The 229,055-nt window shown below is 68.0% G+C and carries 204 protein-coding genes, 7 tRNA genes, 1 pseudogene and 1 riboswitch (1 of these 213 running past the window's edge); of the genes and pseudogenes, 83 read left to right on the top strand and 129 right to left on the bottom strand.

Features of this window, described 5'->3' with window-relative positions; translation table 11 throughout:
* The 3 genes from ITJ49_RS11450 to ITJ49_RS11440 all read right to left on the bottom strand — a co-directional run.
* Positions 1-846: the 5' end (the start) of a DEAD/DEAH box helicase gene (locus ITJ49_RS11450; protein ID WP_194605337.1), read on the bottom strand. 1,329 nt of this gene lie to the left of the window's left edge; 846 of the gene's 2,175 nt are visible here — the first part of the coding sequence; it begins with the start codon at positions 844-846; the stop codon falls past the left edge of the window.
* A 323-nt stretch (positions 847-1,169) separates the two neighbouring features.
* Positions 1,170-2,651 (bottom strand): FAD-dependent oxidoreductase, encoded by a 1,482-nt coding sequence (locus ITJ49_RS11445; protein ID WP_194605334.1) that lies wholly within the window; start codon positions 2,649-2,651, stop codon positions 1,170-1,172.
* Positions 2,652-2,667: 16 nt separating this feature from the next.
* Positions 2,668-3,939 carry a phosphotransferase gene (locus tag ITJ49_RS11440; protein WP_194605331.1) on the bottom strand — a complete coding sequence of 424 codons (1,272 nt, stop codon included), beginning with the start codon at positions 3,937-3,939 and terminating at the stop codon, positions 2,668-2,670.
* A gap of 92 nt (positions 3,940-4,031) precedes the next feature.
* Between ITJ49_RS11440 and ITJ49_RS11435 the strand changes: the two genes are divergently transcribed.
* Positions 4,032-5,099 (top strand): FUSC family protein, encoded by a 1,068-nt coding sequence (locus ITJ49_RS11435; RefSeq protein ID WP_370544485.1) that lies wholly within the window; start codon positions 4,032-4,034, stop codon positions 5,097-5,099.
* A gap of 60 nt (positions 5,100-5,159) precedes the next feature.
* On the opposite strand, the gene ITJ49_RS11430 is transcribed toward ITJ49_RS11435, so the two are convergent.
* Together ITJ49_RS11430 and ITJ49_RS11425 are read right to left on the bottom strand one after the other, a co-directional pair.
* Entirely contained in the window at positions 5,160-5,900 is a 741-nt protein-coding gene (locus tag ITJ49_RS11430; protein ID WP_194605325.1) for a triacylglycerol lipase, read from the bottom strand.
* A 49-nt stretch (positions 5,901-5,949) separates the two neighbouring features.
* On the bottom strand, positions 5,950-6,360 hold the full coding sequence (locus tag ITJ49_RS11425; protein ID WP_194605322.1) for a hypothetical protein: 411 nt from the start codon (positions 6,358-6,360) through the stop codon (positions 5,950-5,952).
* Positions 6,361-6,479: 119 nt separating this feature from the next.
* Between ITJ49_RS11425 and ITJ49_RS11420 the strand changes: the two genes are divergently transcribed.
* Positions 6,480-7,019 (top strand): Dps family protein, encoded by a 540-nt coding sequence (locus tag ITJ49_RS11420; protein WP_194605319.1) that lies wholly within the window; start codon positions 6,480-6,482, stop codon positions 7,017-7,019.
* Between the two features lie 50 nt (positions 7,020-7,069).
* Positions 7,070-8,257 (top strand): NAD(P)/FAD-dependent oxidoreductase, encoded by a 1,188-nt coding sequence (locus ITJ49_RS11415; protein ID WP_194605316.1) that lies wholly within the window; start codon positions 7,070-7,072, stop codon positions 8,255-8,257.
* A gap of 12 nt (positions 8,258-8,269) precedes the next feature.
* On the opposite strand, the gene ITJ49_RS11410 is transcribed toward ITJ49_RS11415, so the two are convergent.
* Entirely contained in the window at positions 8,270-9,124 is an 855-nt protein-coding gene (locus ITJ49_RS11410) for an SMP-30/gluconolactonase/LRE family protein (RefSeq protein WP_194605313.1), read from the bottom strand.
* 88 nt (positions 9,125-9,212) lie between these two features.
* Here ITJ49_RS11410 and ITJ49_RS11405 point away from each other — a divergent pair, with 88 nt between their 5' ends.
* A complete protein-coding gene (locus tag ITJ49_RS11405; protein ID WP_370544484.1) occupies positions 9,213-11,069 on the top strand; it encodes a glycoside hydrolase family 15 protein in 1,857 nt (618 codons plus the stop codon).
* Positions 11,070-11,217: 148 nt separating this feature from the next.
* On the opposite strand, the gene ITJ49_RS11400 is transcribed toward ITJ49_RS11405, so the two are convergent.
* Both ITJ49_RS11400 and ITJ49_RS11395 read right to left on the bottom strand, forming a co-directional pair.
* The gene (locus ITJ49_RS11400) at positions 11,218-12,465 is read right to left on the bottom strand and encodes an amidohydrolase (RefSeq protein WP_194605307.1); all 1,248 of its coding nucleotides are present in this window, start codon (positions 12,463-12,465) and stop codon (positions 11,218-11,220) included.
* A gap of 35 nt (positions 12,466-12,500) precedes the next feature.
* Positions 12,501-13,433 (bottom strand): Ku protein, encoded by a 933-nt coding sequence (locus ITJ49_RS11395; protein ID WP_194605304.1) that lies wholly within the window; start codon positions 13,431-13,433, stop codon positions 12,501-12,503.
* Between the two features lie 210 nt (positions 13,434-13,643).
* On the opposite strand from ITJ49_RS11395, the gene ITJ49_RS11390 reads away from it, so the two are divergent.
* The 3 genes from ITJ49_RS11390 (at position 13,644) to ITJ49_RS11380 (ending at position 18,563) form a co-directional block, all read left to right on the top strand.
* On the top strand, positions 13,644-14,531 hold the full coding sequence (locus ITJ49_RS11390) for an SDR family oxidoreductase (RefSeq protein ID WP_194605301.1): 888 nt from the start codon (positions 13,644-13,646) through the stop codon (positions 14,529-14,531).
* Between the two features lie 13 nt (positions 14,532-14,544).
* On the top strand, positions 14,545-17,028 hold the full coding sequence (locus ITJ49_RS11385; protein WP_194605299.1) for an ATP-dependent DNA ligase: 2,484 nt from the start codon (positions 14,545-14,547) through the stop codon (positions 17,026-17,028).
* Between the two features lie 140 nt (positions 17,029-17,168).
* On the top strand, positions 17,169-18,563 hold the full coding sequence (locus ITJ49_RS11380; RefSeq protein ID WP_194605296.1) for an MFS transporter: 1,395 nt from the start codon (positions 17,169-17,171) through the stop codon (positions 18,561-18,563).
* A gap of 162 nt (positions 18,564-18,725) precedes the next feature.
* Here ITJ49_RS11380 and ITJ49_RS11375 read toward each other — a convergent pair whose 3' ends face one another.
* Entirely contained in the window at positions 18,726-18,863 is a 138-nt protein-coding gene (locus ITJ49_RS11375; protein WP_157510156.1) for a hypothetical protein, read from the bottom strand.
* 160 nt (positions 18,864-19,023) lie between these two features.
* On the opposite strand from ITJ49_RS11375, the gene ITJ49_RS11370 reads away from it, so the two are divergent.
* The gene (locus ITJ49_RS11370; RefSeq protein ID WP_194605293.1) at positions 19,024-19,347 is read left to right on the top strand and encodes a hypothetical protein; all 324 of its coding nucleotides are present in this window, start codon (positions 19,024-19,026) and stop codon (positions 19,345-19,347) included.
* Positions 19,348-19,385: 38 nt separating this feature from the next.
* On the opposite strand, the gene ITJ49_RS11365 is transcribed toward ITJ49_RS11370, so the two are convergent.
* Positions 19,386-20,060, bottom strand: a complete 675-nt coding sequence (locus tag ITJ49_RS11365) for a TetR/AcrR family transcriptional regulator (protein WP_194605289.1) — start codon at positions 20,058-20,060, stop codon at positions 19,386-19,388.
* A gap of 97 nt (positions 20,061-20,157) precedes the next feature.
* On the opposite strand from ITJ49_RS11365, the gene ITJ49_RS11360 reads away from it, so the two are divergent.
* The gene (locus ITJ49_RS11360; RefSeq protein WP_194605286.1) at positions 20,158-21,708 is read left to right on the top strand and encodes an MFS transporter; all 1,551 of its coding nucleotides are present in this window, start codon (positions 20,158-20,160) and stop codon (positions 21,706-21,708) included.
* 230 nt (positions 21,709-21,938) lie between these two features.
* Here the strand turns inward: ITJ49_RS11360 and ITJ49_RS11355 are convergent, their stop codons facing one another.
* Positions 21,939-23,081, bottom strand: coding sequence for a TIGR03364 family FAD-dependent oxidoreductase (locus tag ITJ49_RS11355; protein ID WP_194605283.1), 1,143 nt, complete (start codon positions 23,079-23,081; stop codon positions 21,939-21,941).
* A gap of 63 nt (positions 23,082-23,144) precedes the next feature.
* On the opposite strand from ITJ49_RS11355, the gene ITJ49_RS18230 reads away from it, so the two are divergent.
* Together ITJ49_RS18230 and ITJ49_RS11345 are read left to right on the top strand one after the other, a co-directional pair.
* On the top strand, positions 23,145-23,729 hold the full coding sequence (locus tag ITJ49_RS18230; protein WP_370544483.1) for a phosphatase PAP2 family protein: 585 nt from the start codon (positions 23,145-23,147) through the stop codon (positions 23,727-23,729).
* A 9-nt stretch (positions 23,730-23,738) separates the two neighbouring features.
* Positions 23,739-24,194 carry a MaoC/PaaZ C-terminal domain-containing protein gene (locus ITJ49_RS11345; protein WP_194605280.1) on the top strand — a complete coding sequence of 152 codons (456 nt, stop codon included), beginning with the start codon at positions 23,739-23,741 and terminating at the stop codon, positions 24,192-24,194.
* Positions 24,195-24,206: 12 nt separating this feature from the next.
* Here ITJ49_RS11345 and ITJ49_RS11340 read toward each other — a convergent pair whose 3' ends face one another.
* The gene (locus ITJ49_RS11340; protein WP_194605277.1) at positions 24,207-24,581 is read right to left on the bottom strand and encodes a helix-turn-helix domain-containing protein; all 375 of its coding nucleotides are present in this window, start codon (positions 24,579-24,581) and stop codon (positions 24,207-24,209) included.
* A gap of 94 nt (positions 24,582-24,675) precedes the next feature.
* Between ITJ49_RS11340 and ITJ49_RS11335 the strand changes: the two genes are divergently transcribed.
* Positions 24,676-25,530, top strand: a complete 855-nt coding sequence (locus tag ITJ49_RS11335; RefSeq protein ID WP_194605274.1) for an SDR family oxidoreductase — start codon at positions 24,676-24,678, stop codon at positions 25,528-25,530.
* Positions 25,531-25,687: 157 nt separating this feature from the next.
* On the opposite strand, the gene ITJ49_RS11330 is transcribed toward ITJ49_RS11335, so the two are convergent.
* Complete coding sequence (locus ITJ49_RS11330) at positions 25,688-27,106, bottom strand: MFS transporter (protein ID WP_194605271.1); 1,419 nt, start codon at positions 27,104-27,106, stop codon at positions 25,688-25,690.
* Between the two features lie 173 nt (positions 27,107-27,279).
* On the opposite strand from ITJ49_RS11330, the gene ITJ49_RS11325 reads away from it, so the two are divergent.
* Positions 27,280-28,728 carry an LCP family protein gene (locus ITJ49_RS11325; protein WP_194605268.1) on the top strand — a complete coding sequence of 483 codons (1,449 nt, stop codon included), beginning with the start codon at positions 27,280-27,282 and terminating at the stop codon, positions 28,726-28,728.
* 21 nt (positions 28,729-28,749) lie between these two features.
* Here the strand turns inward: ITJ49_RS11325 and ITJ49_RS11320 are convergent, their stop codons facing one another.
* From ITJ49_RS11320 to rplU, 12 genes are all read right to left on the bottom strand, one after another.
* Positions 28,750-29,097, bottom strand: coding sequence for a hypothetical protein (locus ITJ49_RS11320; protein WP_194605265.1), 348 nt, complete (start codon positions 29,095-29,097; stop codon positions 28,750-28,752).
* A 142-nt stretch (positions 29,098-29,239) separates the two neighbouring features.
* Positions 29,240-29,695 carry a VanZ family protein gene (locus ITJ49_RS11315; protein ID WP_194605262.1) on the bottom strand — a complete coding sequence of 152 codons (456 nt, stop codon included), beginning with the start codon at positions 29,693-29,695 and terminating at the stop codon, positions 29,240-29,242.
* An 84-nt stretch (positions 29,696-29,779) separates the two neighbouring features.
* Positions 29,780-29,855 (bottom strand) — tRNA-Ala (locus tag ITJ49_RS11310).
* A gap of 209 nt (positions 29,856-30,064) precedes the next feature.
* The gene (rsfS, locus tag ITJ49_RS11305; protein ID WP_055962720.1) at positions 30,065-30,442 is read right to left on the bottom strand and encodes a ribosome silencing factor; all 378 of its coding nucleotides are present in this window, start codon (positions 30,440-30,442) and stop codon (positions 30,065-30,067) included.
* A gap of 79 nt (positions 30,443-30,521) precedes the next feature.
* Positions 30,522-32,009 (bottom strand): hypothetical protein, encoded by a 1,488-nt coding sequence (locus ITJ49_RS11300; RefSeq protein WP_194605259.1) that lies wholly within the window; start codon positions 32,007-32,009, stop codon positions 30,522-30,524.
* Positions 32,006-32,656: a nicotinate-nucleotide adenylyltransferase gene (nadD, locus tag ITJ49_RS11295; RefSeq protein ID WP_194605555.1), complete on the bottom strand. Its 651-nt coding sequence runs from the start codon at positions 32,654-32,656 to the stop codon at positions 32,006-32,008. Before nadD ends, ITJ49_RS11300 begins: the two co-directional genes overlap by 4 nt.
* A 113-nt stretch (positions 32,657-32,769) precedes the next feature.
* The gene (locus ITJ49_RS11290; protein WP_055962724.1) at positions 32,770-33,009 is read right to left on the bottom strand and encodes a hypothetical protein; all 240 of its coding nucleotides are present in this window, start codon (positions 33,007-33,009) and stop codon (positions 32,770-32,772) included.
* Positions 33,010-33,065: 56 nt separating this feature from the next.
* The gene (locus tag ITJ49_RS11285) at positions 33,066-34,370 is read right to left on the bottom strand and encodes a glutamate-5-semialdehyde dehydrogenase (RefSeq protein ID WP_194605256.1); all 1,305 of its coding nucleotides are present in this window, start codon (positions 34,368-34,370) and stop codon (positions 33,066-33,068) included.
* 89 nt (positions 34,371-34,459) lie between these two features.
* Positions 34,460-35,275 carry a glutamate 5-kinase gene (gene proB, locus ITJ49_RS11280; protein ID WP_194605553.1) on the bottom strand — a complete coding sequence of 272 codons (816 nt, stop codon included), beginning with the start codon at positions 35,273-35,275 and terminating at the stop codon, positions 34,460-34,462.
* A 68-nt stretch (positions 35,276-35,343) separates the two neighbouring features.
* On the bottom strand, positions 35,344-37,020 hold the full coding sequence (gene obgE / locus ITJ49_RS11275; RefSeq protein ID WP_194605253.1) for a GTPase ObgE: 1,677 nt from the start codon (positions 37,018-37,020) through the stop codon (positions 35,344-35,346).
* 117 nt (positions 37,021-37,137) lie between these two features.
* Positions 37,138-37,395 carry a 50S ribosomal protein L27 gene (gene rpmA, locus ITJ49_RS11270; RefSeq protein WP_123942584.1) on the bottom strand — a complete coding sequence of 86 codons (258 nt, stop codon included), beginning with the start codon at positions 37,393-37,395 and terminating at the stop codon, positions 37,138-37,140.
* A gap of 18 nt (positions 37,396-37,413) precedes the next feature.
* Positions 37,414-37,725 carry a 50S ribosomal protein L21 gene (gene rplU / locus ITJ49_RS11265; protein ID WP_123942586.1) on the bottom strand — a complete coding sequence of 104 codons (312 nt, stop codon included), beginning with the start codon at positions 37,723-37,725 and terminating at the stop codon, positions 37,414-37,416.
* A 171-nt stretch (positions 37,726-37,896) separates the two neighbouring features.
* Between rplU and ITJ49_RS11260 the strand changes: the two genes are divergently transcribed.
* Complete coding sequence (locus tag ITJ49_RS11260; protein ID WP_194605250.1) at positions 37,897-38,172, top strand: DUF4031 domain-containing protein; 276 nt, start codon at positions 37,897-37,899, stop codon at positions 38,170-38,172.
* Positions 38,173-38,281: 109 nt separating this feature from the next.
* On the opposite strand, the gene ITJ49_RS11255 is transcribed toward ITJ49_RS11260, so the two are convergent.
* Positions 38,282-39,085 carry a hypothetical protein gene (locus ITJ49_RS11255; protein WP_194605247.1) on the bottom strand — a complete coding sequence of 268 codons (804 nt, stop codon included), beginning with the start codon at positions 39,083-39,085 and terminating at the stop codon, positions 38,282-38,284.
* 28 nt (positions 39,086-39,113) lie between these two features.
* Positions 39,114-41,966 carry an Rne/Rng family ribonuclease gene (locus tag ITJ49_RS11250; protein WP_194605244.1) on the bottom strand — a complete coding sequence of 951 codons (2,853 nt, stop codon included), beginning with the start codon at positions 41,964-41,966 and terminating at the stop codon, positions 39,114-39,116.
* Positions 41,967-42,307: 341 nt separating this feature from the next.
* Here ITJ49_RS11250 and ITJ49_RS11245 point away from each other — a divergent pair, with 341 nt between their 5' ends.
* Both ITJ49_RS11245 and ITJ49_RS11240 read left to right on the top strand, forming a co-directional pair.
* Positions 42,308-42,928, top strand: a complete 621-nt coding sequence (locus ITJ49_RS11245; RefSeq protein WP_370544482.1) for a vitamin K epoxide reductase family protein — start codon at positions 42,308-42,310, stop codon at positions 42,926-42,928.
* 238 nt (positions 42,929-43,166) lie between these two features.
* Positions 43,167-44,039: a thioredoxin domain-containing protein gene (locus tag ITJ49_RS11240; protein WP_194605241.1), complete on the top strand. Its 873-nt coding sequence runs from the start codon at positions 43,167-43,169 to the stop codon at positions 44,037-44,039.
* A 76-nt stretch (positions 44,040-44,115) separates the two neighbouring features.
* Here the strand turns inward: ITJ49_RS11240 and ndk are convergent, their stop codons facing one another.
* Genes ndk through ileS form a run of 4 tightly spaced genes read right to left on the bottom strand, consistent with a single transcriptional unit; the run spans position 44,116 to position 49,858 of the window.
* On the bottom strand, positions 44,116-44,535 hold the full coding sequence (gene ndk / locus ITJ49_RS11235; protein WP_055962733.1) for a nucleoside-diphosphate kinase: 420 nt from the start codon (positions 44,533-44,535) through the stop codon (positions 44,116-44,118).
* A 40-nt stretch (positions 44,536-44,575) separates the two neighbouring features.
* Positions 44,576-45,061: a DUF4233 domain-containing protein gene (locus ITJ49_RS11230; RefSeq protein ID WP_194605238.1), complete on the bottom strand. Its 486-nt coding sequence runs from the start codon at positions 45,059-45,061 to the stop codon at positions 44,576-44,578.
* The gene (locus ITJ49_RS11225; RefSeq protein ID WP_194605235.1) at positions 45,058-46,572 is read right to left on the bottom strand and encodes a folylpolyglutamate synthase/dihydrofolate synthase family protein; all 1,515 of its coding nucleotides are present in this window, start codon (positions 46,570-46,572) and stop codon (positions 45,058-45,060) included. The genes ITJ49_RS11230 and ITJ49_RS11225 overlap by 4 nt, the downstream gene beginning before the upstream one ends.
* Positions 46,565-49,858: an isoleucine--tRNA ligase gene (gene ileS, locus ITJ49_RS11220; protein ID WP_194605232.1), complete on the bottom strand. Its 3,294-nt coding sequence runs from the start codon at positions 49,856-49,858 to the stop codon at positions 46,565-46,567. The genes ITJ49_RS11225 and ileS overlap by 8 nt, the downstream gene beginning before the upstream one ends.
* 474 nt (positions 49,859-50,332) lie before the next feature.
* Between ileS and ITJ49_RS11215 the strand changes: the two genes are divergently transcribed.
* Both ITJ49_RS11215 and ITJ49_RS11210 read left to right on the top strand, forming a co-directional pair.
* Positions 50,333-51,865, top strand: a complete 1,533-nt coding sequence (locus tag ITJ49_RS11215; RefSeq protein WP_194605229.1) for a hypothetical protein — start codon at positions 50,333-50,335, stop codon at positions 51,863-51,865.
* 79 nt (positions 51,866-51,944) lie between these two features.
* Complete coding sequence (locus tag ITJ49_RS11210; protein WP_370544481.1) at positions 51,945-52,988, top strand: cation diffusion facilitator family transporter; 1,044 nt, start codon at positions 51,945-51,947, stop codon at positions 52,986-52,988.
* A gap of 126 nt (positions 52,989-53,114) precedes the next feature.
* Here the strand turns inward: ITJ49_RS11210 and ITJ49_RS11205 are convergent, their stop codons facing one another.
* Positions 53,115-54,869: a hypothetical protein gene (locus tag ITJ49_RS11205; protein ID WP_194605227.1), complete on the bottom strand. Its 1,755-nt coding sequence runs from the start codon at positions 54,867-54,869 to the stop codon at positions 53,115-53,117.
* 139 nt (positions 54,870-55,008) lie between these two features.
* Entirely contained in the window at positions 55,009-55,623 is a 615-nt protein-coding gene (locus ITJ49_RS18225; protein WP_194605223.1) for a TetR/AcrR family transcriptional regulator, read from the bottom strand.
* A 38-nt stretch (positions 55,624-55,661) separates the two neighbouring features.
* Between ITJ49_RS18225 and ITJ49_RS11195 the strand changes: the two genes are divergently transcribed.
* From ITJ49_RS11195 to ITJ49_RS11180, 4 genes are read left to right on the top strand one after another with little or no spacing between them, the layout of a single operon-like run.
* Positions 55,662-57,323, top strand: coding sequence for an ABC transporter substrate-binding protein (locus tag ITJ49_RS11195; RefSeq protein ID WP_370544493.1), 1,662 nt, complete (start codon positions 55,662-55,664; stop codon positions 57,321-57,323).
* Positions 57,308-58,297, top strand: a complete 990-nt coding sequence (locus tag ITJ49_RS11190) for an ABC transporter permease (RefSeq protein ID WP_370544480.1) — start codon at positions 57,308-57,310, stop codon at positions 58,295-58,297. The genes ITJ49_RS11195 and ITJ49_RS11190 overlap by 16 nt, the downstream gene beginning before the upstream one ends.
* Entirely contained in the window at positions 58,294-59,157 is an 864-nt protein-coding gene (locus ITJ49_RS11185) for an ABC transporter permease (protein WP_194605220.1), read from the top strand. Before ITJ49_RS11190 ends, ITJ49_RS11185 begins: the two co-directional genes overlap by 4 nt.
* On the top strand, positions 59,154-60,839 hold the full coding sequence (locus ITJ49_RS11180; protein ID WP_228514382.1) for an ABC transporter ATP-binding protein: 1,686 nt from the start codon (positions 59,154-59,156) through the stop codon (positions 60,837-60,839). Before ITJ49_RS11185 ends, ITJ49_RS11180 begins: the two co-directional genes overlap by 4 nt.
* Before the next feature lie 84 nt (positions 60,840-60,923).
* On the opposite strand, the gene proP is transcribed toward ITJ49_RS11180, so the two are convergent.
* Positions 60,924-62,510, bottom strand: a complete 1,587-nt coding sequence (gene proP, locus ITJ49_RS11175) for a glycine betaine/L-proline transporter ProP (protein ID WP_194605217.1) — start codon at positions 62,508-62,510, stop codon at positions 60,924-60,926.
* Positions 62,511-62,728: 218 nt separating this feature from the next.
* Between proP and valS the strand changes: the two genes are divergently transcribed.
* Entirely contained in the window at positions 62,729-65,398 is a 2,670-nt protein-coding gene (valS, locus tag ITJ49_RS11170; RefSeq protein ID WP_194605214.1) for a valine--tRNA ligase, read from the top strand.
* A complete protein-coding gene (locus ITJ49_RS11165) occupies positions 65,398-65,649 on the top strand; it encodes a hypothetical protein (RefSeq protein WP_194605211.1) in 252 nt (83 codons plus the stop codon). Before valS ends, ITJ49_RS11165 begins: the two co-directional genes overlap by 1 nt.
* Before the next feature lie 15 nt (positions 65,650-65,664).
* On the opposite strand, the gene ITJ49_RS11160 is transcribed toward ITJ49_RS11165, so the two are convergent.
* From ITJ49_RS11160 to ITJ49_RS11150, 3 genes are read right to left on the bottom strand one after another with little or no spacing between them, the layout of a single operon-like run.
* Complete coding sequence (locus ITJ49_RS11160; protein ID WP_194605208.1) at positions 65,665-66,480, bottom strand: methyltransferase domain-containing protein; 816 nt, start codon at positions 66,478-66,480, stop codon at positions 65,665-65,667.
* A 39-nt stretch (positions 66,481-66,519) separates the two neighbouring features.
* Positions 66,520-66,759 (bottom strand): hypothetical protein, encoded by a 240-nt coding sequence (locus ITJ49_RS11155; RefSeq protein ID WP_194605205.1) that lies wholly within the window; start codon positions 66,757-66,759, stop codon positions 66,520-66,522.
* Position 66,760: 1 nt separating this feature from the next.
* A complete protein-coding gene (locus tag ITJ49_RS11150; RefSeq protein ID WP_194605202.1) occupies positions 66,761-67,489 on the bottom strand; it encodes a helix-turn-helix transcriptional regulator in 729 nt (242 codons plus the stop codon).
* A 99-nt stretch (positions 67,490-67,588) separates the two neighbouring features.
* Here ITJ49_RS11150 and ITJ49_RS11145 point away from each other — a divergent pair, with 99 nt between their 5' ends.
* Positions 67,589-69,658, top strand: a complete 2,070-nt coding sequence (locus ITJ49_RS11145) for a M3 family metallopeptidase (RefSeq protein WP_194605200.1) — start codon at positions 67,589-67,591, stop codon at positions 69,656-69,658.
* A gap of 53 nt (positions 69,659-69,711) precedes the next feature.
* Here ITJ49_RS11145 and ITJ49_RS11140 read toward each other — a convergent pair whose 3' ends face one another.
* The 3 genes from ITJ49_RS11140 to ITJ49_RS11130 are packed head-to-tail and all read right to left on the bottom strand — an operon-like array spanning position 69,712 to position 74,752.
* Positions 69,712-72,102 carry a M60 family metallopeptidase gene (locus ITJ49_RS11140; protein WP_194605197.1) on the bottom strand — a complete coding sequence of 797 codons (2,391 nt, stop codon included), beginning with the start codon at positions 72,100-72,102 and terminating at the stop codon, positions 69,712-69,714.
* A 9-nt stretch (positions 72,103-72,111) separates the two neighbouring features.
* Complete coding sequence (locus ITJ49_RS11135) at positions 72,112-72,816, bottom strand: lytic polysaccharide monooxygenase (RefSeq protein WP_194605194.1); 705 nt, start codon at positions 72,814-72,816, stop codon at positions 72,112-72,114.
* Positions 72,817-72,844: 28 nt separating this feature from the next.
* A complete protein-coding gene (locus tag ITJ49_RS11130; protein WP_194605190.1) occupies positions 72,845-74,752 on the bottom strand; it encodes a fibronectin type III domain-containing protein in 1,908 nt (635 codons plus the stop codon).
* Positions 74,753-74,898: 146 nt separating this feature from the next.
* On the opposite strand from ITJ49_RS11130, the gene ITJ49_RS11125 reads away from it, so the two are divergent.
* Complete coding sequence (locus tag ITJ49_RS11125; RefSeq protein WP_194605187.1) at positions 74,899-76,101, top strand: sensor histidine kinase; 1,203 nt, start codon at positions 74,899-74,901, stop codon at positions 76,099-76,101.
* Positions 76,098-76,757: a response regulator transcription factor gene (locus ITJ49_RS11120; protein WP_194605184.1), complete on the top strand. Its 660-nt coding sequence runs from the start codon at positions 76,098-76,100 to the stop codon at positions 76,755-76,757. Before ITJ49_RS11125 ends, ITJ49_RS11120 begins: the two co-directional genes overlap by 4 nt.
* Positions 76,758-76,833: 76 nt before the next feature.
* Here ITJ49_RS11120 and clpX read toward each other — a convergent pair whose 3' ends face one another.
* The 5 genes from clpX to ITJ49_RS11095 form a co-directional block, all read right to left on the bottom strand.
* Complete coding sequence (clpX, locus tag ITJ49_RS11115) at positions 76,834-78,111, bottom strand: ATP-dependent Clp protease ATP-binding subunit ClpX (RefSeq protein ID WP_194605180.1); 1,278 nt, start codon at positions 78,109-78,111, stop codon at positions 76,834-76,836.
* A 260-nt stretch (positions 78,112-78,371) separates the two neighbouring features.
* Positions 78,372-79,040: an ATP-dependent Clp protease proteolytic subunit gene (locus ITJ49_RS11110; RefSeq protein WP_055962768.1), complete on the bottom strand. Its 669-nt coding sequence runs from the start codon at positions 79,038-79,040 to the stop codon at positions 78,372-78,374.
* A 28-nt stretch (positions 79,041-79,068) separates the two neighbouring features.
* Positions 79,069-79,656, bottom strand: coding sequence for an ATP-dependent Clp protease proteolytic subunit (locus ITJ49_RS11105; protein ID WP_055962771.1), 588 nt, complete (start codon positions 79,654-79,656; stop codon positions 79,069-79,071).
* A 226-nt stretch (positions 79,657-79,882) separates the two neighbouring features.
* A complete protein-coding gene (tig, locus tag ITJ49_RS11100) occupies positions 79,883-81,208 on the bottom strand; it encodes a trigger factor (RefSeq protein ID WP_228514381.1) in 1,326 nt (441 codons plus the stop codon).
* Between the two features lie 119 nt (positions 81,209-81,327).
* Positions 81,328-81,400: transfer RNA gene (locus ITJ49_RS11095), tRNA-Pro, on the bottom strand.
* Between the two features lie 158 nt (positions 81,401-81,558).
* On the opposite strand from ITJ49_RS11095, the gene ITJ49_RS11090 reads away from it, so the two are divergent.
* A tRNA-Gly gene (locus ITJ49_RS11090) sits at positions 81,559-81,629 on the top strand.
* Positions 81,630-81,734: 105 nt separating this feature from the next.
* Positions 81,735-82,448: an SGNH/GDSL hydrolase family protein gene (locus ITJ49_RS11085; RefSeq protein ID WP_194605174.1), complete on the top strand. Its 714-nt coding sequence runs from the start codon at positions 81,735-81,737 to the stop codon at positions 82,446-82,448.
* A 232-nt stretch (positions 82,449-82,680) separates the two neighbouring features.
* On the opposite strand, the gene ITJ49_RS11080 is transcribed toward ITJ49_RS11085, so the two are convergent.
* Positions 82,681-83,343 carry a response regulator transcription factor gene (locus ITJ49_RS11080; protein ID WP_194605542.1) on the bottom strand — a complete coding sequence of 221 codons (663 nt, stop codon included), beginning with the start codon at positions 83,341-83,343 and terminating at the stop codon, positions 82,681-82,683.
* Between the two features lie 12 nt (positions 83,344-83,355).
* Complete coding sequence (locus tag ITJ49_RS11075) at positions 83,356-84,996, bottom strand: sensor histidine kinase (RefSeq protein ID WP_194605171.1); 1,641 nt, start codon at positions 84,994-84,996, stop codon at positions 83,356-83,358.
* Between the two features lie 193 nt (positions 84,997-85,189).
* Here ITJ49_RS11075 and ITJ49_RS11070 point away from each other — a divergent pair, with 193 nt between their 5' ends.
* A complete protein-coding gene (locus ITJ49_RS11070; protein ID WP_194605170.1) occupies positions 85,190-85,675 on the top strand; it encodes a Dps family protein in 486 nt (161 codons plus the stop codon).
* Between the two features lie 52 nt (positions 85,676-85,727).
* Here ITJ49_RS11070 and ITJ49_RS11065 read toward each other — a convergent pair whose 3' ends face one another.
* From ITJ49_RS11065 to ITJ49_RS11040, 6 genes are all read right to left on the bottom strand, one after another.
* Positions 85,728-86,984, bottom strand: a complete 1,257-nt coding sequence (locus ITJ49_RS11065) for an acyltransferase (protein ID WP_194605168.1) — start codon at positions 86,982-86,984, stop codon at positions 85,728-85,730.
* Between the two features lie 98 nt (positions 86,985-87,082).
* A complete protein-coding gene (locus ITJ49_RS11060) occupies positions 87,083-88,573 on the bottom strand; it encodes an amidohydrolase family protein (RefSeq protein ID WP_194605165.1) in 1,491 nt (496 codons plus the stop codon).
* Positions 88,570-89,184: an FMN-binding negative transcriptional regulator gene (locus tag ITJ49_RS11055; protein ID WP_194605163.1), complete on the bottom strand. Its 615-nt coding sequence runs from the start codon at positions 89,182-89,184 to the stop codon at positions 88,570-88,572. The genes ITJ49_RS11060 and ITJ49_RS11055 overlap by 4 nt, the downstream gene beginning before the upstream one ends.
* A gap of 102 nt (positions 89,185-89,286) precedes the next feature.
* On the bottom strand, positions 89,287-90,312 hold the full coding sequence (locus tag ITJ49_RS11050; RefSeq protein WP_194605161.1) for an Fpg/Nei family DNA glycosylase: 1,026 nt from the start codon (positions 90,310-90,312) through the stop codon (positions 89,287-89,289).
* A gap of 89 nt (positions 90,313-90,401) precedes the next feature.
* Positions 90,402-90,887 carry a ribose-5-phosphate isomerase gene (locus ITJ49_RS11045; protein WP_055963934.1) on the bottom strand — a complete coding sequence of 162 codons (486 nt, stop codon included), beginning with the start codon at positions 90,885-90,887 and terminating at the stop codon, positions 90,402-90,404.
* A 222-nt stretch (positions 90,888-91,109) separates the two neighbouring features.
* Complete coding sequence (locus ITJ49_RS11040; RefSeq protein ID WP_194605159.1) at positions 91,110-91,733, bottom strand: DsbA family protein; 624 nt, start codon at positions 91,731-91,733, stop codon at positions 91,110-91,112.
* A gap of 39 nt (positions 91,734-91,772) precedes the next feature.
* Here ITJ49_RS11040 and ITJ49_RS11035 point away from each other — a divergent pair, with 39 nt between their 5' ends.
* Both ITJ49_RS11035 and ITJ49_RS11030 read left to right on the top strand, forming a co-directional pair.
* Positions 91,773-93,260: a cytosine permease gene (locus ITJ49_RS11035; RefSeq protein WP_194605157.1), complete on the top strand. Its 1,488-nt coding sequence runs from the start codon at positions 91,773-91,775 to the stop codon at positions 93,258-93,260.
* Positions 93,257-93,817, top strand: coding sequence for a cysteine hydrolase family protein (locus ITJ49_RS11030; protein ID WP_228514380.1), 561 nt, complete (start codon positions 93,257-93,259; stop codon positions 93,815-93,817). The genes ITJ49_RS11035 and ITJ49_RS11030 overlap by 4 nt, the downstream gene beginning before the upstream one ends.
* Before the next feature lie 151 nt (positions 93,818-93,968).
* Here the strand turns inward: ITJ49_RS11030 and ITJ49_RS11025 are convergent, their stop codons facing one another.
* Positions 93,969-95,231 carry an MFS transporter gene (locus ITJ49_RS11025; protein WP_194605153.1) on the bottom strand — a complete coding sequence of 421 codons (1,263 nt, stop codon included), beginning with the start codon at positions 95,229-95,231 and terminating at the stop codon, positions 93,969-93,971.
* 95 nt (positions 95,232-95,326) lie between these two features.
* Between ITJ49_RS11025 and pepN the strand changes: the two genes are divergently transcribed.
* The 3 genes from pepN to ITJ49_RS11010 all read left to right on the top strand — a co-directional run bounded on the left by pepN (position 95,327) and on the right by ITJ49_RS11010 (position 99,782).
* Positions 95,327-97,879, top strand: coding sequence for an aminopeptidase N (pepN, locus tag ITJ49_RS11020; protein WP_194605150.1), 2,553 nt, complete (start codon positions 95,327-95,329; stop codon positions 97,877-97,879).
* Positions 97,880-98,238: 359 nt separating this feature from the next.
* Entirely contained in the window at positions 98,239-99,300 is a 1,062-nt protein-coding gene (locus tag ITJ49_RS11015) for a mechanosensitive ion channel family protein (RefSeq protein ID WP_194605146.1), read from the top strand.
* On the top strand, positions 99,297-99,782 hold the full coding sequence (locus ITJ49_RS11010) for a globin (RefSeq protein ID WP_084816209.1): 486 nt from the start codon (positions 99,297-99,299) through the stop codon (positions 99,780-99,782). The genes ITJ49_RS11015 and ITJ49_RS11010 overlap by 4 nt, the downstream gene beginning before the upstream one ends.
* A 105-nt stretch (positions 99,783-99,887) precedes the next feature.
* Here the strand turns inward: ITJ49_RS11010 and ITJ49_RS11005 are convergent, their stop codons facing one another.
* Entirely contained in the window at positions 99,888-100,565 is a 678-nt protein-coding gene (locus ITJ49_RS11005) for a hypothetical protein (RefSeq protein WP_194605143.1), read from the bottom strand.
* A gap of 21 nt (positions 100,566-100,586) precedes the next feature.
* On the opposite strand from ITJ49_RS11005, the gene ITJ49_RS11000 reads away from it, so the two are divergent.
* Positions 100,587-101,474, top strand: coding sequence for an acyl-CoA thioesterase II (locus ITJ49_RS11000; protein WP_194605140.1), 888 nt, complete (start codon positions 100,587-100,589; stop codon positions 101,472-101,474).
* 87 nt (positions 101,475-101,561) lie between these two features.
* On the opposite strand, the gene ITJ49_RS10995 is transcribed toward ITJ49_RS11000, so the two are convergent.
* The 6 genes from ITJ49_RS10995 to msrA all read right to left on the bottom strand — a co-directional run bounded on the left by ITJ49_RS10995 (position 101,562) and on the right by msrA (position 105,849).
* Positions 101,562-102,035, bottom strand: a complete 474-nt coding sequence (locus tag ITJ49_RS10995) for a thioesterase family protein (protein WP_055962816.1) — start codon at positions 102,033-102,035, stop codon at positions 101,562-101,564.
* Between the two features lies 1 nt (position 102,036).
* Entirely contained in the window at positions 102,037-103,719 is a 1,683-nt protein-coding gene (ettA, locus tag ITJ49_RS10990) for an energy-dependent translational throttle protein EttA (protein WP_055962820.1), read from the bottom strand.
* A gap of 54 nt (positions 103,720-103,773) precedes the next feature.
* On the bottom strand, positions 103,774-104,289 hold the full coding sequence (locus ITJ49_RS10985; RefSeq protein ID WP_194605137.1) for a hypothetical protein: 516 nt from the start codon (positions 104,287-104,289) through the stop codon (positions 103,774-103,776).
* Positions 104,290-104,311: 22 nt separating this feature from the next.
* Complete coding sequence (locus ITJ49_RS10980) at positions 104,312-104,950, bottom strand: single-stranded DNA-binding protein (protein WP_194605134.1); 639 nt, start codon at positions 104,948-104,950, stop codon at positions 104,312-104,314.
* Between the two features lie 110 nt (positions 104,951-105,060).
* Entirely contained in the window at positions 105,061-105,279 is a 219-nt protein-coding gene (locus ITJ49_RS10975) for a methyltransferase (RefSeq protein ID WP_194605132.1), read from the bottom strand.
* A gap of 42 nt (positions 105,280-105,321) precedes the next feature.
* Complete coding sequence (gene msrA / locus ITJ49_RS10970) at positions 105,322-105,849, bottom strand: peptide-methionine (S)-S-oxide reductase MsrA (RefSeq protein ID WP_194605129.1); 528 nt, start codon at positions 105,847-105,849, stop codon at positions 105,322-105,324.
* A 48-nt stretch (positions 105,850-105,897) separates the two neighbouring features.
* Here msrA and ITJ49_RS10965 point away from each other — a divergent pair, with 48 nt between their 5' ends.
* The 4 genes from ITJ49_RS10965 (at position 105,898) to ITJ49_RS10950 (ending at position 108,745) form a co-directional block, all read left to right on the top strand.
* Positions 105,898-106,923, top strand: coding sequence for an aldo/keto reductase (locus ITJ49_RS10965; RefSeq protein ID WP_194605127.1), 1,026 nt, complete (start codon positions 105,898-105,900; stop codon positions 106,921-106,923).
* A gap of 176 nt (positions 106,924-107,099) precedes the next feature.
* Complete coding sequence (locus ITJ49_RS10960; protein WP_194605125.1) at positions 107,100-107,381, top strand: hypothetical protein; 282 nt, start codon at positions 107,100-107,102, stop codon at positions 107,379-107,381.
* 105 nt (positions 107,382-107,486) lie between these two features.
* Complete coding sequence (locus ITJ49_RS10955) at positions 107,487-108,623, top strand: hypothetical protein (protein ID WP_194605123.1); 1,137 nt, start codon at positions 107,487-107,489, stop codon at positions 108,621-108,623.
* 50 nt (positions 108,624-108,673) lie between these two features.
* Positions 108,674-108,745 (top strand) — tRNA-Arg (locus ITJ49_RS10950).
* A 189-nt stretch (positions 108,746-108,934) separates the two neighbouring features.
* On the opposite strand, the gene ITJ49_RS10945 is transcribed toward ITJ49_RS10950, so the two are convergent.
* The 3 genes from ITJ49_RS10945 to ITJ49_RS10935 form a co-directional block, all read right to left on the bottom strand.
* Positions 108,935-111,151 carry a glycosyltransferase family 39 protein gene (locus ITJ49_RS10945; protein WP_194605120.1) on the bottom strand — a complete coding sequence of 739 codons (2,217 nt, stop codon included), beginning with the start codon at positions 111,149-111,151 and terminating at the stop codon, positions 108,935-108,937.
* Positions 111,148-112,434: a bifunctional glycosyltransferase family 2/GtrA family protein gene (locus tag ITJ49_RS10940; RefSeq protein ID WP_194605118.1), complete on the bottom strand. Its 1,287-nt coding sequence runs from the start codon at positions 112,432-112,434 to the stop codon at positions 111,148-111,150. Before ITJ49_RS10940 ends, ITJ49_RS10945 begins: the two co-directional genes overlap by 4 nt.
* Before the next feature lie 133 nt (positions 112,435-112,567).
* Positions 112,568-112,849, bottom strand: a complete 282-nt coding sequence (locus ITJ49_RS10935) for a hypothetical protein (protein ID WP_055962843.1) — start codon at positions 112,847-112,849, stop codon at positions 112,568-112,570.
* Between the two features lie 74 nt (positions 112,850-112,923).
* Here ITJ49_RS10935 and orn point away from each other — a divergent pair, with 74 nt between their 5' ends.
* From orn to ITJ49_RS10915, 4 genes are all read left to right on the top strand, one after another.
* Positions 112,924-113,544 carry an oligoribonuclease gene (gene orn / locus ITJ49_RS10930; RefSeq protein WP_123942685.1) on the top strand — a complete coding sequence of 207 codons (621 nt, stop codon included), beginning with the start codon at positions 112,924-112,926 and terminating at the stop codon, positions 113,542-113,544.
* Positions 113,545-113,602: 58 nt separating this feature from the next.
* A tRNA-His gene (locus ITJ49_RS10925) sits at positions 113,603-113,675 on the top strand.
* Between the two features lie 148 nt (positions 113,676-113,823).
* Positions 113,824-114,219, top strand: a complete 396-nt coding sequence (locus ITJ49_RS10920; RefSeq protein ID WP_194605115.1) for an SGNH hydrolase domain-containing protein — start codon at positions 113,824-113,826, stop codon at positions 114,217-114,219.
* On the top strand, positions 114,180-114,530 hold the full coding sequence (locus tag ITJ49_RS10915; RefSeq protein ID WP_194605113.1) for a metallopeptidase family protein: 351 nt from the start codon (positions 114,180-114,182) through the stop codon (positions 114,528-114,530). Before ITJ49_RS10920 ends, ITJ49_RS10915 begins: the two co-directional genes overlap by 40 nt.
* A 4-nt stretch (positions 114,531-114,534) precedes the next feature.
* Here the strand turns inward: ITJ49_RS10915 and ITJ49_RS10910 are convergent, their stop codons facing one another.
* The 4 genes from ITJ49_RS10910 to ITJ49_RS10895 form a co-directional block, all read right to left on the bottom strand.
* Positions 114,535-115,071, bottom strand: coding sequence for an ATP-binding protein (locus ITJ49_RS10910; RefSeq protein ID WP_228514379.1), 537 nt, complete (start codon positions 115,069-115,071; stop codon positions 114,535-114,537).
* Between the two features lie 19 nt (positions 115,072-115,090).
* The gene (locus tag ITJ49_RS10905) at positions 115,091-115,885 is read right to left on the bottom strand and encodes an energy-coupling factor transporter transmembrane protein EcfT (protein WP_194605110.1); all 795 of its coding nucleotides are present in this window, start codon (positions 115,883-115,885) and stop codon (positions 115,091-115,093) included.
* Positions 115,882-117,393, bottom strand: a complete 1,512-nt coding sequence (locus ITJ49_RS10900) for an ABC transporter ATP-binding protein (protein WP_370544479.1) — start codon at positions 117,391-117,393, stop codon at positions 115,882-115,884. The genes ITJ49_RS10905 and ITJ49_RS10900 overlap by 4 nt, the downstream gene beginning before the upstream one ends.
* Position 117,394: 1 nt before the next feature.
* Complete coding sequence (locus ITJ49_RS10895) at positions 117,395-118,027, bottom strand: ECF transporter S component (RefSeq protein ID WP_123942691.1); 633 nt, start codon at positions 118,025-118,027, stop codon at positions 117,395-117,397.
* Positions 118,020-118,128, bottom strand: a riboswitch (TPP riboswitch). (Overlaps the previous gene by 8 nt.)
* A gap of 96 nt (positions 118,129-118,224) precedes the next feature.
* On the opposite strand from ITJ49_RS10895, the gene glgX reads away from it, so the two are divergent.
* Genes glgX through treZ form a run of 3 tightly spaced genes read left to right on the top strand, consistent with a single transcriptional unit; the run spans position 118,225 to position 124,419 of the window.
* Positions 118,225-120,342, top strand: a complete 2,118-nt coding sequence (glgX, locus tag ITJ49_RS10890; protein ID WP_194605107.1) for a glycogen debranching protein GlgX — start codon at positions 118,225-118,227, stop codon at positions 120,340-120,342.
* Positions 120,339-122,672, top strand: a complete 2,334-nt coding sequence (gene treY, locus ITJ49_RS10885; RefSeq protein WP_194605104.1) for a malto-oligosyltrehalose synthase — start codon at positions 120,339-120,341, stop codon at positions 122,670-122,672. Before glgX ends, treY begins: the two co-directional genes overlap by 4 nt.
* Before the next feature lies 1 nt (position 122,673).
* Positions 122,674-124,419 carry a malto-oligosyltrehalose trehalohydrolase gene (gene treZ, locus ITJ49_RS10880; RefSeq protein WP_194605101.1) on the top strand — a complete coding sequence of 582 codons (1,746 nt, stop codon included), beginning with the start codon at positions 122,674-122,676 and terminating at the stop codon, positions 124,417-124,419.
* A gap of 9 nt (positions 124,420-124,428) precedes the next feature.
* On the opposite strand, the gene ITJ49_RS10875 is transcribed toward treZ, so the two are convergent.
* The 6 genes from ITJ49_RS10875 to ITJ49_RS10850 form a co-directional block, all read right to left on the bottom strand.
* Positions 124,429-125,091, bottom strand: coding sequence for a 1-acyl-sn-glycerol-3-phosphate acyltransferase (locus tag ITJ49_RS10875; RefSeq protein ID WP_233573088.1), 663 nt, complete (start codon positions 125,089-125,091; stop codon positions 124,429-124,431).
* A 68-nt stretch (positions 125,092-125,159) separates the two neighbouring features.
* Entirely contained in the window at positions 125,160-125,831 is a 672-nt protein-coding gene (locus ITJ49_RS10870) for a sortase domain-bontaining protein (protein ID WP_194605098.1), read from the bottom strand.
* Positions 125,832-127,004 carry a glycosyl hydrolase family 8 gene (locus ITJ49_RS10865; protein ID WP_194605095.1) on the bottom strand — a complete coding sequence of 391 codons (1,173 nt, stop codon included), beginning with the start codon at positions 127,002-127,004 and terminating at the stop codon, positions 125,832-125,834.
* 7 nt (positions 127,005-127,011) lie between these two features.
* Positions 127,012-127,914, bottom strand: a complete 903-nt coding sequence (locus ITJ49_RS10860) for a DUF4397 domain-containing protein (protein ID WP_194605092.1) — start codon at positions 127,912-127,914, stop codon at positions 127,012-127,014.
* A 77-nt stretch (positions 127,915-127,991) separates the two neighbouring features.
* Positions 127,992-129,995, bottom strand: coding sequence for a glycosyltransferase family 39 protein (locus ITJ49_RS10855; RefSeq protein WP_194605089.1), 2,004 nt, complete (start codon positions 129,993-129,995; stop codon positions 127,992-127,994).
* Positions 129,992-131,497 (bottom strand): glycosyltransferase, encoded by a 1,506-nt coding sequence (locus ITJ49_RS10850; RefSeq protein WP_370544478.1) that lies wholly within the window; start codon positions 131,495-131,497, stop codon positions 129,992-129,994. Before ITJ49_RS10850 ends, ITJ49_RS10855 begins: the two co-directional genes overlap by 4 nt.
* A 235-nt stretch (positions 131,498-131,732) precedes the next feature.
* On the opposite strand from ITJ49_RS10850, the gene ITJ49_RS10845 reads away from it, so the two are divergent.
* Together ITJ49_RS10845 and ITJ49_RS10840 are read left to right on the top strand one after the other, a co-directional pair.
* Positions 131,733-132,737 carry an aldo/keto reductase family protein gene (locus ITJ49_RS10845; protein WP_055962877.1) on the top strand — a complete coding sequence of 335 codons (1,005 nt, stop codon included), beginning with the start codon at positions 131,733-131,735 and terminating at the stop codon, positions 132,735-132,737.
* Between the two features lie 136 nt (positions 132,738-132,873).
* A complete protein-coding gene (locus ITJ49_RS10840; RefSeq protein WP_055962878.1) occupies positions 132,874-133,431 on the top strand; it encodes a YceI family protein in 558 nt (185 codons plus the stop codon).
* 81 nt (positions 133,432-133,512) lie between these two features.
* Here ITJ49_RS10840 and ITJ49_RS10835 read toward each other — a convergent pair whose 3' ends face one another.
* Complete coding sequence (locus ITJ49_RS10835; protein WP_194605571.1) at positions 133,513-134,091, bottom strand: hypothetical protein; 579 nt, start codon at positions 134,089-134,091, stop codon at positions 133,513-133,515.
* 116 nt (positions 134,092-134,207) lie between these two features.
* Here ITJ49_RS10835 and ITJ49_RS10830 point away from each other — a divergent pair, with 116 nt between their 5' ends.
* Positions 134,208-134,765, top strand: coding sequence for a TIGR03086 family metal-binding protein (locus ITJ49_RS10830; protein WP_194605086.1), 558 nt, complete (start codon positions 134,208-134,210; stop codon positions 134,763-134,765).
* Between the two features lie 248 nt (positions 134,766-135,013).
* A complete protein-coding gene (locus tag ITJ49_RS10825) occupies positions 135,014-136,732 on the top strand; it encodes a long-chain-fatty-acid--CoA ligase (protein ID WP_194605083.1) in 1,719 nt (572 codons plus the stop codon).
* A gap of 4 nt (positions 136,733-136,736) precedes the next feature.
* On the opposite strand, the gene ITJ49_RS10820 is transcribed toward ITJ49_RS10825, so the two are convergent.
* Together ITJ49_RS10820 and ITJ49_RS10815 are read right to left on the bottom strand one after the other, a co-directional pair.
* Positions 136,737-137,705 carry an oxygenase MpaB family protein gene (locus tag ITJ49_RS10820; RefSeq protein ID WP_194605080.1) on the bottom strand — a complete coding sequence of 323 codons (969 nt, stop codon included), beginning with the start codon at positions 137,703-137,705 and terminating at the stop codon, positions 136,737-136,739.
* Positions 137,706-137,801: 96 nt separating this feature from the next.
* Entirely contained in the window at positions 137,802-138,620 is an 819-nt protein-coding gene (locus tag ITJ49_RS10815) for an SDR family oxidoreductase (RefSeq protein WP_194605077.1), read from the bottom strand.
* Between the two features lie 97 nt (positions 138,621-138,717).
* Between ITJ49_RS10815 and ITJ49_RS10810 the strand changes: the two genes are divergently transcribed.
* Positions 138,718-140,397: a long-chain-fatty-acid--CoA ligase gene (locus tag ITJ49_RS10810; RefSeq protein WP_194605073.1), complete on the top strand. Its 1,680-nt coding sequence runs from the start codon at positions 138,718-138,720 to the stop codon at positions 140,395-140,397.
* 33 nt (positions 140,398-140,430) lie between these two features.
* Here ITJ49_RS10810 and ITJ49_RS10805 read toward each other — a convergent pair whose 3' ends face one another.
* From ITJ49_RS10805 to ITJ49_RS10795, 3 genes are read right to left on the bottom strand one after another with little or no spacing between them, the layout of a single operon-like run.
* Positions 140,431-140,871 (bottom strand): SRPBCC family protein, encoded by a 441-nt coding sequence (locus tag ITJ49_RS10805; protein ID WP_194605070.1) that lies wholly within the window; start codon positions 140,869-140,871, stop codon positions 140,431-140,433.
* A 10-nt stretch (positions 140,872-140,881) separates the two neighbouring features.
* The gene (locus tag ITJ49_RS10800) at positions 140,882-142,327 is read right to left on the bottom strand and encodes an NAD(P)/FAD-dependent oxidoreductase (protein ID WP_194605067.1); all 1,446 of its coding nucleotides are present in this window, start codon (positions 142,325-142,327) and stop codon (positions 140,882-140,884) included.
* Positions 142,324-143,325: an SDR family oxidoreductase gene (locus ITJ49_RS10795; RefSeq protein ID WP_194605064.1), complete on the bottom strand. Its 1,002-nt coding sequence runs from the start codon at positions 143,323-143,325 to the stop codon at positions 142,324-142,326. The genes ITJ49_RS10800 and ITJ49_RS10795 overlap by 4 nt, the downstream gene beginning before the upstream one ends.
* A gap of 156 nt (positions 143,326-143,481) precedes the next feature.
* Here ITJ49_RS10795 and ITJ49_RS10790 point away from each other — a divergent pair, with 156 nt between their 5' ends.
* Entirely contained in the window at positions 143,482-143,802 is a 321-nt protein-coding gene (locus ITJ49_RS10790) for a hypothetical protein (RefSeq protein ID WP_055962903.1), read from the top strand.
* A 181-nt stretch (positions 143,803-143,983) separates the two neighbouring features.
* Here ITJ49_RS10790 and ITJ49_RS10785 read toward each other — a convergent pair whose 3' ends face one another.
* From ITJ49_RS10785 to ITJ49_RS10775, 3 genes are all read right to left on the bottom strand, one after another.
* Positions 143,984-144,400 carry a DUF3054 domain-containing protein gene (locus ITJ49_RS10785; RefSeq protein ID WP_194605061.1) on the bottom strand — a complete coding sequence of 139 codons (417 nt, stop codon included), beginning with the start codon at positions 144,398-144,400 and terminating at the stop codon, positions 143,984-143,986.
* Positions 144,400-145,080 (bottom strand): spermidine/putrescine ABC transporter substrate-binding protein, encoded by a 681-nt coding sequence (locus ITJ49_RS10780; protein ID WP_194605057.1) that lies wholly within the window; start codon positions 145,078-145,080, stop codon positions 144,400-144,402. Before ITJ49_RS10780 ends, ITJ49_RS10785 begins: the two co-directional genes overlap by 1 nt.
* A gap of 253 nt (positions 145,081-145,333) precedes the next feature.
* A complete protein-coding gene (locus ITJ49_RS10775) occupies positions 145,334-145,762 on the bottom strand; it encodes a VOC family protein (RefSeq protein WP_194605054.1) in 429 nt (142 codons plus the stop codon).
* A 93-nt stretch (positions 145,763-145,855) separates the two neighbouring features.
* Here ITJ49_RS10775 and ITJ49_RS10770 point away from each other — a divergent pair, with 93 nt between their 5' ends.
* Entirely contained in the window at positions 145,856-147,019 is a 1,164-nt protein-coding gene (locus ITJ49_RS10770; RefSeq protein WP_194605051.1) for an SGNH/GDSL hydrolase family protein, read from the top strand.
* Between the two features lie 77 nt (positions 147,020-147,096).
* Here the strand turns inward: ITJ49_RS10770 and ITJ49_RS10765 are convergent, their stop codons facing one another.
* From ITJ49_RS10765 to mnmA, 8 genes are all read right to left on the bottom strand, one after another.
* The gene (locus ITJ49_RS10765) at positions 147,097-147,942 is read right to left on the bottom strand and encodes a DUF3097 domain-containing protein (protein ID WP_194605048.1); all 846 of its coding nucleotides are present in this window, start codon (positions 147,940-147,942) and stop codon (positions 147,097-147,099) included.
* Positions 147,943-147,952: 10 nt separating this feature from the next.
* Positions 147,953-148,507: a hypothetical protein gene (locus ITJ49_RS10760; RefSeq protein ID WP_194605045.1), complete on the bottom strand. Its 555-nt coding sequence runs from the start codon at positions 148,505-148,507 to the stop codon at positions 147,953-147,955.
* A gap of 13 nt (positions 148,508-148,520) precedes the next feature.
* Positions 148,521-150,029, bottom strand: a complete 1,509-nt coding sequence (gatB, locus tag ITJ49_RS10755; RefSeq protein WP_055962921.1) for an Asp-tRNA(Asn)/Glu-tRNA(Gln) amidotransferase subunit GatB — start codon at positions 150,027-150,029, stop codon at positions 148,521-148,523.
* Positions 150,029-151,588, bottom strand: a complete 1,560-nt coding sequence (gene gatA / locus ITJ49_RS10750; RefSeq protein WP_370544477.1) for an Asp-tRNA(Asn)/Glu-tRNA(Gln) amidotransferase subunit GatA — start codon at positions 151,586-151,588, stop codon at positions 150,029-150,031. The genes gatB and gatA overlap by 1 nt, the downstream gene beginning before the upstream one ends.
* Entirely contained in the window at positions 151,585-151,884 is a 300-nt protein-coding gene (gatC, locus tag ITJ49_RS10745; RefSeq protein ID WP_055962927.1) for an Asp-tRNA(Asn)/Glu-tRNA(Gln) amidotransferase subunit GatC, read from the bottom strand. The genes gatA and gatC overlap by 4 nt, the downstream gene beginning before the upstream one ends.
* Before the next feature lie 76 nt (positions 151,885-151,960).
* Positions 151,961-153,442, bottom strand: coding sequence for an alpha/beta hydrolase (locus tag ITJ49_RS10740; RefSeq protein ID WP_194605042.1), 1,482 nt, complete (start codon positions 153,440-153,442; stop codon positions 151,961-151,963).
* Between the two features lie 112 nt (positions 153,443-153,554).
* Positions 153,555-155,837, bottom strand: coding sequence for an NAD-dependent DNA ligase LigA (gene ligA, locus ITJ49_RS10735; RefSeq protein WP_194605039.1), 2,283 nt, complete (start codon positions 155,835-155,837; stop codon positions 153,555-153,557).
* A gap of 9 nt (positions 155,838-155,846) precedes the next feature.
* Positions 155,847-156,974: a tRNA 2-thiouridine(34) synthase MnmA gene (gene mnmA, locus ITJ49_RS10730; protein ID WP_084816215.1), complete on the bottom strand. Its 1,128-nt coding sequence runs from the start codon at positions 156,972-156,974 to the stop codon at positions 155,847-155,849.
* Positions 156,975-157,028: 54 nt separating this feature from the next.
* Here mnmA and ITJ49_RS10725 point away from each other — a divergent pair, with 54 nt between their 5' ends.
* The 3 genes from ITJ49_RS10725 (at position 157,029) to ITJ49_RS10715 (ending at position 159,259) form a co-directional block, all read left to right on the top strand.
* Positions 157,029-158,291: an MFS transporter gene (locus ITJ49_RS10725; protein WP_194605036.1), complete on the top strand. Its 1,263-nt coding sequence runs from the start codon at positions 157,029-157,031 to the stop codon at positions 158,289-158,291.
* A 42-nt stretch (positions 158,292-158,333) separates the two neighbouring features.
* A tRNA-Leu gene (locus tag ITJ49_RS10720) sits at positions 158,334-158,415 on the top strand.
* Between the two features lie 163 nt (positions 158,416-158,578).
* Positions 158,579-159,259, top strand: coding sequence for a DedA family protein (locus ITJ49_RS10715; protein ID WP_194605032.1), 681 nt, complete (start codon positions 158,579-158,581; stop codon positions 159,257-159,259).
* Positions 159,260-159,370: 111 nt separating this feature from the next.
* On the opposite strand, the gene ITJ49_RS10710 is transcribed toward ITJ49_RS10715, so the two are convergent.
* From ITJ49_RS10710 to murI, 3 genes are read right to left on the bottom strand one after another with little or no spacing between them, the layout of a single operon-like run.
* The gene (locus ITJ49_RS10710) at positions 159,371-160,021 is read right to left on the bottom strand and encodes a non-canonical purine NTP pyrophosphatase (protein ID WP_370544476.1); all 651 of its coding nucleotides are present in this window, start codon (positions 160,019-160,021) and stop codon (positions 159,371-159,373) included.
* Positions 160,018-160,746 (bottom strand): ribonuclease PH, encoded by a 729-nt coding sequence (gene rph / locus ITJ49_RS10705; RefSeq protein ID WP_055962945.1) that lies wholly within the window; start codon positions 160,744-160,746, stop codon positions 160,018-160,020. The genes ITJ49_RS10710 and rph overlap by 4 nt, the downstream gene beginning before the upstream one ends.
* Positions 160,743-161,609, bottom strand: a complete 867-nt coding sequence (gene murI, locus ITJ49_RS10700) for a glutamate racemase (RefSeq protein WP_370544475.1) — start codon at positions 161,607-161,609, stop codon at positions 160,743-160,745. The genes rph and murI overlap by 4 nt, the downstream gene beginning before the upstream one ends.
* 193 nt (positions 161,610-161,802) lie before the next feature.
* Here murI and ITJ49_RS10695 point away from each other — a divergent pair, with 193 nt between their 5' ends.
* Positions 161,803-163,053, top strand: coding sequence for a nicotinate phosphoribosyltransferase (locus ITJ49_RS10695; protein ID WP_370544492.1), 1,251 nt, complete (start codon positions 161,803-161,805; stop codon positions 163,051-163,053).
* 60 nt (positions 163,054-163,113) lie between these two features.
* Here the strand turns inward: ITJ49_RS10695 and ITJ49_RS10690 are convergent, their stop codons facing one another.
* From ITJ49_RS10690 to ITJ49_RS18220, 3 genes are all read right to left on the bottom strand, one after another.
* Positions 163,114-163,389, bottom strand: coding sequence for a DUF3039 domain-containing protein (locus tag ITJ49_RS10690; protein WP_194605023.1), 276 nt, complete (start codon positions 163,387-163,389; stop codon positions 163,114-163,116).
* A 77-nt stretch (positions 163,390-163,466) separates the two neighbouring features.
* Positions 163,467-165,032, bottom strand: a complete 1,566-nt coding sequence (locus tag ITJ49_RS10685; RefSeq protein WP_194605020.1) for a hypothetical protein — start codon at positions 165,030-165,032, stop codon at positions 163,467-163,469.
* The gene (locus tag ITJ49_RS18220; RefSeq protein ID WP_370544474.1) at positions 165,008-166,507 is read right to left on the bottom strand and encodes an ATP-binding cassette domain-containing protein; all 1,500 of its coding nucleotides are present in this window, start codon (positions 166,505-166,507) and stop codon (positions 165,008-165,010) included. Before ITJ49_RS18220 ends, ITJ49_RS10685 begins: the two co-directional genes overlap by 25 nt.
* Before the next feature lie 293 nt (positions 166,508-166,800).
* Between ITJ49_RS18220 and ITJ49_RS10675 the strand changes: the two genes are divergently transcribed.
* The 5 genes from ITJ49_RS10675 to ITJ49_RS10655 all read left to right on the top strand — a co-directional run bounded on the left by ITJ49_RS10675 (position 166,801) and on the right by ITJ49_RS10655 (position 170,369).
* Positions 166,801-167,493: an NTP transferase domain-containing protein gene (locus tag ITJ49_RS10675; protein WP_055962958.1), complete on the top strand. Its 693-nt coding sequence runs from the start codon at positions 166,801-166,803 to the stop codon at positions 167,491-167,493.
* A gap of 37 nt (positions 167,494-167,530) precedes the next feature.
* Positions 167,531-168,343: an ABC transporter permease gene (locus ITJ49_RS10670; protein WP_370544473.1), complete on the top strand. Its 813-nt coding sequence runs from the start codon at positions 167,531-167,533 to the stop codon at positions 168,341-168,343.
* Positions 168,343-169,098, top strand: a complete 756-nt coding sequence (locus ITJ49_RS10665; protein ID WP_055962961.1) for an ABC transporter ATP-binding protein — start codon at positions 168,343-168,345, stop codon at positions 169,096-169,098. The genes ITJ49_RS10670 and ITJ49_RS10665 overlap by 1 nt, the downstream gene beginning before the upstream one ends.
* 10 nt (positions 169,099-169,108) lie before the next feature.
* Complete coding sequence (locus ITJ49_RS10660) at positions 169,109-169,954, top strand: hypothetical protein (RefSeq protein ID WP_194605018.1); 846 nt, start codon at positions 169,109-169,111, stop codon at positions 169,952-169,954.
* A gap of 136 nt (positions 169,955-170,090) precedes the next feature.
* Entirely contained in the window at positions 170,091-170,369 is a 279-nt protein-coding gene (locus ITJ49_RS10655) for a hypothetical protein (RefSeq protein ID WP_055962966.1), read from the top strand.
* Positions 170,370-170,399: 30 nt separating this feature from the next.
* On the opposite strand, the gene ITJ49_RS10650 is transcribed toward ITJ49_RS10655, so the two are convergent.
* The 6 genes from ITJ49_RS10650 to ITJ49_RS10625 form a co-directional block, all read right to left on the bottom strand.
* Entirely contained in the window at positions 170,400-170,714 is a 315-nt protein-coding gene (locus ITJ49_RS10650; RefSeq protein WP_084816218.1) for a helix-turn-helix domain-containing protein, read from the bottom strand.
* A gap of 88 nt (positions 170,715-170,802) precedes the next feature.
* The gene (locus tag ITJ49_RS10645) at positions 170,803-172,098 is read right to left on the bottom strand and encodes a CDP-glycerol glycerophosphotransferase family protein (protein ID WP_194605015.1); all 1,296 of its coding nucleotides are present in this window, start codon (positions 172,096-172,098) and stop codon (positions 170,803-170,805) included.
* Positions 172,099-172,194: 96 nt separating this feature from the next.
* A complete protein-coding gene (locus ITJ49_RS10640; RefSeq protein WP_370544472.1) occupies positions 172,195-173,049 on the bottom strand; it encodes a glycosyltransferase family 2 protein in 855 nt (284 codons plus the stop codon).
* Between the two features lie 26 nt (positions 173,050-173,075).
* A complete protein-coding gene (locus tag ITJ49_RS10635) occupies positions 173,076-173,885 on the bottom strand; it encodes a CDP-alcohol phosphatidyltransferase family protein (RefSeq protein WP_194605012.1) in 810 nt (269 codons plus the stop codon).
* 2 nt (positions 173,886-173,887) lie between these two features.
* The gene (locus tag ITJ49_RS10630; protein WP_228514377.1) at positions 173,888-174,964 is read right to left on the bottom strand and encodes a glycosyltransferase family 2 protein; all 1,077 of its coding nucleotides are present in this window, start codon (positions 174,962-174,964) and stop codon (positions 173,888-173,890) included.
* A gap of 91 nt (positions 174,965-175,055) precedes the next feature.
* A complete protein-coding gene (locus tag ITJ49_RS10625; protein WP_194605007.1) occupies positions 175,056-176,639 on the bottom strand; it encodes a S1C family serine protease in 1,584 nt (527 codons plus the stop codon).
* 168 nt (positions 176,640-176,807) lie between these two features.
* On the opposite strand from ITJ49_RS10625, the gene ITJ49_RS10620 reads away from it, so the two are divergent.
* On the top strand, positions 176,808-178,007 hold the full coding sequence (locus ITJ49_RS10620; RefSeq protein WP_194605004.1) for an aminotransferase class I/II-fold pyridoxal phosphate-dependent enzyme: 1,200 nt from the start codon (positions 176,808-176,810) through the stop codon (positions 178,005-178,007).
* 131 nt (positions 178,008-178,138) lie between these two features.
* On the opposite strand, the gene ITJ49_RS10615 is transcribed toward ITJ49_RS10620, so the two are convergent.
* Positions 178,139-178,948: a carbon-nitrogen hydrolase family protein gene (locus tag ITJ49_RS10615; protein WP_194604999.1), complete on the bottom strand. Its 810-nt coding sequence runs from the start codon at positions 178,946-178,948 to the stop codon at positions 178,139-178,141.
* A gap of 70 nt (positions 178,949-179,018) precedes the next feature.
* Between ITJ49_RS10615 and ITJ49_RS10610 the strand changes: the two genes are divergently transcribed.
* Positions 179,019-180,302 carry an exonuclease domain-containing protein gene (locus ITJ49_RS10610; protein ID WP_370544471.1) on the top strand — a complete coding sequence of 428 codons (1,284 nt, stop codon included), beginning with the start codon at positions 179,019-179,021 and terminating at the stop codon, positions 180,300-180,302.
* Positions 180,303-180,370: 68 nt separating this feature from the next.
* On the opposite strand, the gene ITJ49_RS10605 is transcribed toward ITJ49_RS10610, so the two are convergent.
* From ITJ49_RS10605 to ITJ49_RS10575, 7 genes are read right to left on the bottom strand one after another with little or no spacing between them, the layout of a single operon-like run.
* Positions 180,371-181,384, bottom strand: a complete 1,014-nt coding sequence (locus ITJ49_RS10605; protein ID WP_370544470.1) for a glycosyl hydrolase family 18 protein — start codon at positions 181,382-181,384, stop codon at positions 180,371-180,373.
* Between the two features lie 55 nt (positions 181,385-181,439).
* Positions 181,440-182,348 (bottom strand): phosphogluconate dehydrogenase C-terminal domain-containing protein, encoded by a 909-nt coding sequence (locus ITJ49_RS10600; protein WP_194604993.1) that lies wholly within the window; start codon positions 182,346-182,348, stop codon positions 181,440-181,442.
* Positions 182,345-183,172, bottom strand: coding sequence for a sugar phosphate isomerase/epimerase (locus tag ITJ49_RS10595; protein WP_194604990.1), 828 nt, complete (start codon positions 183,170-183,172; stop codon positions 182,345-182,347). The genes ITJ49_RS10600 and ITJ49_RS10595 overlap by 4 nt, the downstream gene beginning before the upstream one ends.
* A complete protein-coding gene (locus ITJ49_RS10590; protein ID WP_194604988.1) occupies positions 183,169-183,954 on the bottom strand; it encodes a triose-phosphate isomerase family protein in 786 nt (261 codons plus the stop codon). Before ITJ49_RS10590 ends, ITJ49_RS10595 begins: the two co-directional genes overlap by 4 nt.
* Positions 183,951-184,454 (bottom strand): ribose-5-phosphate isomerase, encoded by a 504-nt coding sequence (locus tag ITJ49_RS10585; protein ID WP_194604985.1) that lies wholly within the window; start codon positions 184,452-184,454, stop codon positions 183,951-183,953. Before ITJ49_RS10585 ends, ITJ49_RS10590 begins: the two co-directional genes overlap by 4 nt.
* A gap of 54 nt (positions 184,455-184,508) precedes the next feature.
* Positions 184,509-186,254, bottom strand: coding sequence for a dihydroxyacetone kinase family protein (locus ITJ49_RS10580; protein ID WP_194604982.1), 1,746 nt, complete (start codon positions 186,252-186,254; stop codon positions 184,509-184,511).
* On the bottom strand, positions 186,254-187,561 hold the full coding sequence (locus ITJ49_RS10575) for an MFS transporter (RefSeq protein WP_194605518.1): 1,308 nt from the start codon (positions 187,559-187,561) through the stop codon (positions 186,254-186,256). The genes ITJ49_RS10580 and ITJ49_RS10575 overlap by 1 nt, the downstream gene beginning before the upstream one ends.
* Before the next feature lie 289 nt (positions 187,562-187,850).
* Between ITJ49_RS10575 and ITJ49_RS10570 the strand changes: the two genes are divergently transcribed.
* Positions 187,851-188,591, top strand: coding sequence for a FadR/GntR family transcriptional regulator (locus ITJ49_RS10570; protein ID WP_194604979.1), 741 nt, complete (start codon positions 187,851-187,853; stop codon positions 188,589-188,591).
* A gap of 104 nt (positions 188,592-188,695) precedes the next feature.
* Here ITJ49_RS10570 and ITJ49_RS10565 read toward each other — a convergent pair.
* The 3 genes from ITJ49_RS10565 to ITJ49_RS10555 form a co-directional block, all read right to left on the bottom strand.
* Positions 188,696-188,769, bottom strand: a tRNA-Met gene (locus ITJ49_RS10565).
* A gap of 395 nt (positions 188,770-189,164) precedes the next feature.
* Positions 189,165-192,143 carry a UPF0182 family protein gene (locus tag ITJ49_RS10560; RefSeq protein ID WP_228514375.1) on the bottom strand — a complete coding sequence of 993 codons (2,979 nt, stop codon included), beginning with the start codon at positions 192,141-192,143 and terminating at the stop codon, positions 189,165-189,167.
* Between the two features lie 139 nt (positions 192,144-192,282).
* Positions 192,283-193,344 (bottom strand): PDZ domain-containing protein, encoded by a 1,062-nt coding sequence (locus tag ITJ49_RS10555; protein WP_370544469.1) that lies wholly within the window; start codon positions 193,342-193,344, stop codon positions 192,283-192,285.
* Between the two features lie 191 nt (positions 193,345-193,535).
* Between ITJ49_RS10555 and ITJ49_RS10550 the strand changes: the two genes are divergently transcribed.
* Positions 193,536-194,900 (top strand): zinc-dependent metalloprotease, encoded by a 1,365-nt coding sequence (locus ITJ49_RS10550; protein WP_194604973.1) that lies wholly within the window; start codon positions 193,536-193,538, stop codon positions 194,898-194,900.
* An 86-nt stretch (positions 194,901-194,986) separates the two neighbouring features.
* Positions 194,987-195,757 (top strand): annotated as a pseudogene (locus ITJ49_RS18215) (hypothetical protein); the annotation flags it as partial.
* Here ITJ49_RS18215 and ITJ49_RS10545 read toward each other — a convergent pair.
* Together ITJ49_RS10545 and nudC are read right to left on the bottom strand one after the other, a co-directional pair.
* A complete protein-coding gene (locus ITJ49_RS10545; RefSeq protein WP_194604970.1) occupies positions 195,735-197,447 on the bottom strand; it encodes an ATP-dependent helicase in 1,713 nt (570 codons plus the stop codon). The pseudogene ITJ49_RS18215 and the gene ITJ49_RS10545 overlap by 23 nt on opposite strands.
* A gap of 14 nt (positions 197,448-197,461) precedes the next feature.
* A complete protein-coding gene (gene nudC, locus ITJ49_RS10540; protein WP_194604967.1) occupies positions 197,462-198,412 on the bottom strand; it encodes an NAD(+) diphosphatase in 951 nt (316 codons plus the stop codon).
* Between the two features lie 73 nt (positions 198,413-198,485).
* On the opposite strand from nudC, the gene ITJ49_RS10535 reads away from it, so the two are divergent.
* Complete coding sequence (locus ITJ49_RS10535) at positions 198,486-199,496, top strand: phosphotransferase (RefSeq protein WP_194604964.1); 1,011 nt, start codon at positions 198,486-198,488, stop codon at positions 199,494-199,496.
* Between the two features lie 78 nt (positions 199,497-199,574).
* Here ITJ49_RS10535 and ITJ49_RS10530 read toward each other — a convergent pair whose 3' ends face one another.
* Genes ITJ49_RS10530 through ITJ49_RS17880 form a run of 3 tightly spaced genes read right to left on the bottom strand, consistent with a single transcriptional unit; the run spans position 199,575 to position 206,117 of the window.
* Entirely contained in the window at positions 199,575-202,802 is a 3,228-nt protein-coding gene (locus tag ITJ49_RS10530) for a UvrD-helicase domain-containing protein (protein WP_370544468.1), read from the bottom strand.
* A gap of 26 nt (positions 202,803-202,828) precedes the next feature.
* Positions 202,829-205,975: a PD-(D/E)XK nuclease family protein gene (locus ITJ49_RS10525; RefSeq protein WP_370544467.1), complete on the bottom strand. Its 3,147-nt coding sequence runs from the start codon at positions 205,973-205,975 to the stop codon at positions 202,829-202,831.
* A 10-nt stretch (positions 205,976-205,985) separates the two neighbouring features.
* On the bottom strand, positions 205,986-206,117 hold the full coding sequence (locus ITJ49_RS17880) for a hypothetical protein (RefSeq protein ID WP_255521726.1): 132 nt from the start codon (positions 206,115-206,117) through the stop codon (positions 205,986-205,988).
* Here ITJ49_RS17880 and ITJ49_RS10520 point away from each other — a divergent pair.
* Both ITJ49_RS10520 and ITJ49_RS10515 read left to right on the top strand, forming a co-directional pair.
* Entirely contained in the window at positions 206,110-206,334 is a 225-nt protein-coding gene (locus ITJ49_RS10520) for a DUF3107 domain-containing protein (protein WP_194604955.1), read from the top strand. The genes ITJ49_RS17880 and ITJ49_RS10520 overlap by 8 nt on opposite strands.
* 2 nt (positions 206,335-206,336) lie before the next feature.
* On the top strand, positions 206,337-206,639 hold the full coding sequence (locus ITJ49_RS10515) for a hypothetical protein (protein WP_055963010.1): 303 nt from the start codon (positions 206,337-206,339) through the stop codon (positions 206,637-206,639).
* Positions 206,640-206,708: 69 nt separating this feature from the next.
* Here the strand turns inward: ITJ49_RS10515 and ITJ49_RS10510 are convergent, their stop codons facing one another.
* Positions 206,709-207,434: a ferritin-like fold-containing protein gene (locus ITJ49_RS10510; protein ID WP_194604951.1), complete on the bottom strand. Its 726-nt coding sequence runs from the start codon at positions 207,432-207,434 to the stop codon at positions 206,709-206,711.
* 98 nt (positions 207,435-207,532) lie between these two features.
* Between ITJ49_RS10510 and ITJ49_RS10505 the strand changes: the two genes are divergently transcribed.
* The gene (locus ITJ49_RS10505; RefSeq protein WP_194604948.1) at positions 207,533-209,002 is read left to right on the top strand and encodes a DEAD/DEAH box helicase; all 1,470 of its coding nucleotides are present in this window, start codon (positions 207,533-207,535) and stop codon (positions 209,000-209,002) included.
* A 169-nt stretch (positions 209,003-209,171) separates the two neighbouring features.
* On the opposite strand, the gene ITJ49_RS10500 is transcribed toward ITJ49_RS10505, so the two are convergent.
* Entirely contained in the window at positions 209,172-210,026 is an 855-nt protein-coding gene (locus ITJ49_RS10500; protein ID WP_194604946.1) for a PHP domain-containing protein, read from the bottom strand.
* A gap of 64 nt (positions 210,027-210,090) precedes the next feature.
* On the opposite strand from ITJ49_RS10500, the gene ITJ49_RS10495 reads away from it, so the two are divergent.
* The 6 genes from ITJ49_RS10495 (at position 210,091) to ITJ49_RS10470 (ending at position 217,304) form a co-directional block, all read left to right on the top strand.
* Entirely contained in the window at positions 210,091-211,116 is a 1,026-nt protein-coding gene (locus tag ITJ49_RS10495; RefSeq protein ID WP_370544466.1) for an endonuclease/exonuclease/phosphatase family protein, read from the top strand.
* Between the two features lie 76 nt (positions 211,117-211,192).
* The gene (locus ITJ49_RS10490) at positions 211,193-212,680 is read left to right on the top strand and encodes an aminopeptidase P family protein (protein WP_194604942.1); all 1,488 of its coding nucleotides are present in this window, start codon (positions 211,193-211,195) and stop codon (positions 212,678-212,680) included.
* Between the two features lie 184 nt (positions 212,681-212,864).
* On the top strand, positions 212,865-214,190 hold the full coding sequence (locus ITJ49_RS10485) for a magnesium transporter MgtE N-terminal domain-containing protein (protein WP_194604940.1): 1,326 nt from the start codon (positions 212,865-212,867) through the stop codon (positions 214,188-214,190).
* Entirely contained in the window at positions 214,171-214,710 is a 540-nt protein-coding gene (locus tag ITJ49_RS10480; protein WP_194604937.1) for a DUF1003 domain-containing protein, read from the top strand. Before ITJ49_RS10485 ends, ITJ49_RS10480 begins: the two co-directional genes overlap by 20 nt.
* Positions 214,703-215,866 carry an Mrp/NBP35 family ATP-binding protein gene (locus ITJ49_RS10475; RefSeq protein WP_370544465.1) on the top strand — a complete coding sequence of 388 codons (1,164 nt, stop codon included), beginning with the start codon at positions 214,703-214,705 and terminating at the stop codon, positions 215,864-215,866. Before ITJ49_RS10480 ends, ITJ49_RS10475 begins: the two co-directional genes overlap by 8 nt.
* Before the next feature lie 520 nt (positions 215,867-216,386).
* Entirely contained in the window at positions 216,387-217,304 is a 918-nt protein-coding gene (locus ITJ49_RS10470) for a LysR family transcriptional regulator (protein WP_194604935.1), read from the top strand.
* A 23-nt stretch (positions 217,305-217,327) separates the two neighbouring features.
* On the opposite strand, the gene ITJ49_RS10465 is transcribed toward ITJ49_RS10470, so the two are convergent.
* Entirely contained in the window at positions 217,328-217,717 is a 390-nt protein-coding gene (locus ITJ49_RS10465) for a Sec-independent protein translocase TatB (RefSeq protein ID WP_233573078.1), read from the bottom strand.
* A gap of 63 nt (positions 217,718-217,780) precedes the next feature.
* Here ITJ49_RS10465 and ITJ49_RS10460 point away from each other — a divergent pair, with 63 nt between their 5' ends.
* Positions 217,781-218,407, top strand: coding sequence for an O-methyltransferase (locus ITJ49_RS10460; RefSeq protein ID WP_055963031.1), 627 nt, complete (start codon positions 217,781-217,783; stop codon positions 218,405-218,407).
* A gap of 56 nt (positions 218,408-218,463) precedes the next feature.
* On the opposite strand, the gene ITJ49_RS10455 is transcribed toward ITJ49_RS10460, so the two are convergent.
* The 3 genes from ITJ49_RS10455 to dapE form a co-directional block, all read right to left on the bottom strand.
* On the bottom strand, positions 218,464-218,640 hold the full coding sequence (locus ITJ49_RS10455) for a DUF3117 domain-containing protein (protein ID WP_084816223.1): 177 nt from the start codon (positions 218,638-218,640) through the stop codon (positions 218,464-218,466).
* Between the two features lie 95 nt (positions 218,641-218,735).
* The gene (locus tag ITJ49_RS10450; protein ID WP_370544464.1) at positions 218,736-219,986 is read right to left on the bottom strand and encodes a hypothetical protein; all 1,251 of its coding nucleotides are present in this window, start codon (positions 219,984-219,986) and stop codon (positions 218,736-218,738) included.
* Complete coding sequence (gene dapE / locus ITJ49_RS10445) at positions 219,971-221,044, bottom strand: succinyl-diaminopimelate desuccinylase (protein WP_194604932.1); 1,074 nt, start codon at positions 221,042-221,044, stop codon at positions 219,971-219,973. The genes ITJ49_RS10450 and dapE overlap by 16 nt, the downstream gene beginning before the upstream one ends.
* Before the next feature lie 79 nt (positions 221,045-221,123).
* Here dapE and dapD point away from each other — a divergent pair, with 79 nt between their 5' ends.
* On the top strand, positions 221,124-222,080 hold the full coding sequence (gene dapD, locus ITJ49_RS10440) for a 2,3,4,5-tetrahydropyridine-2,6-dicarboxylate N-succinyltransferase (RefSeq protein WP_194604929.1): 957 nt from the start codon (positions 221,124-221,126) through the stop codon (positions 222,078-222,080).
* Between the two features lie 97 nt (positions 222,081-222,177).
* On the opposite strand, the gene ITJ49_RS10435 is transcribed toward dapD, so the two are convergent.
* The 4 genes from ITJ49_RS10435 to ITJ49_RS10420 all read right to left on the bottom strand — a co-directional run bounded on the left by ITJ49_RS10435 (position 222,178) and on the right by ITJ49_RS10420 (position 226,322).
* Positions 222,178-223,491 carry a citrate synthase gene (locus ITJ49_RS10435; protein ID WP_084816224.1) on the bottom strand — a complete coding sequence of 438 codons (1,314 nt, stop codon included), beginning with the start codon at positions 223,489-223,491 and terminating at the stop codon, positions 222,178-222,180.
* A gap of 61 nt (positions 223,492-223,552) precedes the next feature.
* Entirely contained in the window at positions 223,553-224,653 is a 1,101-nt protein-coding gene (gene dapC, locus ITJ49_RS10430) for a succinyldiaminopimelate transaminase (protein ID WP_194604927.1), read from the bottom strand.
* Positions 224,654-224,666: 13 nt separating this feature from the next.
* Positions 224,667-224,993, bottom strand: coding sequence for a ferredoxin (gene fdxA, locus ITJ49_RS10425; RefSeq protein ID WP_055963045.1), 327 nt, complete (start codon positions 224,991-224,993; stop codon positions 224,667-224,669).
* Positions 224,994-224,996: 3 nt separating this feature from the next.
* Positions 224,997-226,322 (bottom strand): PIG-L family deacetylase, encoded by a 1,326-nt coding sequence (locus ITJ49_RS10420; protein WP_194604924.1) that lies wholly within the window; start codon positions 226,320-226,322, stop codon positions 224,997-224,999.
* Positions 226,323-226,458: 136 nt separating this feature from the next.
* Here ITJ49_RS10420 and efeU point away from each other — a divergent pair, with 136 nt between their 5' ends.
* The 3 genes from efeU to ITJ49_RS10405 all read left to right on the top strand — a co-directional run.
* Positions 226,459-227,355 (top strand): iron uptake transporter permease EfeU, encoded by an 897-nt coding sequence (efeU, locus tag ITJ49_RS10415; protein WP_194604921.1) that lies wholly within the window; start codon positions 226,459-226,461, stop codon positions 227,353-227,355.
* Complete coding sequence (gene efeO / locus ITJ49_RS10410; protein ID WP_194604918.1) at positions 227,352-228,551, top strand: iron uptake system protein EfeO; 1,200 nt, start codon at positions 227,352-227,354, stop codon at positions 228,549-228,551. The genes efeU and efeO overlap by 4 nt, the downstream gene beginning before the upstream one ends.
* 8 nt (positions 228,552-228,559) lie before the next feature.
* The coding region (locus ITJ49_RS10405) for a Dyp-type peroxidase domain-containing protein (RefSeq protein WP_370544463.1) at positions 228,560-229,055 on the top strand (496 nt) is incomplete at its 3' end.

Genomic DNA, 229,055 nt, shown 5'->3' with positions numbered 1-229,055 from the left:
GACGTTGGGCACCACGACGAGCAGCGGGTACGCGTCGGCGGCCTGCGCGGCGAGCAGCGACTGCGCGGTCTTGCCGAGGCCGGGCTCGTCGGCGAGGAGAAACGTGCGATGGCCCTCGGCCGCGGCCTGCACGACCTGCGCCTGGTGACGCATCATCTCGGTACCGCCGGGGGCGCGGAGGGTGGAGGGCTCGGGGAGCTCCATGCACGCGGAGGCCCCGCCGGCGCCGTACTCGAACGACTTGAAGAGCGGACCGAAGAGCTCCCAGTTGGCCAGGCGGCGCGGGTGCACCTCTTTGACCTCGGCGAGCGCGAAGTCGGGCGCGAGGAACGGGTTGGCGAGCTGCCGGGAGACGATCGACTGCGGCACGACCTGGCGCTCGGTGGCGACGCGCGCGACTGGGGCCTCGGTGGTGATGATCAGGTCGTCCGGGCTCAGCTCGACGCCGGCGGCGATGAGCATGTCGCGCTTGAGCGACTTGGCCGTGTCGGAGACCACGGCCTCCTCGGCGAGGAGGGCGATGAGCGACGTGTCGCGGGCCGCGGCCTTGGCGAGGATCGTCGCGACGCCGTCGAGCCGCTTGAGCTGCTCGGCTCGGTCGGCGTCAGAGACCGTCTTGTCGGCTTTGACGCGGGCGCGCTCCTCGCGCATGAGCAGCGCGACCACCTGGAATTTCGTGCGGACCGACGGCTTGACGGGGCCGCGCTGGGCGGCGGCCTCGACCTCGCGCACGGCCTTCGCCAGCACCGGGATGATGCCGTCGTTGTCGAGATCGCGGACGCGACGGTGGTTCGAACGGGAGGCGGTTCGAGTACCGCCGGACTGGCGCTGGCCTGGTCGAGCCAAGGCTCCTCCTAATGGCAACCCGCGGTTCAGTGGCCGGGGTGTGGTGTCGGCAGACGGCAGAAACGCCGATGCGGACGATGTCGAGGGACTGCTTCGGGACCGGCATTCGGTGACGACCCCGGGTGTGCGGAGGACAGGAGAAGGAGACCCCCGTCGGACTCGCATCCGGATCGGATGCGGTGACCACGCGACGCTTGCGCCGCGACCCGCTTGCACTGCATCAGACGAACGACGGCGCTGATAGCGGCCCCTCGCGACTCGGTGCAGGGCACAGTTTACGCCCGCGACGCCGCCGGTTGCCACCACGGCCCGGCTCGGGCGTGTCAGGCGTCGCGGCGCCGCAGCCCCCGAGTCGTCGGCCCTTCGATGACGGTGCCATCCGGGCGGAACCTCGACCCGTGCAACGGGCAGTCCCAGGTGAGCTCCTGATCGTTCCAGGCGACCACCCCGCCGAGGTGCGGGCACACTGCCGAGAGCGAGCAGACTTCTCCGTCGACGGTGGAGCGAGCGACGGGCGCGAGCGCCTCGGATCCTACGCGACCGCGCCCCTCGGGCGGTGTCTCGCCCGGCTGCAGAGGATTGGTGAGAGCCCTCGTCCAGCCGCGGGCGAACCACCAGGCGACCGCGAGATTCTCACCGAGGCCGGCACCGATCGCGACGGGGGTGGTGACGCGGTGGTGGATGGTCTTCATCCAGTTGGAGTTGTCTCCGACGACGTCGGAGACCAGCATGCGTGCCGCCGAGATCGCGTTCGTCATGCCCCACGAGTCGTAGCCGGTCGCGAGGTAGATGCGGCCTCGGCCTCGCGGCAGGTAGCCGACGAAGGGCACGCCGTGCGGGGTGGCGTGGTCCTGCCCGCTCCACACGCGACGGATGCGCGCGGTGGGCCAGTGCATGCCCGCCCAGTCGTGGAGGTCGCGGGCGAGGACGGCCTCCGAGGCTGCTCGCCCTACCCCGTGCTCGTTGCCGGCCACGAGCAGCTGATCACGGTGGCTCCGCACCGACCGCCCGGGGTCGTCGACCGAGGTGTACATGGCCTCGGGCAGATCGCTCTCGGGCACGTCGGAGAGGACGAGCCCTAGCGACCGGCGCGGCGAGAGCTTGGCGAAGTAGAGGCCACGATCGAGGATCGGCGCCCCCGTCGTGAGGTGCACTCGCTCGGAGCGGACCTCGCCGAGCTCCGTGTGCGTCGTAGCCGGGTCACCCGCGTGCACCCCCGTCACGCGCACGTTCTCGATGACCACTCCCCCGAGCGCCCGCACGTCGGCGGTGAGGGCGGCGAGAAGCTCGAGCGGGTCGACCTGCGCCTGGTCGCGAAGCCGGACCGCCCCGATGGTCGCGAACGGCACGTCGAGATCCACCGTCTTGACGAGGTCGAGGCCGGCCGCGCGACCGACGAGGTACTCCCCGTCGACCCGGGCGAGCCCGCGTCGCGTCGTCGCGAAAGTGAAGGCGTCGCGGCGCTCCAGATCGACTCCGGCTTCGTCGGCGTAGTCGATGAGCCAGTCGAAGGCCTCGCGATTGCCTTGCACGGACGCGTCGACGACGCCCTGATAGGTGCGCCGGTGGATCTTCTGCAGCTGCGCTCCCTGCAGCAGGCTCACCATGGCGGCCGAGCTGCCGGCAACGAGCCCTCCGATGTGCCCCGCCTCCAGCACGGCGACGGTGTGCCCGCGACGGGCGAACAGTAGGGCCGTCACCAGCCCCGTCAACCCGCCGCCCACGATCACGTCGTCGTACGTGGCCAGCGGCTCGAACTCGTCGGTGGGAATGGAGAAAACCGTGTCGAGCCGGGGCGGGTTCATTCGTCCTCCGAGAGGGTCAGGGGTGCAGGTGCACGGTGCCCACGCTAGGCCCGTCAAGAGCGGCCGGTTCGGCGTGTTCGGCCGGACGGGGCCAGAGCGCCCCCTCGGCTGCGTCGATCAGCTGCAGCGCTTTCTCGCGGCCGACCGGCGTTCCGAGGGTCGCCTGGCCGCCGGCGTGGGCCAGAAGCTGCGACGCGATGGTCGGCGGGAGCCGATCGGCCCACTCCGGGTGAAGGGCGACCCACTCGTCGGCGACGGCGTCGGCAATCTTCTCGCAGGCGCGGGCCTCGGCCTGGTCGCCGTTGCCCCGGTGCCACTGGGCGGTGACGACGAGATGCGCGACGAGGGCGCCGGCATCGCGCGCCGGATGCCCGAGCCCCGCCGTGTCGATGTCGAGGAGGCCGGTGACGACGCCGACATCGACCGCATCGACGAAGAGCTGCTCAAGGTGCAGGTCGCCGTGAACGACCCGCAGCTCCCCCTTCGGCCAGCGGCTGACGCGCGCCTCGATCTCGTCATAGATGCCGTGGATCATCGAAGCCCGGTCGGGGAGCGACTCGGTCAGGCTGCGCCGGTGCCAGGAGCCGTTCTCGAGAGCATCCGCCTGCGCGGGCTGGGTCAGACCCACCCGCGAGACGGCTTCGGCGAGCGCCACGACCCCTGACACGAAACCGGTGCTCGCGGCGAGGCCCAGCACGCGCGTGCCGGCGGGAACGCCCGCGACCCTCTGCAGCACGAGCAGCCCGTCGGCCTGAGCTGCGATCACTATCGGCACCGGGAGGCCCGCTCGTGCGAAAGCCCGGTGCTGCGCGGCGATCGGCTCGGCCCGCGTCGGCCGCACCACCTTGATGAACAGGGTTGTCTCGGGGCTCTCGACTTTGATCACGGCGCGCTTACCCGGGCGGTAGGCGGCGACGGTCAGTGTCGGCGTGCTGATGGGGACCCCGATCCGGGCCAGGAGATCGACGACCCGATCGGGGTAGGTGACGCTCGCGAGAGCGGGGAGCGCAGGATCCGACGGGTAGGCCCACACACGCACCGGCGAGCCGGTCGCGGGGTCGCTCACGACGCTGCCTCCCTCGCGCGCGCCGGCTTCGACGGAGGCGGGGTCGGTGTCGATAAAGGTCAGGACGGTCGACGACGTGCCGTCGGCGTCGAGGGTGTCGACCTCGTACCCGAAGAGGTAGCCGCCGCCCGACGGCTCGACCGAGTGCGGACGGAACGACAGCACTCGCGCCCCGCTGCCGCGGAAGGCCGCGGGCAGAATTTCGGCGGAATTGGGCCACACACCGTCAGTCAACTAGTTTCCCGACAGTTCGTCACGGATACGGGCGGATGCGGCGCGCCGCGGCCATACCGACCGGCCGTACCCTTGACCCCGTGGCCCCCACCCCGAGCAGACTCGTCGCGCGGCTCCGCCAGCCGTCGAGACTGCCGCTGCTGCAGGTGGTCAAGACGTCTCTCGCCGTGGTGGTCTCCTGGATCCTCTGCTTTGTGATCCTCGACCAGGCGCTGCCGATCTTCGGCGCGATCGCCGCGCTGCTGGTCGTGCAGCCGAGCATCAATCAGTCGTTCGGCCGTGGCCTCGAACGGAGCGCGGGCGTCGTGATGGGCGTCGCGCTCGCCTACGGGGTCGGTGCCCTCTTCGGTCACGACCAGACCTGGATCGTGCTGGTCGCGGTGATCCTGGCACTGCTGCTGGCCTGGGTGGTGCGGCTCACGCCGACGTCGTCGACCCAGGTGCCCATCTCGGCGATGCTCGTGCTGTCGGTCGGTGTCGTCACTCCGGGCTACGCGTTTGATCGCATCATCGAGACGGTGATCGGTGCGGTGATCGCGCTCCTGGTCAACGCACTGATCGTGCCGCCGGTGCTGCTCGGGCCCGCGCACCTCGCGCTCGGGCGGCTCGCTCGAGACCTCGGAGCGGCTCTCGACTCGCTGGCCTCGGCTCTCGAGACGCCGACCTCCCGCGTCGACCTCGATGCGGCGCTGACCCGCGCCCGTGCGCTGCGCGACCTGCAGGCTCGGGCGGCAGCTGGGGTCACCACGGGCGAGGAGAGCCTCACTCTCAACCCGCGGGCGAAGCGGCAGCGGCGGATCCTCGAGGCCGATCGCGCCCTGCTCGGCACCCTCTCGAACCTGGTGCACCGGGTGGTCGCCATGACCCGGTCGCTGCGTGACAACTACGACCCCGACCTCGTCGACGACGACGTGGTGGCCGGGATCGCCGATGAGCTGAGGCGGGCGGCCCATGACGTGCGACTGCTGGTGCACGACCGAGAAGAGAACGCGGCCTCAGGATCCGGCGGCACCGCGCCCGCGAATGAGCTGCCGGCGCTGACCGCCCCGCTCCGGGTTCTGGCACCCGACCCCGAGCACTGGATCCTGATCGGGTCGCTGCTCGAAGACCTGCGTCGGGTGCGCGAGGAGCTTGTCGGCGAGAAGTAGCGGCGTGTGGGCGGGCCGTCGGCCTACGAGCTGGGCCATTCCGTGTCGATAGGCCCCGGGTCACGCCGAATTCGTCGGTTGAGGGTCCGCCGGGCCCGCCGTGGCCAGCGCCGCGAGCACCGCCGCCCGCCCCGCCGCGTGCCCGAGCAGCTGGAAGTGCCCGTCGATCGGCACACGGACGTTGCGCGCCCCGGGCAGGTGGCTCCCCTCGGGCACGTGCCCGTCGAAGTCCGCATAGACGGAGGTGATGCGGGCGTTGACGTCGACGAGGCCGCTGAGCCGGGCGAGCGCGGGGTCTGAGGGGAGAAAGGGACGGAACCCCGAGGTGGGCACGAAGCGCGCCATCCGGGATCCTGAGAACGGACTATTTACGGCGACCATGCGATCGATGCGACCACCCCGATCGGTGTCGAGCATCATCGTCTTGCCGATGATGCCGCCCTTGCTGTGGGACAGGATCAGCACGCCCCGGAGGTCGTGCGCGTCGAGGATCGCCTGAGCCGTGAGCGCCGTGTCGGCTATCGGACGCCGATTGTGCGCAAGCCCCGGCACGACGACGACCGGGTGCCCGGCGTCGTTCAGAGCGTCGGCGAACCAGCGCAGCAGCCGCCACGACTCGTAGACGCCGGGCAGCAGCAGAATCGGAGCGAGGTGGCCTTGCCGATAGCGCTTCGGCACAGACGCGTCGGTCAGCAGCGAGCGCAGGTGGCTTCGGGTGACGAATTCGTAGTCGCGCGGCAGATAGCGGAGATAGTGCAGGATCCCGCCGCGGCGCGTTCGATTCCGGTCGTCTCGTTCCACGCGGTTCAGCGTAGGCGACCCTGCGTCGCGTCGGCTCGTGCCGCCGGGGTCAGGGCCGATCGGCCCAGTCGACCGTGTTCACCCCGTCCAGGCCCTCGGCGATCATCTGGTCCCAGCGCGTGCACAGCGACGACCAGGTCGGCGGCCTGTCGGCTGCCGCGCGAAGCACCATGCAGGCCCAGCGCGCGTGCCCGGCTCGTGTTGCGGCGAAGGCGGCCTCGACCACGGCTCCCGTGACCTCGTCGACCACGCGGATGCGGTGCGACATCGTCATGAGGTCGATCAGGTCGAAGGCGTGAAAGGCCGAGACGAGGCTCTGCTCGAGTGTTCGCACGGTCGGCGGCAGCACGGCTCCCCATGCCGATGAGGCGACCACCGGTGGTCTGGCGCGCGAGGCCGTCGACGTCTGTGCGGCAGCGGTGGCGACCGTACCGCACTCCCCGGGTGTTCTTCCCATCATGGTGCCCCCTCAGGCAATCAGGTGGTCGAAGAATACACCCCGAGGGGTACAGCTACTGAGGCCGCAATAAAGGACGGGGACTACCGTTCGCAAGACCGTTCAACTCACGAGGAGGAACCATGTTCCAAGGATCCGAAAAACTTCACGACAACCTTCAGAAGGTTCTGGTCGACCTGATCGAACTGCACGTCCAGGGCAAGCAGGCTCACTGGAACCTGCTGGGTTCCAACTTCCGCGACCTGCACCTGCAGCTCGACGAGATCGTCGACGCCGCCCGCGGCTTCTCCGACGAGGTCGCCGAGCGCATGCGCGCCGTCTATCTGGTGCCCGACGGTCGCACGAGCACCGTCACCAAGAGCACGAGCCTGGCCGAGTTCCCGGCCGGCCCGGTCGAGACCACCGATGTCGTCGACCTCATCGTCGACCGCATGTATGCCGTCACCGACACCATGCGCACCGTGCACGACGACGTCGACGACGAAGACCCCACGACAGCCGACGTGCTGCACTCCGTTCTCGAGCGCCTCGAGCAGCTCGCCTGGATGACCGGCGCCGAGAACCGCCACCCCGAGAAAGACCAGCGCTCGAAGGCGTCGCGCGATCGCGACGACAAGGCCAACGAGGCCGGACTCGACCGCGTCGGAGCCGTCGCCAACTGACCCTGCGCCACGAGATCAGATTCACCGGAGCGACCTGAGGAGCACAGCCCATGGCTGACCAGACATACGACTACGTCATCATCGGCGGAGGCATGACCGCCGACGCCGCCGCCAAAGGCATCAGAGAGGTCGACGCCGACGGCTCGATCCTGATCCTCAGTGACGACGTCGATGCGCCGTACACGCGGCCTGCGCTCTCCAAGAAGCTCTGGATCGACCCGGATTACACCCCAGACGACAACGACCTCGGCACGGTCGACGAGACCTCTGCCGAGGTCCGCTTGTCGACGAGGGTGGACCGGCTTGATCGGATCGACCGACGCGTCGTCACCACCGGTGGCGACAGCATCGGCTACGGCCGACTGCTGCTTGCCACCGGCGGACAGCCGACGACCCTCGACCTGCCGAACGATGACGAGCGGGTCATCTACTTCCGGACAGCCAAGGACTACCGCCACCTGCGCGCCCTCTCCGGTTCGGGCAAGCACGTGGCCGTCGTCGGCGGTGGGTACATCGGCTCCGAAATCGCCGCCGCGCTCGTGCAGAACGACACCCGGGTCACCATCGTCTTTCCCGACGACCACCTCGGCGGCTCGGTCTTTCCCGAGTCGGCGCAGTCGGCATTCGAGGCGCGCTACCGCGACCACGGAGTGACGCTCGCCGCCGGTCGACGTCTCGACAAGGGTGTGACCGCGACGGAGGGCTTCCTCCTCACCCTCGACGACGGCTCGACCCTCGAGGTCGACGGAGTGGTCGTCGGCCTCGGCATCGAGCCCTCGGTGGCTCTGGCGGAGGCGTCCGGGCTGGCAGTCGACGACGGTATCGTCGTCGACCTCCGGCTCGCGACCGACGACCCATTCATTTCCGCCGCGGGCGACGTGGCCTCGTACCCCGATGTGATCCTCGGTCGTCGTCGGGTCGAGCACGTCGACAACGCCAAAGAACAGGGCGCTGCTGCCGGGCGCATCATGGCGGGCTCGGACGAGAAGTACACGCACACCCCGATGTACTACTCGAAGGTCTTCGATCTCGCCTACGAGGCCGTCGGCACTCTCGACTCGTCGCTCCAGACGGTAGAAGACTGGAAAGACGACGAGTCGGCGGTCGTCTACTACCTCGACGGCGGAGTGCCGGTGGGAGTGCTGCTCTGGAACATCGCCGACTCCACCGACAAGGCCCGGCAGGTGCTGGCCGAAGCGCGTGCGCTCGGCGCAGACAACGTCATCGGTCTCATCTGACCGTCCGCCGACTCAGCCGAACAGACGCGCCGGCAACCCCGGCCGATGGAGCTCTATCGCGAAGACGCCACCGGAGAGCGGGAACTCCTCCAGCTGTTCCTCGGTGGCGTTCTCGCGTGCCGAACCGACGTAGAGGGTCGACAGATCGGATCCTCCGATCGTGATCCCGGTGACGTTCGGCGCCGGAACCTCGATCGTCTCGAGCTCTTCGCCCGCGGCCGACAGGTGCACGACGAGGCCGGCTCCGTAGACCGCGCTCCAGAACTCGCCGCGGGAGTCACGCACCAGACCGTCGAAGGCGCGTCCTACCGCGAACGGCTCCAGCTCGCCCAGCAGGCCGTCGGCGCCGTACGAGCCGCGAAAGATCGTCTGCACTGCCGTGTCGGTCACCCACATCGTCGACCCGTCATCGGTGAACTCGATGCCGTTGGTCGTGCCGAAGCCTCCCTTCAGCACCGTCACGTCGCCCGCCGGTGTGACGCGATAGAGCCCCGCGTCGGGATCCTCGGTCGTGACCTCCATCGCTCCGACCACGAAGTTGCCGAACGGGTCGCATTTGCCCTCGTTGAGCCGCATTCCCGGGTGGCGGTGGCCGATCGACGCGAGATCCCCAAGGATCCGGCCCTCGTCGTCCGTCTCGACGACACGATCCCCCAAGGCCGCGATCAGCCCTCCGCCCCGCCTCGGCTGGAACGATGCCAGGGGCGGAGGCAATTCGCTCTGGCGGTCGGCCGAGCCGTCTTCCGAGGTGCGATGCAGCAGGCCGAGCGTGATGTCGCACCAGAGCAGCTCGTTGCTGGCTGCGTCCCAGACGGGGCTCTCCATGAGGATCGCGCGGGCGTCGAGCAGAAGTGTGGGTTCGGGCATGCCCCCGGTCTATCAGACCGGCGCCGAACTGCGGGGATCACGGGGGACGCCTCCCCTTTCGCCCAGCCGCAGGGAGCAGGCTAGAGGGGTGACTGACACCCTCGAGCCCACCACCGTCCGCAACTGGCGAACGCCGTCGATTCGTGAAGACGGCTACGTGCCGCTCCGCTCCTACGGGGTCATCGGCGACGGACGCACCGTCGCCCTGATCGCCGACGACGGTCAGATCGACTGGCTGCCCATGCCCGAAATGGACACGGACCCGGTGATCGCCGGCATCGTCGACTCCGGCAAGGGCGGGCGCTTCGAGTTGCGCCCGGTCACCGACGATTTCGAGGTCGACCGCTCGTACATCCCCGGCAGCAACGTGCTGACCACCCGGTTCCGTACGCCGACCGGTGTCGTCGAGATCACCGACGCGCTCGTCACCGGTGTCGCCGGGCGCCTGCCCTGGTCAGAGCTGGTGCGACGCATCGAAGGCGTCGAGGGTTCGGTCGATCTCGCCTGGGCGGTCATTCCGGGCAACACCTTCGGCACGAACCCCATCGAGCGCATCGACACCGTCCACGGCCCCCTGCTTCGGGCCGGCGACATCAACCTGATCCTGATCGGCTCCGAGCACGGCCGGACCGACCCGACCGACGAGGGCGACGGCGTCTCCGGCGGACCGCTGGAGTTCCGCGGTGCGTTCACGACGACGCCCGGCTCGCGCACGATCCTCTGCCTGTGCGGCACGAAAGACGAACCGATCCACATTCCGAACGCCGACGTCGTCGATCAGGGCATCGACCGCACCATCGACAACTGGGCACTGTGGTCGAAAAACTTCTCCTGGGACGGCGCCTGGTCGGAGGCGGTCACGCGCTCGACTCTCGCCCTCAAACTCCTCATCTACAGCCCCACCGGTGCCATCGCCGCGGCCTCGACCGCGGGGCTCCCCGAGAACCTCAACGGCAATAAGAACTGGGACTACCGCTTCGCCTGGGTGCGCGACCTGGCGTATACCGTCGAGGCGCTCCTCAATTTCGGGCTTCGAGAAGAGCCGCATGCCGCGGTGTCATGGATCCTGAAGTCGCTCAAAGAGCACGGCCCCGACATCAACATCTTCTTCTCGCTCGACGGCAGCCTTCCCGAGGATCCCACTGAGACCGGCTCAGAGGGATGGCACGGCATCGGCCCGGTCTACTCGGGCAACCCGGCCTCCGGTCAGCTGCAGCTCGGCGTCTACGCCGACATCCTCGCGATCATGAGCCAGTACGCGTCGGGCGGCAACATCATCGATGCCGGCACCGACAAACTGCTCTGCGCCTTCGCCGACGACGCCTGCCGGCAGTGGCAGAAAAAAGACTCGGGCATGTGGGAGCTCGAAGAACTCCAGCACTACACCTCGAGCAAGATGGGCTGCTGGCAGGCAATCGACGCGGCCTGCCACCTCGCCGACATCGGACAGCTCCACCCCGAGCCCGACGACCTGGCGCACTGGGTGAAGAACAAGAAGATGATCGAGGAGTGGGTCGACGAGCACGGCTGGTCGGAAGAGCTCGGCTCCTACGTGATGTACCCGGGCTCCTCGAAGATCGATGCGTCGGTCTTGCTGCACGCTCCCACCGGGTTTGACCGCGGCGAGCGCATGTCGTCGACGATCGACACCCTGCGCCGTGACCTCGGCGTCGGTCCGTTGCTCTACCGCTATTCCGGCATGGACGGCGAAGAGGGCACCTTCGTGGCCTGCGCCTTCTGGGCAGCGTCGGCGCTCGCCTGCGTCGGGCGTCTCGACGAGGCGACCGCGCTCATGGACGAGCTCGTTGAGCAGGTCAACGACGTTGGCATGCTGGCCGAGATGATCGCTGAAGACGGCAGCTTCCTCGGCAACCTGCCGCAGGGTCTCAGCCACCTCGCGCTCGTGAACGCTGCGATCACGATCCACGAGCTCTCGACGAAGTAGCGGTCTGGCGGCTGCGGCGTGAGACGTGTTGCGGACTCACCGCCCTGCCGCGGCAGGGCGGTTAGTCCGCTTCGTGTCTGCAGGCTTCGTGTCTCTGCAGGCTTCGTGTCTCTGCAGGCTTCAGTTCTCTGTAGCCCGCGACCTGTTGTCAGCCAGCGAAACGAGTGAGACGCTCGACGGTTCGGCCGACACGAGCGGTGTCATCCCACTCGTAGACCGTCGCCCCCGAGATGAGCACGCGCTCCGCCCGTGACTGCACGTCGAGGGGGTCACCCGACCAGATGACGACGTCCCCGTCCAGCCCCGGCTTGAGCGACCCGATCCGCGAGTCGAGCCCGAGAATCGCGGCCGGGTTGCTCGTCAGTGCGGCCAGAGCGACCTCCTTCGGCAGACCCTCCTTCACCGCCAATGACGCCTGGTGCACGAGGTAGTTGATCGGCACGACGGGTGCATCCGTGGTGATCGCCACGGTCACGCCGGCCCGGTGAAGGGCGGCGAGGTTCGAAATCGCGCGATCCCGAAGCTCCACCTTCGACCTCGAGGTGAAAAGCGGCCCGTAGATCACGGGGATGTTCTTCTCGGCGAGCACGTCGGCGAGCTTGTGACCCTCAGTCCCGTGGTTGACGATGAGTCGGTAGCCGAACTCCTCGGCGAGGCGGATGGCCGTTGCGATGTCGTCGTGGCGGTGGGTGTGCTGATCCCAGGCGAGTTCGCCGTCGAGCACACGACCCAGGGTCTCGAGGCGGAGGTCGCGCCGGAAGGGCTCGCCCTTCTCGGCGGCGGCCTGGCGCTGGGCCACGTAGAACCGCGCGTCCTCGAACGCCTGACGGAGGACGTAGGCAACACCGAGGCGGGTCGACGGCATGGCATCCTTCCCGCCGTAGACGCGCTTGGGGTTCTCCCCCAGGGCGGACTTCACACTCACCGAGTCGGAGATGATCTGCTCGTCGATTGTTCGTCCGCCCCACGTCTTGATGGCGACGCTGAGACCACCGATGACGTTTCCGCTGCCGGGCTTGACGAGGATGCTCGTGATGCCACCCGACAACGCGTCACGGAAGCCCTCGTCGTCGATGTCGATGGCGTCGACGGCCCGGACACCCGCCGTGTTCGGATCGGTGAGTTCGTTCGTGTCGTTTCCGGCCGATCCGTTGGCCTCCTCGTGAATGCCGACGTGCCCGTGCGCCTCAACGAAGCCGGGAACGACCCACCGGCCGCCCGCATCGATGACGGTGGCGCCCTCGGGCACCGTGACGTCAGCCGCCGGCCCGACGGCTGTGATGAGTCCGTCCTCGATGAGGACGGTGCCCCCGTCTATCGGCGCGGAAGTCACCGGGACCACGTGGCCTCCGGTGATGGCGACGACAGACGGAACGTGCAGAAGAGAAGTGGTCATCCCTCCACCGTACGACGCCGCGCGAGGCTCCGCGGTCAGCCGGCTTTTTTCGCCGCGGGCTTTTTGGTGGCGGGCTTGTTGGCGGCGGGGGTCTTCTTCGCGGCCGGCTTCTTGGCAGCAGGCTTCTTGGCAGCAGGCTTCTTGCTCGCCGGCTTGCCCTGCTTGGCGGCGCGGTTCTTCTCGACGCTCGCGCGCAGGGCGTCCATCAGGTCGATGACCTCGCCGCCCTTCTTCGTGTCGTCATCCTCGTCGTCCTCCGTCTCGCCGAAGGTCGCATCGGTGTCGAGCGACTCCCCCTCTTTGAGCTTGGCGTCGATCAGCTGCTGCAGTTCGCGCTGGTAGTCATCGCTGAAGTCGGCTGGCTCGAAGTCGTCGCTCAGGCTGTCGACGAGGCTCGCCGACATGTCGAGCTCCTTGTCGGTGATGCGGATCGCCTTCGACAGCGCAGGGAAATCGGCCTCGCGCACTTCGTCGTCCCAGAGCAGCGACTGCAGCATGAGCGTCTTGCCCCGCACGCGAAGGGCGCCGAGCCGCGTCTTCTGCCGGAGCGAGAAATGCACGATCGCGGTGCGGTCGGTCTCCTCGAGGGTGCGGCGGAGCAGCACGTACGCTTTGGCTGAAGAACCGTCCGGCTCGAGGAAGTACGACCGGTCGAACATGATCGGATCGAGCTGATCGCTCGGCACGAACTCGAGCACGTCGATTTCGCGGCTCTTTTCTTCGGGCAGCGACTTCAGGTCGTCGCTCGACAGCACCACTGTCTGGTCGCCGTCGTCGTACGCCTTGTCGATGTGCTCGTAGTCGACCACCTTGCCGCAGACCTCGCAGCGCCGCTGGTATCGGATCCTGCCCCCGTCTTTGTCGTGCACCTGGTGCAGCGAGATGTCGTGGTCTTCGGTTGCGCTGTACACCTTCACCGGCACGTTGACGAGGCCGAAGGTGATGGCGCCTTTCCAGATGCTTCGCATGCGGGCCATTGTGCCCCGGTGCCGGGGGCGGCGACCATGTCGGCGGCCGTAGGCTGCGCCGTGACGCGAGCCAGCAGGCGCGGAAAGCGACGCGGATCGGCCGAAGTGACGTGGCGCGCCGCGGCGGTTTGGCCGATGCGCGTCAGTTCGGGGGTCGACGAGTCGGCGGCCGAGGGGACAGGCGGGCCCCACGCGAGTTGACTGGTGCTCATGAGCCAGCTCGACAAAAAAGACCCGATCAGCCTCTACCCGAAGCCGCCGTTCCCGAAGCAGGAGCAGTCGATCCCGGGCCTCGCCAGTGCCATGCAGCCGAAACCCGACCACGGCGAGACGAGCTATGTCGGCAGCGGCCGATTGAAGGGGTTCCGCGGCCTCGTCACCGGCGCCGACTCCGGCATCGGCCGTGCTGCCGCGATCTCGATGTCGCGCGAAGGTGCTGATCTGGTGCTCAACTACCTTCCCGACGAGCAGTCGGACGCCGAGGAAGTGCGCGACCTCCTCGAGTCGGAGGGACGCAAAGCCGTCCTCATGCCGGGCGACATCTCGGACGAGCAGTTCTGCTTCCACCTCGTCGGACGCGCGGTCGAGGCCCTCGGTGGGCTCGACGCCCTCGTCATGGTCGCGGCCCACCAGGAGGTCAGCGAAGACATCCTCGACATGAAGACCGAGAGCCTCGAGGCGACGTTCAAAACGAACATCTACTCGCTCTTCTGGCTCAGCCAGGCGGCGATCCCGCATCTGGAGCCGGGATCCTCGATCGTCACCACCGGGTCGATCCAGGGCGCGCAGCCCTCCCCCAACAAGCTCGACTACGCCGTCTCGAAGGGGGCGATCGGTGTCTTCACGGCAGCGCTCGCGCAGCAGCTCGCACCGAAGGGGATCCGCGTCAACTCGGTCGCTCCCGGCCCCGTCTGGACTCCGCTGCAGCCGGCCTCGTCGGATGGCGAGACCGTGAGCCAGTTCGGGTCGCAGGCCCCGTACGGCCGACCCGGGCAGCCCGCCGAGCTCGGCGCAGCGTACGTGCACCTCATCAGCCCCGAGTCGAGCTACACCTCGGGCACGACCATCACGATCGCCGGCGCGACTCCGGCTTACTAGGGCGGAGGGCACCATGGCAGGCAAAGGCCGCAGCGATCGAGTCAGTGTCGGCGGACACACGCTCCAGCTCACGAACCTCGACAAGGTGCTCTACCCCGCCACCGGTACGACCAAAGCCGACGTGATCGGCTACTACGCCGCGGTGGCGGAGTTCCTCCTGCCACACACGGAAGGGCGCCCGGCCACCCGCAAACGCTGGGTCGACGGGGTCGAGGGCCCCGTGTTCTTCGAGAAGAATCTGCCCGACTCGGCTCCGAGCTGGGTCCCGCGGCATGCCATCGAGCACAAGGATCACGCCAGCGTCTATCCGATGGTCGACGACATCGCGACCCTCACGTGGCTCGGCCAGGTCGCCGCGCTCGAGATCCATGTGCCGCAGTGGAAGTTCGGGCCGAGGGGAGCGCAACGCAACCCCGACCGCTTGGTGATCGACCTGGATCCTGGTGAGGGTGTCGGCCTTGCGGAGTGCGTGGTCGTCGCTCACGAACTCAAGAAGATCGTCGACGGCATGGGCCTCGACCTGATGCCGGTCACCAGCGGTAGCAAGGGCATCCACCTCTACGCCGCCCTCGACGGAAAGCAGACCGCGGCGCAGGTAAGCGATGTCGCTCATGAGCTCGCGCGCGCGATGGAGGCCGATCATCCCGACCTGGTGCTGAGCACGATGGGCAAGCAGGATCGCCGCGGCAAGGTGCTGCTCGACTGGTCGCAGAACAACGGCAACAAGACGACCGTCGCGCCCTACTCGTTGCGCGGGCGCGACCGCCCGACGGTCGCCATGCCGCGGACCTGGCGCGAGCTCGCCTCGAAGAGCCTCCGGCAGCTGGAGTACGGCGACGTGCTCAAGGCATTGAAGAGACGGGGCGACCCGCTCGCCGAGATGTCCTCGGGCACACCGGTACCCCCGGGCGAGCTGACCGACGATTTCACCAACAGCGAGCACGCCGTCGCGCCGCAGGGTTCTGGGGATCGGCAGGATCGCCTGGCCAAATACCGCTCCATGCGCGACGCGTCGAAGACAAGCGAGCCCGTTCCGGCGAGCGCGCCCGAGAGCACCGACGGCACCAGCTTCGTGATCCAGGAGCACCACGCCTCCCGACTGCACTGGGACTTCCGGCTCGAGCACGACGGCGTCCTCGTCAGCTGGGCGCTGCCGAAGGGCGAGCCGACCGATCCGAAGCAGAACCATCTGGCCGTGCAGACCGAAGACCACCCGCTCGAATACGGCACCTTCGAGGGCACCATCGCGAAGGGCGAGTACGGGGCGGGCGAGGTCACGATCTGGGATTCGGGCACCTACGAGCTCGAGAAGTGGCGCGACGGCAAAGAGGTGATCGTCGTGCTCCACGGCGAGCAGCGCGGCTCTCGGAAGGTCGCACTCATCCACACCGGCCACGGCGGTGGCAAGGCCGACGCCAACTGGTTGATCCACCGAATGATGGATGAACCGAATGATCCGGCCCCACCGCACTCACCCCCTCGCCGAGCCGCGCCGCGCACCCGCTCCACCACCGGCCCGATCGAACCCATGCTCGCGTCCGCGGGCACTCCGGGCGACATCGGCACCTCCGACGAATGGGCCTACGAGCTGAAGTGGGACGGCATCCGCGCGATCGTCACCGTCGACGACGGACGGGTGACGCTCACGAGCCGCAACGGTCACGACCTGACGCCCTCGTATCCGGAGTTCGCCGATCTGGCCGAGCAGCTGCGCGACACTGACGGCGCACCGGTCACCGGCGCCGTTCTCGACGGGGAGATCGTCGCGGTCGACGACAAGGGGCGGCCCGATTTCGGGTTGCTTCAGACGCGGATGAAGCTGACGCGGGCCCGTGACATCGAACGGGTGCGGTCGACGGCGCCGGTTCGAATCCTTCTCTTCGATCTGCTCCGCCTGGGCGATCGCTCTCTGCAGGGCGACGATTACGACACCCGACGGTCGGCGCTCGAAGAACTCGTGGAGGTGACGCGCGCCATCGACGTGCCGCCGGCCTTCGAGGGCGACCTCGACGAGGCGATGGAGTTCTCGAAGAAGCTGCGGCTCGAGGGAGTCGTCGCGAAACGCCGCGACGGCACCTACTCGGCTGGTCGCCGCAGTCGTGCCTGGATCAAGCTCAAGCACCATCTCACCCAGGAAGTCGTGGTCGCTGGCTGGCGCCCGGGTGCGGGGCGGCGTGCGAACGGCGTCGGATCGCTGCTGCTCGGCATCCCCGGCGATGACGGGCTCCGCTACGTCGGTCGGGTCGGAACGGGTTTTCGCGACCGTGACCTCGACGAGCTCCTGCCGGTGTTCGAGAGGGCTGCCCGGAAGACCTCGCCTCTTGTGGGCGTCCCCGCGGCGGACGCCCGCGACGCACACTGGATCACTCCGTCCCGGGTCGGCGAGGTCGAGTTCGCCGAATGGACGTCGACCGGCCGGCTTCGGCAGCCGAGCTGGCGCGGCTGGCGGCCCGACAAGGATCCGGGCGACGTCGTTCTCGAGGCGCCTCCCCGGTGAGCACGCTCCCTCCCCCTGCCGAATTTGAAGGAGAAATCGCGGTGCGGGGGCCCCGGATCGGCATACTCTCGTCGCCTGGCTCGCGTTTCTCCTTCGAATTTGCAGGCGGCACGGGCGACCCCGAGTCGTAGGGTGAGCCCATGACGGTTGATCGCTCGCGCACGGTACTGCTCGTCGCGATCCTGGCGTCGTTCGTCGCCTTCCTCGACGGCTCCATCGTCACTGTCGCCCTGCCCGCCCTCGCTCGAGAGCTCGGCGGCGGAGTCACTCTCCAGCAGTGGGTGGTCGATGCGTATCTCTTGACGCTCGGATCCTTGATGCTCCTTGCGGGCTCGCTCTCCGACACGTTCGGCCGGCTGCGCATTCTGACGGCGGGACTGATCGGCTTCGGGGCGACATCGCTGCTGGCGGCATTCGCACCGAACGCCGAACTGCTCATCGCCGCGCGCGCCCTGCAGGGCATAGCCGGGGCGCTACTGGTGCCCTCGAGTCTGGCGCTCATCACGGCGACCTTCACCGGCGCGGCCATGGCCAAGGCGATCGGCACCTGGACGGCCTGGACGGGGGTGGCGTTCTTGATCGGCCCGCTGGTCGGCGGCGGCCTGGTCGACACGCTCGGCTGGCGCTGGGTGTTCGGCATCGTGGTGATTCCGGCGGCCGTTACTCTCGTACTCGTCACCCGTCTTCCGCGTGATGCCCATCGCGGCGTCGACGGCGACGCCCACATCGACGTGCCGGGAGCCATCCTCGGAGTGCTGGGACTGGCAGGGCCGGTGTTCGCTCTGATCGAGGGCCAGCGGATCGGGTTCGACGAGCCCTTCGTGATCGCGGCGCTCGTCGGCGGCCTCGCCTGCCTGGTGGCTTTCGTGCTTTGGGAGCGTCGCGCGGCGCATCCGATGATGCCGCTGCGCCTCTTCCGTGTGCGGGCGTTCGCGGTCGGCAACCTCGCGACCGTCGGCATCTACGCGTCGGTCAGCCTGGGAACACTCATGATCCCGCTTGTCGTCCAAGAGATCGGCCATCTGCCGGCGACCGTCTCCGGGCTCGTCACCCTGCCGACGACGCTCATCTCACTCGCCCTGTCGAGTCGTATCGGTGCCCTGGCAGGCCGGATCGGTTCCCGGCCCTTCATGACCCTCGGGCCGCTGATCAGTGCGGCGGGATTCCTCTGGATGCTCACCGTGTGCGAACCGCTCGACGTGTGGTGGCAGATCCTGCCGGGGGTCGTGCTGTTCGGACTCGGGATGACGGTTACGGTGACGCCGCTCACCTCGACCGTGCTCGGCGAGATCCGACCCGCCGAGGCCGGCATCGCGTCGGCCGTCAACAACGCGATTTCGCGGGTGGCCGGGCTGGTGGCGATCGCGTTCGTCGGCGTGATCACCGGCGGCGTGCTCGACGTCGCGGGATTCCACCGTGTGCTCGTCGTCGTCGCCGTGCTGCTGGTGCTCGGGTCGGCCGTGTCGGCGATCGGGCTCCGTGCGCTTCCGAATTTGAAGGAGAAACCCGCCCCGACTGCGCCCGGATCGCGATGATCGTGCCTGCCGAACGAGGTTTTTCCTTCCAATTCGGCGGGGCGAGCGGGAGTGGCCGGATCCTCAGTCGTCCGGGTTGGACAGGATGTGGCCGTGCGACGAGCCAGTAGGGGTGGCCCGCCGCACGACGTCTCCGAGCGAGACTTTGCCTCTCGCCGGGAGTCAGTCGGAGCCGTACAGACGAATGCGCTCTTCGAGCCAGTCGTCGCTCACCGAGACGCGGCCGTAGTCGCCGTAATCGCCCTGAGCGCCGAGCGCGAGCTGTGACACTCCCTCGTCGTGGAGCTGTGCGTCGTCCATGATGTGACCTCCTGAAATGAAGGTAGGCCACCGCAACGAGGGCGCACGAGCCCGCTTTCGGGGAGCGCTCGAACGGGGGCAGGCCGATCCGCTCCCCCTCGAATGCGCTCCAGGCGGGACAGGAAACGGGTGGGTCATCTCCCCCGCTAGCATCGGAACCATGCCCCGCCGCCGCCTCATCTGGCCCGCCATCCTCGTGTTCGTAGCACTCGCCGCCGCTGTCTCGGTCAGCCTCGCGCTAGTTCTCCGAGCGCGCGTCGACGCTGCTTTCGGGGTGCTGGGCCAACCTGCGCGATACAGCACGCAGCCCCTGGCCGACTCCTTCGAGCTGATAAACCAGGCGTCGGATGTCTCGTTGGTCGCACTCGCGCTCGTGGCCCTGCTCGTCGTGCTCGTGGTCATCACCGGTGTGACGGTCGCCGTGCGCCGCGCTCGGAACCGCCGCGATCGTGGGCGGCCCACGCCCGGCGCCGCCGCCGCCTGAAGCTGCACTACCGCGGGTGGGCGCCCTCAGTAGCCCGCTTAGTCGTGCAGCTGTGTCTGGCTGGTCGCGAGCGCGACCCGAACAACGGCCTCCGGCTCGCTCTCGGGGAGGCGCAACCCGACTGCTGGCAGCACGACGCCGTCGATCAGACCGACGAGGAAGTCGCGATCGACCGGCTGCTTCAAGATCAGCGTGCGATAGGCGACCATCGAGGGCGAGATGAGGGCCAGCTCGTCGATGTTGCAGTCGCCCGAGATCTCGCCCCGGTCGACCGCGCGCTGCAGCAGACGTCGGTTGATCTCGACCCGCGGCTCGACGATGGCGCTGTTGACCGCCGCCGACATCTCGGGACTGTGCGCCAGCAGAGCGACGATGCCCGCCATGACCTTGAGCTTCTTCTCGTTGTCTTCGATGGAGTGCGGCTTGATCATCGCCACGAGATCACCCCGGAGGGTGCCGGTGTCGGGCAGGACGTCAGGGGTGGTGCCGCGCTTCATGCACGCGATGGCGTCGATGACGAGCTCGCTCTTCGACGACCATCGTCGGTACAGCGTGGCCTTACCGGCCTTCGCCCTCGTCGCGACCATCTCGATGGTCATGCGGTCGTAGCCCGTCTCGGCCAAAACGTCGATCGCGGCCTGGAGTATCTCGGGATCACGGGAATGGTCGCGCTTGCGGCCGAGTTTGACCGGTGCGGGATCGACGTGCGTCATCGCGGCAGACCCCTTTCTTTGGTCGCCCCAGTGTACGACTTTCGATTGCGAAACTCTACAGTTCCGAAACTGGTCAGAACCGTATAGAGTCCTCGACATGTCTTCGATTCCTTCTGCCACGACCGGTACTCCCGCCGTGGCTTCGCGTCGGTGGTGGACCCTCACCACCGTCGCCTTGGCGCAACTCATGGTCGTGCTCGACTCGACCGTCGTGAACATCGCTCTCCCGAGCGCTCAGACCGACCTCGGCTTCTCCAACGGCGATCGGCAATGGATCGTCACCGCCTACTCACTCGCCTTCGGCAGCCTGCTGCTGCTCGGCGGCCGCCTCTCCGACCTCATCGGCCGTAAGCGCACGTTCATCATCGGCCTCATTGGCTTCGCGCTGGCCTCCGCCCTGGGCGGTGCCGCGGGCAGCTTCGGCATGCTCGTCTTCGCCCGCGCGCTTCAGGGGGCCTTCGGCGCACTCCTCGCCCCCACGGCTCTGGCCGTGCTCACCACGACCTTCACGATTCCGAAGGAGCGCGCTCGGGCGTTCGGTGTCTTCGGCGCCATCGCCGGCGCCGGCGGCGCGATCGGCCTTCTCCTCGGTGGCGTTCTCACCGAGAACTTCGACTGGCGCTGGAACCTCTACATCAACGTCGTCATCGCGATCATCGCCGTCATCGGCGCCGTGCTCTTCGTCACGACCGTGCCACGCCAGGGCCCTCGCCCGAAGCTCGACGTGCCCGGCACGATCCTCGTCTCGGCCGCTCTCTTCTCCCTCGTCTACGGCTTCTCGAACGCCGAGACAGAGGGCTGGTCGTCGGCCCTGACCTGGGGCTTCTTGGCGGGTGCCGGGATCCTGCTCGTCGCGTTCGTGCTCTGGCAGCGTCGCGCGACCCACGCGCTCCTGCCCCTCAGCGTGATCCTCGACCGCAACCGCGGTGCCGCCTACCTGTCGGTGATGATCGCAGGTGCCGGCATGTTCGGCATCTTCCTCTTCGTCACTTACTACCTTCAGACGTCTCTGAACTACACACCGATCCAGACCGGAGTCTCGTTCCTCCCGATGATCGGCATGCTGATCCTCGCGGCGCAGCTCTCGACCAACATCTTCGTGCCGCGGTTCGGCCCGAAGATCATGGTGCCCTTCGGCATGGTCCTGGGTGCCCTCGGCATGCTCTACCTGACGCGCCTCGGTCTCGACAGCTCCTATGCCCGCGACGTGCTTCCGGCGCTGATGGTGCTCGGGTTCGGCATGGGCTCGATCATGCCGGCGTCGATTCAGACGGCGACGCTCGGCATCGACCGCGGCCATGCCGGAGTCGCCTCCGCCATGGTCAATACGAGCCAGCAGGTCGGTGGTTCGATCGGTACCGCGCTGCTCAACACGCTGGCCGCGAGCGCCGCGACGAGCTACGTGGCTTCGCACCTGCCCGCGACGGCTCAGACGGCGGCCGAAGCGGCGGTGCACAGCTACTCGACGGCCTACTTCTGGGGCGCCGGCTTCTTCGCGATCGGCGCAGTGCTGGCCGTGAGCCTGTTCCGCACTCGCGCTGACACGCGAGCTCGCGCCGAGGCTGTGGCAGCAGCGGCAGACAAAGCCGACAAATCCGAAGGATCCACCCCGACGTCGACCACACCCGAGCCCGCGGTGGCTCACTAGCCACTGAGCTCCACCCCGACGCCCTCGCACGCTCGCGTGCGGGGGCGTCGTCGCGCCCGGCCTCGGGTCACCCCGCCCGCACCCGCCCGCGCGAGATGGCCCGATCTACGCTCAGCGCCCCGCGCCAGCCGCAGATCGGGCCACGTCGCGCCGAGATCGCAGTAGTGGTCGCCCCCACCCGACCCCAAGTGCGATCTCGGCGCCCCGGGGCGCCCGGGGCGCACCCCGCGCTACTCCCCGACGGGCTCGTAGATCTCTGACATCACGCGGTCGGCGAGCCCGAGGCCCGTCGTCATGCCGATACCGGTGGTGACCGACACGACGCGCACCCCGTCGAGAGGCTCGTCGACCAAGAACTCCGCCGGCGCCGACGCATAGACGCCCTGCCACCGCTCGGCGACCTCGATGCCCGCCCGCGCGACGCCGAAGAATCCGGCCGTCTCGTCGAGCAGCGCGTCGAACGCCGCCTCCTCCTGAAACGGCGTCACGGTGTCGTCACGGTAGTGGGTGTCGCCGACGACGACCGTTCCGTCGGCGAACTGCGTGTACATCTGGTTGACGTCGCGGGCCGCGAGTGCCGGTGCCGATGCGAAGAGGCGCGATCGGACAGCCGCAAGCGATGGTGACGTCGCGAAGCCGGAGTAGCGCAGCATCGACCAGCCGGTGAGCACGGGGCCCGAGAGGGGCGCGCGCAGCTCGGGCATCCGCACGCGCAGCATGTCGAGTCCGCAGCGTTCGACCTCGTACGCGGCTCCGAGCTCGGGAAACAGCTGGTCGACGTCGTAGTTCACGGCGACGATGATCTGGTCGGCGCCGACGCGGCCGCGGGTGGTGTGCAGGCGCCCCGAGCGAATCGTGCGCACCGCGGTCGAGAACTGGAACTGCACCCCGCGCGACTCGAGGTAGGCGGTGATCTGGGCCGCGGCCTCGCGGGGGTTGACCTGGAGGTCGTCGAGGAGGTGCGCCCCGCCGACGATTACGGCGGGGTCGGCGCCGGTGGCGGCGGCCGTCGACGAGGCGTCGAGGATCCGCGCACTCCCCGGCCTCCGCGCGGCGAATTCGCGGAGTGCGGCCAGCTCGTCCTCCGCGCGGGCCACGACGTAGCCGCCGGTGTCGCGCATCCAGAGTCCGGCCTCGTCGCGGAGCCGCAACCAGAGTTCGCGACTCCGATCGGCGTGCACCTGCGCGGCCCCCGCCTGCACGGTGATGCAGGCGTGGCCGAAGTTGCGGATCGTCGATCCGTTCTGCCGACTCGTGCGGTCGATGACCAGCACGGAGAGGCCGCGGTCGACGGCTGCGAGAGCGTGCCCGAGGCCGACGATTCCGGCGCCGACGATAGCGACGTCGACGATCTGGTCGAGTTCCTTTGCCATGGCGCGACGCTACGTCGGAGCGGTTGACGGCGGGTGAACAACGAACCGTGGTTAGGTGTTGCGGTGCCCCTTCGCCCGCCTTCGTCCTCTGACACCCCCAGCATCCTTCCCCGGTCGATCCTCGCCTTCGACCAGCAGGTCGGTCGCCGCATCAACGGCTCCACCCCGAGAGCCCGTGCCGATCGCGCCCTGCTCGGTCTGACGACCAGCGCCAACAACGGGCTGCTCTGGTACGCCGTCGCTGCCGGGCTCGCCCTGACCGGGCGGACCGGCCGCCGAGCGGCGGTGCGTGGGCTCCTGTCGCTCGCCGGGTCGAGCGCGGTGGCGAACCTCGTCGCGAAGCCGATCTTCGGCGGGCACCGTCCGGTCGCCGCCGACGTACCTGTCGCGCGTCAGCTGAAGGTCTTCCCGCAGTCGGCGTCGTTCCCGTCGGGCCACACGGCAAGCGCGGCCGCCTTCGCGTCGGGCGTCGCGATCGAGAATCCGGCTCTGGCTGTCGCTGTCGTCCCGATCGCCGCGGTGGTGGGCTACTCGCGTCTGCACGTGGGAGCGCACTGGCTCTCGGACGTGGTCGGCGGGGCACTGATCGGGGTCGGTGTCGCGGCGGTGGGTCGGATCCTCGTCCGCTCCGGGCGGGCCCGCTCGTAGACTGACGGCGTGCCGCACTATCTCGAAGACCTGTCGGCCGGGCAGACGTTCGTCACCCCCGGTCGCACCATCACCGAAGCCGACGTCATATCGTTCGCCAGCTGGACAAACGACAACAACCAGGTGCACACCGATGCCGAGTTCGCGAAGTCGACTCGTTTCGGTCAGCGAATCGTGCACGGCGTGCTGGGCACCTCGCTGTGCCTCGGGCTCATCTCGCGGACCGGCGTCTTCGACGGTTCCGCCGTCGCCCTGCTCGGCATCGACGGGTGGAGGTTCGTCGCCCCGCTGTTCATCGGCGACACGGTGACCTGCACGGTCGAGGTGCTGTCGACCCGCCTGACGTCGTCCGGCACGACCGGCATCGTCGAGCGCACCGTGACGCTCGCGAATCAGCACGGCGAGGTCGTCCAGACCGGCCGGATGGACATCATGGTGCTGACCCGGGCGGCCGCGATCTCCTGACCGCGTGAGTCGTCAGCGCTCTCCGACGATGTCGTCGGCGTTGTCGGCGATCCAGTCCATCAGCGGCATGAGTCGCGTCGCGACTTCGCGACCGCGCTCGGTGAGGGTGTAATCGACCCGCGGCGGCACGGTCGGCTGCGCTTCGCGGTGCAGGATCCCGTCGGCCTCGAACGTCTTGAGCGTCGACGCGAGCATCTTCTCGCTGATCCCCTCGACCTCGCGCCTCAGTTCGCCCCAGCGCAGGGTGCCCCGCTCGAGCGACAGCAGCACGAGCACGCCCCAGCGACTGGTGATGTGATTGAGCACGATGCGGCTCGAGCAATCGGCAGGGTATTTGCCACCGGCGAAGCCCGGTCGCTCCCGGTGCACCGCGAAACTGACGTCCATTCCACTAACTTACCAAAAGGTGCGTACTGCGCGTGGGGAAGAATCGTGCGATAGAAAGGGTTGAGGCAGTCACACCCCTCGAAAGGAACCACTCATGTCGTATATCGTCACCGCCGCCTCCGGCCAGCTCGGAGCCCTCATCGTCGACGCCCTCCTCGCGCGCGGCGCCGAGCCGTCGAGCATCGTCGCGACGGCCCGCGACACGACGAAGATCGCCAGCCTCGCCGACCATGGCGTCACGACCGCGACGCTCGACTACTCGAAGCCCGAGACGATCGCGGCCGCTCTCGGTGCCGGCGACGTCGTCGTGCTGGTGTCGAGCGACGCCGTCGGGCAGCGCGTTCCGCAGCACACTGCCGTGATCGATGCGGCGAAGGCCGCGGGCGTGGCACGCATCGTCTACACGAGCGCCCCGCACGCCGACGACACCGCGCTCATCCTCGCCCCGGAGCACAAGGCCACCGAAGAGCACCTGCGTGCCTCGGGAGTGCCCTTCACGATCCTCCGCAACGGCTGGTACACCGAGAACTACGTCGGCGAGGTGGGCAAGGCCCGCGAGTCCGGCGAGATCACGGCGAGCGTCGGCGACGGACGGGTCGCCAGTGCGAGCCGCAAAGACTATGCCGAGGCGGCCGCCGTCGCACTCCTCGACGACACGACCGCGGGCGAGATCTTCGAACTCTCGGGCGACTACGCCTGGAACTTCTCCGAGCTCGCCGAGGCCATCGCCGGCATCATCGGATCGCCCGTCTCGTATCGTGCGCTCACCCCCGAGGAGCACGCCGAGCAGCTCACGGGGTTCGGGCTCGACGAGGGCACGGTCGGATTCGTGGTCGCGCTCGACGGCAACATCCGCGACGGCCTGCTCGCCGAGACGAGCGGTGCCCTCGCCCGACTCATCGGCCGCCCCACGACGCCACTCGCCGAGGGCCTCGCCGCCGCGCAGTAGGTAGCACCGCGTCAGACCCGCACAGTCGGTTCAGACCCGCTCAATCGGCTCAGACCCGCTCAGTCGGCTCAGACCCGCACAATCGGCTCAGACACCTGCCCTAGGGCGGATGTCTAGGCCACCCGTGCGGGTCTGAGTCGTTTGCGCGTGCAGCCCGTCAGCGCGCCATCAGCGACGCACCGGCCGACACCGGCAATCGCCACGCCGGAATCAGTGCGGCGAGCATCACGACGGCGATCACTGCGAGCGCGAAGTCGTAGGCGAACACGGGCGACGCGTTCGTCGGAGCGCCGATCAGCCGACCGGCCGAGATCGCCACGGCGCCCAGGGCGATTCCGGCGCCGATGGCGATCTGCTGGATCGTCGAGTCGAGCACGGTGGCCCCAGTCATCTGCGGCTTCTCGACGTCGGCGTAGGTGAGCGTGTTGTACGCCGTGAAGCCCACCGACCGTGCCGCTCCCGAAAGCACGAGCACCGCGATCATGAGGCCGAACGGGGTCGCGGGGCGGAAGGTCGACATGCCGAGGAGGCAGACCACCCCGACGACGTGCGCGACGAGCAGCAGCCGCCGGAACCCGAACGTGCGGATCATCCAGGTGGTGGCGGGCTTCACGCCGAGGTTCCCGGCGAAGAGGAAGAGGATCGCACTCCCCGCCTGCAGCGGCGTCCAGCCGAACGCACCCTGGTAGAGCAGCGGCAGCACGAACGGAATCGCGCTGATGACGAACCGGTAGGCGGATCCTCCCCCGAGCGCGACAGCGTAGGTGTGGATCCGCAGCAGACGCAGATCGACGAACGGCTGCGGGGTGCGCCGGAGGTGCCGCAGGGCAAGCGTCACCCCGACAGCGCCGGCGACCAGGAACACCAGGGCCTGAGCCACATCGACCGGAGTGCTGGCGAGCAGCGTCGTTCCCCAGACGAGGCAGCCGATGCCGATGCTCGTCAGCGCGAGGCCGAGCCAGTCGGGCGGTGTCGGCTCGAACTCGCCCGCGGGGATATCCGAACGCCCGGGGACCACCCGAAGCGCGACGACGAACCCGAGGATCCCGAGCGGCACGTTCACGACGAAGATCCAGTGCCACGACGCGTACGTGGTCAGGAGTCCTCCGACGAACGGGGCGAGGATCGGCGCCACAAGGGCCGGCCACGTGAGCCAGGCCACCGCGCGGATCACGTCTTTCTTCTCGGTCACGCGTAAGACGGTCATGCGACCGACGGGCACCATCATCGCCCCACCGATACCTTGAACGACCCGCGCGACGACGAGCATCGGCAGAGAGGTGCTGGCGGCACAGGCGATCGAGGCGAGCGTGAAGAGGGCGATCGCGGTCAGCAGGATCCTTCGGCTCCCGAAGCGATCCGCGAGCCAGCCCGTCACCGGGATCAGCACGGCGACGGTGAGCACATAGGCCGTGATGGTCACGCCGACGCTGGTCGCGTCGACGTGCAGGTCGCGTGCGATGCTCGGCACCGCCGTGGTGACGATGGTCGAGTCGAGGTTCTCCATGAAGAAGCACCCGGCCACGAGCAGGGCAAGCGCGTTCGAGCTCGTGCTCCCGCTCTTCAACGACGTCATCCGCTCAAGTATGGCCCGTGACGCGAACGGCGCCCCGCTCCTCCCCCGCTGGTACCGCCCGAACCCCTTCGCAGGGCTGACTTTGTGCGTCGGAGACCCCTTTTCCACGGAACGTCCCGATGCTCTCGGTTAGTCTTCGGTTCCGTCACTGCAACCGATGATTGGGTTCCGGAATGTCCGATTCACCTCGCACGCGACTCCGCGTCCGCCCGCGACACGTCGTCCGATGGGTCGCCGTGGTCGTCGTCGCCCTGCTCGTAGCGACCGTCGGCTACGCGGTCTACAACTACAACCACTTCGTCGGAGGCGTGACGCACATCGACGCGATCCCCTCAACGACCTCGGTCGCCTCGTCGTCGGGCGAGAACATCCTGCTCGTCGGCGATGATCACCGGCCCGCCAATGCTTCCGCGGCCGAGCTCGCCGAACTCGGCACCACCGCTGACGGCGGCGGCACGAATACCGACACGATGCTCGTGCTCCACATCCCGGACGGCGGGGCGAAGGCCTCGCTCATCTCGTTCCCCCGCGACTCGTGGGTGGACATCCCCGGCTACGGCGAAGGAAAACTCAACGCCGCCTTCGTCTACGGCAGCCAGAAGGGCGGCGACGCCGGGGGTGCGCAACTCCTGGTGAAGACGATCGAGAACGTCAGCGGACTGCACATCGACCACTTCGTCCGCATCTCGATGCTCGGCTTCTACGACGTCGCGAAATCACTCGGGCCGATCAAGGTCTGCCTCAACGACGCCGTCGACGACAATTATTCGACCTTTAAGGCCCCCGCGGGAGTGTCGACCCTCGATGCCAAGCAGGCCCTGGCGTTCGTTCGCCAACGCCACGGACTCCCCAACGGCGACTTTGATCGACAGGCGCGGCAGCGCTACTTCCTCAGCCGCGAGGCGAAGAACTTCCTCTCCGCCGGCACGATCCTCAACCCCGGCAAGCTCAACTCCGCACTCACCGCGGCGAGCTCGGCCATTCAGACCGACCCCGACCTCAACTGGCTAACCCTCGCGACGCAGCTAAGGGGGCTCGCGGGCGGCGATCTCGAATCGACGAGCATTCCCACCTCGGGAACCCCGACCATCACCGTCGGCGGCACGGCCGTCTCGATCGTGCAGGTCGATACCGCCAAGATGCCCTCGTTCATCGCCTCGCTCGACGAGACGAAAGAGTCGACCAGCAGCACGACCTCTGCGGCCGCGGCCGTGAAGCCCAGCGAGGTCACGGTCAGCGTGCTGAACGGCAGCGGCGTCGACGGCGCCGCGTTGGCGAGTTCGTCGGCCCTGTCGACCGCGGGCTTCTCAACGACGGCGGTCTCGTCGGTGTCGACACGGGAGGCCACGACGGTCCAGTACCCGGCATCGAGGGCGGCCGAGGCCAAGCTGGTCGCGAAGTACGTGCCCGGAGCGACCCTCGAGGCCGTCACGGGTGTCGCTAACGTCACGGTCGTGCTGGGCACCGACGGTGCAGCGGCGAAATCGACCGCGACGTCGGGTTCAGCGGGGTCGGACGGATCCTCGTCTTCGGGGTCGGGCACGTCGGGAACATCGAAGACCAAAGGATCCAGCGACCAGGCAACCAGCGCAGCCGACAGTTCGATCCCCTGCATCAACTGAGGCAGCGACCTCGGCGTCGAATTAGCTCTCGTCGACGTCGAGGCTGACGCTCAGCTCGGCGGCGGCCGTCGGTTGGTCGTCGATCTGCACCCGCGGCACCCCCAACAGACTCGCCTCGCGCTCGAATGTGGACACGAGGGCCTCGTCGACCAACTCGTCGTAGGGGCTCGACTCGGATTCGGTGACCATCTGGCTAGCCGGCCCCAGCAGGAAGGTCGCCGATCCGACTGCCCCGTCGGCCTGGCGTGTAGGAATCCGGACGGTCGCAGACGACTGCCTGCGAGCCAATGCCTCGCCGAAGCGGAGGAGCGACTGGGCAATGGCGGTTCCGGTCACAACCGAGCCGTCTACATAGTGGATACGTTCCATCCCTCGGTCGTACCCGGTGAAGCTGGGGAGCGCCCTCTTGGAGGAGTCCCCTTGACACATCTGGGGCGGCATGACACCTGCGCGCGTTCGCGCTGGCGCGCAGTTCAGTGGCCGTCCCGGCCGAGAGTGGCCAGATGGTCGCCTACACGGCGGCTGGAGGGCCGTTCGGGCACTCTCGGCGCCGAGACCGAACTCGCCGCACCAGCGCGACGACAGCGGCCCCGATGAGGGCCCCGGCCGTGTTCGCGGCGAGATCACCGGCAGACGCCACACGATCGGGCAGAAAGAGGGCCTGACTCCCCTCCACCACGAGAGACAGCGCCAAGCCGAGCACCCCCGCCGACCACCACAGCCGCACGAGCAGCACCGACGCGACGAGGGCTCCGAACGGCGCGAAGAAGAGCACGTTCGCCGAGGTCTGGACGAAACCGTAGTCGACGAACCCGGGGAGGCCACGAGCGTGCCACCCCGCCAGTGCCGATTCGAGGCCGGCATCGATGGGCGCGTCGACCCGGGTGGGCCAGAAGGTGATCGTCAGGATGGCCCCGAGAATGACGACGAGGGCGAGACGTTCCGCTGGATGGAGTCGTCGGTGCATGCGCCCCCCTGTGACGAAAAATGGCCCCTCCGCTCGGGAGAGGCCATGTCGTGTGTCGAACCGGTTGCTGCGTGAGTGTTTGCTTGGTGGATCTGAGGGGACTCGAACCCCTGACCCCCTGCATGCCATGCAGGTGCGCTACCAGCTGCGCCACAGACCCAAACTTTGTGTTGCTTTTGGCCTTACCGGCCGGAGCAACCCTGTAAGATTACTACACTTTTCGAGCCGTCTCGACCACGTGCGACGACTCTGGTTCGCTCACCGTTTTACGCATGACTCACCGTTTAGTCGGTAAGCGGTGCGTGAAACGGTAAGCGACGTGTGCCCGGCGTCAGTCGGACCTGGCGCCGAGGCAACGGAGCCCGACGACTACGCGTCTTGCGAGGTCGTCTCCAATTCGAGCGCGATGGCGGGGCAGTCGCTCCAGAGGCGCTCGAGCGAGTAGAACTGGCGGTCTTCGTCGTGGAACACGTGCACGACGACGTCGCCGAAGTCGAGCAGGATCCATCGCCCCTCGGCGCGGCCCTCACGGCGGAGAGCTTTGACACCCGCCTCGAGCATCTTGTCTTCGACCTCGCCGGCGATGGCGATCACGTTGCGCTCGTTGCGCCCGGAGGCGAGGAGGAACACGTCGGTCAGGGCGAGGGGCTCGGAGACGTCGAGGGCGACGAGATCGTCAGCCTGCTTCGAGTCGGCGGCACGGGCGGCGAGCTGAACGAGCTCGATGGCACGGGGAGTGGCTGTCACGGATTCCTTTGGGTGAAACGTCGAGTCACGGCCGGCTAGACCGACCACGCGACGTGAAGCTCGATGCGAGGGAAGAAAGTTACAGGACGCCGGTGACGAAACCGACGACGACGCCACCCACGATAACAACAACCACGGCTGCGCCACAGATCGTAGCGACGATTGGCAGGCGATTGGTCTTGGGCTTGCCCCCGGCGAGCACGACCTGCCGGGTCGAGGTGTTGGCGCTCACGGCCCGACTGGCTCGCACAGGAGTGGCGTCGTTGCCCTCGGGCTCGCGATCGCCCTCTTCGAGCATGCGATCGATGTCGGCGCCGTCGATGCGCTGGATGTGGTGCGACCCGGTCGTCGCGAGACTGCGCGGAAGGTCGATCGATCCGGTGATGATCACTTCGCCGGTGGCGTTCAGGGCGCCGGTGACATCGGGGAGGCGGTCGTCGCCGAGGATGAGCGCGTTGTGCTGCCCGGTCGACGAGCTGAAACTGCCACCGACGGGCCCGTGGGCGTCGTCGTCGCGCTCGGCCTGCGTCGACCAGTGGCCGGTCGGCGGCGTGTAGGGGGTCGGCAACTCGGGCACCGAGGCCGGGACGCGAGGTGTGCTCGCACCTTTGCTTCCGGCTACGTCGGCCTTCTCGGCCGCGGGCGGCTGAACGGGCGGGATCTCGATCGGCGGCGTGACTCTCGGAACCGCCTGGGCCGCCGACGCGGGAGAAGACGACGAAGCGGACGGAGCCGACGGGACCGAAACGGACGGCGACGACGAAGGGGAGGGCGCAGGATCCGGGACGGCACGCGTTGCAGCCTTACCGGGGCCATTCTCGGAGCCCGAAAGCGTCAGGGGGAACACCGTGGGCACCGACGACGGAGCGGGTGCGGAACCCGAGGGCGAGGCCGTGTTGTGGGTCGAACCAGTGCCACGTCGACGCGGGCCCTCGTCGGCCGCGTCCGCGACCGACGGCGTCTCGACGAGAGGCTCTTCCACCGCCGGCGAGCGGTGCACGGACCGCGGCGCCGGTGTTCCGGCTGACTCGACCTCGTCGTCGGCGTCGTCGACGTCGTCGGCCGGGATCGGGGCCGCGGGCATGGGCTGCGCCTCACGCGGGGGGATGATGGGCCTGGGCGTGCCATTCTCGATGTCGGCCACGTGGCTCAGGGCGTCAGAGAGCCCTCGCTCGCTGGCTCCCTCGGCCGTCGTCGGTCGGGGTGCCCGAAGGGGTACGGGCGCTGCATCGGCAGGCTGGAGTGCGTCGCGCTGAGCGCGAAGCTCTCGACGGGTCGGCCCCTGGCCGGGGGCTGCGATCGAGCCGGGTGCCGGAGCGGCAGCTGCCGGGCGACCGGTGCCCGTTACCGAAGTCGACCCCGGTGCACTCGACGAACCGGGAGCTCGAGACGACACGGGTGCTTTCGACGACGCGGGTGCTGTGGACGACACGGGCATGGCAGACGGAACGGGAGAACCGGAGACGACCGAGATGCTCCCCGTGATCGCCTCGCCCGCCTCTTTCGCCCTTTCGAGGTCGCGCACCTGCCGCCTGGTGAGTGGCGGCTGGCCGTCTGTCGAACTCATTCAGTCTCCGTCACGGTCGCTTCGACCGATTCTGTGCTCGTACTCGGTGCGGTGATGCTCTGCGGTTCGACAGAGGCGTCTTCGTACAGGTGGTGCTTCGAGATGTACTGGACGACGCCGTCGGGTACCAGGTACCAGACGGGAGAGCCCCGACCGACTCGGCTGCGGCAGTCGGTCGATGAGATCGCCAGTGCGGGAACCTCCAGCAAGCTTACTTCGCTCTCTGGGAGGCCGCTGACGCTGAGGTCGTGTCCTGGCCGAGACACGGCGACGAAGTGCGCGAGCTCCCAGAGCTCCTGCACGTCTTTCCAGTCGAGGATCTGCGCCACGGCGTCGGCACCCGTGATGAAGAAGAGCTGGGCGTCGGGGTGCTCGGCGCGGATGTCGCGAAGAGTGTCGATCGTGAAGGTCGCGCCCTGACGATCGATGTCGACGCGGCTGACCGTGAACATCGGGTTCGACGCGGTCGCGATCACCGTCATCAGGTAGCGGTGCTCGGCCTCCGTCACCACTCGGTGACCCGGACCGCTCTTCATCCAGGGTTGACCGGTGGGCACGAAGACGACCTCGTCGAGATCGAATTCGGTGGCGACCTCACTGGCTGCCACGAGGTGACCGTTGTGGATGGGATCGAAGGTGCCACCCATGACGCCGATGCGGCGCAGAGGCGCGGACACCCCAACAGCCGAGCGAACTGCCGTCAACTGATCGGTCGACACGGAGGCTTCGGTCGTCACGAGGAGGGCCTGCGGGCCGCTGCTCAGTTGGCCTTGGGGTGACCGAACTCGTCGATCGGAAGGCTGTCGGTGTCGACGGTGTGGTGCACGGGCTGCTGGTCGTCATGACCGGGTCCGGTGTAGCCGCGGTTGGCGACGTTCTTGTAGCTGAAGACGACGAAGCCGAGGATCGTGAACACGGCGGCCGCGATCAGTGCGATGACGGGCGCGGGCGCGAAAACCGGTGCGAGTTGCTCTTCTGCGGCCAGGATGCTGGTGATCATGTGCGAGGTCTCCGTTCAGGCAGTACTACCGGTCGAGTCTAGCCTTCACCGAGGCGCTAGCCGCGCACCTGCCCCGACCCGCGAACGATCCATTTGCTGCTGGTGAGCTCGGGGAGCCCCATCGGCCCTCGAGCGTGCAGCTTCTGCGTCGAGATGCCCACCTCTGCGCCGAAGCCGAATTCGCCCCCGTCGGTGAATCGCGGGGAGGTGTTGACCATGACGACCGCGCTGTCGACCTCGGCCAGAAAGCGCTCCGTGTTGCGGAGGTCGTTGGTGATGATCGACTCGGTGTGATGGGTCGAATAGCGGGCGATGTGGTCCATCGCCTCGTCGATCGAGTCGACCACCTTCACCGAGAGGTCGAGCGACATGTACTCGGTGGCCCAGTCGTCGGCGGTCGCGGGCACCGAGTCGGCGAAGAGCGCACGGGTTCGCTCGTCGGCGTGGATCGTGACGCCCGCCGCGCGAAGGTCGGCCAGCACGCTGGGCAGGAGGCGTTCGGCGGCCGCCTCGTGCACGAGCAGCGTCTCGAGAGCGTTGCAGACGCTTGGCCGTTGCACTTTGGCGTTGTGCACGATGTCACGGGCCCAGTCGCCGTCGGCCGACTCGTCGAGGAACACGTGGACCACGCCCGCCCCGGTCTCGATGACGGGGACCTTCGACTCCTGCACGACCGTGTCGATCAGCTGCGCACTCCCCCGCGGAACGAGTACGTCGACGTAGCCGCGAGCTCGCATCAGATCGGTGGCGCCGGAGCGGCCGAACTCGTCGATGGTCTGGACGGCATCGCGGGGCAGACCCGCCGACTCGAGGGCCTCTTGGATGACCTCGACGAGTACGCGGTTGGTGCTCTCAGCAGCACTCCCCCCTCGCAGGACTGCGGCGTTGCCGCTCTTCAGGGCAAGCGCCGCGATGTCGATGGTGACGTTCGGCCGAGCCTCATAGATCGCTCCGACGACGCCGAAGGGCACTCGCACCTGCGTCAGCTGCAAGCCGTTCGGCAGGATCTTGCCGCGAAGAGCCTCCCCCACCGGGTCGACGAGCGTCGCGATGAGCTCGGTGGCCTCCGCGAGGGAGTCGAGACGGACCTCGTCGAGCCGGAGCCGGTCTTGCAGCCCCTGCGTCATTCCCGAGTCGCTTCCGCGAGCCAGGTCGAGTTCGTTGGCGGCGATGATTCGCGAGCTCTGCGACCGCACCGCTCGGGCGATGGCGGTGAGCCCCGTGTTCTTGACGTCGGCCGTCGCCGTGGCGAGCGCCCGGGAGGCCGAACGGGCGAGTTCGAGCTTCGCCACGAGGGCGGGGTCGAGCCCGTCGAGCGGGAGCGTCTCGGGGGCGGTCGTGGCGACTTCGGAGATCGACATGCGCCGAGTGTAGTGCCGGCTCATCGGATCCTCAGCCCCGGTCAGGTCGACGAGAGGCGTTTGCAGCGGCAGGATCCGCGGAGCCGAGCTCAGCCTGCTGTCTCGGCCGGTGCACCCTCGCTCGCCCCGAACCACGTGCCGACATCGGCGCCCGAGAGCGCTTCGGCGACGAGCGTGGTCGACGTCACGAGAACCGGTGTGCCGGCCTCCGTCGCGAAGCGTGCGGCGGCGACCTTGGTGCCTGCCCCGCCGGTACCGACGCCGGCCGCTCCGGCCGAGCCGAAGGTCACGCCGGCGAGGTCGTCGCCGAAGACCACGTCGGTGATCTTGACGGCGCCGGGCTCGTGCGGCGGACGCGTGTAGAGCGCATCGACGTCGGAGAGCAGAACGAGGAGATCGGCCTCGACCAGTTCCGAGACGAGGGCAGCGAGGCGGTCGTTGTCGCCGAAGCGGATCTCGTGCGTGGCGACGGTGTCGTTCTCGTTGACGATCGGCAGGATGCGCAGCTTCAGCAGACGCTCCATGGCGCGCTGGGCGTTCGACCGGTGCGTGGGATTATCGATGTCGCCGGCGGTCAACAGCACCTGGCCCGCCACGATGCCGTAGCGGCGAAGGCTCTCCTGATACCGGTAGATGAGCACGTTCTGCCCAACCGCGGCGGCGGCCTGCTGGGTCGCGAGGTCGGTCGGACGGCCGTCGAGATTGAGGTACGGCATGCCGGTCGCGATAGCGCCCGACGAGACCAGGATGACCTCGGATCCTCGGCCGTAGGCGTCGGCGAGAGCGTCAACGAGCGGGCCGATCTGATCGGCGTTGGGCCCGCTGATCGACGACGACCCCACCTTGACGACGATGCGGCGAGCGGCCGGGACGTCGGCACGCGAGCGAAGCGGACCACGCGACACGGCGACCGGAGCTGCCGCGGGAGGGGGATCCTGCTGCTCTGCGGTGCCCACTCCGGCCTCGATCTCGGTCACGCCTTCTCGTCGGCCTCTCGTGCGGTGTCGTTCTCGGGCGCGCTGTCGTTCTCGCGCGCGCTGTCGTTCTCGCGCGTGCTGTCGCCCTCGTCGCCGAATTCGGCCTGATCGCGGGCGTCGGCGTCGCTGAGCTCGGCGGCGTCGCGAACGGCTGGGTCGACCTCGAATCCGTCGTCGTCCGTCCACAGGCCGGCCGCGCGCTCGCGCATCAGCTCGGCGCGTGCCTCGGCCTTAGCGTCCATGCGGGCGAAGTACTCCTCCCGGCGCTCGTTACGGGTCTGGCGGGAGCTCTGGTGGAGGCGCGGGTCGGTTCCGCGAGCGGCGGTCATGAGCTCGGCGGTCGAGGTGAGCGTGGGCTCCCAGTCGAAGACGATGCCGTCGACACCACCGATGACGACGGTGGATCCGGCGACGGCGCCCGCCTTGAACAGCTGGTCTTCGATGCCGAGCTTGTTGAGACGGTCGGCGAGGTAGCCGACGGCCTCTTCGTTGTTGAACTGCGTCTGCATGACCCAGCGCTCCGGCTTGATGCCGCGGATCCGGTACAGGTTGCCGTACGTGCCGCCCTCCACCGTGACGGTGAACTTCGACTCGTTGACGGCCCGCGGGCGGATGACGATACGCGGGCGCTCGAGCTCTTCCGCGGCACGCGCGGCACGGTCGGCCTCGACCACCTCGGCGAGGGCGAACGAGAGCTCGCGGAGGCCCTCGCGCGAGACGGCGGAGATCTCGAAGACGCGGTAGCCCTGGCCTTCGAGGTCGGCGCGCACGAAGTCAGCGAGCTCGCGCGCCTCGGGCACGTCGATCTTGTTCAGCACGATCATCTGCGCGCGCTCGAGCAACGGCAGCTGACCGGCGGGCACGGGATAGGCCGCCAGTTCGGCCTTGATGACCTCGAGGTCGGTCAGCGGGTCGCGGCCGGGCTCGAGCGTGGCGCAGTCGAGCACGTGCAGGAGGGCCGAGCAGCGCTCGACGTGGCGCAAGAACTCGAGCCCGAGGCCCTTGCCCTCGCTCGCGCCCTCGATGAGACCGGGGACGTCGGCGACGGTGAAGCGCGTGGCTCCCGACTCGACGACACCGAGGTTCGGGTGCAGGGTCGTGAACGGGTAGTCGGCGATCTTCGGCTTGGCGGCCGAGATGGCGGCGACGAGGCTCGACTTGCCGGCCGAGGGGTAGCCCACGAGCGCGACGTCGGCGACGACCTTGAGCTCGAGCATGACGTCACCCTGCCAACCGGGCGTGCCGAGCAGAGCGAAGCCGGGCGCCTTGCGCTTGGTCGACGAGAGAGCGGCATTGCCGAGGCCGCCGATGCCCCCTTCGGCCACGACGTAGCGGAGGCCCGACACGTTCATGTCGATGAGCTCGTTGCCGTCGACGTCGGTGACGACCGTGCCGACGGGCACGAGCAGCTCGAGCTCTTCGCCGTTGTTGCCGGAGCGGTGGTCGCCCATGCCGGGCCCGCCGTTCGGGCTGGAGCGGTGCGGGTTGCGGTGGAAGCCGAGGAGCGTCGTGACGCCGGTGTCGCTGACGAGCACGATATCGCCGCCGTGGCCGCCGTTGCCGCCGTCGGGGCCCGCGAGGGGCTTGAACTTCTCGCGGCGGACCGAGACGCAGCCATCCCCGCCGTTGCCCGCCTTGAGGTGGAGCGACACGTGGTCGACGAATGTTGCCATGGGTTTGTCTCAGTCCGTTGGGGTTGGTGGTGCTGGAATTGCGGTGGTGCAGGAACGCGGTGGTGCTCTAAACACGGATGGGCGAGCCGAAGCTCGCCCATCCGGAGAAATCAGGTGCTACGCGTCGGCGCCGACGATGTTGATGACCTTGCGACCGCCCTTGGCACCGAACTCGACGCTGCCCGCGGCGAGGGCGAACAGGGTGTCGTCGCCGCCACGGCCGACGTTGACGCCGGGGTGGAAGTGGGTGCCGCGCTGGCGGACGATGATCTCGCCGGCCGAGACGACCTGACCGCCGAAGCGCTTCACGCCGAGGCGCTGAGCGTTCGAGTCGCGGCCGTTACGGGTGGATGATGCGCCCTTTTTATGTGCCATGAGTTGTCAGCCCCTTCTCTACTTGGTGGTGATCGCGGTGATCTTGACGCGGGTCAGGTCGGCACGGAAGCCCATGCGACGCTTGTAACCGGTCTTGTTGCGGTAGTTCTGGATGACGATCTTGGGGCCGCGGAGGTCGTTCAAGACCTCGCCCTCGACGGTGACCTTGGCGAGGTCGTCGCCGGTCAGGATCGTGTCGCCGTCGACGTGCAGGACGGGGACGAACGAGACGGTGTCGGCTTCGGCGGCCTTGAGACGGTCGACGGTCAGAATCGTTCCGACCTCGACGCGCTCCTGACGACCACCGGCGCGCACGATTGCGAATGCCATGGATGCTCCTTGGTTGGGGTGGCTTCCGATGGCGATCGCCGTCTGAGGCCCGATATGCCCGAGCGCAGATGGCCGGGCCGAGAAGTCTGGGCGGCTTCGAGAGCACGCACCAACGGCCAAGACTACCGGCCGGGGGCGGGAGCGTCAAACAGCGGCGAGTAGCATTCCGGCGTGAGCATCCTGATCGACGATCCCGTCTGGCCCGCCCACGACACCGTGTGGTCGCACCTCGTCAGCGATTCGTCGTACGACGAGCTGCACGAGTTCGCATCGGCTCACGGCGTCCCGCGACGCGCGTTCGACTTCGACCACTACGACGTTCCGGCAAGCCGCTACGACGAGCTCGTTGCCGCCGGAGCGCTGCAGGTGGGCGGCAAGGAGCTGGCCGTGCGCCTGCAGGCCAGCGGGTTGCGCGTGCCGCAGTGGCGTAAGCGGCAGTTGCGCTGATCCTGCGCGCCCCGTCTGCGAATTCGAAGGAGATTTCGGGGCCGCACCCCGTCGGATCCTTGAGTTGTCGTCCGGGTGCCAGCGTTTCTCCTTCGAATTCGGCAGCGGCCTAGCGCGGAGCGGGCGGGGCGAAGCGGGCGAGCGACTCCGGGTCGGAAGGCGGCGCCGGCGCAGGCGCCTCGGCAGTATCGACCGCAGGATCCGGCACGGCGTGGGCTGAGACCGACGCCTCTTCGCCACCGACCGAGCTCTTCTCGGGGGGCTCGACCGAGGGATCCTCGTCACCTTCGACGTCGATCATCGACGCGTCGATCGCGGTGGCCGCTCCGGCCGCCTCGAGGCGCGTCGCCCAGAGCCAAGAGAGCGTGACTCCCCCGGCCAGGACGGCGGTGAGCTGCACGCCGAGTGCGAGCGGCGCGAACACGGTGCCGACGACGATCGTCGCTACGTCTCCCGAGGGCACGGAGGCGATCAGGCCCACGACGACGAGTGCGGCTGCTCCAGCAACTCCGGCTGCCACGGCTCGCGCCAGAGCAAGCAGAAGGGACACGGTCGCGGTCACGTGGAAGATGACGGCCAGGGCGAGGAGAGCGACGACGTAGAAAGGCAGGGGGTCGAGCACGACCGCGCGCAAGAAGAGTCCGACCGGAGCGGCCAGGAAACCGCTGCCGTAGGCCGAAGGATCGTAGGCGACCGCGTTGCCCAGGAGCTGGATCAGCGCCACGACGAATCGGACGACGATCAGCACTCCCACGGCGACGGCGGCGGCGAGCACCGACCCGGCCGTGACCCCGACGTCTGCCAAGCCGTCCGGCAGGCGCGAACCTCGGCGGCGCCGCCTCGACGACGCCCGCCTTCCGGGTGACGCGTGCGGGGCCGAGTGCGGGCCGGGAGGAGTCTTCGGTGTGGACACGCGCGACTCCTCTCGGCCCGATCAGCTATTACAGGTCGTCGGACGATACTCCCACGCCGAGGATGAACGGGCCCGCCTCGTCGTCACCGGCCGCTGGTGCGGAGGCCGGAGCGGCTGCCGTTCCCGTGCTGGAGGCGCGACGCGACCGGTTTCGGCCCTGACCGGGCTGCTTCGGTTCGGGCAGGGCGCCCAGGACGGAGTCGAGGATCTGCTCGGCGTCGTGAGTCGAAATCTTGCGCGGTGCGCGCTCTACCTTGGCAACGGGGATGTCGAGGATCGCGACGGTCGCCTCCGGCTGGACCACGGTCGCCTGCGAGCGACGCGAGGGCGCCTTCTCGCGGACGACGGGGGCATCGGCCGGCTTGGTTTCCGCCCGCGTCGACTCGGCCTGCTTCGACTCCGCCTGTACGGAGTCGGCCTGCGTCGAATCAGCCTGCTTCGACTCGACGGGTGCCGAACCGGCACTCGGCAGATCGATGACAGCGGGTGCGGAAGACGTCTCGGCCTCACCCGACGCCGCCGACGACGAGGCACGACGTCCACGGCCGCGGCGCGAGCGGCCCTTGGCCGGCGTCTCGGTCGCGTCGTCATCAAGAGAGATCGACGCTGCGGTCGAAACCGAAGGATCCGGCGTGGTCGCCGACACGGAATCGCCCGCTGCGTTCTCGGCCGCAACGGCATCGATGGCTGCTTCGACCGCGGCAGCCGTCTCGGCGGGTGTCGCGGGAGTGTCGTCGGAGTGGACGACCGTCGACGCGGCGATCTTGGCGAGGGCGTTCTTCACGTCGTCGGTGATGGCGTGGATTGTGCCGGTCGCCGGCTGCGACTCGGAACCGCGCTGAGAGCGACCATTGCCGCCGCCGTTGCTTCCGCCGTTGCCATTGCCGTTTGCTGCACCGCCGTTGCCGCCCTGCTTGGCACGACGACGCTCCTGCGAGCGCTGACGGTTCTGCTGCTGCTGCTCCTGGGCCTGCTGGCGGTCGACGCCGATCTCTTGGAACGACTCCATGAGGCCGAGGCCGAGCTTCTTACGGGTCATCTGCACGAGCCCGAGCGACGTGACCTCGGCGACCTGGTGCTTGGTGCGGTCGCGACTGAGGCACTCGACGAGACGGCGCAGCACGAGGTCGCGGTTCGTCTCGAGCACCATGTCGATGAAGTCGACGACGATGATGCCACCGATGTCGCGGAGGCGGAGCTGACGCACGAGCTCTTCAGCGGCCTCGATGTTGTTCTTCGTGACCGTCTCTTCGAGGTTGCCGCCCGACCCGACGAACTTGCCGGTGTTGACGTCGACGACCGTCATGGCCTCGGTGCGGTCGATCACGAGCGAGCCGCCCGAGGGGAGCCAGACCTTGCGGTCGAGGGCCTTGTCGATCTGCTCGTTGAGGCGGTACTCGTCAAATGAGTCTTTGTCGCCCTCATAGGCCTTGACTCGATCGAGGAGGTCGGGCGCGACCGCCGAGAGATACGTCTCGATGGTCTGCTGAGACTCTTCGCCGTCGATGACGAGCTCGTGGAAGTCTTCGTTGAAGACATCGCGCACGATCTTGATCAGCAGGTCGGGCTCGGAGTGCAGGAGGTTGGGAGCGTTGCCCGCTTCGACCTTCTTCGAGATGTCGTCCCACTGGTTGAGGAGGCGCTTCACGTCGAGCGTGAGCTGCTCTTCGGTCGCGCCCTCGGCCGCCGTGCGGACGATGACGCCGGTGTTCTCCGGAAGGGCCTCCTTGAGAATCTTCTTCAGACGAGCGCGCTCCGTGTCGGGCAGCTTGCGGCTGATGCCGTTCATCGAGCCATTCGGCACGTAGACAAGGAATCGGCCCGGGAGCGAGATCTGGCTCGTGAGGCGCGCGCCCTTGTGACCCACTGGATCCTTGGTCACCTGCACCAGGACACGATCGCCCGGCTTGAGGGCGAGCTCGATGCGACGGGGCTGGTTGCCGTGCTCGATCTTGTCCCAGTCGACTTCGCCCGAGTAGAGCACGGCGTTACGGCCGCGCCCGATGTCGACGAACGCCGCCTCCATGCTGGGGAGCACGTTCTGCACGCGGCCCAGGTAGACGTTGCCGATGAGCGAGACGTTCTGCGACTTGGCGACGTAGTGCTCGGCCAGAATGCCGTCTTCGATGACGCCGATCTGGATGCTGTCGCCCTGCGAGCGGACGACCATCTTGCGGTCGACGCTCTCGCGCCGGGCGAGGAACTCGGCCTCGGTGACCACGGGGCGGCGGCGACCGGCGTCGCGGCCGTCGCGACGGCGCTGCTTCTTGGCCTCGAGGCGGGTGGAGCCCTTGATGCGCTGGGGCTCGGTGATGAGCTCGGGCTCGGGGCGCTCACGCGGCTCGCGATTGGCGCGCGAACGAGTGCGGCTCGTCGAGACCTCGTCCGAGCCCTCGCCTCCGTTGCCGCCGCGGCTTCGGGATCGACGACGCGCCGGCCCCTGATCGCGGTCGTCGTCGTCATCGTCGTCGTCGAAGCGCGCCGGCAACGGCGAGATCTCGGGCGCGTGGAAGATGAGGCTCGTCGTGCTGAGCGGCGCCTCGAAGGGCGAGGCCGACGGGACGACGGGCGTCTGGTCGGCCGCGTCACGCTCGATCGTCTCGGTGTCGACCAGTTCGGCCGAAGCGGCGCTGTCATTGTTCGTGCCGGTGCCGTCGTTGCCGGCGTTGTCGATGGTGCTGTCGGGCTGGGTCACAGCGGTCGCCTCCTGGGGCACGTTCGTGTCGGCGGCCGGGGCGCTCAGCACCGCGTCGGCTCGCTCGGAATGAGAGGAAGGTGCGGTCGAAGCCGTGGGCTCCGCCTGCTTCGCTGCCTGCTTCGACCGGAATCCGGCGAACAGGCGACTTCTTCTCTTGGGACTGTTTTCGTTCTTCTCCACCATTGGTGGTGCAACTCCTCGCCCCGTGCGACGTTCTGCGGGTGCTCTGTTCGAACACCACCCGGATTGCCGCCGGGAAATCATGTGCGCGTGAACCTGACTGGACGAAGCGACCCCTGGTCGCCGCATCTCGCTGCTCCGCGAAATCTGTTCTGTCACGGGATCCGGTCAGGATCCGTGGAAATCTGTTCGGTCGCCCGTCGTTTCTGGCGACCGTCTTGCCTGTCGTTTCTGGCAGCCGACCGTCACGGTCGGAAAGCTCGCCCGGCTCTCACCCTGGGACTGTCCCGATTATCGCACGCCCTGCCCGTCGGGGTGGATTCTCTGCGTGTCATAATCCGTGGGTGCCGTCAGCCAAGGTTTCCACCAAGCCCGTAATCCAGCATCCGCTCACCGCGATCCTCTTGATCGTGGCCGGGGTGGTCGGGTTCTATGGCTCGTTCAAGCTGGTCGTCGAGAAGTACGAGCTGCTGGAGAACCCCACCAAGGGGCTCGCCTGCGACATCAATCCGTTCGTCTCGTGCTCGACCGTGATCGACAGTTGGCAGTCACACCTCTTCGGCTTTCCCAACCCGATCCTCGGTGTCGCGGGGTTCGTCGCCCCGATAGCCGTAGGGGTCGCGCTGCTCGCCGGGGCGAAGTTCGCCCGCTGGTTCTGGATCGCCTTCAACGCCGGCCTGTTCCTGGCCTGGGCGTTTGTCACGTTCCTGTTCATTCAGACGGTGTTCTTCATCGGCGCCCTCTGCCCCTGGTGCATGCTCGTCTGGACGGCCACGATCCCCATGTTCTGGCTCTTCACCGTCTGGAACCTCGCGAACGGCAAGCTCACTCGCAGCACGACGCTCCAGCGCCGCATGCGCGCCTTCCTGCCCTACTCGTGGGTACTCCCGGTGGTCAACTACCTCGTGATCGTCATCATCATCATCCAGCACTTCCCGCTGCTGCTCTCGGTGCTGTTCGGCTGATTCGCCCTCCGGTACATCCGCTGAAGCACCCCCCGCTGGCCAATTCGGGGGTGGCATCCGGGGGTTGTCTGGCCATCCGGGGGTGCGCCGAGCCCGGGCAAGTTCATTTCGGATACTGAAGAGGCCCTGGGGGATCTCCCAGGAAATCCATGACGTGTCACCGTTCAGCCTCGGTCAGACACCTGCCCCGGCTACTCTCGTTGATCGACAGCCGATGTTTACGCAGATCTGAGGACCCATGACACCGCCCCCCGAGACCGGTCAGACTAAGCGCGACCGTCGCGACGAAGCCCGGGAGAAGGCCCGCGTCGCCCGCGAGGCCGCCACCCGACGCCGTCGCCGCAACAAGAGCCTCCTGATCAGCGGAATCATCGTCGGCGCGCTCGCCCTCGTGACCGCGGTCACGCTCATCATCGTCAGTTCGGTGCAGCCCGCCGGCCCCGGCCCGAAGAACATGGCGTCGGGCGGGATCCTTCTTCAAGGAAGCGCGTCGACCAGCAAGATCACCGCCGTCGAGACGAAGGCCGTGCCCGCCGGCGGCAGCACGACCCCGACCGACCAGAAAAAGCTCGACAAGACCGTCAACATCTCGGTCTACCTCGACTACCAGTGCCCCTACTGCAACCAGTTCGAGACCACTAACGAAGCGCAGATCTCGACGTGGCTCAAGAAGGGTGCGATCACCTACGAGATTCACCCGATCTCGATCCTCGACGCGTCGTCGCTCGGCACGAAGTACTCGACTCGCTCGGCCAACGCGGCCATGTGCGTCGCCAACTACGACCCCGACTCGTTCCTCGCGGTGAACACCTCGTTCTTCGCGAACCAGCCGGCCGAGGGCTCCAAGGGGCTCACCGACGAGAAGCTCAAGAGCTTGATCACGGCCGCCGGCGCGACGAGCCCCGACATCTCGTCGTGCATCGACGACGGTACCTTCAAGGGCTTCGTCGCCGATCAGACCAAGGCGGCGCTGAACGAGAAGCTGCCGAACTCGTCGCTCGCCAAGCTCACCGGCACACCCACCGTGATCGTCAACGGTCAGGCGTACTCGGGCTCGCTCACCGACGCGGCGGCGTTCTCGTCGTTCGTGACCAGCCAGGCGACGAGCTAGCCGCTCTCCCGCACAAAGGAACGGCCCCGCACCTCGTCAGAGGCGCGGGGCCGTTCGGCGCTGTGGCCGCAGGTGCCTAGGCGAACCAGAGGGCGAGCTCGCGCGCCGCCGACTCGGGCGAGTCGCTGCCGTGCACGAGGTTCTGCTGCACTTTGAGGCCCCAGTCGCGGCCGAGGTCGCCGCGGATCGTTCCGGGGGCCGCGCTCGTCGGGTCGGTGGCACCGGCCAGGGAGCGGAAGCCGGCGATAACGCCGTTGCCGCCGATTCGGAGGGCGACTACGGGGCCGGACTCCATGAACTCGACGAGCGGCTCGTAGAAGGGCTTACCGACGTGCTCCTCGTAGTGAGCTGCGAGGAGCGAACGGTCGGCCTCGACAAGCTTGATGTCGACGAGACCGTATCCCTTCGCTTCGATGCGGCGGAGGATCTCGCCGGTCAGGTTACGGGCGACGCCGTCGGGCTTGACGAGGACCAGGGTTTCTTCGAGATCGGACACGGTAGCTCCTTAGGGGTGGGGGCGATGAGAAAGGGTTGCACTACTGATAGTCGCGCGGATCGAGGCCGGGGTTGGCCTCCATCCACGCGCGCAGGGCGGCGTTCCGTCGGTCGATCTGGATGCCCTTGACCAGGCAGAAGATCCAGATGCCGATGAAGACTGCTCCGACGACGTACATCAAGACGACGAGGATCCCGGTCAACGCCAGCAGCACCTGAACGATGCAGCCGAGCACGACGCCCCAGCGGTAGCGGAGGCCGGCGCCGGCGACGAGCATGAGAACGAGGAACCCGGCGCCGCCGAGAAGGGCCACGCTCCAGGGCAGAACCCCGGCACCGCCGACGTTCAGCACGAGGAAGAACAGCACGCATGCTTCGAGCACCAGCATGATCGAGAGCAGGCTCTCGGTCAGCGAGCGCTGGCGACGCGGGCGAGCGGCACGTGGGCTGCGCCCGGTCGCCGCATCCGCCACGGGGACCTCAGGATCCGAGGCGGCCCCGTCAGGATCGCTCGTCACGTTGCTCATTTCTCTCCGGCCTCGAGCGTCAGGCTCATCACTTCACCGACCAGCGTGATCGATCCGGTGACGACGACGCCGCCCTTCTCGGTCTCGTCGGCGAGGTCGCGGGCGATCGAGAGCGCGGAGACCACGTTCGTCTCGACGGTCACCCGGTCGGGGCCGACGATCCCGACGGCGATCTGAGCCAGCGTGTCGGCGTCGATGGCCCGATCGGAATCGGACTGCGTGATGACGAACTGCTCGACGACGGGCGCGAGGGCACGGATGATACCACCCGCGTCTTTGTCGGAGAGGATCGCGAGCACGGCGACGACGCGGTCGAAGTCGAAGTACTCGCCGAGCGCCTCGGCCAGCGAATGCGCACCGTGCGGGTTGTGCGCGGCGTCGACGAGGATCGTCGGATCGTTGCTGAGCACCTGGAGTCGACCGGGCGACGACGAGCCGGCGAGCCCCTCCGTGAGGATCTCGGGGTCGAGCGGCTGGGTGCCGTTGCCGAGGAACGACTCGACGGCTGCGATCGCGACCGCGGCGTTCTGCGCCTGGTGGCGGCCGAACAGCGGCAGCGGGATCTCCTCGTAGCGGCCGGCGATCCCCTGCACCGAGATCAGCTGACCGCCGACGGCGACCTTCGACTCGAGCACCTGGAATCCGGCGCCCTCCGAGACGAACGTCGATTCGGAGAGCTCCGTGGCGCGCTGCAGCTCGGCCAGCGCCTCGGGCACCTGTGCGGCCGAGACGACGTTCGACGAGGGCTTGATGATTCCCGACTTGGTGCGGGCGATCTCGAGCACGGTCGAGCCGAGCCGCTTCGTGTGGTCGAGGGCGATCGGGGTGAACACGGCGACCTGACCATCGGCCACGTTGGTGGAATCCCACTCGCCGCCCATGCCGACCTCGAGCACGACGACATCGGCGGGTGCGTCGGCGAACGACGCGAAAGCGAGCACCGTGAGAGCTTCGAAGTAGGTGAGCGGCTCCTCGCCGGCCGCGGTCAGCTCGTCGTCGACCATGCTGAGGAAGGGTGCGATGTCTCGCCAGTTGGCGGCCAGCGCGGCGTCACTGATCGGCTCGCCGTCGATCACGATCCGCTCGTTCACCTTGACCAGGTGCGGGCTCGTCATGAGGCCGGTGCGCAGGCCGTAGGCGCGCAGGATGCTCTCGATCATGCGGCTGGTCGACGTCTTGCCGTTGGTGCCGGTGATGTGGATCACCGGGTAGCTGCGGTGCGGGTCGCCGAGGAGTTCGACGGCACGACGGGTCGCCTCGAGGCGAGGCTGCGGGGTGTTCTCACCGATGCGCGCCAGAAGGGCCTCGTAGACCAGACGGGCTCCCGCCTCGTCGGCGGACTCGTCGAGGGGCTTCTCATCGTCACGATCGTCGTGATCGCGTTCGTCGTCGTCGCCCATCGAGGGGAAGTCGCCGAAGTCGTCGCGCGTGCCGAACACGTCGGGCAGCGGCCCGGGGTCGACAGTCTCGTCGTCGTCGTCGCGGCCGGGGCCTGCGGGGGTGTCACTCATGTTTGCTCACCTGCACTGTCACGGCCGCACCGTCGCCGACCGGAACGGCGTCGTCGGGGGCCTCGGAGAAGAGATCGACCTCGAGGTTCAGGGTGAGGGTCTCACCCATGATCAGGTCGCGGTGCGCCTCGACGGCAGCCTCGGCCGCGGCGTCGACGCCGAGGGTCAGTCGGATGCGGTCACTCACGTCGAGCCCGGCTGACTTTCGCGCGGCCTGTACGGCGCGGACGACGTCGCGGGCGAGCCCTTCGGCCGCGAGCTCGGGAGTGATCTGCGTGTCGAGGAGCACGAAGCCGCCGTCGCCGACGAAGGCGATCGCCCCGGCGCCCTCGGCTACGGTCAACTCGAGTGTGAACTCGCCGGGAATGAGAGCGATCCCGCCCACGACGACGCCCTGCTCACCCGACGCGTCGATGTCGCCGAGCGACCAGTCGCCCTTCTTGGCGGCCGGGATGACCTGTTGCACCTGCTTGCCGATGCGCGGACCGGCGGCCCGGGCGTTGACCGTGAGCTTACGAGTCACGCCGTAGTCGCCGAGCGACTCTTCGGTGAGGGCGTCGAGGGTGACCTCTTTGACGTTCAGCTCGTCGCGGAGGATGGCCGAGAAGGGCGACAGCTGCGCGGGATCCTGAGAGACGACAGTGATCGAGGCGAGTGGAAGGCGAACCCGAAGCCCGGTCGACTTGCGGAGCGCCAGGCCGGACGACGCGATCGCACGGATCCGGTCCATCGAGTCGACGAGCGTGTCGTCGCGCGGGAACGCCGACGAATCGGGCCAGTCGGTGAGGTGCACGCTGCGACCTCCGGTGAGGCCCTGCCAGATCTCTTCGGTGACCAGGGGCGCCAGCGGCGCGGCCACGCGGGTGAGCGTCTCGAGCACGGTGTAGAGCGTGTCGAAGGCGTCGTGGTCGTCACCCGACCAGAAGCGATCGCGCGACCGACGCACGTACCAGTTGGTGAGCACATCGGCGAAGTCGCGGAGCTTCGCGGTCGCGAGGGGCGAGTCGAGCGCCTCGAGGTCGTGAGCGACGTCGTCGACGAGCTGACCGGCCTTGGCCAGCAGGTACCGGTCGAGCACGTCCGTCGAATCGGTGCGCCAGGTCGGCTGGTACCCCTTCGAGTAGAGCGTGAAGAAGTAGTAGGTCGACCAGAGCGGGAGCAGGAACTGCCGGACGCTCTCGCGGATCCCCTCTTCGGTCACGATCAGGTTGCCGCCTCGGATCACGCTCGACGACATGAGAAACCAGCGCATCGCGTCGGCGCCGTCGCGGTCGAACACCTCGTTGACGTTCGGGTAGTTGCGGAGGCTCTTCGACATCTTCTGGCCGTCGGAGCCCAGCACGATTCCGTGGCTGATCACGTTCGAGAAGGCCGGTCGATCGAACAGACCGGTCGACAGGGCGTGCATGACGTAGAACCAGCCGCGGGTCTGCCCGATGTACTCGACGATGAAGTCGGCGGGGCTGTGGCTGTCGAACCACTCCTGGTTCTCGAACGGGTAGTGCACCTGAGCGAACGGCATCGAGCCGGAGTCGAACCAGACGTCGAAGACGTCTTCGATGCGACGCATGGTCGATGCGCCCGACGGGTCGTCGGGGTTCGGCCGGGTGAGGTCGTCGATGAACGGTCTGTGCAGGTCGGGCTCGCCCTCCGCGTTCAGCGGCAGACGACCGAAGTCGGCCTCGAGCTCGGCGAGCGAGCCGTAGACGTCGACGCGCGGGTACTCCGGGTTGTCGCTCTTCCACACCGGGATCGGCGATCCCCAGTAGCGGTTGCGCGAGATCGACCAGTCGCGCGCGTTCTCGACCCACTTGCCGAACTGGCCGTGCTTGACGTTCTCAGGAACCCAGTTGATCTCTTCGTTCAGCTCGACCATGCGGTCGCGGTAGTCGGTCACGCGCACGAACCACGACGACACGGCCTTGTAGATCAGCGGGTTGCGGCAGCGCCAGCAGTGCGGGTAGCTGTGCTCGTAGCTGGCCTGGCGGAGCAGACGCCCCTCGGCACGCAGCATCTGCGTGAGCGGCTTGTTCGCATCGAAGACCTGCAGGCCCGCGACCTCGCCGAACATCGGCAGGAAGCGCCCGCCCTCGTCGACCGAGATGATCGTCGGGATGCCGGCGGCCGAGCACACCTGCTGGTCGTCTTCACCGTAGGCGGGAGCCTGGTGGACGATGCCGGTGCCCTCGCCGGTGGCGACGTAGTCGGCGACCAGGATCCGCCACGCGTTTTCAGTGCCCCACTTTTCGAGGTCGGCATAGTGATCCCACAGCCGGTCGTACTGGACCCCGTCGAGCTCGCGTCCCTGCACAGTGCGCTCGACCGCGGCGAGCGCGTCGTCGGCGCTCTCGTAGCCCAGGTCTTTCGAGTAGGCGGCGACGGTGTCGGTCGCGAGGAGGAACCGGCTGAGTCCGTCGGCCGAGCCGTCGGCGGCACCGAGCGGGCCGGAGGGCAGCACCGAGTACTCGATGGCGGGGCCGACCGCGAGCGCGAGGTTCGTCGGGAGAGTCCAGGGGGTGGTGGTCCAGGCGAGAGCCTTGACGGCGGTCAGCCCGAGCACCTCGGCCCGCTCGCCGACGAGGGGGAACGTCACCGTGACGGTTTGATCTTGACGCATCTTGTAGACGTCGTCGTCCATGCGCAGCTCGTGGTTCGACAGCGGCGTCTCGTCGTGCCAGCAGTACGGCAGCACGCGGAAGCCCTCGTAAGCAAGGCCCTTGTCGTGGAGTGTCTTGAAGCCCCAGATGACGCTCTCCATGAAGGAGGTGTCGAGGGTCTTGTAGTCGTTCTCGAAGTCGACCCACCGTGCCTGGCGGGTGACGTACTCCTGCCACTCCCCCGTGTATTCGAGCACCGATTTGCGGGCGGCCGCGTTGAACTGCGCGACACCCATCTCGTCGATCTGGTGCTTCTCGGTAATGCCGAGCTGGCGCATCGCCTCGAGCTCGGCCGGGAGTCCGTGGGTGTCCCAGCCGAAACGTCGGTGCACCTGCTTGCCACGCATGGTCTGGAACCGTGGGAACACGTCTTTGGCGTAGCCCGTCAAGAGGTGGCCGTAGTGCGGGAGGCCGTTGGCGAACGGGGGGCCATCGTAGAAGACCCACTCCTCGCAGCCCTCGCGCTGGGCGATCGACTCCCGGAAGGTGTCGTCGCGCTTCCAGAAGGCGAGGATGCCCTGCTCGACGTCGGGGAACTTCGGCGACGCGGGAACGGCACGACGGCCGGTGCCGACGTGGTCGAGATCGGTGCGGGCGGACTCGGTGGTTTCGTCGAACTCAGCGGCCATTGTCAACTCCAGTGCAGATGCGCGGTGCTTGCTTCTCGCACGAGGACGGCTACCGGATGTCACCGGGAGTCGCGGTACCACCCCGCTTGCCCACCTCGATTGCCGGAGGGCCACTCATTGTCAGGCGATGTCGGGCCTGCCCCGCTCGGTTCTACCGGCCCGCACTTCGCCGACCGTGGTCTGCTCGCTGCAAGCGTTCTTCCGAGTGCTCCCCGGTGATGGCCGGATCAGTGCGCTCCAAGTGTAGCCGCAGACCGTGGCCCTCGAAGCGGGGATCGGGGCAGGTCGAGCGCGCCCATCACGATGCGTCGGTGACGGATTGGCCGGATCCTCGTCTCCGCTTTACGCCGGGGGTCCTCCCAAAGGCCCACAGACAGGCGGTACCAGTCCCCCAAAGCGGGGATTACTAGGGGTGTTCGGCCTGCCTAGTGTGAAAAAGACGGTCTTCGGGGACCGTCGGTCAGGGGATCCATCATGGCGTCCACACGTCTTGCATCACGGCGCCGCAGCGCGCTCGCTCTCACCGTCGCGATCGTCGTCGCAGCGCCACTCGCCAGTGCCATCGATCTCGCGGCACCGGCCGCGGGCGCTCAGGCCGCGACCACCCAGGCGGAGTCTCCGGACTTCGCGACCCGCGCCTACGGCGACCCGTGGGACTACTCGAACTCGGGCGATCAGAACACCGACGCGGCCCGCGTCCGCGGCCTGAGTATCAAAAACGGGGTGATGAACCTGCGCGTCGGCGGCGGCGACTACTTCACACCGATCATCTCGCAGCCCGACTCTCTCGCCGTGGGGCGCGACGGCGCCGCGAAGCCCGTCTCCCCGTCCGGCTACGACCACGTGTCGTTCAAGATGAACCAGCCCTCGTCGGGCGTCGGCGCCATCTGGTGGTGGACCTGCTCGACCACCCTCGCGACCTGCGGTGGCGGACAAACCTTCAAGCTGTACAAGGGCACGCACGTCTACAACTTCAACCTGACCTCCAAGTCGACCGTCGGGGCGAAGAGGCCGTGGAACGATCACGGCAAGCCGATCGTACGGTTCCGGATCGCCCCGACCATCTCGGGGTCCAAGACCAGCCCGATCCTCGCGAAGATCGACTGGCTCCGCATCTACAAGAAGACCGGCTCGCTCGCTGCCTACCCGGCGGGCACCTACGACGGAGTCAAGGTCATCTCGCGACCGATCTCGGTTGTCGACAGCCCGAACACCACCGAGGGCAAAGACATCAGCACCGCCCAGGGACGCAAGCAATGGGTCTTCACGAGCGCGGCGGCAGCCCGCGGGGTGAAGGTCAAGAACGCGACCGTCAAGGGCTACGGCGCGGCCGGGATGACCGCCACCAACTCGGGATCGAACCGCAACGACCCGGAGGTGCTGCTGCCCGTCAGCGCCTTCTCGGGCAGCACCTACCGGTACTTCTCGTTCCGGCTGACCTACAACGGCGGCTACTCGCTGGCCAACAGCGCGGGCGGCGGCAAGATGGCTCGGCTCGTCTGGAACGCCAAGGGCACGACCGCCCCCCAGGAGAGCAACGACATCGTCACCTACTCCGGCCCGAACGCCCGCACCCTCAGCGTCGACCTGGCCAAGGGCAACCCGCTCGACGAGAACTCGCGTTCGCCGCGTCTCGGCTGGAAGGGCCGCACGATCACCTCGCTGCGCTTCGACCCCAACGAGGATCCGGGCGCCAACACCTGGCACCTGTCATCGATCCACCTGCGGAAGGCCCCGGCTGCCAAGGCCTCGACGGTCATCAAGTTCCACGATGCCGCGTGGATCGCCGGCACGACGGCGACGATCAAGGTCGGTAAGAAGGCGCCCGGCGGCAGCGGATACACGACCCTTGCCTCCGACATCCCCGTCACGAAGGGCTCGAACCACCGCCGCTTCACGCTGGGCTCGAAGGCAACCGGGGCGTACTACGTCCAGGTCACGCTGCGTCACCCGGGTGGCGGCACCTCCACGTCGTACTCGACGGCGCCGATCACGATGTCGCGCTGACGCCGGCTCCCCGCCTGGCAGCGCAGGCTGCACCCACCGCCCCGAAACCACCCCGGAGCGGTGGGTGCAGACTAGGCACATGACGACACCCGCCGCCCACAGCTCGACTGCCATGGGCGATGGTTCGTCCCCCGAGGGCGAGGGTTCGTCCGCTGAGGGCGCCAAGCCCGAGAGCTCGCTCACCGTCATCGTCGCCTTCACGGCCAACCTCCTGGTCGCCGTCGCGAAGACCATCGCGTCGCTCCTGACCGGTTCTGCCTCGATGGTCGCCGAGGCCGCGCACTCCTGGGCAGACACCGGCAACGAAATCTTCCTCTTTGTCGCCGATCGCCGGGGCGGTCGCCGACGCGACGCCGACCACCCGCTCGGCTATGGCAAAGAGACCTACGTCTGGTCGATGTTCGCCGCATTCGGCCTCTTCACCGTCGGCGCCGTCGTGTCGATCTACCACGGCATCTCCGAACTGGGCTCGGCCGAAGAGGAGACGAGCTTCGTCGTCAACTACGTCGTGCTCGGCGTTTCCGCCTGTCTCGAGGGAGCCTCGTTCTTCCAGGCGCTGCGGCAGGCGCGGGGTGTTGCCAAGAAGCGCAGGATCCCGGTGCTCCGCCACGTCCTCGGATCCTCGAACTCGACGCTTCGTGCGGTCTTCTTCGAAGATGCGGCGGCCCTGGTCGGACTGCTCATCGCCTTCCTCGGCATCTTCCTGCATCAGGTGACCGGCTCGGCCGTCTTCGACGCGATCGGATCGATCCTGGTCGGAGTGCTGCTGGGTGTGGTCGCGGTCGTGCTGATCGATCGCAACCGACGGTTCTTGATCGGCGAGAGCCCGACAGACGAGGTCGAGTCGACTGTGCTGCGCCGCCTCCTCGAGCGCGACGACATCGATCGCGTCACCTACCTGCACACCGAGTTCGTCGGCCCGAGCCGCCTCTACGTCGTGGCTGCTGTCGACATCGTGGGCAACGCCGACGAGGAGCACGTCGCCGTGGCGCTCCGCCGCATCGAGCGCGCCCTCGAGGGGCACGACATCGTCGAGGAGGCCGTGCTGACCCTCTCGACGCCCGACGAGCCGAGCCTCACGCCCGCGAAGGCGCGGGATGCTGCGCCGGGGTCGCTGGCCTGAGGTCGCACCCGGTCCCCTGCAGCGCTCGCGCAGAAACCTAGTCGCGTTTCGCAGGTCTAGTCGCGGTATTTCGCGACTAAACCTGCAAAACGCGACTAAGAGCGTCGAGTACGCGGCGCAGGCGACCTAGGCCGATGCCGAGCCCCGCCGGCGACGCGCCACCACGAGCAGCCCGACGCCGAGGCCCAGCACCGCGAATCCAACGAGCGCCTGCGAGCCGGAGTCCGACCCGGTGAAGGCGAGCTCGGCCGGAGCCGCGCCAGCGACAGCAGCCGCCGTGACGAACGGCGTGCCGGTCAGGTGGATGAAGCGGATGTCGGAAGGCACCGAATAGGCCGCATCGCCGGTCGCCACAGGGTCGACCTGGAACGCGGTCATGATGTAGTTGCCCGGCGTGCGAGCCAGGGTCGTCGACCACGTGCCGTCCGCGGCGACGACGATCGAGCCGTCGTCGACAGGCAGCGGCGTCGTCGAGGCGGGGTCACCGCTGAGGGCGCGAGGCGAACTCAGCCGCGCGGCACCGGTCGCCGAATCGGCGTTCAGCACCTCGGGCTCGAACTGCCCCGAGAAGAGGGTCGGGTACAGCGCCTCGAAGTAGTAAAACGACGTCAGGGGTCGCTCTTCGTAGAGCACGACATGCTGCCCTGGCGTGCCCGTTCCAGAGACCTTCATGGTGACCTTGCCCGGAGTGGCCGCGCTGGCCGCCCCTTTGACGGGAATGCCGAACTCGTCGATGACCTCGTCGAGCGACTTCTCGATCTCGGCGTCTGTCTCGTCGGCTTCGTCGGCGAGCGCCTGGACTGCCCGGGGCAGAGCGGATGCACGCGAGGAGGACGACGACGAGAGCGAAGGATCCTCGGCGCGCGCAGCTCGGGCCTTCACTTTCTGGGCCTGGGTCCGCGCGGGCTCCGCTGCGGAAGAGGCCGCTGCGGTGTCCGACGAGCTGAAGGAGAAGCCCAAGGAGCCGAAGGACGAGTCGTCGTACGTGGGCTCGAGGACGGTGGGCGGAACGACGGTTCCGGCGGGGACCGTGATGGTCAGGCCGATCGTGTTCGACAGCTCCGACTCCCGGGTGATCTCGTCGCCCTCATCGTTCGTCACAACCTGATAGGCGCTGACCTTCTCCGTGCCGAACGAAACGGTGTAGTCGGACGTCCAGGTGCCGTCGTCCCCGACCGAAACCGAGTCATTGAAGTCGAAGGTGAAGATGTCGCCCCCTGATTCCCCGTCGGAGGTCTGCGCGACGAGGTAGACGTCGCTGCCGGGCGTGCCGGTTCCCGAGAACTGCACGACCGCGAGCGGCTCGCCGTTCGAGAACGGGAAGGGCGAGGCCTCGTACGACACGGCGGCTGTCGGGTCGGTGATAACGGGCGTCGCACTCTGCTCGGCGTCGAACTCGACGTCGAAGTCGTATTCGCTAAGGTCTTCGTCCTTGTAGGTCGCGTACACGCTGAGGTACTGCTCGTAGCCTGCGTCATCAGCGAAGTGGAGCGGGATCGAGAACGACGTCGCCGTCGTCGTGAGGCGCTTGATCGGCTCACCCCAGCTGTCGGTGACGACGACCTTGGCGCCGATGGGCGCTGAGCCGGTGATCGTGATGTCGCGGGCTCCCGTGACGCGCACGTAGCCGTCGCGGTCGGCCGCGGGCACGGTCGCTGCCTTCAGGTCGGTCGGTGCCGCCTTCGGCGCGGCGGCCTTCGCCGCTGCCGTGGGCTTCGGGGGCGCGGTCGCCGTGGGCGTTGCGGACGCCGTCGGCGCGCTCGTCGCGGCAACGCCGGGCTCGGCGGCGAATGCGGCCCCTGCGGAGAGCACGGAGCCTCCGACGATCAGGGCCAGCGCTACGGGAAGAGCCACTGCGGCTCGGAAATCGGGTTTCGTCAAAGAACTCGTCTGTCTTTCGGCGTGAGTCGGCAGGCATGTCGCCGCTCTGACCCACCCCCGAGCAACGCCACGGCTCGGTGATCTCGGGCCGTGGAGTGAAGGTACCAGTTCGGCGATGCCGATGACGACACCCGTCCGGCTAGAGAGCGTGCCCCCCGAGCCCGGCGGCAACCGCCTCGACGGCCGGCTCCACGGCGTCTTCGAGACTCCCCCGGCCGATCCCGGCTCGCGCCCACGCGACCGCGGCCGCTCCCGCCGCTCCGAGGAGCGCCGCCGACACCACCTGCGGCCACGCGTCGCCGGCACGCGCCTCGGTCCGCTCAGCGACGAACGCCGCGACGATCGAGTGCTGCGCCACGAACCGCGCCGCGCCAGACGCAGTGAGGTCGTCGCCGAGCCGCATCGTCTCGCCCTGCGACAGGGCCCACGGCACCCGGGAGTCGTCGTGCCGCTGCGCCACGAGCACGAGCGCTCGGGCCACACTCTCGGGAGCGGAGAGCGAAGGATCCGACCCGCCCACCTCGAGCAGAGCGCCCGGCAGCGACCGAAGGCTCTCGTCGAGGTCGAGCCAGAGCAGATCGGCCTTGCCGGCGAAGTAGTTGAAGAACGTGGCGCGGCTCACTCCGGCGCGCTGGGCGATCTGATCGACGGTGGTACCCGCGTAGCCGTTCTCGAGGAAGAGCTCGGAGGCCGCATCGGCGAGGATCTCGGCCGACGAGCGCCGGGGGCGGCCCGTGCGTGCAGAAGGTGTCACGTCAGCATTCTCCCGCTAGACTCGATTGGCCACTTACTATACGGAGTCCAGAAATTACTACTCGCGCCCCCTTCCTCGCTCTCCTCGGTCTTACCGCGGCCAGTGCGCTCGTTCTGAGCGGCTGCACCGCCGCGTCCCCGTCCGACACCGCCAGCTCGAAGCCCGTCTCGGGCGGCACCCTGACCTACGCGTCGGGCGACGCTGAGCCGACCTGCCTCGACCCCCACGTCGGTGGCAACTATCCGCAGGCGCTCGTGTCGACGCAGTACCTCGAAGAGCTCGTGTCGAAGAACACCGCCGGCGACGTGATCCCGTGGCTCGCGACGTCCTGGAAAGAGGCCTCCGACGGCCTCAGCTGGACCTTCTCGCTGAAGAAGGGCGTCAAGTTCACCGACGGCACCGCGTTCGACGCTGCGGCGGTCGTCGCGAACGTGAAGCACGTGCAAGACCCCACGACGCTGTCGTCGACGGGGTATCTCGCGCTCGCCAAGGTGAAGAAGGCCGTCGCTGTGGACGACAGCACCGTGCGCTTCGACCTCTCGAGCCCCGACAGCTCTCTGCTCGACTCGCTCTCGCAGCCGTGGCTCGCGATCGAGTCACCCACTGCCCTCAAGCGCACGCAGGCCGTCAACTGCGAGTCACCGGTCGGCACCGGTCCGTTCAAGGTCGTCAAATGGACGAAGCAGCAGTCGATCACCCTGGAGCGTAACGACGGCTACACCTCTCCCCCGAAAGACGCCGCACACACCGGCAAGGCGTACCTCGCGAAGATCGTGTGGCGGTTCCTGCCCGACTCGGCCTCGCGCTACGCCGCGCTTCAGGCGGGCCAGGTCGATGTGATCGACAACGCCCAGCCCGACACCATCGTCGCCGCGAAGAAGAGCGACCAGATCAAAGAGCTCGACGCCCCGCGCCCCGGAGCGTCCAACCGGCTCGAACTGAACTCCTCGCAGGCGCCGTTCAATGACGAACGCGTCCGCGAGGCCTTCATCCGCGGCGTGGCTGTGAACGACGGCATCACGTCGCTGTTCTTCGGCACCGCGAAGCGCTCGTACTCGCTTCTCTCGAGTGTCGAGAAAGACGCGTACTCCGATCCGTCGCTCTTCGACATCGACACCACGAAGGCGAACGACCTTCTCGACTCCGCCGGATGGACGACCCGTGACAGCGCCGGCTACCGCACCAAAGACGGCAAGCGCCTGACCGCGCGGTTCCCGGTCTCGACCAACCAGTCGATCCCGGCCGAGCGAGCCCTGTTCGAACAGATCCAAGAAGAAGCCAAATCGCTCGGCTTCGACGTCGAGATCTCGCAGCTCGACCTGTCGAGCTGGTACGGAGCCCTCGCCGCCCACAAGTACGAGATCGTGAGCGCTCCCTACACGAAGGTCGGCCCCGGCGTCCTCGGCGTCCTCTACGACTCGGCGAGCATCACCCCGGCCCCGAGCGGCTACTTCGCCAACAACGCACAGGTCGACTCACCGAAAGTCGATGCTCTTCTGAAGCAGGCGAGCGTGGAGTCCGACGCGACGAAGCGCGCCGACCTCTATAAGCAGGTGCAGAAGAGCGTGCTCGAGGGCTACTACGTGCTCCCTCTGTACGACCAGCAGAACCACTACCTGTATCGCACGAGCGTGCACGGTCTGCGAGCGATGCCGACGGTGTCAACGCCCACCTTCTACGACGCGTGGGTGCAGCGCTGAAAAATGCAGCGCCGAAAAATGCGGCGCCGAATGGTGCGGCGCTGAACCTCGTGCGCTTCATCGCCGGGCGGGTGCTCGGGGCGCTCTTCGTGCTCTGGGCCGTCGCGACGCTGATCTTCTTCGCGATCCGGCTCGTGCCGGGCGACCCCGCCGAGGCCATCCTCGGCGGGCCCGGGTCGCAGGCGTCGCAAGAGGCGCTGGATCTGGTCCGGCGCCAGTACGGTCTCGACCAACCTCTCCTCGTGCAGTACCTCGATCAGCTCGGCCGCCTCGCGCGAGGCGACCTCGGCACCTCGTACTCGCTCAAGCAGTCGGTGTCGTCGGTGCTCGCCGCGCAGGTGCCCCCGACGCTTCTGCTGGCGTCCCTGTCTCTCGTGGCCGCCTGGATCCTTGCGGTGGGTGTGGCCTGGTGGAGCGCAGGATCCGGGCGGGTCGCCCGAGCGGTCTCGTCCGGTCTCGAGGTGGTCGCCTCCGCCGTTCCGCACTTCCTGCTCGGGAGCGTGCTCATCGTCGTCTTCGCCACCGGTCTCGGCCTGCTGCCTCCCGTGAGCACGGGCACGCCGATCGGCCTGGTGCTGCCGGTCGTGACGCTCGCGGTGCCAGTGGCCGGCTTCCTCGGCCAGGTCACCCGCGACTCGTTGCTCGACGCCGCGGCGGCGCCGTTCGCCCTCACGGCGACGGCTCGGGGCGAGGGACCGTCCGGGTTGTTCTGGCGCCATCTTCTCCGCCACGCCGCGCTTCCCGGGCTCGCCCTGTCGGGGTGGGCCTTCGGCTCACTCCTGAGCGGCGCCATCGTCGTCGAGTCGCTGTTCGCCAGGCCCGGGCTCGGCCGCACCCTGCTCGACGCCGTCACCCTCCGCGACATCCCGCTCGTCACCGGTGTCGCTCTCGTCTCCGCTCTGGCGTACGTGATCGTGGTCGCGCTCGGTGACCTGGCCGAGAAGGCCGTCGACCCCCGGGGGCAGAGCGCATGACGATCCTTCCCGAGCTCCCCGTCCTGCCCGCCGCCGCACCGACCCGTGCCGCCGAATGGCGCAGCCGCGTGACCGCCCCCCGCGTCGTCGCCGGAGCCGTCCTCCTCGGCGTTCTCGCTGCCGCTGTCGCCCCCGGCCTCCTGGCCCCCGGCGATCCGCTGGCAGTCCACCCGGTCGACGCCTTCTCGGCCCCCTCGCTCGCCCACCCGTTCGGCACCGACGACTCCGGCCGCGACCTCTACACGCGGGTCGTCCACGGCGCCTCCGCCTCCCTCCTCATCGGTATCGCCGCGACGCTCATCGGCACTCTCCTCGGTCTCGTGCTCGGAATCGCCGCCGGGGTCGGCACTCGCCTGACCGACGCTGCCGTCTCGCGCGTGCTGGAGGTGCTGTTCGCGCTGCCCGGGCTGCTACTGGCGCTCGTGATCATCGCCTTCGCGGGCCCCGGACCGATCCCCGCGACCCTCGCGGTCGGACTCGCTACAGCCCCCGGCTACGCCCGTATCTTCCGCACCCGGATCCGGGCCGTCCGTTCCTCCGAGATGGTCGAGGCCGCGCGGGTGCTCGGGCGTGGCCCGCTCACCCTGCTGGTGCGGCACGTGCTGCCGAATGCTCTCGCGCCGGTCGTCGTGCTCGCCACCCTCGGCGTCGGCCAGGCCATCGTCTGGGCCTCGTCGCTCAGCTACCTCGGTCTCGGCTCTCCGCCGCCCGCTCCGGAGTGGGGCGCGATGCTCGAGGCCGGTCGCACCTACCTCCAGATCGCCCCGTGGATGACGGTCTTCCCCGGCCTGGCGATCGTCGCCACGGCCGCCGCCACGACGGTCGTCGGCCGCGCCTTCGCGGGGGCGGGTCGCCGATGAGCGGGTCGTCGGCGGGCGGGACGCCTGCCAGCGGGATGTCGGACGGCCGGGCGCCAGGCACCCGCGGTCTCCACGTCGAGAATCTCCGTGTCGCTTTCGACGGCGTCGCTGCCGTGCGCACCGTCTCCTTCGAGTTGGCACCCGGCGAGTGCGTCGCACTTGTCGGCGAATCAGGATCCGGCAAGACCGTCACTGCCCGCGCGCTCCTCGGCCTGTCCGGCGGAACCGTCACGGCCACCCGCCTCGCCCTCGACGACACCGACCTCACCGGCCTCTCCGAGCGGCAGTGGCGGGCCATCCGCGGCCCTCGCATCGGCCTCGTGCAGCAGGACGCCCTCGTCTCGCTCGACCCACTGCGGCCGATCGGGCGCGAGATCGATGACGCACTTCGACTGCACACGACGCTGGGCGCGGCCGAGCGGCGGGAGCGGGCGCTCGAGGTGTTGGCCGAGGTCGGGATGCCGGATCCTGCGGTTCGTCGCGCGCAGCTCTCGGGTGAGCTCTCGGGTGGGCTGCGCCAGCGAGCGCTCATCGCCGCGGCGCTCGCCCTAAGGCCCGACGTCGTCATCGCCGACGAGCCCACGACGGCGCTCGATGCCGAGGTACAGCGCGTCGTGATCGACCGTCTGGCGCGCCTCCGCGACGAGGGTACGGCCGTGCTTGCGATCAGCCACGACCTCGGTGCGGTGCGACGCCTCGCCAATCGCATCGTCGTGATGCGGGCCGGCGAGGTGGTGGAGCAGGGGCCGACAGCGCAGATCCTCGACGCTCCGGCACACCCGTACACGCGGGCGCTCGTCGCGGCCGTGCCCGCGGGCAAACCGCGGGGCTCGCGGCTCTCGGTCGGCGGCCCGACCGTTCAGAACTCTGGCAAAACCGGCGAAAAATACGCCGGATCACCCGCAAAACGTTCAAATGACCAGAGTTCTGAACGCGTCCTCGAGGCGCACGATCTCACCAGGCGCTTCGGCACCTTCACCGCCGTCGACAATGTCTCGCTCACCCTCCGCGCCGGCGAGACGCTCGGTCTCGTGGGCGCCTCCGGCTCGGGCAAGACCACCACGGCGCGGCTGCTACTCGGCCTCGACTCCCCCGATCACGGATCGGTCGAGCTGCTCGGCGCCCCCTGGAACCCGCTGCCCGAGCGCGAACGCCGACCCCGCCGGGCGCTGCTCGGGGCGATCTACCAGGATGCGCTCTCGTCGTTCGACCCCCGCATGACGGTGGGCCGGATCCTGGTCGATGCTCTGACGAACGGACAGACGACGAGGATCCGCGCGCACGCCGCTCAAATCGACGCCCTGCTGGCCGAGGTGGGCCTGCCGGCCTCCGTCTCGTCCCGCCTGCCTGCCACGCTCTCCGGCGGACAACGGCAGCGCGTCGCCATCGCTCGCGCGCTCGCTCCCCGGCCGCGCGTGCTGCTGTGCGACGAACCGGTCTCGTCACTCGACGTGACGGTGCAGGCGCAGGTGCTCGATCTACTCGACGAGCTGCAGGAGCGGCACGGCCTCGCCTACCTCTTCATCTCGCACGACCTCGATGTGGTGCGGCATGTCAGCGATCGGGTCGCCGTGATGAGTGCCGGGCGAATCGTCGAGCAGGGTGAGACCGAGCAGGTCTTCTCGGCGCCGACGCACTCCTACACACGCGGCCTGCTCGCCGCGGCGTCGTCGGCCGGCTGACCGCCGGGCGCACAGCGCAAGACACCACAAAACGGAGAGCACACCGCCCAACGACGGTGTGCTCTCCGAAAAGCGGTGCCGCGACTAGCTGCGGGGCGACGAGGCCTGGGGCTCGGACTCGGCCTCGGCGTTGGATTCGGCCGGCGGTCGCACGATGTCGATCGGCCCCGACATGGCGAACTCCACGGCCCACTCCGACTTCGACACCTCGCTCGACTCGTCGGCGTAGGCGGCGATGAGCTCTTCCGCCTCCTCCTCGGTCGCGACCGACGGGCCGGATCCGAGCAGGGGCACGTTTGCCGATTCCTTGGTGAACCAGACGGCGACCAGGCCGATCACCGCGGCGATCATCAGATAGAACGCCGGGATGTCATTGGCCCAGCTGTAGCCGTTCGAGGTGGCCCAGGCGACGAGCGACTCCGTGACGAGGGGCGTCGTGCCACCGAACAGCGACACCGACACGTTGAACGCGATAGCAAGGGCGCCGTAGCGAATGATTGTCGGGAACAGCGCCGGCAGCGTCGAGGGCATCGTCGACGTGAACGTGACGAGCACGAGACCGAGGATCAGCAAGCCCACGAACACGAGGGGCGTCGACTCGCTCTGCACGAGCTTGAGCGCGGGCCAGGAGAGCACGAGAAACCCGATGCAGCCGGCGAACAGCACGGGGCGACGACCGAAGCGGTCGGAAAGCCGGCCACCCATCGAGATGACGGCCATCATCAGCACCATGACGACGATCACGAGGATCAGCCCGTTCGTCGCGTCTCGACCGAGGGTCGACGTGAGGTAGGTCGGCATGTACGACAGCAGCATGTAGTCGGTGACGTTGAATACCAGCACCAGGCCGATGCAGACGATCAGCGCGCGCCAGTTCTCGGCGAAAAGGCGCACGAACGGCACTTTGACGTGCTCGCGATCGGCGGCGTCCGCCTGCTGCTTCTGGAACGCCGGAGTCTCTTCGAGCTTGAGTCGAAGGTACAGACCGACTAGCCCGAGCGGCCCGGCGATGAGGAACGGGATCCGCCAGCCCCACGAGAGCAGCGTGTCTTCGGGCATCGCGAACTGCAGCACGGTGACGAGCGACGCACCAAGCACGTAGCCGCCGAGCGTGCCGAACTCGAGCCACGATCCCATGAAGCCGCGACGCTTGTCGGGCGAGTACTCGGCGATGAACGTGGCCGCTCCGCCGTACTCGCCACCGGTCGAGAAACCCTGCACGAGGCGCGCCAGCAGGAGTAGGAGAGGCGCCCACACGCCGATCGTGTTGAAGTCGGGCAGGAACCCGATGGCGAAGGTTCCGGCCGCCATCATGATCATCGTGACGGCAAGGACCTTCTGGCGTCCGATGCGGTCACCGAGCGGACCGAAGACGGCGCCGCCGATGGGGCGCACGATGAACGCCGCGGTGAAGGTCGCGAAAGTGAGGATCACGCTGAGCGTCGGGCTGAGCGAGGGGTAGAAGACCTTGGCGAGGGTGGTGGTGAGGTAGGCGAACACGCCGAAGTCGAACCACTCCATGCCGTTGCCGAGCGCTGCGGCCGCGACGGCTCGCTTGAGCTGCGATTCTTCGACGACGGTCACGTCGTCGCTGGTCAGTCTGCGGCGTCCTTGCCGGTTCGGGCGGTGTTTCTTGGTGGGTGTTGCAGGACGGGCTGACTGATCACTCATACACATTCACTCCAGTTGTCGATGCAAAAACCCCGAAAGCCTACCAGAGGGCAAAATTTAGCTAGAAAAGAATCACATTTCAGTGCTTGAGGACGCAAGGATCCGGGGCTGCCGCGACCGCCTCGGATCCTTGCGTTCCGATCCCGTAAACTCGCCTGCAGAACACGCAAGGCACCTCCCCACCGACACGGTGCCGCCCATATCGAAGGAGTACGTCCATGACTCGTCCCATGCCTGCCAGTTTTTCTCGAATTCCAGACAGGCCCGCCCTCGAAGGCCTCGAGAACGTCTGGGGCCCCGCGTGGGAGTCCGACGGAACGTACAAATTCGATCGCAGCTCTGCGACCAAAGAGAACGTCTTCTCGATCGACACTCCTCCGCCGACCGCGTCGGGGTCGCTGCACATCGGTCACGTGTTCAGCTACACGCACACCGACGTCAAGGCGCGCTTCGAGCGCATGCGCGGCAAGAGCGTTTTCTATCCCATGGGCTGGGACGATAACGGGCTGCCGACCGAGCGCCGCGTGCAAAATTTCTACGGCGTCCGCTGCGACCCGTCGCTCCCCTATGACGCCGACTTCACGCCGCCGTTCGAGGGCGGCGACAACAAGTCGTCCAAGGCCGCCGACCAGGTTCCGATCTCTCGCCGCAACTTCATCGAGCTGTGCGAGCGCCTGACCGTCGAAGACGAGAAGCAGTTCGAAGACGTCTGGCGCAAGCTCGGTCTTTCGGTCGACTGGACCCAGTCGTACCGCACCATCGCCGGCGAGTCGCAGGCCATCGCCCAGAAGGCGTTCCTCCGCAACGTCGAACGGGGCGAGGCATACCAGGCGCAGGCTCCCACGCTGTGGGACGTCACGTTCCGCACCGCCGTCGCCCAGGCCGAGCTCGAAGACAAAGACATGCCCGGCGCGTACCACACGCTCTCGTTCCACGCCCCGGACGGCATTGACATCAAGATCAAGACCACCCGGCCCGAGCTGCTCCCCGCCTGTGTCGCCCTCGTCGCGCATCCCGACGACGAGCGCTACCAGGCCCTCTTCGGCACGACCGTCCGCACTCCCCTCTTCGACGTCGAGGTGCCCGTGCTCGCGCACCACCTGGCTCAGAAAGACAAGGGCTCCGGCATCGCGATGATCTGCACGTTCGGCGACACGACCGACGTCATCTGGTGGCGTGAACTCGATCTGCCGAACCGCTCCGTGCTCGGCTTCGACGGCCGGTTCATCAGCGAGGCGCCGTCGGCGATCACGAGCGAGGCGGGTCTCGCCGCTTATGGCGAACTCGCCGGCAAGACCGTCTTCAGCGCCAAGGCCGCCATCGTGTCGCTCCTTCAGGAGTCGGGCGAGCTGACCGGTGAGATCGAGAAGATCACCCACCCCGTCAAGTTCTTCGAGAAGGGCGACAAGCCCCTCGAGATCGTCTCGACCCGCCAGTGGTATATCGTCAACGGCGCCCGCGACGAAGAACTCCGGTCGACGCTGCTGAAGCGCGGCGAAGAGGTCTCGTTCCACCCCGACTTCATGCGCGTCCGCTACGAGAACTGGGTGAAGGGCCTCTCGGGCGACTGGCTGATCTCGCGTCAGCGCTTCTTCGGCGTGCCGATCCCGGTCTGGTATCCGCTCGACTCCGACGGCAACCCCGTCTTCGATCAGCCCATCGTGCCGACCGAGGCGCAGCTGCCCGTCGACCCGTCGTCCGACGCCGCACCCGGCTACGACGAGTCGCAGCGTGGCGTCCCCGGCGGCTTCCAGGGCGAGGTCGACGTGATGGACACCTGGGCCACCTCGTCGCTCACCCCGCAGCTCGCGGGCAAGTGGGAGACCGACCCCGAGCTCTTCGACCTCGTCTTCCCGTACTCCCTCCGCCCGCAGGGGCAAGACATCATCCGCACCTGGCTGTTCTCGACGATGCTCCGAGCGCAGCTCGAGGGCGACACCGTGCCCTGGAAGAACGCCTCGATCTCGGGCTTCATCGTCGACCCCGACCGCAAGAAGATGTCGAAGTCGAAGGGCAACGTCGTCACCCCGGCCGCGATGCTCGACGACCACGGTTCCGACGCGGTCCGCTACTGGGCCGCCTCGTCGCGCCTCGGCACCGACGCGGCCTTCGACCCGCAGAACCCCAAGCAGATCAAGGTCGGCCGACGTCTGGCGATCAAGGTGCTGAACGCCGCCAAGTTCGTCTACTCGTTCCCCGAGCCCGTCGAAGGCGCGAGCGTCACGGAGCCCCTCGACCTCGACCTCATGGCGAACTTCGCCCGCGTGATCGAGGCCGCGACCGATGCCCTCGAGAACTACGACCACGCCAAGGCGCTCGAAGGCACCGAGAAGTTCTTCTGGACCTTCTGCGACGACTACCTCGAACTCGTCAAGGAGCGCGCCTACGGCTCTGCCTCTAACGAAGGCGCAGGATCCGACGGCGCCGCCTCGGCAGGCGGCCAGGCTTCCGCGGTGCTCGCGCTCCGCACCACGGTCGACGGCCTGCTGCGGCTCCTCGCCCCTTACCTCCCCTTCGCCACCGAAGAGGTCTGGTCGTGGACCCACGGCTCTTCGATCCACACTGCTCCGTGGCCCACGGTCGCCGAGCTCGCGGAGGTCGGCGAGATCGTGGCTCCCACCGGTCTGCTCGAACTCGTGGGCGAGGCGCTCATCTCCATCCGCCGCGCCAAGACCGATGCCAAGGCGTCGCAGAAGACTCCCGTCACGTCGGCTGTGGTGGTGGCACCGGCCGATTCGCTCGAGCTGCTCCGCACGGCTGCCGCCGACCTGTCAGCGGTGGGCCGCATCGAGTCGCTCACGTTCGAGGCGGGCGATGCTCTGGCCGTCAGCGACATCGTGCTCGCCGAGCAGCCGGCAGCCCCCGCCGCCCCGGTCACGGGCGCCTGATGCAACTCGGAACGCGCTGGTCGGTCGGGGGCCAGACCCCCGACCGGCTTCCAGCCGCCGTCGTCGCAGCGATCACCCAGGTCGAGCGCGAGCTCGCCCAGCAGGGCGTCGATGCCGCGACCTGGCGCTGGACTCTGACCTGGCTCGAACGCAAGCCGGTCGTCGAGCTCGATGACGGCACCGTCATCCGCTACGACGCGGTGGCCGACACGGCGTCCATCCACGAGCCGGTCGACGGCGAAGAGGAATAGCCGCCCGTGCCGGGGCTAGGCGCGCGCGATCAGCTCGCCGTGCGGCATCGCGAAGAAGCCGTCGGGGGCATCGCGCCACGCCAACCACGCCTGCGAGATCGCGTGCAGGTCGAGGTCGGTGGCGGCCCGCTTCTCGATGGCGTCGGCGTAGAACGCCGATTCGAGCGCGCGCACCGACCAGCTGTCGCCCCACCACGTGCGCTCCTCGTCTGACGAGAAGCACCAGATCGACGCCGACGAGACGATGTCGGTCAGCCCCGCCTCGAGAGCCCAGCTCTTCAGATGCCGACCGGCGTCCGGCTCGCCGCCGTTGCCGCGGTGCACGAGCTGATACACGGTCATCCAGTGGTCGAGACCGGGGTTCTCCGGGGCCCAGATCGTTCCGCGGTAGTCGACGTCGCGGGCTGCGACGATGCCACCGGGCTTGGCGACGCGGCGCATCTCGACGAGTGCCGCGACCGGGTCGGCCACGTGCTGCAGCACCTGGTGCGCGTGCACGATGTCGAAGGTGTCGTCGGCGTAGGGCAGCGCGTAGAGGTCGGCGGTCTCGAACGCGACCGTGTCTATCCCCTTCGACGCAGCCAGCTCCGACGCCTGCTCGACGATGCTGGGCGCAGAGTCGATGCCGATGACGCGACCGGGCGCGAGCCGCTCCGCAAAGTCGACGGTGATGGTGCCGGGCCCCGCGCCGACGTCGAGCAGCGACAGCCCCGGAGCGAGATGCGGAAGCAGGTAGGCGGCCGAGTTCTCGACCGTTCGCCAGCTGTGACTCCGGAGCACGCTCTCGTGGTGGCCGTGCGTGTATTTCGCGTCGGCTGCGTCGTCTCTCACTCTGCGACCCTAGCGGTGCCCCGGGCCGAGGGAAAAGGTCTAGAAGTTGCGGCGCGGCGGCAGGGTGTCGAGAGAAGCTCTACGCGAGGAGTAGGGATCGGGCAGGCGGTCAGCTCGCTCGGCGGCCGTCAGGGGCTCGCCTGCGGGACGCACGTCGAGTCGCGCGCGCCTCGCGGTACGGCGACGGGACCAGGAGACAAGGGCCAGGCCGACGCCGAGGACGACGCGGTCGACCAACAGCGGCGATGCCGCGGTGCGGTGGACAGTGGCTGCGGACATGTCAGGCCCCTTCGATGCTTTGAATAATGGTGCTGTTGTCGGTGGTGCTTTCGGTGGTTGTGTCGTTCGCGGTGCTGTCGTCGGAGTTCCTGTTAGCGCGAGTCTCACTTGCGGGCGTGCCGACGGCCGGCCCCCGCCCGGCCCGGAAGGACTCCGCCAACGGGAACGCGTTGAAATGCACTTGCGCTCGGACGGCACCCTCGACGGCACCTTGCGTCCGGAGCGGCGTAATCCATCTCTCCTCGAAAACCTCCCAGGCGCGCCCAATCTCGGTGAGCTGCTCCGCTGTGGCGGACACGTTGGCGGTGTTCATGGAGATCGCGTCGTACCACTCCTGGGGAAGGGCGTCCTGCTGGTCGGAGAGCTCGTCCAAGAGGGCCGCACGCGTGCGGTCCCATTGGCGCGACACCATCCGCGCCGAGGCACGCCCCGCCTCGTCTTCGTACGATCGCGTCGAGAGCGAGATGCCGCCGGGGTTGACCTGCCACCAGCGCTCACGACCCGACCCCTTGTCGTCGATCTCGCGGACGAGCTCGTGGCGAGCGAGCTGACGCAAGTGATAACTCGTCGCCCCGCTCGACTCCCCCAGCCGCCCCGCGAGACCGCTCGCAGTGGCCGACCCGAGGCGTCCGAGCATCTGGTAGATCTCGATTCGCAGCGGGTGTGCGAGCGCCTTAAGGGCACTGATGTCGAGGTCGCGTCTCTGCGGTGTCTTTTCGTTCTCGGCCATGTCCCGAGATTAGCGATACAAAGATGTCTTTGCAATTAAAACTTTGCAATAAGTGCTTTGCAAAGCATTTTTTGCAGGCAACGGGCCTAGGCTCGGACCATGACGAACCCGTTCTTTGAACCGAGCACGCTTCCCTACGCACTGCCGCCTTTCGACCGGATCTCCGACGCCGACTACGCCCCCGCGTTCGAGCGGGGTCTCGCCGAGCAGCTGACCGAGATCGAGGCCATAGCCGAGGATCCGCGGCCGGCCACCTTCGACAACACGGTCATCCCGCTTCAGCGCAGCGGCCAGCTCCTCTCCCGCGTGGAGCACGTCTTCTTCAACAAGTCGTCGAGCGATTCGAACGACCTGACGAGCGCCCTCGAACTGGAGCTCGCTCCCCAGCTCGCCGCCCACTCCGACGCGATCCGCCTCGACCCGCGACTATTCGCGCGCATCCGGGCGGTGTACGACGATCTGGGTACCAGTGCCACCGCCCACTTGACCCCGGAGGAGGTCTACCTGGTCGAGCGCCTCCACTCCGACTTCAGCCGTGCCGGGGCCGGCCTCGGCGACGACGACAAGCAGCGCCTTCGCGACCTCAACTCCGAGCTCTCGACGCTGACCACGCGCTTCGAGAAGAACCTCCTCGCCGACACCAACGAGCTGGCGATCACCGTCGACGACGTCGCTGAGCTCGACGGGCTGTCGAGCGACACGATCGCCTCGCTCGCCGCGGCGGCCACCGAGAGAGGCCTCGAGGGCGGCTACCTCATCGCGCTGACCCTGTTCACCGGCCATCCCCTGCTCGCCTCACTCACGAATCGCGACCTCCGCGAGCGCATCATGACCGCCTCTCGATCACGGGGCAGCCGCGGCGGCCAGCACGACAACCGGCAGGTGCTCCTCGACATCGTCCGGCTTCGTGCAGAGCGGGCCGCGCTCCTCGGGTTCCCGTCGCATGCCGCCTACGTCACGGCGGGCCAGACCGCCGGCTCGCCCGAGGCCGTCCGTGACCTGCTGGGGCGGCTCGCACCCCCGGCGGCGCGAAACGCCCGGGCCGAGCAGGACGATCTCGCGCGGGTGGCGGCGTTGGATCCTGCGTTCCCGGAAGGCGGCGAGATCGCCGCTCACGACTGGGCCTATTACACCGAGAAGGTGCGCTCCGAGAAGTACGACTTCGACGCTTCGGCCATGCGACCGTACTTCGAGGCCGACCGGGTGCTGCGCGACGGCGTGTTCTACGCCGCGACGCAGCTGTACGGTCTGCGCTTCGAAGAGCGCCCCGACCTGGTGGCCTATCACCCGGAGGCCCGGGTCTTCGAGGTATCTGACGACGACGGCTCCCCCGTCGGTCTCTTCGTGCTCGACCTCTACACGCGCGACTCGAAGCGCGGCGGGGCCTGGATGAACCCGCTCGTGTCGGAGTCGGCGCTGCTCGGTCACCTGCCGGTCGTCGTCAACAACCTCAACGTCTCGAAGCCGCCGGCCGGGTCGCCAACGCTGCTGACGCTCGACGAGGTGACGACGATGTTCCACGAATTCGGGCACGCCCTGCACGGGCTCGTCGCTCGGGTGACCTACCCGTACTTCTCGGGCACCAACGTCTTCCGCGACTTCGTCGAGTTCCCGAGCCAGGTCAACGAGATGTGGCTGCTCTGGCCGGAGGTGCTCGGGCACTACGCGTTCCACTTCGAGACGGGTGAGCCCATGCCCGCCGAGCTCGTCGATCGGCTCACCGCCTCCGAGGGCTTCAATCAGGGCTTCGAGACGAGCGAGTACCTCGCGGCGACGCTCCTCGACCAGGCCTGGCATGCGCTGACCGTCGACGAAGCCGCGGGCCTCACGAGCGTCGACGACGTGGCGGCCTTCGAGGCGTCTGCCCTGGCAGCCGTCGGCCTCGACAACCCGGCCGTGCCCACCCGGTACTCGAGCACCTACTTCGCGCACACCTTCTCGGGTGGCTACGACGCGGGCTACTACTCGTACATCTGGAGCGAGGTGCTCGACGCCGACACCGTGGAGTGGTTCGCCGAGAACGGCGGGCTGACCCGGGCGAACGGCGATCGCTTCCGGTCGCGCCTCCTGGGCGTGGGCGGATCGAAGGATCCCCTGGCGGCCTACCGTGACTTCCGCGGACGAGACGCCGCCGTCGAGCCCCTCCTCGTGCGCCGCCGTCTGGACTAGCGCACTTCAGCACGCCGAGACCCCCGCTCCCACTCGAGCGGGGGTCTCTTGGTTCACTGGCCGCTGTCGTCCGGGATGACGCCGCAGGAGCCACCGGGCGGAGGCACTTCCTCTTCCTTCTCCGTCACCGTCAGCGTCGTCGTGGCCCGAACCTTCGACGAGGGGCCCGTGACGGCGATCTCGAAGCGTCCCGGCTTCACGGAGCCCACGAGAGGAACCTGGATCTCGACCCTGCCGCCGGCACCGACGATGGCGGTGCCCGCCAGCCCCGCGGGCTGCGAGGTGAGAGCGACCTTCTCTCCGGCGATGAAGTCGGTACCGCGAACGGTGACCGACGTCCCCTCGACCGCCTCCCCCTCGACCGACACAGTCGGCGAGCAGGATCCCGTGCACTTCGGGACCTCCGATGCGGCGATCCGCACGAGTCGATCGTCGGTGATGCGGAAGTACTGGATCTTGTCGGCGACTCGTCCCTGCTGGACGTCGTCGGTGAACCGCAGGAGGCGACTGGTGGCCTCCTTGTGCCGGACCACCAGGTACTGGCCGTTCTGATAGTCGTAGTGGTCCAGAGTTCTCGCAAACGCATCCGCCGTCTCGACGCCCTTCACCGCAGCCCCGATGACGACTCGTCCGTTCGGAGCGAGCACGTCGAGGCCGAGGTATTCCTCACTGCCGAAGACGTCGTGGGCCTTGACCCCTCGCGACAGAGCCCGGAGGGTTCCCGAGCTCGCGTCGAGAGCGACGTCCGCGACGGTCGACACGGAGCTGCTTCGATCGATTCCGTTGAAACGCAGGAGATTCCCGGGGGTCACGTCGACAGAGTCGAGGAGGACATTCCGAACACCCTGGGCGTTGGTGAGCACGGCGTTCAGCGTGCCCGAGCCCTTCCCGTCGCGAAGAGCCGTGATCGACGCCGAAGCGAGCTCTGCGCCAGCCGACCCGTCGGTGTTCTCGAGACCATCGACGTGGACCGCCTCCGGGTCGACCGACTCCTGTCCGATCGTGACCGACTTCGTCGCAGAGGAAGTCACCGACCCGACGGGCAGGACGTAGTCGCCGACCTCTCGCTCGATGACGTCGGTGGCCCGGTTGTGGTTGTTCCAGATCTCATGGCGGAGAGCCGGAAGGGTCGCGAGCTCGGCTCGGGTCTCGGCCGTGAGGGCGATGCCCCACTGGTCGAAGAACGGCGCCAGGTTGCGGTCGGCGATCTTCGATGCCGTCCGGGCGAAATGCTGCTGCAACGCCGCGTCGCCGGTCGCCGGCGACATTCCCAGAGCTTTCTCGACACGCCATTCCTGCGCCAGGCGAGGGTAGAAGTCGTCACCGAAGCTACGCCGTAGCTGGTCGAACATCAGCACCTTGACGAAGAGGTCCGAGATGGACGCGTGGTTACGCTGACCGACCGGCGTCTTGCGGAATTCGGCGACCTTTGCTCGGGTCGACGCGTCGTCGAGTCGGTTGGCGTACCCCATCGACTCCTGCACGGCAAGAGCCGAGATGTTCACCGTCACCTCCGTCATGCCGCCCCATCGGATGTCCTGCGGCTGATAGGTGTGCCCGATCTCGTGCCAGAACCCCCAGTGGGCCTTCTTGGCCAGGCCGTATTCAATGAGCTCCTTGCCCGCGTTCGTGCTGTTCTGGAACGTGATGCGGTCGTTGGTCGCGCTGGCGTAGCCAGCCCCCGTATCAGGATTCGACACGTAGATGCGCTGCGCGCTCTTGCCCGCGACGCCGGCGGTCCCGTCGCGGAGACCGTACATCCGGTTCGTGGCGTCGACGGCCGAGTCCCAGGTATCGATGAGGCCGGCGACATCTTTCGAGGCCCCGCTGAGCCCGGGTCGCCCCACGCTCGCCTGGAAGTCCACGAGGATCCGGTCGCTGACGACCTCCACGTACGGTGCAGTCGACCACGTCGCCAGTTCACGATCGAACTCGGCGCGTGTCGTCTCGTCCTCGACCCAGGTCGGGACCGGCTGCCCCCCGGCCACTTCCACCACGGCGTCGGATGAGCCCTGACGGTTCTTCACGAACACCATGCCGTCGAGTGATGCGGTGACGACGTTCACGCCGGAGTTGAGCGTCGTGCTCACCAGCCCGACGTCCTTGCCCCCGTTCTGCTCGCGGTGCATGCCGTAGAGGCCTGTCGCGAGCTCGATCCCTCTCGCACCGGCCGGCACGGTGACGGTGAGCTTCTGGCCCTTCTTCACGAAGCGCCCGGTCGGCTGGAGGTCGGAGTGGCGGAACCAGCGGTTCTCCTGAGCGACGACGCGAGCGGCGTCTCCCTGGGCTTCAGCCCGGATCAGGGAGGAGCCGTCGGAGACGGCCAGGGAACGGCCGCTCTCGAGAGCGGGCGTGGCGGTGGCGACCGCGGGGATGTTGACTACCGCGGCTCCGGCGAGTGCCGCCGTGGTCAGCACGCCGCAGATGAGTTTCTTCGTAATCATGGTGTCGGCCTACTCGAACTCGACGTCGGAACAGCCCACGAAGGCTTCATTCGACTGGACAGCACCGTCGGCCTTGATGTTGCCCTGCCAGATCGTGTAGATGACGTGGTGGCCCTCCTTCTCGGGCAGAACCGTCGGCAGCCTGGTGCCCTGATCGATGGATGTGCCGAGCGAATCCATACTGTCGGCCACGAGGAAGGGCGTCTCCTCGAGAGAGTCCCAGGTGAGGGGCTCGGAGGGGTCGTAGCCGTCCTTCGTGATGAAGTACGAGAACGTGTAGGGGTTGTGCTTGACCGTGTTGTGAAAGCTGAGTTCCGTCTCGGAGCCGCTCTTCAGCGCCGTGGTGGGCCAGTCCGTCCCGGGGAGGTCGAGACCGGCGTAATCCTTGTTGCCTCCCGAGCACAACTGGCCGTCGGGGAACGCGGTGCGCCACTGCGGATCGGCCTGACCTCGACGGGTGTCTCCGTTGACGACACCCTGCCAGTTGTAGAACTGGTTGCCGCCCGAGACCTTGTGGGCGTCGTTGCAGGTCTCGAAATTCTTCGCGTTGCCCTCGCCGGCGCCGTCGAGAAAGCAGCCTAGCTGGCGACTCATCGGCGTCTGGCTGGAACCGTGGGCGTAGGCCGGCCCCGCGAGGGCGGAGAGGCTGAGGGCGGTGAGGCCGAGGGCGATGGCGCCCAGGGTTTTCTTCTTGGTTGCGATGATGGTGCTCATGAGGTGATTCCTTCGTGGTCTCTCGGTCTTACTTCGTGAACTCGACGGTCTTCGCCGGGGTGCGCTCCGTCCACGACCCGTCGGCGAGCTGCGCCCGGATCTGCACGGTGTGCCGACTGTCAGGGTGCTCCCCGAGGAGGACGAAGCGCTTCTGCGCGGCCGTCCTGTCGGCGCCGACGAGCAGCGTCTGAACGTGCTTGCCGTCGAGAGAAATCTCGTAGCGCTTGGTCGCCTCGTCGGGCGTCCAGGTCATCTCGATGCGGTGCATCGTGCGGCCGCCGTCGTTGTAGGAGGAGGCCTTGGCCGCGAAGTCCTCGGGGGCGGGGGTCCCCGTCCCCGGGGCTTCGTCGGGGGTCTTGACCGGCGTCATGACCGATACTCCGTGGTTGCCCGCAGCGTCGTACGCGTGGACGCTCACGACGTGCACGGTTCCAGGCTTCAGACCGGTGAGAGTCGCGGTCGTGACGGAACCGTCCACGGTGGCCACGGCGTCCTTGCCCACGTGGACGACGTACTTCGTGACGCCGACGTTGTCGGTCGCCGCGGTCCAGTCGACATCGACCGTGGTGGCGCTGGTGGCAGTGGCCTCGACGCACGAGATGTTCGAGGGGCGCTCGCTGTCGGTGATGGCTTCTTCGGCGGTCGTGCCGCGGACGATCGCCGACTTCTCCGATTCGTTGCCCGCCTCGTCATAGGCGAGAACCTGGAACGCATATTCGGTATCGGCGTCCAGCCCGTCGATGTCCGTCATCCGCATGCCATTCGCGAGGTCTTCGACCTGCCTGCCATCTTGGAAGATCTTGTAGCCGGCGACCTTGACGTTGTCGGCGGAGTGCGCCCACATGACGTGCACGCTGTCGCTGTCGACCGTGTCGACCGTGAGGTTCGTCGGGACGGTGGGCGCGATGGTGTCGCGAGCAGTGGGCGTAGCCACGTACGCCACGGTCGAGCCGCCGTGGTTGCCGGCCCGGTCATAGGCGTAGATCTGGAATGCGTACCCGGTGTCCGGGGTGAGACGGTCGAGAGTCACGGAGGTGATGGCTCCGACCACTGTCGTGACGAACCTGCGTCCGTCGTAGATGCGGTATTCGTGCACCTTGACGTTGTCGCTGGCCTCTGACCAGTCGAGCCTGACCTCGGTCGGGGAGACGGCCTCGGCGTCGATCCGCTCGACATACGAGGGAGCCTCGGAGTCGATCTCCTCACCCGGCGTAGCCGGCGTGATGACCTCGGTGACCGTGGAGCCACTGTGGTTGCCGGCCTTGTCGTAGGCGTAGACCTGAAACGCGTAGCGCGTGTCTGCCTTGAGCCCGTCGATTGTCTTCCGGTGGGTCGATCCGTCGACCGTCGCGATGGGCTTCTGGCTGGTGCCGTCGTAGATCCGGTATTCGGTCACGCCGACGTTGTCATCGGCCGCCGCCCAGGCGAGGTCGACCGTGTTCGGGCCGGTCGCCTCCGCTCGGAGATCCTCGGTGAACGACGGAGGCTGCGTGTCGCCGTGCTCGCCGCCGCCCACCGAGCAGCCTTCGACTCCGTGTCCGTCGAGGTCACAGCCCACCACCTCGAGCTCGTCCGTCCCCTGCCCCTGGATGCCGAAGCCGACGTTCGCCGTCTTCCCGGCTTCGAGCTTCGCCTTGGGGGTCAGCGTGACGATGTCACCGTCGATCGTCGCGACGGTATTCCAGGAGGCGTTGTTCTGGAACTCGCCCGCCGGGACCCGGAACGAGAGCGACCAATCCTGCGCTTGCGAGGAGGAGTTCGTGACGACGAACTCACCCGAGGCATACCAGGTGCCTGCCGAATACATCTTCATAGAGCCCGAGACCGGCGCATCGGCGAGTGCGGCTGAGCCGGCGCAGACGGCGGGGACACCGATGGCGAGGGCCACGGCCCCGGCGATGACGCTGCGGCGGAGGAGGGAGGTACGAGCGATCACGACGGATCCTTTCGAGATGGGGTGATGACAAGCGAGGCAGTGGTCCGATTGCGGACTGAGAGTCGTTCACCTTGGGCTGTTCAAGTTCTTACCAAAATGTTAAATTGGAATTCATATTTTGTGACGTCTCCAAAAGAGGACAATCCGTGCCTTCCCACTCCGCCCCCCTCCCTTTGCTCGCACCCGCAGACGCGGGGTTGCGACCATCCCGTCTCGATCAGGTCCTCGCCGATCCCCCGTCGTGGGCGGTGTCGGCACATCGGGCGTTCCTCTTCGTGCTCCCGCTCCTCCTCACCGCGTACGGCGTGTGGTACGACGCTCTCGCCGCCGGTGAAGCACCCGACCTCCTGCAGGTGCTGACGTTCGCGGCCACCGGCACGTCGCTGTATCTTGCGCGACGAGTGCCCGTGGTGACAGTCCTCTGCGCCCTCGCTTGTTGGTCACTGACCGAGTCGTGCGTGTTCGTCATCGCCGTCGCCTACCTGCTCGGTCGGTGGCAGCCACGTGCGTGGCTCCCCCTCCTCGTCCTGCTGGCGGTGGTCCACCCTCTCGGCCTGGTCCCCGATCCCTGCGCCTACCGCGCCGGCCACACGAGCCTGCCGCCCGAGACCACCCCTCTGTTCGCCGTCGTCTCACCGGCCCTCGTGGGAGGGATCATCCTCACCTCGATTCGACTGGCGACAACCCGGGAGGCTCGCCTTCGCGCGGACGCGGCGGCAGCCGAAGACCGAGCGCGCACGATCATCGCGACCGACCGGCTCCGCCTCAGCCAGGAGATGCACGATCTTCTCGGCCAGAGGGTCAGCCGCATGGTGCTTCATGCCACCGCCATCTCGGCCACGACCTACGACGCGCAGGCCAAAGATCTCGCCTCCCGAATTGCCGACACCGGGGCAAGCACCGTCGAAGACCTTCATTACGTCGTCGGACTGCTGCGCACGACACCTGCCGAGGTCGCCCTCTCGCCCGCCGACTCTCCGACCGCACACGACGCTATCGAGCAATCCCGCCGAGACGGCACGCGCGTCGACGTCCATGGCCTCGACGACGTCGGCCGACTCGCCGAGCCCCTCGTCCGACTCGTCGATGCGGTCATCGGAGAGACGCTGCACAACGCGGCCAAGTACTCCGGCGGGGCGGACGTGAGCATCCTCGCCGAGGTCTTCCGCGACCGGCTCGTCCTCCGAATCGAGAACGAACCGGTCCACCGTCCTCAGCCCATCCTCTTGCCCTCGGGCGGCCACGGGCTCAGCCGCCTCCGCGAGCGAGCCACCGAGCATCACGGTCTCCTGACGTCGGGTCCGACGGAAGAGGGCGGCTATGCGGTGTCGCTCGAGGTCCCCCTGTGATACGCGTCCTGCTCGTCGATGACGACGCCGACATCAGGAGCAGCCTTCGCCTCATCCTCGACACGGTTCCCGATGTCGTGGTGGTCGGTGACGTCGACAGCGGTGAACGCGGACTCGCCGTGAGTGCACAGCTCGGAGTCGACGTCGTCGTCGTCGATCTCCGCATGCCGGGAATGGATGGGATCGAGGTCACGAAGAGACTTCGTGAACGGGCCAACCCGCCGGCAGTCCTCATTCTCACGGCGTTCAGTGCCGACGACACGGTTCTCACGGCTCTCGCAGCCGGAGCGGCAGGTTTCCTCCTCAAGAACTTCCGACCGGACAAACTCCCCGCCGCAGTCCGCGACATCGCACACGGCCGCGGGGCGCTCGCGCCGAGCGTCGCCGCGACCGTCATCCGCCACGCGGTTCGGCCGGACCATTCGACGAGCGCTCACAGTGCTCGCGGGGATGACGACCTTGGAGACCTCACGGAGCGAGAACGCGAACTGGCCTACGCCGTAGGGCTCGGCATGTCGAACACCGGCATCGCCACCCACCTGGGTATCAGCCCCGCCTCGGCCAAGACGTACGTCTCACGCCTCCTCGAGAAGCTGGGCCTGCAGAATCGCACGCAACTGGCTATCGCCGCGCACCGCGCCGGAATTCTGTCGTGACAGGCGGAAACACCGGGGCTGATCGTCAGCAGGAGATGCTCTCGCGGCTGCCGTCTCGGAGAGCTCTCTCAGCGGGCTAGGCGCTCTTCTCGGCGCGCTCGACAACCCGCGGAACGATGGTCGGCGCAGCGTTCTCGAGCACGGAGGCCCTGGTGACGACGACGCCGCCCACGTTGTCGTCGGAGGGCACGTCGAACATGATCGGCCCGAGTACCTCCTCCATGATCGCGCGAAGACCTCGGGCACCCGTCTGCCGCAGCACCGCGAGGTCGGCGATCGCCTCGAGCGCCTCCTGCTCGAAGTCGAGCTCGACGCCGTCGATCTCGAACATGCGCTGGTACTGGCGAACGAGTGCGTTCTTCGGCTTGGTCAGGATCTCCATCAGAGCTTCCTGGTCGAGCTGCGACACCGTCGTGACTACAGGAAGGCGACCGATGAACTCGGGGATCAGGCCGAACTTGTGCAGGTCTTCGGGGAGCACCTCGCTGAAGAGGTTGACGTCGTTGCCCTTCTCATACAGAGGGGCGCCGAAGCCGATGCCGCGTTTGCCGGCGCGCGACGAGATGATCTCTTCGAGACCGGCGAAGGCGCCGGCGACGATGAAGAGGACGTTCGTCGTGTCGATCTGAATGAACTCCTGGTGGGGATGCTTACGCCCACCCTGGGGCGGCACCGACGCGACCGTGCCCTCGAGGATCTTGAGCAGCGCCTGCTGCACGCCCTCCCCCGAGACATCGCGCGTGATCGAAGGGTTTTCGGCCTTGCGGGCGATCTTGTCGACCTCGTCGATGTAGATGATGCCGGTCTCGGCCCGCTTGACGTCGTAGTCGGCGGCCTGGATCAGCTTGAGCAGGATGTTCTCGACGTCTTCACCGACGTAACCCGCCTCGGTGAGGGCCGTGGCATCGGCGACAGCGAACGGAACGTTGAGTCGTTTTGCCAGGGTCTGAGCCAGATAGGTCTTGCCGCAACCGGTCGGGCCGATCAGCAGAATGTTCGATTTGGCGATCTCGATGTCGTCGCCCAGGGAGTCGGCCGACGTGAGCGTGTTCATCGACCGGATGCGCTTGTAGTGGTTGTAGACGGCGACCGAGAGAGCCCGCTTGGCCGGCGTCTGCCCAATCACATACTCTTCGAGGAAGTCGTAGATCTCGCGGGGCTTCGGCAGGTCGAACTCGCTCGAGGGCTCTTCGCCCGCTTCGGCGAGGCGCTCCTCGATGATCTCGTTGCACAGCTCGACGCATTCGTCGCAGATGTAGACCCCGGGGCCCGCGATGAGCTGCTGAACCTGCTTCTGGCTCTTGCCGCAGAACGAGCACTTGAGCAGGTCGGCACTTTCACCAATGCGTGCCATGCTCGGCCTCCCTAACACTTCTGTGGCCATAAAGGCCTCGAGTGACCTGACGGTCTTCGTTGAACGAGCCTAACCCGAACCCCCGACACCCGCGTGACCACGACGCCGGAATCGCCGGAGCGGGCGACCATCTCTGATTCGGCACCGGGGTCGTAAACGCTTGGACCAGGATCCTGCGCTTCGCCGCTCGCTCCCTGCCGGTACAGCGAAGGCCCCGGGCCGCTCGGGCCCGGGGCCTCCGGAGGTGATGTCGGCCCGCGCTACTTGGTGAGCGCGAGGTTCTTGCGCGAGGTGAGCACCTGGTCGATCAGACCGTACTCAAGGGCCTCGGGCGCGCCGAGGATGTTGTCGCGCTCGATGTCGCGGTTAACCTGCTCGGGCGTCTTGTTGGAGTGCTTCGACAGCGTCTCTTCGAGCCAGGTGCGCATACGGAGCACCTCAGCCGCCTGGATCTCGATGTCGGACGCCTGGCCGCCACCCGAACCGCCCGTGGCGGGCTGGTGGATGAGGACGCGGGCGTTCGGCAGGGCGAGACGCTTGCCGGGGGTGCCAGCGGCGAGCAGCACGGCCGCCGCCGAAGCAGCCTGACCGAGGCAGACCGTCTGGATGTCAGGGCGGATGTACTGCATCGTGTCGTAGATGGCCGTCATGGCCGTGAACGAGCCACCGGGCGAGTTGATGTACAGCGTGATGTCGCGATCGGGGTCCATCGACTCGAGCACGAGCAACTGAGCCATGACGTCGTCGGCCGACGCGTCGTCGACCTGCACGCCGAGAAAGACGATTCGGTCTTCGAAGAGCTTGGCGTAGGGGTCTTGACGCTTGTAGCCGTAGGCCGTGCGCTCCTCGAAGCTGGGCAGGACGTAGCGCGAGCTCGGGGTCTCAGCGCGCTCGAACCGGCCCGCTCCACCCATCATTGGCAGTTCCATGTCTGTTCCTTACTGGTGTGAGGGGGAGTTATTCCTGATCGGTTCCGGCGCCGCCGATGACGTCGGAGGCCGAGGAACGGATGTGGTCGACGAAGCCGTACTCAAGGGCCTCCTGCGCGGTGAACCAGCGGTCGCGGTCGCCGTCTTCGTTGACCTGCTCGACCGTCTTGCCGGTCTGGGCGGCCGTAATCTCGGCGAGGCGCTGCTTCATCGAGAGGATGAGCTGAGCCTGCGTCTGGATGTCGGACGACGTACCGCCGAAACCGCCGTGCGGCTGGTGGAGGAGCACGCGGGCGTTGGGCGTGATGTAGCGCTTGCCCTTGGTGCCGGCCGTGAGCAGCAGCTGCCCCATCGACGCGGCCATGCCGATGCCGACGGTGACGATGTCGTTCGGCACGAACTCCATGGCGTCGTAGATCGCCATGCCGGCAGTGATCGACCCGCCGGGCGAGTTGATGTACAGGTAGATGTCTTTTTCGCTGTCTTCGGCCGCGAGCAGGAGAAGCTTGGCAGCGATCTCGTTGGCGTTGTCGTCACGCACCTCCGAGCCGAGCCAGATGATGCGGTCTTTGAGAAGTCGGTCAAAAACACTGTTGGGCAGTGTTACGTCGGCCATGTGGTGCTCCCATTCAGTTGTCGCTTGCATACGAACTTAGGGGGTGTAACGCGCGGTTTCCGGGGTGTTCGCCCACGGCTGTATCTATTGCGCGGATTCCCGTCGCGGTGCCGGACCTCGACACGCTCGGTCGCCCGGCACTGCGACGGAAATCCGCGCGGCCGGGAGACACAGAAAGAGGGCAGAATCCTCGGGATCCTGCCCTCTTCGGGAACTTCTCTAGCGACTACGCGTGGTCGTGACCCTCGTGGTCGCCCGCGTCGCTTCCGACACCGGAGGCGGCGGTGAATGCCGACAGGTCGACGTCGGCGCCCTTGTCGTCTTTCACGGTGGCCTTGGAGAGGACCACGGCGAGAGCCTTGGACCGAGCGACCTCGCCGACCATGGCCGGGATCTGGCCGTTCTCGTCGAGCACCTTGATGAACTCGCCGGGCTCCATGCCGTACTGCGCAGCACCCTGGATGAGGTACTGGGTCAGCTCGTCTTGCTCGACCTTGACCTCTTCTTTCTCGGCGATGGCGTCGAGGAGAATCTGGTTGCGGAAGGCGGTCTCGGAGGAATCCTTGACCTCGGCGCGGTGCTCGTCGTCTTCGAGGCGGTTCTCCTGCTCGAGGTGACGGTGCACCTCGTCTTCGACGAGCTTCTCGGGCACGGGGATCTCGACGAGCTCGAGCAGCTTCTCGACGAGCTGGTCGCGAGCCTGTCCGCCCTGGCCGACCGCCTTGGAGCGGCCGAGCTGCTCTTTGAGGTCACCCTTGAGCTCATCGATGGTGTCGAACTGGCTGGCGATCTGGGCGAAGTCGTCGTCGGCCTCGGGGAGCTCGCGCTCCTTGACGGCGGTCAGCGTGACCTCGATGAGAGCGGTCTCGCCCTCGCGGTCGCCGCCGAGCAGCTTCGACTCGAAGGTGGTGGTCTCGCCCGCGGTCAGCGAGTCGAGCGCCTCGTCGATGCCCTCGATGAGGTCGCCGGAGCCGATCTCGTACGAGATGCCCTTGGCGTTGTCGACCTCGACGCCGTCGATGGTCGCGATCAGGTCGATCTGACCGAAGTCGCCCTTGGCGGCGGGACGGTCGACGGTGATGAGGGTGCCGAAGCGCGTGCGGAGGTTAGCGAGCTCTTCGTCGACCTCGTCGTCGCTGATCTCGACCGAGTCGACGGTCAGCTCGAGGCCCTCGTAGGCGGGCAGCTCGAACTCAGGGCGGACGTCGACCTCGATAGCGAGGAGGAGGTCACCCGAGAAGTCTTTGGTGCTGGGCCATCCGACGACGTCGGCCTCGGGGCGACCGAGAGGGCGGATCGAGCTCTCTTCGACCGCGGCACGGTAGAAGGTGTCCATGCTCTCGTTGACGGCGTGGTTCAGAACCTCTTCACGGCCGACGCGCTGGTCGATGATGGGCGGCGGAACCTTGCCCTTGCGGAAGCCGGGAATGGAGACACTCTCGGCGATGTGGCCGTAAGCGTGGGTGATTCCGGGCTTGAGGTCGTCGGGGCTCACCGCGATGTTGAGCTTGACGCGGGTGGGGCTGAGCTGCTCAACCGTGGTCTTGACCAATGTCGTACTTCTCCTGTGTCGGTGTTCTGCGGTGCTTCTGGCGGCGCGCATGTGACGCCGCGCTTCTGACGAGCTTGTCTAGTGCGTGGATCTTGCTACTGCACGTTCTTGCTACTGCGTCGGGGCGACAGGACTCGAACCTGCGATCTTCCGCCCCCAAAACGGACGCGCTAGCCACTACGCTACGCCCCGGTATTCCTGTATCGCTTTGGGCCTTCCCTGTGGTCCCCGTTGAGGTCGGGGCGAAAAGAACCTCGTGAAGTCTAGCCCGTTGCCAGGCACTGAAACTGAGCGGGTCGAAGAATGCCCTATGCTTGACCACGCACGACAGGTCAACGGCCTGTTTTTGCGGGGATGTAGCTTAGTGGTAAAGCCTCAGTCTTCCAAACTGATGATGCGGGTTCGATTCCCGTCATCCCCTCCGTAGATAGGCCACCCGGCGGTGTCCTCACTCGCCTCTTCCGCGTCGCTGTGACCCCCCTGTCAGGCGTCGCGAGGGCCTCGAAAGGACCGCCATAATATTCTGGTGCGCGCGCTGAATCGGATCCTTGTCGGCGGTCTTCTGACTGCGACGATCGTCGTGCTCGCGGGCTGTGCCACGCTCCCCCATTCCGAGCCGAACGCCGGCGGCTTTTCGACCGTCGCACCGATGGCGACCGGTGCCCCCGTGCCCGAGGGCTCGACTCCCGGCGTGCGCGTCGCGATCGTCGGCGACTCTCTGACCGCCGGCGGAGGCCGCAGCTTGTCGGAGGGCCTCACCCCCAACACCTGGATCACCTACGCCAAGGGCAACGGGGTCGACTACGTGGGCGGCTGGGCCGTCGGCGGCACCACGATCCAGCAGATGGCCGCGGCGGTGAAGCCCATTGCCAAGGTCGATGTGCTCGTGCTGATGGCCGGCACCAACGACGTGCGTCACAAGATCTCGTTCGCCGACTCGCGGGCGAGCTACGAGAAGGTCATCGCGACCCTGCACCCGAAGCACGTGATCATCGGGGCGATTCCGCCCAATAATCGCCACCCTCGCCAGGCCGCCCTGTATGAGAAGCGTCTCCACGCCTACGCCCTGGCCGGCGGCTACGACTTCGTCGACCCGTGGGGTTTCGCGCGCGACGGCGACGTCTACGCACCGGGCACCTCGCTCGACGGCACTCACCCGACCACGGCCGGATACCGACTCGTCGGCCTCGCCTACCGCGATGCGATCGTGCGCGTCATGGCGACCCCGAAGGTCGGCTGAGCGCCCGAGCCGTCTGAGTCGGGGCATCGCAAAGCGACTCGGATCGGCCTTTGCGACGCGGCGCGCCGAGTCAGTTTGGCCGAACCGCGTCGGATCGCGACGGCGGGTTTCCGTAAGGGGGAGCTCGCGGCGTGACGCGAATCGGCCGAGGTACCAGCGCCGCGGCGCGCGAGGTTGGCCGATTCACGCGAGGTCACGAGCCGAGATCGCGAACCCGCGCACGTGGCGCGAGCTAGCTCTGAAGGAACGCCAGCACAGCCAGCACTCGCCGGTGATCCGTGCCCGAGTCGTCGAGGCCGAGCTTCTGGAAGATCGCGGTCACGTTCTTCTCCACGGCACCCGTGCCGATGAACAGCGCCGCCGAGATGGCCGAGTTGGTGCGGCCCTCGGCCATCAGCGCCAGCACCTCCCGCTCGCGCGGCGTTAGAGCCGCGAGAGGATCGCTGCGCCGACCGAGCAGCGCTCCGACCACTTCGGGGTCGAGCACAGTCGCGCCGTCTGAGATCCGATCGAGCGCCGACCCCAGCTCGTCGATCGAGGTCACCCGGTCTTTCAGGAGGTAGCCGACCCCGTCGGATCCTGCGCTTAGAAGTTCGCGGGCGTACGCCACCTCGACGTACTGCGACAGCAGCAGGATGCCCGTCGACGGGGTGCGCCGCCGCAGCTCGATCGCCGCACGCACGCCCTCGTCGCGATGGGTGGGCGGCATGCGCACGTCGAGAACCGCCAGATCCGGGCGCGCACGATCGAGATCGGCGAGCAGCGCCTCGGCATCGCCGTACGAACCGACCACCTCCGTACCCAGCTCGTCGAGCAGGCGCACGAGCCCCTCCCGCAGCAGCACGGAGTCGTCGGCCACGACGACCCGGCGGCGAGATGTCTTGGATCCGGTGATCACTCCCCCAGCCTACGAGTCGCGTTCGGCAGGCTTGGACAGCCGAACCGAAGGATCCGACGGCTCGTCACCGACCCTCGGCAGCTCCTCGGTGGGGTACGGCCGCGTGTGCGCCTGGTCGGGCGGTGTCTCGCCGAAAAGGTGGTCCAGTTCGGCCGTGGCATCTGGGTCGACGGCAGACTGGTCGGAATCGACGTGAGGCTGGTCGGGGTCGACGGCAGGCTGGTCGGGGCCGACGCGAGGCCGGTCGGGGTCGACGACAGGTGCGTCGGCCTCGGCCTCGGGCACTGCCGGCGCCATCGGGATCCTGACGCTCGCGTGTGTGGGTCCGCCCTCGGGGCTCCGGAGCTCGAGACGACCACCGAGCCCGACGAGTCGCTCTTCGATGCCGGCGAGCCCGTGACCCGGCCGGACAGTCGCACCGCCGGCACCGTCGTCCGTCACGATCACGCGGAGCTCGGTCGCACCGGCGAGGGTCGGCGCTGACAGGATCAGCTCGGCCCGGTCGGCCCGCGAGTGCTTGCCGATGTTGGCGAGCAGCTCGGCCGCGATGAAGTACGCATTCCGCTCGATCTCGACCGGGATCTCGATGCCGTCGGGCAGCTCGTCGGTGAAGCGGGTCGGCACCGTCGATCGGTCGACTACTGCGTCGAGAGCGGCAGCGAGCCCGCGGTCGAGCAGCAGGGGTGGAGCGAAACCACGCGAGAGGGCACGGAGCTCTTCGAGGGCCTCGCGGGCCTGGGCGCTCGCATCGTCGATCAGGAGCCGAGCCCGAGTGCCGTCGGTGTCGACGACGCGGGAGGCGGCGGAGAGATCCATCTGCAGCCGGATCAGGCGCTGCTGCGGCCCGTCGTGGATGTCGCGTTCGAGCCTCCGCAGGGCCGTGCCCTCGGCCGAGACGGCCGCACTCCGTGAGACCTCAAGGCCCGCGACCTCGGCCTTGAGCTGCTCGGACCGGAAGCCGCCGAGCATCCAGGTGGCGACGGCGCCCTGGACAAGCACCATGCCGCGGGTGACGAACGGCAGGAGGGCCAGGGCTCCGAGCGCCACGACAAAGGCGACGACGGCCGCCGCGGGCGCGTGGTCGAGGAGTGCAGAGCTCACCCAGCCGCCGTTGATTCCGGAGAAGCCCCCCTCTCCGGAAACGACGAGGACGATGCTTCCTCCGACGATCCCACCGACGACGATCAGCAACATCCCGACCGTCACGGCGACAACGAGGGCACCCAGCCAGGGGAACACGATCGTCGTGAACGCGAAGTACAGCCAGTAGTGCGGATCGGCAGCCACCTCGACGAGGCGCTTGAACCGCCCGGTCAAGGTCAGCGTTCGCCAGGCGACCGGTCGAGGAGCCGGGTGGCGCGCCCACGACAGCCGAACGAGCTCGATTGCCCCGAACAGGCGACCGAAGTACAGGCCCGCGAGCAGGAGGACGAAGAACGCCACGAAGGCGAAGAGGCCGTTGCCGGTGCCGACCAGGATCTGGCCGACGATGCCATAGGCCGCGAATGCCACGACGACGAGCACCCCGGTCAGCGCGAGATAGCCGATATCTCGGGGGAAGGCCGCCCACAGCCGCCAGTACAGGGCGCGCCGCGGTGGTTCGGCGGCGGGGGCTGTGGTCGGTGGCATCGGGCTCGTCTCGGTGATCATGACTCCAGCCTGGTGCGATCCGGAGGCTGCCCCAATGGTGCCAGCGACCGAGCCTCTCGGGGGTTTACCCCCGGTCCCGGCAAGGCAAGCCTCACTAAGCCGAGCCTCTGCTTGCTTGTCGGAATTTCGCGCGACCTCTAGCGTTGGGGAAACCGAGAGGCCCCAAGGCCTTCACCCGCAGAGGAGACACTCCATGTCCGAAGTCACCACCGTCACGCAGAGCTCCGTCGATCCCGACGTCGCAGCCGCCACCGCCCAGTTCCTCAGCCCGATCGTCACGAACCTCACCGCCCTGGCCGTCAACGGCAAGCAGGCCCACTGGCACGTTCGCGGCATCAGCTTCATCGCCGTGCACGAACTCCTCGACGTGGTCGTCGGCAACGCGCAGGAGTACGCCGACCTCGCCGCGGAGCGCATCGTCGCTCTCGGCCTGCCCGTCGACGGCCGCCTCGAGACCGTCGCCGCCACCACGACGAACCCACCGCTCAGGGCCGGCTTCCAGCAGATCGACGCCACTATCGCCGGCATCGTGGCGCAGATCGACTCGGCCCGCGTCTCGGTGCAGACCGCCATCGACGAGCTCGGCGAGATCGACGCCTCGTCGCAGGACGTCGCGATCGAGATCGCCCGCGGCCTCGACAAAGACCGCTGGTTCCTCTCGGCGCACGTGAGCCAGTAACCCTCCGCACTCTGCCAAGAAGCCGTTGCTCCCCCCGGGAACGACGGCTTCGTTACGTCGAGCGCGGTCTCGCCTGCGAGCGACCCGCCCCCACCAGCGCCTCTCGAGCGGCGGCCCGCGGCGCATCTCGCGCGACCTCCTCTCTTACGGGAGTCGAACGAGGTCCGCGAGGCGACAAGCGCGACCGCAGACGCATCGCGGGCCGCTCGACGACGAGATAGGTGATGGTCGCCAGTGCCACGCTGACGGCGCCGACCAGCGCGACGGCGGCGAGATAGTGCGGCCAGCCGCCCCCGCCGATTCGCGGGACCCAGCGGTCGAGTCCGCGCACCACGGGCATGTGCCAGAGGTAGACGCCGAACGAGATCAGGCCGAGACCACGGAGCACCGGCAGGTCGAGCATCCGCCCGACAAGGCCGGGCCGCCCCGTCCGGCCGGGGACGACGGCGACGAGCAGCAGAGCGGCGAAGCTGAGCGCCGCGAGCGTGTCAGCCAGGTCGCTGCGGCGGTGGGCGAGGCAGACGACGGCCGCGCCGATGGCGACCACCAGAGCGGCCAACCGCAGGATCCTGCGCCCCTCGCCCGAGAACGCCGCGCGCTGAACGGCGACGAAGAGCAGAGTCGCCGTCATGCCGAGCGCGAAGAGCTGAGCGTGCACGAGCAGGCTGCGACTCGCGACCGATTCCCAGTCGTGCGACCAGCCGTGCGGCGACGTGGTGGTCTGCCAGATGTACCCGGCAGCACCGATTGCCGCGAGGGCGACGACGGGGATGCCCGCCCGCGTCCATCCGCTGAGACGTCGACCGAGGCGCGCCGCAGCGAAGGCCAGCAGAGGCAGACACGCGTAGAACGTGAGCTCGACCGTGAGTGTCCAGGCCACCTCGAGGCCGGACCGGATCGTCTCGGGAGACAGGGTCTGCAGGAGCGTCAGATCGGCGACGAAGGAGACGGGGTCGACTCGTCCCGTTCGCCCGTGTCCCACGAACGAGAGACCGAACACGCAGTTCGTCACGAGGAACACGGTCGCGTACGCGGGCCACAGACGGAGCGCGCGGTTGACAGCGTAGCGGCCGACGCTCGGAAGCTCGCGACCATCGACGAGGCGCTCGGCGAAGCCGAGGAAGAGCAGGAAGCCGGAGAGGACGAAGAAGAGGTTCAGGCCCTGGTGGAGAGCGAACACGAGTTCCGGCGCGCGGTGGCGGATGTCGGGCAACAAGATGTTCGACACGTGATAGGCGAGCACCGACAGCGCCGCCAGCCCGCGCAATCCGTCCAGCCCGGTCAGATGTCTCGGTGAATGCGTGCCCATGACTACAACAGTGGTGGAACGGAGAAGCGCGGACCACCTCCCACGGGACCAAGAGCCTCGTCCGGCGGGAGGAAGTGGCCGGCACCGCCCGCCGACGCCTAGAGACCCGAGTGAGTGAACCGGCCGCCCAACAGCGTCGCGGCCACGGGCATCGACCGCAGGTCGCGGGTCGCCAGCGGATCGGCATCGAGCAGCACGAGGTCGGCGAGGCTGCCCTGCGTGACGGAGGCTCGGCCATCGGTCGAGGCCGCGAGCGCAACAGCTGCAGGCAGTCGCTGCTCGGGGTGCCACGGATCGCGGTCGTCGCGGCTGCGTGTGACGGCTGCCGCCATGGCGACCCACGGATCGAGAGGGGCGACCGGCGCGTCGGATCCGAGACGCAGCGACACTCCGGCGGCGGCCAGCGACTCGAGCACGAAGGCGCGCTCGGTGCGGCCCTCCCACAGCACCTCGGCGATATCGCGATCGTCCATGGCGTGCTCGGGCTGGACGCTGGCCACGACGCCGAGCCGGGCGAACCGAGCGACGTCGACAGCCCGCAGGAGCTGTGCGTGCTCGATCGAGCCGGAGCAGCCCACGGCCTCGAATGCGTCCAGCGCCACCGAATTGGCGTGGTCGCCGATCGCGTGCACCGCGGGGACGAGGCCGGCTTCGGACGCCTTGCGCATCAGCCCGGTGAGCTCGTCGACCGAGAACGACGGCAGACCGACTCCCCCGCCGTGGGGATACGGGTCGTGGCAGTAGGCGGTGCGGGTGTTCAGCGACCCGTCGGTGATGATCTTCGCCGGGCCCATCGTGACGAGGCCGGCGCCGCCCGGAACGGCGTCGCCCGTGCGGAGGCCGCGGGCGATGACCTCATCGAGGTCGCCCGGGTAGACGCCGGTGCGAACACGGAGGGCGTCGGATCCTCTGGACACTCGCTCTGCCCACGCATCGATCGACAGGGTCATCTCGAGGTCGACGATGCCGACCACGCCCCGAGCAGCCGCGGCACGCGACGCCTCGTCGACCCAGTCGTCCATGCGCGAGCTGTCGATCGCCGTGATGACGCCGGACGCGTCGAACGCGGCCTGTTCGCGCAGCAGCCCCGTCGGGTGAGTCGCCTGGCCGACCAGCGCGAGACCTTTGCTGTTGAGCCAGACGGCGTGCAGATCGGCGCTGACCAGGGCGACCGGAAACTCGCCCGCAGTGTCGAGCAGCTCGGCCGTCGGGGTGTCCGACCACAGCGCATCACGGAACCCATAGCCGACCAGGAGGTCGCGGTCGTCGGGGCGGTCTTCAAGGATCCGATCGCGCACCAGAGCGACCGTCTCACGAGCCGATCCCGCCGACGCGACATCGAGGCGTTGGCGCACGAGAGCCCACTGCTCCATGTGCACGTGGTTGTCCCACAGGCCCGGCGCGAGGAACCTCCCGCCGCACTCCACGGTCTCGACGGAGCCCGGCGTGATGTCGGGTGCGAGGGCGGAGACGACGCCGCCCTCCACGAGGACATCGACGGGAGCGTGATCGCGGCCGACGACGCGGACGTCGCGGAGGAGGAGGTCGGGCCCTGTCGCTGCAGGCTCGCGCTGCGGACTCGCGGTCACCCGCGGACCCGCTTCATCTCGGCGGCGAGCTCCGGGCTGGCGTACTCGGCGCCGTTCTCGAGAGCGTCGATGATGCGATCGACGACGGCTGGATCCTTGTTCTGACTGAGCTTTGCTCTGGCGTCGAAGCGAGTGACCCTCAGGCGAACTCCGACCGTGCCCTTGGCGACCCGGCGGGAGCCGTCGGCGTCGAGCTCGAGCGACACGGGCTCGGGCATGCGGGCCTCGAAATGGTCGACGAGCTCGCCCAGAACGCGGAAGTTTTCGTCGTCGGACAGGATCTCGGGAGTGCCGTAGAGGTGCGCGGTGACGTGGTTCCAGGTGGGGATTATCTGGTCGCTCGGGTACCACCCGGGCGAGATGTAGCCGTGAGGGCCCTGCACGATGACGAGGAGTTCGTGCTGCCCCAGCTCATGCAGCTTCTCGTCGGGGCGCCCCACGTGACTGACGATGCTGATCTCGTCGCCCGCGGTCTCTTCGAGCACGATCGGGTAGTGGGAGGCCACGAGGCCAGCGGACGTCGAGGAGACGATCGTCGCCCACGGATTCTCTCGGATGAGGCGCTTGACCTCGTCGACGTCTTCGAGAAGGAAGTGGGGTGTGTGCCGCATGGGGTAATTCTGGCAGAGGGTGGCTTCGGCCTCAGGGGTGCTCCGGCTTAAGGCCTGGTCGGCTTCGGCTTCAGGCCTGGTCGGCGTCGGCTTGCTCGGGCTTCAGGCTTGGCAGACCGGGCACCAGTACAGCTTTCGGCCGGCCGCCTCCTCCATCACGATGTGGGTGCCGCACACGCGGCAGGGCAGCCCCTCGCGGTGGTACACCCAGTGTCGATCGGCCCGGCTGCGGAGGGCCTTTGCGTACGCCTGTTTGGAAAGGCCGCTCATGGTCATCATCTGACCGAGCTCGACACCGGATTTGAGGAGTTTGGTCCAGTCTTTCCAAATCGCTCGCAAGGTGTCTTCAGAGACCTGGTTGCCGGGCGTGTGCGGGTTGAGACGGGCGCGGAAGAGAAGCTCGGCGCGGTAAATGTTGCCGATGCCGCTGACAATGGATTGATCCATCAACTGCAGACCGATCGGCGTGCGCTTCTTGTGGGCCGTCGCGACGAACCGATCGCCGCCCTTCTTAGGAGAATCGACAAGCGGGTCGGGCCCGAGCTTGGCGATCTGCGCGTCGACCTGCTCGGCATCGAGCACGTCGCACTTCGTCGGACCCCGCAGATCGGCTACTGCCGTGTCGCTCAAGAGTCGCACCCGCACCTGCCCGACGGGCTCGGGCGGGAAGCTCTCGACGTCGTCTTCCTGCTTCTCTTGCTCGGCCATGCGCACCCGCCGCTTTCGAGGTGCGCCGATGCTGCTCATCGAGTGCTCGCCGTCGTCGTCGGCCACTGGCTCGGGGGCGTCGTCCGCCTTGGGGCTGGCAACCTCGTTGGGGTTCGCAGCCTCGGCTTTGCGCGTGGCCGCGCGGCGGACTCGCGACTCGGCCATGGCGGCCCCGGTCGCGATCTCTCCCGCGAAATCCCACGCACCGTAAAGACCGAGATGAACGTGGAGGTACAGGCCGTTGTCGAACTCGAGGAACATCTGCTTGCCGACGGCCTTGGCGTCGACCATCGTCGCCCCGTCGAGCCTCTTCGCGCCGGAGGCGAACCGCCCCTGCGGACTCGACGTCTGGATGCGGTGACCGACAAAGCTCTGCTCGAACTGATTGGCGATGCGGTGGACGGAATGACCTTCAGGCATTGATCCAGGCTAGACGCGACCCCTGACAACGGGGCCGAAACGGCCGCCGGTGGTCAGGCCGTGCTGCTGCGCGATCCGTGCCGAGCTGGTCAGTCGACCGGGTGACCCTTGATGGCACCGGTCGTCTCATATTCGGCGAGCTGCGCGATGCGACGCTCGTGGCGCTCCTCGAACGAGAAGGGCGTCTTGATGAACTCGTCGATGAGTCGGATCGCCTCATCTTCGGTGTGCTGACGGGCACCGATGGCGACCACGTTGGCATCGTTGTGCTGACGGGCCAGCTGGGCGGTGGCCGTGTTCCAGGCCAGCGCCGCACGGACACCCTCGACTTTGTTGGCGGCGATCTGCTCGCCGTTGCCGGAGCCGCCGAAGACCACTCCGAGGCTCTCCAGCCCTTCGCTCTGATCGCGGACCACGGCTCGCGCTGCGGCAATGCAGAACGACGGGTAGTCGTCGAGCGGCTCGTACGACTTCGGACCGTGATCGGTGACCTCGTGGCCCTGGCCTTCGAGGTGCGAGATGAGGGTCTGGGCGAATTCGAGGCCGGCGTGATCGGTTCCCACGTGGATGCGCATGGCCTTCATTCTATTTCCGGTTCGGGGGTGTCTCTGCGCCGACGGGTGCGCGCTGGGTGACGCGGTCGGTGTCGGCGGGTGTTAGGGGTAATGGGCGGGTGCTGTCAGCAGGCGAAGACCAGGGGGCGGGTGTTATGGGTAGTGGGCGGGTGCTGCAGCACCCGCCCACCCCTCACAACACCCGCCGACTGCCCCGGCGCGACGCCTCGAGCCCGGCGCGGGCTACGAGAAGTCGGGGCCTCGGGTGCGGCTGCGCTTGAGCTCGAAGAATCCGTCGTATGACGCCGCAGCGACGACTCCGTCCCACAGGGTGAGCGCGATCTCGCCCTTGGGCGCCGGACTGATGACAGGCCCGAAGAACGCGGTGCCGTTGACAGCGATGACCGGGGTGCCGACGTCCTGGCCGACCCGGCCGATTCCGTCGTCGTGGCTGGCGCGCATGGCGGTGTCGTACTCGTCGGTGTCGGCGTACTTGGCGAGGTCTGCCGGCAGTCCGGCCTCGGCGAGCGACTCCGCGATGACGGCGTCCTGGTCGTCTTTGCGTCCGTCGAGGTGAATGCGGGTGCCGAGTGCGTCGTAAAGCGGCTTCACAACGCCCTGCCCGTGCAGCTCGGTCGCTGCGGTCACGACACGCGTGTAGCGGATGAGCATCGAGAGGACGGCCGGGTCGAAGCCGTCGTTGTCTTCGTTCAGGAGCCCCAGGCTCATGACGTGAAACTGCACCTCGAGGTTGCGGTGCGCGGCGACCTCGTTGACCCACCGACTCGTCATCCAGGCCCACGGACACGAGGGATCGAACCAGAAATCAACGGCGGTGACGGAGGTGGAAGCTACTGTGTCGGTCATGGGTCGAGCCTAGAACCCATGCCCGAGAGAAGAGCGCCCATGTCGACGTCCGTGTCATCCAGCCCCGGCCCCACGCCCGCCGACTCCGCACCCCGCGGGGTCGAGGTGAACGGCGTCAACGTCATCGACGAGTCGGAGCGCAAGGGCACGCCGCGCCAGCTGTTCTGGCCGTGGTTCGCGTCGAATGTGTCGATCTTCGCCATCCCCTACGGCGTCTACATCTTCGGATTCGGTGTCTCCTTTTGGCAGGCGGTGATCCTCGGCGTCGTCGGCATCGCCTTCTCGTTCCTGCTGTGCGGCTTCATCTCGGTGGCAGGCAAGCGAGGCAACGCTCCGACGCTCACACTGAGTCGTGCAGCGTTCGGTGTCACGGGCAACCGTGTGCCGTCGATACTCTCGTGGATCTTGACAGTCGGTTGGGAGACCGCGCTCACCTCGACAGCCGCCTTGGCCGTCGCCACCGTGTTCGAAGAGCTCGGATGGAACGGCGGGATCGTCACCAAGGTGGTCGCGCTCATCGTCGTCGCGGGTCTCGTCGTTCTCGGCGGAGTGCTCGGGTTCGACTTCATCATTCGTCTGCAGAAGTGGATCACGATCATCACAGGCGTCCTCACGGTCGTCTACATCGTCCTCTCGGCGCATCAGATCGATTTCTCGACCGTCTCGGCTCTCCCTGCTGGCAATGCGGCAGCCTTCATCGGCGCCCTCGTCCTGGTCATGACCGGATTCGGGATCGGCTGGGTCAACGCCGCTGCTGATTACTCGCGGTACCTCCCCCGCAACTCGTCAAGTCGGAGCGTCGTGGGCTGGACCACGATCGGCGCCTCGGCTGCTCCGATCGTGCTGGTCGTATTCGGGTTGCTCCTCGCCGGGAGCTCCTCAACACTCAGCGACGCGGTCAACAACGACCCGATCGGCGCTCTGGCGTCAATTCTGCCGATCTGGTTCCTCATCCCGTTCGCCCTCGTGGCCGTTCTCGGCCTCGTCGGCGGGGCCGTCCTCGACATCTACTCGTCCGGGTTGGCGCTTCTCAATGCCGGCCTGAAGATCCCGCGTTATCTCGCCGCCGGAGTCGACGGTGTCCTGATGATCGCTGGCTCCATCTACGTCGTCTTCTTCGCCACGTCGTTCATCGTTCCCTTCCAAGGCTTCCTGATCACCCTGGGTGTTCCGATCGCTGCATGGGCTGGCATCTTCCTTGCCGACGTACAACTGCGGCGCAAAGACTATGCAGTAGCGGAGCTTTTCTCCCCCAAGGGTCGCTACGGCTCCGTTCAGTGGATACCGATCGGGCTCCTGGTGCTCGGCACGGCCGTCGGATGGGGCCTGGTCGTCAACACCAATGCGACCTGGCTGAGTTGGCAGGGCTATCTGATGGGCACGGGTGATTTCTTGAAGCAGTGGGGATACGCCAACCTCGGCGTCCTGGCCGCACTCCTCATCGGCTACCTGGGAACGCTGCTCTTCATGCGCCCGGTCGTCCGGCAGCAGGAGGGCATCCTCCAGCTCGATCGAGACATCGTATGAGCCTGACGTTCGCCACGCCGCCGTGGCTGATGGCGATTGATATGCAGCGCGTTTTTGGCGACCCGGGCAGCGACTGGTTCACGCCCGACTTCGGGCTGGCCAGCGCTCGTATCCGTCAGCTCCGGCCCGCCTTCGGCACACGTGTGGCCCTCACGCGCTTCGTGGCACCGGCCGAACCCACCGGAGCCTGGATTCCGTACTACGACGAGTGGCCGTTCGCGCTCGTACCCGACACCGATCCGCTCTACGAGTTGATGCCCGAGTTCCCGGTCGGAGACGCCGTGGTGGTCACCCGCCCGACGTTCGGCAAGTGGAGTGATGAGACCGCCAGGGCGCTCGGCGGCGCCACCGATCTCGTGCTCGCCGGGGTCTCGACCGACTGCTGCGTGCTGTCGACGGCCCTCGCAGCGGCCGACGCCGGAGTTCGGGTGCGCGTCGTGGCCGATGCCTGCGCGGGGCTCAGCGAACTCGACCACCAGCGAGCCCTCGACGTGATGGCGCTCTACGCGCCACTCATCGAGATCACGACGACCGACGAGGTGCTCGCTGCGCTCTGAGCGGCGCCGACCCTCGCCGACGGGGTGACCGCCCGAATTCGAAGGAGATCCTTGTCGGTGAGGCCGTCGGATCCTTGATTTTGTGTTGGCCAGCTAACCGATCTTCTTCGAATTCGGGAGCAGGAGCAGGACCGGCGCCGATCAGGGCGGGTCAGGCAGTGACGCGCGCAGGCAGACGGTGCACACGAGCCAGCCCGGGAGCGGCCACGGCCAGGCACACGAGGGCGCCGATTCCGCCGGCGAGAAAGGCCACGCCGGGAGCAGAGCCGTCGATCAAGGCACCGCACCCCGCGACGGCGAGCGCCGCACCCGTGTTCACCGCCGTGTCGATCCAGCTCGACGCCTCGGTGCGCACGTCGGCGTCGGTCAGCTCGTCGGCGAGCAGGTAGCCGGTGACGAACGCCGGCGCGAGGAAGAACCCGACCACGACAAGCCCCACGGCCAGCCCGAGAAGGCCGGGCACGAAGACGAGCAGGGCGCACGAGACGCCCATCCCCAGGCCAATGCCGAGGAGGCGACGGCCGGGTGGCGACGACCAGGTGCGGTGCCCGTAGACGAGGCCGCCCACGGCCGAGGCGGCCGAGAAGACAGCGAGAAGGATCCCGGGGCCGAGAATCGACGCCGACCCCTCGCCCGCGGCCGGTGCGGCGACCTCGACAGCGCCGAGCGCGAGCCCGACACCCAGCAGCCCCAGTACGACCGAGACGAACCCCGGTTGCGCCAGCGGACGCGACGACCGTTTCGCCGGCACGGTGGCGGCGACCCGGGCACGGGAGGCCGCGCCGCTCGTCATGAACAGGGTGCCGACGAGCGACAGGGCGGCGGTCATGTACAGCGCGGCCGGAGGCGACCAGACGGCGATGACGACCGCCACGACGAGCGGACCGGTCGTGAACAGGGTCTCCTGCGAGATCGCGTCGAGAGCGTAGGCCCGCGCTCGAAGCATCGGAGAGTCGGTCAGCTGCGCCCAGAGCACGCGCATGGCGGCTCCGAGCGGCGGGGCGAAGACGCCCGCGAGACCGGCAAGAGCGATCAGGATCCAAAGCGGTCGACTCCCCGACGACGCCAGAGTCGCCAGCATGGCCAGGCTCGCCGCATGAACGATCGCGAGAGGGGCGAGTACTCGCCGCTGACCCCACCGATCGACCAGGCGCGCGCGAATGGGCGAAGCCACGACGTTGGCCACTCCGAAGACCCCGGAGGCCGCCCCGGCCGCGCCGTACGACCCGGTGGCCGCCTCCACGGTGAGCAGCAGGGAGAGGGCGACCGTGGCGAACGCGAGCCGCCCGATCAAGGCCGGGAGAAAGACGCGGAGGGCGTGCGGGAGTCGGAGGACAGCGAGGTAGCCACTCGACGGGGCCGGGCTGGATCCTGGGGTCTTTTCGTCACCCGGGGGCGCCTGTGGAGAACTCACACCCCCAATTCTCGCCCACCAGTAGTGTGGTCGAGGGCCACGAGCCCGCCACCTCACTCACCACCGACGGAGCACCCGATGCTCGTGGAGAAAACATGCCTGGAGAGAACCTCACCCGTGTCGAAGCGCAGGAGCGCAAGAGCATCGTCGACGTGCAGTCGTACGCGATCTCGCTCGACCTCACCCGCGGCGAGGAGGTCTTCGGCTCGACGACGACCGTGAAGTTCACGGCCACCGAGGGCGCTTCGACCTTCATCGACGCGTTCACCCGCACCGTGCACTCGGTCACTCTCAACGGCCAGGCGCTCGACGTCGCGTCGATCAACGACGGCGTGCGCATCCAGCTCGACGGCCTGGCCGCCTCCAACGAGCTCACCGTCGTCTCCGACGCCGAATACACCAACTCGGGCGAGGGCCTGCACCGCTTCGTCGACCCGGTCGACTCCGAGGTCTACCTTTACTCGCAGTTCGAGGTGCCCGACAGTCGCCGCGTGTTCGCCGTGTTCGAGCAGCCCGACCTCAAGGCAACCTTCCAGTTCACCGTCACCGGTCCCGCGCGCTGGCAGATGGTCTCCAACTCGATCACGCCCGAGCCCGTCGTCGACGGCACGGATCCCGCTACGGCGACGGCCACGTGGTCGTTCGAGCCGACCGCCGTCATGTCGAGCTACATCACCGCGATCGTCGCCGGCCCCTACGACGTCGTCCGCTCGTCGCTCACCTCGTCCGACGGCCGCGAGATCCCCCTCGGCATCTTCACCCGCAAGTCGCTGTCCGAGTTCATGGACGCCGACTACATCTTCGAGAAGACCCGTCAGGGCTTCGCCTACTACGAGGAGAAGTTCGACTTCCCCTACCCGTTCGACAAGTACGATCAGCTCTTCGTGCCCGAGTTCAACGCGGGCGCCATGGAGAACGCGGGCGCGGTCACCTTCACCGAGACCTACGTGTTCCGCAGCAAGGTCACCGACGCCATCAAAGAGCGCCGAGTCGTCACGATCCTGCACGAGCTCGCCCACATGTGGTTCGGCGACCTCGTCACGATGAAGTGGTGGAATGGCCTCTGGCTGAACGAGTCGTTCGCCGAGTGGGCCTCCACCATCTCGACCGCCGAAGCCACCGAGTGGACGGAGGCCTGGACGACCTTCCAGGCGATGGAGAAGAGCTGGGCCTACCGCCAAGACCAGCTGCCCTCGACCCACCCGGTCGTCGCGACGATCAACGACCTCGAAGACGTCCAGGTCAACTTCGACGGCATCACCTACGCCAAGGGCGGCTCGGTGCTCAAGCAGCTCGTCGCCTGGGTCGGCATCGACGCGTTCTACGCGGGTGTCGCCGCGTACTTCAAGAAGCACCACCACTCCAACACCGAGCTGAGCGACCTCCTCGCCGAGCTCGAAGTCACGAGCGGGCGCGAGCTGACCAGCTGGTCGAAGCTCTGGCTCGAGACGGCCGGCGTCAACACGCTCCGCCCCGAGATCGACGTCGACGCCAAGGGCGCCATCACCTCGTTCGCCGTACTGCAGACCGCTGCCGCCGACTACCCGACGATCCGGCCTCACCGCCTCGCGATCGGCCTGTACTCGCTCGACGGCGACTCGCTGGTGCGCACCGACCGTGTCGAGATCGACGTCGACGGAGAACGCACCGACGTGCCCGAGCTGGTCGGCCTCAAGCGAGGCGATCTGGTGCTGATCAACGACGACGACCTCGCCTACGCGAAGATCCGTCTCGACGACGTCTCCCGCGCCACGGCGATCGAGCACCTCGCGAAGATCCACAACCCGCTGGCTCGCGCCCTCGTCTGGGGTTCGATGTGGGATGCCACCCGAGACGCCGAGAGCGCCGCTCGCGACTACGTGAAGCTGGTGCTCGCCAATATCGCGACCGAGACCGAGTCGACGACCATCCGCACCACGCTCTCGCAGCTCACGCAGGCCGCCCGCAGCTACGTCGACCCCGCCACCCGTGCGGCGACGATCACCGAGGTCGGCGACGCCCTGTGGGCTCTTGCGCAGGCGGCCGAGGCTAGCTCCGACGCGCAGTTCCAATTCGTGAAGTTCTTCGCGAACATCGCGTCGACGGATGCCCACGGTGACGCCCTCCAGGGCCTCTCCGACGGGTCGATCGCTCTCGAGGGTCTCGAGATCGACACCGACCTGCGCTGGGAGATCCTTGAGGGCCTCGTGCTCGTGGGCCGGGCCGGCACCGCCGAGATCGATGCGGCACTCGCCGCCGACAACACGGCAAACGGCGCTCAGGCGGCGGCACGGGCCCGAGCGACGATCCCCACGAGCGAGGGCAAGCTGGCTGCATTCGCGTCGATCGTCGACTCCGACGAGCAGCCGAACGCGATCGTGCGAGCCACGACGATGGGCTTCCAGCACACGAACGACCCGTCGATCCTTGAGCCGGTCGTCGCGAAGTACTTCGACTCGCTCAGCACGATCTGGGAGACACGCAGCTACCACATCGCCGACACCCTCGTCTCGGGCCTCTACCCGGCCGGGCTCGCCGACTCCGCCCTCGTCGACGCCTCCCAGGCGTGGCTCGCGGCCAACCCGGAGACACCGGCCCTGCGGCGCATCGTGACGGAAAACGTGGCCGGCACGGAGCGCGCCCTGCGGGTCCAGGCCGCCGACAAGTAGCGGCTGCGGCCGGCAGCCTGGCCGGCTAGTGGGCTAGCCGGCTGGCGAGCTGCATCCCGACGCCGAGCGGCGGCACCCTTCACGGGTGCCGCCGTTTCGCCGTGTGCGGGCCGGGTTGTGCGTGTCGCGGGCCTTGTGCCGCGAGATGGCCCAATCTCCCGCCAAGGCGCTCCGATCGCGGAGATCAGGCCATCTCGCGGGTCGCCGGCATCTCGGGAGGCCCGGGCACCTCGCGAGGCCCGGGCCAGGCGTCGAGATCGCAGTTGAGGTCGCCAGGGCCCGACCACTACTGCGATCTCGGCGCCGCAGGCCCGGGTCGCTCAGCAGACCCTTGAACTCTTCCTCGTAGCATTGGCCGAATGGTCACTCAACTCCTCGCAGCCGCTGCGACCAAGACGAGCGCCGCCGACGACATCGCGACCGGGGCCAGCGCCTTCTGGGACGCCTGGGGCACGCCGATCGCGGTCGCCGGCGTCATCGTCGGTGCGGTAGTGCTCCGCATCATCGTCCACTTCGTCATCCGTCGTGTGGTCGACCAGATCGTCACGGGCGTCAAGAAGAAGCAAAACGTCGACGACACTCAGGCGCTCAACTCTCCGCTGCGCGCGGTGCGGGTGGTCCAGCGCACTCGCACTCTCGGCAGCGTCCTCAACAACGTCGCGACGGTCGTCATCGCGGTGATCGCCATAGCGACGATCCTCGCTACGTTGAACATCGCCACGGTGGGGCTCGTCAGTGCGGCCAGCGTGATCGCGGCCGGCCTCGCTTTCGGCGCGCAGAACATCGTCAAAGACATTCTCAGCGGGCTGTTCATGGTCGTCGAAGACCAGCTCGGAGTCGGCGACATCGTCGACGTCCAGCTGGCGACCGGCGTCGTCGAGGCGGTGGGCATCCGTGTGACTCAGGTGCGCGACGTCAACGGCACCCTCTGGTTCGTTCGTAACGGCGAAATCCTCCGCGTCGGCAACATGTCGCAGGGCTGGGCCCGCGCCATCATCGACATCGCCGTTCCATACGAAAACGACATCGACGAAGTCGAGTCGATCGTGCTCACGACGTCGGCGGCGGTTGCCGCGCAGCCGCGCTGGAAGACGCGCATGCTCGAGAAGCCCGAGATCTGGGGCCTGCAGTCGATCTCGGAGTCGCACCTCGTCATCCGTCTCGCCGTTCGAACCCGGTCGGCCGACAAAGACGCGGTCGCACGCGAGCTGCGCCTCCGCATCGTCCGCGCGCTCGACGCGAAGGGCATCCACCTCCCCTCGCTGCAGAGCGTCGTTCTGTCGGGCTTCGAGGAGGCCACCAACATCCGGGGGGCTCGCCCGATCGAGACGCAGCCGACGCCGGTGCAGGGGCGGAACAAGGCGCCGCGAGCGCCACGTCGGGGCAGGAACGCCCCGCCCACGGGAGACAATGAGGCATGACCGAAACGCACCCTGTCTCTTCTGGTGAGCCGGTGGATCCTCAGCGCTCTCTGCCTCTGGGGCAACCCGTCACACTTCGGTCAGGTAGGGGCGACGACGATGCCCAGGGCAATTTCTGGGTGAAGGTCGGCGGTCGCCCGACGTTCGAGAAGCTCGTGCGACGCTTCTACGAGGGCGTACAGACCGATCCGATCATCTGGCCTATGTACCCGGCCGACGACCTCGAGGGTGCCATTCAGCGACTAACGGGGTTTCTCGAGCAGTACTGGGGTGGCCCTACGACGTACAGCGACGAACGCGGACACCCGAGGCTCCGCATGCGGCACAACCCGTTCACGATCACTCCGGCGGCTCGCGACCGCTGGCTCGTGCACATGCGCGATGCGGTCGACTCGCTCGACCTCGCGCCCCTCGACGACGCAATGCTGTGGGGCTACCTCGACCGAGCCGCGCACGCAATGGTCAACTCGTTCGCCGAATGACTCACACGCGACCGAGCTTCGCGTAACTGCCTTCGCGGAGGTCGTCGACGAGGCTCGGGCGCGATGGCGACGGACCGTACTCGGCTCGACCCGAGGATCCGACGGCTAGAGCAACGAGGAGCGTCGCTTCACGAGCACATGCCCGCGGCTGCTGGAGAGGCGCGTCCAGGCACCCACCGTGAAGACCCGGGTCGGCTCCTCACCGGAGAGGAACCCGAGCGTCAGCGCCGCAAAGGCCGCACCGGCCGGAACCCCGTCGGTGCCGTCGATCGGGCGCGTCCAGACGCCCGAGCGGACCTTCTGCACGATCTGCTCGCCCGTTCCCGTCGGGATGACTCGGGCGACCTCGTCGATTCCCGCCTTGGCCGTGGCCTCGAGGACGGCCGCGTCGACTGCGGCCGCCGCCTGCCAGCCACCTCGCGGCGGGGAGATGGCGGCCCAGGAGGCCGCGATCACGACGGGTGGAAGCGCGACGACGACGGCGGCGGTGGGGTCGACGACCTCGTTCTGGAGCCGCACAAGTCGCTCCTGGACGGAGCGGATCGGCACCACGGCGTCGAAGGTCGCTTCGCTTCCTTCGGCCAGGGCATACGTTCGCAAACCCAAGACCGTCGGGCTCGCGTCGAGGAGACCGGCCGGGCTGAGGACGCCGACGTAGGCGGCGAGCACCCCGCCCGCTCCGATGAGGCGCACGGCACCGTCGTCGACCGCGGCGGCCCGCGCGAGGAAGGTGTGCAAGTCGTCAAGCGAGAGCGAGTCGGGGAGCGTGAATGCGGTAGTCATGAGCGATCTAAACTACCGCTGATGAACTCCGACCCGTCGCACCCCGCGGCCGCCACCGACCCCCTGGCCGACCTTCTCCATGCTCTCGAGCTCACACCGTCGGGCACCGAAACCTTCGAGGGCTCGAGCCAATGGATGCCCAATGGTCGTGTGTTCGGTGGGCAGGTGCTCGCGCAGTCACTCATGGCGGCCGCGCAGACCGTCGATGGCGAGCGCGTGCCGCACTCTCTGCACGCCTACTTCCTGCGCGCCGGCAAGGTCGAGTTCCCCGTGTCGTTCCAGGTCGACCGGAGCCACGACGGCCGGTCCTTCGCCTCTCGCCGGACCGAGGCCTCGCAGAACGGCGTGCCGATCATGACGACGATGTCGTCGTTCCAGACGATCGACGGGGGAATAGACCACCAGGTCGAGGCGCCGAACGGGTTGCCGGATCCTGAATCCCTTCCGACGCTCGCCGAGGGGCTCGAGGGCATAGACGATCCTTCGGCGAGGTTCTGGGCCCACGGCCGGCCGTTCGACATCCGCCACGTGCCGTCGCCGATCTTCCTCCGGGTCGAGGGGGCTCACGTCGCGCACCAGGCACTGTGGATGAAGACGGTGGGGCGGCTCCCCGACGACGACCTCGTTCACCGCGCTGCGCTCGCCTACGCAAGCGACCTCGGCATCCTGGAGCCGATCCTGCGGCGACACGGCGTTCCGCTGTCGGCACCCGGTATCAAGATCGCCAGCCTCGACCATGCCATGTGGTGGCACCGGGCCGGGCGTGCCGACGAGTGGCTGCTCTACGCCATGGAGTCACCGAGCGCACAGAGCGGCCGTGGCCTGTCGACCGGGCGCTTCTACGATCGCAGTGGGCGCCTGCTCGCGTCGGTGGCCCAGGAGGGCATGACCAGGGTTCCTGGCGCGTAGCTCGGCGGTGTGAGTCAGCGAGACGTCAAAAACGACCGCCGATCCGCGCGATCGGCGGTCGTTTCTAAGGTCTCGACAGGTGACGCGTCAGCGACGCCGGAACGTCAACGGCTCATCGACGAACGGCGACCAGGCGGTTCGTTCGGCGTCGTTGATCCGGCGCGGGCGCTGCGTCGAGGCGTCCACCAAAACCAGCGTCGAAGCGGCACGGGTGTGCAGCACGCGTGGCTCGACGCCGACCGGCGAGAAGACCTCGTAGAAGATCTCGAGGCTGGCACCGCCCATGTGGCCGATCCAGAGCTGGATGTCGAGGGGCAGACGCGTGTACGCGATCGGCGCGAGGTACTCGACCTCTTGCCGGGCGATGAGCGACCATGTGTCGGTGCCCGGGCTCGAGTCGAGGATGGCCGTGGCGGTCGAGTCGCCCGACTCTTCGCCGGCCGACCAGAACGCCTGGATCCTGGCCTCTTCGAGGAGGTGCAGCATCTCGGCGTTGTTCACATGGCCATAGGCGTCGAGGTCGCCCCACCGCAGCACGGTGGGAACGTGAAGCCTCGCCACGTCAGTCTCTCGTCAGCTTGCGGTACGTGACCCGGCTCGGCTTAGCGGCGTCGGCGCCCAGGCGCTCGATCTTGTTCTCTTCGTAGGCCTCGAAGTTGCCCTCGAACCAGTACCAGTTGGCCGGGTTGTCGGGGGTGCCCTCGTACGAGAGGATATGCGTCGCGATGCGGTCGAGGAACCACCGGTCGTGAGTGATGACCACAGCACAGCCGGGGAACTCGAGCAGGGCGTTCTCAAGGCTGCCCAGGGTCTCGACGTCGAGGTCGTTTGTGGGCTCGTCGAGCAGCAGCAGGTTTCCGCCCTGCTTGAGGGTCAGCGCGAGGTTCAGACGGTTGCGCTCACCACCGGAGAGCACGCCGGCCTTCTTCTGCTGGTCGGGGCCCTTGAAGCCGAACTGCGACACATAGGCCCGCGACGGGATCTCGGTCTTGCCGACCTGGATGTAGTCGAGGCCCTCAGAGACGACCTCCCACAGGTTTTTGTTGGGGTCGATGCCGCCGCGGTTCTGGTCGACGTACGAGATGTCGACCGTCTCGCCGACCTTCAGGTCTCCGCCGTCGAGCGGCTCAAGCCCCGTGATGGTCTTGAAGAGCGTGGTCTTGCCGACGCCGTTCGGGCCGATCACGCCGACGATTCCGTTGCGGGGAAGGGTGAACGAGAGGTTGTCGATCAGAACCCGCCCGTCGAAGCCCTTTTCGAGACCCTTGGCATCGATCACCTGCTGCCCCAGACGCGGACCGACCGGGATGATGATCTCTTCGAAGTCGAGCTTCTTCGTGCGCTCGGCCTCGGTCGCCATCTCTTCGTAGCGAGCGAGGCGGGCCTTCGACTTGGCCTGGCGGCCCTTCGAGTTGCTTCGCACCCACTCGAGCTCGGACGAGAGGCGCTTGGCGAGCTTCGCGTCTTTCTTGCCCTGAATGTTGAGGCGCTCGCCCTTCTTCTCGAGGTAGGTGGAGTAGTTGCCCTCGTACGGGTAGAGACGGCCGCGGTCGACCTCGGCGATCCACTCGGCGACGTGGTCGAGGAAGTACCGGTCGTGTGTCACGGCGAGGACGGCGCCGTGATACTGGCTCAGGTGCTGCTCGAGCCACAGGACGCTCTCGGCGTCGAGGTGGTTAGTGGGCTCGTCGAGAAGCAGGAGATCGGGCTTCTGCAGCAGCAGCTTGCAGAGCGCGACGCGGCGCTTCTCACCACCGGAGAGATTGGCGATCTGAGCGTCGCCCGGGGGCGTCCGCAGGGCATCCATGGCCTGCTCGAGCTGGGAGTCGAGATCCCAGGCGTCGGCCGCGTCGATCTCTTCTTGAAGACCACCCATCTCTTCGAGAAGGGAATCGAAGTCGGCGTCGGGCTCGGCCATCGCGGCCGAGATCTCGTTGAAGCGGTCGATCTTTCCCTTGATCGGCCCCACGCCCTCCTGGACGTTCTCGAGGACGGTCTTCGACTCGTCGAGCTCGGGCTCCTGCATGAGGATGCCGACGGTATAGCCCGGGCTCAGCTTCGCCTCGCCGTTCGAGGGAGTGTCGAGGCCTGCCATGATCTTGAGGATCGTCGACTTACCGGCACCGTTCGGGCCGACGACGCCGATCTTGGCTCCGGGGATGAACGACATGGTCACGTCGTCGAGAATCAGCTTGTCGCCGACCGTCTTTCGCGCACGGACCATCGAGTAAATGTATTCGGCCATGGGGTCCAGTCTATTTGGGGAATGGGTCGCGGGCGGCGACTCTGAGACGAGGTCTCACCAGTCGATGGCGCGAGTCGTTCCGATCAGGCATTTGCCGGTCTTCAAGACCGGAGAGGAAGTGCTGGCGAACCCGTTCTGACCGATCTGCCCGACAAGACAGTCGTCGCCCCGCCAGCGCACCGAGACCTCGATCGAGTCGACCTGACGGCCGATCGAGGTGGAGTCGGCGGTGACCTCCATGTTCTTCTTGGAGAAGCCGGCCGAGCTCAGGGCACCGACGATGTCTCGACCCTGCGCGCCCGAATCGGCGTCGAGCTTCTTCTTCACCACGGAGTCGAAGAAGCGGAGCGCCTCGGCGGTCGAGGCGGTCTTCGAGAAGCTGGGCGCCGGCTTGGGCGTGGCAGTCGACTCAGCGGTGGAGGTGGCCGTCGCCGATTCCTGCGACGCCGAAGGACTCGTCGTCGGCTCAGGCGCCTGGGTGGTGCACGCTGTCGTCGCGAGGAGGACGAGCAGAGTGAGCCCGGCGACCGCCCCGCCCGTGCCTCGGGATCGCTGGATTCGAAAGACCACGGGCCGAGTCTATTCGACCCGATCAGAACGGGGCCTCTTCACCGACGACGTGCCACCCGGGCTGCTGGTCGACCGGGCAAGGCGACGTGGAGGCCGCCGGGACGAGGACTGGTGCGGCGGCGGGCACTGCGACGTGGGTCGGCGGAGGCGGCGCGCTCGGCACGCCCGGTTCGGAGCCAGAACCGGGTGCCGCGGTCGTGACGGACGTCTCGAGGTGGCCCGAGGGATCCTGCGGGGGTAACTGCTGCGGATCGGTCGCGTTCTCGTCGTGCTCCTCTGCCGCACCGGGGGCCGGTGCCGCGCGACCTGCGGCCTTCGTGAACGCGGTCGTGCCGAACAGCAGATCGGGCCCGAGCGATTCGGCATCGATCTCGACGGAGGTGCCGGAGCGGTCGTCTTTCTGCCAGTTGCGGATACGCAGACGGCCAGAGACGAAGACGCGGTCGCCCTTGTCGAGCGAGGCGTCGGCGTGATCGGCCAGCTGGCGATACACGCTTACCGAGTACCAGTTGGTATCGGAGTCGACCCAGACGGCGCGCGAGCGATCGTAACGACGCTGAGACGACGCGAGGCGGAAGGTGACGAGCGAGATGCCCGAGGTGGTGCTCACCCGCTTGAGCGGGGTCGCGATTGTGCCGGTGAGAGAGATGGTGTCTGTCATGACCGAAAGTCTCGCGACGACGGCAACGGCCCGAGGCTGTCTCTCGCGCTTCTGGGGAAAGACAGGCCATCGGGCCGGTTGTGGAGACCAGGGCGCTCCTGGTCAGTGACTCAGTGCTCGGTGAACTCTGGGCGATCCGCGCCGGGGCCGAGCGCCGCGTGCATGGCGCGCTTCGCGACGTCGAGAGTCGGGTAGGCGCCGTGATAGTCGGCCTCGCGACCGACTCGAATGGCGAAACCGTCGCCGGTGCGGTGGATCGATCCCACGGCTCCGGCGGGGCCGCTGGCCACCCAGGTGCTTTGCGTGGTGGTGACGGTGTCGTTGCTCATCGTTGAGCTCCTTTCGATGTGGCCGGGGCGCGGTGCCGCGACCTATGACGCCAAGACGTACTTGCCGTACGACTTGCGGATCTTGTTGACCTTGGGCAGCGCGACCGCGAGGCAGTAACCCTGGCCGGGATTCTTGGCGAAGAAGTCTTGGTGATACTCCTCCGCGTCGTAATAGACGCCGAGCGGCTCGAGGGTGGTCACGATACCGCCCTCCCAATACTCCGCAGCACGGTCGAGGGCCGCTTCGAACTGCGCCTTCTGCGCGTCGTCTGTGTAGAACATCGCCGAACGGTACTGAGTGCCGACATCGGCACCCTGGCGATTGAGTTGTCGCGGATCGTGAAGGGTGAAGAAGACGTCGAGGATGACCTCGGCCGGGATGACCTCCTCGTCGAAGGTGACCTGAACGGCCTCGGCGTGCCCCGTCGCGCCGGTGCAGACGGCCTCGTAGCTGGGATTCGACATCGAGCCTCCCGTATAGCCGGAGACGACGTCTGTGACGCCCTGCAGGGTGCGGTAGACCGCGTCGAGACACCAGAAACAGCCGCCGGCAAGCGTGAAAGTCGTCATGACCTCACGGTACTCCCCGGCCCTGCAGGCGTCAGTAGGCTCAGCCCTATGACCTCACCTTTCACGCCCTACGTCGCCGACGCCGAACGGTACGAAAAGCTCCCCTACGACCGAATCGGCCGGAGCGGACTGCGACTCCCCCGCATCTCGCTCGGATTCTGGAACAACTTCGGCACCGACCGCTCCCTCGAGACGCAGCGTGACATCGTGCTCCGCGCCTTCGATCGCGGCGTGACCCACTTCGATCTGGCAAACAACTACGGCCCCCCGTACGGCTCGGCCGAGGAACAGTTCGGCCGGATCCTGAGTGCGAATCTCGCGCCCTACCGCGACGAGATCCTCATCTCGTCGAAGGCCGGCTACGACATGTGGCCCGGCCCGTACGGCGACGGCGGCTCGCGCAAATACCTGCTCTCGTCGCTCGACCAGAGCCTCACGCGCATGGGCCTCGACTACGTCGACATCTTCTACTCGCACCGCCCCGACCCCGAGACGCCCATCGAAGAGACGATGGGTGCGCTGGCCACGGCCGTCCGCCAGGGCAAGGCCCTCTACGTCGGCATCTCGAACTACGACCCCGCCCAGACCGAGGCGGCGATCACCGCCCTCGCCGCCGAGGGCGTGCCGCTACTGATCCACCAGCCGCGGTACAACATGTTCGACCGCCGACCCGAGCAGGGACTCTTCGACACCCTGACCGCCAACGGCGTGGGCTCGATCGTCTTCTCGCCGCTCGCGGGCGGGCTGCTGACTGGCCGATACCTGAACGGAAAGGCACCCTCAGGATCCAGGGCTGCCGAGGGTCGCTGGTTCACCGAAGACGTGCTCGATGAGACCTACCTCTCTCGGGTCGGCGCCCTCAACGACATCGCGGCGGCACGCGGGCAGTCGCTCGCCCAGCTCGCGCTGCTGTGGGTGCTACGACAGGAGGCCGTGACGTCGGCCCTCATCGGCGCCTCGAGCGTCGCACAGCTCGACGACAGCCTCGACGCGCTGCACGGCGCGGATCTGAGCGACGCGGAGCTCGCGGCGATCGAGCCTCTGGCTGTCGACGGCACCGGGTCGGGTCGCTAGTCGCGCTCAGTATCACCGGTCGGTGAGACCTCAGAATCGCCCGCTTTTCTCCACGAAAAGCGGGCGATTTCGAGGTTTCACGCCGGATGCGTGGTCGCGGGAGCTCGAATGTCGGTGGTCGTACGTATGTTCGATTTGCACCCAGAGTCCAGCCGACCATAGCGAGGAGCACCACGATGACCACCCTGACCTTCACCCCCGATTCCGTTCCCGGCGCCCTCGCGACGGCGCCTTCCGTACGCGAGCAGCGGGGCGGGCTCACTCTCGTCCAGCTTCACGACGGCCTCATCCGCGTCACCCGGCCGTCGGGTGAAGTGCTCGGGTACGTCGAGAGCTATCAGCACGCCGAGGGCGAGCGATTCCGCGCCAAGCGTTTCCTCCCGCGGCAGCGTCGGTTCGTGGAGATCGGCGAATTCTGGAGCCGCAACGACGCCACCGACTGCTTCCGGTTCGCCTGAGTTCGGTCGCGCTTTGCCTGAGCGGGGTGGCGCTTTGCGTGCCGATTACGCCCCGATGCCTGTCGCAGCCCGGCCCGGAGCCCTGGAGCAGTTAGTGTGCGCGGCATGACCTGGTGGAACGCGCTGACCGACTGGCTGACTTCAACCGAAGGGCAACGCATCATCACGAACGTCGTTCTACCCTTCGTGGCGATCATCGTGGCGGGTGTCTTGGCTGCGCTCATCGCTCGCAGCATGGGTAAGCGGCTACTCGAGGCGCGTGACCGCGAAACGAAGGCGAACACGGTCACGGCCCTGATTGCATCGGCCCGTCGCTCTATCGAGTGGAGCACGCTCGGCGCCGACGAACGAGCGCACACGGCGCACCTCTCCGACGAGGCGTCGATCAGGCTCCGGCTGCTTCCCGTCGCAGGCGCCGACCTCGCCGCCGTCTGGTCAGAGCACGAGATCGCATCGATTCGCAGCAACTCGGCCACCTTCCGATTCCAGGCCGAGCAGACCTTTGCCGACCTGCGCGACCGCCTCGTGCAATGGCAGACCAAGCCGACCCGGGCGAAGAAGCTGTTCCGCGACGAGGTCGAGCGCTGGAACGCCGAAAAGGCCGAAGACAAGGCGTCTCAACCCGAGTCGGCGACGACGCAGTCGTTCGTTCCGGTCGACGGCGAGTCCAGTCCGGTGCAGGCGCCCACAGCGTTCGCACCCGCACCAGTCGTTCCGGCTACGCCCCCGGCCGCAGCCACCCAAGACGCAGCCATCGCCGCGATGGAGCAAACGCCTGCCGAGCCCCGGGTGGCAGCTGCGGCCCCCTCCGAGACCGCCACCGACGAGGCGTCGCCGGTCGAGACCGCCCCTCGCGAGGCATCGCCGGTCGAGGGATCACCGGTCGAGGCAGAACGCGTCGAAGCAGCCGGTGCCGAGGCGGGGCTGTCGAGTGAGGCTCACGTGCAGGGCGGGGTCGAGGTGAGCGACGTGGGGGCGGATCCTTCGATTTCTGGCGGCGCTCCCACTCGCGCAGCGACCGGCATGGTGACGACGCCTGTGGTCAACGCGCCTGTGCAGGTCAGTGCAGAGTCGGCAGGTGCAGAGTCGGCGAATGCAGAGTCAGCGAATACGGAGCGGGGCCTCGAGCCGGCCGACAGCGAGTCTCGCGATGACGAATCGGGCGACGATCGCGAGCCGGCGTTCAGCGCTCCGGTCAGCGCACATCAGGTTCGTCGCCGCACGACACCCGACGAAAGCTGAGCGAACGGGCGGCGCGTAGTACCGTAGTCATCGATTGCGGTCGGTCGTCTCCCCCCGTAGCTCAGTGGAAGAGCACGTGGTTTCTACCCACATGGCCGGGGGTTCGAATCCCTCCGGGGGGACTCCTGCATCTCTGTGAGCGACGGATCTAATCGCGTTTCGCGGGTTTAGTCGCGGTAAATCGCGACTAGACCCGCGAAATGCGACTAGACGCAATGTCGCCAGCGACTGGGCGGGTGTCGCTAACCGAATCACGCACCGCCCACCGAAAAAACGGTAAGCGGTGCGTGATTCAGTTCGCGAAGGTCGGGCTACTGGGTCAGCGAACCCGTCAGGTCGTAGACGGTGACGCCGCCGACAGTCTGCGAGGCGAAGTTCGCCTTGACCCAAGCCGCGATCTGCGACGAGGCGTTGCTTCCGCCATTCGACGTGCCGACCGAGCTGCCCACGAAGTAGTGGATCTTGCCCGCCGCGACGTAGGCCTTGAACTCGGCCAGGGTCGGCGACGGATCGCTTCCGTTGAAGCCGCCGACGGGCATGACCGACTTGAGAGTCGCAAGCTGATAACTGGCCGCCGTGTCGGAGCCGATCGCCGCAGCAACCCAGGTGTACTGGTCGGCATCGGTGAGCAACAGCTTCTTGAGGGCCGACGAGACCGTGGTCGAGCCTCCGAAGATTCCGCCCATTCCACCGCCACCGCGAGCCATGCCGCCGGTGCCGCCGGTCGGCGCCGTACGAGTGCCGGTGCCCGTGCCCGTGCCTGCCCCGCCGGGCGTCCCACCGAAGCCACCGGGCGGCGTGCCCACTCCGGTGCCCGTTCCGGTGCCGGTCCCGCCCTGCGTGCCGCGACCACCGCCGCCCGCACCCGGGGCGCCACCGCCACCACCACCGAAGCCACCGCGAGCAGAAGCCACCGCAGGCCCGGCCGACGGGATCGACCCGGTGTGGGCGGTCGAGGCTGTCTCGATCGAGTAGGCGAGAGGCCCGAGCAGACCGCCGACCAGCATGAGCGACACGGTCGCCGCCGCCAGCCCGCGAGCGCGCCCGGCCGAGCGCCCCATAACGCCAGCAGCACCGGCACCACCAGCAGCACCCTCAGCAGCGCCCGCAGCACCACGCCCGACGCCAGCACCACGAGGCACCAGCACGAGCACTGCAGCGGCCACGCACGCGACGACGACCACGAACTTCAGCCACGGCAGCCAGTCGGTGGCCCGGGCGAGCAGCGCGTACGACCAGGCCGCCGTCACGAGCATGGTGACTGCCAGGACGATCCGCGGCCACCAGCGCGTGCGGGCGGCGTTCCAGACGACGGAGCCGCCGATGGCAACGGTCCCGGCGAGCGGGGCGGCCAGTGCCACCGTGTAGTACGGGTGGAAGATGCCGCCGGCGAAGCTGAAGACGAGTCCGGTGACGACCAGCCAGGTCGAGAAGAGCAGCAGGGTGGCGCGGCGCACGTCGATCCGGTGGCGCCGGCCCAGCACGACGAATGCGGCCACCATCACGATCAGGGCGGCGGGCAGCAGCCAGGTGATCTGGCCGCCGATCTCCGAGCCGAAGAGTCGGGTGATGCCGGTCGAACCCCAGGATCCGGCTCCCGCCGCCCCTGTTCCGCCCGTCACCGAGCCGGTCTCGTTGCCCGTCAACCGGCCGAAGCCGTTGTAGCCGAACGTCAGCTCGAGGAACGAGTTGTTCTGCGACCCGCCGATGTACGGACGCATCGAGGCGGGAACGAGCGAGACGATCGCCACCCACCAGCCGGCTCCGACGATCACGCCGCCGAGGGCTCCGAGCAGGTGCAGCAGTCGCGTCTTCCAGCGGAGGGGCGCGCAGAGGAAGTACACGGCCGCGAGCTCGGGCAGAATCACGAACGCCTGCAGTTGCTTGGTGAGGAACCCGAATCCGACGACCACTCCCGCCCAGATGACCCATCGGATCCTGCCCGATTCGATGCCGCGCAGCGTCAGGTAGACGGCCAGCGTCATCAGCAGCAGAAGCATCGCGTCGGGGTTGTTGAACCGGAACATCATCACCGCGACCGGCGTCAGCATGAGGGTGCCGCCGGCGATCAGAGCGGTCGCCGCCGAGAAGTGCCGTCGCACGATCACATAGACCAGGAAGACCGTGACCACGCCCATGAGCGCCTCGGGCAGCAGGATGCTCCACGACGAGAGGCCGAACAGGCGCACCGACAGCTCCATGATCCAGAGCGACGCGGGCGGTTTGTCGACCGTGATCGAGTTGGCGGCGTCCGAGGATCCGAAGAAGAACGCCTCCCAGTTCGATGCCCCGGCTTGCACGGCCGCCGAATAGAACGAGTTCGCGTAGCCCGAGATCGAGAGGTTGGTGATGTAGAGCACTGCCGAGGCGATGATCAGGCCCCACAGCGACGGTCGCTCCCAGCGCGGCGAGGTCGCCGGGCCGAGAGCCAGCCAGCGCCCGGCCCGTCGGAGCCGGGACGGCGGCGATGCGGCAGCGGACGAAGGATCCGACGTGGCCGACGCGGGCGGAAGAGAAACGGTGGTCATGACTGGCTCGCCTTCGTCAGAGTCTCGGCGGTGCGGGGGTGAGCGTGCGCGCTCGGCTGGTCTCCGACCTCGAACGCCCGTCGCGGCTCGAGCGTCGGGGCGGGTTTCGCCTCGCGGCGAAAAACCCAGACGCGGAGCAGCACGAACCGGACGACCGTGGCGACGAGGTTGGCGGCCGTGAGGACGACGAGTTCGACGTGGGCTCCGGCATCGGGCGAGACCCGGTGCAGGCCGACGAGCGAGCCGGAGGTGATGACCCAGGCGATCCCGAACACGATGAGGCCCTGGGCCTGATGCTTGACCTGGCCGCTCCCCCGCACCCCGAAGGTGAATCGTCGGTTGGCGGCGGTGTTGCCGATGGTCGTGATCAGCAGCGCGAGGAAGTTGGCCAGCTGGGCCGGCACGAACTGCTGAAAGAGCAGGTAGATGACGGCGTAGGCGGCTGTCGAGAGCACGCCGACGAGACCGAATCGGATCACCTGCCCGAAGAACGACGGCGCCGGTTGGGCGTAGGGGTGACGGCCGATCTGGTCATAGATGGCGCCCACCGGAATGCGGCCCCGGGCGATCCCCGTAGCGACGCGGACCATGCCGCGAAGGTCGGCGGAGGCGGTCGCCACGATGTCGACCGACGACTGCGGGTCGTCGACCCAGTCGACCGGCACCTCGTGGATGCGGAGGCCCGACCGTTCGGCGAGGATCAGCAGCTCGGTGTCGAAGAACCAGCCCGTGTCTTCGACGAGGGGCAGGAGATGAGCCGCCACGTCGCTTCGGATCGCCTTGAAACCGCACTGCGCATCGCTGAACGACACGCCCATGGTCCGGCGCAGCAGCAGGTTGTAGGTGCGCGAGATGAAGTCGCGCTTGCCGGCCCGGGTGATGCGCGAGGAGGGATCGAGGCGCGTGCCGATCGCCAGGTCGGAGTGCCCGGAGAGAAGGGGCGCGACGAGCGGCTTGAGCGCCGACAGGTCGGTCGAGAGGTCTTCGTCGACGTACACGAGCACGCTCGCCGTCGACTCCGACCACACCTTCTTGAGGGCGCGGCCCCGGCCCTTCTGAGCGAGGTGGACAGCGATCACGCCGTCGAGTTCGTTCGCGAGCGTGTCGGCCAGCGCCGGCGTGGTGTCGGTCGACGCGTTGTCGGCGATCGTGATCCGCCACGTTTCCGTCAGGGAGCGCGCGAGGTACGCGTGCAGAGCGGTGATGCTGGCTACGAGGGTCGCCTGCTCGTTGTACACGGGCACGACGATGTCGAGGTCGAGGGTCTTCGTGATTTCGGGCATGGATTGAGAATGCGATCCGTCTCAATGAGGGCGACTGATGCACCCGATGAGATCCCTATGAAAACGGGCGGAGAGCAAAAAACGCAGGATCCGAAGAGACGCTCCTCGGATCCTGCGTTCTGGCTCTGTGTTTTTAGTTGGTGCTCTCGCGGCGGTCTTCGGGGTCGACCACCGGGTCGCTGTCTTTGGCGTCGAGGGCGTAGTGGACCTGGAGCTGCTCGCCCACCAGGTGTGCCTTCGTCGCCGTGTAGACGAAACCGGTCTCGGTTCCGTCGATGAGCACGTAATCGGTGATCTCGTCGTCGTAGGAGCCGTTCGTCGACACGCGCTTGTCGGTGCGGCCATCGCTCGGCCCGCCCTCGAAGAACACGACGTATTCGGAGCCTTCTTCGACCTGGAGCTTTTCGTCTGTCATGGGAACTGTCTACCAGGCGGGGCGTCCGGAATGTTCAGCGTCGACCCCCGCGAGCCCCTCGCTAGACTCGCGACATGCCTTCAAGCGACAGACTCGTGTGGATCGACTGCGAAATGACCGGGCTCGACCTCGGCGTCGACGAATTGGTCGAAGTGGCCGTCGTCGTCACCGACTTCGACCTCACTCCCCTTCACCCCGGGTTCGACATCGTCATCAAGCCCGACCAGGCAGCACTCGACAACATGGGCGAATTCGTCACGAACATGCACACCTCGTCCGGTCTCATCGATGAGATCCCCAACGGCGTGAGCCTCGCCGAAGCCGAATACGAGGTGCTCAACTACATCCTCGAATACGCACCCGACAAGGGCAGCGCCCCGATCGCCGGCAACACCATCGGAACCGACCGCACCTTCCTCGCCAAATACATGCCCCGTGTCGACTCACACCTGCACTACCGCTCCGTCGACGTGTCGTCGATCAAAGAGCTCTCGCGCCGCTGGTTCCCGCGCGTCTACTTCAATGCCCCCGCGAAGAACGGCGGCCACCGCGCCCTCGCCGACATCCTCGAATCGATCCGCGAGCTCGAGTACTACCGACTCGCCGGCTTCACCGCCGAGCCCGGCCCGACCACCGACGACGTGCAATCCATCTCGAAGTCGGTAGTGGACAAATGGGCCCCGCGTTTGGGATAGACTTGTCGGGTTGCTTCGTTCGTCAAGCTCTCGCCAGCTGGGCGGGCGAAGTCGCATGGTGGGTATAGCTCAGCTGGTAGAGCGCCTGGTTGTGGTCTAGGAGGCCGCGGGTTCAAGCCCCGTTACTCACCCTCAGAAATGGTCGGGCCCTGCCCTCTCTCACGAGAGCAGGGCCCGATTTCTTCGTTATGCCCATGGCTTTCGATGCGCAAGCGCATCTAAAGCGGCACAGAAATGGTCGGGCCCTGCCCTCTCTCACGCGAGCAGAGCGACTCAGAAATGGTCGGGCCCTGCCCTAGCCACGATCGTCTTCCTCCTCCACCGCTGCCGGGAGCAATCCTCGAAGAGTGCTACACACCCCGCAGCCTGCCGTCGTCGTGCCTCACCCGGGTCAGCGCCACCTGGGTCACCCGGGCCGACGCCGAGAAGGCGCTGGCCGAGTCGGTCGACGGCGTCTTCATCGACACCCGCCCGCTGCTCTGCACCTCCGGACTCTGCCCGGCCTTCGTCGGCGACAGCGTGGTCAAATCCGACCTCAACCACCTCACGCCGCGCTACGCGAGCGTGATCGCGCCGGTGCTCGCCGAGCTTCTGACACGGCGGGGGTTCTCAGCCCCTCCTGACAGAGTGAGGGCATGGACGGCGTCGACTCCTCTCAGTTCGAGAAGCTCGTGATCGACGAGCTCGATCTCCTTCCCGACGACATGTTCGAGGGTCTGGAGAACGTCGCCTTCGTCACCGAAGATCGCCCCGAAGACGGCTCCCTCGACCTCCTTGGGCTCTACGACGGCGTGAGCCTCACCGAGCGGGGCCAGTATGGCTTCGGCGAGCTACCCGACCGCATCATCCTGTATCGGGAGCCTCACCTCGCGGCGTGCGACACCGAAGACGACCTCCGCGACGAGATCCACGTCACGCTCGTCCATGAGATCGGTCACTACTACGGTTTCGACGACGACAAACTGCACGAGCTCGGCTGGGCGTAGTCGGTCACCCCTCCACGACGACGTCGGCGAGCCGGCGCGGGTCGTTCGCCATGCGGTGCGCTCCCTCCTGTGCGGCCCAGACATCCCACCACGCGCTGTCGGCGTAGTCCGCGGCGTCCACTACCGACCGTTCACGCACACGCGACCGCCGAGACTCATCGTCGAGCTCGACCCACACGCGCAGCGTAGCCAGAGGAGCCGAGGCACGGGTAAGGGCACCGGCACCCTCGATCACCAGCGGCCGTCGCGGGTCGAGGGAGCGCCAGGTGGAAGGCTCGCCGGCGTCCCAGTCCCAGCGGCGGTGGCCGGGTTCAGCGGCGCGGAGCATGTCGCGGACGACGGCCTCGGAGGCGCGAGCGAGGCCGTGCCAACCGGGATACACGTCGTCGAGCTCCACGAGCTGAGCGTCGAGGAGTGGCGCCAGGGCTCGGCCGAGTGTCGTCTTGCCGGATCCTGATCTCCCGTCGATGAGCACGACCGGACGCGCGCTCCCAGCCCTCGCACGCGAGGCGAGCAGGGCGAGAGAAGTCGACGAAGACAACGACCGTGGCGAGGGCTGATCAGGCAAAGACGATCGACCAGGTTCCCGCGAAGCAGGCCGCGACGACCGCGACGGCGGCGATGACGACGGCCAGGACGACGAGGATCCACTCGGCACGCCCGAACGTCGACTCACGGGCCCACGTGCGGGGTGCGTCGGTGCCGAATCCCTTTGCTTCCATCGCCGTGGCGAGTTTGCTCCCCCGGCGCACCGAGAGCACCAGGAGGGCGAAGGCCATACCGGTGCCGCGACGGACCGCCCCGACGATGCCACCCTCGTCGGCGACGCCCCGGGCACGCCGGGCGAGCCCGAGCTGCCGCCAATCGTCGACGAAGAGGCCCACCAGCCGCAGGCCCGCGAGGCCGCCCAGCACGAAGCGGGCGGGGAGGCGCAGCACCTGAGCGAGGCCGTCGGCGAGGTCGGTGGGGTCGGTGGTGGCGAAGAGCACAATGCCGGGGATGCCGACCGCGAGGATCCTGAGCCCGATCGCGAACGCCAACGCGACCGACCCCTCGGTGACGGTGAAGAAGCCGAGCCGCCACAGGGTCGCACCGGAGTCGACGCCGTAGAGCGAGGTCGCGATGACGGCGAGCGGCGCCGCGATCCAGAGCGGCAGCGTGCGGTTCACGAGCTGCCGCGGGCTCAGCCCTGCGAAGAGGAGCAAAACGGCCTCGAGCGCGAGCGCCGTACCCGCCGAGACCCAGTCGATGGAGAGCAGCAGTGTGATGCTGACGATTACGGCTGCCAGCAGCTTGGCGACCGGGTTGACGCGGCCGATCGCCCGGGTCGTCTCGATGGTGAAGAGGATCGTCATGCCGACACCGCCGCCCGAGAGGCCGAGATCCGAGGCACGGCGCCGGAGCCGGACGGCGCGAGGGTGAGCACTTCGTCGGCGAGCACATCCACGAACTCGGCGTCGTGCGTGACCGCCACGATGGCGCTGCCGGAATCGAGCAGTTCGGCCGCGAGCGCGACGAGCTCGCGCCAGGTGCGGGCGTCCTGCCCGAAGGTCGGCTCGTCGAGCACGAGCACCCGAGGCCGCGAGGCGAGCACCGTGGCGACCGAGAGCCGACGCTTCTCTCCGCCCGAGAGCGTGAACGGGTTCGCCTCGGCGAGGTGGGCGAGCCGGAGGCGCTCGAGCAGGTCGTCGACGCGCGCATCGACCTCGGCGGGAGCGAGGCGCAGAGCCCTCGGTCCGACCGCCAGTTCGGCCCGCACGCTCGACGCGAGCAACTGGTGCTCAGGATCCTGGAAGACGGTTCCGATCCGGGTCAGCAGCTCCCGTGACTTCCAGCGAATCGGCTCTCGTGCCGCCCCTGCGGCGAGCGGGCCCGCGGCCTCGAGACTGCCCCCGGCCGGAGGCAGAAGCCCCGCGACCGTGAGCGCCAGCGTCGACTTGCCGACGCCGTTCGGGCCCGTGATGGCGAGGGCGCGTCCGGCAACCACGGAGGCGTGGATGCCGGTGGCGACGGTGAGGCCGCGCCGGCGTCCGACAGCGAGGTCGGACACGTCGAGAAGGGGCGTCGCCGTCGGCTGCGACGTCGAGCGCGGAGGGAGGACGGGCGGGCGCCCGGGCACCCAGACTCCCGCCTCCGTCAGCGTCGTGGCATGGGCGCCGAGGACGGCGTCCGGGGTGCCATCGGCGAGAACGCCGCCGCCGGCTGCCAGCACGACCACGCGATCGACCACGGGGAGCCAGACCGACACGCGGTGCTCGACCACCACGAGCGTCGCCCCGCTCTCCGCGGTGACCCGGGCGACCGCGTCGCGCACTTCGCGCACCCCCTCGGGATCGAGGTTGGCCGTGGGCTCGTCGAGCAGCAGCAGCCCGGGCCGCATGGCCAGGGCTCCGGCGAGCGCGAGTCGTTGTTTTTGGCCGCCCGAGAGAGCCGACGTGGAGCGGTCGAGGGGCACGTCGAGTCCGACCGATTCGAGGGCCTCGTGCACTCGCGACCAGATCTCGTCGCGCGGTACGCCGAGATTCTCCGGGCCGAAGGCGACGTCGTCGCCGACGCGGGCGAGCACCACCTGGGAGTCGGGATCCTGGAGGACGAGCCCCGCCCGCCCTCGCTGCGTCGCTGCGGGACGACCGTCGATAAGGAGCTCGCCAGCCGAGTCGCCCTCCTCATCGCCCCCGAGGACTCCGGCGAGCCCCGCGAGGAGCGTCGACTTGCCCGCGCCGGAGGCGCCGAGGAGGAGGACCCGCTCGCCGGGTTCGATGACGAGGTCGAGGGAATCGACGGCGGGCTGGATCCTTGAGGAGTGCCGCCACGACCACCCTCGTGCGTCGACCCGCGCACCCGGCCCGGGCACGCGGATCACGTCAGACCCGCTTCGTGGCCGAGCGGCCGCTCGCGAACCGGCTGAGTGCACCGGAGGCGGCGAGGCCGCGGACGGCGAGCCAGGAGAGCAGCCCGGCCAGCACGGCACCGGAGACGACGGACGAGACGAGGTAGATGACCTTGAACTCGGGCGCGTAGGCCGCGACGCTCGAGAAGTTGGTGTCGAGGAGCCCCGCCGCGAGGCCGGCCCCCATGCCGGCGAGGAGCGCCGCGCCCAGCCGCCACGACCGGTAAAGGAGCACAGCGAACAGGAGTTCGGCGCCGAGGCCCTCGAGGATGCCCCAGATGAGCGTCGAGAAGCCCCACTGCGTGCCCACCAGCATCGACACGACGGCCGCGACGATCTCGGTGTAGAGCGCGGCCCCCGGCTTGCGGATGACGAGGCCGCCGAGCACACCGGCGAAGAGCCAGCCGCCGGCCAAGAGACCCTCGAGGCCCGGCGAGAAGGTCAGCAGACCGCTGAGCGGGGTCCAGGCGAGACCCCAGGCCCAGAAGATGACGCCGGCGGCGACGCCCAAGACGCTGGCGACGACGATGTCGACGACCCGCCACCGTCGCGGCGGCGAGGCCGGGGTGCTGCTCGAGGTGGTGCGAGTGCTCGCAGAAACAGACATGCGTTCTCCTCCCTGCGCCGGCATGATCCGGATCAGGTTCGACGGTCGAAGCGTGGATCGCTTCCTCTCAGCCCGGCTCACCGGACTCCCGTGTGTTGTGGGTCGAGCATAACGCCTGCCTCGTCCCCGTGCCGGGAAGGGCCCGGACGCGATCAGCCGATCGCCCGTAGGCTTAGCCGAGTCCTGACGGAGGTTCGATGATCACCTGGCCCGGCAACCCCTATCCCCTCGGTGCCAATTACGACGGCAGCGGCACCAACTTCGCCATCTACTCGGAGGCGGCCGAGCTTGTACAGCTCTGCCTGTTCGACGACTCCGGAGTCGAGACGAGGGTCGACCTCGTCGAGGTCGATGCCTACGTCTGGCACGCCTATCTGCCGAGCGTGCAGCCGGGGCAGCGCTACGGCTACCGAGTGCACGGCCCCTACGACCCCTCGAAGGGGCAGCGCGCCAACGCGAACAAGCTCCTCCTCGACCCGTACGCGAAGGCGACGAGCGGCGAGATCGACTGGGATGAGGCGCTGTTCGCCTACAACTTCGGCGCGCCCGATTCCCGCAACGACAAAGACAGCGCGGCGCACATGATGATGAGCGTCGTCATCAACCCGTTCTTCGACTGGCAGGGCGACCGTCCGCCGAAGTACACCTACGACGAGACGGTCATCTACGAAGCCCACGTCAAGGGCCTGACCGAGACGCACCCCGACATTCCCGAGTCGGAGCGCGGCACCTACGCAGGAGTCGCCCACCCGGCGATCATCGAGCACCTCAAGGGGCTCGGGGTCACCGCCATCGAGCTCATGCCGGTGCACCAGTTCGTGCAAGACAACACCCTGCTCGAGAAGGGCCTCCGCAACTACTGGGGCTACAACACCATCGGCTTCTTCGCACCGCACCAGCAGTACGCCTCGGTGACCGACCACGGCCAGCAGGTGCAGGAGTTCAAGACGATGGTGCGCGTGCTCCACGAAGCGGGCATCGAGGTCATCATCGACGTGGTCTACAACCACACCGCAGAGGGCAATCACCTCGGGCCGACCCTGTCGTTCAAGGGCATCGACAACGCCAGCTACTACCGCCTCGTCGAAGACGACCAGCAGTTCTACATGGATTACACCGGCACCGGCAACTCGCTCAACGTGCGTCACCCGCACTCGCTGCAGCTGATCATGGACTCCCTTCGCTACTGGGTGACCGAGATGCACGTCGACGGCTTCCGCTTCGACCTCGCGGCTGCCCTCGCCCGCGAGTTCTACGAGGTCGATCGCCTGTCGACCTTCTTCGAGCTCGTGCAGCAGGATCCCATCGTCAGCCAGGTCAAGCTCATCGCCGAGCCGTGGGACGTCGGGCCGGGCGGTTACCAGGTCGGCAACTTCCCGCCCCAGTGGACGGAGTGGAACGGCAAGTACCGCGACACCGTTCGCGACTTCTGGCGCGGCGAGCCCGCGACCCTCGGCGAGTTCGCCTCGCGGATCACCGGATCGGCCGACCTCTACCAGCGCGACGGACGACGGCCCATCGCGTCGATCAACTTCGTCACGGCCCACGACGGCTTCACCATGCGCGACCTGGTGTCGTACAACGAGAAGCGCAACGAAGCCAACGGCGAGAACGGCAACGACGGCGAGAGCCACAACCGCTCCTGGAACTCCGGGGTCGAAGGCCCTACGAGCGACGAGGCGATCACTGCCCTGCGGCGCCAGCGAGTCAAGAACTTCTTGGCGACCCTGATGCTGAGCCAGGGCGTGCCGATGCTGCTCCACGGCGACGAGCTGGGCCGCACGCAGAACGGCAACAACAACACCTACGCACAAGACAGCGAGATCGCCTGGGTCGACTGGGAGAACGCCGACGCCGAGCTCGTCGAGTTCACGACACGGGTGATCGAGCTCCGACGCAAGCACCCGACCTTCCGCCGCCAGAGCTACTTCGACGGACGCAATGTGCGGCGCGGCGAGGGCGACCCTCTGCCCGACATCGTCTGGCTGACGCCCGAGGGCGAGTCGATGACCGCCGACGAATGGGATTCCGGTTTCGGGCGCTCGATCGGCATGTTCCTCAACGGCAACGGCATCCACGGTCGCGACAAGCGAGGCGGTCGGGTCACCGACGTCAACTTCGTCGTGTACTTCAACGCCCACGACGAGGCCGTCAGCTTCACCCTGCCCTCCGACGAATACGCGGAGTGCTGGGAGGTCGTGCTCGACACGACCGACTCCCCCGAACCCACCCACGCGATCAAGGCCGGTGACGTGCTGCCCGTGCCGGGCCGCTCGATCGTCGTCCTCCGCGCCAGCACGGAAGACGCCGAATGACCCGCGCGCCCCACCCCTTCTCCACCTACCGTCTGCAGATCCGCGAGGCGTTCGACCTCGACAAAGCCGCTGCCGTCACCAAGTATCTGAACGATTTGGGCGCCGACTGGGTCTACCTCTCGCCCGTGCTCGAGGCGGAGCCGGGCAGCGACCACGGCTACGACGTCGTCGACCACTCCCGGGTCGACCCGGCTCGAGGTGGCAGCGCCGGCCTGCAGAAGCTCTCCGACAGCGCGCACGGCCTCGGCCTCGGCGTCGTGATCGACATCGTGCCGAACCACATGGGTGTCGCCACGCCGGCATCGAACTCGTGGTGGTGGGACCTCTTGAAACACGGTCGGGAGTCGCGCTACGCCACGGCGTTCGACGTCGACTGGGCGGCAGGCGACAACAAGATCAGGATCCCGGTGCTCGGCGACGCGGGCGACGACCGTTTCGACGCTCTCGAAGTCGTCGGTGACGAGCTCCACTACTACGACAACCGGTACCCGATCGCCCCCGGCACCGCTGCCGCCGGAGACTCGGCCGTCGACGTGCACAGCCGCCAGAACTACGAGCTGGTGCACTGGAAGCGCGCCGACTCCGAGCTGAACTACCGGCGCTTCTTCGCCGTGAACACCCTCGCCGGCATCCGGGTCGAAGAGGGCTGGGTCTTCGATGAGTCGCACGCCGAGATCGGTCGCTGGTTCCGCGAGGGGCTGGCCGACGGACTCCGAGTCGACCACCCGGACGGCCTCGCCGATCCGGCCGGCTATCTCGACCGCCTCGCCGAGCTGACGGGCGGCAAGCACGTGCTCGTGGAGAAGATCCTCGAGGGCGACGAAGAGATGCCGAGCGACTGGGCGACCGCCGGCACGACGGGCTACGACGCTCTCGGTGAGTACGAGCGCGTGCTCGTCGACCCCGACGGACGCGACGCACTCGGGGCGCTCGATTCCGCCCTCCGTTCGGAGCCCGCGGGCGAGTTCTCCTGGGAGGAGATGATCCTCGGCACCAAGCGGGGCATCGCGGACGGCATCCTCGGCAGCGAGATCCGGCGGCTCGCCAGGCTGCTCGGTGAGAGCGGCGCTCCGACGGATCCTCGGGTCGTCGACGCACTCGCCGAACTCGCCGCCGCCTTTCCCGTCTACCGCAGCTACCTGCCGCAGGGCGGCGAGCAACTCGCCCGCGCCGCGGCAGCCGCCGGGGCCGCTCGCCCCGACCTGACCGACGTGATCGCCACGGTCGTGCAGAGGCTCGGCGACCCGACCGACCCCGCGGCGGTACGGTTCCAGCAGACCAGCGGAATGGTGATGGCGAAGGGCGTCGAAGACACGGCGTTCTACCGCTACAGCCGACTCGTATCGCTGAACGAGGTCGGTGGCGAGCCGAACGTGTTCTCGTTCACGGCCGACGAGTTCCACGCTCGGCAGCAGCGTCGCCTCGCGACGTTCCCCCACGCGATGACGACCCTGTCGACGCACGACACGAAGCGGTCAGCCGACGTGCGCGCCCGCATCACGGTGCTCGCCGAGGTGGCCGACGAGTGGGCCGCGGCGATGGAGCGACTGCGGCAACTGGCCCCCGTCGGCGACGGACCGTTCGAGAACCTCCTCTGGCAGAGCATCGTCGGCGTCTGGCCCGCTTCTCGTGAGCGCCTCCACGACTACGCCGAGAAGGCGTCGCGCGAAGCCGACCTGTCGACGCACTGGACGGCTCCCGACGAGGAGTTCGAGAAGCGGATGCACGCGCTGGTCGACGCCTGCTTCGACGACGATCGGGTCGCGAGTGAGCTGGAGCGTATCGTCGAGGTCGTCCGAAGCGCCGGATGGTCGAACTCGCTCGCCCTCGCGGCGTTGCAGCTCACCGGCCCCGGAGCACCCGACGTCTATCAGGGCGGCGAGCTGTGGGATTACTCGCTTGTCGACCCCGACAACCGTCGCGAGGTCGACTTCGACGAGCGCCGCCGCATCCTGGCGGCCATCTCGGCTGGCGAGACCCCTCCCGTCGACGAGACCGGCGCTGCCAAGCTGCTGCTGACGCACCGGGCTCTGACCCTCCGACGTGACCGGCCCGAACTGTTCGAGCGCTACGTGCCACTGCCCGTCTTCGGCGAGGCGGCCTCGAATGCCGTCGCGATCGACCGCGGTGGCGCCGTCGTCGTTGCGACGCGCCTTCCGGTCGGTCTTCGCGAATCCGGCGGCTGGCGGGGCACCGAGCTCCACCTGCCTGCGGGTGACCGTATCGACGCGCTCACCGGGCGACGCTTCACCGGCTCTCGCATCGCTCTGTCCGACCTCCTGGCGACCTACCCCGTCGCCCTGCTGATTCCCGCTTCTCAGAAAGGCTGACGTGGCTCTCTACGACGTCTGGGCCCCCGAGCCCTCCCGTGTCCGACTCCAGCTCGACGGCACCGTGCACGAGCTGGCCCGAGGCGACGACGGCTGGTGGCGCGCGCCCGCCGACCTCGACCGCAGCCCGGGTCATCGCTACGGATTCCTGCTCGACGACGCCGAGACGCCCGTGCCCGACCCTCGGTCGCTTAGCCAGCCCGACGGCGTCCACGGGTTGAGCGAGACGTACGACCCGACGACGTTCGCCTGGACCGACTCCGACTGGAAGGGCCGCCCGCTCGCCGGATCGGTGATCTACGAGCTGCACATCGGCACGTTCACCCTCGACGGAACGCTCGACTCGGCCATCGACAGGCTCGATCACCTGGTCGACCTGGGTGTCGACCTGGTCGAGGTGCTGCCGGTCAACGCGTTCAACGGCACGCACAACTGGGGCTACGACGGCGTCGACTGGTTCGCGGTCACCGAGAACTACGGCGGCCCGGCGGCCTATCAGCGCTTCGTCGATGCGGCTCACGCGCGGGGCCTCGGCGTCGTCCAAGACGTCGTCTACAACCACCTGGGCCCGTCAGGAAACTATCTGCCGCAGTTCGGCCCCTACCTGACCGACAAGCACGCCTCCACCTGGGGCACCGGAGTCAACCTCGACGATGCCGGCTCCGGCGAGGTGCGCAGCTACATCTCCGACAACACGATGCTCTGGCTCGACACCTTCCACGTCGATGGCCTGCGTCTCGATGCCGTTCACGCGCTCGTCGACGACTCGCCGGTGCACCTGCTCGAAGAGCTCGCGATCCGCACCGATCACCTCGAAGCCGTTTCGGGTCGCAGCAAGTGGCTGATCGCCGAGAGCGACAAGAACGACGCCTCGCTCGTCACCCCGCGCGAGGCGGCCGGTCGCTCCGGTGCCGCGTTTGGAATCGACGCGCAGTGGTCCGACGACTTCCACCACTCGGTTCACGTCGCCCTGACCGGCGAGACCACCGGCTACTACGCCGACTTCGAGCGTCTCGCCGCTCTCGAAAAAGTGCTGACTCGCGGTTTCTTCCACGATGGCACCTGGTCGTCGTTCCGCGAGACGTATCACGGCCGTCCCATCGACACCGAGCGCATGCCCGCCTGGCGTCTCGTGGTCGCGAACCAGAACCACGACCAGATCGGCAACCGCGCCATCGGCGACCGGCTCGCTGCGACCCTCGACGAAGGGCAGCTCGTCATCGCGGCGGCGCTCACCCTCCTGTCGCCCTACACGCCGATGCTCTTCATGGGCGAGGAGTGGGCCGCCTCGACGCCGTGGCAGTTCTTCACGTCGCACCCCGAGCCCGACCTGGGTGAGGCCACCGCGAAGGGGCGCATCGCCGAATTCGCCAAGATGGGATGGGACCCGAGCGTGGTGCCGGATCCTCAGGCCCCTTCGACCTTCACCGACTCGAAACTCGATTGGAGCGAGCTCGCCTCAGGGCGCCACGCGACCGTGTTCGATGCCTACAAGCGGCTGACAGCCCTTCGTCGCACCGAACCCGAGCTCGTCGATCCGGCGCTTGCCGGCGTCGCGGTCGACTACTCCGAAGACGAGCGGTGGCTCGTGCTGAAACGCGGCTCGCTGCGCATCGCCGTCAACTTCGCCGAGGATCCCACAGAGCTCCCGATCGAATCGAGCGAGGTGCTCTTCGCGAGCGACGCGTCGATCACGACCGGCGAGGCACTCCGCCTGGCCGGCCACTCCGTCGTCGTCGTTCGGTAGCGCGTCGCGCTACTCCGAGCGGGCTGACACGTAGGTGTCGACGTACTCCTGGGGTGTCAGCTTCTGCACGGCCGCCATGATCTCGTCGGTGACCGCACGCAGCCGCGCCGCGTCGTAGTCGCCGGTCACCTTCTCGAACGTCAGGGGCTCCCCGAAGGTGACGGTGACGCGGGCCCGTCGAGGGAGCTTGGATCCCTTGACCATCACCCCGTCGCTGCCGACGATGCCGAAGGGCACGACCGGCACTCCGGAAGAGAGCACGAGACGGGCCACGCCGGTGCGGCCCTTGTGGAGCTTGCCGTCGCGGCTGCGTGATCCCTCGGGGTAGATGCCCAGCGCGCCGCCTCGCTCGAGCACGCCGATTCCGGTATCGAGCGCTGCCTTCGACGCCGACCCGCCGGCCCGGTCGATCGGGAGCTGCCCGATCTGCGTCAGGAACCAGCCGAGCAGACGCCCGCCGAATCCGGTTTTGGTGAAGTAGTCGCTGCCGGTCAGGTAGGTCATCGGCCGGTTGGCCGCCCCCGGCACGAACACGGAGTCGATGAACGCGATGTGGTTGCCCGCGATGATGACGCCGCCGCGTTTCGGGATGTTCTCGAGACCGACGACCCGCGTCCGGAAGAAGAGGAACATCACCGGGCGGACTGCGAAGAAGCGGAAGAAGCGATACACCAGGCCACTGTAGACGGCGGGCGGCCGCTGACGGTCACGGCACGAGGGGCGGCTGGTTTGCCGAAGCGCTAGGCCGCCTTCCGAGTCGACGTCAGGTCGGCGAAGACGATCGTGTTCTGGTCGTAGTGGCCGATTGCGGCGTCGAACGTGCCACCGCAGGTGATGAGGCGCAACTGGGGCGTCGGCGACGTGCCGTAGACGTCGCTGGTCGGGAACTCGGTTTTGAGCGCTGCACGGCTGCCCGTGACGGTCCACGTCTGGACGTCGCCGTTCGAAAGCACGACCTCGACGGTGTCACCCTCCTGCAGCCGGGCGAGGTGCAGAAACACCCCGGGGCCTGTCGTCGAGTCGATGTGGCCGGCAATGATCGCCGGGCCGACCGCACCCGGCACGACGCCCTTCGCGTACCAGCCGGCGTCGGTCGCGTTCGTCGGCGGATCGAGCTCGCCCGCGGCCCCGATGGCGAGGTCTTGCATGCCGGCCGAGACATCCAGCGACGGGATGACGATCTTCGACGGGACCACCCCGGCAGCCGGGGCGTCCGAGAGCGACTCGGTGTCGGGATCCTGAATCCGTCCGGCCGCGCCAGCGCCCGGCGTCGCCGATGCGGTCGGCGACGCGGTCGTCTTCGGGGCGGAGCCATCGGCCTCGCCGGTGCCCGCCGAGCATCCGGCGACACCGATCGCGACGATGGCGGCGAGCGCCGCAGCACCCAGGGCCGTCTTCATTCGGGAGAGCATCTACTGTCCTTTCAGGGGAGCGCACGCTCCGAGCGAATCCGTCTGCAGCTGGAGCGCGCCGAGCGCATCCCACGCCGCCCCGTAGTACGTCGGCGTCGACTGCGCGAGTGCGTCGGCCCGCTGGAGGTCGCGTCGGGCTGCGCCGTCCTGCCCGTCGGCGGCCAGGGCGCCGGCACGAGCGACGTAGCCGAGCGGACTCTGGTCCTGGCTGAGGGGCGAGCCCCCGAGATCGAGTTGCATCGGCAGCGGATCCTTGCCCGAGAGCGGTGCGGCGAGCTTTGCCGCGATCTTCTGGTCGGTGGGGGCGCACGACTCAGCGAAGCGAATGGCTACGCGGCCGGCGTCGTAGCCGTACTCGACGGTGCCCGAGTCGCCGGTGGGGCCGGGCAGGGGCACGACGGTGCCGTCGGTCTTGACCTGGGCCCAGTCGCTGGGAAGAGCAGCGGACTCCAGGATCCTGGTGGTCACCTTCCGAGACCCGCTCGCCAGCTCGCTCCACCGCGCGTCTCCGGTCGACTTCGCGAGCTCGTCGAAGGCCGCCGGGGCCGCGTACGACGGGTTGTACGACCACGGGCCGGCCCCCTGGGCCCAGACCCCGGGCAACAGGATCCGACCGAGCGGTGTGACGGCCGTCATGTCGTCGAGCACGTGCGCGCCCAATGTCTTCCCCTCGCGGGTGTAGGTGGCTGAGTCGAAGGTCTTCCCGGCCAGCAGGAGCGCGCGGGTCATGTCCACGTCGGCGTCGGAGGCGGGCTCGTCGTCGACGATTTTCCCGTCATCCCAGCGCCAGGCCATGAGCCCGTCTTTCTGCTGCAGGTGGGTCGTGGTCCACAACCAGATGGAGTCGAACGTCTTCTCGTCGCCGAGGGCGACCGCGACGAGCATGCCGTAGGCCTGCCCCTCGCTGACCGTGTCGCCACCCTGGTCACGGCGGACCACGCGGCCCGCCGCCGCCCCGGAGCCGATGACGTAGTCGTCGAGGAACGCCTGACCGATCTCGGTGGCCGACCGGGTGGGGTCGGCCGACTCGGACGGCTGCGGGGTGCTGGAGGCGGACGGAGCGGCGGTCGACGAGCCCGGGAGCCCGCCGATCGCCGCCGTGGCGATGCCACCCGTGACCAGGACGGCGAGAGCGATTCCTCCGGCGATGAGTGCTTTCGTCTTCGCGGTCATACAGCCCCTAGCGGGTTGCCTCGCTCAGGTCGGCGAAGCGGTCGAAGCTCTGGAAGCCGCCGAAGTACTCGACATGAGTGGCCTCGTAGCCGCCGCCCGTCTGTACTCCGCCCTTCGGTGTGGTCGTCGTCGCCGCGCTGTCGACCACGGGAACGACCGTGATGCCGTTCTGGGAGTTGTCGAGCACGAAGAGAGTGGTGATGCTGCCCGAGGCGAGGTTGACCGTCTTCGTCGCGTCGACGGCCTTGTCGCGCCCCTGGATGTCGAGGGTCCACTTACCCGCTCCGACCGAGGCGTAGCCGGACGCGCTGCCGAATGCCGCGTCTTTCGCGATCGCGACGCCGGTCGACGTCTCGATGCTGACGGTCTTCGACACGTTGGCCGCCTGGACGAGGCGGATCCGCGACTTGTCGGTGGCGGGCTTCGTGAGGTCGTCCTGGAAGACTGTGGTCTTCAGGTTGGCGTTGGTGCCGTAGGCCACGACGGTGATCGGCTTGCCGGTCGCCACGGTGATCGATGCGCTGATGACCGGCTTAGCGGTGCTGGAGGCACCCGCCGTCGTCATGGCGACCGTGTATTTTCCGCTCGGGAGTTGCTTGTACGGGCTGATCTGGCCGTACTTCACGTTGTCGAGCTCATACACCGTCTGGCCGCCCGAGAAGGAGGTGAGGCGGACGTCGACCGACTTGGTGTCGGGCGAGAGGTGGCCGACCCGCACCCACCCTTTGCCCGCGGTGGTGGCGTTGGCACCGGTCGCAGCGTTGGCAGCGGGCGCGGAACCGAGGAGGGCGGTGCCGACCGCGATGGCGACGGCCACGACGAGAGCCAGCACAAGGGCGAGTCGGCGGTAGTGGAGGAGACGCGATTCGGTGTTCTCGGGGAGTTCGGACGTTTCCAGGGCGGAGGCCATGGTGGTTCCTTTCTTCGGGTGGGTGCTGGTGCGGGTGGTGCGACGGGTTCTTCGGGAGGAGCGTGCGTGGGTGCCCATCAGCCGAGGAGGCCGGTCGGCTCGATCGCCGGGAAGACGACCTCGGTGCCCGCGCCCATGGTGCGAATGGTCGAGGGGGCGTAGGTCGATCCCACGTTCTTCAGCCAGTCGGTGAGCTGCGAGCCGGGTTCGCCGGCTGCCGACTCGATGACGAGCCGGCGGAACGACGACCCCTCCTCGCCCGGGAGCGGCTCCAGGTCGGCGACCGTGACCTTGCCGGTGCCGAGGAGCTGCCCGAGCACGACCAGGGCCCGAGAGTTCAGCTGCCCGGCGGCGAGTTGCTTCTTCAGCGCGTCGGAGGCGATGAGGCTCGGGTTCTCCGAGATCTCGGTGCCGGCGGCCGTCTGTGCCGCTTTCTCGGAGTCGGCCGACTGCTTCGCGGCCGTGGAACCCTCGGGGTTGATGCGCCGGACGTCGACCAGCTGGTTGCCGGTGCCGAACGAGGCGACGATGGTCGAGTTCTTCAGCGCGTTCTGCACATCCGGGCTGCCCGCGGCGGAGGTTCGGATGGAGTCGGTCGTGACGATGTAATCGCTGTCTTTCCAGCCGTTCGGCGACTGCGCCTCGACGGCCCCGTCGGTGTCGATCTTGTAGAACCAGATGACGTTGTCCTGATCGAAGCCATCGTTCACCAGGTCGACCCACATGGAATCGTCGACGAGCAGCCGGGAGTCGTGCGGAACGTTGTCGTCGACCCACTGCTCGGCACTCACCATGGGCTGGTCGAGGTCGGTCTGCAGGAATCCGCGGAGCTGGACGGTCCACAACGGCACGAGTGCCGCGATCGCGACCGCGGAGGCCACGAGCCACGCGGTACCGCCCACGCGGCTGAGGGTCGTGGTGACCTTCCCCGCCCGGCGAGCGCGGTACGTCTTCACGGCCGCGTCGGCGACACCGGCGATGAGGAGCGCGGCGAACGGGATCAGCATGATGACGTACGGCACCGGCACGTAGCTGTTCGGGCGGAACATGACGGCGACCGCGAAGAGCACGAGCACGGCCAGGGGGCGGAAGCGCCTGAGGAACAGCGCGACGACGGCCGAGAGGACACCCATCACGATGAATACCTGGTCGAGCACCCACCATTGGTCGACGACCTTGAAGAACAGGCTTCCGGTGTCGAAGATCGATCCGCTGTCGGCGCGGGTGCCGAGCTGGAAGGTGAGCCCGGAGATCAGGCTCGTGTGGCCCGGGCCGGGGATCAGCTCGCCGCGCACGGCCGCCAAGACGACGTAGCTGAGCCCGACGAGGGCCAGGACGGCCCCCGAGGTCGCGAGCGTGTAGCGGCGGGTGCTCTTGTCGGAGTTCCGGATCATGACCCACGCCAGGAACGGCAGGGCAAGGAGGAACGTCTCTTTCGAGAGCACGGCGATCCCGAAGGCGAAGGCCGCGCCGATGAACCCGGCCAGCTGGTTCTTCCGGCTCAGAGCCAGGAGGAAGGCCAGCAGCAGCCAGGGCACGGCCACGTTGTCGAGGTACACGGTGCGGTGGAACTGCACGGCCAGCGGCGAGACACCGAACACGAGCGCGGCGACGGCTGAGGCCGGACGGCTGAGGCCGAGACGACGACCGAGCAGCCACACCAGGAGCACGGAGACGAGGGCAAAGAAGAGCATCGCCTCGCGGCCGGCCATGACCGCCTGGTCGTAGCGCCCGAAGGCACCGGTGAGGCCGGTGTAGCCCGCGATCTGAATCCAGCCGAGCGGCGGGTGGTCGTACCAATAGGTGTAATGCGTCAACTCACCCAGGTGGCCGATGGCCCAGGCTTGCGCCGTGTAGGTGCCCTCATCGTCGATGCGTTGGGGCGACCCGGCCATGTTGATCCGCTGGACGATGCCGGCGAGGGCGAGGACGGGCAGGATCCAGACGAGGGAGGCTCCGTGACGAGCCAGCCAGCCTCGGATCCTTCGGTTCTTCGGCGCAGCCGCGGGCGGGCCCGCGAGGTCGCGGCTCGCCTGGCGCGGCGGGGCCTGGACCGTGGGACGTTCTTGCGTGGCGGTCATCGCTCGTCTCCCGACACCATCGCGAGCGCGGATTCGGGCTGCTTACGGCCCTCGCCGATCGGCACGACGTTCGATTCGGAGGTGGGCACTTCGGCGTCGCGGTGCAGGCCGCTGTGCTCCGTCTTCTCCCAGCCGTTCTGGCCGCGGAGCTGACGGTAGACCGCTCGCACCGCGCCTAGCGCGAGGAAGATCTGGTACGGAATCAGGCCCCAGACGAGACGGAAGTAGTCGAGGGCACGGACCTTGATGCCGTAGGTCCGGCCGAACTCGGCGAGTCCGGTGATCTCGACCGCGAGCAGCACGAGGGTCGGCGCCACCGGGATGAAGGTGATCAGGGCGATGCCGGTCGGCACCTTGATGGTGAAGATCAGCACGACCGAGATGGGGATCAGAAGACCCGTGACGGCCTGGATGAACGGCATCGTCAGGAGGTAGCGGGCGTAGAAGCGCTGACGGAACGTGGGCAGCTTGCGCCACTCCCCCTTGCCGAGCACCTGCATGAAGCCCTGGTTCCAGCGCGTCCGCTGCTTGAGCAGCGAGGTGAAGGTTCCCGGCGTCTCTTCGCGGGTGACGACCTCGGGCGTGTAGGCGACGACGACGTTGGCACCGGCGCTCGAGAGCCGCACGCCGAGCTCGCAGTCTTCCGCGAGACAGCCGGCGTCCCAGCCCTCCGACCAGTCGAGCCACTTCTTCGTGACGAAGACCGTGTTTCCGCCCAACGGGATGAACTTCGACTTGGCGTGGAAGTGCAGACGCGACCGGAACCAGAAGTAGTACTCGAGCACATTGCGGAGGCTCCACCACGACGACTGGAAGTTCATCAGCTGCACGCCGCCCTGGACGACGTCGGCATCGGTCTCGGTAAACTTCGAGTCGACCAAGGTCAGCAGACGCGGGTGCACCTCGTCCTCGGCGTCGAATACGCCGACGATCTCGCCGCGGGCCGTCTGCAGCGCCAGGTTCAGTGCCTTCGGCTTGTTCTTCGGCTCAGAGTCGTCGACGATCACCCGGATCAGCTCGGGGTGTCGGGCCGCCGCCTCGCGAGCGACCCGCTCGGTGCCCGGGTCGTCGTGGCCGACGATCGCGATGATCTCGAAGTCGGGGTGGTCTTGCAGGGCCAGACGGTCGAGCGTCTGCCCCATGACCTCCTCTTCGTGCCGACCCGGTACGAGCAGCGTGAACGAGTGGCGGGCGTCCAGCGGGTCATCGCTGAACGACGTGCCCTTGAGGTTGTCTTTCGAGCGCCAGGCGTGGAGCATCCACCAGAGGGTCGACACGGCGACAGCCGTCAGTAGCAGCGACACGACGACGAGCGCCGAGTAGCCGATCCACTCCGCTGGTGTCCAGGCGGGGAACTGGAATCCGAAGACGGAGCCGTCGGCACCCGTCGAGACCCCGCGGTTGGGAACGAAGGATCCGTCGGACGGCGCCTGGGGGGTGAGCAGCGGCGCGGGTTCGCTGGCTGCGGGCAGGCTGAGGTAACGCGTCGGGTCAGTCGACACGGAGGTCTCCTTTTCGGGGGGAGATCGGGAATGATGCTCGGGTGGGTAAGATCGTCAGCGATCAGAAGGAACATCCGACCCCCAAGAAGGGGGCAAAGAGTCCAGCCATGCCCCTCATTCGGGTGCCCCCGGGGGAACGGTTTGGTCGGGGTACAGCAATTGGACGGGATTGCCAGACAAAGGTCACAAGTTGTTCATATGCGGGCCTTGGCCCGTGGCGCGTAAGTTGGGGGCCATGGAATTCAGATACCTCGGCAACTCCGGCCTCAAGATCTCCGAGATCACCTACGGCAATTGGCTGACGCACGCGTCGCAGGTCGAGAACGACCAGGCGACCGCCTGCGTGCGTGCCGCTCTCGACTCCGGCATCTCGACCTTCGACACCGCCGACGCGTACGCCAACACCGCCGCCGAGCAGGTCCTCGGCGACGCCCTCAAGGGCGAGCGACGCGAATCGCTCGAGATCTTCACGAAGGTGTACTGGCCCACCGGGCCGCGCGGCCACAACGATGTGGGTCTCAGCCGAAAGCACATCCTCGAGTCGATCGACGGATCGCTGAAGCGCCTCGGCACCGACTACGTCGACCTCTACCAGGCACACCGCTTCGACAACGAGACCCCTCTCGAAGAGACGATGCAGGCGTTCGCCGACGTCGTCCGCCAGGGCAAGGCCCTTTACATCGGCGTCTCCGAGTGGAGCGCCTCCGAGATCCAGCGGGGCCACGAGCTCGCGCAGAAGCTCGGTGTCCAGCTGATCTCGAACCAGCCGCAGTACTCCCTGCTCTGGCGCGTCATCGAAGAGGAGGTCGTGCCCGCCTCAAAGCAGTACGGCCTCTCGCAGATCGTCTGGTCGCCGATCGCCCAGGGTGTGCTCACCGGCAAGTACAAGGCCGGCCAGCCGCTCCCCGCGGGCTCGCGGGCCACCGACGAGAAGGGCGGCGCCAACACCATCAAGCGCTTCCTCACCGACGAGGTCTTGACGGCCGTCGCCGATCTCGAGCCGATCGCCGCCGATCTCGGCATGTCGATGGCGCAGCTCGCCGTCGCCTGGGTGCTGCAGAACGACAACGTCGCGTCCGCGATCATCGGCGCCTCGCGCCCCGAGCAGGTGGTCGACAACGTCAAGGCCGCCGGCGTGAAACTGCCCGCCGAGGTGCTCTCGAAGATCGATGCAGCCGTGGGGCACCTGGCCGAGCGCGACCCCGCCAAGACGGTCTCGCCCGACTCGCGCCCGGCCTGAGCCCCGGGCCGAAACTTCTTTTCTCGGATCTTGGGAATTTCTCCCGAATCGATACACTTGCATCTATTCGTCCGTTCGGTGACACGTCACCGATCTCTCGGATCCCCTTACCGCTTCTCACTTACGGAGACACCACATGGCTATCACCACCGAAACCATCCCCGGCTACGTCGCAGGCACCTGGAACATCGACCCGATGCACTCCGAGCTCACCTTCTCGGTGCGCCACCTCGCGATCTCGAAGGTCAAGGGCAACTTCTCGAAGTTCGACGTGACCCTGACCACCGGTGAGTCCATCGTCGACTCCACTGTCGAGGCCGTCATCGACATCTCGTCGATCTCGACCGGCAACGCCGACCGCGACGGCCACCTGCACTCCGACGACTTCTTCTCGACCGAGACGCACCCCACCGCGACCTTCAAGTCGACCAAGGTCACCGAGGACGGCGACGACCTGCTCATCGACGGCGAGTTCACGATGAAGGGCGTCACCAAGCCCACCACGCTGAAGGCCGAGTTCGGTGGCATCGTCACCGACGGCTACGGCCAGACCAAGGCGGGCTTCTCGGCCAAGGGCAAGATCGACCGCACCGAGTTCGGTGTCTCGTTCAACCAGAACCTCGAAAAGGGCGGCGTGCTGCTCGGAAACGACATCTCGTTCGACCTCGAGATCCAGGTCGTTCTCGCCTCCTAGCAGTCACTCACTCCGAGGCCGAGACCTCGAAAACGACCGGATCCTCGCGATCCCACTGGTCGTTTTCGAGGTCTCGCTCCGTTAACGGGCGCGCGAGGTGCGCCGGCCGGACCAGAAGGCGAGCGAGGTCAGGCCGAGTGCGACGAGCGTGAGGCCTGCGCCGGAAACCCACCGGATCAACTCGAACGGAACGACAGCGCTTCCTCCATCCGGAAACGAGCTGATCGATGCCGTGTCGCTTGGCCCACCCGAGAAAGGGATGAAGGTCTCGAAGGGCGCGTCGGACGGCAGAGCCGACTGGATAACGAACACGATCCCGATCACGAGAAGCAGCAGGCCGACGGGCACCAGGATCCGGGTGGCCCACCACCGAGACCGTGTCGCGCTGTGCTTCCGCCTCGCGTCGATGGTGAGACCCGACCAGAACCCGAGCACGGCGAGACCGATCACGGCAAGAACGACACCCGGCGTGAAGTCGCTCGCGATATCCGGCGTGAACGTGGTGTCGCTCAGCGGCGCGTAGGCGAACCAGCCGAACGAGACGGGCTGCGCCTCCGCCCAGATGACGGCGGCCACACCCACCACCGTCGCCGCGACCGAGGCAACCGGCCAGATCAGGCCGTGCCGTCGGATCCTATGTTCTTCTCCCCCACCACCCATTCGGCGATTCTCCCATCAGCGAACGAGGCCCGGGAACACCTCGACAAGGGTCAGAGTTGCACCAAGCCCCGGGGCCGTGTGCCACTGCTCGGGGCCCGACACGAGAGGATCACACCGTGACCACCGACTGGATCGCCCTCCTTCGCCTCGCCCACGCCGAGTTCGCCGACCGCATCGCCGCTGTCACCGACTGGGATGCCCCAACACCCGACACCGACTGGAGCACTCGCGACCTCGTCGCCCACGTGATCGACGACCAGCAGTGGGTGCCGCTCTTGCTTGCCGGCAAGACCACCTCCGAGGCAAAGCTCGCCGTCGCCCCGCTCGGCGACGACCTCGCACTCGAGTGGCATCGCTACGCCGCTTCCGCTCTGGACGCGTGGCAACAGGCCGACCTCGACCGCGAAGTGCATCTCTCGTACGACACTGTGACCGCGTCCGACTACCTCGCCGAGCAGGTCGGTGACGTGACGATCCACTCCTGGGATCTTGCCCGCGCCACCGGCACCAGCGAAGAGCTCGACGACGCGCTCGTCGACGCCGTGTGGGGAGTGTTCGAGCCACAGGCCGAGGGGCTCGCCGCGAGCGGCCTCTTCGCGCCGATCGTGCCGGTGCCCGATAACGCGCCGCTGCGGGTGCGCCTGCTCGCGCTGACGGGTCGCGACGCGAGCTGACCCGCGTGGCTCTGGCGAGCCAGGGCTTTCTGACGCGCTTCGGCCATACCGACGGAGCGCGCCGCGTCGCTTCGGCCGAACCGCGTCGCTATCCGTGGCCCAGCGCCAGCGACCTCGCGCGAATCGGCCAAGGTCGCGCGCCGCGGCGCTGGCACCTTGGCCGATTCCCGTCAGGTCGCAGAGCAGACGCCCGCAGAGCAGGCGTCGCACCGCCGCACCCCCACAGCCGCCCATGGTTGGCTTGGCCCATGTCAGCCTCACAGCTCCCGGTCGACGCCGACCGCCCCTGGCTCGCTCACTACGCCCCCGGTGTCCCGCCCGACATCGAGCCCTCCGATGCGACGCTGGTCGACCTCATCGACGAGGCCGCGAGCACTTACCGCAGCCGCACGGCGCTGGAGTTCTTCGGGCGCGAGACCACCTACCGAGACCTGCACGATCGGATCCTGCGCGCCGCAGAGGGCCTCCGACGCCTCGGTGTCGAGCCCGGCGATCGGGTCGCTCTGCTGCTGCCGAACTGCCCGCAGCACGTCGTGGCCTTCTACGCGATCCTTCGACTCGGCGCCGTCGTCGTCGAGCACAATCCGCTGTACACCGATCGCGAGCTTCGCCACCTCTTCGAAGACCACGAGGCGACGGTCGCGATCGCCTGGGACACCCTCGTCGATCGCCTGGCGTCCATGCCGAGCGACATCCGCTTCGACCGGATCGTCGCCGTCGACATCACCCGTGAGCTGCCTCTCGGCAAGCGCCTCGCCCTTCGGCTGCCCGTTAAGAAGGCACGCGACTCGAAGGCGGCGCTGACGGCCGCCAAGCCCGTCACGAGCGGCAAGACGGTCACCACCTGGGCAGACCTCGTCGACCACCGTCCGCTGCGACGAAAGCACGATCGGCCCGCAGCCGACGACATCGCGCTGCTGCAGTACACCAGCGGCACGACGGGCACTCCGAAGGGCGCGATCCTCAGCCACCGCAACCTGCGCAGCAACGTCGAGCAGGGCCGGGCCTGGGTGCCGGGTCTCGACGACGGAGCCGAGACCGTCTACGGCGTCCTGCCGTTCTTCCACGCTTACGGCCTCACGCTGTGCCTCACGTTCGCGATGCGCATCGGTGCCCGACTCGTGCTGTTCCCGAAGTTCGACGTCGACCTCGTGCTTACCGCGGCGAAGAAGCACCCGCCGACGTTCCTCCCGGCCGTGCCGCCGATCTACCAGCGTCTCGCCGACGCCGCCCGCGACCGGAAGGTCGACCTGACGGCCTGCCGAGCTGCCATCTCGGGTGCGATGAACCTGCCGGCCTCGACCGTGACCGCGTGGGAGGAAGTGAGCCGCGGGATCCTCGTCGAGGGATTCGGCCTGACCGAGACCTCTCCCGTCGCGCTCGGCAACCCGGTCGGCCCGTCGCGCCGCTCGGGCACGGTCGGCGTGCCCTTCCCGTCGACCTTCGCGAAGGTCGTGAAACGCGAGGATCCCACGGTGCCGGTCGAGCCCGGACAACCCGGTGAGCTGCTCCTCAAGGGCCCGCAGGTGTTCCAGGGGTATTGGCGGAGGCCTGACGAGACGGCCGCAGTGCTGCTCGCGGGCGGGTGGTTCCGCACCGGCGACATCGTCACCATGAGCGACGACGGCTTCATCACGATCGTCGATCGCATCAAAGAGCTGATCGTGACCGGCGGCTTCAACGTCGCGCCCTCCGAGGTGGAAGACGCCGTGCGCGGCATCGACGGGGTGGCCGACGCCGCCGTCGTCGGTCTGCCTCGTGAGGCCGGCGGCGAAGACGTCACCGCCGTGGTCGTGCTCGAACCGGGCGCGTCATTCGACGAGGAGGCCGCTCGGGCGCAGTTGCGCGACAACCTCGCGGCCTACAAAGTGCCGAAACACCTGTTCGTGGTCGACGAGTTGCCGCGCAACCTGATCGGGAAGGTGCTGCGGCGGAAGGTGCGCGACGAGCTCATCGCCCGCTCGTGACGCGCTACGCAGGATCCGCGATACCGAGCCGTGCCCTCCGCAATCGCGCGTGCTTCGCGGCGACCGGCTCCGGCCCCAGCAGCGCGCCGATCCCGGCGAGCATGGCGCCCGCGGGGGCCCGCGTCGGTAGGTCGAGCGGGCCGACGTGGGGCGCGCGAAGCCCGAGCAGCTCACGATGGCGCGGCGTCAGGGTGCTGACGGCGCCGTTGAACAGCACGGGGTAACCGGCGCGCAGCACCGGAAAGAGCGGCGGTCGGCGCAGGAACTTCACGACGTCATCGGTGCGGGCCGAGCGTTCGAGGGTGCCCGCATCGTCGAAGGCCGCCAGTTGCGCCTGCATCTGAGCGACGGAACGCGGCGGATCCTGGACTCCCATGAGCTCGCCGGCTTTGGCCCACTCGCGCACGTACGCGTCGGGGCCGCCCGGGATGGGGTCGCCCCATGCCATGGCCGCCGCCAGGAACGAGTCGGCGAACGCCATGTGAACCCAGGCGAGTAGGTCGGGGTCGTTGGCCTTGTAGTCGTGCGAGACGCCGTGGCGGTCGTCGTAGCTGCCACTCACCTTCTCGTGCAGGCGAAGCACCCAGTTCGACGCGCGGGTCGCGGCCTCCTGCGAACCGTACGAGACGGTGAAGATCCAGCGGATCGTGCCGGCGAGACGGCCCAGAGGATCCTCCCGATACCGAGAGTGGTCGTGCACCCCGGCGAGCGCTCCCGGGTGCAGCGCCTGCACGAGCAGCGCGCGAACTCCCGCGGGGATCGTCGACATGCCGCCGTGCACGGCCCACACGGCCGATCCCGGCCCGAAGAAGCCGGGGTCGTCGCCCTTCTCGAGGTCGCTGACCCACTCGGGCGTGCCCGTGCGCTGACCGTTGAAGGTGTACTGAAGGCGCGAGCGGATCGGTTCGGTGACGCGGGCGAGACCCGAGGGGGCATCAGTTGAGGGGGCCCCGGACGAAGCAGTGGCTGGCATCCGTCCAGTGAATGCCAGCCACCTGACAGCGGGCCCCCTGATCGCTCGGGTCCGAGCGATCGGCGGGAACGGCTGCCTGTGTTCAGTCGCTTTCGATCAGTTGCCGTGCGCCTCGACGGAGACGGGCTGCCATTCGTCCCAGGTCGCCAGACGGGACTCGTAGTCCTTCGTCGCGATCTCGATGGGCGCCTTGCCGAAGAAGATGCGCAGCGGCGGCTTCTCGGCGTCGACGACCTTGAGAATCGCGGTGCGGGTCGCCTTCGGGTCACCGGGGTTGTTCGCCGACGGACGGCTGGCGGCGGCCTCACGGACGTCCTTGTACTCGGGCAGCTCGTCGCTGCGCGAGGCCGAGGGGCCCGACCAGTCGGTCGAGAATCCGCCGGGCTCGATCAGGGTGACGTCGATGCCGAAGCCGGCGACCTCCTGCGAGAGGGACTGCGAGAAGCCTTCGAGCGCCCACTTCGACGCGTGGTACGCGCCGACCGTCGGGAAGGCGCTGATGCCGCCGATGCTCGACACCTGGATGATGTGGCCCGAACCCTGCTTGCGCATGATCGGCAGCGCCGCCTGGGTGACCCAGAAGGCGCCGAACAGGTTCGTCTCGAGCTGGGCGCGAAGCTCGTCTTCGGTGATCTCCTCGATCATGCCGAAGTGACCGTATCCGGCGTTGTTGATGACGATGTCGAGGGCGCCGAAGTGCTCGGCCGCCTGCTGGACGGCGGCGAAATCGGCCGAGCGATCGGTGACGTCGAGAGTCAGCGGCAAGACGCTGTCGCCGTACTGCTCGACGAGGGAGTCGAGCGTCTCGATCTTGCGGGCGGTGGCAGCGACCTTGTCGCCGCGCTCGAGGGCCGCCTCGGCCCACTCGCGGCCGAAGCCCTTGGATGCGCCGGTGATGAACCAAACCTTGCTCACTGTCGTGTTCCTTTCGATGAGTGATTCCTGGGTCAGGCAACTCCCTCGGATCCTCGGCTTCCCCAGGTTCGTCCCCCGAACCTTCTAGAGTGGTGCAGTGACCATCGACAGCGCCCGTCCCTGGCTGGGCTCCTACGCCCCCGGCATCCCTCACGACATCGAGCCCGCGACCGGCTCCCTCATCGATCTGGTCCGCGACACCGCTCAGAAATACCCGAAGGCCGTGGCACTCGAGTACTTCGGTGCGGAGACGACCTACGAAGACATGGTCGAAGAGATCCAGCGGGCCGCCGAGGGCCTCCGCCGCCTCGGGGTGAAGAAGGGCGACACCGTCGCGCTGATCCTGCCGAACTGCCCCCAGCACGTCGTCGCGTTCTACGCGATCCTGCGTCTCGGCGCCATCGTCGTCGAGCACAACCCGCTCTACACGCCGCGCGAGCTGCAGCACCAGTTCGAAGACCACGGCGCCCGCTTCGCGATCGCGTGGGACAAGACGGTAGCGACCCTGCAGAAGTTCCCGGCCGAGGTGCCCCTCGACGGCATCGTGTCGATCGACGTGACCAAGGCGATGCTCTTCTCGATGCGCGCCCAGCTCCGCCTGCCGATCAAGAAGGCCCGCGAGTCGCGCGAGCGCCTCACGACGAGCGTCTCGGGCACGACTCCGTGGGAGAAGATCGCGGGGTCCCCTCGCATCGACACGAACCACCCGCGCCCTGAGACGGGCGATCTGGCTCTCATCCAGTACACCTCCGGCACCACGGGCAGCCCCAAGGGCGCGATGCTCACTCACGGCAACCTCCTGTCGAATGCCGCGCAGTGCCAGGCATGGATCCCGCAGATCCAGGAGGGCTCGAGCGTCGTCTATGCGGTGCTGCCGATGTTCCACGCGTACGGCCTCACGCTCTGCCTCACCTTCGCCATGCGGATGGGATCGCGCCTCGTGCTGTTCCCCGCGTTCGAGCCGTCGCTCGTGCTGAAGGCGATGAAGAAGCACCCGCCGACATTCCTGCCCGCCGTGCCGCCGATCTACCAGCGGCTGCAGCGGGCGGCCGACGATGCCGGCGTCTCGCTCAACGGCATCGAGATCGCCATCTCGGGCGCTATGCCGCTCTCGGCCTCCGTCGTCGAGCCCTGGGAGGAGCGCTCGCACGGGTGGCTCATCGAGGGCTACGGCCTCAGCGAGACCTCCCCCGTGCTGATGGCGAACCCGGTCGCCGACAGCCGCCGTGCCGGGACCGTTGGCATGCCCCTGCCGAGCACCGAGGCCCGCGCCGTCGACCCGGACGACCCGACGAAAGACGTCCCCCTCGGTGAGCGCGGCGAGCTCGTCGTGCGCGGACCCCAGGTCTTCAGCGGCTACTACAAGCGCCCCGACGAGACCGCAGAGGTCTTCACGGGCGACTGGTTCCGCACGGGCGACATCGTCACCATCTCGGACGACGGCTACTTCACCATCGTCGACCGCATCAAAGACCTCATCATCACCGGCGGGTTCAACGTGTCGCCGTCCGAGGTCGAAGACACGCTCAAGCAGTTCGCGGGGGTGGCCGATGTCGCGGTCGTGGGTCTCGGATCCTCGTCGAACGAGCAGGTGACCGCCGCGGTGGTCGTCGAGCCCGGCACGACCCTCGACGAGGCGGCACTGCGCGAGTTCGCGCGAGAGAACCTCGCCGCCTACAAGGTTCCGCGTCGCATCGTCGTTGTCGACAGCCTGCCCAAGTCGCTCATCGGCAAGGTCATCCGCCGCCACGTGAAAGAGCAGCTGCTCAAGAAGTAGGGCTTGCCTACCGAGGGCCGCGCCGGCCGCGCGTCAGCGCCCGGCGCGCCCCTCGGCGAGCCAGGCGAGACGCTGCAACGCCTCGGTGTTGCGAATGTTCAGCGCTATCGCCATGAGCGGTTTCGGCACCACGAGGCCGGGGCCCTTCGAGGCGTACTCCTCCATGCGGACGACGCAGCCGTCTCTGTGCCGCTTGATGTCGATGATCACGACCGCTTCGCCGATCGGCCAGCCTCGCGCGACGAACTTGGCGTGCCGAGGGGCGTCCCACTCCACCGACGAGGTCGTGTCGTCGATCACGACCGGCCAGGAGCCGAACGAGTGATGGATCTCGGATCCGGGGGCCGGCCAGGCATCCGACACGTCGCGGATCCGGGCGGAGCCCACGACCCAGCTCGCGAACAGCCAGCCGTCGGCGAGCACGTCGAAAACGGCTTCGGGTGTGGCGTGGATCAGGCGGTGGCGAACAGACATGGCGCCCCTTTCAGAGTCCGAGGTGAGGAAGCGAGCGTATGCCGAATTCGTGTCGTAGTGCACTTCGGGCCGCGTAGGCGCCACCGAGACCGTGCACGCTCGGCCCGGGCGGGGTCGACGACGACCCGAGGTAGACGCCCTTTTCGGGCGTACGCCACGGGTCGATATCGATGATCGGCCGCGCGATGAGCTGCTTGACGCTCGGCGCCCCGGTGGCGATGTCGCCGCCGATGTAGTTCGGGTCGTAGTTCTCGAGGTCTTTGGCCGTCCGCGACACCGACGCGAGGATCGTGTCACGGAACCCGGGCGCGTATTTCTCGATCTCGCGAGTGATGACCTCGGTCTGGTCGATGTCGCTGTCGCGCGGCACGTGCGTGTATGCCCAGAGCGCCGCCTTGCCTTCGGGGGCTCGGGTCGGGTCGATCACTCCCTGCTGAACGACCAAGACAAAAGGATCCGGCGCATGGCGCCCCTGGGCCACCGCCCTCTCGGCGGCCGCCACTTGCTCGCGGGTGCCGCCGAGATGCACGGTCGGCGATCGGCGCACGTCGGCGTTCAGCCACGGCACCGGCTCCGAGAGCGCGAAGTCGACCTTCGAGGCGGCGTTGCCGTACTGGAACTTGTTGAGCGCACGCGAGTACCAGGAGGGGAAGCGGTCGCCGCCGATCGCGGCCATCGCTCGGGCGCTGACGTCGAAGACGACTGCCTTGGCGCGGGCGACCTCGTCGAGCGACGTCACCTCGACGCCGGTCTCGATCTCACCCCCGTGCGCGATCACGTCGGCGGCGAGAGCGTCGATGATGCTCTGACTTCCGCCCTGAGGCAGAGGCCAACCGCGAGCGTGCGCGTGCACCGCGAGAGCGAGGCCCGCGGCGGAGGCCGCGAGGGTCGGCATCGGACGGATCGCGTGCGCCATCACGCCGGCGAGCATTGCCGGCGCCTCTTCGGTGCGCCAGCGCTCGTTCCACCACGGCATGCCCTGGTCGAGCATTGCCAGGCCGAAGATCGCGGCGGTGGCGGGGTGGCGCGGAAGCTGCAGCAGCGATGACAGCGAGAACTGCGCGAGTTGGTCGTCGCGGGCGACGAGGTCGCCGAGCAGACGCCCGTACGAGCGGCCGTCGGGGCCCAGGTCGGCCACCGTGTCGGCGAGACTCCGGTGCGCGATACCCGCCCGACCATCATCCAGCGGGTGCGCGTAGCTGATGTCGGGGGTGAGCATCGGGATCCTACGGTCGAGTTCGAACCGCCGGAAGAAGCCGGAGACCGCGCCCATGGGGTGAACGGCAGAGCAGATGTCGTGCAGGAACCCGGGGAGCGTCAGCTCGGCCGTACGCGCGCCGCCGCCGATCGTGTCGTTCCGTTCGAGCACCCTTACCTTCAGCCCGGCCCGCGCGAGCACGACGGCCGCTGCCAGCCCGTTGGGGCCGGCTCCGACGACGATGGCGTCGTCGGTCACTTGCGCGCCTTGACGCCCGCCACCAGCGCCGTGAGCCCCGCCGCCGCCGCGCCGATCGCGGCGGCGTAGCTCACCGTCCGGTGCTGGGTGTACCAGATCTGCGGGCTCGACTCTTTGGCCTTGTCGCTGAAGATGCCGCGTGAGCCGTGATCGCCGGCCACGGGCTCATAGAGGTTCGTCGGCAGCATGGGTTCCGACTTCTCGGGGGCCTGCTGACCGGAGTAGCCCGTCTTGGCAAGGTAAACGTCGAGGAAGCTCGCGACGAACCGGTTGCCGAGCACCGTCATGACGGTCGGCTCGCCGATCCAGCTGCGGCGACGAGGTCGTTCGGCGACGTCGGCGACGGCGCGGGCGCAGGTCTCGGGCTGGAAGATCGTGGGAACGGGCTGCGGGTGGTCGGGCAGCTGCGACTTGACCCAGTTGAACTGGATGGTGTTCATCGCGGGCATGTCGACCTGCGATATCTTCACGTGACTCTTGTTGTGAATCAGCTCGGTCGTGACCGATTCGGTGAAGCCGGTGATCGCGTGCTTGGAGGCGCAGTAGGCGGCCTGGAGCGGAATGCCGCGGTGCGCGAGCGCCGACCCGATCTGGATCACGTGGCCCCGGTCGCGGGGAACCATGCGCTTGAGAGCTGCGCGGGTGCCGTTGACGAAGCCGAAGTAGTTGACGTGCGTGGCCCGCTCGAAGTCGCCCGGGTCGGTGGTGAGGAACTCGCCGAAGACGCCCACCATCGCGTCGTTGACCCAGAGGTCGATCTCGCCGAGCTCAAGCTCGATCCGCTCGGCTGCGGCCTCGACGGCGTCGTTGTCGGCCACGTCGACGCTGATCGGAAGGGCTCGGCGGCCGGTGCTGCGAACGTCGGCGGCTGCCCCGTCGAGCCCGTCTTCGCCGCGCGCCAGGATCGCGACATCCCACCCGCGCTCGGCGAGTTCGCGGACGATGGCACGGCCCAAGCCGGCGGTTCCGCCGGTGACGACTGCGATCTTGTTCGACATGGATCTCCTCGGTGCTGTTGCGTCGGTCGGCTGACCGCGGGATGCTTCACGGTAGTCGTGCGACCCTGAGCCCGCGCGGGCTCCGTCGTCCGGTACCCTCGTTTCGCCGCACTCGTGTCATCCGGGACTCGTGCGGCGTCACCACCAAGGAGAACCATGGGATCACTGATCTACGGTTCGACCTCGATCGAGATCGAGTTCGAAGACCGCACGCTCGAACATCTGCAGATCGTGATCGCCACCAAGCTCCGTCGTCGCGAGTCGTTCTTCTTCTCGTGGCGAGACCCGCAGAAGGTCGGCGACGGTCGGTCGAGCCTTTGGATGGATCCCGGCATCCCCCTCTACTTCAAGTACAACGGCGGGCGTGTGCCTTCGATCAGCCGGGCCTGGCTGGCCGAGCTCACCACGAGCGCGAACAGCTCGAGCGGCCTCGTGCTCTCGGACGAGCCGTCGCTCGACAACAGCGTCAAGTCGTAGGTCCGGCGCCCTCCGGGCGCGCCCCTCGGGGCTCGCCGCTCGGGGCTCGCCGCTCGGGGCTCGCCGCTCGTCGAAAGTGCAAAAATGGCCCTGCCTGCGCTAGCGGAGGGCCATTTCTGCACTCCCGCCGCAGGCCCGGCCGGTCGGTGGGCCGGTGGGCCGTCTGGCCGGCCGCTCGGGGCTAGGCAGCCGCCCGCTGACGCCGCTTCGCCAGCGTGATCGCCAGAGCTCGCCATCCGAGCAGAAAGACACCGAGCACGATGGTGGCCACGATGACGAAGCTCACCGCTACGCCCTGACCCGACGAATCCCGCAGCAGCATCCCGACGAACACGGTCGCGACCCAGATCACGACTCCCGAGTGCAGGGTCACGAACGGCCACCGGAATCCGACGATGCCGAGCCACCCGATCACCAGCCCGCACACGAACGGCCAAGCCGTCGTCAGCACTCCGACGAACGCGTCCGACTCCGCGTGACTGCGTCGGCCGATCAGCACGAAGACCAGCACCAGCACCAGGTCGATCACGAACGACCACCACGGGAAGCGCCGAAAGACGCTCGACGACGGATTCACGATCCGATCGATGACGCCCATCAGCGCGACCTCGGGTTCTCAAGGGCCCGCGACAGTTCGGCGAGGAGCTCGTCGATCTGCGGTTCGACCAGACGGTCGATTGCGTCGGAAATACGGGTGCGGTGTTCGACGAGAGCAAGGCAGACGGCGGTGCCGACCTGCCGGGCGTGGTCGTCGGCGAGTTCGAGTTCGGTGCGCAAAGCGGCTTTGGCTTCTTCCGAGTAGCTGGCGGGGGTGTCGGCGAGCGACCTAGGGGCAGGATCCGACGGCTCGGCACGAGCGGGCGGCACGACCCGGTCGGCTTCCGCGAGTTCGGCGAGGGTGAACAGGTAGGGCTGTCCGGGCTCCGGCTCGGGGTCGATCTCGAGCCCCTGGAACTCGAGCGCGAGCCCCTCGTCGGGCTTGTAGCCGGCGGGCTCCGGCTCGGCGGCCCGGCTCAGCTCCCGCGAGACGAGAGGCAGGTTGCGCGCCGTGTACTCCTCGACGGCCTCGTCGATGATGACTCGCATGCGACTGAGCAGAGCGTGCTGCACGGTGTGGGGTACCTCGTGGTCGAACCCCGCCGCTGTCGCGACCGGCGAGCCGAGGCAGAGCCGGCACACTTTCGTCCGTGCCCGGGAGGTGCCGATCTCCCAGCGCGGCAGCCATCGAAGGAAGGCGTCGACGCCGTTGCGCACGCGCCCCTCGATCGAATCGGCCATGCGCACATCGTACGGCGAGGACCCCCGGATTCACCGCTACGCCGATCGCGTGCCCCCTCTGCCGATCGCGTGCCCCCTCTGCAAATTCGAAGGAGAAACCGGACGGCGACCCCGTCGGATCCTGATGTCTTCGTCGGCGGCGCGACGTTTCTCCTTCAAATTCGGGCGGGCCACAGCTCGGGCGGGCAGCAGACCGGGCGGGCCACAGCTCGGGCAGGCACAGCTCGGGCAGGCAGCAGACCGGGCGGGCCGATCAGGCGCCGGCAGCAGCCGAGTTGACCATCCAGTCGACGCCGAACTTGTCTTTCAGCATGACGAACCGATCGCCCCAGGGCGCCAGCTCGTAGGGCGCGACGATGGTGGCGCCCGCGGCGAGCCCTTCCCAGTACGCGGCGAGTGTCTCGGAATCGCCGTCTCCGCCGCCCGACAGCGACACGCTGATCGCACTGCCCGACTCGCCGGGCATCGACGACGGGGCGTCCGCGGCCATCAGAGTCAGGCCGTTGTCGGTGACGAGTTGGCCGTGCATGAGCAGCTGCTCCTCGCCGGGGAACTGCTCCGCCATGCCGCCCTCGGCGAAGGTCATCGTGGTGGGGGTGCCGCCGAGCACCGAGGCGTAAAAGTCGAGGGCCTCGCGAGCCTGACCGCGAAAACTCAGATACGGGTTGAGCGTGATAGCCATGGGACCCTCCCGGTCTCGATGTCACAGCCGTTGTGACGGCGCTAGTCTCCCGCTCGGAGGAGGTGCACCACAAGGTGCCCGTACGATTGGCAGATGCCGAAAACGAAGCGAAGGATCCGTCGGATCCTGCGCTTGGCCCCCGTCCTGGCCCTGCTCGTCGGCTGCGGCGTCGCTCTGCCCCTGCCCGCTACCGCGGCCACCTCGGGCGCAAGCCCGGCAGACGGCCCCGAGTACGTCGCCCTCGGCGATTCGTATGCCGCGGGGTACGGCCTCGCTCAGCCAACGGGCCGTCCTGTCGCCGCGTGCGGTCAGTCCGCCCTCGACTACCCCCACCTCGTCGCGTCGTCGCTGGGCCTCGACCTCACCGATGTGTCGTGCGCGGGTGCGACCACCGCCGACATCGTGTCGACGCGCCAGCACGGCGCCGCTCCGCAGGCTGATGCCCTCGGCAGCCAGACGAAGGTGGTCACGGTGTCGATCGGCGGCAACGACGCCGGCCTGTTCTCGACGGCGTCGAAATGCATTGCCGTGGCAAAGGAGGGGCCCGTGATCAGCTCGGGGGCGTCGTCGTGCCGGTCAGCGCTCGTCACCGACGGCGTCGATTCGCTGGCTGCGGCGATCAGCGGGCACGTCACCTCGGGGCTCCGATCGGCGTTCGCCACGATCGCGTCGCGGGCACCGCAGGCGAAGGTGATCGTGGTCGGCTACCCGGCCATCTTCCCGGACGCGGCCCACACTCCCCCGGCGGGATGCTTCCGCCCCGTCGTCTCGGCGTCGACCCTCACCGACGGGCTGCCCGCGAACGGCTTCCCCTTCACCGCCACCGACGTGAAGTACCTTTCCGGCGTGCAGGATCACCTCGACGACGCCCTCCGCTCCGCTACGAAGGCCGCTGGCTTCACCTACGTGTCGACGCTCGGGGCGACCCGGGCGCACTCCGGCTGCGCGACCTCGGGGTCGTACATGCAGGGCATCACTCTGATCGCGTCGGCCGGGTTCAGCGACATCTCGCTGCAGCGCGGCGCCCTGCATCCGAATGCCGCCGGCGCTCGCTTCCTGGCCGCGCAGATGAGTGCCGCCGTCGCGGCTGCTCTCGCGCCCACGCCGTCCCCTTCGCCGACGTCGTCACCCGCAGGGTCGGACGGCTTCACGATCGACCTCGGTTGGATCGTGTTCGGCGGGATCCTGGTGGTCTTCGCCGTGATCGTGTTGCTCGCCTGGCGGGGTATCACCCGCGCTCGCGCCGATCGACGCTAGCGAATTGCTGCTGGCCAGCCACCCGAGACGTCAAAAACGACCGGGCATCAGCGCCCCAAGAGGTCGATTCTGAGGTCTTACGCGGCGGGCGCCGTGACGAAGTCGATCAGCTCTTCGACTCGGCCCAGAAAAGCGGGCTCGAGGTCGGCGAACGTGCGCACCTGGCCGAGGATCCGTTGCCACGCCCGAGCGATGTCCGCCTGCTCGTCGTGCGGCCACCCGAGCGCCTGGCAGATGCCGTGTTTCCACTCGATGGAGCGGGGAATCGTCGGCCACTCCGTCATGCCGAGCCGCCCCGGCTTGACCGACTGCCACACGTCGACGTACGGGTGCCCGACGACCAGCACCGAGCGGCCGAGCGGGCTGCGGCTGATCTGTTCGGCGATGCGGCTCTCTTTCGAGCCCTTCACCAGGTGATCGACGAGCACACCGACCTTGCGTGTGGGTGAGGGCTTGAACTCCTTGAGCACGTCAGCGAGGTGGTCGACCCCTTCGAGGTATTCGACGGCGACGCCCTCGATCCGCAGGTCGTGCCCCCAGACCTTCTCGACGAGCTCGGCGTCGTGACGCCCCTCGACGAAGATTCGGCTCGGCAAGGCCACGCGGGCAGTGGCGTCAGTCACCGCGAACGACCCGGAGGCCGACCGGAGACGCCCCTGAGGCGCCGCCCGGGGGTACTGCAGCCGCACGGGCTCGCCGTCGATCGCAAAGGCCGAGGTGAGCGGAAACGCACGGACGCGGTCTTTCCAGTCGACGAGCTCCACCGTTTGGGCTTCGACGCGCACGATGGCGCCGGTGAACCCTGATCGGGTTTCTTCGACGACGAGGTCGCGCACGGCATCGACGACACGGGGCGGCTTGCGCCCCGCGTCTTTCCAGCCCTTCGCGAGGACGTCGTCGCCGTAGCGATCGAAGTCGGTCATGGCCCCTCCTCTAGCGGCGTCGCGCGGCCTTGGCCTCGGCCGGCTGGAACCCGTCGGCGAAGACCCACACCGCGAACACGAGCAGGCCGATGATGTACAGGGCCGAGACGACCACCGGCAGCCACGGCGATTCGAGCAGGCCGTTCTTCTGCGAGACGACCGCCACCATCACCTCGGCGGCGAGAAACCAGAACGTGATCCCGATGGCCCGCGACAGGTAGATGAAGTAGCGGTGCTGCATCTCGCGCACCCGCTCGCGTCCGCCCGACTTCCAGTAGGCGGCGTGCGGCACGAGCATGTGCCGCGCCGGAGTCACCGCGAAAGCGAGAGACCCGAGGATCCACGCCCCGAGCACGATGAGCCCGGCGATCGTGGCGGTGATCTCGAGATCGCTCCGTGACGCCGCAAGCCCCTGCTTGCCCGCCGACGTCCAGATGAGGATCGAGTGGGCAGGCAGCACCCGCGAAGCCACGATGACAGCGACCACGAGTGCCACCAGGCCGATCAGGCCCGGACGCAGCGGCGTGAGCCACCAGGCCGTGCCCTTCGGAGCGGGGGAAGACACTGTGCCGGACAGCTCAGGCCTGCGCTCTCTCGAGCACGAGCTCGCGAACTCGGGCCGCGTCGGCTTGACCCTTCATCGCCTTCATGACCGCGCCGATCACCGCGCCGGCCGCCTGCACTTTGCCGTCGCGGATCTTGGCCAGCACGTCGGGCTGGGCAGCCAGCGCGTCGTCGATGGCCGCGATCAGCGCACCGTCGTCGGAGACCACCTTGAGCCCGCGCTTCTCGACGACCTCGGACGGCGAGCCCTCGCCGGCGATGACCCCTTCAAGCACCTGGCGCGCGAGGCGGTCGGTGAGCTCGCCGGAGTCGATGAGCGTGATGAGCTCCGCGACCTGCTGCGGGGTGACCAGCGAGGAGGCCTCGACCTCGGGGCCGGCGGCGTTGGCAAGACGCGCGATTTCGCCCGTCCACCATTTGCGAGCGGCCTGGGGCGAGGATCCTGCGCTGACCGTCTCGACGATCTCACCGAGCAGACCGGCATTCTTGACGTCCTGGAACTCCAGGTCGGTGAAGCCCCACTCGGCCTTCAGTCGCGTCCGCATCACGGCCGGCGACTCGGGCAGCGCGGCACGCAGCTCGTCGATCAGCTCGAGCGACGGCTCGACCGGGAGCAGGTCGGGCTCGGGGAAGTAGCGGTAGTCGTCGGCGTCGCTCTTGGGGCGCCCGGCGGAAGTGCGCCCGGTGTCTTCGTGCCAGTGGCGCGTCTCCTGCGTGATCGAGCCGCCCGCGGCGAGGATCGCGGCCTGACGCTGGATCTCGTAGCGGATGGCGCGCTCGACGGCGCGGAACGAGTTGACGTTCTTCGTCTCGGTGCGGGTGCCGAGCTTCTCCTGGCCGCGGGGGCGCAGTGAGATGTTGGCGTCGCAGCGCAGGTTGCCGCGCTCCATCTTCGCCTCCGAGATGCCGAGACCACGGACGATGTCGCGGATGGTCTCGACGTAGGCGGCACCCAGCTCGGGAGCGAGGTGCTCCGCGCCGATGATCGGGTGCGTGACGATCTCGACGAGCGGCACGCCGGCGCGGTTGTAGTCGACGAGGGAGTATTCGGCGCCCTGGATCCGGCCGGTCGACCCGCCGACGTGAGTCAGCTTGCCGGCGTCTTCTTCCATGTGCGCACGCTCGACGGGCACCGTGAACAGGGTGCCGTCGGGCATCTCGACCTCGACCGAGCCCTCGAACGCGATCGGCTCGTCGGACTGGCTGATCTGGTAGTTCTTGGCGAGGTCGGGGTAGAAGTAGTTCTTCCGCGCGAAGCGCGACGTCGGAGCGATCGAGCAACCGAGCGCGAGGCCCAGGCTGATCGCGTACTTCACGGCCTGGCCGTTGACGACGGGCAGCGAGCCCGGAAGACCGAGGTCGACCGGCGTGATGTTCGTGTTGGGCTCTCCGCCGAACTCGTTCGGGGCGTCGGAGAACATCTTGGTCTTGGTCGACAGCTCGACGTGCACCTCGAAGCCCACGACGGGCTCGAACATCTCAAGGGCCTTGTCGTAGTCCATCAGTTCTGGGCGGGCGGCCATCAGACGACTCCCTCGGTTGCGGCGGACTGTTCGGAGGCGCTGAGACTCGGCGCCTTCGAGATGAGTGTGTGACCCCACGACTGCTCGAAGAGCTGCTCGAGCGCGGCGCCGTAGGTGTAGAGGCGGGCGTCTTCGCGGGCCGGAGCCATGAGCTGGATGCCGGTGGGCAGGCCGTCTTCGTCGGCGAGGCCCATGGGGATCGACATGCCGGGGATTCCGGCGAGGTTCGCCGGGATCGTCGTCAGGTCGTTGAGGTACATCGCCAGCGGGTCGTCGATCTTCTCGCCGATCGGGAACGCCGTCGTCGGCGCCGAGGGCGAGAGGAGGATGTCGACCTCGTCGAACATACGGGCGAAGTCACGCTGCACGAGCGTGCGCACCTTCTGCGCGCTGCCGTAGTAGGCGTCGTAGTAGCCCGCGCTGAGCGCATAGGTCCCGAGGATGATCCGGCGCTTGACCTCGGGGCCGAAGCCCTGCTCGCGAGTCGCCGACATGACCTGCTCGACCGTGCCGCCGCCCTCGGGGTTGACCCGGAGGCCGAAGCGGACCGAGTCGAACTTGGCAAGGTTCGACGACGCCTCGGCGGGAAGTATCAGGTAGTAGGCGCTGATCGCGTACTCGAAGCTCGGGGCCGAGACCTCGACGATCTCGGCGCCGGCACTCGTCAGCAGGGCGACGGCGTCGGAGAAGCGGGCCTTGACGCCCTGCTGGAAGCCGTCGCCGTTCAACTCCTTCACGATGCCGATCTTGACGCCCTGCAGCGAGCCGGGAGCGAGGCCGGCGGTGGCCGCATCGGCGAACGAGGGCCATTCGTCACGCAGCGAGGTCGAGTCGCGCTTGTCGTGCCCCTTGATGACGTCGTGCAGCAGCGCCGAGTCGAGCACCGTGCGGCTGACGGGCCCGACCTGATCGAGCGACGATGCGAGCGCGATCGCTCCGTAGCGGCTGACCGAGCCGTAGGTGGGCTTCACGCCGACCGTGCCCGTGACGGCACCGGGCTGACGGATCGATCCGCCGGTGTCGCTGCCGAGGGCGAGCGGCGCCTCGAACGCGGCGACAGCCGCGGCCGAGCCTCCGCCGGAGCCTCCGGGGATCCGGTCGAGGTTCCACGGGTTGTGGGTCGGGCCATAGGCCGAGAACTCGGTCGACGAGCCCATCGCGAACTCGTCCATGTTGGTCTTGCCGAGCGGCACGAGGTCGGCGGCGCGAAGCTTCGCGACGACGGTCGCGTCGTACGGCGGCACCCAGCCCTCAAGGATCTTCGAGCCGGAGGTCGAGGGCATGTCGGAGGTGCACAGCACGTCTTTGATGGCGATCGGCACACCCGCGAGCGGGCCGAGCTTCTCTCCGGCACTGCGCTTCGCGTCGATCGCGGCCGCCGTCTGAAGGGCCGCCTCGCTCACGTGGAGGAACGCGTGCACGTCTTTGTCGACGCTCGCGATCCGGTCGAGGTGGGCTTTCGTCGCCTCGACGCTCGACACCTCGCCCGAAGCGAGCTTCGAAGCCAGGTCGGCCGCCGACAGGCGAATAAGGTCGTTGGCGGGCACTGTGTCGCTCACTGCTCTTCTCCCAGGATCGCGCTCACCTTGAAGCGGCTTCCGTCGTGCTCGGGCGCACCCGCGAGTGCCTGCTCCTGCGTCAGCGTCTCTCCGACCACGTCGTCGCGGAACACGTTAGACAGCGGGATCGGGTGGCTCGTCGCGGGAACGTCTTGCCCGGCGACCTCTTGCACCTTCGCGATGCTGTCGACGATGTGCCCCAGCTCTCCGGTGAGTTTCTCGATCTCGTCGGGCGTGAGGGCGATGCGGGCGAGACCTGCCAGGTGCTCCACCTGCTCGCGGGTGATTTCAGACATGGCACCAAGTCTATTCGGGCCCCGCCGAGGATCCGGCACGGCGCCGCCCTCCCCCGCGTTCGGAGGCGAGTCCGCGTTACACGCCCACCGACTCCCGGTTGATGTCTTGGGGCCGTACCAGCCCGAGCGACGGGCTGTTCGTGAGCTCGGGCGCGCCCGGCTCGGGCCGTCGGCCGTCGGCGAGGTCGCCGCGACCGATCCCGATGAGCGCCAGGCTGCGCATCGAGTGGCTGCCGGCCGTGAAGTACTCGTTGTGCGAGACGACGGCCGTGACTCGCTGCTCGGTATACGGATCTACCATCGCCCCGAGATTGAGCTCCTTCGCCCCGAACGCCATCGATCCGGGATCGGCCCCGAACACCGCACTGCCCGCCACGGGGTCGAGGGCCGCCGCCGCGACGAAGACGTGACCGGCCGTGACGTCGAGCTTCGACGCCGTTGCGACCACGCTTCCGGGCGACCCCATGGCCACGAAGTCGTCGACCCGGACGCGACCGGACGACAGGGCGATGGTCGAGGTCGTCGATCCGTAGGAGTGCGCGATGAGGGTGACCCGCGGCATGTCCGTTCGGCGATCGGCGTCGAGCCCCTGAATGGCGTCTTCGAGTTGCCGTGCGCCCGTCGTGGCGAGACCGATTCCGAGCACGTTCGTCAGGCCCGGCGTCTTGTAGCCCATCCACGCGACCACCGCCGAGGTGGCGACGTGGTGCGAGACCGACGTCGAGAGGGTGTTCGACCAGAACGTCTGCGAGCTCTGCAGATCAGCGGCGGCCCCGGTGAGGCTCACCATCTGCGTCGTCACCGTGTAGAGCATGCCCGGCACGATCACGCTGACATTGGCCGCCCGGTCGACATCGCCGACCGCCACGGCGGCCCGACCCGGAAACACGGTGTCGAGTGAGAGCAGACTCCGGTCGGCACCCGCTGCCAGTGCCGCCCGCACCTGGTCGAGCATGGCCACGCGTGGGGCCTCCGCCGACCCGCCGATGGCCTCGTGCGACTGCGCGGCCCGGGCACTCAGGCGCTGGAGCGTGCTCTCCAGGGTGAGCCGGTTGGCCGCGTCGCGGATCTTGTAGGGGACGCCCTCGAGGTTGCCGACGATCGACGGCAGCGCGGTGGCGAGGGCGGTGCGGCGCTCGAGCCCCAGAGATTGCCACCATGACCTTGTGGCCGTGGCGGATCCTTGGCGCCCGATGGCCGTCGCGAAGGCGACGTCTTCGCCGGTGTCGGAGTCGAGTGAACGGCCGAACCTCTCGAGCGTGGCGACGGGAGCTGTTCCGAGGCCGTCGAGGCATGCGGCAACGTCGGTGACCTCGCCCCGGCAGGCGGTCAGATCGCCGGCCGCGACGGCGGGCGCGACCGAGATGGCCGAGCGGACCTCTCGACCGGGTGCGATGCGGGTGTCGACCAGGGAGACGGGCGTCGCCGTGGCCGACACGTGGTGGCTCGGCGCCGACATCTGCTGGGCGGTCGCGTCGCTTACAGGCACGGCTGTAGGCCCGGCCACACCAAGCACGTGGACCGAGGAAATCAGGATGGCTGCGGCAAAGAACAGCACGTCGGGGTTCCTCTACTAGCCCACCCGAATCTTGTACCCCTACAGACGAGATCGATGAGCTAGCACACAGCTTAGGAGCGCGACGCCTCCTGTGACCAGTACTGGGGTGGAATCACTCGGTATCGTCACCCGGACTGGGGATACCCTCACCCCCCTCACTGGGGTCGCCAAGCCCCGTCGGGCCCGTCGTGACAAGGATCGCGAATTCGGCGGCGTCGATGATGCGTACCCCGAGGGTTTCGGCCTTCGTGAGCTTCGAACCGGCGCCCGGCCCGGCCGCAACGAAGTCGGTCTTCTTACTGACGCTGTTTCCGGCTTTGCCCCCGGCCGCCAAGATGGCCTCCTGGGCGCCCTCGCGCGAGAACCCCTCGAGCGATCCCGTGGCTACGACCGTGAGACCCGCGAGGACTCCCCCGGCTGACACGGCAGCCCCGGGCCCGGGGTGGCCGGGGGTCGTGAACTGCACGCCCGCGGCGGTCCACCGGTCGATGATCTCGACGTGCCAGTCGACCTCGAACCAGGCGAGAAGGGCTTCGGCGATGATGCCGCCCACTCCGTCGACCGCCGCGAGTTCATCGCGGGAGGCAGCGCGGATCGCGTCGAGCGACCCGAAGTAGTCGGCGAGCGCGCGCGCGGCGACTGGCCCCACATGGCGGATGCTGAGACCGACCAGGATCCGCCACAACGGGCTCGTCTTCGCCTTTTCGAGGTTTTCGAGCAGCACCTCCGCCCGTTTCGAAGGCGTCGGTGAGCCGTCTTCTTGCAGTTTTGCCACCCGGAACGGCGACATGACCTTCGGCTTGTCGCCGTCGAGCTTCTCCATGCCGGTCTCGGAGTCGCGCACGATCACGCGAATCGGCAGGATGTCGTCGAGCGTCAGCTCGAAAAGGCCCGCCTCGGTGCGGAGCGGCGGCTCTTTCGGTTCGAGTGGCTGGGTCAGCGCAGCCGCCGCCACCTCGCCGAGGCCCTCGATGTCGAGCGAGCCGCGCGAAGCGATGTGCTCGACCCGACCGCGCACCTGCGCCGGGCAGCTCTTGCTGTTGGGGCAGCGGAGGTCGATGTCGCCCTCTTTGGCGGGCGCCAGCTTCGTGCCGCACTCGGGGCAGTTCTCGGGCATGACGAACTCGCGTTCGGTGCCGTTACGGAGCTCGACCACCGGGCCGAGCACCTCGGGGATCACGTCGCCGGCTTTGCGCAGCACCACGGTATCGCCGATGAGCACGCCCTTCGCCTTCACGACCTGCTGATTATGCAGCGTCGCCTGCCGTACCTCGGAGCCGGCGACCTCGACCTTCTGCATCACGGCGAACGGCGTCGCCCGACCGGTGCGCCCGACGCTGACGACGATGTCGAGGAGCTTCGTGTTGACCTCTTCGGGCGGGTATTTGAAGGCGGTCGCCCAGCGCGGGGCCCGCGACGTCGCGCCGAGCTCTTCGTGCAGGCCGAGGTCGTCGACCTTGATGACGATGCCGTCGATCTGATGCTCGACCGATGCGCGCTGCTCGCCGTACTTCGTGATGAACTTCTCGACCTCGGCGACGGTGTCGAAGACCCGGAAGTGAGTCGAGATGGGTAGGCCCCACGACCCCAGCAGGCCGTAGATCTCAGACTGGGCCGTCACATCGGTGGAGGCCTCGAGCTCACGGACCGGCCAGGCGCCGATGCCGTGGACGAGCATGCGGAGCCCTTTGAGCCGCTTCACCATGAGCGCCTTCTTTTCGGGGCTCTTGCCCTCCTCCTTCTGCCGGAGAGAGCCCGCTGCAGCGTTCCGCGGATTGGCGAACAGACGCTCGCCTGCGGCGAGCTGGGCGGCGTTCAGCGCATCGAACTCGGCGACGGGAAAGAAGATTTCGCCGCGGACCTCGACGAGCGGAGGATGCCCCGTGCCCGACAGGCGCTCGGGGATCGTGCCCATCGTCAGCACGTTGCCGGTGACGTCTTCGCCGACCACACCGTCGCCCCGGGTCGCCGCCGTGACGAGCACACCGTTCTCGTAGCGGAGGTTGATCGCGAGACCATCGATCTTGAGCTCCGAGAGAAACCGCACGCGCTCCGCCCCGGCATCGCGCTCGACCTTGCCGGCCCACTCGGCGAGCTCGTCGAAGTCGAAGACGTTGTCGAGGCTGAGCATGCGCTCGGCGTGCTCGACGGGGGCGAACTGCGTGGTCTCGGCCCGGCCGCCCACGGTCTGGGTTGGGCTGTCGGGCGACTGCAACTCGGGGTGCTCGCGCTCGATCTCGTCGAGGCGGTGCACCATCTTGTCGTAGTCGGCGTCAGCCACCGTCGAGGCGTTGCCCTCGTAGTACTGGTCGCGCAGTTCGAGGATCCGGGTCGTCAGAGACTGGGCCTCATCACGGGCCGCCTCGAGGTCTGTCGTCGGGGTGGCCTCGGCCATGCGGTACTCCTAGAAAGAGGGAACGGGAACCGGCACGGCGCTGACCGTGCGGTCGATCGTGCACTGACCGAGCACACGGGTGCCGACGTACACGACGGCCGTCTGACCGGGAGCCACTCCGTTGAGCGGCTCGTCGGGTGTGACGACAAGTTCAGTTCTACCCTCGACCGCCGACACTCGGGCGACCGCGGGAACGGGATCGGCATGGGCGCGAATCTGCACGTCACAGGCGAAGGGCTCCGTGGGATCCTCGGGAGCTTTTCCGGCCCAGGAGAACTTCGAGCCCGCAATTTCTCGGATGTCGAGGGCCTCTTTCGGGCCGACCACGACGGCGTTGTCTTTCGGGCGCACCTCGAGCACGAAGCGGGGCTTGCCGTCGTCCGACGGATAGCCGATATTGAGACCCTTCCGCTGGCCGACGGTGAAGGCGTGTGCACCCTCGTGCTGACCGATCACAGCACCCGTGCGGTCGAGGATCTCACCCTGCTCCGCGCCGACCCGATCGGCCAACCAGCCGCGGGTGTCGCCATCGGGGATGAAGCAGATGTCGTGGCTGTCAGGCTTCTGCGCAACCGTGAAGCCCCGGGCCGCCGCCTCGGCACGAACCTCGGCCTTGGAGGGCGTGGCGCCCAGCGGGAACATCGAGTGGTCGATCTGCTCCTTGGTGAGCACGCCGAGCACGTACGACTGGTCTTTGGCCCAGGCACTCGCCCGGTGAAGCTCTTTGTTGCCGTCGGCGTCGATCTCGATCGAGGCATAGTGGCCGGTTGCGACGGCGTCGAAGCCGAGGGCCACCGCCTTCTCGAGCAGGGCAGCGAACTTGATCTTCTCGTTGCAGCGCATGCACGGGTTCGGGGTACGGCCGGCGGTGTACTCGGCGACGAAGTCGTCGACCACGTCGAGCTTGAACCGCTCCGAGAAATCCCACACGTAGTAGGGGATGCCGATCATGTTCGCGGCCCGCTGGGCGTCCATCGAATCTTCGATCGTGCAGCAGCCGCGGCTGCCGGTGCGCAGTGTTCCCGGCATCCGGCTCAACGCCAGGTGCACTCCCACCACGTCGTGCCCGGCGTCGACGGCCCGGGCTGCCGCTACGGCGGAGTCGACGCCGCCACTCATCGCTGCCAGAACCTTCATGCGAACCAGTCTACGTCTCGGGGCTCTGCCATCTCGGGTCTAGAGTCGTCTTCGATGACCAGCGCCGACGGATCCTTCTCGATGCGATCCGTCGCACTCTCCGCCTTCCTCCCCGCCGCCCTCTTCGCGATCGGCGAGGGCGCGATCATTCCGATCATCCCGGTGGCGAGCGACAACCTCGGTGCGACCCTGGCACTCTCGGCGTTCGTCGCCTCGCTGATCCTCGTCGGCGAGCTCTTCGGCGACATCCCGAGCGGCTGGCTCGTCTCACGCATCGGCGAGCGCACCGCCATGATCGGCGCAGCCCTGGTCAGCGTCATCGGCCTGCTCGTCTGCGTCTTCTCGCCGAACGTCGTCGTGCTCGCGATCGGCGTCTTCCTGATCGGACTCTCGACCGCGGTCTTCGCCCTCGCCCGCCACGCGTTCATGACGTCGTTCGTGCCGCCCGAGATCCGCGCCCGCGCACTGTCGAGCCTCGGCGGCGTCTTCCGTCTCGGCTACTTCGTCGGCCCCTTCCTCTCGGCCGGGCTCATCCATCTGACGGGCGCCGTGCAGTCCGCCTTCTGGATCCACATCGTCGCGTGCCTGGCAGCAGCCGGCGTTCTCCTTGTGATCAAGGATCCGGCAGCAGCGCTCGCAACGAGGTCGCTGCGCCACCCCGGCGCCCCTCCCACCACCGGCGAGGTCGAGGTCGGCACCGAGTCGAAGGGCCTGTTCCCCACCCTCTGGAAGCACCGCGGCGTGCTCGTAAAGCTCGGCAGCGGTGCGGCGCTGATCGGCGCCATGCGCGCCGGGCGCCAGGTGATCCTGCCCCTCTGGGCGGTCTCGATCGGCATCGGCTCGTCGCAGACGGCGCTCATCATCGGTATCGCCGGGGCGATCGACTTCGCCCTCTTCTATACGAGCGGCCAGATCATGGATCGCTGGGGGCGGATGTGGAGCGCGATGCCCTGCATGGCCGGGCTCGGCCTCTCGTACCTCGTGCTGTCGGTCACGCATGCCCTCCCGAACAACGTGACGTGGTTCATCGGCGTCGCCATGTTCATGTCGGTCGCGAACGGGATCGGGTCGGGAATCCTGATGACCCTCGGCGCCGACCTCGCAGACAAATCCGACCCGGCGCCGTTCCTCGGTGCCTGGCGCTTCACGGGCGACTTCGGCAGCGCGGCCGCTCCCCTGCTGATCGCCGGGATCACGGCGCTCGTATCGATCTCGCTCGCGTCCGGCGTCATGGGCGTGCTCGGGTTCGTCGGGGCCGGGATCCTGCTCCGCTATGTGCCGCGGTATTCGCCGCACCAGCCGCATTTAAAGCGCTGACGAGGCCCCCGGTGCCGCGCTGCCGGGTACACTCGTCTCGCCGCGGGAGTGGTGGAATTGGCAGACACGCAGGATTTAGGTTCCTGTGCTTTCGAGCGTGAGGGTTCAAGTCCCTTCTCCCGCACTGTAGGCAGAGTCCCCGCACGAGCGTTCGGGCGGCCCGGAATACCGGAGAGATCCTCGGGGGTTACCCCCAGAGTCGCTGTCTTCCGTGTCCGATACGCTTGCCCCGATCACGAAGCGGGCGCACCGACCTCCTTCGGTTCGTTCTTCCTGGAGTTCTCCCCATGCTGCCGCTCGCCGCGATCCCCTTCCTCGATCCCGAGGCCCTCATTCACGCGTTCGGGCCGTGGGCAGTGCTCGGCATCTGCGCCATCATCTTCGCCGAGACCGGCCTTCTGATCGGCTTCATCTTTCCCGGCGACACCCTGCTCATCCTCGCGGGCGTCCTCGCGGCGACCACACCGGGCGGCCTCGGCATGCCCATCGTCTTGATCGCGCTCTTCATCGCGGTCGCGGCGTTCCTCGGGGGCGAACTCGGCTATCTGATCGGGCACAAGTTCGGGCCGCGCATCTTCGAGCGGAAAGACAGCGGCATCTTCTCGTCCGAGAACGTCAAGAAGACGAACGAGTTCTTCACCCGCTTCGGGTCGGGTGCCGTCATTCTCGCGCGGTTCGTGCCCGTGATCCGCACGTTCCTGCCCCTTGCCGCGGGCATCGCCCACATGCACTACCGCCGGTACTCGCTCTTCAACGCGATCGGAGCCATCGCCTGGGGCTTCGGCATCACGATGATCGGCTTCGGCATCGGCCACATCCCACCGGTGGCGCGCTTTGTCGAGAACTACATCGACCTGATCCTGCTGGGCGCCGTCGCGGCGACCGTCATTCCGATCGTGATCAAGGTGCTGAGCTCGTCGCGCAAGGCGAAGAAGCTCGAAGAGGCGCAGGCGTCCCCTCAGGCCTAATTACCGGCCGCAGCCGGAAGGCAGGGCGACGTGAAACGGCCAACCCGACGTGCCGTGGCGCGTCGGGTTGGCCGTTTCACGTCGGCTCAGCCTCGAAGTTGGAGCTTGGCCCTACGAGAGCAGCGCGGCGACCCGCGGCGCGAGTGCCCGGAACGCCTGCGACCGGTGACTCGTCGCGTCTTTCTCGGCCGTGCTGAGCTCGGCTGCCGAGCGGCTCTCACCGGCGGGGCAGAAGATCGGGTCGTAGCCGAAGCCGCCGGATCCTGACGCCTCGTCGAGAACGTGCCCTGACCAGGTCGCGAGCTCCACATATTCGTCGGATTCGACCGACTCGGCCGGGCCGTCGGGCCCGACGGAGGCGACCGACGGCGGTATGACGAGCGCCGCTGCGCACACGAACGAGGCGCTACGATCGGCGCCGCCGAGGGCATCGAGGTTGGTCAGCAGCAGGCGGAGGTTGTCGCCTTCGTCGCGGGTGCCGGCATAGCGGGCGGAGTGGATGCCCGGGGCTCCGTCGAGGGCGTCGACCACGATGCCCGAGTCGTCGGCGAGGGCCGGCAAGCCGGTGTATTCGGCGGCGGCCCGGGCCTTGATCAGTGCGTTGGCCTCGAAGGTGTCGCCGTCTTCGACCGGTTCTGGGCCGTCGTAGGTGAGGAGCTCGACTCCGTCGAGGGCATCGCCCAGGATCCGACGGAGCTCGGCCACTTTGTGGGCATTGTGCGTCGCCAGGACGACTTTCACGGTCGAGGGTGCCACGGTCACACCTCCAGGGTGCGCTTCTGGATCGCGCTGAGGTCGACGGCGCCCGCCAGCGCGAGGTCGAGCAGCGAGTTGAGCTCGTCGCGGTCGAAGGGGGCGCCCTCGGCCGTGCCCTGCACCTCGATGAAGGTGCCCGAACCGGTGACGACGACGTTCATGTCGGTCTCGGCGCGCACGTCTTCGACGTAGGCGAGGTCGAGCATCGGTTCGCCGTCGATGATGCCGACGGAGACGGCCGAGACGCTGTCGGAGAGAGGCGTGGCCTTCTGGGCGATGAACTTGTTGTCTTTGCCCCACTGGATCGCCTGGGCTAGCGCGACGTAGGCGCCGGTGATGGCAGCCGTGCGGGTCCCGCCGTCGGCCTGGAGCACATCGCAGTCGAGCACGATCGTGTTCTCACCGAGGGCCTTCATGTCGACGACGGCGCGGAGGCTGCGGCCGATGAGGCGGGAGATCTCGTGCGTGCGCCCGCCGATCTTGCCTTTGACGCTCTCGCGGTCGTTGCGGGAGTTCGTGGCGCGCGGCAGCATGGCGTATTCGGCGGTGACCCAGCCCTTGCCCTTGCCGGCGAGCCAGCGCGGCACGCCGTTCGTGAACGACGCCGTGCAGAGCACGCGGGTGTTGCCGAAGCTGACGAGGGCGCTGCCCTCCGCCTGCGGGCTCCAGCCGAGCTCGATGGTGACCTCGCGAAGCTGGTCTGTCTGTCGGCCGTCGGCGCGTTCTGTCATGCGGTGTTCTCCTTGGTTCGGTTCGCCCGGAATCCCGGGGGAAGATCGATCGTTCCGGTCTCGAGGTGGCTCACCGTCGAGACCTCGGGGCCGAGAAAACGCTTGGCGAGCCGGATGAAGCCCGCCTGGTCGGCACCGGTGGCCTGGAAGTCGTAGAGGGGCGCAGCGCCATCGCGACGGTCGAGGTCGTGGGCGACCAGCGTCGAGTAGACGTCGTTGGCGGTCTCTTCGGCGCTCGAGACGAGGGTCACGTCGGGGCCCATGACGTACTGGATGGCTGCCGACATGAGCGGGTAGTGCGTGCAGCCGAGCACGAGGGTGTCGATGCGCGCGTCGCGGAGCGGGGCGAGGTACTCCTCGGCGACGGCGCGCAGCTCGGTGCTGGAGGTGTCGCCCGTCTCGACGAACTCGACGAAGCGCGGGCAGGCCTGCGTGAAGAGAGCGAGATCGGGGGCGGCCGCGAAAGCGTCTTCGTAGGCCCGCGAGTCGATTGTGCCGGAGGTGCCGATCACGCCGACGCGACGGGTGCGCGTCTGCTTCATCGCGGCGCGCACGGCCGGCTGGATCACTTCGACGACGGGGATGCCGTGCGGGCCGGTGTAGCGCTCGCGAGCATCGCGGAGCACGGCCGCGGATGCCGTGTTGCAGGCGATGACCAGCAGCTTGACGCCCTGGGCCACGAGATCGTCCATGACGGCGAGCGCGTACTCGCGCACCTGGGCGATTGGCTTGGGGCCGTAGGGCATGTGCTCCGTGTCGCCGACGTAGCGGATCGACTCCCGCGGCAGCTGATCGATGATCGCCCGAGAGACGGTCAGGCCGCCGACGCCCGAGTCGAAGACTCCGATGGGTGCGTCCGTCACGATGGTCGAGTCTACCGGTCGGGCCGCTGCCGAATTTGAAGGAGATCCGCGCGCTCGACCCCGCGCGATCGGCATGACTTCGTCGGCGTCCGCGGGTTTTTCCTTCGAATTTGCAAGAGGCCCGCGGCACGATGGCGGGGCCTAGGCTGGCTGCGTGACCAGTGCACTCCTGACCGACCGGTACGAACTCACCATGCTCGACGCGGGCCTCCGCGACGGCACCGCCCTTCGCGAGAGCGTGTTCGAGGTGTTCACCCGGCGCCTCCCGCCGGGCCGCCGCTACGGCGTCGTCGCCGGCACCGGCCGGTTCTTGGAGGAGCTCCGTCGTTTCCGCTTCGGCGAACCGGAGCTCGAGTGGCTGCGCGAGCAGAACGTCGTGGGCGCCCCCACGATCGACTGGCTCGCCGACTACCGGTTCACCGGCAACATCTGGGGCTATCGCGAGGGCGAACTCTTCTTCCCGAACTCGCCCCTGCTCATCATCGAGTCGACATTCGCCGAGGCGGTCCTCCTCGAGACGCTCGCGCTGAGCGTCTTCAACTACGATTCCGCCGTCGCCAGCGCTGCGGCGCGCATGGTCGCGGCGGCAGACGGGCGCCCGCTCGCCGAGATGGGTTCGCGGCGCACCGGAGAGTGGAGCGCTGTAGCGGCAGCTCGGGCCGCGTTCATCGCCGGCTTCGGAGCGACGAGCAACCTCGAGGCGGGTCGCACCTGGGGAGTCCCGACGATGGGCACTGCCGCCCACGCATTCACGCTCCTCTACGACACCGAACAGGCCGCCTTCACCGCGCAGGTCAACGCGCTGGGCCCGTCGACGACGCTTCTGGTCGATACCTACGACATCGAGGCCGCGGTCGAGACGGCCGTGCGGGTGGCCGGGCCGGAGCTCGGCTCCGTTCGCATCGACTCGGGCGACCTCCCCCAGCTCGTCGCGCAAGTGCGGCGCCAGCTCGACTGGCTCGGTGCGACCGGCACGAAGATCACAGTCACCAACGACCTCGACGAGTTCACGATTGCGGCGCTGCGGGCAGCCCCCGTCGACAGCTACGGCGTCGGCACCAGCGTCGTCACAGGCTCGGGCCACCCGGCCGCCTCTATGGTCTTCAAGCTGGTGGCGCACCGCGACGACACGGGCGAGTGGGTGTCGGTCGGCAAAAAATCCGCCGAAAAGGCCACCGTCGGCGGTCGCAAGTTCGCCGTCCGGGCCCGGCGCAAGGGAATCGCGTCCGAAGAGATCGTCCGGGTTGGCTCGACCGAAGTCGGCCCCTCCGAACGGACGCTGCTGGTGCCGCTAGTGACGGACGGCACGATCGACGAGCTCTGGACAGGCCCCGAGGGCGTCCTCCGTGCCCGAGCGCACCGCGAAGCTGCCGTGGGCGAGCTGCCGCAGGCGGCGTTCAGCCTGGGTCGCGGCGAACCGGTGATCCCGACCCGTTACGAGTAAGCAGGGCGGGTCGGGGCGAGACCCCGAGCCTGTCACTACCGGGTCGAGCCGACGAGGCCTCTACTCGGACTTCATCTTCTCGTAGATGGCCTTGCACATCGGGCAGACCGGGAACTTCTCCGGGTCGCGACCCGGAGTCCACTTCTTGCCGCAGAGCGCCTTGACGGCCTTGCCAGACAACGCCGACTCCATGATCTTGTTCTTCGGCACGTAGTGCGAGAAACGTTCGTGGTCGCCCGGCTCGATGGCCTCCTCGTTGAGGAGTTTCTCCAACTCGCGGTCGAGAACGTCTGTTCCGCCGCCGGTGATTTCGCTTCCGCTACCCGTGTCGCTCATGCCAACCATCGTACGCCGCCCGCCGCGTCCTCTGAAGGGCGACCCGAAGGATCCTGCTCCCCGGCACCCGGCGCGGGTCAGCTCCGCAGCGCGAACGCCAGCAGCTCGGGGGCTCGGCGGGAGAACACCCACGACCCGATGGCCACTCCCGCCACCAGCACGACGACTCCGGTGCCGAGGCCCGTCCAGAGGGCGGTCGACGCCAGGTCGCTGCGCCCGTCGAGCGTTGCGACGATCGCCATCACGCCGGTCGGCACGCTGAGGAGGACAGCCCCGCCGACGAGCAGCGATTGCGACCAGCCGGCCGCCGAGCTCGTCGACTGGGGTTGCTGGAACGGGTCGTCACCGGGGCGGACTGCCGCGTAGGGCAGCGCTGCCGACAGGATGCTCGACAAGCCGAGACCGCAGAAGAGCAATGAGACGCAGATGCCCAACTCAGGGCCGTAGGCGGTGTAGTCGCCCCGCAGGGCCACGGCCACCAGCGAGCCGACGAGCGCCAGAGGAATGCCGATGACGAGGGCGGGGGTCAGCCGTCCGAGGCGATCGGGGAGCCCGCGCGTATTCGCCGAGATGTGCATCCACAGGGCCGTGTTGTCATAGGCCACGTCGTTGTGGGGCAGGAAGCCGAGCAGCAGACACATGACCGGCACGGGGATGAGGGCGAGCAGACGCCAGTCGATGCCCGCGATTCCGAGAGGCACGATGAGCACCGGGAGGAACGGGAGGATCACGAGCGACCAGCGGTATCGGGCGTCGCGCACCCAGTACGTCAGGCTGCGCGCGGCGATGGCGCCGCCCGGTGTTCCCCGAGTGAAATCGAACCAGCCGAGGCTCACTCGCTCCGCCTCGAGAGTGGGCGCCGGCGGGCGGTGCAGGGCGCGACCCACCAGCATCCGCCAGACCCACCACAGCACGGCGAGCGTGAGCAGGGCAACGACGACGTCGGCGACCACGCGACCGGTGCTGCCGGTGGCGGCGTGGCCGGGAAGGGCAACCGCGGCACCGAAGGGCGTCGCGGCGAGGAGAGACGCGACGGTGCCGGATCCTCGGTATCCGCCCGGAAGCACGACGCGGATGAGGTCGATCACGAGAGGCACCAGCACGAGGGCGACGACCACGCCTCCGACCGTAAGGAGGTCGCGGGCACGGCGCCCGGTGATCATCGTGTTGATCGTCGAGGCGACCAGCGCGAGGAGGAGCGCCGTGAGCCCCGCGAGAACAGCGGACACGACGGCCAGAGCGGCGATGCCCGAACCCTCGCCGAACGACCGGACGTAACCGGCGCCGAGGATCAGCAACGACAGCGTCGGCAATCCGATGGCCCCGGCGAGGGCGAGACCGCCGGCCGCGGCGTCGGTGCCGATCGGGTAGCCATACAGGCGACGTGGGTCTCCCCACGGCGGACGCGACGAGGCGAACGGTGCGACGAGGAACGCCACCAGCAGAAGGGCGCCACCTCCGACCACGAGCGCTTGGACCTCGGGCAGAGGGTCGAAACGAAGGCGGCTGGTCAGCGTCGCGACCGCGATCGAGGCCGCGAGCACGATGACAACTCGCACGACCGTGGCGAAGGCCGGACGCAGGCCGAAGCGCACGAGGTTCGCGATCGAGAGCAGCCTCAGTCGGAGAAGCTGTGCAACCATTCCATCCCCTCCGTCGCTGCTCCCCCGCCGGCCAATTCGACGAACCGCTCCTGCAGCGAGCGACCCGCCCGCACGTCGTGGACCGTTCCCTGGGCCAAGACGTGCCCGTCGACGATCACGGCGACGCTGTCGCAGATGCGTTCGACGAGATCCATGCTGTGGCTCGACAGCAGCACGGTGCCGCCGCCGCGCACGTAGCGCTGGAGGATCTCGGTCACGGTCGCGGCCGAAACGGGGTCGACGGACTCGAACGGCTCGTCCAGGATCAGCAGTCGGGGCGAGTGGATGATCGCGGCCGCGAGTGCGACCTTCTTCGTCATGCCAACCGAGTAGTCCATGACGAGGCGTCCGAGGGCGTCCTGCAGGCCGAATGCCTCGGCGAGGTCGGCGGTCCGCTTGCGAGCGGTGGCACCGTCGAGACCCCGGAGCGTGCCGGCGTAGTACAGGAATTGCGCCCCCGTGAGCCGATCGAACAGCCGCAGCCGGTCGGGCAGCACGCCGAGCGATCTCTTGGCCTTCGATGACTCCTTGGCGCTCCAGACGTCGTCGCCGAGGATCGTCACGGTTCCTTCGTCGGGGCGGAGCAGCCCGGTCGCTATCGACAGGGTGGTGGTCTTGCCGGCGCCGTTCGGCCCGACGATTCCGTAGAACGAGCCCGCGTGCACGTCGAGGTCGATGTTCTCGACGGCCGTCGTCGCGCCGTAGCGCTTCACCAGGCCCTTGATCGAGAGCACGACGGGCGCGCTCTCGCGAGCGGCATCGGCTGAAGGATCCGACTCGGGCAGCGGGGTCTCGTCGACCTCCGTCTTGGGATCGTCTTCGGCGATCGGGGCAACGGTCGCGTCCGCCTCGGACTCGGCGTCTGACGCGGGCTCAGCCATGGGCGTTGGCTCGGCTACGGGAGCGGGTTCCGCCTCGAGAGCTTCGTCCGGCTCCGGCTCGACCTTGAGTTCTGCCGGTGCCTGCGGCTCCGGTGACGCGATCTCGACAGGCGCCTCGGCCGATGCCGTCGGCGACGGCGACGTGCGCCTTCGCGTCGCGGCGGATGCGCGCGGTGCGCGGGCCGGCGTCACACGGACGACCGGCTCGGCCTCGTCGGCGATTGAGTCGGAGTCGGCGACGGCTTCGCTCTCGTCGGCCGCGGCCTTAGCCGCCTCGGCCTTCACCTTCGCCGCTGCTTCCTTCGCCGCGGTCGCCTTGGCTGCGGCCGTCTTGGAGGCGGCCGTCGTGCGCGACGCCCCCGCCGGCTTCGAGGCAGTGGTCTTCGCACCAGTCGTCTTCGCGGCAGCGGCCGTGCGGGCGGTCGCGGGCGTCCGTTTCGGCGTGGGCTTGCGAGCACCCGGGGTCGCCGGGGTCCGCTTCGCAGCCGGTGTGCGCGTCACCGGAACCGCCTTGTCGGCGGGTGCCCCGCCGGTCTCGATCTGGTCGCCCTGCCCGTGTGCGACCCCGCCGTCTGCGCCTTCCGTGTTGCTCACGGTGTCCCCCAATGCACGAGTGGTCGTCGTCCTTCTTCCAGGACGCTCAACCGTAGCAACCGGTCGAGGATCCCGGTCCCCGCCTCCCCGAGGCGAGTCGCCGACGTCACGAATAGGCGACAAACACCTGACAATCCGTCCCCCTACTACCCTTTGCCGGTACTCTCAAATTGCACATCGCTGTGCCGCAGACGACAAACCCCAGGTGTGACGACGACGAACAGTCGGTAACGCACGGGCTGCTCTCGCCCCGGGCGAAGCGCCCGGCCGGGTTCGAACCAGAGGAGACACGCATGAGCACGCAGATCGTTATTTTGGCAGCGGGTATGGGCACGCGCCTCGGCCGCTCCCTTCCGAAGTGCCTCACCGAGCTGGCCGACGGCCGCACCATCATGCAGCAGCAGATGGAGAACATCCGCAGCGCCTTCGGTGCCGACGTGAAGATTACCGTCGTCGTCGGGTACAAGTACGAGCACATCGTCGAGGCCTTCCCGACCGCGAGCTTCGTCTACAACGAGCAGTACGACCAGACCAACACCTCGAAAAGCCTACTTCGCGCGCTCAAGGCGACCGGGTCGTCGAGTGTGCTCTGGATGAACGGCGACGTCGTCTTCGACCCCGCAGCCCTCACCCGCGCCGTGCCGTACATCTCGTCCGACCAGTCGTTCGTCTCGGTCAACACCTCGAGCGTCTCCGACGAAGAGGTCAAATACACCACCGACGCCGAGGGCTTCATCGACGAGCTCTCGAAGCAGGTCAAGCACGGTCTCGGCGAGGCCGTCGGCATCAACTTCGTCTCGAAGGCCGACAAGGCCGACCTGATTCGCCAGCTCGGTCGCGTCGACAGCCAAGACTATTTCGAGCGCGGCATCGAGCTGGGCATCGAACAGAATGCCCTACGCTTCGTACCGGTGGACATCTCCGACCTCTACGCCGTCGAGGTCGACTTCGCGGAAGACCTCGAGCGCGCCAACCTGTTCGTCTGACGCGTTCGGCGGGGTGTCCTGACGACATAGGACTCCCGTGACGACTTTCCCTACCTCTTCGAGCACCATCGCCCCGCCCCGAGCGACCGGCCTCGCGCGCTACCGGCAGGTGCTCTGGCTGCTGACGTCGCGAGACCTCAAGGTCCGCTACTCGACGAGTGCGCTCGGCTACCTCTGGTCGATCCTCGACCCGTTGCTGATGAGCGCGATCTACTTCTTCGTCTTCACCGTCGTCTTCAAGCGCGACGTCGGCGAAGAGCCGTACATCGTGTTCCTGCTCAGCGGCCTCCTCGCCTGGCAGTGGTTCACCGGTGGGGTGTCGGATGCCACGAAGGCGTTCACCTCCGACGCCAAGCTGGTCCGGTCGACGAAGATCCCCCGCACCATCTGGGTCAACCGGATCGTGGCCTCGAAGGGCATCGAATTCCTGTTCAGCCTCCCCGTGCTGGCGATCTTCGCTCTGATCACCCGGGCCCCGCTGCACTGGGAAGTGGTGTTCTTCCCGCTGGCGATCATCCTGCAGGCCATCCTCGTCACCGGCCTCGGCCTCATCATCGCGCCGCTCGTCGTCTTCTTCCGCGACCTCGAGCGCGCCGTCAAGCTCATCCTGCGCTTCCTCTTCTACGCGTCGCCCATCATCTACGGCACGAAGAACCTCCCCGAGTCCTTTCACGTGGTCGCGGCTTTCAACCCCCTCAGCGGCATCTTCGGGCTCTACCGATCGGCATTCTTCCCCGATCAGCTCCGACCGCTGGAGGTCGTCGTCGCCGCCCTCATGTCGGTGGTGATTCTGTTCGTCGGGATCCTCGTCTTCCGCGCCTCGGAGCGCGCCGTCTTGAAGGAGATCTGATGGGCGAGAACCATCCCGTCATCCGGGTCTCGGGCGCCGGCATCCGGTACCGCCGCAATCGTCGCGCCCGCCGGTCGTTCAAAGACCTCTTCGCCGACAGCAGCCGGCGCACCAGACCGGGCGAGTTCTGGGCCCTCCGCGACGTCTCGTTCGAGGTGCAGCCCGGCGAGTCGATCGGGGTCGTCGGCCGAAACGGCCAGGGCAAGTCGACCCTGCTGAAACTCGTGGCCGAGGTCGTTCTACCCGATGAGGGTCGCGTGTCGGTCGAGAAGGGCGTAGCGCCGCTCATCGAGATCACCGGCGGCTTCGTGGGCGACCTCAGCGTGCGCGACAACGTCTACCTGACCGCGGGCCTCCACGGCATGCGACGGGCCGAGATCGACGAAGCCTTCGATGAGATCATCGACTTCGCCGAGATCGCCGATTTCGTCGACACGCCTTACAAGCACCTGTCGAGCGGCATGAAGGTGCGAATCGCCTTCTCGGTGATCTCGCGCCTCGAAGAGCCCATCATTCTGGTCGACGAGGTGCTCGCGGTCGGCGACCGAGCGTTCCGGGAGAAGTGCTACCGCCGCATCGAGGAGATGCTCAGCGCGGGTCGCACGCTGTTCTTCGTCTCGCACAATGAGAAAGACCTCCGGCGCTTCTGCACCCGCGGTCTCTATCTCAACAAGGGGGCGCTGGTGTTCGACGGCCCGATCACCGAGGCGCTGGCGAGGTACAACGCCGATCTGGCTCCCAAGACCAAGGCGTAATGTCACGAGGATGCGACGATCCAAAAAAGCAGCCCTCGAGAAGGCCGAACTCGACCGGGCCTCAATCGAGAAGGTCGATCGGGCCGATTCCCGTTCTTCGGCCGTCGACGAGACCTGGGCCGTCCCGATCCAGGGTCAAGAACTGCGCGAGGTCGGTCGTGAATTGACGCGCGACACCGACAGCCCCAAATGGCAGCGCACTCTGAACCGGGTCTTGACGGTTCAGCACCCGGTCGTCGTCAGTCACGTGCGCCAGCTTCGACGCCGACACCCGAATCACACCCCGGCGCAGATCCTCCGCACTCTCGAGCGCGAATACCTCGCCGCCGTGACAACGGGTGGGGCCGCGGTGGGCGCGAGCGCCGTCATCCCCGGCATCGGCATCCCGCTCTCCCTCGCCCTCTCCGGAGCCGAGACGGCGTACTTCCTCGAGGCCAGCGCCCTCTTTGCCCAGTCGGTGACCGAGGTGCACGGGGTCGCCGTGACCGACCCGGAGCGCGCACGCACCATCGTCATGGCGATGATGCTCGGCGGGCCGGGCGCAGACCTGGTCAAGCAGCTCGCGGGCGAGGCCATCGGCTCGGGCCCCGCGCGATCGGCGTTCTGGGGCGACCTCGTCGCCGAGCGCCTGCCGAAGGCGTCGCTCTCCGGTCTCTCCGGGCTCGTGCGCAAAGAGTTCACCAAGCGCTTCCTCCGCTCGCAGTCGACGTCGATCATCGGCCGCGCGATTCCGTTCGGCATCGGTGCCGTGATCGGTGGCGTGGGCAATCACACGCTCGGTCGCCGGGTCGTCACGAGCTCCCGTACCGCCTTCGGGCCGCCGCCCGCGTCGTTTCCGGTCGAATTAGGATCCTGACCGCCGTCTGCAATTACTCGGCACACGGGGTCGTCTTCGCCTCCACAGACCCTCGCCCTTCGGGGTTATCCCCAGCAATTGCTCCCTCCACAGGGGTGCCGGGCCATTCGTCGTAGGCCCCTTTTAGGGTCGTTCCATGAGAAGCCACGCCCCTGCCTACCCCGTCCCGTTCTGGATCGACCGCGACGATGCTCCGCACGTCATCCGCCTCGTCAATATGAGTGACGAGAGGGTGACCAACCTCCGAGCGACCCTTCTCGGGTCGGGCCACTTGGTCCCGCTCGAACCACTGACCCTCGAGCCGGGCAGAAGCGCCCGACTCACCCTGATCGGAGTGGAGAGCACCGACTCCATCGTCGTCGTGCGCTGGTTCCGCCCCGATGGCGAGGAGTACCTCTGGCGCATCAGCTTCTGAGGCCGGCGGCGTCGCCGCCGGGCCGCTCCGTCAGCTGGGCTGGCGCCCGGCTCGACGGCGCTGCTCGGCGACATAGTCGGCGGCGCTGAACGCCTCGAGAAGCGCCGGGAGGTGATCTGCAGTGAGTCCGGCGACGAGCTGCGCCGGGTCGATGTCGAGAACTGCCGAGATGCGTACGAGCGTGTGCAGCACGGGGTTGCCGATGCCGCGCTCGATCTTGCCGTAGTTCGAGACGTTCATGCCCGCCAGATGGGCGACCTCGTCTTGACTGAGGGCAAGCCGTAGTCGTTCCGCCTTGATCCGTTCGCCGACGATGCGTGACGCTTCAGAACTGGGAGCAGGCATACCCTACGAATACGGCACCCACGTCAGCATGTCCAGACTATATAAAGAGGCACTCTTTATGCCTCATTTGTATATGCCTTATTTGTGACTAATCGCGATGAGAGTCGTCGCCATCATCTGGCCCCGCCTCAGAAGCATCACCCGACGGTGACGCCTCCGGGCGCGGGTTCTGTGCCGCGAACTCGTGCCACCGGCTCTCGAGAAGCGCGACGGCCGACTCGAATCGCCGGGTCGCCACCCCCGGAGTCGTGTCGCCGAAGTGGTGTTCGGCCCAGAAATCGAGGCGCTCCCGCGCATCGGAGTCGAGAAGCACTCGATCGACCAGTCGAACGATGTCGCTAGCCTGATCGGCCGTCACCCACTCGGCCGACCCGAGATAACCCCCCTCGTCGACCTCGGCCTCGGGCGAGACCGGTCGTGCAATAAGCAACGGTCGCCCGGTGGCCAGCCGGTCGTAGACCATCGCCGAGATGTCGGTGATCGCGACATCGGCCGCAGCGAGCTGCCAGCCGAGGTCGGGACCGTCGTCGAAGAGGTGACCGGCAGCGGGATCCTTGCGGTTCGCCTCCTCGATCAGACGCTTGATGCCCTCGTGAGCAGCGCGATACTCGGGGTCGCGCACACCGCTGCGCGGATGCGGCCGATAGACGACCCGGTGCCGGCCGGTCGCAAGCAGCGCCGGCACGAGCGCCGAATGCGACGCGATCGACCCGTACGCGGCGGCGGGACGGTCGCCCTCCCAGGTCGGAGCGTAGAGGACGACGATGCGGCCGTCGGGCGTATAGGGCAGTGCGCCAGCGAAGTGGTCCGCCTGGGGGCGCCCGATCAGAATGGCGCGACGGTCGAGGTCGTAGTCCCAGAGCTTCGCGCCGAGCCGCTGCAGAGCCGCCTTGCCTGCGACGAACGCGTAGTCGTACGTCTTGAACTGGTTGGTCGTCATGTACATCTTGTCGCTCTCGCCGTGATTGACGAAGACGTGCCACATGCGCCCGTATCGCATCATCTGGAAGTTGCGAGAGTTTTGGTTGACGTACAGGGTCATCGCGATCGGCTGCGATTCGACGAAGGCCTCCAGGTCGGCGACCTGGCGCGCATAGGCCACCGGAACCGGCGACTCGGACAGCAACGCCAGCATCGTCGCGGGGCTTCGTACGACGATCGCAACCGGGGTCGTCTTGTTGAGATGCGCCAGGGGCGCGTACCACTGCCGAATTTGATAGAGGTTCACCGGCCCGTCGGCGAAATAGACCGCGACGCGCACGACACCCGGCCGAGGCGCTGTGAGGGTCAGGTCGCGTTTCGCCAGCTGCTTGCGCGTACGACGGGCGCGCACCGAGCGTTTGACCAGCCCGAGGGCGAGACCGAGATCTCGAACGATCGGCATCAGGCTCCTTCGAAGTGGATGACGGCGGTGGCGGCACCGGCGACGGGTCTGGTGGCCCGACCAATTCCGCTCTCTCTCAGCATTGCAGAACCCGCCTTAGAGAATCGGAGCGCGCCCGGCGCGGGTCATCCGGATGACCGTCCGCCAACCCATCGACCGGCGCCCCCCGGGAGCCGAAGACCACCCCTCTCGGAATCCAGTGAGCCAGGGGCGCATGCGGTCGGGTCGACGACCCCACCGCACCAGCGTCACCAGAGTCCAGGATCCGACGTAGACCGGCACGAGAGGCCACGGCAGATTGCGCTTGGCCAACCACACGCGGTTGCGGGCGTTGAGCCGGTAGTACTGGCTGTGCCGCGCCGGGTCGATGGCGGGGTGGTGAGCCACCAGGTCGCCCGCGTACCAGACACGCAAGCCCTGCGCCCAGACCCGCCAGGCCAGCTCGATGCCCTCGTGGGCGTAGAAGTAGGGCTCTCCCCAGCCGCCGCACGCGTCGAACACGCTCCGACGCAGGAGGGTCGCGCCCTCCCATACCGAGAAGACGTCGCCCGAGTCAGTGGCCGACCCCTTCTTCAGGCGAGGGATCCATCGGCGCGGGTCTCCGGCACCGCGCGGGTCGGTTACGCGCGGCTGAAGCAGGCCGATGTCACCCGCCGTCTCGACGAGGGCGATCGCGTCGGCCAGGAAGGTGTCGGAGGCGAGGGCGGCGTCGTCGTCGAGGAAGAACACGTATTCACCGGAGACCGCCTCGGCGCCCCGGTTGCGCCCGGCCGAGATTCCGACGTTCTCAGGAAGCACGAGCGACCGCACGCCACTCGGAAGCGCGCCGGGATCAGCCCCGTTGCCCACGCAGACGATGTCGAGCTCGACGTCGATCTGCCGCAGGACCGACTCGAGCCCGGCCCGCAGGTCGTCCGGTCGACGCCCCTGGGTCAGGCTGACGACGCCCACCGTCGACCGGACAGGCGGCGAAACGCTCAGGATCGCACCCGCTTCGACGACATGATGGCCACGAAGTGCCCGACGAGGGCGAGCAGCGACAGCGGCGTGAGAATCTGGAGGAGAAGACGGTCGGCGTGCATCTGACCGACGAAGATGCCGACGATCGACACCACGAAGATGATCATCGTGAGCTCGACCGAGTGATACAGCCGATGGAACGGCACGAAGCGGGCAGCTCGCCGCAGCCGTGCCAGAAGGCGACCGCTCGGCACGGTCACTCCCCCGCGCTTGTCTTCGAGCTTGTTGAGACCGGCGTTCGCCCGGGCGACGTGCACCATGTCGTTCAGCGCCTTGTTCAAGACGATGATCAGCGCCAACGTCAACCCGAGGGTGGTCCAGAGGAAGTCGGCCGGGGCCTGGAACGGGAATCCCGCCGCCCGGAACCCCAGCATGACCGGAATGAGCGCCTCGGTCGTGTAGTGCCCGACCTTGTCGAGAAACACCCCGGCCGGCGATGACGTGCCGCGCCAGCGGGCCACCTCTCCGTCGCAGCAGTCGATCAGCATCTGCACCTGCCCGAGCACGAGCGCGAGCAGCGGCCCCGCGATGCCGGGAATCAGCAACGAGAAGGCGGTCGCCCACCCGGCGAGGATCATCAGCCCGGTGACACCGTTGGCCGAGATGCTCGTGCGCAGCAGCACCCAGGTCAGGTACGGCGAGATGTCACGCAGGTAGAGCGAGGCGGTCCAGTGCTCGGCATTGGCCCGGCTCCGCACCTCCGGTGGTTGCGCGACGCGCTTGAGCTCGGCGATCGACGAGGGTCTCGATCCGGGCGAAGGCGACATTCTTACCTTCCGACGTGGGCGGTGATGTTCTTGGTCAGCGAGAGGAACCCGGCGACGAAGCCGAGCCCCCAACCGAAATGGATGCAGGGCAACACTACGAGAAACCACAGTCTCGTCCGTGCGTCTTCCTCGCGGGCGGCCGTCAGCGTGGCAACGACGACGAATACGAGATAGACGGCCGGAACGGCGAAGCCGACGAGCAACCACCCCGCCCAGGATCCGAGGACGGCGCCGATGATGCCGACGATCCCGACCAGTGCACCGACACCCACCCCGAGCACCATCGCGGGCGGTACGAGGTAGCGGAGCGAGTTGGCGAGCTTGAATCGGCGCACGAGCTCACCGCGCCAGATACCCGTGGCGACGAACTGGCGGACGAGCTTGCCGAGACTCGGCCGGGGCCGATACGTCACGGTCAGGGCGGGGGTGAACCACACGGTGCCGCCCGACGCGCGGAGGCGCCGATTCAGCTCCCAGTCTTGACCGCGCTTGATGTCTTCGTCGAACAGGCCGACCTCGATCAGGCGACTGCGTCGGAAGACACCCAGGTAGGCCGTCTCGGCCGGGCCCTCCTTGCCTCCCACGTGATGGGGAGTGCCACCGAGACCGACGCGGCTGCCATAGGCGCGCGCGACGGCCTTCTCGAAGGGGGTGCGGCCCTCCGCGTGCATGATGCCGCCCACGTTGTCGGCCCCGCTGCGGAGCAGGGTCTCGACGGCCAGCCGTGTGTAGTCGGTGGGGAGCACGGAGTGCGCATCGACGCGGACGGTCACGGGGAACTTCGAGGCGAGGATCGCGACGTTGAGGCCTGCGGGAGTGGAGCCGACCGGATTCGGCACCGATCGGATCCTCGGGTCGGCCTGAGCCAGGCGCGCGACGACCTCATTTGTGCCGTCGACGCTCGGCCCGAGGGCGAGCAGCACCTCGAACGGGCCCTCGTGATCCTGCGCGACGAGCGACGCCACAGCCGACTCGATCTCATGCACCTCGTTGAGGACGGGCATGACGTACGAGACGCCGACGGTGCGGCTGTCGACCGAGTCGGCGCCGAGGGCGTCGTCACGATCGTGGGTGCTCATGTCGTCCTGGCATGGGTTTGACGGTCGGCCGGGCGCCGTCCGGGGAAATCCGGACGAGCTTACCAGGGCGTCTCCGTCCGGTTGCCGGGCGTCATCCCTTGAGCGTGCCGAGGGTCACCGTCAGCGACTTGGTGCTGCCATCTCGGATGTACGTCAGCGAGGCCGTCGAACCGCCCGCGAGAACGCGCACCTGGGCCGAGAGATCGGTGCCGCTGGTCACCTGGATGCCGTCGAACTTCGTGACGACGTCGCCGGCACGGAGGCCCGCCTTCTGAGCGGCGCCACCCGAGGTCAGGGTCTTGATGAGGGCACCGGTCTGCGTCGCCGACGTGTCGCTCGTAGCGTCGTCGACGGAAGCCCCGAGAAGGCCGTGCGTTGCCGAACCGGTGTCTTTGATGTCGTTCGCCACGCGCTCGACGAGCTTCGACGGGATCGAGAACCCGACCCCGATGCTGCCGGCGGCACTGCTCGACGACGACGATCCGCCGGCGCTGGCGATAGCCACGTTGATGCCGATGAGCTTGCCGTCGGTGTCGAGCAGGGCACCGCCCGAGTTACCCGGGTTGATGCTCGCGTCCGTCTGGATCACGGGGAGTGCGATGGTCGAGGTCGTCGAACCGGAACTGCCCTGGCCGTTGTCGAAGCTGAACGGGCCCTGGCCGTTGTTGTCTTGCGAGCCACCCGAGGTGTCGCCGCCCGTGTCGGGGACGGCCGACGAGGCGACCGTGATGCTCCGGTTGAGGGTCGACACGATGCCGTCGGTAACGGTGTTCGAGAGCCCGAGGGGGGCGCCGATCGCCACGGTCGTGTCGCCGACGTTGAGTTTGGACGAGTCGGCGAACGTGATGGGAGTGAGGCCGGTCGCGTCGATCTTGATGACCGCCAGATCGACGAGAGGATCCGTACCGATCACCTTGGCGGAGTACACCCGGCCACCCGAGGTCGTCACCGACACGGTTCCCGTCGAGCTCGCTCCGTCGAGGGTGACCACGTGGGTGTTCGTGACGATGTAGCCGTCGCTCGTGAGGATGACGCCCGAACCCGTGCCACCCGAAGAGCCCGACGTCACACCAATGGTGACGACCGACGGGGTCGCCTTCGCCGCCACCGCGGTGATCAGCGACGCGTCTTTGTAGTGGCCGATCGAGAGGGTGTCGCTCGTGCCGCCGGTGGCCGTGGTGGCCCCCCGACCGAGCAGGGCATAGCCCCCGGTGGCGACGAGAGCGCCGATCACGGCGGCAACCGCAGCGACCGCGACGAAGCCGCCCAGACCGCTTCGCTTGCGCCGAGGGGAGGCCGGACGCTGCCAGACATCGTCGGAACCGGCTTCGGCGGCCGGCCCGGGCTCGCCGTTCTCTCGGAGCATGCCGAAGGCCGAGGAGTGAGCTCCGGCGTACGGGGCGTGCGACAGCGACGGCGGAGCCTGGTGCACACCGGAGGTCGGCGCGGGTGCGGGGCGTGTGTCGGCCAGAGAAGAGGGAGTCTCACCGGGGAGAGCCGGAGCGCCGACCGGGGCCTGCCACGGCGAGCGCTGCTCGGGGACGACGGGTGCGGTCGTGTCGGCGAGGGGCTCCGTCGGGTTCGTCTCAGACGAACCGTGGTTGTCGGAAGGGCCGGCGTTCTCGGATGAACGGTCGTTCTCGGAAGAGCTGTCGCTGCCGGGGAACTGACTCATGCGCGGAGGGATCCTTTCGTGTCTCGACGGCTCTGCCGGCGATCCTCCTGGACCTCCGACACACCGCGAGCGAACTGATTTCACATCATAGGCTGGCTCTGTAAGGGTCAGCCGAGAACGCCGACCCCGGCCACGAGCGCTTCTGCTCCGAGACCTGACGAGGATGCCATGACGACACCGGCCCCCTGGGAACGCGCCGCTCGCGGCGCCATGCTCCTCGACAGCCGCGGGCATCTAGCGCCCACGATCTTCGCCGAGATGTCCGCCCTCGCCGCGGCCACCGGCGCCATCAACCTCGGTCAGGGCTTCCCCGACGAAGACGGGCCCGAAGAGGTTCTCGAGGCGGCCCGCCGAGCCATCACCGACGGCGTGAACCAGTACCCGCCCGGGCGTGGCATGCCAGTGCTCCTCGAGGCCGTCACCTCGCACCAGAAGCGCTTCTACGGCCTCGATGTCGACCCCGTCACCGAGGTACTCGTGACCGCCGGTGCGACCGAGGCTCTGGCGGCGACGCTCCTCGCTTTCGTCGAGCCGGGCGACGAGGTCGTGACCCTCGAACCGTTCTACGACTCGTACGGCGCCGTCATCGGGCTCGCCGGTGGCGACCACCGCACTGTCGCCCTTCGCGGCCGCGACTTCGAGGTCGACGAAGACGAACTGCGTCGAACCATTACGGACCGCACCCGAATCATCCTGCTCAACGACCCGCACAACCCGACCGGCAGCGTCCTCAGCGAGACGACCAAGCGTCTGCTCGTCGAGCTAGCCCACCAGCACGATGCCCTCCTCGTCTCCGACGAGGTCTACGAGCACCTGCTGTTCGACGGCGCCGAACACCGCCCGATCGCGACCCTGCCCGGAGCGGCCGAACGCACCGTCACGATCTCGAGCGGCGGGAAGACGTTCTCCACCACCGGCTGGAAGATCGGGTGGCTCACGGCCCCGGCTGAGATCGTGACCCGGATCCTTGCGGTCAAGCAGTTCTTGACATTCGTGAACGGGGCCCCGTTCCAGCCCGCCATCGCCGTCGGCCTCGGCCTGCCCGACGCCTACTTCAGCGGAATCGCCGCCACACTGCAGAGCAAGCGCGATCTGCTCCGGACGGGGCTCGAGGCGGCCGGCCTGCCGACCTCGACGCCGCGCGGCTCGTATTTCGTGGTCGCCGACGCGCACGGACTCGGCTTCGACGACGCCGTCGACCTCTGCCGCCGCCTGCCGTCGCTCGCCGGGGTGGTCGGCGTGCCGATCTCGGCGTTCTGCCACGCCGACCTCGGCCGGGAGTATGCGTCGCTGGTGCGGTTCGCGTTCTGCAAGAGGTTCGAGGTGCTCGACGAGGCCGTCGGGCGGCTGTCGCGTCTCGGCGCTTAGTCCGCTGGCCGCTGGCCGCTCGCCGCACGCCGCTAATTTGAGAGCGATCCGCCGCTGCATTCCCACCCGTTACTGCCGTGCGGGAGTGTCTGCCCCGGATCGCTCGCAGAATGGTGCCCGTGCCCCCGAAGTCAGGCCGGAGACACCCGAAAGCGACGCAGCGCCAGCGCCGGGTTGACCTGCCGAACATGCTCGAGCCGTGCGCGCGAGATCTCGGCGACCGCAATGCCGGCCTCGTCGCCGAGGGTCGCGATCTCGACACCGAACGGGTCGACGATCATGCTGTTGCCCACGCCGATCGGCGGCACGTGGTCGGCTGCGGCGATGTAGATGGTGTTCTCGATGGCCCGCGCCGTGACGAGTGTGCGCCAGTGGTGCTCTTTCAGCGGCCCCCGCACCCACTCCGCCGGCAGCAGGACGACCTCGGCCCCCGCATCGACGAGAGTGCGGGTCACCTCAGGAAAACGCACGTCGTAACAGGTCTGGAGCCCGACCCGGAAGCCCTCGATCTCGAACGTCTGCGGGGCCTCGATATCGCCGGCGACGACCCACTCCGACTCTTTTGATCCGAACGCGTCGTAGAGGTGCTGCTTCGAATACGTCGCGGCTACCTCGCCCCTCGGGTCGACCGCCACGAGCGTGTTGGCAAAGCGACGAGGATCCGATGGCCGCGTCTCGACCAATCCCGCCACCACGTACAGGCCGTGCTTCGACGCGATGGTGCCCAGCCCGCGCACGAACGGTCCGTCCATCGGCTGAGCGCCCTCGACGAAGTTCACCCCGAGCTGCGCCTCGAAGAACGAGGAGTACTCCGGAAACACCGCCACGCTCGCCCCGCGCGCCGCGGCCTTCGCTGCCAGCTCGTCGATGACCCGCAGGTTGGCTTCGAAGTCGGCCGTCGGTGCGAACTGGGCCACTGCGGCGAGCATGGTGTCGGTCATGTCGCCACCCTAGCCGCGCTCGGCGAGGCGCTTTCTGACACGATGACTATCGGAAGGCATCCGTTCGGGTTTGGGGGAACACTTGGCGCACCACGGCTATGCAGTGATCGACTTCGAGACGACCGGCCTTTGGCCGGCCCGGCACGATCGTGTCATCGAAGTCGGCATCGTTCAGGTCTCGCCGAGTGGCGAGATCGAGGGCGAATACGAGACCGTCGTCAACCCGGGTCGCGACCTCGGCCCGACCCATATCCATCGACTCCGTGGCAGTGACGTGGCGGACGCTCCGTCCTTCCGCGACGTGGCCGGCGAGCTCCTCGACCGGCTCGCGGGCCGAGTCGTCGTCGCTCACAACGCGCGCTTCGAGGTCGACTTCCTCCGCGCCGAACTCGACCGAGTCGGCCTCGAGTCGCCACTCGACACCGATCGTGCCCTCTGCACGATGAAGCTGGCGTCGCGATATCTGCCGGGGTCGGGCCGGAAGTTGGCCGACTGCTGTGCCGCGTTCGACATCGATCTGACCGACGCGCACGAGGCGCTGGCGGATGCAAGGGCGACGGCGCAACTGCTCGGTCAGTACCTGAGAGTCGGGCAGGAGGACACGCGGGAGTGGGCGGCATGGGGCGACCGGGCAGCGACACTGCGCTGGCCTCTGACTACGTGGCCGGGATCCTCGTGGACTCCTCGGCCCCGCCTTGCTGTCGCTGACGTCGAGGCGACCGCGAACCACGTTGCACCGCAGAAATCCACCGCTCTCGCCGACGCCGCGACCCACCTGCCGGCGCTAGAGACAACTGACAGCGAATCGGAATACGCGGCCATGCTCGACCGGGCCCTCTCGGACGGCTACCTGTCGCTCGACGAAGCCGATGAGCTGCGGGAGCTCGCAGCCATGCTCGCGATCATGCCCGCGCGTCGCCGTTCTCTTCATGAGGACTACTTTCGGGCGCTGGTCGATGCGGTGTGGATGGACGGCATCCTCACGGCCGAAGAACGGAGCGAGCTTGACGCAGTCGGCCGCATGCTCGACATTCCCGCAGAGATGCAGGAGGCCGCACTCGAGCCGCCGGTGGCCGGATCCTTCGCCGGCGCGACCCTCCTTCGGACCGACTCGGTCACCCTCAATCCCGGTGACGTCGTGGTACTGACCGGAGACATGTGGCTGCCCCGGGCCGAGATCGAGCGACTTCTTGCGATGGTTGGCGTCGTCGCATGGCCAGCGGTAACCAAAAGGACAACGCTGCTCGTCGCCGCCGATCCAACGTCCCTGTCGGGCAAGGCCCGGAAGGCACGCGATTACGGGGTGCCGGTTGCGGCCGAGGCGGATCTTCGGCGTGTGCTCGCGGCCGGGTAACGCACGCCGCCGTGAGAAGCCGCGACCGGGCTCGTCTCAACGGCTGAGCTAGTCAGCGGGTCTGCCAGTCAGCGAGTCAGCGGATCGCTCAGGCCGAGCGACCACACGGCCACACCGCCGATGCGCAGCTGCTTCGCGTAGGCGAGACGAGCACGGTACGACTTCGCATCGGACCACCACACCACCGTGCCGTTCGACAGGGTCGCGTGCCACTCCCGCTGAGTCGTGCTCCAGATGGCCTTCGCCTTTGCCCGCTTGACCAGTGCGCGCGCCGCGCCATCCGACACCTGCGTGCCGTCGCCCTTCGCGGGCCAGGTGTAGCCGTACCCGGCGATGCCCAGTTGGATCCTCGTCGCGGGAACCGTGCGCACAAGCGGTGCCATCGTCTTCTTCACCCAGGGAAGCCCGCCCACCGGGCCGCCTTTCGTCCAGGTTGGACCGTGCTGGTCATAGGCCATGAGGACGACGTGGTCGGCCGCACGCCCCAGGCCGCGCACGTCGTAGCCGAGATCGGCGTAGCGACCCGTCGTCGCCATCAGGCAGATCGAGACGCTCTTGCCTGCCCCCAGGGCCGAATTCAGTTTCGAGACGAGACTCGTCAACTCCGTCGGGTACTTCGACGACAGGCTTTCGAGGTCGATGGTGACGCCGTCCCAGCCGTACTTCTGCACTTCGGCGGCCAGCAGCGCCACGACAGAGTCAATATTCGACGGCGAGCCGAGGAGGGCGTCACCGATGGCCGAGGAGAAATCGCCGAGATCCCCGTCGAAGTTGCCGACGAGCAGCTCCGCTTTCTCGTGCCGCGCGTGGGCTGCCTTCAGGAGCGCAAGCGCCTCCGGCGAGACGGCGCTCAGGCTCGCTCCCCCGCGCTCGACGTTGATGCCGTCGACCCCGACCGTCGAGAGAGCGGTCTTGGATGCATCGAGCCTGCTGGTCGGCGTCGAACCGGCCTCGGCATAGCCGACGACCTGCATCGTCGGGGCCGCGCTGGCCGGTGTCGCGGTGCATCCGGAGACCACCAGGCCGAAAACGGCGGTCACAGCCATCAACACGAACAACCGGGAGTTTCGAGAGACGTTCACCCGCTGAGCCTAACCAGCGAGAACCCCCGAGACGGTGGGTCTCGGGGGTTCGAGGCTAGCGACGGACGGCGTCGATCTTCAGCATGCGCGCGATGACCGAGTCGAGCTCGCTGTCGTCGAAGATCTTCTTCCAGTCGTCTTTGACAATCGACTCGCGGCCGTAGTCCATGGCGATGTGGCAGGCGTCCGAGAACGGGTTGGAGCCCCGCAGACCGTTCGTGAGGGCGATCCAGGTGTGGCCGTAGAGCATCGCACGAGCGGCCTCGTAGGGAACTCCGACGCCGTCGACGGTCTCCTCGAGGGCCTCTTTGAGGAAAGCCCCGACCATGCACGCGATGGTCTCGACGAGGGTCGGCTCGAGCACAGCGAGCTGCTTGACGGTGACGTAGTGCACGGCGATGACGGGAGCGTAGATCGTCGAGATGACCTGGGTGGCGAGCTCGCGCACCGGCGACGACTCGTCGACGCCCTCGAGAGCCGCGATGACCTCCTGCGGAGCGGCCACGCCACCGAAGGTGTCGGCCCACTCCTCTTTGGTCGTGCGCTCGAGGAACACGCTGGGGTGGCAGGGGTGCGCCACGGCGTAGTGGATGTCGTCACGCGCGGCCAGCAGCCCTGCGTAGGCGGCGGCGGGGTCGAGCGTGAGGATGATCGCCCCCGACTTCATCGCGGGAACGACGCTCTCGGAGACCTTCCCGAGCACGACGTCGGGGACCGCGAGGATCACGACGTCGGCGCCCGTGACGGCCTCGTCGGTGGCGGTGACGGTGCGGCCGAGCGACTCGATGTGGGCGACGCCGGCCGGCGAGGCCTCCGCATACAGGGTCGTGTAGCTGCTCTTGGCGAGGTTGTTCGAGACGCGCTGGCCCATCTTGCCGCCGGCGCCGATGACGGCGACGGTGATGTCGGCCGAGCCCTGGCCGTCCGCGTAGGTCACTGCCGGGGTCGTGAGGATGTCGGTCATGAGTTCTTCTCCTTGAGGTAGTTCAGGTTGTTCTTCGTCCACTCCGCTTCGACGCGGGTGGTGGTCTCGTCGTCGCCCTGCCAGGGCAGCCAGTGCTCGATGATCTGGCTGATCCCACGACGAGCGGGATCGATCGCCCGGCGCATTCCGTCGTAGTCGAGGCGTCCGGCACCGAGGGGCGCACCCAGTAGCGAGAATCCGACCCAGCCGGCCTCGCGGCTGAAGTCGAAGTCTTTGACGTGCCAGTTCACGACGTGAGGCAGGCAACGTCCGGTCACATCGCCGGGCAGCTCGAGGTTCGCAACGGTGTTCGCGGGATCCAGGCAGATGCCGAGGTTGGGGCTCCCGATCACCTCGACAAACGCGACGAGGTCGACCGACGACACCTGCTCGTACGTCTCGAGCGCCAGAGTGACGCCGGCCTCCTCGTAGCGAGGGAGCACGGTGCCGAGACGGGTGACGTTCTCGCTGGCAGACGGATGGTCGGATCCTTGGCTCCACATGCTCCGCACGAGCGTCGCACCAAGGGCGACGGCGATTTCGAGGTAGCGGAACAGGTGCGCAGGATCCGTGCCGCGCGTCCCCACCTCCAGCGTCAGGCCATGGCTCTCGGCGAGAGACCGCACGCCGGCGAGGCGCTCGTCGGAGTAGTCGTCGAGGGGCGCGTAATCGCAGATCTGAAAGACTTCCGCGCCGAGTTCGGAAGCATCGCGAAGCATGTCGTCGAGAGACATGGGCCGGGCGACCCGGTCGCTGAACCGCCAGAAGTAGGCGTAGGTGCTGAGACCGATGAGACCTCCGGCCGTGGTCGAGGCGGCGGTCATACCTGCACCTCGGCGCCGCACAGCACGAGCACCTCGTCGAGGATGGTGGCTACGGCCCCGGGGTCATGTGCGAAGCGGCCGAGGAACAGGCCTTTGACGGTGCCGCCGAGATCGGTGAGGAGTCCCGGACCGGCGCTGCCACCGTAGATGACCCGGCTGCCTTCGCGGCCGTCGAGCGTCAGGACGAACGACTCCAGCTCGGCGACCACCGCGGCGATGTAGTCGGGCGATGCCGGTGCGGGCGCCCCGATGGCCCACTGCGGCTCGTAGGCGACGACGACAGGGCCGGAGCCGGAAGCAGCCAGGGCGGCCTTGATCTGCTCCGTCATCTCGAGGGCTGCGAGGGCTGGCGACGACTCCGCTTCCTCGCCGACGCAGAGAAGGGGTGTCAGCCCGTTGCGGAGAGCGGCCGCGGTCTTCCGCGCGATGATCTCGTCGTCTTCGTGGAACAGCGAGCGACGCTCGGCGTGGCCGACCTCGGCCAGGGTGCAGCCGATCTCGGCCAGCTCGACACCGGAGACCTCGCCCGTGAAGGCGCCCTCGTCGGCCCAAGCGAGATCCTGCGCGCCGAGACGCACGGGAGCGCCCGCCAGTGCCTCGCGCACGGGTACGAGCGAGGGGAAGGTCGGCACGATGAACAGTTCGACGAGGCCCAGCTCGATCGCCGGGTGCCTGCGGGCGAGAGCGCCGATCGCAGTCGCCCACTCCACGGTGCGGGCGTGCCCGAAGTACATCTTGAGGCTCACCCCCACCGTGTAGGGAGCGGTCGTCGAGAGGGTCATGCGTTCGAGCCCACCGCCGCCGGCGTCGACGCGTCGAAGTGGGAGTGCTCGTAGGCGGTGATGACGTCGACCTTGTCGGCCGACGCACTGGTCTCGTCGAACGTATAGGTCAGCCATTCGCGAGCCAGGCGACGGGCCAGCTCGATGCCGACGACTCGCTGGCCGAACGTGAGCACCTGGGCATTGTTGGACAGGACTCCGCGTTCCACGGAGAAAGAGTCGTGCGCGGTGACGGCACGGATACCGGCCACCTTGTTCGCCGAGATGGCGACGCCGAGGCCGGTACCGCAGACGAGAAGGGCGCGGTCGGCCTCTCCGCGGGCGATCATCTCGGCTGCCGCGATCGCGACCGACGGGTAGGGGGTGTGAGCCGAGGCATCGACTCCCACATCGGTCACCGACGCTACGAGATCGTTGCCCGCGAGGTCCTGTTTGAGGATCTCCTTGTAGTCGAATCCGGCGTCGTCGGATCCGACGACGATGCGCAGTGGCTCGGTCATGGTGTTCTCCTTCGTAGGTGCTGCTTCAGATGGTGCGAGTGGGTGGGGCCCGGGTCAGCGGGCAGGTGTCGTGCGCGCCGACGCATCGGCCAAGACACCGGCAACGGTCTGCACGATGAGACCGAGCGACACGGCACCGGCATCCGGTGTTCCGAGGCTCTTCGCCGCGTGGGGCCGAGCACGGCCCATCTTCGGCAGCAGATCCGCGGTCTGCCGAGCTGCGGCGGACGCGACATCGGCCGCGCCGTGCCAGGCATCGACGAGCCGCTCCCCGGCCTCCACGCGTTCGGTCAGCACCGTGCTGAACGGGACGAGGACGTCGACCATCGTCTTGTCGCCGACGACGGCGCCGAAGTCGAGGATCTCGGTGGTCGCCTTTGCGACCCCGGCGGCCATACGCTCACCGGACGCCGGTGCGACGTCGGTGAGCGCGGTACCGAGCGCGGTCAGCGCCGAACCCCAGAGCGCACCGGAGGTTCCGCCGGCGCGGTCGGACCAGGCGTCGCCGGCCCGAGTGAGAACCGTCTCGGATCCTGCGCCCCTTTCGACGGCCTCCCGAGCCGCGGCCACCGCTGCCGTGACCCCGCGCTGCATGCCGATGCCGTGGTCGCCGTCGCCGGCTACCGCGTCGATCCGGCCGAGCTCGTCAGCGTGCTCGTCGACCGTGACCTTCACCGCTTCGAGAGCGGAGAGCACGAGTGCGGCCGAGCGGCGGCTCTCTTCGGACGCCTCGGGGATCACCAGGGTCGAGGCCTCTTCATCGTGGAAGTCGGCGTCGAGGGCAGCCAGGTCGACCGACCCCTTCTTGTAGCCGGGGGCGTCCGCGGGGGCCCTCCAGAACGCCTCGAGTTCGTCGTCGAGCCAGAACAGCGTCAACGAGGCGCCCGCCATGTCGAAGCTCGTCACGAGCTCCCCCACCTCGGGCTCGACGATCTCGATGCCCGCTTCGGTGAGCAGGGCGTCCACGGCTCCATAGACGACGAAGAGTTCCTCGTACTTGATCGAGCCGAGACCGTTGAGGATCACGGCGACGCGCTGGCCGCGGGCGTCATCGATGCCCTCGGGGAGCTCGGCGAGGAGCGCGTCGACGAAGAGCTGGGCGAGACCGGACGCGCTGGGGACGTCCTGCTCTGAGATGCCGGGTTCGCCATGAATGCCCAGACCGACGGCCATGCGACCCTCGGGCACGGTGAACAACGGCTCGTCGGAGCCCGGCAGCGAACAACCGGTGAAGGCGACGCCGAGGGAGCGGGTGCGCTCGTTCGCCTTGCGGGCGATGCGGACGACCTCATCGAGCGAATAGCCCGCGTCAGACGCGGCGGCGGCGGCCTTGAAGACCGTCAGATCACCGGCGATGCCCCGGCGTTTGCGTTTCTCATGGAGGGAGGCGCTGGCGATGTCGTCGGTCACCGTGACCGTCTCGACGCGGAGTCCCTCGTCGCGGAGCTTCTCTTGAGCCTTATCGAAGTTCAGGACGTCGCCGGCGTAGTTGCCGTAGCTCAGCAGCACGCCCCCGCCGTTCTGGGCCGACTTGGCGACCGAGCGGACCTGCTGCCAGCTCGGAGAGGCGAAAAGGTTGCCGAGTGCGGCGCCCGACGCCAGACCTTGGCCGACGAGACCGCCGAACGCAGGGTAATGACCGGATCCGCCGCCCGTCACGAGGGCCACCGACCCCGGCGAGGAGGCCGTCGCCCGGACCACTCCCCCGTGCACCTTGCGCACCCAGCGGCGGTTCGCGGCGACGAACCCGTCGATCATCTCGTCGGCGAAGTCGGTCGGCTCGTTGTAGAGGCGCGTCATCAGCCGAGACCCGCCGCCGTGGCTGCCACCGGACGGTCGTCCGTCGGGGCCGCACCCGTATCGGCCCCCGCCTTGCGTTTGCGCGAGAGAAGCACCATCAACAGAGCCGAGACGAGGAGGAAGAATCCGACGATGAACATCGGCACCCGGTACGTTCCCGTCACGTCGGTGACGGCACCGGTGATGTAGGGGGCCGCGAACCCGGCCAGGTTGCCCATCGTGTTGATGAGCGCGATGCCCGCCGCGGCGGCGGTGCCGGTCAAGAACTGCGTGGGGAGCGTCCAGAAGTTAGGCAGGGCGGCGAAGATCGCCATGGCCGTAATCGTGATGACAGCGATCGTGGCCGCGGGCGAGTTCATGTACAGGGCGACAGGAATGCTGACGCCACCGACGACCGCGGGGATCGCGATGTGCCAGGTTTTGAGTCCGCGCTTCGTCGCATCGCGCGACCAGAAGTACAGGGCGGCTGCGGCGGGCAGATACGGGATGGCCGTGATGAGGCCCTTCTCGAACAGGCCAAAGCTGGTGCCGAACTGCTCCTCGAAGGTGCCGATGATGGTCGGGAGAAAGAAGGCGAGGGCGTAGAGGCCGTAGATGAAGCCGAAGTAGATGAACGAGAGCATCCACACGCGCCCACTCTTCAACACGCGGCCGAGGCCGACCCCGTGGCCGCCGATGCCCGTGGCGCTCGTCTCCGTGCCGATCTTCTCCGTCTCGAGCGTGGTCTCGAGCCAGTCGCTCTCCTCACGGGTGAGCCACTTCGCATCGGACGGCTTGTCTTTCAGGAAGAACCAGGCGATGACACCGATCAGCACGGCCGGGAGCGAGACGCAGAGGAACATGAACCGCCAGCCTTCGAGGCCGAGGGCACCGTCGTTCTGAAGGAGGAGCCCGGCAAGTGGCGCACCCACCACGCTTGTGAGCGGCTGCGCCAGGTAGAACAGCGCGAGGATCTTGGAGCGGTGCTTGCCGGGAACCCACAGGCTCAGGAACAGGATTGCCCCGGGGAAGAACCCGGCTTCGGCGACTCCGAGAAGAAAGCGGAGTCCTGCGAGCTGGGCGAAGTCCTGCACGAAGGTGAAGAGGAACGCGACAATGCCCCAGCTCACCATGATGCGGGCCAGCCAGCGACGAGCGCCGAAGCGGGCGAGAGCCAGGTTCGAGGGCACCTCGAGCAGGATGTAGCCGATGAAGAACACGCCCGACGCAAAGCCGAACTGAGCTGCCGAGAGACCGAGGCTCTGCTCCATGCCGTTCGGAGCTGCGAATCCGATCGCGGTGCGGTCGAGGTAGTTGATGAAGAACATCAACGCGACGAACGGCACCAGCCGGATCGAGATCTTGCGGATCGCGGACTTCTCGATCGGGTTGGGGGCAGTGTCGGCGCGGTTTGCGCTACGACCTGTGGTGCGGGTGGGGGCGTCCACATCGACTCCTGTTCATTCAACGACATCGTCGGATCGCGTCGGTGTGATCACCAGCGCGTCCCCTCAGCATGACTCTTTCGATTAAATCTGTCAACCGGTTGACCAATTAGGCCAGGAAGGCCGAATTTCGCCCACTGGGGCCGAGATCGTGCCCGGCTAGGCTGACTGCGTGCCCGCCTACCCCGACGACGATCCCGCCGCCCTGAGGCTGGAGCTTGAAGCCGTCCCGCGAGGAACAGCCGTTGCCGAGGTCGTCAAGCAGCTCATCTCCCTGCTCACGTCGGGCGAGCTGGCTCCCGGGTCACGCCTGCCGCCCGAGCGGCAACTCGCCGAGAAGCTGGGCGTCGGGCGCTCGGCCGTTCGCGAATCGCTAGCGGCACTCGAGATCCTCGGCATCGTCACCGTGCGACCAGGATCCGGCACCTACCTGCGCGACTCCACGTCGGAGCTGCTTCCGACCACGCTGAGCTGGGGCCTCATGCTCTCGGCTTCTCGTACCCGCGAGCTCATAGAGGTACGAAGTGGGCTGGAGATCCAGGCGGCTACCTATGCCGCCAGCAGGATCACGGACGCCGAGATCGCGGCCCTCGGCAGTCACATCGAGACGATGAAGGCGACCCTCGACGACCTCGACCGTTTCGTGGAGGCGGACGTGCGCTTCCATCTGCAGATCGCCGCAAGTGCCGACAACGTCGTGCTGCGCGACCTCTTGCAGAGCGTTCGCTCACTCCTGCGACTCTGGGTCGAGCGCGGACTGCGCGACCGAGAGCAGGGTGAAGTCGCCCTGCGAGAGCACATCGGCATCTACGAGGCGATCGCCGCCCGAGACCCGGCCGCCGCCGAGGCCGCAATGCGCGTGCATATGAGCACTGCCGGCGACCGCGTCGCCAGCCTCGACCTCGACGCCTGACCTGGGCCGCGCAAGAGCGCGTCGAGCGCGCTCCGGCAGGCGCACAACCGCGCAAAGCAAAAGGCCCTCGACCAGACAAATGCTGGTCAAGGGCCTTTCTCTTGTTGCGGGGGCAGGATTTGAACCTACGACCTCTGGGTTATGAGCCCAGCGAGCTACCGAACTGCTCCACCCCGCGGCACAAGAAATGACTCTAGCACGGGATCCGGCACGGGTCTAATCGAGGCCGGATCGGGTCACGTGCGCGTGAACTCCGGTGTTCGGGCGAAGCACTCCTGACTGCAGGCACGCGACCGGCGCGACCCTGAATTCAGGTGGCCAAGCAGCCGGCACACCTGACGGACGCGCGCTGATCGCCCCCACTCCTGCATTCCAAGCCCCCTCACCTGACTTCAGGATCCGGCCACCCGAGATCACGAACAGACTTCTGCATCCGCGCCCTGCCGCTCCGCACCCGACCCCGCGATTGCAGCGGCCTCAACGACAAACGCCGCCGTGCACCCGAACTCGGGTGCACGGCGGCCTTCGTGCGGGGCAGCTAGCCTCTAGTCGCTACTCGCCAGTCGCCGGGATCTACTCCGACGCCTTCACGGCCGCCTCAACGGCCTTCTGGAGCGCGGCGTCCGCCTCGGCAGCCGCCACCAGGTCGTTTGAGGCGTAGGCGGCCTTGCGGTCGTCGAGGGCCTTCTGTGCGTCTGCAAGCGCCGAGTCGAGGGCTGCACTGGTGCCGGCCCCGGAGCCGGTGCTGCCCGACGTCGCGCCGGATCCTGATGTGGACCCCCCGCCGGTCGAGCCGCTGCCGCTCCCGGTCGAGCTGCTGCCGCCGCCGGTCGTGCCGTCACCGGTCGTCGGAACTCCGCTGTCGCCCGTCGAGGCACCCGCATCGCCGCCGAAGATCGAGTCGAGGGCCTCTTGGAGGGTGTCTTCGAACGCGATCTGCCCGCCGAATGACACCAGGATCTTGCGAAGGATCGGATAAGAACCGGAGGAGTTCGACTGGACGTAGACAGGCTGCACGTAGAGCAGCCCACCGCCGACCGGCAGGGTCAGCAGGTTGCCTCGTGTGACCGAGGTGTCACCTTGACGAAGAAGCGCCAACGTGTTTGCGACCTCTTCGTTCGAGTTGAAGTTCGCCTGCACCTGGTTGGGCCCTGGCACGCTGTCGTCTTTGGGCAGGGTGAGCAGGGTCAACTTGCCGTAGTCGCTCGAGACCTGCCCCTTGGTGGAGCCCGCGTCGGAATTCGCCGCAAGGTAGCCGGTCAGTACGTTACGTGCATTCGAGGCCGCAGACTGCTGAGGCTGGTAGGTCGTATAGAGCTGGAAAGCCGCATCTTGGCCCGGAAGCTTCATGGTCAGGTAGTACGGCTGTTGTTCGGCCGACTTCGTCGACGTCGAGTCGGAGGCATCGGTGGGAATAGCCCATGCGTCGTCGCCAGAGAAGAACGACCCTGCGTCTGTCACGTGGTACGTCGCCAGAGTCGCACGCTGCATCTTGAACAGGTCTTCGGGGTAGCGCACGTGACTGAGCAGCGTGCTGCTCATCTCACTCATCGGCTTCACCGTCGAGGGGAACACCTTCTGCCAGGTTTGGAGGATCGGATCGGTTTTGTCCCACGCGAAGAGGGTGACCTTGCCCGAGTACGCGTCGACGGTCGCCTTGACCGAGTTGCGGATGTAGTTGATGTTGTCGGACGCGAAGGCGCTCTGAGCACTCTTGTCTGCCGCAACCGTGTTCGACAGGCTCTGCTGATCGGAGTAGGGGTAGTCGTCGCTCGTAGTGTAGGCATCGACAATCCAGAGGACCTTGCCGTCGACGACAGCGGGGTAGGGATCGCCGTCGAGCGTGAGATACGGGGCGACCTTCTTTACACGGGTGGCAGGATCGCGGTCGTAGAGGATTTGCGAATCGTTGTTGACTGCGTCAGAGAGGACGATCTGCTCGGACTGGAACTTGATCGCATAGATCAACTTCTTGAAGACGTTGTCGAGCTTGGGCCCGCCGTCGCCCGTGTAATTGGTGGTCGGGTTTCCGGTTTCGTCGTTCGAGCCGGAGGGATAGTCGAGCTCGATCTTCTTGCTCTCGTTGCCCCCCACGATCGAGTAGGCGGGGTTCTTCTCTCCGAAGTAGACGCGAGGCTGGTAATCGGACGAGTCGCCGAGCTTGCCCTTGACCGGGATGTCGGACTCGAGGAACACCGGCTCACCCTCGGAGCTGCGCTGGTTGCCGTAAGCGGCCACGACGCCATAGCCGTGTGTGTACACGAACGTGGAGTTGTAGTCGTTGTTGGCCGAGCCGAGGCCGGCCGTGTTGAGCTCGCGCACGCCGATGACGGTGTCTTGCACCTTGCCGTCGATGCGGTAGCGGTCGACGTCGAGCTTGTCGGCGAACGAGTAGTACTGGCGCAACTGCTGCAGCTGCGCGAAGGTCTCGGTGACGAGCGCGGGGTCGATGATGCGGATGTTCTCGGTGGTCACCGCGTCGCTGGCCAGAGCGCCCTCCGTCGCGCTCGACTTCGCCTGGTACGTCTCCTCTTTCACATCAGAGACCCCGTAGGCGTCGCGGGTCGCCTCGATATTGCGCTGGATGTACGCCGACTCCACACTCTTCTCGGACGGGACGACGGTGAAGCGCTGGATGATCCACGGGTAGATCGCCCCGATGAGCAGGCTGATCACGAGCAGCGCGACGGTTCCGATGATCGGGAAGCGCCAGCGGCCGATGACCGCGGTGACGATAAAGAGGATCGCGACGACCGCAGCCGCGTAGGCCAAGATTTGCTTGCCGGGGATGCCCGCGAAGACATCGGTATACGTGGCGCCGACGATGCGCTTGCCGGAGCCGTCGGTCAGCGTGGCGTACTGGTCGAGCCAGAGGCTGACCGCCTGAAGCGCGAGGTAGAGGGCTGCGGTGACCGCGATCTGAATGCGGGCGACGCGAGAGATGCGCACCTCGCGACCGGAGAAGCGCAGGGCGCCGTAGAGGTAGCTAGTCGCGAGCGCGGCGATGACGGAGAGGAGCACGACCGCCGACGCGAAGCCCACGAGCCCTTGATAGAACGGGAGCGAGAAGACGTAGAACCCGATGTCGAGACCGAACTGCGGGTCGGTCTTGCCGAACGGGGTGCGGTTCAACCACTGCAAGACCATAGCCCAGTGCGTGGAGGCGGCGATGCCCCCGAAGAGCCCGAGCACGATCGGAATGCCGAACATCACTGTGCGGCGGAGCGGCTCGATGACCTGCTGGTAGCGGTCGAGTTGCGAATTGAGCTTGGCGTAGACGGGGCGGAAGCGGAACGCGATGTCGATGCTCGCGTACACGGGAAGCGCCATGCCCAGGAACCCGATGAAGAAGAGCGCGGTGCCGGCGATCCACTGCGTCATGATCACGCTGGAGAACCCGAGCTGCTGGTACCAGAGGTAGTCGGTCGCGAGCCCTGAGAAGAGGAAGAAGAGGATCACGAGACCGGCGAGAATGCCGATGGTGACGAGGACGGGAACTCGCGGCGAACGACGACCGGTGACGGCCGACGACGCTGATGCAGAGGAAGTCAAGAGGTTGCTCCTGGCTGATGGAGAGGTGGAGTGGCCATCCTATGTGCCCAACCTCCGAGCTACGCCTAGTGGCGAACAGCCTGTGGAGAACCCGTGCATTGGGTGCCGACCGACCTCATGGCAGGCCGAGTCGCACCGGTCAGGACGCGGGGCAGGTTGGCAGCGCGGCCGTGTCGCCCTTGTCGGCGATCGTCTTCAGCACTGCGACCGAATCGTCGAGATCGGACACCGCGTAGACGTCGAGGCCGGACGGAATGTGCCCGGTCACCTCGGAGCAGTTGCTCTTGGGAGCGAGGAACACCGTGGCGCCCGAGTCGCGCGCCCCGTACATCTTCTGCCGGATTCCGCCGATGGCACCGATCGTGCCGCCCGCCGTGATGGTGCCCGTGCCGGCCACCTTTTTGCCGCCATTGAGCTCGCCCGGAGTGAGTTTGTCGATGATTCCGAGCGCGAACATCTGACCCGCGCTCGGCCCTCCGACGTCGGCGAGCTTCAGCGAGACCGTGAAGGGGAACGTGTAGGCCACGCTGGCGCCGATGCCGAGGAGGTACGTGCCGCTCTGCTCCACGGGGGTCACGGTGGCAGTGCGGACGGTCGTGCCAGACGACCCACTCGAGGATCCTCGGGTGTACGTGATCTTTGCGGGTTTCGTTCCGTTCTCGGCCACCAGCGCTCGGAGGGAATCGACGTCACTGTTCTTCGACAGTGAAGTGCCGTTGATCGACCGGATCACGTCGCCCTTCTTCAAGACCCCGTCGGCCGGGCTTCCCTTCTCGACCGCGCTCACGGCGATCTTCGTCGTGACGTCGAACCCTTCGTGTGCCAGGGCGGCCGTGATGGCGGACTTCTGGCTCTGTTCCATGTCGATCGTGTTCTGCTGATCGACCTGCTTGTTCGAGACGCCCGTCGGGTAGATGGCCTCGACCGGGATGACCGCCTTGCTGGGGTCGAACCACGCGCTGACGATCTCTGCCCAGTTCGGTCGCTGCGCCTGGTTGCCCAGAACGCTCACGGTGAGAAGGTCGAGCGAACCCGCGGTCGGGTAGGTCTCGTGGCCCTCGATCGTGATAAGGGGCGTCTGCTTACCGTCGAACTCGTTCGTGCCGAGGGTGTCGAAGACCGGGCCCGGCTGCTCGATGAGGTACGGCGCCGGGAGGACGGAGAGGACGATGCCAATGAGGAGGGCAATAGCCAGCACCACTGGGCCGAGCCACCCTCGTCGAGCCGGGGTATTCGGGCGGGAGGCGGGGGCGACGAATCGAGCCAACTCGGTACTGCCTTTCGGGGAGCGACGAACAGCTGCGGGCTGTTCGCCCTGGGCGCAGAGGCGGACCTTGCGAGAAGCGGGCGAATCCCAGACTGTTCGTGTGGCCAGGAGATAGCGTAGTTGCCATGTCTGAAGATTCGCAGCCGGGCCCCGAAGACGAGTTCCGCGACATGCTCCGGCAGTTCCTCTCGGGTGATTCCGAGATCGACCCGTCGAAGCTCGTCGGGGCGGCTGGTCTGCCCAATGATCCCGCTTTCATGGCACGGCTCATGAGTCAGCTCCAGTCGGCCGTCAGCCGCTCGGGCGACGGGATCGACTGGACGCTCGCCACCGAGCAGTCCGCGAGCATCGCCACGCAATCGGCGATTGAGACGTCTCCCGGCCAGGTGAGCGCCCTCGAGCAGGCGTTCCACGTCGCCGCCCTCTGGCTCGACGAGGTCGCGCACGTGGCCGAGCTCACTGTCGAGCCCCGCCTGATGACCAGGGCCGAATGGGCCTCGGCAACAATGCCGGTGTGGAGCCAGCTCGCCGAGCCGGTGGCCGACTCCATCGCCGACTCGCTCACCAGCGTGCTCCGCGACCAGGCGCCCGAAGAAATGCGCGAGATGCTCGCGGGCGCCAGCCAGGTGATGCGTAACGTGGGCGGCGCTCTGTTCGCGATGCAGCTCGGCCAGGTCGTGGGTCAGCTCTCGACCGAGGTCGTTTCCGGCGGCGATGTCGGAATCCCCCTCCTCGACGACCAGCAGGCCGCTCTCGTTCCACAGAACGTGGCCGCGTTCGGTGACGGCCTCGACATTCCCATCGATCAGGTGCAGCTGTATCTGGCTGTCCGCGAACTCGCGCACGCTCGCCTGTTCCGCCACGCCCGATGGCTGCGCCTGCACCTCATCTCGTCCATCCGGGAGTTCTCGCAGGGCATCTCGATCGACACCGGTCGGCTCGAAGAGCTCGCCGCCGACTTCGACCCGTCGAATCCCGAAGAGCTGCGTGAGGCCATGGCGAGCGGTGCCCTCATCCCGCCGAAGACAGAAGAGCAACTCGCGGCGCTGGCTCGCCTCGAGACGACCCTCGCCCTGATCGAGGGGTGGGTCGACGTGGTCACGGCGAAGGCCACCGAACGTCTGCCGAAGTCGTCGTCGATCGCCGAGACCGTTCGCCGGAGGCGCGCCGCCGGAGGCCCCGCCGAGTCGGCATTCGCGACCCTGGTCGGGCTCGAACTCCGTCCGCGCCGACTTCGCGAGGCGGCCGCCATGTGGCAGGCCGTCAGCGACGCCGCCGGCGGCGAGGTTCGCGACTCGCTCTGGGCCCACCCCGATATCGTCCCCACCAGCGACGACATCGACGATCCCCAGGGCCTGATCGCGCGACTGACGGGCGGCCAGCCCGAGCCCGACGACGTCGACCGCGCCATCGAAGACCTCCTCAACGACGTGAGCGACGACCGCCCCCGCGAGGCCGAAGACGGAACCGCCGAGGATCCGCGGAGCTAGCTCGCCTCGGCCTCGCTGGGCCTGTAGATCGTGGCCTCTGGATCGGGGCCTGTGGAGAACTCCAGCGCGATCTGCGCGGATTGTCGATGCTTGTGGGCATGGACATCCGACTCGATCCCCGTCTTCCTCTCGTGTGGCGCGATCCGCAGACTCTGCAGATCGGCGTCGATCGTCCCCGAGCCGTCCTCGACGGGGTGACGACCAAGCAAGAGCGCATCATCGCCGCCATCGCCGCCGGCCACGGCCGCTCCGGCACGCCGCCGATCGCGCAGCGGGTCGGCTGCCCCGATCACGAGGTCGCCGAGCTGGTCGAGCGTCTCCGGCCCGCACTGGTGTCACCCGGCCCCGGCGAGGGGCCGATCGTCGAGGTGCCGGGATCCTCTGGTCTTTCTGCCTCGATTGCCGCGATGCTCACCGCCGAGGGGGTACGGGTCGACCGCGACCTCCCCCACGACGACGTTGGCGAGACGCCCGCCCTCGCCATCGCGGTGTCGTCGCACGTTCACGATCCGGTCGTGACCTCGGGATGGCTCCGGCGAGACGTTCCGCACCTCTGCGTCGTCACCGGAGACTCGTTCGCGCGGATCGGCCCGGTGGTCGTGCCCGGGGTGACTGCCTGCTGCCGGTGTCTCGATCTGCATCGGGCCGACGTCGACTCCGCCTGGGGGGCCATCGCCGGTCAGCTCTGGGGGCGCCCGCCTCGCGAGCACTCGCCACTCCTCGTCGGCGAGATCGCCGTTCGGGCGAGTCGGCGAGCGCTGAACCGGCTGACGGGCAGCGCCGACCGCCTTCCCGACGCGGTGCTCGAGATGCTCGACGTCGACACCGGGGAGGTCACGACGTCGGTGAGCCGACCTCATCCCGACTGCGGATGCGGAGCTCCTCCAAGAACCGGCTCGGGCGACGCTCCTGCATCGATCGGCCCTGGCCTGTCCGGCTCCACGAGAGATTCAGCCGTTGCCGAGCTCGTGTGACACCGACGTAGAGGAGGCGCCGCTCTTCGTCGATGCCCTCGAACGTCTTCGCGTAGCTGATCGGCATCAGCCCCTCGCTCAAGCCGACGATGTAGACGCTCTCCCACTCGAGCCCCTTCGCGGAGTGCAGGGTGGCAAGCGTCACGGCCGACATCGTGGGCTCGTGCTGGCCGACCTGGCGAGCGAAGAGCTCGTCGACGAACTGGCGCAGGGTGGTGCCCGGCACCGCCGACTCCGCCAAACCCATGAGGGTGTTGAGCGATTCCCAGCGGTCACGGACGGCGCCCCGTTGTTCGGGGGGTTCTTGCGCCCAGCCCAGCGAGCGAAGCACATCGCTGACGGTTTTGAAGAGGGGCTCGTCGACGATGCTCACCGCGGCGCCCTTCAGCATCATGAGCGCCTGCTTCACCTCGCGCAGGTCGAAGAAGCGGGTCGACCCGTGCAGGCGCGTGCTCACGCCGGCGTCTTCGAGCGCGCGCTCGAGAGCGGCGGTCTGCACATTGACGCGAAAGAGCACGGCGATCGACTCGGGTGGCGTTCCCCCACGGATCTCGGCGGCGATCGACTCGGCGACGGCACGGGCCTCCGACGAGTCAGACGAGTGGTCGGTGATGCGCGGCAGGGGGCCGGGGACCGACTGGGCGGGATGCAGGTGGAGGGCACCGGGCCGACCCCGCATCAGCTCGTTGGCGGTCTCGACGATGGGCCTGGCCGAGCGGTAGTTCTGTTCGAGTCGAAGCACGGTCGCGTTGTCATAGCGAGAGCCGAAACCGAGCAGGTACTCCGACGATGCTCCGGCGAACGAGTAGATCGTCTGGCTGGCGTCACCGACTACACACACGTCGTTGCGATCGCCGAGCCAGAGGTCGAGCAGATCCTGCTGCAGGGGCGAGACGTCCTGATACTCGTCGACGACGAAGAAGCGGTACTGCTCGCGCACCTGCTGCGCGACTCGCGCTTCGAGTTCCAGCATCCCCGCCGTCGCCAACAGGACGTCCTCGAAGTCGAGCTGCCGGCGCGAATCCTTGATGTCTTCGTAGGCCTGGTGAAGGTCGAGGGCTTGCTCCGATGTCACGTTCTGAGGCAGAGCCCGGCTGGCGAGGGAGTGCGAGTACTCCTCCATCGTCAGACGCGAGACTTTTCGCCACTCGATCTCGGCCGAGAGGTCGCGAAGACTGGCGGTGTCGAGCCGAAGCCGGAGGGTCTCCGACGCGTGCGCGACGAGCTTGGCCTTGCTCTCGAGCAACCGCGGCATCGTGCCACCCATGGTCTGCGGCCAGAAGTAGGCGAGCTGGGAGAGCGCGGCGGCGTGGAAGGTGCGGGCCGCCACTCCCCCGGCGCCCAGCACTCGAAGACGCCCTCGAAGCTCGGCCGCGGCCCGTGAGGTAAAGGTGAGTGCCATCACTCGGTTCGGCGCGTAGACACCGGTCGCGACACCGTAGGCGATGCGATGCGTGATGGCCCGGGTCTTTCCCGTGCCGGCCCCGGCGAGTAGGCAGACGGGCCCCAGAAGTGTCTCTGCGGCGACGCGCTGCTGCTCGTCGAGACCTGCGATCAGGTCGGCGGCCTCCATCGGTCGTACGCCGCTCAGTCGTCGAGCTCGGCGCCGAACCAGTCCTCGATGATCGCGCGCGCGATCGAGGAACGGCCGGGCAGAATCACGCTGTCGCCGGCGCCAGCCAGTTCGTCGCGGGTAAACCAGCGGAGGTCGATGATCTCCGCGCCGTCGGGCTCGAGGGTGCCGGGGTCGGCCGGGTCGACGGTCGCGCGGAAGCCCACCATCAACGAGGCAGGAAAGGGCCAGGGCTGCGAACCGAGATAGACGGGGTCGACGACGCGCACACCCGACTCCTCGAAGATCTCGCGCTGGACGGCGTGTTCGAGCGACTCACCGGGTTCGACGAACCCGGCGAGAAGCGAGAACCGGTTCTTCTCCCACAGGGCATTGGAGCCGAGCAGCAGACGATCGTCTTCGTCGGTGACGCCGACGATGATCGCCGGATCGGTGCGCGGGAAGATCTCGTGGCCATCGTCGGGGTCGATTCGCACCCAGCCGCCCTTCGCCGGTACGAGGGGCCGCCCCGTCCTCGGCGAGAACCGGTGCGAGGCGTGCCAGTTCGCAATGGCGATCGCTTCGGTGGCGAGCCCGGCATCCCGGTCGCTCAGCCCGGTCGCGAACATGCGAAGATTGCCCCATTCCTCCTCGGACGCGAGGGTCGCCGCCTGGTCGTCGTCGAGAATCGCCGCGACGATCGGAGTGCCGACGGGTTCTGGGGCATCGGGGTCGAGAGAGCGCCCCAGGTAGACGAGAGTGGACTGCGTCGGAATCGCATCGGGTGACAGGAGCGAGATCGACGAGCTCCCGGCGAAGAGCGCACGCCCGTGCCACACCGGCACCACGCGCGTCGCCGAATTGGCGAGCAGTTCAGGAAAAAGGCCCTCGCGCTCCCGGGTGAGGTAGTCACGATCGATCTGGTGCCGAGAGAGCGGGAGCTTCGCCGCGAACGACTCCTGGCTTCCAGAGGAACGTTCAGGCATCCGACCACCAATCGACTCGAGGAACCAGCGTGGCGCACGAGGCAGGCCGTGGCTGTCGGCCTACCCTTACGGCATGGCCAGATCCCACTTCACTCTAGCCGCGTTGGCGACGGCTGCCGTCGCCGACCTCGACGTCCGCCGGGCCGGCCCACACGGCTCCATCGGCGCCGGCGATTTCGACTCCGCTCGACTCTCGGGCTCGGGTGGCGAGGAGTGGATCATCCGGGTTCCGAGAACGACGCGCGCCGAAGCTCAGCAGTCCGCCGATCTCGTGGCCATCCGCGCGCTCAGCCAGGGAGTCCGCAGCCGGCTCTCGTTCGGAGTGCCGTCGTATCGCGGCCAGGCACCCATCGCCGAGACGCGAGCAATTCTCTACGACTACCTCGCGGGCGAGCCCCTCGTCGTCTCCGAGATGATCGCAGGATCCGGCCTCCCGTCGTCGGTCGGAGCCGCAATCGCGGCCATTCACTCGCTCCCCACCAGCTTCGTCACCGACTCGGGGCTCACGAGCCACACGCCCTTCGAGGCCATGCGGTCGTCCGCCAGCGTGGTCGACCGCGCCGCGGCGACGGGGCTACTCCCCGCCGCTCTCGTGGAGCGCTGGGAGTCGGCGATTCAAGACAGTCAGCTCTGGCAGTTCCAGCCGACGGTGATCAATGGATCGCTCGAGGCCTCGTCGGTGCTGGTGTCGGGCGACCGGATCAGCGGAATTCTGGGGTGGCACGAGCTGCAGATCGCGGATCCTGCGCGTGACCTCGCCTGGGTGCTCGGAGCCCCCAACGACGACAGCGTCGATGCGGTCTTCGACGCGTACGCGGCGGCCCGCGGCACCAGCGAGCGCCAGCTCCGCAACCGCGCGACGCTGTACCACGAGCTCGATCTCGCGCGGTATCTGCTGCACGGCAGCCACACGAAGAACACCGAGGTCGTCGATGATGCCGTCGCGATGATGTCTCGGCTGGTCGATTCGGTGCAGCAGTCCGACGAGCGCCCGCTGGTGTCGGGGTCGACCGAGGCGTTGGACGTCGCCGGCGTCGAGAATTTGCTGGCGACGACGGAGCGACACCGGAGCGAGTCGGCCTGACGCGGTGCCCGTCCCGGCCGGTTGCCGACGGTTGCACCCGGTTCAGCCAGCCCGCCGGCACGGAGGCCCGTGGTACGGTCAGAGCCTCGCTTCGACGCCACCCCACAGCTTCTCGAGCTCATCGCGGTCGCTGACGTGGCTCGGCTCGAGCTTATCGTCGTCGGCCACGAAGTAAAACACCGCGTCGATCTGGTCCGGGTCGATACCCCGGAATGAGGCGTACGCCTCCCGGTAGAGCGCGAGCTGGAGCTGCTTGAGCTGGAGCTCGTCGGCGTCGCGCGGCGCCTTGCCCGTCTTCCAGTCGACGACCTGAAAGCGGCCGTCGCGTTCGAACACGGCGTCGATCTTGCAGATGACGGTGCGAGAGCCGAGGGGCAGGTGGATCTCGAGCTCGACGTCGACGGGTTCGAGTTCAGCCCACTCCGACGCCTCGAAGGTCGCCTGCAGCTCTGCCAGCCGACGGGCGTCGTCGACATCGATCGGTACTCCCGCGGCGAGCACACCGCGCTCGCCCTCGTCGAGGTCGAGATCGAGCCCGCCGGAATCGAGGGTTTCGAGTCGGCCGGTGGGCCGGTAACGCGCTTCGACCCAGTCGTGGAAGAGGGTGCCGAGACGCGTGGCTCGATAGGGCCTCTCGGGCAACGGCCGCCGAAGCGCAGCGACCACTGCCGCCGGGTCGTCGACGTAGTCTTTGAATCGCGACGCGGGGATGCGCTGCGGAAGAGCCGTCACAACCGCGTTCTCTCGAGCCGCCTGTCGTTCGCGGAGCAGGAGCTCGATATCGGCGTTCCAGCGGCCCGCGTCGTCGTCGTGTCGCTCGATGGCGGTCTTCACCAAGGCGGCGGCGTTCTCGACCGCGGGTCGCCGGGCACCGAGCGGGTCGAACGGCCACTCGGGGGTGCGGTACTCCGCCGCCAGGGGGTTCTCCTCGAACGCCGACGCGTCGGGCAAGAAACCCGCGTTGATGATCTCCGCCTCGGCGAGCTCGCGCAGATAGAGGCTGGCCGTTCGCGGTCGCTTCTGTGTGGCCCAGAACGACCCGGTCAGCAGCAGGGCGTCTTGCGCACGGGTGAGGGCGACGTAGGCCAGACGGCGCTCTTCGGCGAGGTGGCGCTGCTTGAGCTCGTCACGGAACACCTCGACGGCTTCATGGAACTCGTTCTGGTCTTCGGCTCCACGCCAGGCGAGCACCGGGAGTTCCATCGCGTCGCCGCGGAACTCGTAGGGCAGTTCGCCGAACGCGACCCAGCCGTTGCCCTCGCGAGCTGTGCCGGGCAGCTCGCCCTCGACGAGCCGGGGCACGGCGACGAGCTGCCATTCGAGGCCCTTCGACCCATGCACGGTGAGCAGTTGGACGACCCCGGCCTCGCTGGCGTCGGAGCGCGGCCCCATGTCGTCACGGCGCTCGGCCGCGCTGATCCAGGAGAGGAACCCGGCGAGGCTGGCCGACTCGTCGATGGCCGCATAGCCCGCGACCTCATCGTCGAACGCCTGCAGGTACGCCCGGCCGTGAACGGAGCCGCTGACCGCCGCCACCTCGATGTCGAGGAGCATCTCCTGCTGCACCAGAGCCACGAGGTCGACGAGATCGAGCCCGACCCGGTTGCGTAGGAAGGCCAGCTGTCGCGCGAGCGCCCGCAGCCTCGAGAGGCCCTTCGGGCTGAATCGCCGCAGCTGCCCGTGCGATTCGGGAGCCGTGCCCACGAAGTCGAGTGCGTCGACGATCGACCCGTCTTCGCCCGCGGCGACGGAAGCCCGCAGTCGGGCGCGCACCTCGTCGGGCAGCTTCTGCTGAGCGTGGTCGTGTTGGAACAGCCACGACGAGACCTCGCGAAGCATCGCGATGTCGTGGATGCCGATGCGCCATCGGGCCCCGGCCATCAGCCGAATCAGTTCCGACCCGGCTGCCGGATCGTGCAACACGCGCAGGCAGCTGACCAGGTCAACGATTTCGGGTCTTGACAGCAGGCCGCCCACCCCCAGGATGTGGAACGGCACCCCGCGCGCACGCAGGGCTGCAGCGAAGGCCTGCACGTTCTTCTTGGAGCGGAAGAGCACCGCGGCGGTGCGCTTCGTTCCGTCGGGATTCAGGATCCGCAGCTCCCGTTCGAACCACTCGGCCACCGCGGCTGCCTCTTCGGGCAGGGTCTCGGCGAAGGCCGCGCTGACCTCGCCGAGCGGCGCGTTCGGGCGGGCCGCGAGCGTGCCGACCGCGACGTCGGATCTGCGGGACAACTCGTCGACGACCACGTTGGCCGAGTCGAGGACCCTGACCGGGTTTCGCCAGCTCGTCGAGAGCGTGTATGAGGCATCGGGTCGCGCGTCGAAGTCGACCGGGAAGCGCCCGAGGTTCGCTGCGCTCGCGCCCCGAAAGCCGTAGATCGACTGGTGCGGATCGCCGACAGCCATGACCGCTGTGCCGCCGAAGAGGCGTGAGAGCAGTCGCGTCTGAACGACGCTGGTGTCTTGGTACTCGTCGAGCAGCACTATTTTGAACCGGTCGCGGTACTCCCCCACCACGCTGGCGGATGTCTCGCAGACCTCGAGGGCGAGGGCGACCTGGTCGGAGAACTCAACGAAGCCCCGACGCGCCTTCTCGTCGGCGAATGCGGTCGCGAGGTCGACGAGCGGGGGAAGCGTCTCGAGTGCTGCAGCTGCCCGTCGCACGTGGGGACGAGGCGCTCGACCGCTGAACGGCAGCGAGGCGACGTCGAGGAATCGGTCGGCCATTGCCGACACGGCAGCGGGGTCGGCGACGTTCTCGCCGAGGGCGTGGCTCAGCGACAGGACGGCCTCGGTGATCTGGTCGACCGACTTGCCGAGGGTGGCGAGACGCTCGTCGGTGCTCCGGATGACGAGGGAGCGGGCGAGCTGCCAGGCCGATGCCTCGCCGAGCAGTTGCGACTCGCTCTCACGGCCCACGATCAACGCGTGATCGCGGAAGATCGCGTTGGCAAACGCGTTGTAGGTCGACACGGTCGGCGTCTCGAACGGGTCGCCCTGCGTGTCGAGGAGGCCGCGCTCGATGAGAAGGTCGATCCGCCGGCCGATCCTCTCGCCGAGCTCGCCGGCCGCCTTCCGTGTGAAGGTGAGCCCCAGCACCTCGGGCACTGTGACGAATCCGTTGGCGAGCAGCCAGACGACTCGACTCGCCATCGTCTCCGTCTTGCCGCTGCCGGCGCCCGCGACGACCAGGGCTGGCTCGAGCGGCGCCTCGATGACGGCGCGCTGCTCGATCGTGGGCGGAGGCAGCTCGAGGGCCTCGGCGATGTCGATGGCCGAGTACTGAACTGAGAGCGTAGACACGGCGACACCCTCGTCGAAAGAATCGCTCACTGGGTGACCTCTCCGACCACGTGGATTCGGCACGAGCCACCGTGCCGTTGGAGGCAGTGCTCGTCGATCCGCGCCTCGAACACGCGCTTCGCCATGCCGCGGGCGTCGTCTTGCACGCGCTCTCGGAAGGCCGCAAGGGCCTCCCCGTCGAATGCCGTCTGCGATCGCTCGACGTAGGGCTTTCTGGCGGTCGACACCGCGACGAACAGGAGTTTCGCACCGCCCCGGGGCGAGTCGGCCGAGGCCGCCTCGAGCGCGCCCTCGGCGAGCGCCAGCTGGTAGCTGCCGAGCTGCGGGTTCTTCTCCGCCTCGGGAGCCGAGGGGGCGTACTTGCCGGTCTTGAGGTCGACGATGACGACGCTGCCGTCGGCCTGCTGCTCGACCCGGTCGATCATCCCGCGGAGGAGGGCGGGCGCCGCGTCGAGCTCGAAAGCCGACTCGGCGCCGAGCAGCGTGGAGTTGCTAGCGACGAAGTCGGTCAGGTAGGCCGAGAGGCTCTCGGTCATGGCACGCGCGCGTTTCTTCTCGGCGGCTCCAATCCACTCCGACTCGAATTCGAGCTCGCCCCAGCGCGCCTCGACGCTCCTCCAGAGCGAGTCGGCGTCGATCTCGACGGCGTTCTCCATCACGTCGTGGATCACCGTGCCGAGCCCCATGGCCGTGCTCGACGACGAGCCGCCGAAGCGGTCGACGAACCAGTGCAGCGGGCACTCCTCGAAACTGCCCATGGCCGACGGCGAGACTCGCACGCGGGCCTCGGGATCGTCGAGGTCGACGAGCTCGTCGAGGGTGGAGGGCTCGTGGAGGCCGTACCACTCGTCGGGAGCAGCGCCCGCGACGTCGGCCGCCGCGAGGCGCGCCAGGCCGATGGCGGCATCGGCCGAATCGACGGCGCTGCGGGAGGCGAGCTGCGCGTGTCGGAGGTGGCCCACGAGGCCCCGCAGCGACAGTGGCGGTCGCACGTCGACGAGCGGGGTGGTGGGCGGCAGCAGGCGGAGGAACATCGACGGCGACTCGTCGTCGTTGGCCGTGCACGACAGGATGACCTGCTGACGGGCCCGCGAGACGGCGAGCGCGAACATCCGGAGCTCGTCGGAGAGCACGCCGGCCCGTCGGTCGACGACGGACGCCCCGGCGGAGGACCCGGCGGCAGACGAACCGGCGGGAGCTCCGGTGGGAGGCGTTTCACCGACGGACGACACCGAAGGATCCCCCTCTGCCGCTTCGACCAGAGCGTCGGGAGAGAGCAGCCCGCCCCGCACCCGCAGATTCGGCCACACCCCGTCTTGCAGTCGGGCCACGACCACGACGTCGACCTCGGCCGCGATGGCTCCGGACGGGGTCGTCACGAGCACGGTCTCGGCGAGCGCCTGCGGCGACAGCGTGTCTTCGGGCACATCCGCGTCGATCATCGCGTCGAGAAAGGCCAGCGCCGAGGCCTCGGGCGACCGCTCGACGAATCGCTTGGCCGCGGTGAAGAGCGCCACGACCCCGTCGAGCTGCCGGTCTGACTCGGAGGCGACGATGCCGTGCCCCCGTGACTGCGCGCTCCAGTCGTCGGCGAGGCCGCTTCGCTCCCAGAGCCCCCAGAGGATCTCTTCGATACTGAGGCCTTTCGACGCATCGGCGCGGGCGCGGTCGAGGCTCGTCGCGAAGCGCCCGGCCCGCGCGGCGAAGCGGGAGTCGATCGTGGCGAAGCGGCCCGGCCCGGAGAGCGCCTCGACCAGCAGTTCGTCGGCGGATCGGGTGCCGCCGCCCGCGAGCTCCTCCGCCCGGAGAGCGAGGCGAAGGCGGCGAAGGCTGAGGGAGTCGAAGCCGGCGAGCGGCCCGGCGAGCAGTTCGCCCGCGACGAGCGGCGTGAGGGCGTCGCGCCCCGTGGCCACCGAGGCGGCGAGGAGGAGGTGCCGGGCACCGAATTCGTCACGCACCGCGCGACCGGCGATTGGCGTGCGGGTGGGCACCTCGGCCAGGTGCAGCGATCTCGCCACCGCGGGCACCAGAGCACCGCTGCGGACGACGACCATCATCTTCGACCACGGAACCCCGCCGAACAGATGGTGTTCGCGGAGAGCCCGGGCCACCGACGCGATCTCGTGCGCCGGGCTGTCCGACTCGATGCGCTGCAGCGCAGCAGCGCCCAACGACTCGGGCGCCGCCGAGAGTGCCGCGTGCTGTCGCCCGGCACCGGCCGTGCCGATTCGGTCGGTGATCGACGAGACGAACCCCCGCAGCGAGGGCTCGTGCCGGTGCACCGATTCGAGCGTGATGGTCGTGACCCGGGAGAGGCCCAGCCGGGTGGCGAGGCGGCCGAGCACGTCGGGCGAGCCGCCGCGAAACGCGTTGGTGGCGAGATCGGGGTCGCCGAACGCGATGATCGCCACTCCCCGTCGGGCGAATGCTCGCAGCAGCGCGAGGGTCGACTCGGTCGCCTCCTGGGCGTCGTCGACGACAATCACCCTCAAGTCAGCCACGAGAGGAGACGACTCGCCCCGGTCGAGGGCTGCGACCGCGTAGTCGACGAGCTCGGCGGCGTCGAGGGCCGACACCTGGAGGCCGTCGACGACGGCGTGGTATTCGTCGGCGAAGTCGGCGACGGCGCTCCATTCAGGACGACCGTTCGTCGCCCCCAATTCACGGAGCCGGTTCGCGTCAATGCCGTGCTCGGTCGCGCGCATCAGCACCTCCCTGAGCTCGGTGCGGAACCCTCGCAGACCTCGGACGACCGGGCCGAGCTCGTCGGGCCAGGCAGGCCCGGTGCCCTCGTCGAGATGCCCATCGAGAAGGTCGCGGATGATGGCGTCTTGCTCTCCGCCCGTGAGCAGCGTGGGCGCGGGGCTCGACGCCAGCCGCGCCGCGTGCCCGACGATGTCGAAGGCGAGCGACGAGATCGTTCGAGCGAGAGGGCCGGGCGACGGGATGTCGAGGCGCCCCGCGAGGGTGTCTCGGAGCGCGGTGGCCGACCCGCGCGTCGGCGACAGAGCCAGCACGGCCGCCGGGCCCCACCCGTCGCGATGCACCCGATCGAGCACGAACTCGATCAGCGCCGTCGTCTTGCCCGACCCGGGGGCGCCGATCACGGCGGCACTCTCGCCGTCGGCAAGCTCGAGGACGAGGCGCTGGGAAGCATCCAGGGGTGCGATCACGCTGTCGACGCTAGCGGCTGCCGCCGACATCGAAGCGCAGGATCCGACGGCTGGCGACCACGGGGATCCTCGGCTCTTCTGCCCAGAGTGAACGCCGCCCGCGGGCTTCGACGAAGTCGGATATCGTCGTGCTCGTGGACATTCGCATCGGTATCGCCAACAGCCCCCGTGAGATCACCCTCGAGTCGAACGACTCCCCGACCGACGTCGAGAAGGTCGTCGCCGAGGCCCTCGACGGAAGCAAGACGTACTTCACCCTGAAAGACAGCAAGGGCAAGGTCTACATCGTGCCCACGTCGGGTCTCGCCTACGTCGAGGTCGGCAGCGTCGAGCGCGGCCGCGTCGGCTTCGTCAGCTAACCGTGGAACTCCTCTTCGCCGCTCTCGGCGGTGCCCTGATCGGCCTCATCGTGCACTTCGCCCTCCCCGGGCAGGCGACGCGGGGGTTGTTCTGGGTCGCCGGCTGGTCGACCTCGGCCGCCATCGTGGTCTGGGAGGTTCTCACCTGGCTCGAGTGGAAGTCGGACGCCGGCTGGATCTGGATCGTGACGCTCCTCGTCGCCGCGTTGACCGCCGTCGGCGTCGCGCGCGTCTTCGCCCGGCGTCGAGAGGCCGCCGATCGCGAGTTGCTCGAAGAGCTGTTCCAGGGTCGCAAGACCGCCTGAAGCGCGCATAGCGGGTGCGGCGGTGTGCAGGATCCTGCCGTCTCGTCGGCGAGCCAGTCTCGGTGACGACTAGGCCGTCAGGCCGAGGGCGTCCATCCGCCGAGTGTGAGCGGCGATCAACTCGGTGAAGACCGGTTCGAGTCGCTCGTCGTCGGCCGACTGGTGCGAGGCCGCGATCGCCGCGCGGGCCACCAGAAGAGTGTCGCCGACGAGACGGCGCCCCCAGAGGGCCAGCCGTGAGGCCAGGCGAGGATCGGCTCCGATCCCGAGCGACAGTTCGGCGACGATCGCCGTCTCATCGCTCTCGGCATCGACTTCGAGACCGGCGACCACGCGATCGCGGTAGTCGCCCGGCAGACCATCGGCGAGGCGGACGAACACGTCGTCGAGCAGGCCGGCTGCCACGTAGGTCGCCAGCATGGCCTCGTGCCAGTCGCGGCCGGTAGTGCGGCGCTGGAAGTCGTCGATCAGCTCGGCGTGCGGCTGCATCACGTCGGACGCGTCTTTGTCGGCGCGCACGATCAGGGTGAGCATGGCCTTGTGTCGCTCGAGGGTCGACGCCGCGATCACGCCGGTCAGCGCCTTCGTGCGGGTAGACGAAGCCAGGCTCGACGCGTGGCCGAGCGACTCGAACAGAGCGAGCTGGAAGTAGGCGACGAGGCCGAGGTAGACGTCGAGATCGGGAGTGAAATCGCCCAGCTCGACCCGGCTCACCGGGATGGGCCTCGGGGCAGGTCGGGGACGCTGACCGGCGGTCGACGACCGACCGAACCGGAACCCCTTCCACGACACCACGGCACCACCTTAGAGGGTTGCGGCCCGGCGTCCGGTGAGGGCTGGCATGCGACCGGCTAAACTGTGGGCTTACCCCTCTATATGAAACAGGGCCACACTTGACATTCAGCGACCTCTCCATCGACCAGGACATGGTCGATGCACTGGCGGCAAAGGGCATCGTCGAGCCCTTCCCGATCCAGACCCAGACCATTCCGCTCGCTCTCTCCGGCCAAGACATCATCGGCCAGGCGAAGACCGGCACCGGCAAGACCTTCGGTTTCGGCCTCCCGATCATCCAGCGCATCGGCCACCACCCGGTCCCCGGCGTCAAGGTGCTCGTCGTCGTGCCGACGCGCGAGCTGTGCGTGCAGGTGACCCAAGACCTCGAGATCGCCACGGCGAACCGCCCCGACACGAAGATCGTCTCGATCTACGGCGGTAAGGCGTACGAGGGTCAGGTCGAGCAGATCAAAGACGGCGCGCAGATCGTCGTCGGCACCCCGGGTCGGCTCCTCGACCTCGCGGGCCAGCGTCTGCTCAACCTCAAAGACGTCACCGAGGTCGTGCTCGACGAGGCCGACAAGATGCTGGATCTCGGGTTCCTCTCCGATATCGAGAAGATCTTCGCCCAAATCCCGCCGACCCGCCACACCATGCTCTTCTCGGCCACCATGCCTGGGCCGATCGTCGCCCTCGCGCGCCGCTTCATGACTAAGCCGATCCACATCCGCGCCACCGACCCCGACGAGGGCCTCACGCAGGCGAACATCAAGCACGTCGTCTATCGCGCGCACTCGCTCGACAAAGACGAGGTCATCGCGCGCATCCTCCAGGCCGAGGGTCGCGGCAAGACCGTCATCTTCACCCGCACCAAGCGCGCGGCTGCCAAGCTCGTCGAAGAGCTGAACGACCGCGGGTTCAGCGCTGCGGCGGTCCACGGCGACCTCAACCAGGAGCAGCGCGAGCGGGCCATGGCCGCCTTCAAGGCCGGCAAGAAAGACATCCTGATCGCGACCGACGTCGCGGCCCGAGGCATCGACGTCAACGACGTCACGCACGTGATCAACCACACGGTGCCCGACGACCACGACACCTACCTGCACCGTGCCGGCCGCACCGGCCGTGCCGGCAAGACCGGAATCGCCGTCACCTTCGTCGACTGGGACGACCTGCACAAGTGGGCCCTCATCAACCGCGCGCTCGAGATGAACATGCCCGAGCCGGTCGAGACCTACTCATCGAGCCCGCACCTCTTCACCGACCTCGACATCGCCGAGGGCACCCGCGGCCGTCTCAAGCCGACGTCGCGCGAGGTTCCGCCCCGCACGGCACCGTCGACCGGCGGCCGTTCGTCGGGTGGGCGCTCCGAGGGGCGCTCGTCTGAGGGCCGATCCTCCGACGGTCGCTCGGGTCGCTCGCGCACCCGAGGCGGCGACAGTGCAGGATCCTCCTCCCCCGCCACCGAGACCAGCGCGCCCGCCGAATCGAGCGAGGGCGAGGCTCGCCCCGCACGCTCACGCAGCCGCAACCGCCGACGTCGCCCGGCCGGCGAGCAGTCGTCGACCTCGCAAGCTCCTCAGGAGTAGCGAGGGGCCCAGCTCGACCGGGCTCCGTCCCCAGCCCCGTTCCGAATTTGAAGGAGATTCGCGCCGTTTCGCGAAAGTGAGGCGGATCGGCGCGGCATGCCGCCAGGATTTCCTTCGAATTCGGGAGGGTGCAGGGCGCGGGCCCCAACGCCGAGACTCGTCTGGCGAATCAGCCGACGAACGGCGCCGACCCGGTGGCTCGGTCGATGATGCGCTCGAGCTGCTCGGGCTCGGTGGTGTTCTCGCCGAGCCGGTTTGGTTTGCCCTCGCCGTGGTAGTCGCTCGACCCGGTCACGATGAGGTCGTACTGGTCCGCGAGCGCGCGCAGCGTCTGCTTGCCGCCCTCGGTGTTGTCACGGTGGCTGATCTCGACGCCGCCGAGCCCTGCTTCGACGAGCTCAAGCAGGTGGGATTGCGGCAGGTTCGCCTCACGCCCGCGGGTGGCCGGGTGCGCGAGCACCGGCACGCCACCCGCCGCACGGATGATGCGGATGCCGAGCAGGGGCGAGGGCGCCTCGTGCGGTTCGTAGTAGCCACTGCGCCAGTGCAGGATCCCGGCAAACGCCGCACTGCGATCCCGGGCGTAGCCTTTCGCCACGAGGGCATCGGCGATGTGGGGTCGACCGAGAGTCGCCCCCTCGGAGGCCTGGGCGAGCACGTCGCCCCAGTCGATGTCGTAATCGGCGCCGATACGCGTGACCATTCGCTCCGCGCGGTGCAGCCGGTCGTTGCGGAGACGGGTGGTCTCTTCCACGAGTTCGGGCGAAGCCGGGTCGAAGAGATACCCCAGCATGTGCACGCTGTTGTAGCCGACCCGGGTGGAGAGCTCCATGCCGGGAATGAGGGTGAGGCCGGTGCCCACGATTGCCGCTCGCGCCTCGTCCCAGCCGCTCGTCGAGTCGTGGTCGGTGAGAGCCACGGCCGCGAGGCCGGCCGTCACCGCGCTGGCGATCAGGTCGGCGGGAGCCTCTGTGCCGTCGGAGACGCTGCTGTGGGTATGCAGGTCGATCGGCCCGGTGATCATGGACTCCATCGTAGGCGGTGCGGGAGAGGTCGAAGTCGGCGGTGTCCCCTAGGCTCGTTCCACCGTGATCCGTCGACTCGTCTCCTTCGTCCTGCTGCTGGCCCTGGCCGCGGCGCTGTTCGTCGCGGCGTTCCCCCAGGTCCTCGGGCTGGAACAGCGCTATTACGTCGCTCAGGTGATCGCGTTCCGCGGGATCCTCGTGGTCGTCGCCGTCGTCGTGGCGGTCGTGTTCCTCTTCGCGGGCCTCGCCCTCCGCGCCGCGCGGAGTCTGCTCGCTGCCGCGGCCGTGCTGCTGCTGGTCTTCGCGGCGGTTACCGGTGGGGTGCTCGTCGAGCGCGGCACCGGGTCGACGAAGTTCGATGTCAAGGCCGCCGGAGACGTTCGTGTGCTCGCGTGGAACACCCTTGGCGGGGCTCCGGGCGCATCGACCATCGCGAAGCTCGCCGTCAACTCGAAGGCCGACATCGTGAGCCTGCCCGAGACGACCCGCAAGACCGCTAACGCCGTCGCCGCGAAGATGAAGGCAGCCAAGCGCCCCGTCAGCGTGCTCGTGCTCGCGTACGACAAGACCGACAGCGCCAAGTCGACGGCCCTGCTCATCTCGACCAAGCTCGGCACCTACCGGGTCGTCGCCGACGATGAGGGCGGCACCACGCCCGTGCTCCCGACGGTCGTGGCACGCCCGGCCGACGGCTCCGGCCCGGTGATCGTGGCGGCCCATCCAGCGGCGCCCGTCAAGGCGCTCATGACCGACTGGCGTGCCGGGCTGCGGTACCTCGCGAAGTTGTGCTCGGGCGAGAGCATGATCATGGCCGGCGATTTCAACTCGACGCTCGACCACCAGTCCGGCCTCGGATCGAAGCCGAGCACCACCCTCGGCAGCTGTCGTGACGCGGCGAAGGCGTCAGCCAACGGGGCAGTCGGCACCTGGCCGACCACGGTTCCCGCCCTGCTCGCTGCACCGATCGACCACGTGATGGCGACCTCCGACTGGAGCGTCTCGGGCTTCCGCGTGATCACGACGCAGGACGGCTCGGGCAGCGACCACCGACCGGTGCTCGCGCAGCTCACCCCGACGTCGACCGACTAGAGCGCAGCCACAGGCACGGCGCAACCCTGTGGAGAACGCAATCCGCTCTCGGGCGGCGGCGACCATAATGGTGGGCATGGCTGATCAGAAGGCACCTCGCGCCACCTCCAATCGTTCGACGACCCCGGGCTCCGACACGTTCAAGGAGTACATCTCGTCGCAGTGGGCCGATCGTGCCGACTCGGTCTCGACGCCCCGCGAGCAGACGGCCTTCACGGCCGATCGACGTGCGCGCCTGTCGGCTCTCCACCCGGGCAAGCGGCTGATCGTACCGGCCGGGCAGGCCAAGGTGCGGTCGAACGACACCGACTACCCCTACCGCCCTCACTCCGCCTTCGCGCACCTGACGGGCTGGGCCTCCGACAGCGTCCCCGGCTCCGTCCTGGTGCTCGAGCCCACCGCCGACGGCCACGAGGCGACGCTTTACTTCCGGGCGAGCGCGGGCCGCGACTCCGATGAGTTCTATGCGAACTCCGACATCGGCGAGTTCTGGATCGGGCCTCGGCCGTCGCTCGTCGATGTGGGCGTCGACCTCGGTCTGGCTACGCGCGATCTTTCTGACTTCGAGTCGGTCGTCGGCTCCGTCGATGCCGACACGCTCCTCGTCCGCGAGGCCGACGGCGATCTGACGCGCCGCGTCGATGCCCTGCTCCCCGCGCCGGCCGGTGAGGCGACCGTCGACACTGTGGCCGATCGGTCGGCGACCACCGACGTTCTCGCCCGCGACCTCAGCGAGCTCCGTCTCGTCAAAGACAACTACGAGGTCGCCCAGATGCGGCAGGCGGTCGCCGTCACCAAGAAGGGTTTCGACGACGTCATCGCCGACTTCGACGAGGTCTTGGCACACCCTCGGGGTGAGCGCATCGTCGAGGGCACGTTCAACCGCCGCGCCCGCGCCGACGGCAACACGGTCGGCTACGACACGATTGCCGCGTCCGGCGAGCACGCCTGTGTTCTGCACTGGACGACCAACGACGGCCGCGTCTTGCCCGGCGACCTCATCCTGATCGACGCGGGGGTCGAGCTCGACAGCCTGTACACCGCCGACATCACCCGCACCCTGCCGGTCTCCGGTCGGTTCACCGACGTGCAGCGCCTGGTGTACGAGGCGGTCTTGGAGGCGGCCGACGCCGCCTTCGCGATCGTCAAGCCCGGCATTCGGTTCCGCGAGATCCACGCCACGGCCATGGCCGTCATCGCCGAAAAGACCGCCGAGTGGGGGTTCCTGCCCGTCTCGGCCGCCGAGTCGATTAAGCCCGACGCGCAGTACCACCGTCGCTACATGGTGCACGGCACGAGCCACCACCTCGGCATCGACGTGCACGATTGCGCCGCTGCCCGACGCGACCTCTACCTCGACGGTGTGATCGAGGCCGGCATGGTCTTCACTATCGAGCCTGGCCTCTACTTCCAGCCCGACGACCTCACGGTGCCCGAGGCGTTCCGGGGCATCGGCGTGCGCATCGAAGACGACATCCTCGTCACGGCCGACGGCGCTGAGAACCTCTCGGTCGGCATTCCGCGCACCGCGTCCGACGTCGAGGCCTGGATCGCCCGGGCCTAGGTCCTTGCACCCAGGGGCCGCTACTTCTGCTCCCGCGTCCGTAGCCGCTGCGGCAACCGCGCCTCGCCGCCGCGAGTGCCGCTGAATGTCGCACCGGGCGTGCTCGGTCCAGCATTTGGCGTCAGTCGGTAGCCCATCCCCGCGCCGGTCCCCGACGGTCACCGGCACAGGCTAAATTGGTCGAGTGAGCGCCACGAGAGTTTTCGTCGCCCGGCTCGCCGGGTGCCTCGTTTTCGACCCCGCGGGCGATCGCGTCGGCAAGGTCCGCGACGTCCTCGTCGTCTACCGCAACGACGAAGCTCCAAGGGTCGTCGGTCTCGTCGTCGAGGTCCCCGGCAAGCGACGCGTCTTCGTGTCGATCGGCCGGGTCACCAGCATCGGCTCCGGTCAGATCATCACCACGGGTACCATCGCGCTCCGCCGGTTCGAGCAGCGCGGCGGCGAGGTGCGGGTGATCGCCGAGATCCTCGGCCGCAAGGTTCGACTCCGCCACGACAACTCGCTCGCCACCATCGAAGACGTCGCGATCGACGAGACCGACGAGGGCGGCTGGGAGGTCGGGCAGGTCTTCCTGCGCAAGCCGAAGGCGAGCCCCTCCCCGTTCGGCAAGGGGCCTACCGTCTTCGCCCTATGGACGGACGTCCGCGAAGAGAGCGCCCCCGGCGAGGCCCAGAGCGCCGAGCACGTTATCGCCGCCTACGCCGACCTGCTTCCCGCCGACCTGGCGAACACCCTGCTCGATCTGGGCGAAGAGCGTCGCTACGAAGTCGCCGAAGAGCTCTCTGACGACCGTCTGGCCGACGTCCTCGAAGAGATGCCCGAAGACGAGCAGGTGTCGATCCTCAACCGCCTCGACGACAATCGCGCGGCCGATGTGCTCGACCAGATGCAGCCCGACGACGCGGCCGACCTCATCGCCCAGCTCACCGACGAGCGGGGTGAAGCGCTGCTGGCCCTGATGCAGCCCGACGAGGCCGACGACGTCCGCATGCTCCTCAGCTACGACTCCGACACGGCGGGCGGTCTGATGACGACCGATCCAGTCATCGTGTCGGGTGATGCCACCGTCGCCGAGGGCCTCGCGCTGATCCGCCGCCACGAGATCGCTCCGGCGCTCGGCGCAGCCGTCTGCGTCGTCCTGCCGCCCTACGAGCCTCCGACCGGCCGCTTCCTCGGCATGGTGCACTTCCAGCGGATGCTCCGGTATCCGCCCAACGAGCGTCTGGGCACGCTTCTCGACGCTCAGACCGAACCGGTCAACGTCGGTGCGTCCGCTCTCGAGGTGACACGCGTCATGGCGCGCTACAACCTCGTCAGCGTCCCGGTCGTCGACGACAACCACCGACTTGTCGGGGTGGTGACTATCGACGACGTCCTCGACCACGTACTGCCCGACGACTGGCGAAGCCAGGATCCCGAGCAACCCTTGGGCCACACCCGGCCCCGCCTCAGAAGAGCAACCGCGACCGTAACCGGAAGGAGGACGACCAATGGCACGCGACAGCCGTAGCGACGTCCGTCTCGACTCGCCCAAGGGCCTCCGCACCCGCGTCCTCTCCGGCCGCAAAGGGCCGAGCCGTGATCGGTTCGGCCGAGCGACGGAGTCGATCGCCCGCAACATGGGCACGCCCTACTTCCTGATCGCCCTGACGCTTTTCTGTGTCGCGTGGATGGGCTACAACACGCTCGCGCCGATCAATCTCCGCTTCGACTCGGCCGCGATCGGCTTCACTGCCCTGACCCTCATCCTGTCGCTCCAGGCCTCCTACGCCGCGCCGCTGATCCTCCTCGCGCAGAACCGCCAAGACGACCGCGATCGAGTGCAGGTCGAACAGGACCGCCAACGTGCCGAGCGCAATCTCGCCGACACGGAATACCTGGCCCGCGAGGTCGTGGCACTTCGCCTCGCGATGAAAGACATGGCGTCGAAAGACTTCATCCGCGACGAACTCCGGTCGCTGCTCGAAGAACTCGACCGTCGAGACGAACCGGAGGCATTGCCAGAGACCCCAGGATCCGCGCGTGACTGACCCGCTGCCCGCCCCCGAGGGCGTGTCAGCGCGCATCCGCACCGCCCTCGCCGGCGTGCTCGACCCCGAGATCCGTAAACCCATCACCGACCTCGACATGGTCGGCGACATCGCGGTCGACGACAGCGGCGCGGCGACCGTCGGCGTCAAGCTCACGATCGTCGGTTGCCCGGCGGCCGACACCATCGAACGCGACGTTCGCGCCGCGACCGCCCGCGTCGCGGGGGTCACGGCGGTCGACGTCGACATAACCGTGATGACCCGCGAGGAGCGGGCTGCGCTCACCGAGAAGCTGCGCGGCGGCCGCGCTGCCCGGGTCATGCCGTTCGGGCCCGGCTCACTGACGCGGGTTTACGCCGTGACGAGCGGCAAGGGCGGCGTCGGCAAATCGACGGTCACTGCCAACCTCGCGGTCGCTCTGGCCGCCCGCGGGCTCGCGGTCGGCATCGTCGACGCCGACGTCTACGGCTTCTCGATCCCCGGGCTCCTCGGCCTGGTCGACGACGCGGGTGCGAGTGTGAAGCCGACGCAGGTCGACGACATGATCCTGCCGCCCGTCGCCTACGGGGTGAAGGTGATCTCGATCGGCATGTTCGTCGACGACACCTCGACCGCGGTGGCCTGGCGTGGCCCCATGCTGCACCGCACCATCCAGCAATTCCTGACCGACGTCTATTTCGGAGACCTCGACGTACTCCTGCTCGACCTGCCACCCGGCACCGGCGACGTGGCTATCTCAGTCGGGCAGCTACTGCCGAACGCCGAGGTCATCGTCGTCACGACACCCCAGCCGGCGGCGGCCGACGTCGCCGAGCGTTCCGGGCTCGTCGCCCGGCAGACCGGGCAGAAGTTGCTCGGCGTCGTCGAGACCATGTCGGGAATGCCCCAGCCCGACGGCTCAGTGCTCGAGCTGTTCGGCTCGGGTGGCGGCGTGGAGACCGCCCGGCGGCTCTCGAAGGGGCAGGAGTCTCCCGTCGAGCTCCTGGCGAGTGTGCCGTTGAGCCTGGCGTTGCGCGAAGGCGGCGACGCGGGCGAGCCGGTCGTCGTCAGCCAGCCGGGTGACCCGGCGGCACAAGCGATCGAGACGTTGGCCGCGAGGCTGGCGAGCCAGGGGCGCGGGCTGGCGGGCCGCCGACTCGGGGTCACGGTCTTCTGACGCGTTCAGAAGTCTGGCAAGAGCGAGCTGAAAGGCCCCCTGTAGCGGGCAAATCAGCTGGTTTTGCCAGCGTTCTGAACGCTCGTGCCCCCCAGCCGGGCCGTCGTTCTGCGAATTCGGCCTGATCCGGCCGCTTTAGGGCCGAGACGCGCAAAACCGGACGCGTAAGGTTCGGGCGACCCGTCGGATCCTGAGCCACGAAAAAGACTGCACCCGACAGGCTGCGCCGTAAACAGCAAAGGCGACCTCCCGCTACTGCGGGGGTCGCCGTGGGCTGCTGCTGGTCGCGCGAACGCGTGGGCTCAGTCGAAGGAGCGCGTGGGCTGACGACGGTAGCCGTCGGTGCTGGTGCTGACGACGGTGCCGACGATACCGGCGAATGCGGCGACTGCGAGAACGGTGATTCCGATGAACATGATGCCCTCCATGGCGATGTGGTCGTTGTGTGTAATACCAGTATGAAGACGAGAATTGCAAAGGACAATCGACCTTTTCTAGTGTGACAATGTAGGTTTGCTTCATGGATGTCAAGCGCCTCGAGCTCCTCCGCGAACTCGCCGAGCGGGGCAGTATCGCCGCGGTCGCCAAAGCCACGCACCGCACCCCGTCGGCCGTGTCGCAGCAGCTCAAGGTGCTCGAACGCGAGGCTGGCACACCCCTCACCGAGCGGCAGGGGAGGGGCCTCGTGCTGACCGGGTCGGGGCGGGTGCTGGCCCAAACGGCGGCCGATGTCGCAGTCGCCCTCGAGCGCGCTCAGGCCACCTGGGACGACTTCCTCGTGGCACCCCAGGGGGAGGTCACTCTGGCGACGTTCCCGACGGCCGGACAGATGCTGCTTCCCGGGCTGCTCAAGACCGTGGCCGAGACGCCGGGCCTGGTCGTGCGCGCCTCCGACCACGATCCGGCCACCCTCGCGTTCCCCGACCTCACGGGCGACTTCGACGTGGTCATCGCGCACTCCCCCGACGGCGAACGAAGCTGGCGCGGTCGAGGGCTCACGATCGTGCCCCTGCTCCGCGAACCGCTCGACATCGCGCTCCCCGCCGACCACCGACTCGCCGGCCGCGCCTCGCTGGCCCTCGAAGACCTCGTCGGCGAGAGTTGGATCGGCGTGCCGAAGGGCTACCCGTACGACTGGGTGTACCGCGAGATCGAGCGCATCACCGGCACGGCACCGCGTATATCGCAACGCTTCAGCGACACCCGCATCACCGAGTCGCTGGTCGGCGCCGGCCTCGGCATCGCCGTGCTCCCCCGCTTCACATCGAGCGGCGTTCGCGACGACATGGTGCTGCTGCCGCTCGAGGGGATGCGCGCTGTGCGCTACGTGTCGGTGCTGCTCCGTCCCGATCGCGCCGAACGGCCGTCGGTTCGCCGCGTCGTCGACGCCCTTCGCGCCGAGGCCTCACGAGTGGCTTCGCTGCACGGTACCGTCTAAAGAGACGAGGATCCGCGCAGGGCCTACGTCGCCTCGTTGTCGTAGGGCGGCGCCTCGCCTGCAGACAACGGCACCACCGTCGCGCGCGAGCTGCGGGTGGGCAGGCCCGCCGCCACAGCCGACGCCGCGGCGGCCGACGCCGGAGTCGAGATGACGGTCGTGGGCTCGTCGAGGAGGGCGTCGCGGATGATGCGACGGGGATCGTACTGACGCGGGTCGAGCTTCTGCCAGTCGACGTCGTTGTACTCCTCGCCCATCTCCTCTTTCATGCGGGCCCGGGCCGTGTCGGCCATACCCCGAACGGTTCGGACGAGCTGACCGAGCTTCTGCGCATAGATCGGAAGGCGTGTGGGCCCCAACAGCATGACCGCGATGAGCGCGATCACGAAGATCTTGTCGAAGGAGGGCAACACGTGAAGAGACTAACGGCTCGAACCTCGGAGCGCCCCCTAGAGTTGACCGACGAGGAGTAACGAGTGCCACACAAAGAGTCCAGTTGGAAGTTCGCCGAAGAACTGGTCACCGAGAGCGACGCCATCGGTCTTGCGCGCCAGCACTCCCTCGAAGCGGGTGTCGAGGCAGTCTCGCCCGGTGTCGGTGCGCAGCTGGCGCTGACCACAGCCCTCATCGGTGCCAAGAACATCATTGAGATCGGCACGGGTCTCGGCGTCTCCGGCCTGTGGCTCATGGCGGGAGCGCCCTCCGCCACACTCACGTCGATCGACAGTGAGGTCGATCATCAGCAGACGGCTCGAGAGACGTACGTGCTCGCCGGCATCCCGGCCAACCGCGTGCGGCTGATCGCCGGTCGCGCCCGCGAGGTGCTACCGCGGATGAACGAGAACTCCTACGACGTGGTCTTGATCGACGCCGATCCCGAGGGCGTCATCGAATACGTTGAGCACGGCCTCCGGCTGGCCCGCACGGGCGGGATCGTCCTCGTCGCTCATGCCCTCTGGAACGGCCGCGTGGCCAACCCCGCCGCCCGCGAGCAGATCACCGCCGACTATCGCACGCTCCTCACCGAGGTGTCGACGTCACCGGCCGTGATCAGCTCGCTCGCGACCGCCGGCGACGGACTCCTCCAGCTCGTCAAGCGCTGACGCCGGGCACGCAAAAACGCCCCGCACGTTCTGTGCGGGGCGTCTTCTGGGGGCCGTTAGGAAGCGGCTTTGACAACGCCGGCTAGGGCGTCGTGCAGCTCTTTGGCCTCGTCATCGTTGACCGAGACCACCAGGCGCCCTCCGCCCTCCAGCGGAACGCGCACGATGATGAGCCGACCCTCCTTCACGGCCTCCATTGGTCCGTCGCCGGTCCTCGGCTTCATGGCTGCCATCAGATAGTCCCCTTTCGCGGAATGCTCATACCTATTATCGGTTATTTGCAGGCCAGTCCCTAAACGTCGGCCGTCAGGCGTCGCCGAACCGCCTATCACGGGGGTGTCCAGTCGTACCCGTTCACCCACCAGCAGTAGTAGAGCCAGATCCACTGGGCGACGACGAAGACGGCCACGAGGCTCACGCGGAACACCTTCGACCGCGGAACGGCGAGCGCTCCGAGCAGCGGGAAAATCGGCATCAGCACACGGAACGTCGACGACTGCGGAAAGAACACCGCCAGCAGGTAGAGCACATAGGCAACGACCCAGAACCGCAGGTCGAGGGGCAGGCGCCGTGCCCACGGGGTGACGAGGAACAGCCCGAAGAGGACTACCGCCACGACGAGGAAGACCACCCCCGCACCACCCGGCACCCACCAGTTCGCCCCCTGGACCCACGAGGTGAAGGGCAGGAGGTGGCCGTAGCCGATGTAGTCGGCGCGCCATGACAGCTCGGTGGCCGTGTAGGCGTCGAGACGGCCGGTGACGATGGCCGCCACGACGGGCCAGGCTATGCCGAAGACTCCCGTGGCTACCGCCACGACTGCGACTTTCAGGCGCTCCCGAGGGGGGAACGGCTCAGTCTCCCGGCGGAGGTACCGATGACCCCAGTGGAGCGCGAGCGCCAGGGCGAAGGCGATCACACCGGGCCGAGTGAAGGACGCAACCGCGAGCACGAGCAGCATCAACCCGTAACGCCGCTGCAGCAGCAGCAGAAGCGCGACCGCCAGCAGCAACAGGAACAGCGACTCGGCGTACGCCACCTGCAGCAGCGGCGACAGCGGGGCCACACAGAAGAGCAGCACTCCGAAGAGGGCCGACCCGGCGGGAAGGAACCGGACGAGGATCCGAGAGAACACCAGGGCGGTCGCTGCGGCCGCCAGCACCGACACAAACACTGCCGTCGGCGCGAACGACGCTCCGGTCAGCTCCATCAGCCCACGGGTGACCACGGGGTAGACCGGGAGGAACGCCCATTGGTTCTGCGCGACGTGCCCGTCGGCGGTGAGCGGCAGCACGCTCGGATACCCGATCTGGGCGACGATGTAGTACCACTGGCCGTCCCAGATCTTCGCAAAGCTCGCGTAGTCGGGTCGAGAGACGGTCCAGGGATTGGTCGCCTGAGCGCCGGCGAACCCGAGCAGAAGCGCCGTGCTGACGAGGCGCGACGCCACGAAGATCAGCAGGACCTGCGCCCACCACGGCAGCCGGTCGACGATTGCGCGAACGCGTGAGAGAGGCGTTGCCGCACTCACCTCGCTTCGCGCCGAAGGGCGGCTACCGGTGATCAGGCCGTCAGCCACGCCCGCAGCCCGCGCTCGCACTCGGTGATCTGCTCGAGCGCGACGCGCTCGTCGTCGGCGTGGGCCTTCATCGGGTCGCCGGGGCCGTAGTTGACCGCGGGGATGCCGAGGCCCGAGAAGCGCGCAACGTCGGTCCAGCCGTACTTCGGCTTGGCCTCGCCGCCGACGGCTTTCAGGAATTCCTGCGCGAGGGGCGCGTCAAGGCCCGGGCGAGCGCCCTGCGCCAGGTCGACGATCGTGACGTCGTACTCGCCGAACAGCTCGTGGATATGCGCCACGGCCTCATCAGCCGAGCGGCTCGGTGCGAACCGGTAGTTGACGTGCACCATGCACTCGTCGGGGATCACGTTGCCGGCGACGCCGCCGCTGATTCCGACGGCGTTGAGACCCTCGCGGTAGACGAGGCCGTCGACTTCGACCTGGCGCGCTTCGTAGGCGGCGAGCTTCGCGAGAATGGGCGCGGCCTTGTGGATGGCGTTGTCGCCGATCCAGGAGCGGGCGCTGTGCGAGCGGAGGCCGTAGGTGCGGATCTCGGCGCGGAGGTTGCCGTTGCAGCCACCCTCGACGCTCGAATTCGACGGCTCCATGAGGATCGCGAAGTCGGACGCGAGCATCTCGGGGTACTCGCGAGTCAGGCGGCCGAGACCATTGAGCGCATCGGAGACCTCTTCGTGGTCGTACCAGACCCAGGTGATGTCGACGTTCGGCTCGGTCAATTCGACGGCGAGCGTGAGCGCGACCGCGCAGCCGGCCTTCATGTCGACGGTGCCGCGGCCCCAGAGGTAGTCGACACCGTCGATCGTCTCGTAGCGGGTCGGAACGTTGTCGTTGATCGGCACGGTGTCGATGTGCCCGGCGATGACGACCCGCTTCGCCCGGCCGAGGTTCGTCTTCGCGACGATGGCATCGCCGTCCCGGAAGAGCTCGAGGTGATCGCACCCCTCGAGAGTGGCCCAGATGTCGTCGGCGATCCGCTTCTCATCGGCCGACACCGAGGGGATATCGCACAGCTGCCGGGTGAGGTCGATCGAGGAGACGGTCAGGTCGAGGGCTGGCATGGGCACAGCCTAGCCGGGCGTCGATAACGGGACCTCGGAGACGAACGCGACCCCGTCGGATCCTCGATACCCTTTTGCCATGAGTGCTTCTTCCGCCGCCTGGGGCTACGGCCTCGCCACCATCGCCTCCGACGGCACGATCCTCGACACGTGGTTCGGCTCGCCCGTTCTCGGCGAGTTTCCCGCCGATCGCGACCCGGCTCTCGCGCCGGCCGAGATCGGCGAGCAGGCCGGCCCTGACAACCGCCGAGCCGTGACGCTCGAGCCCGTCACGGTGCGAATCGACCTCGAGGCGGCACCCGCATCGACCCCAGACGCCTATCTGCGCCTGCACCTGCTCAGCCACCTGCTCGTCAAGCCGAACACGATCAACCTCGACGGCATCTTCGCCCACCTGCCGGCGGTCGTATGGACGAACGCCGGCCCCGTGCACCCCGACGACTTCGGCCGGCTGCGCCGAAGCCTGCAGCGTGCGGGGATTCAGGCGACCGGCGTCGACAAGTTCCCCCGCCTTCTCGACTACGTGCTGCCCGAGCGGGTGCGCATCGCCGACGCGTCGCGCGTGCGCCTCGGCGCTCACCTGGCACCGGGAACGACCGTCATGCACGAGGGCTTCGTCAACTTCAATGCGGGAACGCTCGGCGACTCTATGATCGAGGGTCGCGTGTCGCAGGGCGTCGTCGTCGGCCACGGCTCCGACGTCGGCGGCGGCGCCTCGATCATGGGCACGCTCTCGGGCGGCGGCACCCAGCGCGTCTCTATCGGCGACCGAGCCCTGCTCGGAGCGAACTCAGGCATCGGCATCTCGATCGGCGACGACACCGTCGTCGAGGCGGGCCTCTACGTGACGGCCGGCACGAAGGTGGTCGTCGTTGGGTCGGCCTCCGACACGAACGGCAAGCAGCAGACGGTCAAGGCCGTCGAGCTATCGGGCCGGGCCGGGCTGCTGTTCCGCCGCAACTCGCTGACCGGGGCCGTCGAGGTACTGCAGCGCAAGGGCACCGGCGTGACGCTGAACGAGGCTCTGCACGCCTGAGCCAGGCATCCGCGTCGACTAGTCGCGAAACGCGGGTTTAGTCGCGGTATGCCGCGACTAAACCCGCGAAACGCGACTAGCTGTCGCACGCTTGCGGTCAGCGACCCTCGGGCCAGTCGCGCTCGGTTGCTCCGACGTACAGCTGCTGCGGTCGGCCGATCTTGGTGGCCTTGTCGACGTTCATCTCACGCCAGTGCGCGATCCACCCGGGCAGCCGCCCAATGGCGAAGAGCACCGTGAACATGCGGGGCGGGAACCCCATGGCCTTGTAGATGATGCCGGTGTAGAAGTCGACGTTCGGGTAGAGCTTGCGCGAGATGAAGTACTCGTCGCTGAGCGCGACCTGCTCCAGCTCGAGGGCGATGTCGAGCAGCTCGTCTTTCACGCCGAGGGCCGCTAGAACCTCGTCGGCACTCTCTTTGACGAGCTTCGCGCGCGGGTCGTAGTTCTTGTAGACCCGGTGGCCGAAGCCCATCAGCTTGACGCCCTCCTCCTTGTTTTTGACGCGCTCGACGAAGCGGGCGACTCCCTGACCGGAGTCGCGGATCTCGGCCAGCATCTTGAGCACGGCCTCGTTGGCACCGCCGTGCAGCGGGCCGTAGAGGGCCGAGATGCCAGCCGAGATCGAGGAGTACATGTTGGCCTCGGTCGAGCCGACGAGGCGGACCGTCGAGGTGGACGCGTTCTGCTCGTGGTCTTCGTGGAGGATGAGCAGCCGCTCGAGGGCCTTCGAGAGCACCGGGTTGACGACGTACGGCTCGGCCATCGTGCCGAAGTTGAGCTTCAAGAAGTTGTCGACGAACGAAAGGCTGTTGTCGGGGTAGAGGAACGCCTGTCCGAGGCTCTTCTTGTGGGCGTAGGCGGCGATGACGGGCAGCTTCGCCAAGAGGCGGATGGTCTGGAGTTCGACCTGGGCCGGATCTTTGACGTCCATGGTGTCTTCGTAGAACGTCGACAGCGCGCCGACGGCCGACGACAGCACCGACATCGGGTGAGCCGAAGCGGGCAGCGCATCGAAGAACCGGCGGAGGTCTTCGTGCAGAAGAGTGTGGCGGCGGATGCGCGCGTCGAACGAGGCGAGCTCGTCGGCGGTCGGCAGCTCACCGTAGATCAGCAGCCACGCGGTCTCGAGAAAAGTCGAGTTCGCCGCGACCTGCTCGATCGGGTACCCGCGATAGCGGAGGATGCCCTCGTCGCCGTCGATGTAGGTGATCGCGCTCTTGGTGGCGGCCGTGTTCACGAATCCGGCGTCGAGCGTCGAGTAGCCCGTCTGCTTCATGAACGTCGAGATGTCGACGCTCGATGCCCCGTCGCTGGACGGGACGATCGGGAACTCGGCCGTTCCGCCCGGGAACGTGAGTTTCGCCGTCTGCTGCGTGGCCTTCTGGGCGTCGTTGGCAGTGTCAGTCACTCGTTCAGCCTAGTAGGAGGGGCACCGGGCGCGAGCACCCCCGAGCGCAGGATCCGACGGCTCAGCCAGCGAGACGACTCACGGCCGCATCGATCCGCTCGTCGGTCGTGGTGAGCGCGATGCGCACATGACGTGCACCGCTCACCCCGTAGAACGTGCCCGGCGCCACCAGGATGCCCCGGTCGGCGAGCCACGCCACGGTCGCCCAGGCGTCTTCGTCGCGGGTGGCCCAGAGGTAGAGACCCGCCTCGCTGTCGTCGATGCGGAATCCGGCGGCGACGAGGGCTCGCGAGAGCCGGTCGCGCCGCCCTCGGTAGAGCGCCTTCTGGGCGCGAACGTGGTCGTGGTCACCCAGGGCTGTCACCATGGCCTGCTGCACCGGCGCCGGGGGCATAAGACCCGCGTGCTTTCGCACGCCGAGCAATTGCCCGACGATCTCGCCGCAGCCGGCGATGAACCCGGCGCGGTAGCCCGCGAGGTTCGACTGCTTCGACAGCGAGTAGACCGAGATCACGTTTCGGCGGCTGTCGCCGATCACTCGCTCGTCGAGGATGCAGGGTGTCGCCGTGTCGTCGTACTCCGCCTCCCAGCCGAGCTCGGCATAGCACTCGTCGCCAGCGATGACGGCCCCGAGCTCGCGGGCACGCTCAACGGCGGCCTTGAGCTGCTCGATCGAGAGGACTCGACCGTCGGGATTGCCGGGGCTGTTGAGCCAGACGAGCTTCGTCGACGAAGGCCACTCGGCGGGGTCGTCGGAGGCGAGGGCGGTGGCGCCGACCAGTGCCGCGCCGAGTTCGTAGGTCGGGTAGGCATTCGTCGGGTACACGACGGTATCGCCCGGGCCGAGACCGAGCCAGAGGGCCATGCCGGCGATGAGCTCTTTCGAGCCGATCGTCGGCAGCACGTTCGCGTCGGTGAGGCCGGTGACGCCGCGCCGTTCGGCATACCAGTCGATGATGGCGGCGCGTAGGGCCGGGGTGCCGGCGACCTGCGGATAGGCGTGCGCGTCGGTCGCCTCACGCAGGGCGTTGCGCACGACGGCCGGGGTCGGGTCGACAGGCGATCCGACCGAGAGGTCGACGATGCCGCCCTCGTGGCGGCGCGCGGTAGCCGAGGCGTCGGCCAGGGAATCCCACGGAAACTCGGGAAGAGTCAGAGCCACGCCGAGACGCCGATCAGTGCTCGGCGGCCTGCGGCGGCAGAACCGAGATGACCGGGTGGTCGTGAGCGATCACACCGATCTTGGCGGCACCGCCCGGCGAGCCGATCTCGTCGAAGAACTCGACATTGGCCTTGTAGTACTCGGACCACTTGTCGGGAAGATCGTCTTCGTAGTAGATCGCCTCGACGGGGCAAACCGGTTCGCAGGCACCGCAGTCGACGCATTCGTCGGGGTGAATGTAGAGCGAGCGTTCACCCTCGTAGATGCAGTCGACCGGGCACTCGTCGATGCAGGCGCGGTCTTTGACATCGACACAGGGGAGGGCGATCACATACGTCACGGGCTAAATCTGTTCCTTCGCATCGGGCAGGTCGGTCGGACTCTGCGGCGAGTGTCCCAGTCTATCGACCCGCGCGGCCCGTGCGGCCCGCAGAGCCCCGAACCGGGGCCAGCCCAAGACAAACAGGGCGATCACGACCGGGCCGAAGAGCCACGCGTAGCCGAGCGCGTTGCCCGGCACGAGCACGGTTCCGCTCGACTGGGGAAGGGACAGGAGGCCGACGACGCCGACCACTCCCAGGGCCGCGAGGACGCCGACGAATCGTGAGCCGAATTGGATCCTGAAGCCGATCAGCAGTGCCGCGACCATGGCCAGCGCCAGCGTCGCCCCGACCGGGAAGCCACCCGCCGTCTCTTGATGGGCGATCGTGCCGATGGCCCCGAAGAGGGCGCCGGCGACGAGCGAGGCGCCGTAGGTCAGGCCCTTGCCCAGCGGGCCGAGCTCGTCCATGCCGGCACCCTGCGGGAACGACGCGGGCTCCGGCTCGGCCACGTGACGGAACGTCTCGACGACGCTGACCGGCTCGATGGCGCCGTGCGGAAACTCCAGGGCGGGCCCGCCCGGTGTGCGGACGACGCGCACCTGCGAGCGGTAGGCCTCGAGGGCGCGGACCTTGCGCAGGAGCACGGGGGCGCCATCGACGACGACGGCGCCCGAGAGAGCCGGCCCTCCGGACGCTCGACCGCCGGACGAGGTCTCCATCTCGACGGTGCCGCCCGTGATCGCGAAGAACGGAACACCCGCGATCTCGGCGGTTCGCGCTACCGCGCGGTTGACCCGGACGTGGTCGGGGTGCCCGTAGCCGCCGTCGACGTCGTAGCTGACGATGGCGGTCGGCTGCACGTCGTCGACCACGGCCGCCAGGTCGGAGACGATCTCGCCGAAGGAGGCGGAGCAGAACGCGGCCGGGTGCACGTCGACCACGGGGATGGGCATGCCGTCGCTCCCCCACTCCATGCCGGAGTCGCGGTAGGCGCGGACGGGAAGACCGGGCGTGCGAGCACTCTCGGTGCCGAGGAACCGGTGGTCGGTCACCCCGAGGACGGCCATCGCTTCGGCGATCTCGTTCTGTCGGTGGGCGGCGAGCGCGGCGTCGCGGCCGCGCAGGCTGGCGAGGTCGTCGGGCATGACCTCGCCGAGCTCTCCGCGAGTGCAGGTGACGACCGTCACGTGGGCGCCGTCGTCGACGAGGGTCGCCAGCAGCGCCCCGGTCGCGATCGTCTCGTCGTCGGGGTGGGCGTGCACCACGAGGACTCGCTCGAGGTCGCTGCCTCGGTCTCTCGATGTCGAGGCAACAGGGGCTGGAGGGTCGGTCTCGGAAGTGCTCATCACTGGACAGGATAGGCGAGCGGCCATTATGGTCGTCTCTGGTTAGGCAAGGCTTACCAACATAAGTCGACCTCACCCGGTCAGGGCCATCGCCCCGCCGACCGGCTCCGGCCCATCCGATTCATAAGGCTCGCCCGTGCTCGCCAACTTCCTCATCGGCCTCCGCGAAGGTCTCGAGGCCTCCATCGTCGTAGGCATCCTCATCGCCTACCTGGTCAAGGTCGGGCGGCGCGACGTGCTGCCCCGGATCTGGGCCGGCGTCGCTCTCGCCGCAGTTCTCTCGCTCGGCCTCGGTGCCCTGCTCACCTTCGGCCGCTACGGCCTCAGCTTCCAGGCGCAGGAGATCATCGGCGGCGGGCTGTCGATCATCGCCGTCGGCTTCGTCACGACGATGACCTTCTGGATGGCGAAGACAGCCGGCAGCATGAAGCACGACCTGCAGTCGAACCTCGACAAGGCCCTCCTCGGCGGCGCCTGGGCGATCGTCGGCCTCGCGTTCCTCTCGGTCGGCCGCGAGGGCATCGAGACGGCGCTGTTCGTCTGGGCGACCGTGTCGACCGCGGGAGGCACCGCCATTCCCGCCATCGGCGCTCTTCTCGGCATCGCCGCGGCCATCGTGATCGAGATCGGCATCTACCGCGGCTTCGTCCACCTCAACCTGGCGAAGTTCTTCACCATCACCGGGTTCTTCCTGGTGATCGTCGCCGCCGGCGTGTTGCTGTACGGCATCGGCGACCTGCAGGAGGCCGGAGCCCTGCCCGGCGCGAGCGTCTACGCGTTCGACATCTCGCGCGCGATCCCGCCGACCAGCTGGTACGGCACCCTTCTCCAGGGCCTCGTCAACTTCACCCCGCGCCCGACGGTGCTGCAGTCCGTCGTCTGGCTCGCCTATCTCGTGGTCGTCCTCCCCCTCTTCCTCCGCGCCACACGCCGCCGCCCGGCCAAGACGACCTCCCCCTCGACCACCACCGCCGACCCGACGCCCACCCCGGGCTCACGCGAGTCCGTACTCAGCACTGGAGCACCCGAATGATCGTTCGCCCCCTCGGCCTTGCGGCCGGAGTCGCCGTCGCCGCCCTCGCCCTGACCGGCTGCGTCGAGAACAACCCGTCCGCGGGATCCTCGTCGAACGGTGCCACGACCGTCAGCGTCACCGGCAAAGACTCGAGTTGCGAGGTCTCGACCACGACCGCGCCGAGCGGAACGGTCACCTTCACTATGGCGAACGAAGGATCCGACAACACGGAGTTCGAGGTCCTCGCCTCGGACGGGCTCCGGATCCTGAGCGAAAAAGAGAACATCGGGCCCGGAACGTCGGGCACGCTGACCACGCAGCTCGCGGCCGGCGACTACTACACCGCCTGCATCCCGGGTCTCGTCGGCGAGGGCGTTCGCGCCAAGTTCACGGTCACCGACTCGGGCAAGACCATCAAGGCGACCGGCACCGAGCAGCAGCAGATCGACGCGGCCGACAAGGCCTACGTCGGGTACATCAAAGATCAGACCGGCCAGCTCGTGACCGGCACGCAGGACTTCCTCGACGCGTGGCTCGCGGGCGACGACGCAGCGGCCAAGAAGCTCTACCCCGAGGTGCGTGCGCACTACGAGCGCATCGAGCCCGTCGCCGAGTCGTTCGGCGACCTCGATCCTCAGCTCGACAACCGCGCCGCCGACCTCGAGAAGGGCGAGAAGTGGACGGGCTGGCACCGGATCGAGAAAGACCTGTGGCAGCCGACCGCCGCCGTTCCCGGCCGCTCCGACTACAAGACCGCTCTGACCACCGCTGAGAAGAAGACCCTCGCCGCGCAGCTCACCAAGAACACCAAGCAGCTTTACGACGAGGTCACCGCCACCGACTTCAGCGTCGGGCTCGACACGATCGCTAACGGCGCTGTCGGCCTCCTCGACGAGGTCGCGACGTCGAAGATCACCGGCGAAGAAGAGACCTGGTCGCACACCGACCTCTACGACTTCCAGGCCAACCTCGAGGGCGCGCAGGTCGCCTACGAGGGCGTGCGCTCGATCCTTCTCACGAAAGACAAGTCGCTCGCGACCGAGCTCGACTCCGAGTTCAAGTCGCTCGACGCGCTCCTCGCGAAGTACGGCAGCCTCGACACCTCGTACCCGTCGTACACGAAGCTCACGGCAGCCGACAAGAAGGCCCTCTCCGACGGCGTCAACGCCCTCAGCGAGCCCCTGTCGAAGCTCACCGCGGCGCTCCTCGGCTAGGGCGCAGGGTGAGAGACAGGCAGACGAGCGTCGCCACGGACGACGAGACCGCTCCGCGCCCCGGACTGTCGCGGCGCGGGCTGCTCGGCCTGGCCGGAGTGGGCCTCGGCGCGGGCGTGATGGGCGCGGGCTCCGCACTCGGAATCGAGTCGGCGGTCACGAGCGCTGCGGCCGCCTCGAGCGGCGCGAACACGACCTATCCCTTCTACGCCACGCACCAGTCGGGCATCGTCACCGCGGCGCAGGACCGCCTGCACTTCGCGGCCTTCGACATCGCGTCGGGCGTGACGCGAGCCGAGCTCGTCGACCTCCTCAAAGACTGGTCGTACGCGGCCGGCCGCATGACCCGTGGGCAGGAGGTGTCGCCCACCGGCGCCACCGGCGGCTCGCTCTACGCTCCCCCGGACGACACCGGAGAAGCGCTCGACCTGCCGGCTTCGGGCCTCACCATCACGATCGGCTTCGGCCCCTCGCTGTTCGACGATCGCTTCGGCCTCGTCTCGA

The sequence above is a fragment of the Frondihabitans sp. VKM Ac-2883 genome, assembly GCF_015350875.1.
Lineage (GTDB): Bacteria > Actinomycetota > Actinomycetes > Actinomycetales > Microbacteriaceae > Frondihabitans.
Note: the sequence above shows the minus strand (reverse complement) of the source record. Positions and strands in the feature narration are given on the sequence as shown.

Excerpts from the sequence above, each read along its gene's own strand:
- ITJ49_RS10690 (WP_194605023.1), bottom strand. The coding sequence starts at position 163,389 with ATGAGCGACACGGGTAGCGGAAGCGAAATCACCGGCGGCGGAACAGAC.
- ITJ49_RS10550 (WP_194604973.1), top strand. The coding sequence starts at position 193,536 with ATGTCTGAAGATTCGCAGCCGGGCCCCGAAGACGAGTTCCGCGACATG.
- ITJ49_RS10795 (WP_194605064.1), bottom strand. The coding sequence starts at position 143,325 with ATGTCGAACAAGATCGCAGTCGTCACCGGCGGAACCGCCGGCTTGGGC.
- efeO (WP_194604918.1), top strand. The coding sequence starts at position 227,352 with ATGATCGTTCGCCCCCTCGGCCTTGCGGCCGGAGTCGCCGTCGCCGCC.
- ITJ49_RS10915 (WP_194605113.1), top strand. The coding sequence starts at position 114,180 with ATGGACGGCGTCGACTCCTCTCAGTTCGAGAAGCTCGTGATCGACGAG.
- ITJ49_RS11415 (WP_194605316.1), top strand. The coding sequence starts at position 7,070 with ATGGCTGACCAGACATACGACTACGTCATCATCGGCGGAGGCATGACC.
- ITJ49_RS11230 (WP_194605238.1), bottom strand. The coding sequence starts at position 45,061 with ATGAGCAACGTGACGAGCGATCCTGACGGGGCCGCCTCGGATCCTGAG.
- ITJ49_RS10590 (WP_194604988.1), bottom strand. The coding sequence starts at position 183,954 with ATGACCCTCTCGACGACCGCTCCCTACACGGTGGGGGTGAGCCTCAAG.
- ITJ49_RS10535 (WP_194604964.1), top strand. The coding sequence starts at position 198,486 with ATGGCCAGATCCCACTTCACTCTAGCCGCGTTGGCGACGGCTGCCGTC.
- ITJ49_RS11110 (WP_055962768.1), bottom strand. The coding sequence starts at position 79,040 with ATGGAACTGCCAATGATGGGTGGAGCGGGCCGGTTCGAGCGCGCTGAG.
- ITJ49_RS11065 (WP_194605168.1), bottom strand. The coding sequence starts at position 86,984 with ATGGGCACGCATTCACCGAGACATCTGACCGGGCTGGACGGATTGCGC.
- ITJ49_RS11050 (WP_194605161.1), bottom strand. The coding sequence starts at position 90,312 with ATGCCTGAAGGTCATTCCGTCCACCGCATCGCCAATCAGTTCGAGCAG.
- ITJ49_RS10805 (WP_194605070.1), bottom strand. The coding sequence starts at position 140,871 with ATGTCTGTTCGCCACCGCCTGATCCACGCCACACCCGAAGCCGTTTTC.
- ITJ49_RS11285 (WP_194605256.1), bottom strand. The coding sequence starts at position 34,370 with ATGTCGATCTCCGAAGTCGCCACGACCGCCCCCGAGACGCTCCCGCTC.
- ITJ49_RS10615 (WP_194604999.1), bottom strand. The coding sequence starts at position 178,948 with ATGACCGACACCATGCTCGCCGCAGTGGCCCAGTTCGCACCGACGGCC.
- ITJ49_RS17880 (WP_255521726.1), bottom strand. The coding sequence starts at position 206,117 with ATGTCCACGAGCACGACGATATCCGACTTCGTCGAAGCCCGCGGGCGG.
- ITJ49_RS11045 (WP_055963934.1), bottom strand. The coding sequence starts at position 90,887 with ATGCGCATCCACGTGGGAACCGATCACGCCGGCCTCGAATTCGCCCAG.
- ITJ49_RS11015 (WP_194605146.1), top strand. The coding sequence starts at position 98,239 with ATGGTCACTCAACTCCTCGCAGCCGCTGCGACCAAGACGAGCGCCGCC.
- ITJ49_RS11365 (WP_194605289.1), bottom strand. The coding sequence starts at position 20,060 with ATGACGCACGTCGATCCCGCACCGGTCAAACTCGGCCGCAAGCGCGAC.
- ITJ49_RS10955 (WP_194605123.1), top strand. The coding sequence starts at position 107,487 with ATGACCTGGTGGAACGCGCTGACCGACTGGCTGACTTCAACCGAAGGG.
- ITJ49_RS10620 (WP_194605004.1), top strand. The coding sequence starts at position 176,808 with ATGACGACACCGGCCCCCTGGGAACGCGCCGCTCGCGGCGCCATGCTC.
- ITJ49_RS11385 (WP_194605299.1), top strand. The coding sequence starts at position 14,545 with ATGGCAGGCAAAGGCCGCAGCGATCGAGTCAGTGTCGGCGGACACACG.
- ITJ49_RS10655 (WP_055962966.1), top strand. The coding sequence starts at position 170,091 with ATGAGAAGCCACGCCCCTGCCTACCCCGTCCCGTTCTGGATCGACCGC.
- ITJ49_RS10630 (WP_228514377.1), bottom strand. The coding sequence starts at position 174,964 with ATGAGCACCCACGATCGTGACGACGCCCTCGGCGCCGACTCGGTCGAC.
- ITJ49_RS10855 (WP_194605089.1), bottom strand. The coding sequence starts at position 129,995 with ATGACCGCCACGCAAGAACGTCCCACGGTCCAGGCCCCGCCGCGCCAG.
- gatB (WP_055962921.1), bottom strand. The coding sequence starts at position 150,029 with ATGGCCGCCCGCCCAGAACTGATGGACTACGACAAGGCCCTTGAGATG.
- ITJ49_RS10675 (WP_055962958.1), top strand. The coding sequence starts at position 166,801 with ATGAGCACGCAGATCGTTATTTTGGCAGCGGGTATGGGCACGCGCCTC.
- ITJ49_RS11105 (WP_055962771.1), bottom strand. The coding sequence starts at position 79,656 with ATGGCCGACGTAACACTGCCCAACAGTGTTTTTGACCGACTTCTCAAA.
- gatC (WP_055962927.1), bottom strand. The coding sequence starts at position 151,884 with ATGTCTGAAATCACCCGCGAGCAGGTGGAGCACCTGGCAGGTCTCGCC.
- ITJ49_RS11400 (WP_194605307.1), bottom strand. The coding sequence starts at position 12,465 with ATGACCACTTCTCTTCTGCACGTTCCGTCTGTCGTCGCCATCACCGGA.
- ITJ49_RS11340 (WP_194605277.1), bottom strand. The coding sequence starts at position 24,581 with ATGGACGTCAGTTTCGCGGTGCACCGGGAGCGACCGGGCTTCGCCGGT.
- ITJ49_RS10420 (WP_194604924.1), bottom strand. The coding sequence starts at position 226,322 with ATGAGCACTTCCGAGACCGACCCTCCAGCCCCTGTTGCCTCGACATCG.
- ITJ49_RS11135 (WP_194605194.1), bottom strand. The coding sequence starts at position 72,816 with ATGAGCACCATCATCGCAACCAAGAAGAAAACCCTGGGCGCCATCGCC.
- ITJ49_RS10935 (WP_055962843.1), bottom strand. The coding sequence starts at position 112,849 with ATGACAGACGAAAAGCTCCAGGTCGAAGAAGGCTCCGAATACGTCGTG.
- ITJ49_RS11140 (WP_194605197.1), bottom strand. The coding sequence starts at position 72,102 with ATGATTACGAAGAAACTCATCTGCGGCGTGCTGACCACGGCGGCACTC.
- ITJ49_RS11410 (WP_194605313.1), bottom strand. The coding sequence starts at position 9,124 with ATGCCCGAACCCACACTTCTGCTCGACGCCCGCGCGATCCTCATGGAG.
- ITJ49_RS11360 (WP_194605286.1), top strand. The coding sequence starts at position 20,158 with ATGTCTTCGATTCCTTCTGCCACGACCGGTACTCCCGCCGTGGCTTCG.
- ITJ49_RS11290 (WP_055962724.1), bottom strand. The coding sequence starts at position 33,009 with ATGATCACCAGCATCCTGGCCGCAGAAGAGCAACTCGCACCGGTTTTC.
- ITJ49_RS11335 (WP_194605274.1), top strand. The coding sequence starts at position 24,676 with ATGTCGTATATCGTCACCGCCGCCTCCGGCCAGCTCGGAGCCCTCATC.
- ITJ49_RS10965 (WP_194605127.1), top strand. The coding sequence starts at position 105,898 with ATGACCTCACCTTTCACGCCCTACGTCGCCGACGCCGAACGGTACGAA.
- ligA (WP_194605039.1), bottom strand. The coding sequence starts at position 155,837 with ATGGCCGAGGCCACCCCGACGACAGACCTCGAGGCGGCCCGTGATGAG.
- ITJ49_RS10685 (WP_194605020.1), bottom strand. The coding sequence starts at position 165,032 with ATGGTTGCACAGCTTCTCCGACTGAGGCTGCTCTCGATCGCGAACCTC.
- ITJ49_RS10825 (WP_194605083.1), top strand. The coding sequence starts at position 135,014 with ATGTCAGCCTCACAGCTCCCGGTCGACGCCGACCGCCCCTGGCTCGCT.
- ITJ49_RS10470 (WP_194604935.1), top strand. The coding sequence starts at position 216,387 with ATGGATGTCAAGCGCCTCGAGCTCCTCCGCGAACTCGCCGAGCGGGGC.
- ITJ49_RS11070 (WP_194605170.1), top strand. The coding sequence starts at position 85,190 with ATGTCCGAAGTCACCACCGTCACGCAGAGCTCCGTCGATCCCGACGTC.
- ITJ49_RS10895 (WP_123942691.1), bottom strand. The coding sequence starts at position 118,027 with ATGTCTGTTTCTGCGAGCACTCGCACCACCTCGAGCAGCACCCCGGCC.
- msrA (WP_194605129.1), bottom strand. The coding sequence starts at position 105,849 with ATGACGACTTTCACGCTTGCCGGCGGCTGTTTCTGGTGTCTCGACGCG.
- ITJ49_RS11215 (WP_194605229.1), top strand. The coding sequence starts at position 50,333 with ATGGCGTCCACACGTCTTGCATCACGGCGCCGCAGCGCGCTCGCTCTC.
- ITJ49_RS10500 (WP_194604946.1), bottom strand. The coding sequence starts at position 210,026 with ATGATCACCGGGCCGATCGACCTGCATACCCACAGCAGCGTCTCCGAC.
- ITJ49_RS11185 (WP_194605220.1), top strand. The coding sequence starts at position 58,294 with ATGACGATCCTTCCCGAGCTCCCCGTCCTGCCCGCCGCCGCACCGACC.
- ITJ49_RS10840 (WP_055962878.1), top strand. The coding sequence starts at position 132,874 with ATGGCTATCACCACCGAAACCATCCCCGGCTACGTCGCAGGCACCTGG.
- ITJ49_RS11225 (WP_194605235.1), bottom strand. The coding sequence starts at position 46,572 with ATGAGTGACACCCCCGCAGGCCCCGGCCGCGACGACGACGACGAGACT.
- ITJ49_RS10975 (WP_194605132.1), bottom strand. The coding sequence starts at position 105,279 with ATGAGCAACGACACCGTCACCACCACGCAAAGCACCTGGGTGGCCAGC.
- ITJ49_RS11155 (WP_194605205.1), bottom strand. The coding sequence starts at position 66,759 with ATGTCCGCAGCCACTGTCCACCGCACCGCGGCATCGCCGCTGTTGGTC.
- ITJ49_RS10905 (WP_194605110.1), bottom strand. The coding sequence starts at position 115,885 with ATGACGATCCTCTTCACCATCGAGACGACCCGGGCGATCGGCCGCGTC.
- ITJ49_RS10775 (WP_194605054.1), bottom strand. The coding sequence starts at position 145,762 with ATGGCTATCACGCTCAACCCGTATCTGAGTTTTCGCGGTCAGGCTCGC.
- ITJ49_RS10635 (WP_194605012.1), bottom strand. The coding sequence starts at position 173,885 with ATGTCGCCTTCGCCCGGATCGAGACCCTCGTCGATCGCCGAGCTCAAG.
- ettA (WP_055962820.1), bottom strand. The coding sequence starts at position 103,719 with ATGGCCGAATACATTTACTCGATGGTCCGTGCGCGAAAGACGGTCGGC.
- ITJ49_RS10785 (WP_194605061.1), bottom strand. The coding sequence starts at position 144,400 with ATGGGCGTCATCGATCGGATCGTGAATCCGTCGTCGAGCGTCTTTCGG.
- dapD (WP_194604929.1), top strand. The coding sequence starts at position 221,124 with ATGAGTGCTTCTTCCGCCGCCTGGGGCTACGGCCTCGCCACCATCGCC.
- ITJ49_RS11370 (WP_194605293.1), top strand. The coding sequence starts at position 19,024 with ATGCCCCGCCGCCGCCTCATCTGGCCCGCCATCCTCGTGTTCGTAGCA.
- ITJ49_RS11330 (WP_194605271.1), bottom strand. The coding sequence starts at position 27,106 with ATGACGTCGTTGAAGAGCGGGAGCACGAGCTCGAACGCGCTTGCCCTG.
- ITJ49_RS10945 (WP_194605120.1), bottom strand. The coding sequence starts at position 111,151 with ATGACCACCGTTTCTCTTCCGCCCGCGTCGGCCACGTCGGATCCTTCG.
- ITJ49_RS10595 (WP_194604990.1), bottom strand. The coding sequence starts at position 183,172 with ATGACCGCCGCCTCGACCACGGCCGGAGGTCTCATCGGTCTCAGCACC.
- ITJ49_RS10715 (WP_194605032.1), top strand. The coding sequence starts at position 158,579 with ATGCTGCCGCTCGCCGCGATCCCCTTCCTCGATCCCGAGGCCCTCATT.
- treY (WP_194605104.1), top strand. The coding sequence starts at position 120,339 with ATGACCCGCGCGCCCCACCCCTTCTCCACCTACCGTCTGCAGATCCGC.
- ITJ49_RS11165 (WP_194605211.1), top strand. The coding sequence starts at position 65,398 with ATGCAACTCGGAACGCGCTGGTCGGTCGGGGGCCAGACCCCCGACCGG.
- ITJ49_RS10940 (WP_194605118.1), bottom strand. The coding sequence starts at position 112,434 with ATGCCCGAAATCACGAAGACCCTCGACCTCGACATCGTCGTGCCCGTG.
- ITJ49_RS10480 (WP_194604937.1), top strand. The coding sequence starts at position 214,171 with ATGGCACGCGACAGCCGTAGCGACGTCCGTCTCGACTCGCCCAAGGGC.
- ITJ49_RS11320 (WP_194605265.1), bottom strand. The coding sequence starts at position 29,097 with ATGGAACGTATCCACTATGTAGACGGCTCGGTTGTGACCGGAACCGCC.
- ITJ49_RS11355 (WP_194605283.1), bottom strand. The coding sequence starts at position 23,081 with ATGGCAAAGGAACTCGACCAGATCGTCGACGTCGCTATCGTCGGCGCC.
- proP (WP_194605217.1), bottom strand. The coding sequence starts at position 62,510 with ATGAGTGATCAGTCAGCCCGTCCTGCAACACCCACCAAGAAACACCGC.
- nudC (WP_194604967.1), bottom strand. The coding sequence starts at position 198,412 with ATGCCTGAACGTTCCTCTGGAAGCCAGGAGTCGTTCGCGGCGAAGCTC.
- ITJ49_RS10665 (WP_055962961.1), top strand. The coding sequence starts at position 168,343 with ATGGGCGAGAACCATCCCGTCATCCGGGTCTCGGGCGCCGGCATCCGG.
- rph (WP_055962945.1), bottom strand. The coding sequence starts at position 160,746 with ATGACAGAACGCGCCGACGGCCGACAGACAGACCAGCTTCGCGAGGTC.
- ITJ49_RS11055 (WP_194605163.1), bottom strand. The coding sequence starts at position 89,184 with ATGCGGCACACACCCCACTTCCTTCTCGAAGACGTCGACGAGGTCAAG.
- ITJ49_RS11150 (WP_194605202.1), bottom strand. The coding sequence starts at position 67,489 with ATGGCCGAGAACGAAAAGACACCGCAGAGACGCGACCTCGACATCAGT.
- ITJ49_RS10770 (WP_194605051.1), top strand. The coding sequence starts at position 145,856 with ATGCCGAAAACGAAGCGAAGGATCCGTCGGATCCTGCGCTTGGCCCCC.
- clpX (WP_194605180.1), bottom strand. The coding sequence starts at position 78,111 with ATGGCACGCATTGGTGAAAGTGCCGACCTGCTCAAGTGCTCGTTCTGC.
- ITJ49_RS10545 (WP_194604970.1), bottom strand. The coding sequence starts at position 197,447 with ATGGAGGCCGCCGACCTGATCGCAGGTCTCGACGAGCAGCAGCGCGTC.
- ITJ49_RS10865 (WP_194605095.1), bottom strand. The coding sequence starts at position 127,004 with ATGACCGCGAAGACGAAAGCACTCATCGCCGGAGGAATCGCTCTCGCC.
- ITJ49_RS11145 (WP_194605200.1), top strand. The coding sequence starts at position 67,589 with ATGACGAACCCGTTCTTTGAACCGAGCACGCTTCCCTACGCACTGCCG.
- ITJ49_RS10455 (WP_084816223.1), bottom strand. The coding sequence starts at position 218,640 with ATGGCAGCCATGAAGCCGAGGACCGGCGACGGACCAATGGAGGCCGTG.
- ITJ49_RS10780 (WP_194605057.1), bottom strand. The coding sequence starts at position 145,080 with ATGGCCGATTCGATCGAGGGGCGCGTGCGCAACGGCGTCGACGCCTTC.
- ITJ49_RS10820 (WP_194605080.1), bottom strand. The coding sequence starts at position 137,705 with ATGCCAGCCACTGCTTCGTCCGGGGCCCCCTCAACTGATGCCCCCTCG.
- ITJ49_RS10625 (WP_194605007.1), bottom strand. The coding sequence starts at position 176,639 with ATGAGTCAGTTCCCCGGCAGCGACAGCTCTTCCGAGAACGACCGTTCA.
- ITJ49_RS11240 (WP_194605241.1), top strand. The coding sequence starts at position 43,167 with ATGACACCGCCCCCCGAGACCGGTCAGACTAAGCGCGACCGTCGCGAC.
- nadD (WP_194605555.1), bottom strand. The coding sequence starts at position 32,656 with ATGGGTGGCACCTTCGATCCCATCCACAACGGTCACCTCGTGGCAGCC.
- pepN (WP_194605150.1), top strand. The coding sequence starts at position 95,327 with ATGCCTGGAGAGAACCTCACCCGTGTCGAAGCGCAGGAGCGCAAGAGC.
- ITJ49_RS11380 (WP_194605296.1), top strand. The coding sequence starts at position 17,169 with ATGACGGTTGATCGCTCGCGCACGGTACTGCTCGTCGCGATCCTGGCG.
- dapE (WP_194604932.1), bottom strand. The coding sequence starts at position 221,044 with ATGCCAGCCCTCGACCTGACCGTCTCCTCGATCGACCTCACCCGGCAG.
- ITJ49_RS11420 (WP_194605319.1), top strand. The coding sequence starts at position 6,480 with ATGTTCCAAGGATCCGAAAAACTTCACGACAACCTTCAGAAGGTTCTG.
- ITJ49_RS10650 (WP_084816218.1), bottom strand. The coding sequence starts at position 170,714 with ATGCCTGCTCCCAGTTCTGAAGCGTCACGCATCGTCGGCGAACGGATC.
- ITJ49_RS11030 (WP_228514380.1), top strand. The coding sequence starts at position 93,257 with ATGAGCCTGACGTTCGCCACGCCGCCGTGGCTGATGGCGATTGATATG.
- ITJ49_RS11300 (WP_194605259.1), bottom strand. The coding sequence starts at position 32,009 with ATGAGTTCGACAGACGGCCAGCCGCCACTCACCAGGCGGCAGGTGCGC.
- ITJ49_RS10580 (WP_194604982.1), bottom strand. The coding sequence starts at position 186,254 with ATGACGCGCCTCTACAACGAGCCGACCGACTTCGCCGACGAGATGATC.
- ITJ49_RS10845 (WP_055962877.1), top strand. The coding sequence starts at position 131,733 with ATGGAATTCAGATACCTCGGCAACTCCGGCCTCAAGATCTCCGAGATC.
- ITJ49_RS11005 (WP_194605143.1), bottom strand. The coding sequence starts at position 100,565 with ATGACTACCGCATTCACGCTCCCCGACTCGCTCTCGCTTGACGACTTG.
- ITJ49_RS11445 (WP_194605334.1), bottom strand. The coding sequence starts at position 2,651 with ATGAACCCGCCCCGGCTCGACACGGTTTTCTCCATTCCCACCGACGAG.
- ITJ49_RS10960 (WP_194605125.1), top strand. The coding sequence starts at position 107,100 with ATGACCACCCTGACCTTCACCCCCGATTCCGTTCCCGGCGCCCTCGCG.
- ITJ49_RS10645 (WP_194605015.1), bottom strand. The coding sequence starts at position 172,098 with ATGCCGATCGTTCGAGATCTCGGTCTCGCCCTCGGGCTGGTCAAACGC.
- ITJ49_RS11390 (WP_194605301.1), top strand. The coding sequence starts at position 13,644 with ATGAGCCAGCTCGACAAAAAAGACCCGATCAGCCTCTACCCGAAGCCG.
- ITJ49_RS11250 (WP_194605244.1), bottom strand. The coding sequence starts at position 41,966 with ATGGTGGAGAAGAACGAAAACAGTCCCAAGAGAAGAAGTCGCCTGTTC.
- ITJ49_RS11040 (WP_194605159.1), bottom strand. The coding sequence starts at position 91,733 with ATGACCGACACAGTAGCTTCCACCTCCGTCACCGCCGTTGATTTCTGG.
- ITJ49_RS10765 (WP_194605048.1), bottom strand. The coding sequence starts at position 147,942 with ATGACCGACTTCGATCGCTACGGCGACGACGTCCTCGCGAAGGGCTGG.
- ileS (WP_194605232.1), bottom strand. The coding sequence starts at position 49,858 with ATGGCCGCTGAGTTCGACGAAACCACCGAGTCCGCCCGCACCGATCTC.
- valS (WP_194605214.1), top strand. The coding sequence starts at position 62,729 with ATGACTCGTCCCATGCCTGCCAGTTTTTCTCGAATTCCAGACAGGCCC.
- ITJ49_RS11325 (WP_194605268.1), top strand. The coding sequence starts at position 27,280 with ATGTCCGATTCACCTCGCACGCGACTCCGCGTCCGCCCGCGACACGTC.
- rpmA (WP_123942584.1), bottom strand. The coding sequence starts at position 37,395 with ATGGCACATAAAAAGGGCGCATCATCCACCCGTAACGGCCGCGACTCG.
- ITJ49_RS10490 (WP_194604942.1), top strand. The coding sequence starts at position 211,193 with ATGGCTGATCAGAAGGCACCTCGCGCCACCTCCAATCGTTCGACGACC.
- ITJ49_RS11210 (WP_370544481.1), top strand. The coding sequence starts at position 51,945 with ATGACGACACCCGCCGCCCACAGCTCGACTGCCATGGGCGATGGTTCG.
- ITJ49_RS10725 (WP_194605036.1), top strand. The coding sequence starts at position 157,029 with ATGACCAGCGCCGACGGATCCTTCTCGATGCGATCCGTCGCACTCTCC.
- ITJ49_RS10600 (WP_194604993.1), bottom strand. The coding sequence starts at position 182,348 with ATGACCGACATCCTCACGACCCCGGCAGTGACCTACGCGGACGGCCAG.
- ITJ49_RS11000 (WP_194605140.1), top strand. The coding sequence starts at position 100,587 with ATGAACTCCGACCCGTCGCACCCCGCGGCCGCCACCGACCCCCTGGCC.
- ITJ49_RS10920 (WP_194605115.1), top strand. The coding sequence starts at position 113,824 with ATGGTCGGGCCCTGCCCTAGCCACGATCGTCTTCCTCCTCCACCGCTG.
- ITJ49_RS11010 (WP_084816209.1), top strand. The coding sequence starts at position 99,297 with ATGACCGAAACGCACCCTGTCTCTTCTGGTGAGCCGGTGGATCCTCAG.
- ITJ49_RS11075 (WP_194605171.1), bottom strand. The coding sequence starts at position 84,996 with ATGATCACCGAGACGAGCCCGATGCCACCGACCACAGCCCCCGCCGCC.
- ITJ49_RS10575 (WP_194605518.1), bottom strand. The coding sequence starts at position 187,561 with ATGTTCTTCATCAACTACCTCGACCGCACCGCGATCGGATTCGCAGCT.
- ITJ49_RS11375 (WP_157510156.1), bottom strand. The coding sequence starts at position 18,863 with ATGGACGACGCACAGCTCCACGACGAGGGAGTGTCACAGCTCGCGCTC.
- ITJ49_RS11180 (WP_228514382.1), top strand. The coding sequence starts at position 59,154 with ATGAGCGGGTCGTCGGCGGGCGGGACGCCTGCCAGCGGGATGTCGGAC.
- ITJ49_RS10585 (WP_194604985.1), bottom strand. The coding sequence starts at position 184,454 with ATGACCGAGCCACTGCGCATCGTCGTCGGATCCGACGACGCCGGATTC.
- ITJ49_RS10695 (WP_370544492.1), top strand. The coding sequence starts at position 161,803 with ATGCTCGACGCGGGCCTCCGCGACGGCACCGCCCTTCGCGAGAGCGTG.
- ITJ49_RS11035 (WP_194605157.1), top strand. The coding sequence starts at position 91,773 with ATGTCGACGTCCGTGTCATCCAGCCCCGGCCCCACGCCCGCCGACTCC.
- rplU (WP_123942586.1), bottom strand. The coding sequence starts at position 37,725 with ATGGCATTCGCAATCGTGCGCGCCGGTGGTCGTCAGGAGCGCGTCGAG.
- ITJ49_RS10660 (WP_194605018.1), top strand. The coding sequence starts at position 169,109 with ATGCGACGATCCAAAAAAGCAGCCCTCGAGAAGGCCGAACTCGACCGG.
- ITJ49_RS11315 (WP_194605262.1), bottom strand. The coding sequence starts at position 29,695 with ATGCACCGACGACTCCATCCAGCGGAACGTCTCGCCCTCGTCGTCATT.
- ITJ49_RS10980 (WP_194605134.1), bottom strand. The coding sequence starts at position 104,950 with ATGACAGACACCATCTCTCTCACCGGCACAATCGCGACCCCGCTCAAG.
- ITJ49_RS11395 (WP_194605304.1), bottom strand. The coding sequence starts at position 13,433 with ATGCGAAGCATCTGGAAAGGCGCCATCACCTTCGGCCTCGTCAACGTG.
- mnmA (WP_084816215.1), bottom strand. The coding sequence starts at position 156,974 with ATGAAGGTTCTGGCAGCGATGAGTGGCGGCGTCGACTCCGCCGTAGCG.
- ITJ49_RS10835 (WP_194605571.1), bottom strand. The coding sequence starts at position 134,091 with ATGGGTGGTGGGGGAGAAGAACATAGGATCCGACGGCACGGCCTGATC.
- ITJ49_RS11425 (WP_194605322.1), bottom strand. The coding sequence starts at position 6,360 with ATGATGGGAAGAACACCCGGGGAGTGCGGTACGGTCGCCACCGCTGCC.
- ITJ49_RS10860 (WP_194605092.1), bottom strand. The coding sequence starts at position 127,914 with ATGGCCTCCGCCCTGGAAACGTCCGAACTCCCCGAGAACACCGAATCG.
- obgE (WP_194605253.1), bottom strand. The coding sequence starts at position 37,020 with ATGGCAACATTCGTCGACCACGTGTCGCTCCACCTCAAGGCGGGCAAC.
- orn (WP_123942685.1), top strand. The coding sequence starts at position 112,924 with ATGCCTTCAAGCGACAGACTCGTGTGGATCGACTGCGAAATGACCGGG.
- ITJ49_RS10790 (WP_055962903.1), top strand. The coding sequence starts at position 143,482 with ATGGGATCACTGATCTACGGTTCGACCTCGATCGAGATCGAGTTCGAA.
- glgX (WP_194605107.1), top strand. The coding sequence starts at position 118,225 with ATGATCACCTGGCCCGGCAACCCCTATCCCCTCGGTGCCAATTACGAC.
- ITJ49_RS10870 (WP_194605098.1), bottom strand. The coding sequence starts at position 125,831 with ATGCTCTCCCGAATGAAGACGGCCCTGGGTGCTGCGGCGCTCGCCGCC.